This window comes from Hyphomicrobium sp. MC1, from assembly GCF_000253295.1.
Lineage (GTDB): Bacteria > Pseudomonadota > Alphaproteobacteria > Rhizobiales > Hyphomicrobiaceae > Hyphomicrobium_B.
On the sequence record NC_015717.1, the window covers coordinates 3525600 to 3756285 of the forward strand.

The window sequence follows — 230686 nt, forward strand, 5'->3', positions numbered from 1 at the left end:
CTGCGTGGCTACAAAAAGCTTGGCCAGCGTCTGCTCGGCCGCCGTCTTCATTGGGCGAACTTCGGCATTCATAACGCTCATGCCGCTTCCTCCTTGTAGCCGGCATAACCGTTCGCCTCGAGTTCAAGCGCGAGTTCCTTCCCAGCTGTCCGCACAATGCGGCCCTTGGAGAAGACGTGGACAACATCCGGTACGATGTAATCGAGCAGTCTCTGATAATGGGTGATAACTATCATCCCTCTATCTTTCGACCGAAGTCGATTAACACCATCAGCCACAACTTTCAGCGCATCGATATCAAGGCCGGAGTCGGTTTCGTCGAGCACGCAAAGACGCGGCTCAAGCAACGTCATTTGCAGCGTTTCGTTGCGCTTCTTCTCGCCGCCAGAGAACCCGACATTGACTGGGCGCTTCAACATCTCGCTGTCGATGCCGAGCTGGCCCGCAACATCGCGGACGCGCTTTAAGACTTCCGGCGACGACAATTCCTTTTCGCCGCGTTGCTTGCGCTGTGCATTCATCGCTGCGCGTAGAAATGTCATCGTCGTGACGCCGGGAATTTCGAGCGGATACTGGAATGCGAGAAATAGTCCTTTTGCTGCTCGCTCGTCCGGCTCCAACCCGAGCAGTTCCTCACCATCGAGCAGAACTTGGCCGCCTGTGACGTTGTAATCAGGCTTGCCGGCAAGCACGTACGAGAGCGTCGATTTTCCCGACCCATTGGGTCCCATGATGGCGTGCACCTCACCGGGATTGACCATCAAGTCAACACCGTTAAGGATTTTCTTGGCGCCGATCTCGGCGTGGAGATTTTTAATTTCCAGAAGCGGCATCGCAGAGACCTTCCCCTATTTATTGACGACGTTGGGTCACTTACCCGACGCTGCCTTCCAGACTGATCGAGATGAGTTTTTGTGCCTCGACGGCGAACTCCATGGGGAGTTGCTGCAGCACGTCCCGCACGAATCCGTTGACAACGAGTGCCACAGCGTCTTCTGCGGAAAGACCGCGTTGGCGGCAATAAAAGAGCATTTCGTCCGAGATCTTCGACGTCGTTGCCTCGTGCTCGAAAACTGCCGAAGAATTCTTTGCCTCGATATAGGGGACCGTATGCGCGCCGCACGTGTCTCCGACGAGCAGAGAATCGCAGTTCGTAAAGTTACGCGCGCCTTTTGCCTTCTGATGCGCGGTAACAAGGCCGCGATACGTATTATTCGAGCGCCCTGCGGAGATCCCCTTCGAAATAATCCGGCTCGACGTGTTGCGGCCGAGGTGAATCATTTTCGTGCCGCTGTCGACCTGCTGACGTCCGTTGGAAATCGCGATCGAATAAAATTCCCCACGCGAGTTATCACCGCGCAAAATGCAACTTGGATACTTCCAGGTTATGGCGGAACCGGTCTCAACCTGCGTCCAAGAAATTTTTGAATTGGCGCCCCGGCAGTCGCCACGCTTCGTAACAAAATTGTATATGCCGCCCTTGCCTTCGGCGTCACCCGGATACCAGTTCTGCACCGTCGAGTATTTTATCTCGGCGTCTTCGAGCGCCACCAACTCCACAACTGCCGCATGCAGTTGGTTTTCGTCGCGCTGAGGCGCCGTGCAGCCTTCAAGGTAGCTCACGTAAGCGCCTTTATCGGCGATAATCAACGTGCGCTCGAATTGTCCCGTGTTCTTCTCATTGATCCGGAAATAGGTGGACAGCTCCATCGGACAGCGCACGCCCTCGGGCACATAGACGAACGAGCCATCGGAGAAAACCGCGGAATTGAGCGTCGCGAAGAAGTTATCCGTCGTCGGCACTACGGAGCCAAGGTACTTCCGAACCAGTTCCGGATGCTCTCGCAAGGCCTCCGATATCGGCATAAAGATTACGCCGGCTTTCTTCAGCTCTTCCTTGAAGGTTGTGGCGACCGATACGGAATCAAACACCGCATCAACCGCCACTCGCGTTGGCGGCGCCGCGTTCCCTTCGCCGTCATCCGTCAGGGCGGTTTCCACGCCCGCCGTCTCTGGCGCGCGTGTCACACCAGCCAGCATTTCCTGCTCGCGGAGCGGAATACCGAGCTTTTCGTAAGTTCTAAGAATTTCAGGATCGACCTCGTCGAGCGATTTCGGCGCCTTAAACTTTTTTGGTGCGGCGTAATAATAGAGATCCTGGTAATCGATCGGCGGGTACTCAACGCGTGCCCAGCTCGGCTCACGCATATTCAACCAGCGGCGATAGGCATCAAGCCGCCATTCGAGCATCCATGCCGGTTCAGCCTTTTTCGCAGAGATGAAGCGAATGACGTCTTCAGAGAGCCCCTTCGGCGCCTTCTCGGATTCGATGAGGGTCTCGAATCCGTACTTGTACTGCTCGACATCAATGCGACGGACTTGGTCTATCGTCTCTTGGATCGCTGCCATTCGTTTCTCCGCTTGCCCGGACCTCGCTTTGCAATCCGAGCGCCCTGTAGAAATTAGATCTCGTCGTCTCAGGCGGCGGCCGGTGCCGGCACGCATGTGTTATCGACGGGACAGACAGCGGCGCACTGCGGCGTGTCGAATTGGCCTTCACATTCTGTGCATTTCTTCGGATTGATGACGTACATATCGCGCTTGAGGCTGATCGCGGCGTTCGGGCACTCGAACTCGCATGCTCCGCAGACTGTGCATTGCGAAGCGATGATCTGATAAGCCATGGGTCTCACTCCTCTGGCATGACGATGCACGCCGGCCCTCACTTGAATTTCCTAGTGTTTCCCTTTCAAGCCGCATGCCAGACGTTAAGTATTTGAATTCATATAAATAAAAGGAACGGCACGGATCGCATTCGCTGTCGCTCTCATGACAACCTGTCGGATGTCCGACACCGCACAGTTCTTCGCTTGTAAGTTTGGCTCGCCGACGCAATGATGTTTTTATGCGGCGATCTGATGCGTCGCCGGGAATCGCAACTGTGTGCGACAGAAGCTTTCGCCGTCCCAGAACTCCTTTTTGGAATGTCCAATGAAATTAAGCGCGCGCAACATGCTACCAGGACGAGTTGTGTCCGTGACGAGAGGCGCCACTACCGCTCATGTCAAAATCGAACTGATGCCAGGACTTATGATAACGTCGTCGATCACCAATGAGGCCGTCGACGATCTTGGCCTCAAAGTTGGCGACACGGTATCCGCCGTTATAAAGGCGACCGACGTTATCGTCGGCAAATGATGCTCTAATGAAGCGATCGTAGATTGTGCGCTTTAACAAGCATGTTTGATTGGCTGAACCGCTGATCGAGTTGGCGCAATGCGCGTGCACGGCCTTCGCGGCCTGACAGTTCGCGCCACCAATCGTCGACAACGTGACGTTCGCACGCGAGTGTCGTGCCGTAACCGCCGGTGAACTCAACCCAGGCGTCGTAGCACTTGTCGGGCACGGCTGTCAGGATAGGAAGCCCAGCAACAACAGCGTCGGCGATCTCGGCGCGCAGGCCTTCTCCTGCCGCCTCCCGTTTGGAAAACTTATTTACGACGACGAGCGCCACGTCCTCGGCGATCGCCCTGCTGACTGCCACCGCCGCTTCCGCAAGGCCGGCGGAATCGAGTCTGCATGATTGTGCGCCACTACCGAGAGCCTGGCAGATCGGGATTGCGCGACCCGTCATCAGGTCGATCATCTGCATGAGATTTTGAGGGCCACAAGGACCTTTAAAATTATGCTGAACGACACCACCAATCCGGTGCCCTTCGCGAATCTGATCGGCGGCAAAAGCCGCAAGCAATTTATCGACGTCGTCCCGGCCTGAGCGATAAACGATCGCCGCCAACTTCAGGAAATGATCGTGGTAGATCGTGCTCATCGTGCACATGCTCCGTCGCAAATGCCGCCAATACGTTCGGGCAGAGAGGCCTTGGTGCATGCAAACTTGTGCGGCCGCTCTCGACACCCGAATGTTCTATGCTTCGAAGCATGCAAATTGCATGCAAGATAATTTCTTGCGCGGCAACAGGGTTTCAAACCGCCGTTCTTGTCGCAAACACGACGAAAATGTATTCAACCCGACTTAAGGCATTTCCTCTGGGAATGTCCCTTCTTGGAGACTTGGATGTCTTCCACCGCATTACCTCATGAACTCGAAAGCCTCCTCGCAGACGATGTTCCGTTTGGCGATTTGACCACCGAAGCGCTAGGCATCGGCGAAAAGGAAGGGGAGATGTTTTTTGCCGCGCGAGGACGCATGGTTCTTGCGGAGGTCGAAAGCGCGGCAGCGCTACTGGAGTTCGCAGGCTGTTGTGTCTCACGCACAACGAGATCCGGCACTCTCCTTGAGCCAGGCTCGCCGATCTTAAGCGCGCGAGGAACTGCGAGTGCCCTGCACCGCGGATGGAAAGTTGCGCAAACGCTTATTGAAGTTTGGTCTGGTGTCGCAACCGAGGCACGAGCGATCGTCGATGCCGCGACGGCCGTTTCACCGCGCATCGTCGTTGCTTGTACCCGAAAGAATATGCCGAGAACGAAGTCGTTTGCGGTTCGATCCGTCCGCGCCGGCGGTGCCGTCATTCATCGTCTCGGTCTTTCGGAAACGGTGCTCGTTTTCCCCGAGCATAGGATCTTTCTCGAAGGCGAACCGCTTGCCGAAACCGTTCGCCGACTACGGCGCGCAGCTCCCGAAAAGCGATTGGTTATAGAGGCTAAATCCGTCGATGAGGCGAAAGCCTATGCGGAGGCTGGCTTCGATGTCATCCAGACGGAAAAGTTCAGCACAGATCAATTGTCGGAACTCGTAGCGCAACTCGTCCCGATGAAGTCGCGTCCGGTCATTGCGGCGGCTGGTGGCATCACGGCGAATAACGCAGCGGCCTATGCGCAGACGGGTGCAGACGTCCTTGTTACGTCCTCACCATATCTTGCATCACCGCGTGACGTTGCGGTTCGTTTCGCGCTCGCGACCGCCTCTATCAAACACACTAAAAATGCCTGATCTCGATGCCGTGCTTCTTGAGCGCGTACCCGATCTGGCGAGGCGTCAAACCCAGGATTCGAGCCGCTTTCGCCTGTACCCAGCCGGCTTTCTCCATCGCCTCAATTAGTCTCTCGCGCTCCGGGCCGCGCCCTCCGGGGAAATCTGCCGAGAGATCGTTGGGGTCTTCGCTCAACGGATCGCAAACGGTTTCCTTGGGAACCGGATCCGCGGGCGAAACCTTCGTCACTTCGCCACGGACCGGTAGAATTGGCAGCATATATCGCATTTGCGGGTGACGTTGCGATGATGCTGCGTCACGGCCCTTCCATAGCGATGCGGACAGACACTGATCGTGACGGCAGGCGAAATCTTCACTGATGATCGCGCTTCCCGCCGCCAACGTCGCGGTACGGCAAATGCAATTTTCCAGCTCGCGCACGTTGCCGGGAAAATAGCATGCTGTCAGAACGTCGATGGCGCTCGGGGAGAGCGATAGAGTCCGTCCGTTTTCCTTATTGAAACGCGAGAGGAACGTATCCGCCAAGAGCGGGATGTCACCCTTGCGTTCGCGCAGCGACGGCAAAATAAGCGGAACAACACTGATCCGATAATAGAGGTCAGCGCGGAACGTCCCTCTGGTGACGGCTTCCTCGAGGTCGTTGTTCGTCGCGGCGACGATGCGCACGTCCACTTTCTGCGTCTTCGTTCCGCCGACCCGATCGAATTCGCCTTCCTGCAACACGCGCAGGAGCTTCGCCTGGAAGGACGGCGATATTTCTCCGATCTCATCGAGGAAAATCGTCCCGCCATTTGCGAGTTCAAAACGGCCCTTTCGAGAATTGACGGCGCCTGTAAAGGCTCCCTTCTCATGCCCGAAAAGTTCGGATTCAAGCACGGTTTCGGGCAACGCAGCGCAGTTTACCTTTATGAAGGGGCCGCTGGAACGGCGAGAAAGCTCGTGTATTGCGCGAGCGAATAACTCCTTGCCGGTGCCGGACTCGCCACGCAAAAGAACGGTTGCGTTGGATTTCGCGACAATTTCAATTTTTCCAAGAAGTGCCCGGATTGGTGGACTTTCACCGATAATTCCGGAGACGCGCGGCCGTAGCTTGTTTGGCTTCACGCTCGTGAGTTCTTTTTCCAGCCTTCGGCTTTCGTCCATCAACCGCTCGCGGTCGCGCCCGATCACCCTATGCAGATGGATCGTCTGACCTATGAGGTTCGCGATCATGGCGAGAAAGCGAACATCATTATCGGCGCGGAATACAGCGTTTTCGGACCACGGACGATCAATGGAGAGTGTGCCGACGACCCTATCTTCGATCTTTATCGGAACTCCAATGAACGAAACGGAATCGGATTTGGTAGTTGTCTGTCCGTCTTGGATCCGGTCCGGATGTCGGAAAAGCGGATGGACGCCTGTATTCTGAATGACCAACGGCATCGCGGTTGCGACGATCTGATCGAGCGCTCTTCGTGGAAGTTGAACGAGCCCATCGGCCGCCGCTCCTTCCACCCAACTCGTTCCAACGACGATATCAGGAACATCCTCGTCGTCGAGCAAAACAACGGTCCCGTGCTGCATGTCCAAAAAAGACGACAGGACGTTGAGGACGCTCGATAATGTTATTTCAAGACGCGCCGGCCGAGCGAGTATCTTCGAGACCTCGTATATGCCGATTAGAGCAATCTCGCTTAGCTGCTTGGGCCCTGGCATCTGTGGCTGATCAGCAATGTGATCGGTTTGCTTCATAGGCACCATCTCGCCGTCTCTCACGGTGACGGTCAGAAAAAAACGCTCCGCCTTCTATTGCATCGCGAAATGCTAACCTCAAAAAACGCTGTTGTCGCGCACAAGTTTCAGACAGCGACATTGCGCTCTTTAAGGCAAAGTGCCTTTTCTCGTTGCATTTTCTTGGCTCGTTTTCCGTATCGGGCGTCAAGCCATCGCACTGCGACACCCATTCGTCACACACTGTGGTTCAATTGCATTTTGAGATTTCAGCTTCTGTCACGCAGTTCGATTAAACACTTCTGCACTATGCGATCACTGCGGCTGCGCACTCTTTGATAGCCTTTGGCTCGACTGAAAGAGTGCGCCACATCAGCGTCCTCGCCGTTCGGCGCGGCTGTAATTACTGAGATGGCCTTCTCGCGCCGCCGCCGAACGCATCTTCTTCGCATATCCGCGGCTCTTGCCTTGTGGCGCGACGAGAGTCACCAAGCGATCCAATTTTTCGCTGCCGCACGATGGGCAAACCGGGACGTCACTCGAAAAAACCAGCAGCTCGAATTCCCTCGCACAGTCCGTACAGTGATAACTGTAGATCGGCATTCATCGTCTCCGCGTCATTCATTTATCGATGATCTCGGCGATCCATCAGTCTGCTCCGTAGCGAAGACTACGCCGGTGTGCGCTCCGGCTTGAGCAATCCGACATCGACCTTGATTTCATCACCCTCTATACGGAGCGGATAGGGATGGAGTTCGTTGCGAACGATATGCGTCACGCACTTGCCGTTGGTCGCATCGAAGCCCCACTGATGGTGTGAGCAGACGACCTTTCGGCCATCGAAGGTGGCATCCGTCAGCGGCATGTCTGCGTGTGGGCAACGCCCACGGTACGCCTTGAGTTCGCCGCCCACCGGCCAAACCAGGAGCACACTCTTCTTGCCGACCAGAAAGATGCTCATGCTTCCTTCGCTCATAGCACTCGTCGTGCAGACAGAGGCGAATGCCATTGCGGTTTCCTTCAACGAAAAGATGTTGGCCACGGCCCGGAACCACGACACGCAATTTTTGGACCAGCGAAAATGGCTGCAGCCGAAGGCATAACGGCAGGGCAATTGTCGCAAATGCGACGTCAGGCAGGCCGCAGTGTCAGGATCGATACCCTTCTTCGGCGAGGACCTGGCGAACGACCGGACGGCTGCGGACGCGCTGATAGTGTGCAAAGACGCGTGGGGGCAGGGTTATCCCGATCCTGTCAGCCCAGAACTCATTATAAAATAGGGCTGCATCCGCGATCGAGAAGTCCTGCCCTAGGACGTATCCGTCGGCCGGCATGCGCTTCTCGAGAATACCGAATGACTGAGCGACAACCTCCCGCCCGTGCGCAACAACATCGTCCTCCAGTCGCCGAGCGTCCGGCGTCACGCCAACCGGGAGGTAGCGATCAGATGTGAAAATGCGCGTGAAGCCTTCGCCGTGCAGCTGAATTAAAGCAAAATCTACGAGTTCGATGGCGCGTGCCGCCAGGACGGAATCGGCGGGAATCAACTTGCCATGCGGATAGGCCTTGGCGAGCCAGATTGCGATAGATTTGAAGTCGGTCAGCGCCCGCCCATCATCGAGAACGAGTGTTGGGATCGTGCCCCTAGGATTGATCTTCAGATACTCCGGCCGCAGGTGTTCACCCGCGGGTAGATTGACGATCCACGCCTCGAACGGCAATTCCAACGTCTCAAGAAGGATGTGAATGCCCGTCGAACAGGACCCGGGCGTCATGTAAAATTTCAAAGCCATGACCGTAGCCATGCAAGAATAATGACAGCGTAGAGGCGGAACATGAGCTCAAATTGGCGCGTGGGGTCCTGTGAGAATCCAGTTTGCATGGTTCATGGCTTAACCTCCTTGGGATAGAACGTCTTCCAGTCATGCCTCATGTCGACAACCGTCCAACCTTTGGCGATCGCTTCATCAAGCGCTTTGTCGAGCTTGCCGACACGAGATGAGCGATCGTAACCCATTCGCGTTCGGCATCGGTGTGATGCACGAGCAGGCAAAGCCGCGTGGCCGGCGCATCGCACGTCCATTCGAGCATTTGAAGGTCGCCGTCGGATTTGCCGAACGCGGCGACCGGCCGCCGGCCAATGTGGCGCTCGATGCCGACCGGCTTTCCGTCTTTATCCTCGTTGAGGATGAGAGTCGGCAGCTTCACGATCACCGGCTTGCCGTCGTGCATTTCAAACTTCAGCCCACCGGAGCTGCCGATGACTTGCTCCGGTGGAATGCCGTAGACGCGCTCCGTCCAGGGCCGCATGAACTCGATACCGCCGCCGGAGACGATGAAGGTCCAACGAAGTCGATGATCTGCCGCTTGGCTTGGCTTTCCTCCCAGGAGGGCAATGGATCGGATTGCGCACTGGCTGCGGTCGAGACAACGAGCATGCATGCCAGGAAACCCAGCAGCCAGCCGAGGCGTGTGCGTGCCACCGCAACCATCATGTGAGGCTCTAGGGGTTACTGAACTCCTTGCAGTCTCTCATCGATCATTTTGTTCAATCCGCCTCGAAATCAGAACTATCTGCGCCTTCTGATACCGCCGCGCCTGCCGCCGCCACGATGGGCGTGGAACGCAGGGCGCTTCGCATGAGGACGGGCACGCATGTTTCGCGGCCTATTCGGCTTTACGAATCTCCTGCCACCTGTTGAGCGCCGAACATGTGCCGCCTTGTTTTGGCCGCCTCTTGCCTTGTTGAAATTGCGACCGTTATGGCGCAATTGCGCACCGTGATTGACCTTATTGTCGAGCGCTCTGTGGTCGGTATTTTCGAGACGTCTCTCGACGTTCGCACGGTTGAAATTTTTATTGCGCACGACATGGCCACGATGACGCGCGTCGTGCTTCCAGACATTGTTCTTGATGCGGCGGCGGTTGTTGTCGATACGATTCCAGCGGTTCACGTTGACGTCGATACGACGGTGACGCCAATCCCAATGGTTCCAGCCCCAGATGCCGCCGGCGATGGCGACACCGGCCGCCCCCCAAAAATATCCGTCCACGAACGTCGCGCCCGGATACCCCCAATAATACGGCGGATAATCGGGATACCACCACGGCCCGTAGACCACCGACGGTTCATAAACTGGCACGTAAACCGTATCGGGCTCGGCAGGCTGGATGACGTAGGATCCGTCGTCCTGCGTGACGGTCTGCTGGGAGTTGCTTCTGAGATGGCCGCTTGAATCGGCTTTCTGACGCAGGAACTGCACCTCATTCATGACAGCGTCTTGCTGAGCAAGAAATGCGTCGCCGAGGTTCTGCGTCCAGTCGAGTTGATTGCTCATCATGTTCAAGACGTCCGGGAACTGGACGAGCGCCTTGATGCTTGGGTCCCAACTTTTGCTTTTCAAAGCATCGACAAGCGCATCACCCTGCAATTTGGCGTTGGCAGGATCGCTGCGCCATCGCGCCGCTTCCACGACATCCAGCGGATAGGTCGCGGCCATTAAAACGTTGGATAGCAGATCATCCGGATAAAGCGCGATCGGCGCCAGCATCTGGTCGAGTTGCTGCTTGGAAAACTTCGGCTCATCGGCGTAAGAGGCAGCCGGCAAAAGAACAGACAGCATTAGGAAGGCAACACAAGTCTTCAAGAGTATTCTCATTTTTCCTCGCAACGCTCATTCTCGTTAGGACGTGTTCGAACGACACATCGGAATCCGACATGACTGGTTGACGTGTCGATAGGTTCGGCATGGCGCGCCGCAGGGCGATAGCGGCGGCAATAGTTTGGTGCGCACAAGTGCGACCCGCCCTTCAACACCTTGCGAGGAATACGGATGTTTGGCTGGCACGGGTCGAAACTTTGCTCTCTCGCTGCTCCGCGCGGATTAACCGGAACGCAGCAGGCTTTTGGGGCGTCGGGTGCATGCTTCGTCGAGTACCAATCAGATGTCCATTCCCAGACGTTCCCGATCATATCGTACAGGCCGAAGCCGTTTGCGGCAAAGGCTCTGACCGGCGAGGTCCGCTCGTAACCGTCTTCCTTCAGATTTTCGAGCGGGAAAGTACCTTGCCAGGTATTGGCCATGTGCCGGCCCTGAGGCGTGAATTCGTCCCCCCAGGCAAATTCCGCATCTTCGAGACCGCCGCGTGCTGCATATTCCCACTCAGCTTCGGTCGGGAGTTCTTTGCCGGCCCACATCGCGTAGGCTTCGGCATCAGCATACGCGATATGGACGACCGGATGCTCATCGAGCCCTTTCGTCCACGAACCTCTTCCATACGGATGACGCCAATTCGCGCCGAAGCGAAAATCCCACCACTGGCTCCAATCTCTCAAGTCGACCGCATGCCTGGGCGGCGTAAATACGAGAGAACCGGCTTTCAACATGTGAGGAAGCGCGCCAGGATAATCTTCGGCCTTGGGAGGAATCTCGGCAAACGTCGTGTAGCGAGTTTCCGAGACGAATTTCCTGAATTGAGCGTTCGTCACAGGCGTCTCGTCGATCCAGAAGCCATCGACAGTTACGCGATGGCTCGGGGCTTCTTCGGAATAATGCCTATCCGACCCCATTCGGAACGTCCCGCTGGGTACGAAGACCATACCCGGTCGTTCCGTCGGGACTTCACCCTGAGGTCTCGAGCCGATGTCCGGATAAACGCTCATCGTCTCCCCGTGCGACGGAGAATTCCTGCCAACAAAACTGGAGGCGTATGATAGCTATCGCGCGCGGGAACGAAAATGCGTTCGAACAAAGTTAGCCAAAAATTGCTTAAGCATAACCAGCCGCTCGCTGATGCGTAGTGACCGCCTACTCAGCGCGGACTGTCTAGTGGCTTTTGCCGATAGTCAAACGAATACGTCGCTGCGCTGCGTTAGGACAGAATGAAAATCACCGTTGCGTACTGATTAAAATCCGATTTCGAATGATAAGACGTTGGTCATTAGATAGTCGGGATCAATAGACGCTCCTCTTCTATTGTCGCCCATGATGCCTTTGGCAACAGCGAGCTGCGGCGGCTGCACGGGCTTGGTTGTCTCGCGGCACATGTTGGAGTTCCGGGAAAGTTGTCGGCGCTGCATTTGCAAAAAACTGATGGATAAAATCGGCCGATGCCCATCCGCTCCATCACAAGACGATGAAGCGGACAAGACCATCGGACGATCGACGATTTTTGCGTTAAACGGCGAGTTCGCGCGCCGTAATCACATATTTGAACGTGTCAGCGTTCAGGCAATCGAGCCGCTCGCCTGCGACTTCGGCCTCCGGATACATCAGAAAGCCGACCTTGGGTCCGGTTGAACCCGGCAGCGCCAAATCATGGGCTGTGTTATACGCGAGCCAGTTCCCTTCCCACGCGCCGAACAGCGTCTTGCGCGCTTCGGCGACCTTTTCGTCCGTCAGCGGTAGATTTCCCGGTGGCTCCTCGAGCATGACTTTGCGCACGTCAGCGGGATCCATGGGGACCCAGCCAAATTCCGCAAGAAAGACCTCGGCGCGACAGTGCTGAGCCTTGGTAACGATATCGTTCTTGGCGCCGAGGCTTTTGTAGCCGAACGCCGAAGGTGCCACGCGCAGCCCATAAAGATCACGGGCTGGCAGCCCCGCAGCGCGGGCGAGGCCGACAAACAGCGCATTAATATCTGCGCACTTACCACCAAAATTTCCGGATTTGAGAATGTTGGCGATATCGCCGATACCGCATCCGCGGGTTTTGGCGTCACGGTAACAGTTTTCGACGACCCATTGATAGATTGCGTGCGCCTTATCCGTATCGCTTTTGGCGCCAGCCACGATCTTATCGGACGTCTCCTTCACGATGCCGTCCGTCGGGATGAGATCCGTGGGCATCAAATAAAGATGACGCTCAGTGTCCGATAGCGTTTGCGTTCCGAGTGGCCTGGAGAGATCGACGGCGCGGTTCTGAGTTGCAACCTTGCTGCTCACCTCGATGGAGGGGGCCTTCTCGCCCTCATTCCACACGACGTGCAGGAACTCAGCACCGTATCTCGGATCTTTTACGATTTCGGCGCTTTTGGCGTTCGTACGCCAGCTACTGCCCTCAGGTTTGATCCAGGACGGCTCGGAGAATGTCGGAAGCGGAATCCACGCCTGCGTTACGCCAAAGGCATTCTCAATCGCCAACCGTGTCGATAATTCGAATTTGCGCCATTGTCCGGTTTGCGGTGCGAACTCGGCTCGCGCGGGCCAACTCGGCAGCGCTGCGATGGCTGAGACTGCAGCGCCGGCTTTCAGAATGTCGCGTCGAGACAGATCCATTGGTTGAACTCCTTTGTGCATCCGGCACTTTGTAAAGCGGTGTCAATGTTCAGCATGTTGTCGCCATCGCTGGCTTGGCAGCGCAATCTGCTGCGAACAGGCGATCCGATCCCCGTTCAGCGGCGACAAAAGCAGTGAAGGATATGGTCAAGACGCTCGGTCCCGCCCTCAGCGAGGGAAGGACAAGGCACCTACAAATTTTGCCCCGAAACTCGGGAGCGAGGATGCGTCTCATCTGGACGGCAACATACGCTCAGGCGCGCGTCATAATCAATTGCAACCGTCCTCTATCGGCTTGCCACATGCACGGCGCCTACCGCCATCAGCAGACCGATCCTGCGCGCCCTCGTGCATTCTAATAACAAAGCGCGGCCGACCCGAGCCATCAGTGGGCACGGCCGAAACCCCGCATTTCGCAATCGCACGGCAAACTCCATCCTGCCGCCGGATGTGACCAGAGGTCTCCGGGTCATAGCCAGATCATCGAGGGCCGCGTTCATGGAATGGCACACGGCATCAACATTCCCAACGCACAGCCCGGCTCGCAGGGACTGGCGACGGTCAATTCAATCTTCACATGGGTGCGACTGGCGCAAAGAGTTCCGGTGTGCATCGAAATTGATAAGCTTCCGGACGGCGTAATCCGCGCCGCTTCCATACTCGCCGGGCGCATCATCACAAATTCGCGAGTCATTCCCTCCCGCGGTAAACTTTGACCACGACTGCGGGAACATACGGCACGCGAGAGTCTTCCTCGATAGCAGGCGAAAGCCCGCCAAACAAAACAATAGCCTCGAGGAGAAACGAATATGAACTTGAAAGTCTCAGCAGTGTTGGCCGGTGCGATTGCGTTTGCTGCGGTGGCAGGACCGGCAATCGCCGACCAGCAGTCGAGCAAAATGAAATCCGACCTAAACATGAACACTGGCGCATCGAGTGGTGCATCGACAGGCGAGCAAGGAAAAACCTCTGACCGCACGCCTGGAGACGCGTCACCGGATCGCTTGCCCGGATCTACGAGAGCCGGTGCTCCAGGAGCGGGAGGTGCGCAGACACCGGAAGGTACTTCGGACCGCACTCCGAATAATAACGAGAACAACGGCAAATAATAAAAATGGAAAGGGCGCTTAAGGCGCCCTTTTTAATCCTTGGTGGCTTCTACTGTTTTCAGATGCCGTTAGGCGGCGATGATGACCTTCAAGGCACCCGTTTGCGCAGCATGGCCAAACGTGTCGTAAGCGTCCAGAATCTGACCGAGCTTGAAACGATGTGTGATGAGTTTGGTCGGATCTATTTTTTTTGCTTCCACCGTTTTGAGAAGCATCGGCGTCGTTACGGTGTCGACGAGACGCGTGGTGATGCTGATGTTCTGGCTCCAAAGGCGTTCGAGGTGAAGGTCCACCTTGGTTCCGTGAACGCCGACGTTTGCAATCGTCCCGCCCGGCGCGATGATATCCTCACAGGTCGCGAAAGACGCTGGAATGCCGACAGCCTCAATTGCCGTATCGACACCGCGTCCTCCGGTGAACTTCATGACGGCTTCCGTCGCACTGCTTCCCGTAGCGGCGACCGTTTTGGTTGCGCCGAAACGCTTGGCCACTTCCAGCCGCTTGCTATCGGGGTCAATCATGATGATCTCGGCTGGTGCATAGAATTGCGCGGTCAATAGCGCTGCCATTCCGATCGGACCCGAGCCGACAATCGCAACCGTGCTTCCCGGCGCGACCTTGCCATTGAGAACGCCGCATTCAAACCCGGTCGGAAGAATGTCGCTGAGCATCACCAATGCTTCTTCGTCGACGCCTTCGGGGAGCAGATAAAGGCTGGTGTCGGCATGCGGAATGCGTACGTACTCGGCCTGCGTACCATCGATAGAGTTGCCGAGAATCCAGCCGCCCGTCGTGCAATGCGAATACATTCCCTTGCGGCAATATTCGCAGCGGCCACATGCTGAGACGCACGAAATCAGCACGCGATCTCCCGGTTTGAAGGACGTGACGCCGGCGCCGACTTTCTCGATGACGCCCGTGCCTTCATGTCCGAGAATTCGTCCGGGCGTGCAAGTCGGGACATCGCCTTTCAGGATGTGCAGATCCGTGCCGCAAATCGTAGTTTTCGAGATCTTAACGACCGCGTCGGTTGCGGCTTGTACTTCGGGAATAGGACGATCTTCGACGGCCTTCAGGCCCGGGCCTTTGTAAACAAGAGCTTTCATCTGTGTACCCACTCGGCTTTCCATCAATGATGGCGCGCAAGGTACGATCATCACTGGACTGGCCCTTGACCTACGTCACATAGCAACATCTCGAAAACGGCCGCCAAAAAACAATCGGGCCCGCCGTGCGGCGAGCCCAATGTGGATCTCTCTTTAAGCGCCGAGGCACTTAAGTCTTATATCGGCGAAGTGTTATTTCTGTCCGACTGTCGCGGGTTCGGTCAAACCAGCGAGGTAGGCCGCTACGGGTTTCAGCTGATCTTCGCTCAGCGATCTCATCAGCGCTTCCATCGGTGCGAAGTTTGCACGATCGCCGGTATGGAAGTCCGTCATCGTCTTCAGCAGGTACTCGTCCTGCTGACCGGCAAGTCTCGGTCGCACATAGTCACCCTGGAAGTGCTCCTGATGGCAGCCCTTGCAGTTCAACTGGACGATGGTGTCGATCGCCTGGTCTTTAATGTTGCCGGAAGCAGCCGGCTGACCGAGGTTCGGCCATTTCTTTTCCGAGAAATAGGTGGCGAGAGCTTCCATGTCGGACTTCGTCAGAGAGTCAACGATTGCCGACATCGTGTCGTTCTTGCGGTGGCCGTCCTTGAAGTCCGAAAGCTGCTTCAAGATGTATTCGCGGCGTTGGCCCCAGATGTTCGGTATCGTCTTGTCCATCGGAACGCCGGCTTCGCCGTGGCAGCCTGAACAGACCGCGGCAGCATCCTCTACCGAATCAGCCAAGGCCGCGCGCGGTCCCCAGACGAACGGGAGCGCCAACATCGACGACACCAAGGCAAACTTAAACAGACGTGAGCGTGTTGAACGATTGCGATATGTAGCAAGCACTTCGGGTGTTTCCTGACCACGGTTAGATGGGTTCATGTCTCTTGTGTGACCGCTCATATCGCTCGGTCATCCTCTTTTTGCCAACTTCGGGTGAGCTCTTATAAAGTGACTTTATCACGTTGTCGCGCCATGTTGAAATTTGACGAGGCTTCCGCGCAACAGTGATTATGCACCGTCATTTCTGTGCATCACCCATCCAAAACGCGCGGTGCTTTCTCCCGCGGCAAAAGCTGGCATTCGCCTATAGGTTGTAGGTGGTCGTGTATTTTCGCCAACTGTTCAGATGTAGCTGCCGATCTTCGGCTTAACGCGATCGGTGATCACTACTGATGCGCAGGCGAATCGCTATGGCGGTATTTCTGCCGAACCGCCTTTACCGCATGCGCGCCGTCCGGATGGAGCGAGCCAACAGCAAAGTCCGGGACCGCAAGCCCGCGCATTCGAATGTCGGCCTTCGAGGAGCTTTAAATTTTTGCCGGGTTTGCGGAGCGCATCGCGCCATCAGCACGGGTCGGCACTGACGCGGTCGGTTTGTCGCGGGTAACGTTTCGCAGCGCCGTTGCGAATTGAATTTCGGAAACACCGAGAGCGCTGCTCTCACAATCCGAAAATCATCTTAGCACCCCCACCGGAGACATCATCATGAAGACCATCGCACTCGCAATCGTCATTGCAGTTTCGGCAATCAGCACAGCAGCGGTTGCTTCGCCCGTTGATAACAGCTCTCTCTCGGTCCACGGCGCTTTCGGCGGCAATTCGTATGGTGGCAACTAACGCCATCAGCCTTCTCATTGCCTATGACTTTGGGAAGCCCGATACCGGCAGGTGCGTCACACGCCCTGCCGGTATTTTTATGATCATTGAAAGTTGTCGCCGCCGCTGAAATTCTCATGCTGGCTCCGCTATCCCGCTGGTCGTAGCCGCGACGGCCGCAGCGAACGCCGCACCAGAAGCGAGGAGAAATGCTGTGGCTGCGGACCCGACAACCACGTCGACAAAAGACGATACGAACTGACCGAGAAATATAGCGACCGAAAGATAAGCGAGGTTTTGTCCGCGCTGCGCCTAAGAGCTGTGTTGAACGGTCATGTGATTGACGAGTGGAACTGTCAGACTGAAGCCGATACCAAGCAACGTTCCTGCGATAGCGGTGAAGAGCGTCGCGTCCATCGTAGCCAAATCGATAAAGCTTAACCGCAAAGCCTCTCGCGCGATTTCCAATCCGTTTGCCGCTTCCCAACAAAAAAGTTGTCTTGAACGGGTGTATAAGCGACCAGCCAACCTCCCTCGCTCGCATGGAGTTTTCGATGACTATCGATTTATGGATCGGCGCCGGGGTTCTACTTGCGACGGCCGCGACCGACGCCGCCTACGTCATGTTCACGTCGTCCGTGGTCGCGCGTCGGCCGCTTTCCGCGGCCAACTGGAGCGGCATCTGGTATATGCTGTCGTCGTTCGCGGTCATCAGCTATACGAACAATTGGGTGTATGTCGCGTTCGCCGTCGTCGGGTCGTGGATCGGCGCGTATGTTACGCTCAAATACTTTCACAAAGAACCGAGCCACCCACCGGCGCCGTTACGGCCCGAAGCTTAGCCGCCCATCGGCTTACCGGTTCACTCGGCCGCTGGCGATGTCTCCATGAGGCGGGCGATCGCCGCGTCGGCATACGTTTCAAGCTCCGGCAGAAGCACAACGCTTTCCTGCTCATTCGGGTCGGTGCGAGCGATGACAGCCGATATGGGCTTGTTGCTCAGATTGATCGGAAGATGGGGCACACCCGCAGGGATGTAGAACAAGTCACCGGCTTTCGTAACGGCATGATACTGAAGCTTATCGCCGTAGAGGGCGATGGCTTCACCCTCCAGAACGTAGATCGCCGTCTCATGATTGGCATGCATGTGTGCCTTGGCCCGGCCGCCTGGCGGAATGGTCAGCAAGTGCATGCAAATGCTTTTCGAGCCTACCGTCTCAGCGGCGATGCCGCAGAAGTAGGTTAGACCCTGCTTGCCGTCATAGGTATCGTCGGGGCGCACAAGGTGGCAAATCTGTTCCGAAACGTCGCTCATCCCAATCATCTCCTTGTCGAGATAGGCCCGCCGGCTAATGCTGAATTTATGGGGTCTCAGCGATTTTGCCAGTCCCCCTCCGGCGTTGTTTCCCGCAATGATCGTACTGAAACTTTCCGAGGTCTCAAAAATATGTCGATACGCTCACAGCTTCCGGATAATGAGACCGCATGACGGCGTTTGACAGCGATTTCGAAATTTTCCTTGTCGTCCCCCCTGGGCTTGAGGCCGCACTGCGCGACGAAGCGCGGGCGAACGGTTTCAAGAAGGCCGCAATCACGTCAGGCGGCGTGACCTTGCGGGGCGGTTGGCCGGACGTCTGGCGCGCCAATCTCGAACTCCGAGGCGCAACGCGCATTATCGCACGCATCGCGACGTTCAGGGCTTCGCATCTCTCTGAGCTTGATAAACGTGCGCGTAAGGTGGCGTGGGGCAGCGTCTTACGCCGGGACCGGCCTTTCCGTGTCGAAGCCTCATGCAAAAGTTCGAAGATCTACCACTCGGGCGCTGCCGAACAGCGCATCGAACGCGCAATCCGTGAGGAACTCGGCGCGCCATTTGATCCCGATGCTGCCGTTTGCATCAGAGCGCGGATCGAAAACGATTTCTGCACCATCGGTGTCGACACCTCAGGCGATCTTCTGCACAAGCGTGGACATAAGCAGGCCGTCAACAAGGCGCCGATGCGCGAGACGCTCGCGGCGCTGTTCTTGCGACTCTGCGGGTTTGATGGAGGTGAGCCCGTTGTCGATCCAATGTGCGGATCGGGCACGTTCGTCATCGAAGCAGCGGAAATCGCGGCGGCCCTAATGCCCGGACGCACACGTCATTTTGCCTTCGAAGAGCTGGTAAACTTCGACGCCGCAACGTGGCAGAAACTGCGCGACGCGCGAAAGCCAAAAGTGCCGACGGTGAAATTTTACGGTAGCGATCGCGATGCCGGGGCGATCAACATGAGCCGCGCCAACGCCCAGCGTGCGGGCGTTTCAGAGTTCACAGAATTTCGTCAGCAGGCGATTAGCGATCTCGCAGCGCCAGTCGGCCTACCCGGTCTCGTTATCGTCAATCCGCCGTACGGGGACCGCATCGGCAATAAGAAACAGTTGCACGCCTTGTATCGCTCACTGGGAGAGACATTGAAGGCGCGCTTTAACGGCTGGCGCGTGGGCGTCATTACGAACGAAGCGGCGCTCGCGACATCGACCGGTCTGCCATTTTCGAAACCGATTGGGCCAATCTCGCATGGCGGCCTGCGCGTTTCGCTGTACCTGACCGCCCCACTCTGACACACGGACGCAGGAGATAGATTAAGCCGCCGATGCGTCTTCAACCTGATAGGACTGCCACGTCGCGGGCCATTCGACGTGGCCCACGGCTGAAGCCGACGGACGCAGAACATCGGCTGTTTCGTCGCCAAGCTGAATGCTCAGAACATCCTGCTTGGCGTCGAGTTCTTCATGCCAATCTGCTAGCGACGCCGACAGATGGTACGTGCCGGACCGGAGCGGCAATGCCCGCGCGTGGCATCGGAGCGTGCCCGAAGTCATTCCCTTTGTGACTTCGTTGGACGCGTGGAAGCGATTGTCCGAGCCCCAAAGCGGCTCGCCCGTGTCGGCGCGAAGCATGACGCCACCGACCGGCTTCGAGATCGGTCGCGGCGAAATGAAGCTGATGTCGACAATCAATTCGCCGCCAACGAGCGCCTCTCGGTTCACGATGATCGAAGTAATCGAGGGATGCGAGAGGTTTGCGGTGAAAGAAATCGAGTTAGCCAAGCTGCTGGCGTTGATGTAACGCCGAGCGACGACTTCTACTGATGCATCGGTTGTGATCTTGCCGCCTTCCAGCAGCAGGCCGCGATTGCACAATGCCCTGACCGCTAAGAGATTGTGACTGACAAAGAGAACGGTGCGGCCTTGTCCAGCTACGTGCTTCATCTTACCGAGGCACTTCTGCTGAAATTCGGCATCGCCGACGGCGAGAACTTCGTCGACCACCAAAATTTCCGGCTCCAGGTGCGCCGCGACTGCGAATGCGAGACGAACGTACATACCGCTGGAGTAGCGCTTTACCGGTGTGTCGAGAAACTTCTCAACTTCCGAGAAGGCGACGATTTCATCAAACTTTCGGCGAATTTCGGCGTGTTTCATGCCAAGGATGGCGCCATTCAGATAGATATTTTCTCGCCCCGTCAGCTCAAGATGAAAGCCCGTTCCCACCTCAAGGAGGCTTGCGACGCGGCCTCGGATCTCAACTCTTCCTGCACTCGGCTCGGTGATCCGCGACAGGATTTTCAGCAGTGTCGATTTCCCCGCGCCGTTGCGCCCGACGATACCGACGACGTCGCCACGTTTCAGTTCGAAAGAGACGTCTTTCAGCGCCCAGAAATCCTCGACCTGATCACCGGCAACGAGCTGCCGCCCTCGCGCGACATCCATTCCTGTCCGCGCCCAATGCTTCAAGGCCTTTACGGCGACATCGCGCAGGGCCGTGTAGCGCTCCGGTCGGTGATGGCCGATCAGATATTTTTTTGAGAGGCCTTCGGCACGGATGACAACATCACTCATCTCGGAAGCTCTTCCTGCGATCTTAGACGAGGTCAGCGAATGAGCGTTCGGTCCGGCGGAAGTATCTGATGCCGATCCAAAGCATGAGCACGGTAACACCGAGACTTACCGACAGGTCTGGGAGGTAAAGTCTGCTGGCATCGCCCAGAAGGCACCATCGGAAGCCGTCAATCACTCCAACCACAGGATTGAGACTGTACCAAACGCGAATATTCTCGGGCACCACCTCACTCGAGAAGCCGACCGGCGATACATAGAGTCCGAATTGAATGACGAACGGAATGATGTATCGCATATCTCGGTATTTGACGTTGAGCGCCGTAATCAGGAGCGCCGGTCCGAGGCTCGCGGCAACTGCAAAAAGCATGAAGAACGGTAGGAATATAATGTGCCAATTCGGCAGATAGCCGTACCAAGCCATCAACAAGAACAGGATTGTCAAGTTAGCGAGAAAATCGACGATTGCCACGACTCCGGCGGAAGCCGGAACGATCATCCGCGGGAAATAGACTTTGCTGATAACGTGCGCACTTGTGATCAAGCTGTTCGATGCTTCGCTCAGCACGCTCGAAAACAAGAACCAGGGCAGCATTCCGGCGAATACGAGGATCGGATAGGGAACGCCTCCGTCGCTCGGCAGCTTTGCCAGCTTTCCAAACACAACGGTGAAAACGATCATCGTCGAAAGTGGACGAATGATCGCCCAAGCAATACCGATGACGGTTTGCTTGTATCTGACCGCGATATCGCGCCACGCCAGAATGGCGAACAGCTCGCGATAATGCCAAAGGTCGGACCAATAGTTGCGTTCAGCGCGCCCCGCTTCGAGGACGAGCAAACGCGGCATTCGATCGGCTGGCGAAATCGGGTGTCTCTTCGATGTTTGTGTGAGGGAGAAACGCACGCATAAAATCGCGTCCAGCGGGTAAGCTGGCACGGCTTCGAAATGTGAAGGGGAAAATCTACCGAACTGCGGGTGAATCGCTTCACCTGACAGAGAAAACTGGCATCGGCCGTTTCAATCGCTGGAACGCAAACCGCGCCTGCAAATGCACTTGTGCAGAGCGTCGCGCCCAGCGTCAACGATTTTTTTAACCAATTTACCAGTTATCGCTGCGCATATGCTGCGCCGCTATCGCTATACGTCGAGATCGCATTTGGTGAGCATTGCTACCCGACCGCATTTACCAAGTCGATGCATCGAGCCTCGCAAAACAAATACATGCAATACATACTATCTGTGTACGTTTTTCTATTTCCCTGTTCGGCCCCGAGGGATCTTTCTCTTGTTTGGGGTCTAAAAAAATACCCGACCAAAGATTGAGACACGCAGGATATTCAGCGCTTCAAATCAGTGGGCGATCTTTGTCGGACGTTTAGAAACGATCCATCAACTTTGTTCGATATTTCGTCTGCGCAAGAGAATTCGTCTGTCTAAGGCTGAAGAGAGAGCCTCGAATTTTCTCCTAATTTGTTCACGAATTGAGCATTTATATCAAACTGGGGACGCCTCGATCGTGGTTGGCGAAACGCATATTCACGATATTGCGATTGCGGCGCGACGATTGCGTAAGACGCGTTTGTTGCGGCATCAGAATGAGCGTGCGACTGAGGTGCACACGAACGATCTGCCGGTCTTTCTCGTCAATCCAACGCGCTTTCCAGAGCTTACGGAAGAGCCTGAACCTGAGCGTGATTTCCGCGCCAAGCTTGCGCTGCTTTATGCACAATCGGCTGCAGCGCTGGCGCCGTATGCCAACGCAATCAAAGCTCACCTCGCCGGCCTTCGCACACATCTTTATGATCTTCCCGCTTTTTGGCGGCGCGACAGCGTCAAAGAACAAATTACAAAGCTCGCGGTCGCCGCATTCCTCGTCTCGCTCGCTCTTCTTTCGACGCTCGACCGTCCGCAACAGCCAATAAAGAACGCCAGAGCTGTCGCACTGGAGCCGCCACCACCGGCATTCGACCTCGATCAAAGACTCGCCTTTGCGCAGAACCTTCGCGATCGGCTGCTCTCGAATGCCATCGCTCTCAGCATGCAGACGGCGACGCCGGCTCCTTTGCCGACACTCGCGCCTTTACCGATCGATCGCGACGCGGGCCAAATTTCAACCGAGGCCGAGCAATCTGAAACGCCAACTGTTGGCGGCGAGCAAGAGACGACCAGGATGGCGGTTCCACAAATCGCCGCCGATGACGACGCGAAGTGGCGTTTCCCATTCGATAGCCAGCCCTATGTCGCTGGCGGCCTGCCTCGATCGCCAGACGGCTCGTTTCGTGCCGAGCTCGCGATGTCGGATGTCATGACTGACAGAAGCAATCGGGCAAGCGTCGCTGAGAACGAGAATAAGGACGCGTCAGCCGCAGCGGTCCCAAAAGTAAAACAGAACAAGCCCACAAAGCGGAAGAAAGCCGTCGCGCAGAAACGGCGATCACCCCAGGACAATCAGATGACGGCGGCGGCGGCGCCACAACCGACCGGCGTTCCTGGGGAACCCAATCTGCCGCCGCCGCCTATCTTGTTTTTTCTTGGAGCGCCGCCGCCGCAGTCTGCACAGCCGGTACAGACACCGCCGTCAGCTGCGCCAGCGGCGACCAAGGCGCCGCCGCCAGCCCCGCCACCGGCAAACAAGCCGTGGGTTCCGAATTCGCTTTCGGACGTCTTCAAGGACGCTTACTGACGAAAGCCCGCGCCGCTGGCGCTATTTACCCAACCTCGACTTCGCTGATCTGCAGAACCGGCGAGAGATCGGTGTAGTTAGGAATATCCGCCAGGATTTCTCGCGCATGCGGCCCGAAGCCTGACTGAAACGCCTCTACCGAGTCACAGAAAATGTGGCACATACCGATGTAGGTGGGCGGCGTACCGGGAGCTGCACCAGCAATCCCTCGATCAACCGTATAGTATTTGCAGGTATCGCCCATCTTTGCTTTGACCATGGGCATGTGCTTGTCGCGATAATAGTCGTGGTCAAACCGGGCATTGGGCGTGTTCGGATACATGACGCTGACTTTGATCAAAGGGCGTTCCTTTCATTTTTTCACTGTCTTCAACGAACGCGGGCACACCATCGCGACCGCGCTTAATCACATTTGCTTCGCGAGTAAGGTACGAACCGCCGGCGCAACTTTAGTCCCGAGAAGCTCGATCGATTTCCTCATCGCAACGTATTCTGCTGACGCAGAGCTCATTTGAAATGTGAAACGATCGACACCACCGAGGGCCTCGCTCGCCTCCACGATTTTCTTTGCGACAGTGGCGGGGTCACCAATCAGGAAAGCGCCGCCCGGTCCACACATCGCCTCGAACTGCGCGCGCGAAACCGGCGACCAGCCCCTCTCTCGTCCGATGTCCGTGAACATCCGCGCCCAGCCAGGAAAGAAGGTGTCTTTCGCTTGGTCCACAGTATCCGCAACGAAGCCCATCGCATGGACGCCGACACGCAGACGTTCTTGTGGATGGCCGGCGCGCGCATAGGCTTGGCGGTAAAGATCGATGAGCGGGCGAAATCTACGAAACTCGCCACCAATGATAGCGACCATTAACGGCAGACCGAGTTCACCGGCGCGGGTGAACGATCTCGGCGTACCGCCAACGCCGATCCACACGGGCAGCACATCTTGATAGGGGCGTGGATAGATGCCTTGGCCGGAAAGCGCCGGGCGAAACTTTCCCGACCAATTTACATTTGTGCTCTCCCGTATCTTCAGGAGCAGCTCAATCTTCTCAGCAAAAAGAGCGTCATAATCTTCAAAGCGCATCCCAAAGAGCGGATAGGCTTCGCCGAAGGACCCGCGCCCGACGACGAGTTCGGCGCGTCCCTTCGATATCAGGTCGAGCGTGGCGAATTCCTGAAACACGCGAACGGGGTCGGCGGCGCTCAACACTGTTACGGCGCTGGTCAGTCGTATCGATTTGGTACGAGATGCGGCGGCCGCAAGGATGATCCCGGGAGCCGAATCGAGAAATTCGGGACGGTGGTGCTCACCAATGCCGAAGACATCGAGGCCTGCGCGATCCGCGACTCCAATTTCTTCCAGTAAATTCGCCAATCGGTCGGCCGGAGACAAAGTCTCGGCGGTCCCCGCCTCTGGCATGATTGCTGCAAAACTGTCTACGCCAATTTCCATTCAGGCCCTTTCGGATCGAGTTCTTGTGCAATGCAGCGGCGGATTTCAACAAGCGAAGGCGACGTCCAGCCTCCCATCATGGGACAATTTCGCTGCGCCATTAACCACCTGTTTACGTTGTTCTTGATGGAGCACGGCACCCGTTTTAGTCGCTTCAACATGTGTTTGCGTAGGAGACGTCCATGCAATTTGTGGTCGATTGTTTCATCGTCATTTGGCACTGCGTCGGCGGTGGCGGTGCAGGCGATCCAGGAGGTCCGCACCCGGCTCCGGAAATCAATGCCGCCAGCAGCGTCGCAGCGATCGCGCTTCTCCTTAGCGTCGGCGCCATTGTCTATCGCCGCATGCAGCAAACACAGTAGCGATAATCTGGCAGCCTCTGCCATCGCATGGCAGGCATGCTTCGCATGTTGAAAGCTGCCTCTCATCCCGCTTGGCCCTCGGCTCGGATTGTGTCGACGACGGCGCTTGTCATCGTCGAAATGCTGACGATCCGGCTCTTTACGCCTCTTCCTGATGTCTGGGGCATCTGGCCAGTTATCGGCGTTGTCCAAGCTGTTCCGAAAATACTTCTGCTAGTGGCCGCAATTTTTGTGGTTGTCGGCTGGTCCAAGCGCAGCGCGATCCTCGCAGCCTTCAATCAAGATGCAGACCCTGTGCAGATATCAGCGACAGCTGCAATCAGCGCGGCTGCGATGTTGGCCGCTTTTCTCGCGCGCGGACTCCTTGCCCAGGCTCCGCCAGGCGCTGATACCTTTCTTACTTATCTCTATTCGGCGTTATTCCTGGCGGCGATAACGTCGCTCGTCCTCGTCGCTGCGCCGCCAGGCTTTTGGCGAGAGATCGTAACGTTTTGCAAACCGGAACTGATGCTGGCGCTCGGACTGGGTGTCTTGGGATATGTCACTGGCGCAACCCTCGATAGAGAGCGCGGCAGTTTATTATCGGAAGACAGTTGGGCTGAGCTTTCTGACGCCACCCTTCAGTTATCGTACTGGATCCTCAAGCACTTCGATCACAGTGCATTCATGGACCCGGCTACGCGCATTCTCGGCGCCGGTGATTTCAGCGTCAGGATCTTTGCGGCATGCTCCGGCTACGAAGGCATGATGCTGATCGCGGTGTTCGTCGTAGGATATATTCTGATCTTCCGTCGCTCGCTGAAATTTCCCAACGTCCTTATGCTGTTCCCGTTGGCGATGGGCGCAATCTGGCTCCTCAACAGCCTGCGGATTGCGCTGCTGGTCTTCATTGGAGCGAACATTTCGCCGGATATCGCGCTCGGAGGATTTCACTCTCAGTTCGGCTGGATCAGCTTCTTACTCATCGCAATCACAATCATGACGGTTGCGCAGAAGCTCGCTTTCTTCGGCAAGAGATCGCCGATCATGGCAGCGGCGATGTCAGATGCAGCCAGCGCGGCGCGCGCTCGACAAGCCGCCGATTCCAATCCAGCGCTCATCTTTCTTGCACCGTTTATCGCGCTGATGGCCGGTCAAATCGTGACGCGCATTGCGGCGCCTCACGACTATCTGCTTTATCCTATTAAAGTCGTTGCGGTGTTTGCGGCGCTGTATGCCTTCCGGAACATCTATAAGCAGCTGCTGGGCACTCCGGATGCTGTCTCGGCTTTGATTGGCGGGATTGCGGGTTTGCTGTGGATCGCGACTGACCCAGGCGCCGGCAGCCACACGCCGCTGGAGCAGTCGCTTTCGGAATTCTCGCCGATCCTGGTCGCTCTCTGGCTCGCGTTCAGAGGCATCGGCACCATCATCATGGTTCCGATTGCGGAAGAGCTGGCGTTTCGCGGATATCTCTACCGCGTCTTACAGGCGGCAAAATTCGAGACAGTCGATTTTAGGGCATTCGGACTCGTTGCTCTCGTCGTCTCTTCGAGCTTGTTCGGTCTGATGCACGACCGGTGGCTTGCGGCAGCATTAGCCGGTGCGCTTTACGCGCTGCTGATGATCCGCCGAGGCCGGATCGGCGACGCGATCACGGCACACATGACGACCAATGCCGTCATTTTCGCGTGGGCGGTCGTCGCCGGACAGTGGTCGCTTCTTTAAACACAACTTTGCAAAGCGGCCCGCATTCCTCAGGCCGCCTCTTTCGCGAAGATCATGTCGAGCTGCGTCTCGAACAATTCACCGATATTGACCGGATGCGCCCGATCGAGAAACTTGTTGATGACGATACCGGCCCAGACCGGCGCCAACAGCAAGTACGGATTTTTGACCAGACGATCATCCTTGAGTTCGCCTGACTTCCGCGCGGCGACGGCCAAACGTTTCACCTTCAAAAGAAGAGGCTCGATAACGTCGCGACGGTAGATCTCCGCGATGGCCGGAAAACGCGCACCTTCCGTGATGACGACCCGAGCGATGTCCGCGCGGCTCTTCTTCTCGATCTGGTGGATCGATACGACGAGAGTTCGGCGGAGAAAATCTTCCACACTCTCGTTAGGCGCGCGCTTGGCATCGTCCGTGTCGATGTGAGCGTTGACAATTTCTTGCTGAACAACCGCCGAGAACAACGCTTCCTTCGCGATGAAATAGCGGTAAATCAGGCCCTTCGCGACGCCTGCGCGCTTTGCCACGGTCTCGATGGTGGTGTTTGCAAACCCCTTTTCCAGAAACTCCGCCAACGCCGCATCGACGATGGACTGACGCGTCATGGCGGTCTTTTCCGGGCTGGCGCCGCGGCGTCGAATGACAGGCGGGTCGTTCCGGACAAGATTGGTGACGGCGGATTGTGTACTTTTTTGCATGTCGCCTCACTTCGTGAATCAGCTTATGCGGCCACGCACTCGATTTTGGATGGGTACCTATGCGCCCCACGCATTATCAGCGTTGAGCGTTTGTCTTGACAAAAGTGACCGCAAAGTCATTTATACCTACTCGAGGGCAATGTTCAAGATCGAAATTCGTCAACGCTCGTTTTAGTTGCTCTCAAACAGGATGTGCGATGGCCTTCCCGGCTCTACAGCAGTGGGTTTTTTCGTTTAAGACGACGATTGCCGCCTTACTGGCGCTGCTGATCGCACTGTGGCTTCCGCTGCCTAATCCGTACTGGTCGATCGCAACGGTTTACATCGCATCAAACCCGCTATCGGGCGCGACGAGATCTAAAGCTATCTTTCGCGTCATCGGTACGTTGCTTGGTGCATCAGCCGCTATCGCGATGGTGCCCAATCTCGTCAACACCCCGATCCTGCTGATCATCGCTCTGGGTCTTTGGTCCGCAGGCTGTCTTTATATCGCCATGCTCGACCGCACGCCGCGAAGCTACATCTTCATGCTTGCGGGCTACACTGCAGCGCTGATCGGCTTTCCGACGGTGGATGTGCCGGGCACGATTTTCGACGTGGCACTCGCGCGGACCGAAGAGATCATCGTCGGCATTCTATGTGCTGCCGTCGTCTCAAGCATCATCTTGCCGCGCCCTGTTGCGCCGGTGATCGCACAGCGACTCAAAGCCTGGCTTGCCAACGCGGACGTGAGCGCCCGCGATGCGCTGCAGCTGCGGACCGGAGCCGAGCCCGACCGGCATCGGCTGAAGCTTGCAGGCGATACAGGCGAAATCGAAAATCTCAGCACGCACCTCATTTATGATGCGGGTGGCCACCCGGAGTTCCTGCGACTCATTCGTGATGTCCGGCCGCGCATGCTGATGCTCATTCCCATTCTGTCCTCGATCGCGGACCGACTTCATGAGCTTTCCCTGCTAGGTGGCCCATCGCGCGCGGCACAGCAGCTCGTCGATCGGATGGATAAATGGCTTGCGGCCGGCGGAACCGATGCCGAAGAGCTCGATCGCCTGAGAAGCGATATCGAGGCCTGCGTCGATTCAACCCGCGCTCATCGCAGCTGGCACGACCTGGTGGAGCTCAGCCTTCTTATCCGGTTGGGCGACCTTGCCGCGATCCGATCGGACTGCCTCGACATTCTAAAGAGCGTTGAGCAGGCGTCCAATCATATATCGAGACCGTACACCTATCCTATCGCCGAGCGGGCTGCCCTGGTCCATCATTACGATCACGGCCTTGCGATGTTGTCAGCGGTCGTCAGCTTCGCGACGATTTCCGTCTGCTGCACGTTTTGGATTCTGCTGTCCTGGCCGGAGGGCGGCTATGCAGTGTTAATGGCTGCCGTGGCGGGCAATCTGTTCTCGGCGCAAGATAATCCGGTGCCGTCTATCGTCATGTTCGCGAAGTGCTCTGTCGTTTCTATCGGAATTGCGGCGCTATACGTCTTCGGCATTCTTCCTCACGTTCACAACTTTGAAACGCTCGCGCTTGTGCTGGCTCCGGCTCTCGTCTTTTTCGGGTTATGCATTTCGAAACCCGAAACGTTATTCATGGGGCTCGCTTTGGCAATCTGCGTGGCTGCGATGATGGGCCTGCAGGTGACTTTTGCGGTCGACACGTCGACGTTCTGGAACAGCAGCATCGCTACGTCTGTTGGCGTCATCCTTGCCGCGACGACGGCTTCGATGCTGCGTACACTTGGCGCCGAATGGAGTATTCGGAGACTCGCGGTCGCCAACAAGGAGACGCTGGCGGAGATCGCAGATGCTCAAACCGCACGCGACGAGGCGCGGCTGACCGGCGTCATGCTCGACCGTCTTGTACTTCTCGCACCGCGAGCGAAAGCAGCGGGACACCGGATTCCTGGCGCGATCGGAGAGTTGCGGGAAGGTTTCAACATCCTTGATCTCCGGCGATCGCGTATCGGGCTTACGCCTTACTCGCGGCGGCGCATCGATGCAGTGCTTCTCATGCTGAAGCGCTATTATCAGAATAAGTCCACGGTGCCGGCGCCGGACTTGCTTCTTGCCGCGGTCAATCGCGCGCTGGCGGTCGTTCGAAACGAGCATGGTGCGTCTGCGCGCTCGGCGTTGCTTGGCCTCGTCGGCCTACGGCGCAGCCTTTTCCCGGACCGCTCGCCTCCTCATTTGCCGCACGCTCCGGTCTTGCTTGAGGCCGCGCAATGAACGAGGAAATCAGTCTGTTTGGCATCTTCGTGCCGTCAGTTCTCGCGTGCTCCGTCATCTCATATGTCGTGATGGTGGCGGTCTCGCGCGTCCTCCGCGCCGTCGGCGCATATCAGTACATCTGGCATAGGTCGCTCTTCAATCTTTCAATGTTTGTTTGCATTCTTTGCGCGACTGTCCTCTTCCTCTTTCAGGCTCAGTCATGAACGCACGCCTAAAACCCTTCATACGCTACGGCACGACACTTGCGCTCGTCGGGGCTGCCGTATTCGCCGGCTGGCTGCTTTGGGTTCATTATGAACTCGAACCCTGGACACGCGATGGCCGCGTTCGGGCCGACGTCGTCGAGATTGCACCGGACGTTTCCGGGCTCGTGACCAAAGTGATGGTTCGCGACAACCAGATCGTCCACAAGGGAGACGTTCTGTTTCAGATTGACCGTGACCGTTATATTCTTGCGCTGAGGCAGGCTGAAGCCGATGTCGAGGGCCGCAAGGCGGCACTTGAAGCCGCGCAAAAGGATCTGGTGCGCTATAAAAATCTGACGAATCTTTCTGTCTCGGATCAGAAGGTCGAACAGGTGATCGCTACGCAGGCGCAGGCTGAAGCGGATTTACATAAAGCCGAAGCGGATCGCGACCTCGCGAAGCTCAACCTGGAGCGTTCGGAAGTCCGCGCGTCTGTCAACGGCCCGATCACGAACTTCGACCTGCAGCCCGGCAACTATGTCACCGCGGGCAAGGGCGTGGCGGCCCTGATCGACAACGATTCCCTGCGCGTCGAAGGCTACTTCGAAGAGACCAAGTTGCCGCTCATCCAAGTCGGCGACAAAGCCGTCGTACACCTGATGGGTGAGGACAGACCGATCCTGGGCCATGTCCAGAGCATTGCCGGAGGCATCGAGGATCGCGACCGTAGTGCCGGCTCGAACTTGCTGGCCGACGTCAACCCGACATTCAGCTGGGTTCGTTTGGCGCAGCGTATTCCCGTGCGCATTGCACTCGACCACGTGCCAGAGGGCGTCCGTCTGGTCGCCGGACGGACGTCGACGGTCGTGATCACGCCAGAAGACGGCAAGCATCCCCGCGACACGGCACAGAAATAAGCCGATAGCCGTGGCGGTGGACGTCGTTTCCCCTTCATCGAGAGCGATATATCATCACGACACCGAGCCATCGGGCCGTCGCATCTCGATAGGGAGGCCATCATGCGCGCCAGCGATCATCTTGCATCCGACCTAATTGGGCTCATCCGGCGCGCGAAGCTCTCCCGCCGCCGCTTCATGACAACGTCGGCCGCCGCTGCCGCCGGTTACACACTCGCAGCCGGCCCGGTCAGCGCTGCCGCGATTGTCACTGACACCGAAGGCCTCGACGCCGGAGCCGCAACGATCGAAACAGCGGACGGCGCGATGCCCGCATATTTCGCCAAACCAGCTGGCGTTGCCAATCCATCCGTGATTCTGGTCGCGATGGAAGTCTTCGGTCTGCACGAATACATCAAGGATGTCGTCCGTCGGTTGGCGAAGCTCGGCGCCTTCGCGGTCGCTCCCGACTATTATTTCCGGTTGGGGGATCTCGCGAAAATCAGCGACATCCAGGCTCTGATCCCGCTCGTCAATTCAAAGCCTGACGGGCAGCTCATTTCCGATCTCGACGCGACGGTCCGCTGGGCGAAGAGCCAGGGCGGCGATACTTCGCGCCTCGGCATCGTCGGCTTCTGCCGTGGCGGACGAACGGTCTGGGTCTATTGCGCGACGAACCCGAACGTTAAAGCCGGGGTTGCTTTCTATGGCTCACTTGTCGATCCTGCCGCGCAAAAAGCGATTTGGCCGAAAAGTCCAATCGAACTTGCGTCGGAAATGAAAGCCCCTGTCCTCGGGCTTTACGGCGGCGCCGACCAGGGTATTTCGCCTGAGCAAGTCGAAACCATGAAGGCCGCGCTTTCTGCCGCCGCAAAAACAGCTGAGTTCAAGATCTATCCCGGCGCGCCACATGGCTTTCATGCCGATTACCGCCCGAGCTATTCACCCGATGCCGCCAAGGATGCATGGAAACAGATGACGTCCTGGTTCAAGCGTTGGGCTGTTCTGGACTGACGCCATCGCAGTTCAACGCGATGCTTCCGTCTCGCATACTTTGAGCTGCTCGCGCGCTTGGTCGATGCCGGTAAGATCTGCTGAGTACTCGCTACCGTCTATGCCGATCGACAGCGGCTGTGCTGGAAGCCTGTTAATGGTATTCCACGTCTGCTCGCTCTCGTCTTCCGTCGTTGCGAAAGCGGGACCCGCAGGCGTAACGAATAAATCTCCAAATGTCGTACCCTGATCGGAGAACGTCATCTTGCCCGCACGGCTCGGCGGCTGCTTTTCATCGACCAATGTGATGAGCGTCACGGGACCGCTTTTGACAATCGACAAACCAAAGGGTCGGCCTCCTTGAAGGCTTTTCCGGTCGCGCACACGCGAGCCCCATCGGTGTGTTGCCGCAGCTCTGTCAACCATCCTGCATCTGTCCGCCAGGATTTGATCACTTGACTGGTGTCCGCCAGAGCGATCTGCGGAACAATCGTCCAAGCCGAACAAATCAAAGCGTAGCTGAAACGATGCATCACACCCGTCTATGGTTCCGCGCCTACCGAATTGCCTGAGTTCCAGTGCTACGCCGGCGAAATCCAACATAGCCGCCGTCAGCGTCGTAGAGAAAATCGAAGCCGTTTAAGAAATGGAAACTCGTGTTCAGAAACGTGCGATCCGGCGACAATCTCAGGTGAACTTTTTCGGGAGTAAGCGGATGACCATCATCAATCTTGAAACTGTAAAGCGGTAGAGAGGATTGTCCGCGCGAAACCGCGACGGCAACCTGATCGCCGGGCTGAAGCTTTGCTTGGGACGACTGCCACGGTGGCAACGTCATAAATGCCGAACCAACCCCGCTATCCACTAAAAGGGTTCCGCAAGCCGGCGGCGTCTTCCCATTAATCGAGATGCAAGCCGGTATCGGCGACCAATCGGTATCTTCTTTGTTGCGGTCGAGCTTTACATACTCGAAATGGCCGCTTGTATTGACGGCCGACAAACCAACGTAGACGCCCCTGGCCGTCAAAACATACCCATGCCGCTGCCTGGAATTGTTCGAGACGACATGCAGAAACGGGTTCTTGTCTGGCGTACTTTGACTTTGCCTGTCTCCCTCGCGCGCAAAGCCAATACCGATCATTGCAATTCGGCTGACATCTTCGTTTGGATCGCAATCTCTTGCCCGCGGCAAGCAATCAACGCGCTCAACGGCAAGCACCGGCATCGCTTCCACTTGAATGGCGCTATCGCCGCTCCCCACGATCGTAAATGCGGTGCGAACCCAATGGCCTCGCATGACGCGGCCCGAGCTGGTGTAGGTCAATTGGCCTTCTGAAATTCTCGGTAGCTGATCGATGTTTGGTATCGAAGTCGCGCCAACGACCACACCTGTAGATCCGGTGTCCAACGTGGCTCTATGGAAGCGCTCTCCAAACGAAATACCTAGTGACGGCGAACGGCGGAGTTCTCCATCGTTTGCGTCCAAAAAGGGGAAAAATGCGGCTTGCGCATAAGCGCCAAAATTCGGTTCCTGGGCTGATGCCGCCGATATCATCGAGAGTATCACGGGTGCAATTGCAAAGTTGCGCACGCTCGTTAGACGCATTTTTAAATCGTTCTTCTTTTCCGACTAGTCTCTTGCGACGCTAGCAAACTGTTTGAACTGGTGCGTCAATCAGCGATGTAAATTTTAGCTCAATTGCGATCGTGCGGCGAGGACCGCTTTCATTGGCGGCTCCAGTAGAGATATTCTCGTCGATAAAGGTTTTTTTGAACGTAAAATCTGGTAGCCAAGTTTTGATATTAGTCAATTATCGTCGCCTGATTGCACCCTATTGATCGGGATACTTTTCCGGGGAAAGACCAAAGGAATGGCGTCAGAAGCCGCCGTCGCTGGAGAAAACGCGCATCAATCGGCGCAGCCGGCACGCTTAAAGACGACCGTCCATGGAAAAAGTGCGGCGCTGCAGATTGCGGCCTCGCTGCTGTGGGTACCTCAGGCCGCCCTTATTGCCGTGACCATCGGCGACGTGGCGAACGGAGATGCATCAACCGGCAGTGCGTGGGCAGCTTTCGGAGTGCTCGCGATAGGAGTTCTAAGAGCCGTACTCGATAGCCTTGGAAGCCGCATGGCCTTTCGTGCGGGGCGCAGCGTAGCGAGCCGACTGAGGCAACAAGCCGTCGCTGCGCTCGCCGAACGCTCACCACTTGATATCGAACGTCCTGAAGCTGGCAAAGCCGCGAGCGTTATTGCCGAGCAAGCCGAGATGATCGTGCCTTACGTTGCGCGCTTCGAGGTTGCCAAGCTGCGCGCCGTGGTCGTGCCCATCGTGCTTTTTGCTGTCGTCTTGTGGCTGTCGTGGGCGGCTGCCATCGTACTGCTGTTCGCGGCGCCACTCATTCCGGTTTTCATGGCATTGATCGGCTGGCGCGCGCAGGAAGCGAGCGAAGCGCAACTCGCGAAGACAGGCGACATGAATGCCTTCCTTCTCGACAGGTTGCGTGGCATCACTACGATCCGTTCGCTCGGAGCAGTCGACGCGACGGCGAAACGGCTTCGCGCCAATGCCGAAGACTTGCGCACGCGGACGATGACCGTGCTGCGCATCGCCTTTCTGTCTTCAGCCGTGCTTGAACTGTTTGCGGCGCTCGGCGTGGCGATGGTTGCCGTTTACATCGGCTTCTATCTTCTCGGGCAGCTGAACTTCGGCACATGGGGTGTGCATCTCGGCTTGAGCGGAGGCTTGTTCATTCTGCTTCTGGCGCCGGCCTTCTTCGAGCCGCTTCGCGAGCTGTCCGCCGTCTGGCACGATCGCGCTGCAGGGCGCGCCGCGATCGACGAACTTAACCGACTGTCGACATCCGGGCGTACGATCCCTGGTTCAATCACCCATTCGAAAGCCGCGGTGGCAGATCTGACCAGCGCTCCCGCCATTAGGATCGATAAACTGTCATTTCGGTACGGCGACAGCGACGGATTGGTCTTCGATCGCTTCGAATTGTCCATCGCACCAGGGGAACATGTGGCGCTGCTCGGTCCGAGCGGCACCGGAAAGTCGACACTCCTCGCGCTGATAGCCGGCCTCGCGCGTCCGGCAGCAGGAACAATATTGATCGACGGCCAAGGTCTTACCGACAATACCGCCGCAAACCTGCGCTCCGGTATGGCCTGGATCGGTCAGCGGCCGCACATCTTCGCCGGAACGCTGGCAAGCAACGTCGCGCTCGGCCGGAAGATTGATAGGGCGCACATCGCCGACGCATTGAAATTCGCAAAGCTCGGCGCGCTCGCCGTCGCGCGGGGCGCACATGCCATCGGCGAGAACGGCGTCGGCCTTTCCGGCGGCGAAGCTCTCCGGCTCGCCATTGCCCGGATCGCCGCTCGCCCTAATGCCGGGATCATCCTTGCCGACGAGCCGACGGCGCATCTCGACGCCGAAACAGCAAACGACATAGCGGACAGCCTGATCGCACTTGGCCGCGGCAAGACAATGATCATCGCGACACATGATCTGACATTGGCGCGGCGCATGGATCGCATCGTGCGCTTGGGTAACCGGCCGCTGGAGAGAGCGGCATGAGCAGAGTTTCGCGGGACCTAGCGCCTATACTTTCGCTTTTCTGGCGTGGACCGCGTGGCAAGCTTCTGTTCGGCTTGGGCCTCAACGCCGCAACCACATTGTGCGGTCTGGCGCTGCTTAGTCTTTCCGGCTGGTTCATCACGGCAACGGCGATTGCTGGACTGAGTGCAGCGACCGCTTTGGCCTTCGACGTCTTTTCGCCCTCTGCCGGCATCCGGTTCTTCGCATTGGCGCGGACGGTGAGCCGATATGGCGAACGCCTCGTTACGCACGACGCGACGCTCAGCGTTTTGGCGGAACTTCGCGAACGGCTCTTCCGCGGCTCAGCGGCCATGCGGGAGGCGGAAAAGTTGCGTATGCGCCCTGCGGCACTCTTGTTTCGTCTGACGCAAGATATCGATGCGCTCGATTCTCTTTATCTACGCGTGGTCGTTCCGGCCGCCGCCGCCATCGCCGCCGCATTGGCTATCGGCTTGTGCTTCGGCGCGATCCTGCCCGCCGTCGGCATTGGTTTTGCCGTCTTTCTTGCCATGGCCGGGCTCGGCATTCCGCTGATCGCCGCGCGCGTTGCCGAACGCCCCGCACAACGGCGCGTTCTTGCGCTTGAAGCGCTGCGATCTCGCGTTATCGATTTGGTCTTGGGGCAAACCGACCTCGTCATGTCCGGGCGGATTGGAGCACAGCGCCGTGCCATCGCCGAGGCGGATCGGAAGCTCTCGGATGCCGACAGCGAGCTTAATCTCGCTGAGGTCGCGTCCGGTGCAGCGCTTGGCATCGTCAGCGCCACTCTCATCGCCTCGGCGCTTTTCGTCACGCTTCAGCTTGCCCGGCATGCCGAAATCGGTGCGCCCATAATGGCGCTCGCTGTCCTTGTCACGATCGGGGCTCTTGAGCCGTTCGCTGCCTTGCGTCGGGGTGCCATCGAGCTTGGACGGACCTGCGTTGCCGCGCGCCGTGTCGCAGTTCGCCTCGAACCGCCTCCCCATGCTTCTGTGGCATCGCCACCGTCAGGCACCGCATGCGCGCTAGATACGGCCTCGGTCCATTACGGGCATGCGGACCGGCCTGCGATCCAAAATATCACCCTATCACTCCGGGTTGGCGAACGCGTTGCTCTGATCGGGAGCAGCGGATCTGGAAAATCGACTTTGATATTCGTCATAGCGGGCGAACTTTCTCCCGATCATGGTGCGGTTCGAAGTGTCCCTTCGACGCTTCTCACACAACGCACCGAACTTTTCACCGATACCCTTCGCAACAATCTTCGACTTGCGAATGCCACCGCCGATGATGATTGCCTGAGACGCGCCATGATGTCCGCCGGACTAAAGCCTTATCTCGACGCCCTTCCGAACGGTCTCGACACGCGCCTAGGCGAGGACGGTCTCGGGCTTTCGGGCGGCGAGGGGCGCCGCTTGGCGTTGGCGCGGCTTTTTCTTCGGAAAACACCACTTTGGCTTTTGGACGAACCGACCGAAGGCCTTGATGACGCGACGGCACGTGACGTCCTTGGGCGGCTGTCGGCAAACGCGGCGCAATGCACACTGCTCATTGCGACGCATATCCGCAGGGAAGCCGAAATCGCCGATCGTCTTATTGCAATGAAGGACGGACGGGTGATCGGTCAGGCATCGCGCGGAGATTCTCAATTCGAAGCCCTGCTCTCAACCCTGAGACAGGACTGACGACAATTGTTCCGGCGGCGTTTCTTCAGCGCCGTCATTTCGGAAGGAGGCCGACCGGGAGTCGGGAAAGCAGATGGAACTTGACATAGTGGCGCTCTCGCGCCTGCAATTTGCGACGACGGCGCTTTATCACTTCTTGTTCGTCCCGTTGACGCTTGGACTTTCGATCATCGTCGCGATCATGGAGACGGTCTATGTGATGACCGGCCGCCATATCTGGCGACAGATGACGAAATTCTGGGGCACGCTGTTCGGCATCAACTTCGTTGTCGGCGTCGCGACCGGGCTTGTCATGGAATTCCAGTTCGGAATGAACTGGAGCTATTACAGCCACTACGTCGGCGATATCTTCGGCGCGCCTCTCGCGATCGAGGGCCTGATGGCCTTCTTCCTGGAAGCGACATTCGTCGGTCTCTTCTTCTTCGGCTGGGACCGCATGTCTAAGGTCGGCCACCTTGTCGCGACGTGGTGCGTCGCAGCCGGATCGAATTTCTCGGCGCTTTGGATTTTGATTGCAAACGGCTGGATGCAGAATCCTGTCGGCGCGGCATTCAATCCGCAGACGATGCGCATGGAAGTCACGAACTTCTTCGATGTCGTCTTCAATCCGGTGGCGCAAGCAAAATTCGTGCACACGGTTTCGGCGGGCTACGTGACGGCTTCCGTCTTCGTTCTCGGTGTCTCCGCTTGGTACCTGTACAATCGTCGCCATGTCGCGCTCGCCAAGCGATCCATGACGGTCGCTGCTTCGTTCGGTCTGGCGGCGGCGCTTTCGGTCGTCGTCCTGGGCGATGAAAGCGGCTACCTATCGAGCGAACATCAGAAGATGAAGCTCGCAGCCATCGAAGCGATGTGGGAAACTGAGCCCGCTCCCGCGGCCTTCACGCTGTTCGGCTTCCCCGACCAGAAAGCCCGCGAGACCCACTTTGCCGTCCGGATCCCGTGGGTCATGGGCCTGATCGGCACCCGCTCTCTGACGACGCAAATTCCGGGCATCGACGCACTCGTCAACAGCGCCAAAACGCGGATCCGCAATGGCATCCTGGCTTACGATGCAGTTCAGCAAATACGCGCGGCTGGAGATCCGTCCAAGATTCCCCCGGCAGCGCGCGACGCACTTGAGAAGAACGGCAACGATCTGGGTTATGCGCTTCTGCTGAAGCGCTATGTCGATGATCCTCGCAAAGCGACCGATGCGCAGATCGAACAAGCCGCCATTGATACGATACCAAGCGTGCCGACCTTGTTCTGGGCGTTCCGCGTTATGGTCGGTTTGGGCTTCTTCTTCATCGCGTTGATGGCGACGTTCTTCTACCTGTCGGCGCGCAGGCGGCTTGACCATTACCCCTGGCTGCTTCGCATCGCGACCTTCGCCATCCCGCTGCCGTGGATCGCGGCGGAATTCGGATGGGTCGTTGCCGAGTTCGGGCGGCAACCATGGATCATCGAAGGTATCCTGCCGACCGCCGCCGCCGTTTCGAGCCTCGGTGCATTCACCGTACTCCTGACGCTTCTTGGCTTCATTGCGGTCTACTCGGTTCTCTTCATCATCGAGATGGGCCTGATGATCCGTGCGATTCGTTCCGGTCCTCAACCTGACGACGAGCCGGAAGCTATTCTTGTTTCTCCCAATCTCGTCGCTGCGGAGTAGATCAATGATCCTGCATCAGTTCATAGATTACGATACGCTTCGTATCATTTGGTGGCTGCTGCTCGGCATTCTGCTGATCGGTTTTGCCGTCATGGACGGTTTCGATCTCGGCGCCGCGGCTTTGTTGCCGTTCGTCGCCAAAACAGACGTTGAACGCCGTGTGGTGATCAACAGCATCGGACCGACTTGGGAAGGTAACCAGGTCTGGCTGATCCTCGGAGGCGGTGCAATCTTCGCCGCTTGGCCGCCGCTCTACGCGGTTTCGTTCTCCGGCTTCTATCTTGCGATGTTCGCCATTCTGTTCGCGCTGATCTTGCGGCCGGTCGGCTTCAAGTACCGCTCGAAACTCGAAGGTACGAGATGGCGCGAAACGTGGGATTGGGCGCTGTTTGTCGGCGGTGCCGTTCCGGCGTTGATCTTCGGCGTCGCGGTCGGCAATGTCCTGCGCGGCGTGCCGTTCCACTTCAACAGCGATCTTCGGATCTTCTACGACGGCACGACGCTGTTCGAACTTCTCAATCCGTTTGCCCTGCTCTGCGGATTGGTCTCCGTCGCCATGCTCGTAATGCACGGGGCCGGGTGGATCATATTGAAGTCGGAGGGTCCGGTCGCTGACCGTGCCCGCAGCTTTGGAAGCGCCGCCGCACTTGCGACCATTGCTCTCTTCATTATCGGCGGTGTCGTGCTGTGGCTCGGAATCGATGGTTATCAGATCACGAGCACGGTCAATCCAGTAGGACCGTCTAACCCGCTGGCAAAGACCGTCGCCAAAGCGTCGGGGGCGTGGTTCACTAACTATGGCTCGTATCCGCTTACGATCCTAGCGCCCGTACTTGGAATAATCGGCGCCGGCGCTACCTACGTCTTCATGAACGCCCGACGGGAAATCGCGACGATTTTGGCGTCGTCACTCTCCATCGCGGGAATCATTACGACGGTTGGCGTTTCGATATTCCCATTTCTTCTGCCGTCTTCGATCGACCCGCGGTCGAGCTTGACGGTTTGGGATGCATCGTCGAGCCACCTGACGCTCTTCATCATGCTCGTCTGCGCGGTGATCTTCGTGCCGATCATCATTGCATACACGACGTGGGTCTATCACGTGATGTGGGGAAAGGTTGACGAGAAAGCGATCCGTGACGACCACGGCCACGCTTACTGAGCCACTGGAAAGGAGAGAACTATCATGTGGTATTTCGCTTGGCTTCTCGGCCTTCCGCTGGCAGCCGCTTTCGCCGTTCTCAACGCCATGTGGTACGAGCTGATGGAAGATTCAGCCGCCGCTCGTGCGCAGACGGCGCCGGCCAAAGGATCGGCTCAGCGGAAATAAAACGGAATGACGTAGGCGAGCTGCGTTGGCGTCAAATCCGCCGGCGGCTCGCCGAACGGCGCCGATTTACGAATAACAGTCAGCGCGGCGGCATCGAGTGTTGCGCTGCCTGAAGACTCCGAAATCTTGAGATATCGAATGCCGCCGTCAGCGGCGATACCGAATGAAACGCGGACCGTGCCGCGGACGCCAATGCTTGTTGGCTTATTGCGCGCCAGTTGTGCGCGGACACGCGCACCATAGCTTAAAGCATTTCCCCGGCTCGCCGAGACCCGGCCACTTACCGAAGCTTGAGATGCATTAGAGCGCGAAGTGGAACTGCCAGCGACCTGCGCATGCGACTCCTGCTGCGGGGTCTTCTTTTCCTTTTCGACTTCCTTTTTCTTTTCTGCCTTCGCGGGGCTGTCGTCTTTCGTTTCGACCGCCTCCGGCATTTCCTTGACCTCGATCTCAGCGATCTGATCGGCCTTGATCTCGCTTACCGCTTGCTCGATACCCCCACCGCGAATAACCGGCAGCGGATCGTCCGTCGGCGTCAGCGCGGTCGGCGTGACGTCGGCAACATCAATCGGCTTCGGCGGCGGTTCATCTGAAAGCGGATCGTTCTCCAACTCCGCAAGCTCTTGCGGTTTCGATTCCGCGGCTTGGACGCTCCCGGCCTGAGACGCCGCTGCAGAGGCTGATGCCATCTGCACGCTTTCCGTCGAGATCGACTCGAGAACGACCGACTGCTCCATTGAGAGGCTGAAGGTGTCGGTGTTATCCAAAAGCGTGCCGAATTGCTCGCCAGAGTTTCCCATAAACATCGAGGCAATGACTCCACCGTGCAATACAGTCGAAATTGCGATGGCTGCAACGAGAAGCTTTTGGGAAGCACTCTTTGCCGTGTCCAATGGCTTTTCGATCTTGAACGGCGGAAGCACCACCGCTCGTCTGGCGACGTTTTCCGCCCGACTGAGCGCCTTGGCAAAGTCGAACGCGACGATATTGGATCCGGCCGAGGCATCGAGCGCGCGGCCCCCACCCGTTCGCGAACGTTCATCGCGGCGCGGGTGGTCATTGCGTTCGATGAGCGTCACGTTCGCTCGCCTCCGGTTACAACAAACTGGCTTTTGTCATGATGGCGTCGGCGAATTCCTCCGCCGACGCCCGAACTTCTTCTCCGTGCGATCGCGCCCCGTGGTCTAGAACCTCGCCTTTGTCGTGAGCAGGAACGTGCGGCCGCGACCTGTTTCGACCGGCGCATCGCCAGTGGCAGGAGCACTGAGCGCAGGCGTGTAGGCGACGTCCGTGAGATTTGTCACGTTGAGAGAGACGTCGATGTCGTCGGTGACCTTGTAGCTCGAGAAGAGATCGTAGGTCGTATAGCCCTCGTAAGTCAGCACGCCGTCGGAACCAACGTTCACATCGGCCTTCTGACTGTCGGAAACGATATTCGCTCTTGCACCGACCGTCAGACGCTCAGCAAAGAAGCGAAGGCCACCGGTGACGGTCGCAAGATCGCCAGGCAGATAGCTGTGCAGTCCCAGGCCATCCATCTGCGACGGAAGCGTCGTATGGTTATGGCTATAGCTCAGACCCGCGAAGAGATAACCCGCATCGTACGTGCCTTGCAGTTCGACACCTTCGACTTTCGAAGTGCCTTGGTTGTTTATGAACGTGCAGATAATTCCGAAGTCGTCGCACGCGGCCGTAATGTAGTTGTCCACGTCCATCGTGTAGTAATCGCCTTTGAAGCGGAACTGATCGCCGGACTGGAAGATATTGTTGATCTTTGAATTGAAGCCAAACTCCCACCCCTTCTGTGATTCAGGCTGAAGAAGAGGATTTGGCAAAAAGTTGGGCTCGAAGACACTGCCTGGATGCGTGCCGTCGAGAAGCGTTTCCGAGATGGTTGGAGCGCGGAACGAATTCGACCAGGTCACATACGGCTGGAACCATTCGACCGGCTTTGCGGCAAGCGTCAACTTCGGACTGAAACCACCGTCGCTTTTGTCGACCTGGTACGGTCCGAGCGAAAGACCATTCGGTAGCGCCGGCGTGTATCCAGGCGGCAGGTAGGGAAGCAAGTATGGCGGAATATGGGGCTCCGTCACGTCCCCGTGGCCGTTCAAGTTATAGTCGTCGTAGCGCAGACCAACGATAAAATCGAAGATGCTTTTTGAGAAGGTTGTTTCAGAAAACGCGCCACGGATCGTTGAATTGCCGGACGGATTGACACCGCCACCAGCGCTCGGATCTAGCGCGTTTGAGGCGTCAACTTTGTCATGAAAGTATTCGTAGCCGTAGTTCGATTTGACGTGGATGCCACCAAGATCAAATAGCGACGTATTCTGCAGGGTGAAGCCCAGACCAAGATCATTGATCTTACGGCCTTCGGCAGCAGAGGCGCCATCGATACCGCTCCCGTACTTCATCGTCAGGTCGCTGCCAGAGAAATTGGCGCGAAAATGTACGAAATCATTGCCGATGGGGTCGTAGGAATACTGGGCAGTGTAGATCTTCGAATCGATATTCTGATTGTAGGAATTTGCGGTGAAGTCGTTGTTGTATAGCACTGTGCCGAACGACAACCGCTGTTCCGGATCGATCTGGATGTGTACTTTTGCCAAACCAGAGATCAGGTCTTGATCGGTGTAGGGCACGCGCTGACCCAAACCGTTATCGTAATCGTCCTGATCGTGCTTGCTGATGGCGCCGATAACGCTGATCGCCCCGCTGCGGATGGCTCCCGCACCCATCTCGGAGAATCCGACGCCATTACTTCCCCACGAGGAAAGGACTGTCGCGCCGTAGTTGCTCCCCGGCTTCAGCACATCATCGACATCAAGCGTTCGCATGTCCGCTGTACCAGCGAGAGCGCCTGCACCGCCCGCTGTCGAAACCGAGCCGCGCTGTACCTCGATGCTCGCCAGAAGTAATGGATCGACATAGGCAAAACCCGATGCCGTATGGCCAGTGAATCTGAAATTCTGCCGCACACCGTCGATCGTCATATTCACGCGGCCTTCGCCTTCGAAGCCGCGTATGTTGACTGCGATGCCGGGATTGTTCGGATCGTCGCCGGTCGAGACCCCGGACATCGAACGAAACACATCTTGAAGATTGGTCTGCCCGAACGTCTGAATTTCGCTTTGACCCGCGACGCTCACACCAGCCGGCGTGCTATAGGGCGAGTCAATCAATCCGGCTTGATTGCCGCCTTCGCTCGCCGCCGGCGGAGGCGTCGCCGAATTAGCAGTCTTCTGGACTGGAGCAGCCTGTGGCTTCTTTTTCGGAGCGCTGCTTTTCTTCGCTTGCGCGGATTGAACGTCGATGCCCGGCAGCGGTGTTTCTTGTGCGAATGCCGTTCCGGCCAACGTCAGCGCTGCGGCCGACACGGTCAGCGCCAAGGCCGCCTTGCCAAAGCTTTTGCAAGCGGGAACCTGATGCAATCCCACCGCGATCAAACGCGCATTACTCGAATCATCAACGCCGCGCACAGCCATCCTATCGTCCCCCGTTATTCCGTGTTGATACGGGGCTGGCTGGCTAGGCGCTTAAGCGCACAATGGCGGGCTTGCCTCCTCTTTGCGAAACCCTCCCCCGGAGGTGATCGCAATGAAGATCCCGACGTTTGCCGGGTATACGACTGAGAATATGAAAGTCTACATTATTAGTCAACAATAAGACGCCGTTTAGTTGTGTCTTTTCAGCGACAAACATGCCGAGTTTCGCAGAAATGAATGCAATTACGGCCCCGGTCGCAAATCCGCACGAGGCGAACGTCGACCGAGGCCGTAGTCAGATCAAAGCGACCGGCGCTTTTCAGTTCAAACCGAGCTTGCCGCGAAGCGTTGAAAGTTCGGTCGCCAGAGCGTTGACCTTGGCTGACAGAACCTTGCGGTCTTCGTCCGACAGCTTGTCGTAAAGCTCGTAGCCGTCAGCCGTCTTGTACTTCTCCAGCGTGTCGTCGACGACCTTGAAGTCACCGTCGACCTTCTTCACGAAGTCAGGGTGATCCTTCTCGATGAGCGGCCGGACAAGATCGTAGATCTTCTTCGAGCCGTCGAAGTTCGCTTTGAAGTCCCACAGGTCGGTATGGCTGTAGCGATCTTCTTCGCCCGAAATCTTGGTCGCGGCTACCTCTTCCATCAGGGCTGCAGCACCGCCGACAACGGTCTCCGGCGGGAACGTCAGATTCTCGATGCGGTGATTGAGATCTTTGACGTCAGCAAGAAGCTGATCGGCATAAGGGGCGACGTCCTTCGTGCTTTTCTGTTCCCAAAGGCCGTATTCGATGCGGTGGAAGCCCGAAAATTTCGGATCTTTTTCCTTGGCCTCGAAGTCATCCGCGCGAGCGTCGATCGTGTGATCGAGATCGGAGAAGAGTTCGGCGATCGGTTCGATCGTTTCATAGTCCATGCGCGTCGGCGCGTAGAGTGCCTTGGCTTTGGCAATGTCGCCAGCCTTGACGGCCTCGGTGAACTTCGTCGTGTTTTCGAGAAGTTTCTCTGTGTGATCGGCCACAAAGCTCTTGTATGCGGCGAGCGGCTCAACGAGTTTTGAATCGTCGTCTTCGGCATATGCCAAGCCAGCATATCCAAACGCCGCTGCGAGCGCAGTCGCAGCCAACAAGTGTCGTTTCATCGGTCGTCCCTCCGGTGCTTAATTGGGTAAGGGGTTTTCTAGGAACGTGTCGACGGATCCGCCGTCGCGGCCTCGGCCAACTTTCGGCCCAGATAGTCGCCAGCTTCCCGCGCCCCTGGAAGAACGAAGAAATAACCGCCACCGATTGGCTTGATGTATTCCTCTAACGGCTCGCCATCGAGCCGCGACTGCACGGCAATGAACCCCTTTTCGAGGTCTGATTGGTAGGCAATGAACAGCAGCCCCTGGTCGAGCTGGCCGTTCTTGGTGATGCCGTTCGAATAGTTGAACGGCCGGCGTAGTATAAGGTTCTTTCGCGTTTCGGAAGTTCGTGGATTGGCAAGCCGGATGTGCGCATCAAGGCGCGTGATTTTTCCATCCGGATCTTTCGTGTAATTGGGGACGTCGGTCTCCTTGACACCATCCATCGGCGCACCGGACATCTTCTTGCGACCGAAGATGCGCTGTTGCTCGCCAAGTGGGGTGCGATCCCAGCGTTCCACGAAGTTACGGATGATGCGGACGGCCTGATACGTGCCGCCGACAGCCCACTCAGGCTCATCGTGACCTTGGCCGACCCAGACGATCTCGTCCATCATCGGCTTGTCATTGGAATTCGGGTTGGCCGAGCCGTCCCGGAAACCCAAGAAGTTGCGTGCGCTCGGTATCGATCCATCCGCTTCGGGCAGTACAGTTGGAACGCTACCTTCCTGCTTCCAGCGCGGAACGAGGTATTCGGGCATGTTTTTCAGAATGTCGCGCAGCGCATGAATGTTCGTATCGGCCGTGTTCGAGCAGAACTGCAGTGAGAGATCGCCGTGGCACAGCTCAGCGTCGAGAGCATCATTCTTGAATTGAGTCATCTGCTGGAGATGACGCGGCTTCAGGCGTTTGAGCCAGGGGCGCGTCTCGAACATTGAGTTGCCTAGGCCGACCGTGATCGTCAAATTGTCGGGCTGAATTTCAGGACCAAGAATGCCTGAATCGGCCGGCGGCAGTTTGGGGTCTAATTCCGGTGGGGTGCCACCCTGCGTCAGAAACACGATGCGTTCGGTCAGCTTACGCATCATTTTCTCGAAGTCGGCAGGAGTATCGGTGATCACGTCGAGTGAAACCAACATGCCATTGGCCGGCCGCGGCGTGACAACGCCAGCCTGGTGGAGGCCGTAGAACGGAACTCTCTGCTCGACGTCTGTGCGATGACTTTCGGGCGCGTCAGTCACCTGCTTGTCGTTCGCGCGCGCTTCCTGAACGGCGAGGCCTGATGTCAACGCGCCGCCAGCAGCAACACCGAGACCGAGCAGAATTTTCCGGCGGTCGGTGCTTACGGATCTGTGCTGATCAGTCGGGCTTTTTTGATCATGTACCATTGGAATTCATCCCAATAGCGGACGGTAACTCATTGAGTGCGTCCGCGAGGTTTGTGAAAGCCGCCGTCAGCTCCTTGCGTTGACCCGGGCTGGCAGACGTCGAAGAGGCCGTCGCGGCGTCGCTCTTCTGTTTGGCGACTTCGTCTTTCGTGGCGGTCAAAGTAGCGTCGATCTTGTGAGCGAGGTCCGGATTGACCGGCTTCACAACCGGCCGAAGCAAACCGACGATCTTGTCGATGCCATCAAGGTTGGCTTCGAGATCGGTCATGTCGGTTTCGGCAATGCTGTCGTTTTTCGCGGGCAGGCGATCACGCGATAGCTGCGTGGTGAAATTGCCCGCGCTATCGATGAGAATGCCCGGCGTCATTTTCATCGCCTTCAGACGCTCATTGAGCGTCGTGAGATCGGCGACGAGACGGTCGGCAATGGGGCTAAGACCATCCAGGCTTTTCGTGACGAAGAGCCCGCGTTCGATGCGATGATATCCAACGAATGCCGGATCGTTCTCGCGCTTCTCGAAATAGTCTGCGACCGGGTCGATCGTATTCTGCAAATCCGCAAAGCGATGCACGACCGGTTCGATGCGCTTATAGGGCTGCCGCGCTATGATATAGAGAGACTGGGCCTTGGCGAGGTCGCCGGTCTTGATGGCGTCGGCAAGTTCCTGGGCATCGCGCAATGCCGCCGAACTCTGACGGCCGAGGTAAAATTTATACTCGCCCATCGGCCCAAGAAGCGCGCGCATCGTCGCCTTCGGAGGCTCGGCGTTCGCTTCCTGCGATGGGGTGACATGCAAAGTCCCACGCGGGTTCGACAGTAGTCCGCAGGTGACTTCGTAGGTGCCCGGGGCAAGACGCACTTTCAGCGTCTGCTTGAAGCCCGGCGCAATGTTTTCCCGCTCTGCCAGGACCATCACGCCGTCAAGGACTTCCCATTCGACGGGACGTTCCGACTTGTTTGAAATCTCGAACGTTCGCTCGCCGGCGGGAACCGAAAGCGAATTGGGCTCACATGCTTTCGACGTCACGGCAACGGACACGGCAGCGACGTTATCGTGGCGGGTTTGCTTGGTCGCCACGTAAAACGCAGCACCCGCGACGAGTACGAGAACCGTCGCCCCGGCAACACCAAGATACATAATGCCGGACGATGGGGCTTTCGGCTTTCCTTGGCGGGTCTCAGGCGCGGACATTTTTATTGTTACCCTGGTATGCTTCGACTGAGACGCTGCCCGGACGAACAGGCCGCAAATAGAGATAGAGAACGATCGCCAGGAACCCGAGGTAGACGATGACCTCGCCGACTGTCGGATTTTCCTGATAGCTGAAGACGCCGGAAAGAATGGTTCCGAGGACACTCGAGATCGGCAAGACCGCGCTCATATCGTAGGCGGGCTGCTGCAGGCCGTTCCAAAGTCCGGCTTCATGCAAGGCGCCGACCGATGAAGAGAGGATGCCGGCGGCGACGAAAATGATGAAGACGCCAGTCCATTGGAAGAAGCGACGGAGATCGAGCCGAACGCCGCCGACATAGATGATCAAGCCGACGACAACAGCGGCCGCGATACCCGCAAGAGCGCCAAGCGGAGCTTCCAGGCCGTTGCTCTGCTGAAAGATCGCAAGCAGAAAAAAGATCGACTCGAGCCCTTCGCGAGCGACTGCGAAGAATACAAGACCAATGAGCCCCCACGTCCCACCGTGCGACGAATGAAAGGCCGCTTCGACGGAATGCTGCAGCTCGCTCTTGATAGAGCGTGCGGCCTTGCGCATCCAGAACACCATCGAGATCAGCACCGCGACAGCAATGAAGCCAACGATCGCCTCGAACAGCTCTTGCGCCTTCTGGGGAAACTCGGCGCTGACGAATAGAAGCGCGGCACCGGCGAAAAGAGAGACGGCTACAGCCAGCAGCACACCCATCCACACCGCAGGCATCCATTCGGATCGCCCCGTCTGAGCGAGATAGGTTGCAACGATACCGGTGATGAGCGCTGCTTCGATGCCTTCGCGAAGCATGATCAGAAACGGAGCGAGCACGCTCTCTTCCCTTCACTTTTGGTCTCAGGGTATTGCCGCTTGAAATAGGAAACTTGACTTCTAAAATCAAGTTTCCATATGTCGCAATCGCCCTTGATCAAAATCAATTTTTCGCAATGTTTGCCGCGCGTGACGGGCGGCATAGGCCACTTGGCTAAGCCATTGCTTTTCCTATTCGTGTGAGCGGCGCCGCGCTCTCAAATTCCCCACGACCTTATCCCGCGACGGCCGTTTCGCACGGCCGCACGCGCCATCCTCTCCGTCATGCCGGCAACCCCACCTCTTGATATCCACCCAACCAAATCCGAGACCCACAATTCCGCCGTAGTCATTCGGCATTAAATGTTATAATATACGTTCTGGTGCGAGGCGGATAAATCACGACCATGTCGAACAGAAATCCATTCGAGCGCTCCTTGATGGCGCAGCCCGCTTACCGACGGCTGATCGGCACGGGCGGCGTCCTGGTTGTGCTGTGGATCGCAATTTTTTGGGCGGTGGCTCTTCCATGAGGCAACCATTGATCAAGCTTCGAGACGTGACGGTGGCCTATGCGCGTCACCCGGCGCTCCATCATGTATCGGGAACGTTCGACGAAGGCAGTATGACGGCTATCACCGGCCCTAACGGCGCGGGTAAGTCGACACTGTTAAAGGCGATCATGGGTGAGCTGCCTCTAGCAGAAGGCGCCATCGAGCGGCCGGGTCTCGCAGCATGCGATTTCGGGTATCTGCCGCAAGCCGCCGAGATCGACCGGCAATTTCCGATGTCTGTCGCCGACACGGTGATGCTCGGCGCTTGGCACCGAAGCGGTTCATTCCGACGCGTCGATTCCGATGCGACGGAGAAAGCACGAAAAGCGTTGACGGCTGTTGGCTTGGACGGCTTTGGCGGCCGCATCATAGGCTCGCTCTCGGCAGGGCAATTCCAGCGCGTGTTGTTCGCGCGGCTATTGCTTCAGGATGCGAAGATCATCGTTCTCGATGAACCGTTTACTGCGATCGACGCACGCACCACGCGCGACCTCTTGGATATCGTCTGCCGCTGGCACAAGGAGGGACGGACGATCATCGCCGTCTTGCACGATTTCGATCAGGTCCGCGCCCACTTTCCCGACACTCTTCTTCTCGCCCGCGAGGCCATCGGGTGGGGGCCTACAAGCGTCGCGATGTCGTCGCGGAACCTGCTGCGCGCCCGAGCGATGGCGGAAAGCTGGGACGAAGGCGCTGAGGTTTGCGAGAAGGATACGGCCGCCGCATGAGTCTGCATGCCATTTTCATCTCGCCGTTCGTCGATTATGGCTTCATGCGCCGCGCGCTCGTTGCGTGCTTTGCCCTGGCGCTCGGCTCGGGGCCTGTCGGCGTGCTTTTAATGCTCAGGCGCATGAGCCTTGTCGGCGATGCCATGAGCCATGCGATCCTTCCCGGCGCGGCGGTCGGCTTCTTGATTGCTGGCGGTCTTTCTCTGCCGGCGATGGGCTTCGGCGGCCTGGTGGCAGGATTGAGCATCGCGCTTCTATCCGGCGTTATCAGCAGGACGACCTCGCTTCGTGAAGATGCGAGTTTCGCTAGTTTCTATCTGACATCGCTCGCGCTTGGCGTTTTGATCGTTTCGCTGCGAGGCTCGAACATCGACCTGCTGCATGTCCTGTTCGGGACGATCCTGGCGATCGATTCGAATGCGCTTTATCTCGTTGGCGGCATTGCCTCGCTGACAATCATTATCCTCGCGGTCGTGTACCGGCCACTCGTCGCCGAATGCTTCGATCCCGGATTTCTGCGGGCCGTTGGGGGCCACGGCTCCCTCTTTCACTTTCTGTTTTTGCTGCTCGTCGTGATCAATCTGGTCGCGAGCTTCGAAGCGCTTGGAACGCTGATGGCCGTTGGCCTGATGATGCTCCCCGCGGCCGTCGCGCGTCTTTGGGCACAATCACTTCCGGCCATGTTCGCCGTCGCGGCGGGGACGGCCGTCGTCTCAGGCTATCTCGGTTTGGTCGCGTCGTTCCATTTCGCCGTGGCCTCCGGGCCGACGATCATCCTTACCGCAAGCTGCATCTATGGCGTCTCGCTCATTCTCAGCCCTTCGGGCATGGCGCGGCGTCTCTATTCGCGTCCTCACCTCAAAGCATAGACAGGAGATTGATCATGAGGGTTTCTAATCTCGTCTTCGGACTGCTGGTGTCTTCCAGCGTCGCCGCCGGCTTCTCGGCGGCCGCGTCGGCAAAGACGCTAAATACTGTGGCCAGTTTTACGGTGCTCGCCGACGTCGTGAAGCAAGTCGGCGGCGACCACGTGAACGTGAAAAGCCTTGTCCCGCCGAATGGCGATCCACATGAATTCGAGCCTTCGCCTGACGATGCGAAATCTCTGAAGGAAGCGGACATCACTTTTATCAGCGGCGAAGGCCTCGAAGGCTGGTTCGAAAAGCTGGTGACGGCATCGGGCTACAATGGCAAGCCAATCGTTGTATCGAATGGCATCAAGACACGAACCATGGAAGAGGACGGCAAGACCGTCACCGATCCGCACGTCTGGAATAGCCCGGTCAACGTCAAGGTCTGGGTCGTCAATATCGAGAAGGCGCTTGCCTCGGCCGACCCGTCCGACGCCGCCGACTTTAAGGCCAATGCCAAGGTCTATTCCGAGAAGCTCGATGCGCTGAATACGTATGCTAAATCCGTCCTTGAGACGGTGCCGAAGGATCGGCGCAAGATCCTGACCAGCCACGATGCATTCGGCTACTTCGGAAGGGAATACGGCGTGACGTTCCTTTCGCCTATTGGCCTCTCGACCGAAACTGAAGCATCTGCCGCCGACGTTGCCAAGCTGATCGATCAGATCAAGGCGGAGAAGGTCAAAACGTACTTCTTCGAAAACTCGAACGACTCTCGCCTCGTCAAACAGATCGCGAAGGCCACGGGCGCGCAACCCGGCGGCGAGCTGTATGTCGAATCGCTGTCGAAGGCCGATGGCCCGGCCCCGACCTACGCGAAGATGTTTCACTACAACGTCGATCAGTTGTCGAAGGCCTTCGCGGGAACCTGAGCGGCAGCGAAAACCAACCTCCAACGATCAAGCGGCGAGCCTCAAAAGCTCGCCGCTTTTTTTAGTGCACGTTGGAGTCGGTGTAGCAGGCGCGCATGGCTTCGCAGCGATGTGGACCGGCAAAGTGCATGTTGTCGCCCTTGGCGGCGCTGATGAAGTCGCACACCTGGTTCAATCCGTCTTCCGTTAGCCACCCTTCCCTGCGTCCGCGCTGCACACCGAAGCAGTCGGCAGTTTGCTCATCGGGTCCACGGAACTGATGTCCGCACTCGTGCGAATAGATCCAGAGCTCGACTGGGCGCGGCAGCTTGTCGAGCAGTCGGGTGTTGAGAATGATGAAGCCCGGATAGGCCGCACCATAATCGTCAAGCTTCTCGTCAATTACGGTCGGACGGTCGCCGCATTGGATGCGATATCCCTTGAGCCTGAGTTGGCCGACGGGGACGAGATACGCCGAGCCGTTTGTATAGCCGATGTATTCTTCAGCGGTGGGACCCCCGTCGGAAACGCCCGCCAACGCCAGGGCCGGCGCGATAACACAAAGACGAGCAAGAAGTTTCAATCGATTCATGTTGGCGATGGTCCATTCTCCGAAGGATTTGATTGCGGCCAATCCGACGCGCGCTGCGGCCGCCTCGGTCCGGTCATAATCATACGGTGTCTATCCAATAATATAACATACGCATCAAGCGGCCAAAGTTACATTCACGCATTGCAGTTTCGGGGGGTCCGATGGGACATTGGAAGAGCAGCCGCACGGCCAGCCATCGGCTTGGCAAACGAGCCGCATGGGCCGCGGCCTGGGCTGCAGGAATTTTCACCGTGGTCATGTCGCTCGGTTTGGCTGCGCACGCTAACGAGGCGCCCACAGGACCGAAATCCGCATTCGGATTCGCTGGCACGATGCAGGCGCAGCCTGTTCGCGAACCTTCGATGATTACGCAGGCCATGGACGCCGCGTGGTCCATCCTTCTCTTCGAACAGCATCGCTTTACTCAAAACATGACTGGCGCGGTGCGCAATCTGAAATCGACGACCAACGTCATGGCCGCAACCGGCGCTCTTGTTGTGGCGAGCTTCATTTATGGCATCCTTCATGCTGTCGGGCCGGGACACGGAAAGGCGGTCATCTCATCCTACATGCTGGCGGACAAGGAGACGCTACGGCGCGGCATATTCCTCGCGTTCCTATCGTCCCTGATCCAAGCGCTGTCCGCAATTACGCTGATCGGCGGACTGTACGTGGCGGCCCTGGCCACGGGACTGCAGACAAAGTGGGCGGAGGCCTGGCTTGAAACGTTAAGCTGGGGTGCGGTGGCGTTGCTCGGGGCTTGGCTGATGTTCAAGCAGCTTTGGCCGATGTTTACGTCTCGGCGCCAGCCCGTTCGCGCCGATCACCTGCATGGCGACGATCACGGACATGGGCACGATCACGGATGCGGCCATGATCACCACGGCCAAGCCGCGCCTGCGTCATGCGGACACGATCACTCACACGATCACTCCCATGGTTGCGGGCACGATCATGTTCATGACGAGCACTGCGGTCACGCCCATCTACCGGGTCCGGACGAGTTAAGAGGCAAGCTGTCGTGGAGCCGGGCGCTCGCCATTGCGTTCTCGATCGGCATGCGGCCGTGCACCGGAGCTTTGCTCGTTATCATCTTCGCTGCGACGCAGGGGATGATCTGGGCCGGCATTCTGGCGACATTCGCGATGGCGTTTGGAACAGCCTTAACCGTATCGGCATTGGCAGCGGTATCGGTCGGCTCGCGTAATCTTGCGATCATCCTGGCGGGCGCCGAAAGCCGATGGGGCGACTTCGTCGCGCGGAGCGCCAGCGTTGTCAGTTCGGCCGCAGTCTTCGTGCTCGGGACGGTTTTCTTTTTCGCGTCGTTCCACGACGTCCGCCCGTTCTGAAAGGCTACGAACTCACGCCGCGTCGGACTTCCGTACCTATGGAAATCCTCGATTATCGGCATAGAATGATCGATAATGAAGGAGCCGATGCTTGATTAATCCTGCTCGTATTTCGGCTGTTGCCATTGTCGGCTCAGCATTCTGCACGATCGCGGCGACGGACGCTGCCGCCGCGAAGATGCGCATCTGCCAAGAACAAGACCAGCATTACGAGGAGATCAAACCATCGGCCGGGCCACTGGAGATCAACGCAGCGCTGTCGGCCGCTGCCGATAAAGGGTGCTTGAAGCTTGCTCAGCGCCTTCTTGACGATGGCGCGTCACTGGGATCGCGCGACCGCCAAGGCGCGATGCCCCTGTCGCACGCGGCGAAGGCGGGACAAACCGACATACTGAATCTGTTCATTGCGCACGGCGCCATTATCGATGCGCGCAATCTCGATGGATCGACCGCGTTGTTCCTGGCGGCGGAACAAGACAACCAACCGGCCGTCGAATCCCTTGTTGCACATGGCGCAGACGTCAATCTCGCAGGCCGCAGCGGACTGACGCCGTTAGAAGCTGCCGCCTACATGGGAAATGAAAATATCGCGACGCTATTGCTCGCCAAGGGTGCCGATCCCAAGCGCACGGACGCGACAGGAAAGGGACCGATCTGCTACGCGGCCGCCCGCGGCTTCGCTAAAGTTGCGGGCATTCTGCTCGATCATTCCGTCGACGTGAACGCTCGCTACGGCAACGACCTGACCGCGTTGATGTGGGCAGCTGGACACGAAGACGGCGCGGGAACGAGCGATGTCGCGGACGTCCTGGCGTTGCTTATCGCGCGCGGCGCGCATCTCGACGACCGGGACAATCGCGGGCGGACGGCGCTTATGATCGCAGCTTCGCTTGGCCACGAGCGCGCCGTCGATGTACTCCTCGCACACGGTGCGAGCCGGACCTTGCGTGACAAGTCGGGAAAGACGGCAGCAGACCTCGCCTCAAACGACGAACTCAAGAAGAGGCTCGCGGCGAGTTGATGGAGGTGGGAGCGGCTACTGTCCGCCGCCGCCAATCACCGTCAAACTTGCAAGATACTGGGCGATTGGGTCGAGATCGGCCGGCTGGGCTGCATTCATGAGATCCGACATGCCGGGATTGTTCGCCCGGCTGTGATCGCGAAAATCCGTCATCGTTTTGAGGAGATAAGCGGCCTGCTGGCCGGCCAGCCGTGGCGTCGTGCTGTCACCCTGATACTGGTCGAGATGGCACGACGTACAGCCGATTGAGCCAATCACGGTGAGCGCGTGCTTGGTGACGTCTTTGGAAGGCGACGGCTGTTGAATACTCGGCCACTTGAGCCCAGAGAAATGCGCGGCCAGCGCTTTCATGTCGTCTTTGCTCAATCCCTCAGCGATTGCCGACATCTGATCGTTCTTGCGCGCACCTCTCTTGAAGTCGCGAAGCTGGATGTAGAGGTAGCCCTGGTTCTGCCCCCAGATGACAGGGGTCGTCTTTTGCTGCGGGACGCCGTTTTCGCCGTGACAGCCTGCGCAAAGCTGAATTTTGTCAGCGATGTCGTCGGCGAATGCCGAATGACTGCCGGTCGAGATTGCGGCAACGAGCAACCCCAATCCAATTACTGCCTGCCGCATATCGAAACTCCCGGTCTTCGACGACGATTAAAATAAAAGTCGGAAAAGGAGCACGCGCGCTCCTTTTCCGACGTCCACATAATCAGTTGAGCGTGAAGGCAATGATGTTATTGCCGCGCTTGAAGTCAATCTGCGTGTTTCCGCCGGCGCCGACGACAATGTATTCCTTGCCGTCGAGCGAATACGCCGCTGGCGGAGCGTTGACGCCTGCGCCGCACTGGAACGACCACAGGATCTTGCCGCTCTCGGCGTTGTAGGCGCGGAACCAGCCGTTGGCTTCTCCGGTGAAAACGAGATCACCCGCGGTTGCAAGCGCGCCGCCCATCATCGGCTCAGGCGTTTTGACCTGCCATTTGATTTTGCCGGTGTTGTAGTTGACCGCAGTGACGTTTCCGAACGAAGCCTCGGTCGGAATGACCTTAAAGGCGCCGCCAAGCCACAGCTTTCCATCGGGATAGGGGCTTGACTGAACCTGATAGGTCATCGGCTGGTGCAAGTTGACAGCATAGGTCAGAGCGAGTTTCGGGTTGACCGCCATAGGCGACCACTCAACGCCACCGTTTGCGCCAGGAAGCATGCGCGCGCCTCCCGGTGTCGGCAAGGTCCACATGTTCTCCTGCGCGACCATCGGCTCAGAGAAGCGGATCAGGCTGCAATCCTTGCGGTTGTGAACATAGACAAAACCGGTCTTGCCGCCATGGATGACGCCCGGAACGACCTTGCCGTCCTTGTCCTTGACGTCGACCAAGATCGGCGGACTGACAGCGTCGAAGTCCCAAACATCGTGCGGGATATACTGAAGGTGGCAGACGTATTTGCCGGTATCGAGATCGATCGATACGAGCGAGTCCGTGTAGAGATTGTCACCCGGACGCAGCGAACCGTCGAGGTCCGGCGACGGATTGCCGACCACGAAGAACAAGCGATTGAGTTTGAGATCAACCGCCGGATTTTGCCAAACGCCGCCACCCAACGTCTTGTAGGGATCGCCAGTCTTGGCGAACTGAGCTTTCTCGGCTTCGATGTCGCGGTGCAGATCCTTGCCCGTGGCATCCTTCGTGGCCCAGACGCCGACCGTGTTTTCCGGCACCGTGTCGAAATTCCAAACCTGCTTGCCGGTTTTGGCATCATAAGCGCGGACGAAACCGCGGATGCCGTATTCGCCACCGTTGGTGCCGATGATGATCTTGCCGTTAACGGCTGTCGGCGCCATCGTTTCGCTATAGCCGTCTTCGGGATCGGCGATTTCCGTTTCCCAAACGAGGCTGCCGGTCTTGGCGTCGAGCGCGACAAGCTTGGCATCAAGCGTCGCGAGGTAAACCTTGTCGTCGTAAACCGCGACACCGCGATTGTTCGGGCCGCAGCAATATGTCGTGATCGGCCCCATCTTGTGCTTGTAGTGCCAGTATTGCTCGCCGGTCTTGGCGTTCAGCGCGTAGACATGATCGAACGATGTCGTCACGTACATCACGTCGCCGACGATGATAGGCGTCGTCTCTAGCGACTCTTTTACGTCCATCTGAAAGATCCACGCCGGACGAAGCTTTGCGACGTTGCCGGTGTTGATCTGTTTGCCGAGGTAATACCGTGTCTGGTCGTAATTGCCGTTGGTGTGGAGAAACTGCTTGGTATCTTTCGCAGCGTTCGACAATTCTTCCTGCGTGACCGCTCGCGCAGGAGCTCCTTTGATCGCCTCTTTGGATTTGTGCTCGATTTCCTGAGCGCCGACGGGAGCAAATGCGGAAAACGCAAGCGACGCTGCGAGCGCCGCCGCAGTCGCACGGCTTCTTATACCGACCATGTTGTCCTCGCTTACTTGAAGTTCAAACCGGCCGCCAACACCGGAGGGGGCGTCAGATCCGTTGTCTGACATTGGCATAGTGCACCCCCGATTTTTTCCCGGCAATAGGGTGAACACTTCTAAAGTATCAAATCCATTGTCGCTTTTTGCATTCCGAGACAACGTGGCGCGGAACCACAAATGCAAGACCAGGACCAGCAAATACAAAATGAAATGTATGCGAATTGTCTTTCGCGGCTGCAATATCGGTGCGTTCTAACTTCGTATGGATTTAAGCGCCCATCGCCGTCCATTCGATGACAGTTCGACGACGGAAAGCGGCGCAACATCAATATGCGCATATGAGATTGCTTGCGCCTCGATCGCGACGACAATCGCCGCGCGCATGACCGCCGGATGCGTCACGGCCAAAATGGGTCCCTCACGCTCCGAAATCGTCTGCATCCAGACGGACGTCCGCGCGATGAGCGCTTCAACTGTTTCGCCGCCGTGAGGCGCAGAGCCTGGGTCGGAGAGCCAGCTTGCTAATGCGTCGGCATCGGATAGAGCAATGCTACTCAGGGTGCGGCCCGCCCAGTCGCCAAGTTCGATGTCCCTGAGCGCCGGGTCAATCCGGGGGGAAAGTCCTAAGACAGCGGCAGTCTCCAGCGCCCGCCGGGCGGGACTGGAGAAGACGATGGCGGCATTGCGAAATTCGCCGGCCATTGCGGACGCGTCCCGCCGGCCAAAATCGTCGATGCCTTCGTCGAGCGGGAAGGCTGCGCGCCTCGCCGCCGGGGTCGAGGCGTTGGCTACAAAGGTCAGGCGCGGCGGCATCTTGGCTCAATGGCTTGCGTTGACAAATGCCCGGCCTGCCCTATGGTGAGACGTGCATCCTCACGGGTAGGAAGCCGGTGAAATTCCGGAACGGTCGCGCCACTGTAATCGTGGGTCGCTCCAAGCGTCCACCGAAAGTCAGACCCACCTCGTGATCAGAGCACACCTTGAAACGGGACGCGTAATCCCATGGAGGCTCTTTAAAATGGCTCATTCTTCTATCGTCGCACAATCTCTCGGCGCTCAAGGCGGCTTCGCTACGCCTGTTCCGGTTCGCCAGATTCTCCCCTGGGCGATCTTCGCCGGGTTGCTGTTCCTCCTCGCCATGTATTTCATCGGCGTCGAAGAAGGCGCCACGGCGATTTTCAACGGGATGTACGTGCACGAGTATGTGCATGACGCCCGTCACCTTCTCGGCTTCCCCTGCCACTAACCGCGGCGGAGAATTTCGGATATGGTATCTCTTCTTGTGCGCGGCATGATTGCCGGGCTTCTCGCTGGTATTCTGACTTTTGGCTTTGCGAAGGTTTTCGGCGAGCCTCAGGTCGATCGGGCGATCGGCTTCGAAGAGCAAATGGCAAAAGCGAGCGGTGAGCCGGAAGAACCGGAAATCGTCAGCCGCGCGGTGCAGGCGAGCTTCGGCCTGTTCACCGGGGTCGCCGTCGTCGGTACCGCGATGGGCGGTCTTTTCGCTCTGGCCTTTGCGTTCTTCAACGGCCGACTTCTCGTCGGCATGTCACCGCGGACCACGGCGATCATCATAGCGGCGCTTGGCTTTCTGGCGATCTACTTCATTCCAAACATCAAGTATCCGGCCAACCCACCTGCGGTCGGGTCACCGGAAACGATCGGCTACAGAACGCAGCTCTACTTCGGAATGATCGTCTTCTCTCTCGCCGCGTTGGCGATCGCGATCAGCGCTGGACGGCAGTTCTTCGCTCAGGTCGGCGGCTGGAACGCCATCCTGATCGGAGGCGGTGTCTACATTGCCCTAACGGCGCTTGCGGGCTATTTCCTGCCGCCGATCAACGAAGTTCCAAATGATTTTCCTGCCGATCTGCTTTGGAAGTTCCGTGTGGTGTCGTTCGGCATTCAGGGCATCCTGTGGATGACGATTGGCATTATATTTGGAATGCTGGTCGACAGATCGAACGAGAAAATCGCTCATTGAACGGCGCACGCGCCGCTCAAAGCCAGCCAGATCGCATTGCGCTTGCTGCTGCGATCTGGCCTGCAATCGCCAAACATCCGAAAAGGCTGTCTGCTAGTGGCACGCCACTCGCCTTGCATAGGAATCTGCAAACTCGACGACACGACGGGCTTTTGCCTTGGCTGCGCGCGCACGGCCGCTGAAATCGGCGACTGGATGGCGATGAGCGAAGCTCGGCGCGACTCCGTCTGGGAGCAACTGCCGGAACGGCTCGCACAGCTCTCGGTGCGCGTTCGTGTGTTGCCGTGGGTTCGCGATGAGCTGATTAACTGGGTCCGCGACACCCTCGTCGCTCGGCAAGGCGCGTGGGTCGTCGGCGTGCCGGGCGCCGTCGCGGAGTTTCCCAGCGCCGATAACACACCGATTGATTTGCACGTCGAGGACGGCGTGATAACCGCACGGCGTGCGGATGCTGCGTTTCGTATCGCGATCAACGATAAGATTCGTGCTTTCGCGTTCACCGATGGCGGCCCGATTGTGCTCGGACTACCGAGAGGACGCGCCGCCATTCAATCTGGTTCGGCACTTCAAGCTGTTGGGCTGGATGCCGGCGCAATCGACGAGACGCATCGCGGCGACGAACTTTTCGATCTCGGAATTGGGCGCCGATATACCCGCTTCTGCGTTCGCACGCGGGACGAGACGCTGACATCGGCGCTATCGGATCATGATCGGCGGCATTGGTCGGACTTCATGCCGGTCATGCTCAATCAATTTGTCGCTTTGAGTCCGCATCGCATCGTTGAAAGCGCTGCGGCGCGCATCGAAATCTTTTCCAGAATTCCAGGCCCCGGCGAGTCGTCACCCAATGGCGCGCATACCCATTTCCTTGCCGAGTTCCTGAAGTCCGGCGACGAGATCGCTCCAAGTCTGGCGCCGCCCGACTATGTTGGCCCAGTCGCGATCTTTTATCCTAATAAAACCTAGGCAAAACGCACTATCGCGCTCGGAAAGTCGCTCTTGTCCCCAGTTCATGGCCGCAGCCGCCCGTTGCTGGGTTGAGAGCCTCGGCGCGCCGTAGTAGTGACGTTTTATTGATTAGCCTGAGGGCTTCGATAACTTGAGAGGGGACGGGATGCGCAGCATCAGCCTTGGACTCGCCTTCGCCACTGCGGCAGCTTTGATTTCGGCTCCAGCCTCGGCAGACGAGCGATTGCAATCTTCGTTCACTGCGCTCGTCGGCAAAGGTTACGAAGTCAAATCTGTGACGCTCATTCCTCTCGAGGTCGCCAAGAGGGTCACGGAAAAGGTCAAGACCGATAACGTCGTCGTCACGTTACAGAAGCAGGAAACGGTTGCCGTCTGCTACATCGCGTTCGCGAATTGGGCATTCATGAACAAGGCGTCGCTCGATTCCGCGACGCTGTGCGAAGTCCGTTCTTCGCCGACCGAAGAGAGCGCGGCACCGGCAGCCGCACCGAGCGAACCGGCGGCACCTGCCGAAGCGACGACGCCTCCGGCCGAGGCGACAACGCCTGCCGCTCCGAGCACAAACCCTTAATTTCTAGCTGCTCTCGGCGGGCGAAGAGGCTTTGGTCAATTTCGCTTTCAGCCGAGGCATCGCAAAGTCGAGAAATGCCCGAAGCTTCAGCGGCAGCAGTCCGTTGCTGCCGTAAACGAGGCTGACCGGGACCTGGGGTGGCTCGAACCGCTCCAGCACGACCTTGAGCTTTCCCTCTGCAAGCGGTGTTTCGATCTGGTAGGAAAGCAGGCGCGTCAACCCAAGTCCGGCGACCGCCATGTCGACGGCAGACTCCGCCGTGTTGACGACGAGGCGGGAGTGAATGGCGGCAACCTGGGGCACGCCATTGTTCCAGAAGGTCCACGAACGTGACGACATCAGGCCTTCGAAGGTGACGCAATCGTGCGATTCGAGATCATTCGGATCGGCAGGGGTCCCGCGTGCTTCAAGATAATCAGGGCTCGCGCAAACAACGCGGCGAATCAATCCAACGCGGCTCGCAATCAGGCTGCTATCGGGGAGTTCGCCGATACGAAGAGCGACATCGACGTGCTCTTCGAGGATGTTCACGACGCGGTCGGCCAACGTTAAGCGTACGTCGATATCCGGGTAGGCTTTCAAAAACGCGCCGACGATCGGCAGCACATGCAAGCGACCGAAAACGATCGGCGCCGTAATGACCAACTCACCGCGCGGCGCGCGATATTCGCCGGAGGCTGCGCGCTCGGCTTCGACGACGTCTTCCAGGATTCTGCGGCAGGCGGCGACGTACGATTGTCCGGCGTCGGTCAGCTCCAATCGACGGCTGCCGCGATTCAAGAGCTTGGTGTGGAGATGGGCTTCGAGTTCGGACACCTTCCGGCTAACCGTTGCCAGCGGCATGCCGAGCCTGCGCGCTCCAGCCGAGAGGCTACCAGCGTCCGTTACGGCAAGAAGCACCGACATGGCGTCGAAGCGGTCCATTTTTGACTCTCATAATCCGGTAGGGTGGCTGCCAATATTGTCGACTATTTCGTGAAAATGAAAGGACCTAATTCAGGGGCGTCGGCCAATCCCGGCCCGAAGAGAGTAGGAGACGCCCATGTCCCGCATCCTGACCCCAGCCACCATTGCTGATGCTCCCGCCACTGCACAGCCGCTCCTAGAGGCGGTGAATAAACAGCTCGGTACCGTTCCAAACATGTTTCGGCTGATCGCAACAAGCCCCGCCGCTTTGGAGGGCTACCTTAGTCTTTCGGGCGCGCTGGCAAAGGGCAAGCTGCCGCCGCAGACCCGCGAACGCATCGCGCTGGCCGTCGCAGAGTTCAACGGCTGCAGCTATTGCCTTTCAGCGCATACCTACCTTGGGCGGAACCTCGCCAAGCTCGACGACGCTGAAATCACGGCCAATCGCAATGGCGCCTCGAACGATCCGAAAGCCGATGCCGCCGTTCGCTTTGCGATGAAAGTTGTGGAGGCACGTGGCCATGTGAGCGCCGCCGATCTGGCCGCTGTCAAAGCTGCTGGCTACGACGACGGTCAGGTCATTGAGATTGTTCAGCACGTCGCGCTCAACGTATGGACGAACTTCTTCAACGAGACGTTCAAGACCGATGTCGACTTTCCGGTCGTGGCGCCCAGCAAAATCTCTGTTGCCTGAACGGTTTCCGAAACCCTGAAATCTATCGCCGCCGGACGCCTATGCGACGGCGGCGCTTCTTTTTTGGCGTTGTTAACTTAAATGATCCGTCGGCGAACGCGCGTCAGGGACGATAGGCTGGCGGACTGTTACGGACGTGCCTTAGTCTCACCATTGCGCATCGTCATATCGGCGGGCGGTAACACATCAATTCTTCTGTCAGCGAGCAAACGTGATCATCGGAAACTTTTCTAGGACGCGCATGGCATCGGTAGGCGCGCTTATCGTGGCCTTCCTTTGCGCCGGCGCAGAAGCGAGCTTTGCGCACAGCGGCACGGCCGATGAGCAGCAGGCCTGCACGCCAGACGTGTTTCGACTTTGCTCGGCTCAGATCCCAAGCGAAACGCGCATCGTTGCCTGTCTGAACAAGAACATGGCAAAGCTCAGCCCTGCTTGCCGTGACGTGATGAGAGGCGACAAGCCCAAAGCGAATGCGCGCAAGAAGCACTAAGCCCGATCGCGACGCCAACCATTCTTGTGAGGTTCAAGACCGTGCAACGAATATTTCGACTTGGAGCGATGCTGTTGGCCGGGCTTGCAGCGCCGGTCTTCGTGGTTGCGAGCACGCACGGCGCGTCCGCTCACAGCGGTACTGCCGAAGAACAATCTGCCTGCACGCCCGACGTTCTGAGCCTCTGCTTTTGGCAGATCCCTAACGAAGATAAGATCGTCGCGTGCCTCAATAAGAATATCAATCGGCTCAGCCCCGAGTGCCGTAAGGTGATCGCGGGCGATGACGACGACAAAAAGAGCAGCAAGCGCTCAAAGAAATAAAACCGCCGCCAATTGCGTGACCGAGATCACGGAAATGGCGGCGTGATGAATTGCCAGATCAGCAGGCGTGGCCACGAGCGGCTGTCTTCGAGGGCGCTCTTTCGAGCTGAATAGCGTCGCAGACCGTCTCGACGATGCCCTGAGCGCACAGCCCGGCGCGCTGGTTCATCACTTCCGGCTTATCCTGATCGACGAATTCATCCGGCATCACTTTCGATCGGACTTTGAGACCGCGATCGAGCAGACCGTTTTCAGCCAGATAATGGAGCACGTGGCTGCCGAAGCCGCCAATCGAGCCTTCTTCGACGGTGATCAGCACGTCATGGTTTTCGGCGAGGCGGCGGATCAGATCGGTGTCGAGAGGCTTCATGAAACGCGCGTCAGCGACCGTGGCTGACAGACCCAGCGCAGCCAATTGATCGGCGGCCTTCAGTGTTTCTTGAAGGCGCGTCCCGAGCGAGAGAAGCGCAATCGTCGAGCCTTCGCGCAAAATGCGACCCTTGCCGATTTCGAGGGGAATGCCCGTCTCGGGAAGCGCCACTCCTGTACCTTCGCCGCGCGGATAACGGAACGCGCTTGGACGGTCGTCGATCGCCGCGGCAGTGGCGACCATGTGCTTGAGTTCGCATTCATCGGCCGGAGCCATGATGACCATGTTGGGCAGACAGCCGAGATACGCGAGGTCGAACGATCCGGCATGCGTCGCGCCGTCAGCGCCGACAAAACCAGCGCGGTCGATGGCGAAGCGCACCGGCAGGCTTTGCAGCGCGACGTCATGCACGACTTGATCGTAGCCGCGCTGCAGGAACGTGGAATAGAGCGCGCAGAATGGCTTCATACCTTCAGTTGCGAGACCGGCTGCGAACGTCACGGCGTGCTGCTCGGCGATGCCGACATCGAACGTGCGATCCGGGAATGCGCGGCCGAAAACATCGAGACCCGTGCCGTCCGGCATGGCCGCGGTGATGGCGACGATCTTGTCGTCCTTCTTAGCTTCGTCGATGAGGCTATCGGCGAACACGCGCGTGTATGACGGCGCCGAGGCCGGAGCTTTCGTCTGCACGCCGGTGACGACATTGAACTTCGTGACGCCGTGATACTTGTCGGCGGAAGCTTCGGCCGGAGCGTAGCCCTTACCCTTTTTCGTCACGACGTGTACGAGGATCGGCCCCTGCTCGGCATCGCGGACGTTGCGCAAGATCGGCACGAGCTGGCTGAGATCATGACCGTCGATCGGACCGATGTAGTAGAAACCCAGTTCTTCGAACCAAGCGCCGCCATGCCAGAGGCTGCGGGTATATTCTTCGACGCGCGCGGCGCGCTCTCCCCAACTTTTCGGAAGGCGCTTGGCAAGCTGCTTCGCGAGATCGCGAACATAAAGATAGGAATCGCTCGATGTCGTGCGGGCGAGATAGGACGACAACGCACCTGTCGGCGGCGCAATCGACATCTCGTTGTCATTCAGGATGACGATCAGCCGTTCGCTGCGCGCGCCGGCATTGTTCATCGCCTCGTAGGCCATGCCCGCGCTCATTGCACCGTCGCCGATGACGCAAACGACGTTGTTCGTGCCGCCCGACATCTCGCGGGCAACGGCCATGCCGAGGCCAGCCGAAATGGACGTCGAGGAATGCGCGGCGCCGAACGGATCGTATTCGCTCTCGGTGCGCTTCGTGAAACCGGAAAGACCTCCGGGCTGGCGAAGCGTGCGAATGCGATCGCGGCGACCGGTCAGAATTTTGTGCGGGTAAGATTGGTGGCTGACGTCCCAGATCAGACGGTCGCGCGGCGTATCGAAGAGGTAATGCAGAGCAACCGTCAACTCGACGACGCCAAGACCAGCGCCCAAGTGGCCGCCCGTCTGCGAAACGGCTTCGATCAATTCCGTGCGAAGCTCGTCCGCGAGCTGCGGTAATTCGCTTTCGGACAATTGCTTGAGATCGTCCGGAGTATCGACTTGATCCAAAAGCGGTGTTTTGGATGGCCGAGTGACCCTTGCATCCATGACCGAACTCCCCCAACTGCCGCTCGAGTCCCGAGCTCGATGGCAAATTATGAACCTATGACACGTCGCAAAAAATGGATCATACAGCGCAGACTGGACTCTGCGGGGATGTGTTGCAGCCAAGCCTCACAAATTAGAAGGATGGCCGACTAAATACCGCCATTGTAACTGCCTAGGTCCTTATAGCCGAAACGCTGATAATGGCGGGGCTAAGGCATTCATTGAAGATATCGAGGGAGGGGCAATGCTCCTGATCAGGAAATTGCAGGCGTTTGGGTTATCGTTGGCAGCATTCGTGATGGTATCCGTCGCGGCCGCGTCATTTACGACGGCGCAGGCGGCCGATTCTCCGGAAGCGACGATTGACGGCCTCAACACGGCACTTCTGGACACCATGAAGCAGGCTCAGTCCCTGGGCGTGCAGGGGCGCTATCAAGCGCTCGCACCGGTACTGTCGAAGATTTACGATACACCGCTGATGACGCGCTTGGCCGTGGGCCAAACGTGGGGATCTCTGTCGCCTGCACAGCAGGCGTCCATCATCGATTTGTTCCGGCGCATGATGATCGCGACCTACGCGAAGCGCTTCGATGGATTCTCGGGGGAAAGCTTCCGGATCGTCGAGATTTCCAACCGAGGCGCGGCTGACAAGATGGTCAAGACGCAGATCATCCAGAGCAACGGCAAGCCTGTCGCGATCAACTATCTCATGCGGAAATCGGGACCGGACTGGAAGATCGTCGACATCTATCTCGACGGCACCATCAGCGAACTGGCGAGCCGGCGCTCTGAGTTTTCATCCATCCTGAAGGCCGGCGGACCGGATGCGCTCATTGCGTCCCTGAAGAAGCAGGGCGACAAACTGCTCTCGGGCAGCTGAGGGAGAGATCACCCGTCTCGATAGCTCGGATATTTTGAGGGCGCCGTATCAATCGGCGCCCTTAATTTTTTGACCGGGTGAAAGCCGTTATAGGAGCCGACGTCGGCGGATCATGGCCATAGCTTCACGGCTCTCGTGGCTCGTGAACAGGGCGCTTATTCGCGGCTATCGGGCCAAGCCCGAATCATTCGTGCGGTGGCAAAACGTCTGACTGTACGGATTTCGAGATCGCGACGCGCGGCATCATGATCAACTGCGGATTATTCTTCGGCAGGCGATTTTTGCTCTTCGGCCGGAGACGGCTGTTCTTGCGCCGGAGACATTTCTTCGGCGGGAGACGCCTGCTCCTCGGCTGGCGACGCCTGAACGGCGGTCGGCGGTCCGACAACGACGAACGGCCTGCGGTCGGCGGTACGCGTCATCTTTGGAACGTCGGTGACCCGGCGATCTTCGAGCATCATCGGCGATGAGACGAGTTCCGTCACCGGTTCGATCGCATTGGGATCGCGGACCGGCGGGTTGGTGCTCGTCAGGACACTCGTGTTTATGGCTTCATCTAGTTCGGCCTGCCGCTTCTGCTGACTGACACTGCGAAGCATCGAATAGAAGTCGATCGAGCTGTCTTCCAGCGTCTTCATGTCCTCAGCCTTGCTGAGGTTCGAGAGCGGGCTGGTCACGGTTCCGGCGAGATCGACCCGGCTTGCGAGCGTCGCGAATTTCGTCGGGATCAAAGCCGCAGCAGGTAAGGACGCACCGAATTCAACCCCACTGCCGACCGCATCTCGCACCGTCGTCGGACCCAAAACGGGGAGATAGACATAGGCGCTGTCGCGATACCCCCAGACGTACATCGTCTGGCCGAAGTCACCCGATTGATGCGTCATGCCCTGTTCAGCCGCGACATCGAACAGGCCACCCAGGCCCAATGTCGAGTTCAGCGCGAAACGCCCAAGCGTCGTCACCGCGGCCCCAGGGCGAAGCTGCAGCACGTTGTTGGCGAACGTCATCGGCTCGGAAAGGTTCGTCGTGAACGCATCAATGCGATCACGGACGCTTTCCGGTACGTTGTTATTATAAGCTTCCGCCGCCGGATAAAGAACGTTGTGGTTGAAGTCCTGGCTGTTGTCGAACATCTGGCGGTTGAACGCCTCGTTCGGATCAGACACCGGCTTCGGTGTGGTGTCGTCGCCGGTGGCTGCAAGATGCTGGGGCTCCAGCGCAGGCGGTGACGTGCTGGCGCAAGCCGAAAGGCCCACACCAACGAAAACGCAGCCGACCCAATTTAGGATGGCGCTGACTTTCACGTCCCGATATTCCCCCTGCTTGGCCCCACCAGCCGAGCAATTCCAGATCTACCGTAATCGCGCACGAGGCGCTAGCCTTCCTGCCACTGCCGACAGGCTTGCTCCCAACTCAAACCAGAAAGTAACGTCCGAATGACGTCCTGTCTGTGGCTTGTATGCACCCTCATTGCCTTAATCGGCTGCATCTACGCTCTGTTTGCGACTTTTTTGGTGGCACGATTTGCCCGTGAACCCAAGCCTAAACTGGAACGCTTCGAAAATGTCACGCTGATAAAGCCGCTCTACGGTGCAGAAACCGGCCTTGACGTGAGTCTCGCCTCTTTTTGCGCGCAAAATTACCCGCGCGATCTGCAGATGCTGTGCGGGGTCCAGGACCCGGCGGACCCGGCCATCGCAGTTGTCCACAGTTTGCAACGGCAGTTCCCTTCGCGCGACCTCGAACTGGTCGTCGGCAAGCGACGCGGCGGGGGAAATCCGAAAGTCGAAAACATTGCCAACATGTTTCCGGCTGCGAAGCATGATTTTCTTATTCTCAGCGACAGTGACATGCGCGTTGCTCCCGACTATGCGCAGCACGTTTCAGCGATCTTGCAGCAACCCGGAGTTGGGCTCGTCACGTGTCTCTACCGCGGCACGGCGCTCACAGGCTTTTGGTCGCGGATGGCAGCCTCGGCCGTCGATCAGCACTTTCTTCCGAGCGTGCTTGTCGGCCTTGCCGTTGGACTGGCAAAGCCCTGTTTCGGTTCAACGATCGCGCTGAGGCGAAGCACGCTTGAACGAATCGGCGGCTTCGAGGCCTTCGCTGATACTCTTGCTGATGATTACGCGATGGGGGACGCCGTCCGCCGTCTCAGTCTGAAGGTCGAAATTGCCCCGTTTACGGTCGGGCATACGTTTTCGGAAGCGTCGTTTAAAGAGCTTTGGGCGCATGAACTCCGTTGGGCGCGGACGATTCGTCTTGTCGACCCCATGGGGTACGCAGGATCCATCGTGACGCATCCCCTGCCTTTTGCACTGGCAGCGTTGCCGCTCAGTGGCTTCAGCGCCATAGCGTGGATGATCCTCGCAGGGACGCTTGCCTGCCGCCTTTTTGTTCCGATACAAGTTGAGAAGTTGGCGGGTGGGGGCAAGAGCACGTGGTGGCTCAGTCCGCTGAGGGATATGCTGAGCTTCGCAGTGTTCGTGGCGAGCTTCATGCCCGGAGCCGTCAGCTGGAGAGGCCGTCGCTATAGCGTCGGCTCCGATGGAACCGTCACGCCGATATGAAAGGCGCCAAAATGCGCACACTCTTCCTGCAGGCTCCTTCGTTCGACGGCTTCGATGGCGGAGCCGGTTCGCGCTATCAGGCGCGCCGAGAGATCCAATCGTTCTGGTATCCGACCTGGCTGGCGCAGCCCGCCGCGCTCGTCGAGAACTCCAAGCTGATCGACGCGCCGCCTCACCGCACAAGTCTTCAGGACGTGCTCAACCAAGTTCGCGATTACGATCTAGCGGTGCTGCACACCTCGACGCCATCATTCGATTCCGACGTCAAGGTCATCGAGGCAATGAAGGCGACGAACCCGAACCTAAAGGTTGGGTTGATCGGCGCTAAGGTCGCGGTTCAGTCCGATGAGAGCCTGAAGGACGCGCCGATCGTCGACTTCGTGGCGCGTAACGAGTTCGACTTCACCATCAAAGACGTCGCCGACGGCAAGGCCTGGAGCGACATCAAGGGCCTATCTTATCGCAACCCGCAGGGCGTGATCGTGCACAACGAAGACCGCCCCGTGATGCACGACATGGACACGCTTCCCTTCGTTACGCCGGTCTACAAACGCGACCTCGTGATGGAGAATTACTTCATCGGCTATCTCAAGCATCCGTACATCTCGTTCTACACGGGTCGCGGCTGCAAAAGCCGCTGCACGTTCTGCCTGTGGCCGCAGACGGTCGGCGGCCATCGCTACCGGACCCGCTCCGTTGGGCACGTCATCGAGGAAGTGAAATACATCCTCAAGGCGTTCCCGCAGATGAAAGAGCTGATGTTCGACGACGACACCTTCACCGACGACCTGCCGCGCGCGGAAGCGATTGCGAAGGAACTTGGCAAGCTCGGCGTTACGTGGTCGTGCAATGCCAAGGCGAACGTGCCGCGCGAAACGCTGAAAGTGCTGAAAGACAACGGCCTGCGCCTGCTTCTCGTTGGCTACGAGAGCGGCAATCAGCAGATCCTGCACAACATCAAAAAGGGTATGCGGGTCGAAGTTGCCGAGCGGTTCACCAAAGACTGCCACGAGCTTGGCATCAAGATCCACGGCACCTTCATCCTCGGTCTTCCGGGCGAGTCGAAGGAGACGATCCAGGAGACCATCAAGTTCGCGACGCGGATCAATCCGCATACGATCCAGGTCTCGTTGGCAGCGCCCTATCCGGGGACGTTCCTTTACAAGCAGGCGTCCGAGAACGGCTGGCTCGATGTCGACAACGCCGAACTCATTAACGACAACGGCATCCAGATCGCGCCGCTGCACTATCCCGGCCTGTCGCACACCGAAATCTTCAACTCGGTCGAGGACTTCTATCGCAAGTTCTACTTCCGGGTGCCGAAGATCGCCGCGATCGTCGGCGAGATGGTTACACAGCCCGACATGATGAAGCGCCGCCTTCGCGAGGGCGTGGAATTCTTCCAGTTCCTGCGTGAGCGCCGCAGCGCCGCCGCTTAGAGCTCACTTAAGGCTCAACGGCCTCTGGAATTTTGTTGTCCTGAGGGCTCGCTACCGTACGTGGCGGGCCCATTAATATGGGCTGGAATAGAACGGCAGCCGCGAGCGTCGTCACCAGCGAAAGGGCGAGCAATTCGCCCATGCTTGACGTGCCGGGATGGCTTGAAAAGAACAGACTTCCGAAGGCCACCGCCGTCGTCATCGCGCTGAACATGACAGCGCGCGTCAACGGCGATGCAAGCAGGCTCGTTTCACCCGCGCGCCATGCCAGCACATAATAAATCTTGAACGCCACTCCGACGCCGAGCAGCACCGGCAGCGCGATGATATTTGCGAAATTGAGCGGCAGTTTCAGCAGCACGCAAAGCTCCAGCGTCACGACACCTGCGAGCAGCAGCGGCACGAGCGTCAACAGCACGTCCGTCACTCGGCGCAGCGCGACGAACAGAATGATCGTGATCGAAACGAACGCCAGCAGCCCCGCCTGAATGAAGGCACGAACGACCGTCTTTGCCGATTCCTGGATCAGGATCGGGACGCCGGTTGCGTTCGGATCGACGGCGAGAACAGCAGATGCGAACCGGCGCAAATTGGCGTTGTCGTTGCCGTCACCCTTCGGGCCGACTTCGACGCGGGCATGGCCGTCGGCTGTCACCCAGTCGGCGACGATTTCGGGCGGCAGGTTTTTCAACGTGATCGGTTCCGCTTTAAGAGCGGCGCGGATCTGTGTCAGTCGCAGTTTCATGCCGTCGAGCAATGCGGCGCCGATTTTGGCGCGGACATCAGGGGTTGCATCGGCGAGCTTGCGCAGCGTGCTCGCCATGTGCGCGGCGAGCGGCGAAGCGCCAGGCAATTTGCTGACGTCCTCGAAATCCTTGGCGGTATCGAGAAGCGTCTGCCTCGTGTCGGCGTCTGTCGGGGCGTCCGCGACCTCGTCCGGCTCGATTGTCGGGCCGATCAAATCGTAGCAATCGCGGATGAGCGCCAGCTTTTCATCCTGATGATCGGGAACGAAGCTTGCGAGCGTTACGGTGCGGTCGACCTCGGGCAGCCTGTCGAGTTTCGTCGCGAGCGCTTTGGCATCGGCGAGGTTCGGTGTCAGAATTTCGATCGTGTTCGGCGCGGTGTTCGGATCGCGCATCAGGTCATTGAAGGTCGAGACGGATTCGACTTTTTGGCTGCGCAGATTGATCGGATTGAAGTCGAATTCGAGCTTTGCGAGCAGCGGCAATCCAGCCGCCACGCCAACTGCAGTGAGCACAAGAATGATCTTGCGATGCCGGGCCATGAAGCGATCGACCGGCTGCAGCGAGCGGTAGCCGACATCGTGCAACTCACCGGGTGGGTTCAGCACCTCCAGAAGCGCCGGAAGCAGCGTTATGCTGGTTAAAAACGCGACGATCATGCCGCTACCGGCGATGAGACCTAGTTCGGAAACGCCGACGTAATCGGTCGGCAAGAAGGCATAAAATCCAGCGGTTGTGGCCGCGGCAGCGAGCGCCAAGGGCTTGCCCGCATTGCGTCCGGCCGCGACGAGTGAATCCCGAAGCCCTTGTCGGCTGAAGCGTTCGTGCCGATAGCGCACGGCATACTGGATGCCGAAATCCACACCGATGCCGACGAACAAGACCGCAAAAGCAACGGAGATGAGATTGAGCGCGCCGACGAGATAGAGACCGAGCGCTGCCGTGATCGCGAGGCCGGAAAATAGACCGACAAGCACGGCAAAGATGATCTTGCCGGATCGCAGCGCCAGCCAAAGAATGACCAGCACAGCAGCAATGGTAAGCGTAGTATTGAGTGCTGCGCCTTCCGCGACCGTGCCGAACTCCTCATCCGCCATTGGGACTGAGCCGGTGAGACGGACCCGAACGCCATTCTCAGGGGTCAACCCCAGCTGTTTGGCCGTCGCGCGAATGAGAACGGTCGCTTCGGCACCGGGTTCGAGATCGGAATAATTCAAAACCGGTTTTACTTCGAGAAAGCGACGTAGCTCCGACGGGCTCGGCGCGCCGCCAGTCAGCAACTGCCCCCATGAAAAGTACGTCGGCTTGCCGGCCAGCATGCCGTCCATGGCATTGGCCATCACACCCAAAGGCTTCTCGAAATCGATCCACTTCGCCCGATCTTCTTTGATGCCGAGCGGGACGAGCGCCAATGCTTTCGCCAAGCCATTGAGGGTCGGATCAGCCGATAGCGTGCCGAGCACCGGCTGTGCCTTGATGAGGCCTGCCGTAATGTCTTGTACCTCGGGCAGCGACAGATAGAGCAAGCCGTTCTTGTCGAAGAACGGTCCGCCATCGCGTCGGCGCACGATCTGGAACGGGTCTGGTTTTGATTTGCTGAGAGCGGCTGCGAGCTCGGCGGCGGCGCTCTCTGTCAGCTCCGGCGTTTTACCGTCGATGACTATATCGATCGTGTCGGTGTGCTGGGAAAACGCAGCGTCGAACTGGCGTTCGCGCTTACGCCAATCAAGCTCCGGCGAAATCAGCTGACTCGTGTCGGTGGTAATCGCAAAATTATTGACGACGTAATAAATCGCGCCCGCAGAGACAGCGAGGCCAAGCAAAATCGTCAGCCATGACAGCCGCACCGAGGCTGCAACAATGCCGGCAACGACGCGCTCGATCATGCTTCGAGCACCGTCACGTTTGGGCGGCATTGCGGAGTGTCGTGTTTGGCCATTCTGCGGCGACTCTTCCTGTTCGTAAGCAAAGGGCATCCCTCCCAACCACTGCACTCCGGACGGCCGTCATGTCGAGCCGCTAGGGGGAGGAGCATGCGATCTGTGTTGCTTTTGAGACACGTCATACCGCCAGCGTGAATGGCGCGACGCTGGCTTTGCTGCCCCGCACAGCGTTCGCGCGTAAGGTCAGAGATATTCAAGGGTGGGCACGTCAAAGCTATCAGTCTTTGACGTACGGATTTAAGGCTGAAGCCCGCAACGGCGATGCCCGGTTGGCAGAAAACGGGGGGTTTCTGCATGAAAGTGATTCTGGCACAGCCCCGGGGATTTTGCGCAGGCGTCGTTCGTGCGATCGACACCGTCGAGCGCGCACTTGCTCATCGTGATGGGCCTGTCTATGTGCGCCACGAAATCGTCCACAACCGGCACGTCGTCGAAGATCTGAAAGCCAAGGGCGCCCGTTTTGTTGAGGACCTAGCGGACGTGCCGAACGGCTCCGTCACGATCTTCAGTGCGCACGGCGTTTCCCATTCCGTCGAGGACGAGGCGCGCCTTCGCCGTCTCAATGTCGTCGATGCGACCTGCCCCCTCGTCTCGAAGGTCCATAAGCAGGGCCAGCGCTATTCGTCACTGGGCAGAACGATCATCCTGATCGGGCATGCTGGGCACGTCGAGATCGAAGGGACATTGGGGCGCATCTCCGGTCCCGTTTACCTTGTGGAAAACGGCGAGGATGTCGCGAAACTCGATATTCCGGATGATACCCCCGTCGCCTACATCACCCAGACGACGCTCAGCGTCGATGATACCCGGTCGACGATCGAGGCCGTCAAAAAGCGGTTCACGGACGTAATTGGGCCGGAAACGCGTGACATCTGCTATGCCACGCAAAATCGGCAGACGGCAGTGCGGGACCTTTGCCGGCATGTCGAGCTTTTGCTGGTGGTCGGAGCGAGCAACAGCTCGAACTCGAACCGCCTGAGGGAAATCGGGTCGGAATGTGGGGTTCCAAGTTATCTCGTCGCCGACGGCAGCAAAGTCGATTTGGCTTGGCTCGCCGGAGTTGCGACGGTCGGCGTAACTGCGGGTGCCTCGGCGCCCGACGTCCTTGTCCAGGACGTATTAGCTGCGATAGGTAAGGCGGGGCCAATCGAAATCGAGACGCTTGACGGCGTCGAAGAAAAGATAACCTTCCGCCTGCCGCCTGAATTGCTCGAAGCATCATGACGGGTACTCATGTTGCCGTGAGCACCACTAGAAGGAGCCCGTTGGGGTGGGAATTCCATTAAACCAAGCTTTGTCTGTGGGTGCCTACGTCATCGGACAGCACCTCAGGGGGAACAAACGCTATCCGCTCGTGCTGATGCTCGAGCCGCTCTTTCGCTGCAACCTCGCGTGCGCGGGCTGCGGCAAGATCGATTATCCCGACAAGATTTTGAACCAGCGCATTTCCGTCGCCGATGCTTTGCATTCGATGGACGAATGCGGCGCGCCGGTCGTCGTGCTGGCTGGCGGCGAACCATTGCTGCACAAAGAGCTGCCGGAGATCGTCGAGGGTGCACTCAAGAAAGGCAAGTTCGTCACGGTGTGCACGAACGCGCTGCTGCTTGAGAAAAAAATTCATCTCTACAAGCCGCACAAGAATTTCAACTGGTCGATCCATCTCGACGGCGACAAGGAGATGCATGACCGTTCCGTTTGCCAAAAGGGCGTCTATGATCGCGCTGTGGAAGCGATCAAGGTTGCCAAGGCAAAAGGCTTCCGCGTCAACATCAACACGACGCTGTTCAGCGATGCCAAGGCCGAGCAGGTCGCGAAGTTCCTCGACGAGATGAAGAAGCTCGATATCGGCGGTGTCACGATTTCGCCCGGCTATGCCTACGAGCGCGCCCCCGATCAGCAGCACTTCCTCAACCGCACGAAGACGAAGCAGCTGTTCCGCGACATCTTCAAGCTCGGCAAGGGCGGACGGGCCTGGCCGTTCTTCCAGTCGGCGCTGTTCCTCGACTTCCTGGCCGGCAACCAGACTTACAATTGCACGCCGTGGGGCAACCCGACGCGTACCGTGTTCGGCTGGCAGAAGCCCTGCTATCTGCTCGGCGAAGGTTATACGAAAACCTTCAAGGAGCTGATGGAAAGCACGGACTGGGACAAGTACGGCACCGGCAACTACGAGAAGTGCGCCGACTGCATGGTGCATTCGGGCTTTGAAGCAACTGCGGTCATGGATGCCGTCAAGAAGCCGTGGAAGATCGCGGCGGTTGCGCTTCGCGGCGTCAAGACGGACGGTCCGATGGCGCCCGAAATCGCACTCGACAAGCAGCGTCCGGCTGAGTTCGTGTTCTCACGGCATGTCGAGAACAAGTTAGCTGAGATCAGCGCAGCCGAGGCCCGGGCCCAGAAGCCGGTGGCAGCGGAGTAAGCTCTTCATCGCGCGACGCGTCGCGCCGGCTATGCGGATGATGTCCCATAGCTGGCTCGGTTGCGTCGCGAGCGATTTTAAAACGGCCGTAATGTTCGGCGACCCGTCCGGATTGAGACCGTTGACGGCTGCGGGTGGCAGGCTCAGCGTCGACGGGTCGGCTATCACTCGCAGGACCGCAAACGGTAGTCCTCTCTCGGCCGCCATCTGCGCCACGACGTGACTTTCCATATCGGCCGCAAAGGCACCAGATTTGAGATAGATCGCGTGCTTCTCGTCGCGATTGGCGATGATCGTGCTCGAACCTGTAACCGGACCGCTTTCGGCGTTCGGTAGAGCCTCGAACAGCCGATCGCTCCAGCGCGCGTCTGCTGGATATATCCTGCCGCTACTGTGCAGTACCGACGTGCCGACGATGATTGTGCCGGGCTTCAGTCCGGGCCGGAGCCCGCCCGCTATGCCAAAGCTGATAAGGCCGCGCGTGCTTTCCGTCAGTCCTTCTTGAAGTAGCGTTGCGAGGCGGTCTTCGCGGCCACCACCGATAACGGCTTTCACGTGTCCCGGCCGCTCAGCGATGCGCGCCTCGGCCTTCAACCCCGTTGCGGCGATGACGAAGCCTAGAGCCACCTTACATCCCGACGAGCACGGCCTTGGTATTCGAGGCCTTCAGGTTACGGTAGCGTGCGAGTGCCCACATCGGGAAGAACTTCGAATAGCCGTGATAGCGGAGATAGAAGACGCGGGGAAAGCCTGTCGCCGTAAAACGCTTCTCATTCCAGAAGCCGTCCGAGGCCTGAGTCGACGTGAGATAGGCGATGCCTTTTTTCACGGCCGGGTTGTCGATCTCGCCGGCGGCCATCAGACCCATCAGCGCCCAGGCAGTTTGAGACGCGGTGCTAGGCGCCGCTTCGTAACCGCGATAATCGAGCGTGTAGCTTTCGCTGTCTTCGCCCCAGCCGCCGTCCTTGTTCTGAATAGCGAGCAGCCAATCAACGGCCTTGCGCACGACGCTCGAAGACGGCTCGACACCGGCAACGTTGAGCGCACACAGCACTGACCACGTGCCGTAGATATAGTTCATACCCCAGCGGCCGTACCAGCTGCCGTCCTTTTCCTGGGTGCGCTTGAGATACGCGATGCCCCTATCGAGTTCGTAGCTGTTCCCGGGACGGTCACCGAGCTGTGCCAGCATGGAGAGGCAGCGCGCGGTGACGTCTGCCGTCGGCGGATCGAGCAGCGCGCCGTGATCCGAAAAGGGGATCTGGTTCAGATATTCGTAGGTGTTATCGGCATCGAATGCGCCCCAGCCGCCATTCTTGCTCTGCATGCCGACGATCCACTCGCGGGCGCGCGAAATGGCTTCGCGATACGTCGTGTCAGGCTGCTGGGTACGCCCCAGCGTGCGGTCCATCGCCATCGCGACGACGGCGGTATCGTCGGTGTCGGGGTAGTGCGGGTTTGCATATTGGAAGGCCCAGCCGCCGGGACGGACGTTCGGACGCGTCGCGGCCCAGTCGCCCACGGTGTCGAGTACCTGCAACGGCTTCAACCACTGCAACGCGCGGTCGGAGGCAGCCTCGGTTTCAGCGTCCCCGACTTCCATCAGAGCATGGGCCGACAGCGCCGTATCCCAAACCGGCGAGAGGCATGGCTGGCAGTAGGCTTCGTCGTCGTTGACGGTAACAAGCTTTTCGATCGAGCCGCGCGCGGTCTGATAGTTCGGATGATCCTTGGAATAACCAAGCGCGTCGTAAACGAGCAGAGCGTTGACCATCGCCGGGAAGATCGCGCCGAGCCCATCCTCACCGTTCAAACGCTCATCGACAAACGCGACAGCCTTATCGATGGACTTCTTGCGCAGCGACTTCGGGAAGTGTGGTTCGGTGAAGCGCAAGACGCGGTCGATGGCGCCGAAGATTTCGGACCACGGCGATTTCTGATGCGGCCCCTTTGGCCAGACCTTCACCTCGTCCGGCGGAATGGTGAAAAGCTCGGCGATGCCGACGCCAAGCGGATTGCGCGCTTGTGGCTTCAGGGCGTTCAAGACCGTCAGCGGAACGACGACGGTGCGCGCCCAATAGGAAATCTTGTCGAGGTGAAACGGAAACCAGCGCGGCAGCACCATGATCTCGACCGGCATCACCGGGACGCCTGTCCACGGAATGACCGCGAAAAGAGCGAGCAGGTTGCGCGTAAAGACGTTGCTGTGTGAGGCGCCGCCTTGCGACAGTATCCAGCCGCGCGCCTTCTTCATGTACGGCTCGTCGATGCCGACGCCGATCATCTTCAGAGCGAAGTAAGCCTTGACGCTGGCACTGATGTTGGACGCACCGTCGTGAACCAGCGGCCAGCCGCCGTCCTCCGACTGGATGCGGCGAAGATAGTTGGCGATCTTGCCTTCGAGTACGGCATCGACCGGCTCAGCAAGATAATGGCGCATCAGAACGTATTCGGCGGGAATCGTCGCGTCGGCTTCAAGCTCGAAGACGAAATGGCCGTCATCGCGCTGAAGCGCAAGGAGAGCATTTTTCGCCGCCGCGATCGCGCCTTCGATCTCTGACGGCGTCAACTCACGTGCCGTGATCTCAGACGCCAAGCGCGTGGATTGCGATGTGGATTCGAAAGTCATTTCGGGCTCTCCAGAAGTCCGAGCGTCGTATCAGAGTTGTGTCGCCATCGCCAGTTTGGCAGCGGTTTCGCCTGACCTTATCGCGCCCTCAATTGTCGCGGGAAGGCCGGTGGCGGTCCAATCTCCGGCAAGAAAAAGGTTTTTCCAGTGCGTTTGCGCGCGAGGTCGCAGGGCGTTCTCGTCCGGCGTTGCCGCAAACGTCGCACGGCGTTCCTTGACGATCTGCCATCGCGGAAGGTCAGCGTCGATCCCGGCGATTGTCGCAACCTCGGACCAGATGCGGCGGGCGAGTGGCTCGCGCTCGGCTTCGTTGAAGCGATCGGCTGAGCTAACCGTTACCGATAGCCTGTCGTTGAAGGCAAACAGCCATTCCGTCGTAGCATTTATGACGCCGGTAATCTTCGGCACGCCTTTCGGCGATGGATATGCGAAGTGGGCGTTGAAGATCGAACGGTATTTGGTCGGCACGCGCAATTCGGGGACAAGCGTTTTCGCCACCCAGGCCGGTACGGCGAGGACGATGCGGTCGTCGCGACCAAACTCGACCCGGGCGTCATCGAATTGCAAGGCGCGAGCGCGCGCGTCCTGCCATTCGATGGCGCGAAGAGAATGATCGAAGCGTACTTCGCCACCGTCTTTCTCGATGAATGAAATTGCCGGATCGACGAGCGCGGGTCCCAGGCCATTGGCGGCGAACAGCGGACGGCAGGCCTTGCCGCCGCGCCCGAGCGTTTCGCGAATGACGGCAGCTGCGAGTTGCGCCGACCCTTCCTTAGGATTGCAATTCAACGCCGCAAGCAGTACAGGCTCCATCAGCCGCTTATAGAGCACCGAGTTCGAGTCGATCTTTTCCGTGACCGTTTCGCATGGTGCGGCCTTCAAGAGGCGGCCGAGACGAAGATAGTCGCTCGCCCGCGTGTGCGGCACGCGGCGATCCTTGCTGAATATCCACCACGGCACAGGGCCGTCGTTCGGCCGCAGCACCCAGCCGTTTTTGGTAGCGAGGTCGAAGAAATGGAATTCGGCGTGCTGCGGCTCATCGAGGAGATGCCTGCCGCCGACTTTGTCGAGAAAGGCAAGCGCGCTGGCGTTTCCCGACAGCAGAAGATGATTGCCGTTATCGATCGTCATTCCGAGCGCCGGCTCGAAATAGGATCGGCAGCGGCCGCCTGCGTGGCGCGCCAGTTCGTGGACGACGACCTTTTGTCCTTGACCGACCAGCGCAACCGCCGCCGAAAGGCCGGCGAGACCGGCCCCGACGATGTGAACGGTGCCGCTCGTCATTCAGAAGATGCCGTCACGCAGAACCGCCCAGATGACTGTGCGCTTCGAACGACGCACGTCCACGCGCGGCGCTTTCCAGCCACGGGCGATCAGCTTTTCGAGAATGCCGCGATAGACCGTCGCCATCATGCGCGGCGACCGCACAGCGCGACGCGGCGCGGCGGCCATGATCGCTTCGGAGCGATCGTAGTATTTCCGTGTGATCTCGGCGATGCCGCGACAGACACGATCCAATGCCGGATTGGCAAGAATGGCGTCAATCGATGTGTCGTCGATGCCGGCATCACGCAGCGCTTCCTTGGGCAAATAGAGGCGGCCCATCGCGGCGTCTTCGTCGATGTCGCGCAGAATGTTCGTCAACTGCAGAGCACGGCCGAGATTGTGCGACAGCTCGATTCCCGGCTTCTCATCCATGCCGAAAATGCGCACAGACAGACGTCCGACCGCAGAGGCGGCGCGATCGCAATAGAGATCGAGAACTTTCCATTCCGGCGCGCATAGATCGCGGAGGATGTCCATCTCCATGCCGTCAATGACGGCGATGAAATCGTCCATCAGAAGACCATACTGCCGAATCGGCAGGAGCAGATCGCGCGTGCGCGGCGTCGTGCGGCCGGTTGCGTACAATTGCTCAATATCGGTGCGATAGCGTTCGAGGTCGGCGTGGCGCACCTCGCGCGAGCCGTCGTTGTCGGCGACGTCATCGACCGCCCGGCAAAAGGCGTAGACGTGATACATCGCATCCCGTTGCGAGCGCGGGAGCACCCGCATCGCGGCATAGAATGAGCTGCTCGCCGCTGCCGGAACGTCTTCGACACTCAAGGTATCAACTTCAGCGCTCATGCGGCATCATCCCCGTCGACTTCGAAAACGCGAAACGTGCAAGAGCCCGGCTCGCGACCGTAGCAGCTGTGGCGCGTGAAGCGACCATCGCCGCCTGCAATTTTGACAGATGCACGCGCTCCGACAATGGATCGCGCGTTTTCAAAATGGCAATCAGCTTGCGCGCGAGTTCAACAATGACAGACGTCTCGGCGGCAAGACGAAGATCGGAAACGCCCGGCGGAAGCAACGTGGCATCGGGCATCAGCGTCTCGGTTCGCTCGGCCAGAGCGTGGATACACGCCAGAAGCGCGGGAGATGCCTGCGGTTCCGCCAACGCTTCGACACCGCTGCCATGCGCGGCGAGATCCACTCGCGGAATGTAGACGCGGTCGATATTGCGATAGTCCTTCGCGCAGTCCTGCAGATGATTGATGATCTGCAGTGCCGCGCACAACGCGTCCGATGCCGGCCACGTCGACTTGGACTCGCCGTGGACATCGAGCACGAAGCGGCCGACCGGCATCGCCGAATAGCGGCAATAATCGAGAAGTTCTTCCCACGTCTCGTAGCGGAGCTTCGTGACGTCCTGGCGGAAGGCTTTCAAAAGATCGAGCGCATGCTGCGAGCTGAGGTTTCGAAGCTGCAGCTGCTCGCGCAGCGCGATCGCATCCGTTGCAGCATCGGAACGACCGAGTAGCGTGTCTTCAAGTGCATCAAGGATCGAAAGCTTCGATTGCGGATCGAGTGTCGGATGGTCGGCGGCGTCGTCAGCGGCGCGAGCAAAACGGTAGAACGCCAGAATCGGCGCGCGATGGCGCGCAGCGACGATACGCGAAGCGACGGGAAAGTTCTCGTCACCCTCCGACTTGCCGGATTTGTACTTCGTATCGACTGTCATTGCCGCCCTACTTCGGCTTGAACGCGGCCCTTCCACAGACCGCCTCGACCCCGTACATGCTGATACGCCGAATCTAACGTGAAACCCACATACACCGTCGCAATAAGTGGTAGCGCCAAGCCCCAAAGTGGCGAACGGTTGTAAAAGCGCAACGTCGGCTGATATGCGATAAACATCAATAGGTACGTTACGGCAGCGAGCATATTCGCTGGATAACCGGCGAGTACAGCCAGAGCGGGCGGCGCAACATAAATTGCGAGCATCGCGAGGACCGTTCCGACCAGCAAAACCGGCGAATAACGCAACTGGGCATAAGCCGATCGCGCAACCATTCGGCGAATATCTTCGAAGGTCTCATAGGGTCTGAGGCTCAGAACACGGTCGGAAAGTCCCAGCCAAATCGGGCCCTGCGTTTTCAACAGTTTTCCGAGTGCACAGTCGTCGATAAGGGCGCCGCGGATGGCAGCGATGCCGCCGGCGCGCTCAAGTGCAGTGCGTTCGACAAGCATGCAGCCGCCCGCTGCTGCGGCCGTGCGATCAGCGCTCCGGTTCACGCGACGGAACGGGTAAAGCATCTCGAAAAAGAAGATGAAGGCGGGGACCAGCCACCGCTCGGCGAGGCTGTCGCATTTGAGCTTAGCCATCACGGACGTCATGGCGCGGCCATTTGCGGTCGAGCCAACGACCAGCGATTTCAGAACATCGGGACGATAGCCGATGTCGGCATCCGTCAAGAGCAGGTATTCCGGCGGCGCATCTCCTGCCGATGCCGTCGCGATGCCTTGATGCATGGCCCAGACTTTGCCGGTCCAGCGTGGCGGCAGCGGTGCGCCGCTGACGATGGTGATCTCGCGGTTCGACGCCGCCGCAATGGCGCGGGCGACGTCGGCGGTCCCGTCGGTGCTCTGGTCATCGACAAGGACGATCGAAAAGGCGCCGGGATAATCCTGCTTAACGAGCGACGTCAGAGATCCTGGCAGCATATCGGCTTCGTTACGCGCCGGGATAACGGCTGTGACGCGCGGCCAAACCTTGGGTTCAGGATATTTGTTCTGCTCAGCTTCCTCGCGTTCGCTGCTCAGCCAGAAGCCGCCGTTTAAAAGGAGAAGATAGAGCCACGCGGCGAGGCCGATACTTGCGATGACGGTCAGCGCGGTCACTTGAGGTACCCCGCGCGCTGAAACCAATTGAAGGCTTCCGCCAAAGCTTCGCGTGCCGGACGCGCCCGATAGCCAAGCTCGCGCTCCGCCTTCGCGGAGGAGAAGAACATTTTGTACTTCGCCATGCGCAAGCCATCGACAGTCGCGAAAGGCTCGCGGCCCGTCACGCGGGCGGCGAGTTCGGCGCCATAGGCGATCGGATAGATCAGCTCACGCGGCAGCTTGATCGTCGGCGCGCGGCGTCCGGCGAGTTGCGCGATTTCAGCGAGCATTTGCCCGAGCGTCATGTCTTGGCCCCCCAAGATATATCGCTCGCCAATTCGCCCCTTCTTCAAGGCGGCAACGTGGCCTTCCGCGACATCATCGACATGGACCAGGTTCAGGCCCGTCTCGACGTAGGCAGGCATCCGGCCCACCGCAGCCTCGACGACAATGCGGCCGGTCGGCGTGGGCCGCACGTCGCGGAGGCCGATCGGTGTGGAGGGATTAACGATAACCGCGGGCAGGTTGTCGTCGGCAATCATGCGTTCGACGAGACGCTCGGCCAGCACCTTGCTTTTCTTGTAGGCGCCGATGGCGTCTTCTGCCTTGAGCGGCATCGTTTCGTCCGACGGCGTGCCATCACCCGCCAAACGCAGGGTGGCGACGCTCGATGTGTAGACGATCCGTTCGGCGCCGGCCTTCTGCGCGGCACTCATGATGGCGCGCGTGCCTTCCGTATTAGTTCTGACGATCTCCTCAGGATCAGGCGCCCACAGGCGATAGTCGGCGGCGACGTGGAAGACGTAACGCGCGCCCTGCATGGCCTTTTCGACGAGAGCCGCATCGCGGATATCGCCTTCGACGACGTCGAGCGGAATGTCTGCGAGATTAGCGCGATTGCTGCTCTTACGAACCAGCGCGCGCACCGCAAACCCATCGTCGAGAAGTTTGCGCGCGACGGCCGAGCCGACGAAGCCCGAAGCGCCTGTCAGGAACGCGATGTCTTTTGCTGCCAAGTCTCCGCGCCCCGCTCGCGAATACGATTTAAACGTCAGCCTTTGTAGACGATCCGCCAGATGCGACCGGCAGCGTCGTCGGCAACGTAAAGCGCACCGTCGGGACCGACTGCAAGCCCTGTCGGACGATGCTCGACGCCTGTTCCGTCTCCGTTCCGGAAGCCATCAGCAAAAATGATATACGGGCCAGAGGCTTTGCCGTCCTTCAAGGGCTGGAAGACGACATTATAGCCCTGCTGGCCGCCCGACGTCCGATTCCACGAACCGTGGAAGGCGATGAATGCGCCGCCTTGATATGTGTCAGGAAACTGCTTCGCCTTATAGATTTTCAGATCGTTCGGCGCCCAGTGTCCTGGGTAGGCGGCAACCGGCGGGAGTTTGTCGGCGCAGCGCCCAACGGCCTTGCCGCCGTCACCGCCGTATTCCGGTGCGAGAACCAGTTTTTTCTGAAAACCGTCATAATAACAATATGGCCAGCCGTAGTCGCCGCCGTCGCGCACTTCGACGAGTTCTTCGGCCGGAAGATCGGAGCTTTGCTCGGATGAGTAAAGCTTCGGCCAAGTTTGATAAAGCTGATCGCGCCCGTGCTGGGTGGCGTAGAGGCGGCCGTCTGCGCCGTAGTCGATGCCTTCGGCGTTTCGCAGACCTGTTGCGTAACGCTGAGCGGATGAGAAGATCTGGCCCGGCGTATCGGCATCGAAACGCCAAATACCGGCGCGCGTTTCAAGCTCGGTGCACGGGTCGATGCCGGGAGACCCTTTGGTGCGGTTGTCTTCCTGACAAGAATTCGTCGCCGAGCCGAGATCGACGTACATCTCGCCTTTAGGCGTGATTGCAAACGGGCGCGGCCGGTGATCGCCGTCGATAGGCAACTGCGAAATAATCGCCTCTGGCTTGCTGGTGGGAACGATTTCGCCGGGTTTCAACTGATAGCGAACGATCTCATCACCGATCTCGGCATAGAGCCAATTCCTGTAAACGCCGATGCCCGTGCCGCCCTCGCCGGCCGGTCCGAATTTTTCGATGACATCGGCGTGCCCCACACCCTTCGTGTCTTTAAGCGCAAGCAACGATTTCTGGTTATTGGCGTAAACGACGTTATCAGCGGAAACGGCCAAGTGGCGTGGTGAGCCGACATTGTCGGCGAAAATCGTGGCGCAAAATCCTTTGGGCAGCTTGAGGCCCGCATTGCGGTCAGGACAGGTCTCGTCGGCCGACGCGCGATCGACTGCCGACAGCGGCGATATCGCCAGCGTGGCGAGGACCAAAGCTGCTGCGTTGAAACCCGCTCGGCGAGATCGGTTTCCGATAAGACGCGTGATCAACCCATTCGCCATAAGCGCATGCTCCGCCGATTATTTTCAGTTGTGAAGAGTCGTGGCCGTGCCTGGCGCGACCTACAAGACCTGGCCGCCGCAGGCAAGCGCGGTTCGCGGCATGTCTGCCATCAGGCCGGCCAGGCCTTCAGGGCCATCTCCGCGACGGCAAGCAGCTCATTGCGAGAGGCACCACCCGAGGCCTGCACCGACATGCCCTGGGTCACGGTCGAGACGTAACGCGCGAGGGCGGCAGGATCTGAATCGGCGCCAAGATCGCCCTCTGCCTTGGCTTTCTCAAAGCGACAGCGGAGATTTTCCTCAGCTTCGGAACGGCGTTTGCAAAGCTCTTGCTTGATCGATTCAGCGGCCGAGCTGCATGTCAGCGCGCCTTGTACGGCAAGGCATCCGGCAGGATTACAGGGGTCGGTCAGCGACATCACGACCGAATGCAGAAGATGTTCGACGACCTTTCTAGAGGTCGGTTCCGCCAGGGCTTCCGACTGGATCGCGCCTGGGCCCTTTTCGGCGTAGCGGTCAAGAGCGCGGCGAAAAAGCTCCTCTTTGTTGCCGAAGGCCGCGTAGAGACTTGGGCGACTGATGCCCATGGCCTCCGTCAGATCCGACAGGGAGGCGCCCTCATAGCCATGCTGCCAGAAGACGTGGAGCGCCTTGTCGAGCGCCTTGTCGACGTCGAACTCGCGCGGGCGGCCTTTATGCACCGCTTCTTTTTGCACCGCTTCTCTCCCGAACTTCGTTTTCTTCGCCGACCCACTATACATTTACGTACTCATCAGTACAAATAGTAGTTGACAGCACCTTACCGCGACCTATATCCGTACCGCTCGGTATATATAGGGAACGCGCTCGTTATGAAAAGCTCTCTCACTTTTTCGACCGCAGCGGCCCTTCGGGGTTTGACAGGATGGTTCGCAAGTCGCGCCGGCGAGCCAATGGCCGACGAGGATCACGTCCCGTTTGTTGTATCCGCCTGTGGATATCGCCGGGCGCCGACGCCGACTGAATTCAGCGAGCGTGACGACCGTTGGCATCCGGGGCTCAGCCTCGACAATTTCTCCTGAAGCTGTCCGAGAACGGCAGCCGGCGCAGCGGCTGGCGTTCTCGCTCCCCAAATTTTCGCGCGCACGGCCGGTCCGGCAAGGGTCGGTCTTGGGTCCGTGCGACCAGCAAACCTCGAAGAGATCGACGATCATGAGCAGCAAAACACGATCCAAATTTTTGAACGGCCTAGCGGCGTCAGCAGTCGCGATAGCACTCGTCGGCGTGCCGTTCGACGCGACTTTCGCGCAAGAGGCATCAGTTCACGCCCCGGTCGCCGTTTCGGTCGCAACCGTCAAGGCGCGCGAGGCAAGCGTCTGGGATGAATTCTCAGGTCGCCTCGAAGCAGTCGAGCGTGTCGATCTGCGCCCCCGCGTCGCCGGGCAGATCGTCGCCATTCACTTCCGCGAAGGCGCGATGGTGAAGGCTGGCGACTCGCTGGTGACGATTGACCCGGCGCCTTATGCAGCGGAGGTGGACCGGCTGAACGGCGTCGTCGCGGCTGCACAAGCTCAGGTGGTCTTCACCAAGGCCGACGTTGCGCGCGCACGGCAGATCATCGGCGATGCGCTTTCCGAACGCGAACTCGATACGCGCGCGAACGCCTACGATGCGGCCGTCGCCAATCTGAAAAGCGCGCAAGCGGCGCTGCGGACTGCGAAACTCAATCTCGAATGGACGGAAGTGCGCGCGCCGGTTTCCGGGCGCGTGGGGCGTCGAGAGATTACAGTCGGCAATCTTGTCGAGGCTGGGCCAAACGCGCCGCTGCTGACGACGCTCGTGTCCGTCAATCCGATCTACGCGAGCTTCAATGCCGATGAAAACGTCGTCGCGCGCGCCCTTGCGACGCTCTCGCCGGAAGCCAACGCGACGGCGCACGTTGAGAAGATCGCCGTCCAGATGTCGACCGCCATCAACGAAGGCGCCTGGCAGCCGGGCGCGCTTCAGTTCGTCGACAATAAAGTCGACGTCGGGAGCGGCACCGTGCGCCTGCGCGCGCGCTTCGACAATAGCGATGGGCGGCTGATTGCCGGGCAATTCGTTCGCGTCCGGCTGGCCCGGTTCCAACCCGCGCCGGTGGTCGCGATCAGCGAACGGGCGATCGGAACGGACCAGGACAAAAAGTACGTGATGATCGTCAACCCGGACAACAAGACTGTCTATCGCGAAGTGAAGCTCGGCGCGATGACGGACGATCTGCGCATCATCACGAAAGGCCTCAATACGGGCGATCGCATCATCGTCGCGGGTCTTCAGCACGTGAAGCCTGGCGACGAAGTGGCTCCGGAGTCAGTGGCAATGAACGGCCAGCCGCTGACGGAAGAGCACGCGTCCGCCGACATTCCTCAACAATAAGCCTCAACACAGCAAGGCTTCATACCAACCTCGTCAGGCACGCTTGTCATGAATATCTCGAAGTTCTTTATCGACCGTCCGATCTTCGCGGGCGTGCTGTCGACGTTAATCTTTCTCGGCGGCCTGATTTCGCTGCCGGCAATGCCGATCTCGGAATATCCAGAGGTCGTCCCTCCGCAGGTCGTGGTACGCGCCAACTATCCGGGCGCCAACCCAAAGGTGATTGCGGAAACCGTTGCGACTCCAATCGAGGAGCAGGTCAACGGCGTCGAAGGCATGCTCTATATGAGCAGCCAGGCGACGACCGACGGCTTGATGACACTCACGGTGACGTTCCGTCTGGGAACCGATCCTGACAAGGCGCAACAGCTGGTACAAAACCGCGTTGCACAGGCGGAGCCGCGCCTGCCTGAAGACGTACGCGCGCTCGGCATCACAACGGTAAAAAGTTCGCCCGACCTGACGATGGTCGTGCACTTGCTGTCGCCAAACAACCGCTACGACATGACGTATCTGCGCAACTACGCGGTGATCAACGTCAAGGATCGCCTGGCGCGCATCAACGGCGTCGGCGACGTGCAGCTATTCGGCTCGGGCGACTATTCGATGCGCGTTTGGGTCGATCCGGCGAAGGCTGCGGAGCTTGGCCTTTCTGCGATGGACATCGTCAACGCCGTGCGCGCCGAAAATGTGCAAGCCGCCGTGGGCGTCGTCGGCTCATCACCGTCGCTTCCGAACCTCGATTTCCAGCTTTCCGTCAATGCGCAAGGACGCCTGACGACGGAAGAGGAGTTTGGCAACATTGTCGTCAAAGCAGGTGATAACAATCAGGTGACGCGCCTGCGCGATGTTGCGCGCATTGAACTTGGCGCCGCCGATTATTCGCTACGCTCGCTGCTCGACAACAAGCAGGCTGTCGCTATTCCGATTTTTCAGTCGCCCGGCTCGAACGCCATCGAGATCTCAGACAACGTCCGCGCGACGATGGCGGAACTGAAGAAGTACATGCCCGAAGGCGTCGATTACCAGATCGTTTACGATCCGACGCAGTTCGTGCGGGCGTCAATCGAGGCCGTCATTCACACGCTGCTCGAAGCGGTGGCGCTGGTCGTTCTCGTTGTTATTCTGTTCCTGCAGACGTGGCGTGCGTCGATCATTCCGTTGATTGCCGTTCCGGTGTCGATCATCGGCACTTTTGCGGTGATGCATGTGTTCGGATTTTCGATCAACGCGCTGACCCTGTTCGGGCTGGTGCTCGCTATCGGCATCGTGGTGGACGACGCGATCGTCGTCGTCGAAAACGTCGAACGCAATATCGAGAACGGCCTGTCGGCGCGCGACGCGAGCATCCAGGCCATGCGCGAGGTGTCCGGACCGATCATCGCCATTGCGCTTGTGCTCGTCGCGGTGTTCGTGCCACTGGCGCTCATCACAGGTTTGACAGGACAATTCTACAAGCAGTTTGCGCTGACGATTGCGATCTCGACGGTGATCTCGGCCGTCAATTCGCTGACGCTCTCCCCTGCTCTCGCCGCCGTTCTGCTCAAAGGACACGATGAGCCGAAGGACTGGCTGACGCGCGGCATGGACTTCGCATTCGGCTGGTTCTTCCGACGCTTCAACCGCGCCTTCAGCTGGGGCTCTGATGCCTACAGCGGCGGCGTCAAACGCATCCTTGGCCACAAGGCGCTGGCGTTTTTCATCTATCTCGGCTTGATCGGCGTAACCTACGGTCTGTTCCAGTCGGTCCCCGGCGGCTTCGTGCCGGGACAGGACAAGCAGTACCTCGTCGGCTTTGCGCAGCTTCCCGATGGCGCAACGCTCGATCGGACGGAAGACGTCATTCGCAAGATGAGCGACATCACGTTGAAGACGCCGGGCGTCGAAAGCGCGGTGGCGTTCCCAGGTCTGTCGATTAACGGCTTCACCAACAGCTCGAACTCCGGCATCGTCTTTGCGACGCTGAAGCCCTTTGCCGAGCGGCGATCGCCCGATCTCAGCGGGCCGGCCATCGCGGGTAAGCTCAATCAGGAATATGCGGTCATCAAAGATGCGTTCATCGTCATGTTCCCGCCGCCGCCGGTGCAGGGGCTCGGAACCATCGGCGGTTTCAAGCTGCAGGTCGAAGATCGCGCAGGCTTGGGATACGACGCGCTGACCAAGGCAATGACGGATTTCACGGCGGCCTTGAACAAAGCGCCGGAACTTGCCGGCATCTTCACGTCCTATCAGGTGAACGTGCCGCAGCTTTACGCCGCCATCGACCGCACGAAAGCGCGGCAGCTTGGCGTCGCTGTGCAAGACGTGTTCGATACGATGCAGATCTATCTCGGATCGCTCTACGTCAACGACTTCAACAAATTCGGACGCACGTATTCGGTGCGCGTGCAGGCGGACGCAAAGTATCGCGCGCGGCCCGAAGACATCGGCTTGCTGAAAGTCCGTTCGAATTCCGGCGCGATGATCCAGCTTTCGGCGTTGCTCAACATCAAGCAGATTGCCGGACCGGAACGCGCCATGCGTTACAACGGTTTCCTGACGGCCGACGTGAATGGCGGCGCGGCGCCGGGGTATTCATCAGGGCAAGCGAAAGCGGCTGTCGAGCGCATCGCGGCGCAGGTCCTTCCCAAAGGCATCGGGTTCGAGTGGACTGATCTCACGTATCAGGAAATTCTTGCCGGTAACTCCGGCATCTGGGTCTTCCCGCTGTCTGTGTTCCTGGTCTTCCTGGTGCTCGCGGCGCAGTACGAAAGCCTCGTGCTTCCGCTGTCGATCATCTTGATCGTGCCGATGGGTTTGCTGGCGGCGATCACGGGCGTCTACCTCTCGCACGGGGACAATAACGTCTTCACGCAAATCGGGTTGATCGTGCTCGTGGGCTTGTCGGCGAAGAACGCCATTCTCATCGTGGAATTTGCACGAGAGCTGGAATTTGCCGGACGCAATCCGGTGCAGGCCGCGATCGAAGCAAGCAGGCTCAGGCTGCGACCGATCTTGATGACCTCCATGGCCTTCATCATGGGCGTCGTGCCGCTTGTCACTTCCATCGGAGCGGGCGCGGAAATGCGGCGTGCCATGGGCGTCGCCGTGTTTTCCGGCATGATCGGCGTGACGGTATTCGGCATATTCCTGACGCCGGTGTTCTACGTCATCCTGCGCAAGCTCAGCGGCAACAGACCGCTGAAGCATACGGGCGATGTCTCGGCTCCGGTGGCGCATTCACCCCAATCGCACGGTCACCCTTCGGCCGCCCCGGCCGAATGATTCGGGATCAATAGTTTCACAATTGCGACAATCCAAAGCAGGAGAAAGCATATGGCCAGCTTACAAGGCAAGGTCGCCATCGTTACCGGCGCGTCGAAGGGCATCGGCGCTGAAATTTCGCGAGCATTAGCGGCGGCGGGCGCGTCCGTCGCAGTCAACTACGCTTCGAGCAAAGAGGGTGCCGACCGTGTGGTCGCGGACATTACCGCCAAGGGCGGGAAGGCAATTGCCGTCAAGGGCGACGTCGCCAAGGCAGCGGATGTCGAGCACATTTTCGCCGAAACAAAAAAAGCATTCGGTTCACTCGATATCCTGGTCAACAACGCCGGGGTCTATGCTTTTCAGCCTCTTGACGCTCTGACCGAAGAAGAGTTCCACCGTCTCTTCAACATCAATGTCCTCGGCACCATCTTAGCAGCGCGAGAAGCACTCAAGAATTTCGGTCCGAACGGCGGCAGCATCATCAACGTTAGCTCTGTTGCGAGCACTGGCTCAATGCCGACGTCGGTTTCGTATTCGGCGACCAAAGGGGCGGTCGACGCCGTAACACGCGTGCTTGCCGCGGAACTCGGTCCGAGAAAAATCCGTGTCAACGGCATCGCTCCCGGCCCCGTCGAAACGGAAGGCGTTCATACGCTGGGCCTCATCGGTTCCGATTTGGAGAAACAGATGGTTGCGGGAACGCCTCTCGGCCGGATCGGACAACCCGATGATGTCGCCAAGGTCGTGCTATTCCTCGCTTCGGACAATTCCGGCTGGGTCTCGGGCGAAACTATCCGGGTCGCAGGCGGATACCATTGACAACATGCTCGCCGTGCTGCGATCCCCTCCCGGCGCTCGCAGCCAAAACAGCAGAACAGTCCTGAATATGACAACGATCATTCGCGTTGCCGATCTCTCGAAAACCTACGCCTCCGGCTTCACGGCCCTGAAAGATATCAATCTTGAGATCAAGCAGGGCGAGATCTTCGCTCTGCTCGGTCCAAACGGCGCGGGCAAGACGACGCTGATCAGCACGATCTGCGGCATCGTCAATCCTTCAGCCGGAAAGATCACCGTAGATGGCAAGGATATCGTCACAGACTATCGCGCCGTTCGCGCGATGATCGGCCTCGTGCCGCAGGAACTCTCGACCGACATGTTCGAGACGCCGTGGGCGACCGTCAATTTCAGCCGCGGACTGTTCGGCAAGCCACGCAATCCGGCGCTCGTCGAAAAGGTGCTGCGCGATCTTTCGCTGTGGGACAAGAAGGACGCGCGCATCATGACGCTTTCCGGCGGCATGAAGCGGCGTTTGCTCATCGCGAAAGCGTTGGCGCATGAACCGCGCATTCTTTTTCTCGATGAGCCGACGGCCGGCGTCGACGTCGAACTTCGCCGCGAAATGTGGAACATCGTCCGAGAGCTGCGCGCAACGGGCGTCACCATTATCCTGACGACGCACTACATCGAAGAAGCCGAGGAGATGGCTGACCGCGTCGGCGTCATCGCCAAGGGGCAGATCATTCTTGTCGAAGAAAAGAACGAGCTGATGCGCAAGCTCGGCAAGAAGCAGCTTAAGTTACAGCTGTCCGCTCCCGTCGACGTTATTCCGGAAACGCTCGGTGCATATGGCCTGCAGTTCGGCGCCGACAAGAGCGAGCTGATCTACACCTACGACACACGCGCTGAGCGTACCGGCATCACTGCGCTGCTGAACGACATGCGCGCGGCCGGCATCACGTTCAAGGATCTGTCGACGACGCAAAGTTCGCTGGAAGATATTTTCGTCGATCTCGTGAAGGAAAAGCGATGAACATCGAAGCCGTTCGAGCCATCTATATCTTCGAGATGTCGCGGTGGAAGCGGACATTCATGCAGAGCGTGATTTCGCCGGTTCTTTCGACGTCGCTCTATTTCATCGTGTTCGGCGCAGCGATCGGCTCGCGGATATCGAACATCGAGGGCGTCAGCTATGCGGCGTTTATCGTGCCGGGGTTGATGATGCTGTCGTTATTAACGGAAAGCACGTCGAACGCTTCGTTCGGCATCTATTTTCCGCGCTTCACCGGGACGATCTATGAGCATCTGTCGGCGCCGATCTCGCCGTTCGAAATCGTGCTCGGTTATGTCGGCGCGGCGATGACGAAAGCGGTCCTACTGGGGCTGCTTATTTTAGCGACGGCGAGCCTGTTCGTGCCGATTCATATTGCGCACCCGTTCTGGATGCTGGGCTTTCTGATCCTGACGGCCGCGACCTTCAGCATGCTGGGGTTCGTCATTGGCGTCTGGGCGGACGGCTTCGAGAAGCTGCAAGCGGTGCCGCTTCTCATCATCACGCCGCTCGTGTTTCTGGGCGGCACGTTCTATTCGATCAAGATGCTGCCACCCGCTTGGCAGACGGTGACGCTCTTCAATCCGATCGTCTATCTCATCAGCGGCTTTCGCTGGAGCTTCTATGAGATTTCGGACGTAAACGTCGGCGTCAGCGTGCTGATGATCTTTGTGTTTCTCGCGATCTGCATGAGTATCGTCTGGTGGATCTTCAGGACGGGCTATCGCCTGAAGGCGTGACGGCGAGAGCCGTCAGCCTTTCAGATACCAGCCCCAAGGATCGCTGCTCAGATATTTCGTGATCTGCTTGGGCTCCAAAAAGTTGTTAAGGCCCCACGTTCCGAGTTCGCGGCCAATACCGCTTTTCTTGACGCCGCCCCACGGCGGCTCAAGGAAGTTCGGCTGCGAGCAGTTGATCCAGACGACGCCCGCTTCAAACGCATCGGCGATGCGCTCGGCGCGCTTGTGATCCTGCGACATGACGGCGGCGGCGAGACCGAACTCGCTGTCGTTGGCAAGCTTCAAGGCTTCGTCTTCGGTTTCGAACGTCGAAACGACGAGGACGGGGCCGAAGATTTCTTCGTTCCAGATGCGCGCGCTGGATGGCACGTCGGCGAAAATCGTCGGCTCAAGGAAGTAACCCTCATTGAGATGCGACGGCCGCGCGCCGCCCGTCACGAGCGTCGCCTCGCTCTTGCCGACATCGATATAGTTCAGGACCTTGTCGTATTGAGTCTTGCTGACGAGTGGTCCAAGCAGCGTGCCCGGCGCCATGCCATCGCCGATGGTGATCTTCTTGGCTTCTTCCGAAAGGCGGTCGATGAGTTTTGGCGCGATGCCTTTCTCAACGATCATACGCGAGGTGGCGCTGCAAACCTGTCCCTGGTTCCAGAAAATGCCGAACATGACCCATTCGACGGTCTGCTCGATATCGGCGTCATTAAATACAACGATGGGTGACTTGCCGCCGAGTTCGAGGCTCACGCTTTTCACATCGCGGGCGGCGGCGGATGCCACGGCAATGCCGGTCGGCACCGAGCCGGTGAAGGCCAGCTTGCGCACGTCTGGATGCGTTGACAGCCGTGCGCCGGCGGTAGCGCCGTAACCCGTAACCACATTCAAGACGCCGTTGGGCAAGCCGACTTCGGCGGCGATACGGCCGAGTTCCAGCGCCGTTAAAGGCGTATATTCCGATGGCTTCAAGACGACGGCGCAGCCGGCGGCAATCGCTGGCGCAACCTTCCAGGCGGCCATCAACAGCGGATAGTTCCACGGAACGATGAGACCCGCGACGCCGGCCGGCATATATTTCACGCGCGACTGAAAGCGCTCGTCCGGCACGCCGATGACTTCGCCCTGGCGACCATCGAGCTCTTCGGCATAGGTTGCATAGAGATTGAAGCAGTAAGCGGCGTCGCCCACGTCCCAAAGTGCTTCGGGCAGCGGCTTGCCGTTATCGCGGACTTCGATTTCCGCCAGTGCCTGCTTCTGCTCTTCGATTTTCGCTGCGATGGCGCGGAGATATCCGGCGCGATCATGGCCGGAGGTGCGTGACCAAGGGCCGGCCATTGCGGATTTGGCAGCGACGACTGCGGTGTCTATATCCGCCGCTGTTCCTGCTGCGCACTTGTGAAACACGCGCTCATCGGCGGGATTGATGACGTCGAGCGTGCCGCCCTCACGGGCGTCGGTCCACTTTCCGTCGATGAAAAGCTTCGATTGCATTACGGCTCCTGCTTGAAACGAAACACGGTGGGGCGTCAGGATGCGTCGGCCAACGCGCCCCTCAATCCGTCGAGAAAGATATCGGCGTGCTCGCGATTAAAGCAGAGCGGCGGACGGATCTTCAAGACGTTCCCATGGCCGCCTGCTATGCCAATCAGGATGTTGCGGTCACGCATGCCGTTGACGATTTTCTCGGCAGTGTCGCGATCGGGTTCGTGCGTCTGCGTGTCCTTGACGATGTCGACGCCGATATAGAGCCCGGCACCACGAACGTCGCCGATACAGCCTCCCTCGGAACCGGCGATGCGAATTTCCGAGCGCAGATAGGCACCCGTCTCGAAACTGTTCTGCTGCAGGCCTTCGTCTTTCAGCACATCCAAAACGGCTATTCCCGCGGCGGCTGCGACCGGATTGCCGCCAAACGTGTTGAAATAGCCGGACGTCTCACCGAAGGTCTTCAGCAGGTCGGGCTTGATGGCGACACCACCCATCGGAAAGCCGTTGCCCATGGGTTTGCCCATGATGACCATGTCCGGCACGAGGCCGTGCCGGTCGAAGCCCCACATTTTTTCGCCCGTGCGGCCAAATCCCGGTTGCACTTCGTCGGCGATGTAAACGCCGCCCGCAGCATGCACGGCTTCCAACGTTTCTCTCAAGAATCCGGGTTCGCCGGGAAAGACGCCGTCGCTCGAAAAGATGCTGTCGGCGATGAAGCCCGCAAAGCGTATGCCGATGGCATTCATTTTTGCGATGGCCGTGCGAACGTCTCGCGCCAAGCGCCGCCCGACGGCTTCGGAAATCTCGCGATAGGTGTCGGGTGCGGGTACGACGAAAACGTACGGCGGGCGAGGCTCGGCGCTGGCGGAGGATGGCGAGATTTCAGTCACGGCCGAGGTGTTGCCGTGATAGGCGTTGTCGGTAACGATGAAGCCGGTTCCACCAGTCACCGCGCGGGCGACGCGAAGGGCAAAGTCGGCGCTTTCGCTGCCGGTACAGGTGAAGACGATATTCGAAACGGCGGCCGGCATCGTCCCGAGCAACCGCTCCGCATAGGTGTAGACGTTCGAATAGAGATAGCGCGTGTGGGTATTAAGCGTGCCCATTTGACGGGCAACTGCCTCAACGATGCGCGGGTGGCAATGACCGACGGACGGCACATTGTTATAGGCATCGAGGTAACGCGTGCCGTCGGCATCGTGAAGCCACACGCCTTCGCCGCGCACGAGGTTGAGCGGCTTTTCGTAGAACAGCATGGAGGTCGGGCCGAAGGTCGCCCGGCGTCGGCCGATCAGCGTTACCACCTCCGGCGAGAGCCCCGCGGCCGCGTTCATGTCGAAGGCGTTGAGCTCGAGGATTTTTTTTGTGACTTCCATGCGGACCTCGGAGAGGCTCCTTCATAATGCGGTGCCGTTTGGCACATTCCCAATGGCTATATAGGCGTCCCGCGGTCTTGCAGCTTGACCGTCAATTGCATTGTCTGTTCAGTTTGCCGGCTTGGTCGCCGTTGGCCTTGCCTGCAATACGTCAACTTCAGGGCGGCTAAGGTCAAATCCCGGCGCGGATACCGGGGTATCGTGACTGCGATTCAATTCGATGCCGCCATCGCAGAGAACAGACGCCATGACCGAAGAGTCGCACGTCCGCGCCAATCGCTGGAAGCGGTTTTCCGACTGGGACGAACGACCGCTGCGTCTCGACAAGTTCGCCATCGAGGACGCGTCGAGCGGCTTTGCCGCTTTCAACAGTCCCGACGATCCCAAGCCCGGTCTTGCGATGGGGAAAGGCGTCGTCGAATCCATGGATGGCGTCGCCGTCCGCGATTTCGATATGATCGACATCTTCATATCGAAGTATCATCTCGATCCTGAAATCGCGCCGGAAGCGATGGCCATGCCGTCGATCGAGGTGGCGCGCATGCTCGTCGATATGAACGTGCCGCGCAGCACGCTCGTCAGGCTGGCGCACGGCATGACGCCCGCGAAGCTTGCCGAAGTCGTTGCGCATCTGTCGTCGCTGGAGATCGCGTTCGCCTACGGCAAGATGCGGGCGCGGCAGACGCCGGGGAACCAGGCGCACGTCACGAACGCCAAGGACGACCCGCTGCAAATGGCGGCAGACGCCGCAACGGCCGTCGCGTTCGGCTTCGACGAGATCGAGACGACGATGCGGGTGGCGCGGAATTCATGGTCGAATGCCGTCGCCTGCGCGGTTGGAGCCTCGGTCGGGCGTTGGGGCACGCTGTTTCAGTGTTCGAGCGAGGAAGCCGAAGAGCTGAAGATCGGCATGGCGGGCTTCACCTCGTATGCGGAAACGCTGTCGGTTTACGGCACAGAAAAGAGCTTCATCGACGGCGACGATACGCCCTGGTCGAAGGCGTTTCTGGCTGCGGCTTACGCGTCGCGCGGTATCAAGATGCGATGCACGTCCGGCGCCGGGTCCGAGTTATTGATGGGATTTCACGAGCGCAAGTCCCTGCTTTATCTCGAAGCCCGCTGCCTTTGCCTGCAGCGCGCCATGGGCGTGCAAGGCACGCAGAACGGTGGCGTCGATGGCGCGCCGGTGACCTGCACGGTTCCCGGCGGCATGCGCGAACTGATGGCGGAGAACCTGATTGCTGTCTGGCTCGACCTCGAATGCGCGTCGGGCAACGATGCGCGAGCGACCGAATCCGAAATTCGCGTCGGTGCGAAAATTCTGCCGTACTTGATCGCCGGGTCGGATCTCATCTGCTCGGGCTTCGGCTCGATCCTGAAGTACGACAACTCGTTCAACCCGTCCCTGCTCAACGGCGAAGAGCTGGAGGATTATCTGGTCCTGCAGCGCGACTTCGAGGCCGACGGCGGCCTGACGCCCGTCGGCGAAGCGCAGATCATGGATCTCCGCGCCCGAGCGGTGGACGCCATCAGCGCGGTTCTTGAAGAGCTGGGCCTCGCCAAGCCGACCGCCGACATGAAGCAGAGCGTTATTGCTGCATCCGGCTCGGACGAGACGCGGACGTTCTCGGGCCGGGAAGTCGGGCAGATCAGCGAGACGATCTTTGCGCGGTCGATCACGGTCATCGACGTCATCAAGGCGCTGGCGGCCCGCGGCTTCCGCGAGGAAGCGGAAAACCTGTTAAAGCTGGTGCGCCTGCGGGTCTCAGGTGACTACCTGCAGACCTCGGCTGTCGTCCGCGACGGCAAGATCGTCAGCGCCGTCAATGATCCGAACGAGTACCAGGGGCCAGGCACGGGCTACCGCGTCAGCGAGGCCCGGCGTGAGGAACTGGTCGCCATCCGCGATGTGCTGACCCGGCAGGAAGTGCTCCGCGGCGAAGCACAATATCGTCCGGCCGAAGTGACCCGCATCGCCTATCGTCCGGTCGGACCGGCGGCGGTGACCGGCAATCCGCGCGAGGTCGTCATCGGCATCAGCCCGGCGTTCGGGGTGAAGCTGTTCCAGACGGTCGCGGGCCATCCGCTGTCGGCCATTCTGCGGGTGTTGATCGCCGGGATCACGGAAGGCGGCTGCACGGCACGGGTCGTGCGCATGCTGCATACCGCCGACACATCATTTCTCGGCCTCAGCGCGGCTCGGCTGGCGGGGTCCGGCGTCGGGATCGGGATCCAGGCGAAAGGCACGGCGGTCATCCACCAGAAGGACCGGCTGCCGCATAACAACCTTGAACTGTTCTCGAACTCGCCGATTACCAAGCTCGACCATTACAAGCGGATGGGCCTCAACGCGGCCGCCTATGCGCGCGGCGAAATGCCTGAGCCCGTTATCGTGCCGACGCGCGGAGAGGCCATGGGCTCCCGCTACCACGCCCGCGTTTCAATGATTTACGCCATCGAAACTGAGATGACATCGGAAGGCGCCGAGCCTGAAGAGATCGACATCAAATTCCTCGGAGCGGCAGCATGAGCGACAAACCTCTTTCTGTTGCCGATTATCCGCTGGCCGAACGACGCCCGGACATCGTCGAAACGAAAACCGGCAAAACGCTCGAGGATATCAGCCTTGACGCAGTCTTGACTGACAAGGTCGGGCTTGAAGATCTACGGATCACGGATCGGGCGCTGCGTCAACAGGCCGAGGTCGCGAAAGCCGCCGGGCGGCCGACACTGGCGGCCAACTTCCGGCGCGGCGCCGAGCTTGTGGACGTGCCGCAGGACGTAATCATGCGGACTTACGAGCTGCTGCGCCCCGGCCGAGCGGGGTCGAAGGACGAACTGCTGGCGGCCGCCAAGGAGCTGCGGGTGGTCTATGGCGCCAACGGCGTCGCGGCCTTCATCGAGGAAGCCGCAGACGTTTATGAGCGCCGCTCTCTCTACAAGAAGCGATATTGAAAGGTCACGCATGAGCTGGAAGACAGCCTACCGGTCCATTTATTACGACGGCGCGCCGGAGCCAGCCGATCCCGACCTTTCCAAAGCCCACACCGCCCTCCTCATCATCGACGTCCAGAACACATACCTTGAACGGCCAGACCGGGCGTCGCTTTCGGCCGAAGACCAACGCCGGTACGACGCCTGGACGCCTTTCCACGACCGCATGCATCAAACCGTGCTGCCGCGAACCAAGGATTTGCTCGCGACCTTCCGCAAAAACGGCATCGAATGCCTGTTTGCCCGCATCGCCTGCCACACCAAGGACGGGCGGGACCGGTCGCTATCGCAGAAGATGCCAGGCTGGAACAACCTGCTGCTGCCGAAGGACGAGCTGCCGTCGCAGATCGTGCCGGACCTTGCCCCCGTCGGCGATGAAATCGTCGTGACGAAGACAACGGATAGCGCACTGACGGGAACGAACCTGCGCCTTATCCTTACCAACCTCGGGATCAAGACCGTCGTCTGCTGCGGGATCTTTACCGACCAATGTGTCTCATCGACGGTGAGGAGCTTGGCAGATGAAAGTTTCGCTGTCGTCGTGGTCGAGGACTGCTGCGCGGCTGGCTCGGACGAGCTTCACCATAAGGAGCTCGAGATCATGAATATGATCTACTGCCACGTCATGTCGAGCACGGAACTCAAACAGATCATGGGCCTGGGCTGAAGTAGGTCAAGTTTTGACAGCGCAATGTCAAACCTTGCACTGCGCCGCACATATACGCTCGTCGACTATGTGCGCACTGCCTGGAATACCTGATGCATGGCGATCCGCCATGAATCACCGCCGGATAGTACGTGTACGATTTAATATCGCGCCGAACAGATCCTGGATGTTCGGCTGACCACAACCCAGGGGGAGTAGCCAACGTGACATCACCAAACACCAGTACTCTCGAAGCCACAGAGAGCTTCGATGTAAGTAAGGATGGGTCGGTCGACAAGTTGCACGCCAAGGCCATCGGCTTGATTGGCGTGTTATTCTTGACGGTGACCGGCGCCGCACCCGAATCCGCCATGCTCGGCAACGTGCCGTTCGCAGCGGGCTTCGGCAACGGCATTTATGTTCCAGCGGCGTTCCTGCTCGCCACGATCGTGCTGACGATCTTTTCCGTCGGCTATGCTGCGATGGCGAGCAAGGTCTCCTCAGTCGGCGGGTTCTATTCCTTCATCAGCTTGGGTCTTGGTCGGGATGTGGGTATGGCGGCGGGCATTGCGTCGCTGGCGTCCTACAGCGTGTTCGAAGCCTCGCTGACGGGTCTGTTCGCTTTCTTCGGCAACTCCTGGCTCCAATCCCACTTCGGCATCAATGTGCCGTGGATCTATCTCGCTCTCTTCGTAGTCGTCTTGAGCTCTATCCTCTCCTACCAGGACGTGCAGCTTTCGGTGAAGGTCTTGGGCGCGGCCCTGGTGTTCGAAGTCATCATGCTGACGATCTTCGACGTCGGCGTGTTCCTCGCAAAGGGTCCCGGCGCATTCAACCTTGAATCGCTCAACGTGCTCCACGTCATGACGCCGGTTGTCGCTCAGAAAGTCGGCACGGTCGATATCGCGGCGGGCGCGGCGGCGGTCGGCGTGTTCATGGCATTCTGGTCATGGGTCGGCTTCGAGATGGCGCCGAACTATGCGGAAGAATCGGTTAATCCGAAGCACATCATTCCGCGGTCGCTGTACTATTCCGTCATCGGTCTCGGCATTTTTTACATTATCACGAGCTGGTGCGCGATTTCGGCCTACCCGACCGAGGGCGACATGCTGGCGAAAGCCGTCGGTGACTCTGGCAACTTCTTCCTTGCGCCGCTGACGCAGTTCGTCGGACAGTGGGCAACGGAAGCCATGGCCCTTCTGATCCTGACCAGCTCGTTCGCTTGCAGCATGGCTTTCCACAATACGGCCGCCCGCTACATGTACTCGCTCGGTCGTGAGGGCGTGCTGCCGGGCGTTCTCGGCAAGACACATCCGACGCACAAGAGCCCTCACGTGGCATCCGTCGTCCAGACGCTGCTCGCTGCTTTGTGGATCCTCTTGTTCGCCTACTTCGCGGGAACGAATGACCCGAACGCCCAGGCGTATCTCGGCGTTTACACGATGCTCGCCGTTCTCGGCACGATGCTCCTGCTCATCCTGCAGGCCGTCGTCTCGATCGCGATCATCGTCTACTTCCGGGCCAACCATCCGGGCGAAGTCAACATCTTCGCTGGCCTGATCGCGCCGGTCATAGCGTTCGTCTCCCAGGTCTATCTTGTCTACTTGCTGGTTCAGAATCTTGAAACATTCGGCGGTACGGGCAGCTTCGGCGGCCGCATCCCGCTGATTGCCTTCATCATTCTGGGCGTAGGTCTGGTCTGGGGCCTGGCACTGCGCGTGATCTCGCCTGCGGCACACGCTCGTATCGGCCGCATGGTCCTGAACGAGTAGTCGACGCTCATATAGAACGAAACCCAAAAGGCGGACGCTGAACCTCGGCGCCCGCCTTTTCATCACATAACCGCACGAAAAAAGGGAGCAAGTGCAATGCTCACGTCTATCGCAGGCAAGTCGGTCATCGTGACCGGCGCGAGCAAAGGGATCGGCAAAGGCATCGCCAGCGTGTTCGCGAAGAACGGCGGCAAGGTTTTCGTCGTGTCCCGCCACCTCGACGAGGCGGAAGCAACGGCCGAAGAATTTCGCAAGGCCGGCGGAACGGCAAAGGGCTTCGCAGCCGACATCACCAGCATGGGCGATATGCAGATGCTCGCGGAGGCCGCCGCAAGCGCTCACGGCGGCATCGACATTCTTTGCGCCAATGCCGGGATCTTCCCGCAGACCAAGATCGAAGACCTGTCGCCGGAAGACTGGGATTTCGTTTCCTCGACGAACCTCAAGGGCACGTTCCTACCGATCAAGGCCTGCCTGCCGTATCTCAAGAAATCGGACCAGGGTCGGATCGTCATCACGTCGTCGATCACCGGACCGGTCACCGGCTTTCCGGGCTGGGCGCACTACGGTGCAACGAAAGCCGGTCAGCTGGGCTTCATGCGCACGGCATGCATCGAGTTCGCGAAATACGGCATTACCGTCAATGCGGTTTTACCGGGCAACATCAAGACGGAAGGCCTGGCTGCACTCGGACCCGACTATGAGAAGTCGATGGCGGCATCAATCCCGCTCAACAAGCTCGGCACCGTGGAAGACATCGGCTATGCGGCGCTGTTCCTTGCTTCGAAGGAAGCCGCTTACATCACCGGACAGACGATCATCGTCGATGGCGGCCAAATTTTGCCGGAGAGCATGGATGCCCTCGCACAAGCTTGAGTCGGTGTAAGGTTAGATTAAGCGCCGCGAGCGCGTCGCCGAAGATCACCCGTGGTTACGGAGAACTTCGGCACGTAGCGCTCGCGGCGACAGCCCCGTCCAGCGGCGGACCGCACGACTGAAAGCGGAAAGCTCGGAATATCCCACCAGAAAAGCGATTTCGGAAAACGACAGCTGGCGCTGGCGTACATAAGACAGCGCCAGATCGCGGCGCGTGTTCTCGACCAGCGTGCTGTAGCTCAGGCCGTCGTAATGAAGTTCGCGTTGGATGGTCGAGAGCGGCAGTCGCAGCTCGGCAGCGACGCCTTCAATCGGCGGAAACCCTTCAGGCAGCTTGGCGCGGACGGCGCTGCGGACACGGTCAGTCACGCTAAAGCGAACGTCCTGGCGTTCGGAAAGCCGTTCGAGACAAAGCTTCATCGCCGACATCAGCCGCGGATCGGCGGCCGGCATGATGTGCCGCAAAATCTGCGGGCGGAAGACGATGGCATTTGTCGGTTGGGCAAAGAATGCAGGCGCCGCGAAAGCGCGCTCATGCTCGCGCCATTGTTCGGGCTTGGGATGCTCGAAATGAACCTCTTCTGGCGCCCAGCTCTGGCCCATCGCCTCGCGAATGAAATTCAGGAACATACCGAGCGACAGCTCGGCGTCCTGGCGACGCTCGACGATTTGAGGAGCATCGACCCGGTATTCCAGCCGCATCAGGCCTTCTGGCGACATCTTGAGCGCCATCGAGGACGACTGCTGGTGCAGCGGAAAGAGACCGACGAGAGTTTCGAGCGCCGCGCCTACCGTCGGCGCCGACAACGAGGCGTAGCCCCAGAGACCGAGATCGCGCGGATCAAAAGCGTGGCCGAACCACAGTCCGAAGTTATCGTTGCGCGTGATACGCGCGCTTTCCTCAAACAGGCGGCAATAGGAACTGAGGCTGAGCTGAAGCGTCGGCGATCCGGCCATTTCCGGCGAGATGCCGGCATTGCCGAAAATGCGATCGACGTCGCCGCGCTGGCGTTCGATAAACTTGACAATGCCGGTTGCGGCGGACGCAAGGACCGAGGGATCGGCACCTCTGCCAATCGCGCTGCCGGCGTCCGACGCCATTGTATCGCCAATACTGGTTCCCATCGGTTCCTGATGAGAAGTTGCCTATCTCGAAGAGAAAAAGGCTATCAGATGCCGCCGCGTGGTCAACCGGCGCGCACGCTGAATTATTCGGCATTCAATACTAGCAACTGCACAATTGCGCTGCAGCAATCAGCCGAACAGGCGACCAAGAACGCCTTTTTTGGGGACTGGCGCCGCAACCGTGCTGACGTTGGGCCGGCCGTACGCTGAGAGATATTTTTCGCAAAGCGGTATCGACTCGCGCGTGTAGTCGACGCCCATAGACTGCGCCAACTCTGTCTCCGAGTGCGAACCAATCCAGGCGACGAGCAGCAGGCGGCGCAGCATCACGAATGTCGCGATTTCGTTCTCTTCCTCGGGACTTAAGGCGCCGACGCGGCGATAGCCACGCACCCAAGCCTGCAAAAGCTCTGGCACCTCCGGTGTGTGCTCGAAGAAGGAGACAGTGGTGGCGCAATCGTAAAGCAGCCAGGAGAAGCCGCTATCATCGAAATCGATCACCTTAACGGTGCTGCCATCCATCAGGAGGTTGGCAAGGCGCATATCGCCATGAACGAGATTGAAACGGTCGGGCGATTTGCCGAAGGCTTCAAGGCGCTGCTCGATCAGGGCGACGGTTTCGGTGAAGGCTTCCATCGCCTCCGACGTCATGCCCATGCCGTTTTTCCAATAGCCCCAATGCGGGCGGCTGCCGAGACTGGTCTCGAAATCCCAAGAATGACGTTCGAACCAGACAGGGCGGCGCCATTTGCGGACGTGGGCGTGCATGCGCGCGGCCGTCTCGCCTAAAAGCTCAAATCCCGCGACGTCCGTGCGTTCGGGCTCGGCACCATTTTCCCAATCGAAGAGCACCACATTGCGTGGATTGGGCAGGCCTTCGCCTGCAAGGGTCTGGATGTATTCACCGTCAAGGCCGCGGACAGGCACCGGCGTGGCAACGCCGCCGGTTTCGCGCAGCGATGCAAGCCAGGCCAGTTCCGACGCAATCGCCGTGCGCGAATGATATCCCTCGCGGTGGACGCGCAGCGCCCACTTGCGGCCGGTGCCGTCTTCGACCTTGTACGTCGCGTTTTCGGATACGTTAATGAGTTTGACTTGGACACTGTCAGGCAGCCCAAACCTCTTTACCGAGCCTTCGGCCACACTTTGCAGGCGTTGCAGCAGCTCTTCGTGGGTTAGTTCGTCGGCACCCGTCATTGTCGTTTCGAAATCCCGTGTGTTCCCGTGCGATCCGTCTCGTCGACCACACCAATTTCCGTTGAGAGCACACTATGAAGCGACGGCAAAGAGGACTTGACCTCTTCGCCGCCGCAGTTGACAGGGCAGCGCATCGTGCTGCCGCGCAATATTTACAGGATCAGAGCTTCACCATCACGTGACGCGGCACGGTGTAATCCTCAAGCGCGTACATCGAGAGGTCTTTGCCGTAGCCCGACATTTTGAGACCGCCGTGGGGCATCTCGCTGCAAAGCATGAAGTGCGTGTTGACCCAGGTGCAGCCGTACTGCAGGCGGGAGGCGACCTTCATGCCCTTGGCGATATCCGACGTCCAGACCGAGGATGCGAGGCCGTAGTCGCTGTCGTTCGCCCAGGCGATGGCTTCCTCCGCGTCGTCGAACGGCGTGACCGAAACGACCGGGCCGAAGACTTCCTTGCGCACGATTTCGTCTTCCTGCTGCGCACCGGCAATAAGCGTCGGCTCGAAGAAGAAGCCTTTGCCCGTTGGCGCCTTGCCGCCAGCCGCAACGCTGACATGGTTCAACTGCGACGCACGCTCGACGAAGCCCTGCACACGGCCCTTCTGAGCCGACGAGATCAGCGGACCGAGGTCATTGTCGTCGTCGTTCGGCTGGTTGAACTTCAGACTGCTGACGGCGCTCGCCAGATCGGCGACGAGATTGTCATAGACCTTCTTGCCGGCGTAGATGCGGCAAGCGGCGGTGCAATCCTGACCAGCGTTGTAGAAACCGAAGATCTTCACGCCTTCAACAACGGAAGCAATGTCGGCATCATCGAAAACGATGACCGGTGCCTTGCCGCCGAGTTCAAGATGTGTGCGCTTGATGTTCGAGACCGCAGCTTGAAGCACTTTCTGGCCGGTCCCGATGCTGCCCGTCAGTGAAACCATCGCGACCTTGGGATGGTTGATGAGCGCCGAACCGGTGGTCGCGCCCTTGCCGACGACGATGTTGACGACGCCTTCGGGGAAGATGTCGGCGATGAGCTTGCCGAGTTTCAGCAGCGTCAGCGGCGTCTGCTCGGACGGCTTCAGCACGATGGTGTTGCCGCCTGCGAGCGCGGGGCCGAGCTTCCAAGCCGCCATCATCAGCGGGTAGTTCCAAGGTGCGATCGAACCGACGACGCCGACGGGATCGCGGCGGATCATCGACGTGTGTCCGGCGAGATATTCGCCTGCGACGGGGCCGTGCATATTGCGAACGGCGGCGGCAAAGTAACGGAAGCAATCGACAATCGCGGGCATCTCGTCCTGAAGAACCCGGATACGCGGCTTGCCGGTATTCAGCGCTTCGAGCGCTGCGAAGGCTTCCGATTCCTTTTCGACCGCATCGGCGAGCTTCAAGAGCAGGGTCGAGCGTTCGGCGGGCGTCGTCTGCGACCAGGTCTTGAAGGCCTTTTCGGCAGCGCTGACGGCCGCATCGACCTGCGCGACGGACGCGTCAGGAAGATTGGTGATGACCTCTTCCGTCTTCGGGTTGACGATCGGTTCGGGCGCGTCGGTTCCGGCAACGAAGTCCGAACCGATCAGCATGTTTGTTTCGAGCATGGTTTTCCTCCAATGATCGCTCGGGCGCCTCGTTACTTCGAGGAGCCGCCAGTGTGTTCGCCTTCCCGCGTCAGGTAGTAGGCCGCGAGAATGGGCAATAGTGTTACGAGAAAGACGAAGACGGCGACGACGTTCGTCACCGGCCGCTGCCGCGGACGGATCAGTTCGGACAGCATCCAGATTGGCAATGTCGTCTGTTGTCCGGCCGTGAACGTGGTGACGATGACCTCGTCGAACGATAGCGCGAATGCGAGCATGCCGCCTGCGAGCAGCGCGGTGCCGATTTGCGGCAGGATGACATAGCGGAACGTCTGGAAGCCGTCGGCGCCGAGGTCCATCGATGCCTCGACAAGATTGCCTGACAGCCGCCGGAAGCGTGCCACCGCGTTATTGTAAACGACGACGATGCAGAACGTGGCGTGACCGAGCATGATCGTCCAGACCGAGAACGGTATGCTCATGATGTCGAAGGCGGAGCGCAGCGCGATACCGGTGATGATGCCGGGCAGTGCGATCGGCAGCACGAACAACAGCGAAATCGTTTCGCGGCCGAAAAATTTCGCGCGGGAGAGTGCAGCAGCCGCAAGCGTGCCGAAGATCAGCGCGAGAATGGTCGCGATAGCCGCGACTTGCAGCGACAGATAGAGCGGCGGCCAGATATCGGGCCGTGAATTCCAGGCGACGCCGAACCACTTCGTAGTCAGCCCCGGCGGCGGAAATTCAAAGCTCTTTTCCTCGGTCGTGAAGGCATAGAGGAAAATGAAGAACAGCGGCAGGTGCAGGAACAGCAGTCCGGCAGTCGCCGAGATCCTCAGCCCAAGAGGCGATTTCGTCTTGCCGTTAGAGGACATCGAAGGCCCCCATGCGCTTTGCCATCCAGAGATAGAAGGCCATGATCACCATCGGCACGACGGTGAAGGCGGCAGCCAGCGGGATATTTCCGGCCGTGCCCTGAAGTGTATAGACTGCCTGGCCGATCATCAGGCGGGAGTTGCCGACGATCTGCGGGATGATGTAGTCGCCGAGCGTCAGCGAAAACGTGAAGATCGAGCCGGCGACGATTCCCGGCAGCGCCAAGGGAAAGATCACCGTGCGGAACGTCTGTCCGGGCTCAGCGCCGAGATCGGCTGAGGCTTCGATGAAATTCGCCGGAACGCGCTCGAGCGCAGCTTGCGTCGGCAGGATCATGTACGGCAACCAGATGTAGACGAAAACCAGGAACGTGCCCAGATAACTAAACGACAGCGACGGGCCGCCAATGACAGGCAACGCCAAAATGCCGTCGAGCAGCCAATTGAGATGCAAAATCCCGGCGAACCAAGTGATGACGCCTTCTTTCGCGAGGATGAGCTTCCAGGCATAGACCTTGACGAGGTAGCTCGACCACAGCGGCATCATCACCGCCAGGTAGAAGAGCGCCTTCATCCAGCCCCGCGCGTAACGGGCGGCGTAATAGGCAATCGGAAAAGCGATGAACGCGCTCGCGATCGTTACCAGCGCCGCCATCGTGACCGTGCGCACGATGATCTGGACGTTCGAGCCGTCGAAAAGCTGCTCGTAGGTCGAGAGCGTAAATTCGTGGACCACGAGGCCGGAGAAATCGTCGAGCGAATAGAAGCTTTGCAGGAGCAGCGCAAACAACGAGCCGACGTAGACGATGCCGATCCAGAGCAACGGCGGCGTCAGCAGCAAGAACGTCAGTAGCTGCGGGCGGGAGAAGAAAACGTCCGATATGGCGCCGGCAAACCCGCGCCGCGTCTCCTGGGCGACCACCGTCACGCGCCGTCTCCCATCGCGATCATGGCTGCCTTCGGCCAGACCAGCATGACGCGCTCGTCTTTGTGGAGTGTTGCACCTGCCGGGATCGTGGCGATCAAAGGCAGTTTTTCGGTCACGACGGTGACGCGGGTCACTGCGCCTTGATAGCTGACGGCGCTGACCGTGCCCCTAGCGGAGGCATAGTCGGCAGCGACGGTGGCGCTTTCCGGTACGACGTCGATCCGTTCGGGACGGAGGCTCGTCCAGGATGACGCGCCGCCATGAGCGGCGGCGAATTCCGGCGGCAGCACATTCGAGGAACCTACGAAATCGGCGACGAAACGGGTTGTCGGACGCTCATAGACGTCGGACGGCGTTCCGACCTGAACGATCTTGCCTTCGTTGAAAATCGCGACACGGTTCGCCATCGAGAGGGCTTCGCCCTGGTCGTGCGTGACGAAGACAAACGTGATGCCTAGGCTCGTCTGCAGGGATTTCAACTCTTCCTGCATCTGCTCGCGCAGTTTCAGGTCGAGCGCGCCGAGCGGTTCGTCGAGCAGCAGGACCTTCGGGCCGTTCACGAGGGCGCGGGCCAGAGCAACGCGCTGACGCTGACCACCGGAAAGCTGCGCCGTGCGGCGCGTCTCGTAACCGGCGAGCTTGACGAGGGCGAGCGCATCTTTGGCTTTCGCCTCGCGCTCGGCTTTCGCAACGCCCTTGATCATCAGGCCATAGGCGACGTTCTCGCCGACGGTCATGTGCGGAAAGAGCGCGTAATCCTGGAAGACGGTATTGACGTTGCGGCGATAGGGCGGGACGCCCTCTGCGGTTTCGCCGAAAATCTCGATGTGGCCTTCGTCAGGCTGCTCAAACCCGGCGATCAGCCGGAGGCACGTCGTCTTGCCGGAGCCCGATGGGCCAAGGAGCGCGAAGAATTCGCCCGGCTCAATGTCGAGCGAGACGCCGTCAACGGCACGCACGGAGCCAAAGCGACGCGATACGTTCTGGAAGCGGACTGCTGGAGACATGAAACTCTTTTGGGTCGTGCGGCCGGCCGTCAGATGGCCGACCGCAGGACGTGTAACCTTTATTTACCGAGGATCGCGATGAAATCTTTCGCCCACTGGGAATAGGGGACGCAAGAGCTTTCCTTTTCACACTTCGCCGTCGGTGTACGCCAGAACCAGATCTTTTCGAAGTTCTCAGATCCGTTCGTTTCGCAGCCCTTGTCGCCAAGCAACGCATTGCCCTTACAGGCGGCGGGAACGGTCGGGACGGAACCGAACCAGGACGCCAGATCGCCCTGCAGCTTCGGGTTCAGTGAGTGCTCCATCCATTTGTAGGCGCAGTTCGGATGGGCGGCATTCACATGCATCATGGTCGTGTCGGCCCAGCCCGTGGCACCCTCTTCCGGAATGGTCGAGGCGATGGGCTTCTTGTCAGCCTGGAGAAGGTTGACCTGATACGGCCACGACGACGAGGCAACGACGCCTTCGTTCTTGAAGTCATCGACCTGGACGGTGGCATCGTGCCAATAGCGGCCGATCAAGGCGCGCTGCGACTGCAACAGCGCAATGGCTGCGGCGTACTGCTCCTTATTCAGCTCGTATGGGTTCTTGATGCCAAGCTCGGGCTTCTTCTTGCTGAGGAAGAGCGCAGCATCGGCGATATAGATCGGGCCGTCATAGGCCTGAACGCGGCCTTTGTTGCTCTTGCCATCCGGCAGCGTCTGCTCTTCGAACACGACCGACCAGCTCTTCGGCGGCTCCTTAAAGACTGTCGTGTTGTAGGCGAGGACGTTCGGGCCCCATTGGTACGGGACGCCGTAATGGACGCCGTCGACGGTGTGCCATGGCGCATTCTGAAGGCGCGGATCGATGGTCTTCCAGCTCGGGATCAGGTCGATGTTGATCGGCTGGACTTTCTTGCCCGCGACGAGGCGAAGTGAAGCGTCTCCCGATGCCGTGACGAGATCGAAGCCGCCCTGGTTCATCAGGGTGACCATTTCATCGGACGTCGCTGCGGTCTTCACGTTGACCTTGCAGCCCGTTTCCTTTTCGAAGCCCGTGACCCAATCGTAGTTCTTATCGGACTCACCACGCTCGATGTAGCCGGGCCAAGCGACGATATCGACCTCGCCCTCGCCCGGTCCGATGGATTTCAAAGGCTCGCCCCAAGCGGAGAAGCTGCCCAACAAAAGAATCGCTGACGATGCTACTAGTGTCTTCCGGGTGGGCGTCATGTGTGCTTACTCCTCCGATTGCACGCCGCGACGAAGCGGCGGGCACCAAGAGCCGCCCAAACCTCTTCGCCGGTTATACCGGAAGGGATGTTAGTTCAGGATTTTCGGACACGCCAGAGAGGCCTGAAGCGACTCGTTTGCTGAGCAGATGCGAAAATGTCCTGTGGTCGCAATTGGTTGTCACGTAGGATGCGCCAATGCGCTCTTAACGGAACATGCTTCCTGCCGGATTGGCCAAACGATGAAAGACCGGCGAGCTTCAGCGCCTCTCCGAAAATACGACACGGTGCGAAATGACAGTCATTAAGATCCGGATCGACTTCGACGACGACCGCTACATCGGTCATGGGCGGATTCAGCTCTTGGAGCTGATCGGCCAACATGGCTCCATCGCCAAGGCAGCGAAGGCCATGGACATGTCATACAAGCGCGCCTGGTATTTGATGGACGCGTTCAATTCGATGTTCGCCGATCCGCTGATCGAGCGCCAGCATGGCGGCAAGGGCGGTGGGGCCGCGAAGCTCACCCCGTTCGGCGCCGAGCTGGTCCGTCAATACCGGGAAATGGAAGCCAGAGCGTTGACCGTCTTCGCGAAACCGCTCTCGGCGATGGAGAAGCATCTGGCGGAAGTCGAAAAGCCAGCAGCCAAGCCACCGAAAAAAGGATCGCAGCCAGCGCGGACGTGATCGCGAGCTAGCGGCTCAACACCTCGGCGGGCGTGCCCACGGCGACTACTCGGCCATCTGCAATCTTAATGACGCGCGACGCCAGTCGGTGCACCTCGTCTGTGTTGTGCGTCACAAAAACGATCGGCACCTTAAATTCATCGCGGACGCGCTCGATCAGGGTCATGATTTCCATGCGTCGCGCGTCATCGAGGCCCGACAAGGGTTCGTCCATCAGCAGAATGCGCGGCGAGGACAAAAGCGCCCGCGCCATAGCCACACGATGCTTCTCGCCGCCCGAAAGCGTTGCGGGTCGTCGCTTCAAAAGGTGGCCGATACCAAGCACGGCGATAATCGCGTCTTCGGGCAAAGCGTTGCCTTCGCTCCGCCTGAACCATTGCCCGAACTTGATGTTCTGCCGGACGGTGAGATGCGGGAAAAGCTGGGCGTCCTGAAAGACCAGCCCGACGCGGCGGCGATGGCTCGGCACGAAGATGCCGGCTTCGATATCGGTCAGCACGTGACCAGAAACAACGATGCGGCCTTTGGCAGGCCGGTGAACGCCAGCGATCATATTCAAGACCGACGTCTTGCCCGAGCCGGACGGCCCGAAGAGCGCCGTCAGCGGACAATTGCTCTCGAAGGCGATGTCGAGGGTAAAACCGTTTCGCTTTTGAAATGCCCAGACGCTGAGTGCCGGCTCTATGCTCGTCATTCGAATACGGCAATCCGCTTCTGGATGCGGCGGTTCAGCATTTCGGACACGATCAACGCGACCATCGCGATGAAAATCGAGACCGCCGCCAGCCGGAGAGCCTGATAGTCGCCGCCCGGCACTTGCGTATAGGTGTAAATCGCCGAGGGTATCGTTTGTGTTTCGCCTGGGATGTTGGAAACGAAGGTGATCGTCGCGCCGAATTCGCCGAGCGCCTTCGCGAAACAGAGAATGGCGCCGACCAGGATTCCGGGCAGCGCCAACGGCAGTGTCACAAGTGTGAAGGTCCACCAGGCATTGGCGCCGAGCGTAGACGCCGCTGTTTCGAGGCGGCGGTCGATGGCTTCAAAAGAAAGCCTTATCGCACGCAGCATCAACGGAAAGCCCATGACGCCACATGCGAGCGCGGCGCCGGTCCACCGAAAAGAAAAGGTGATGCCGAAAAGGTCATAGAGCTCCCTGCCCACCGGCCCCTGGCGGCCGAACGTCAGCAGCAGAAAATAGCCGGTAACGACGGGCGGCAGGACGAGCGGCAAGTGGAGGAACCCGTCAAGAATGACCTTTCCGGGAAACCGCCACCTCGCGAGAACGTAGGCCAGAAAAAGCGCGATCGGCAGTCCGACAAGCGTTCCGACCGTTGCGACGCGCAGGCTAAGCAGAATGGCCGTCCATTCGTCGGGGGAAAATCCTAGCACCCTGCCTGCCTTTCGTTCGCAATTCCGCGGATCGTTTCGCTATTTGGTGAGAACGGTGAAGCCTTGCTTCGTGAAGAAGGCCTGTGCTTCTGGCGTCTTCAGATAGTTGACGAACGCCGTATCGGCGTCTGCATTCTTCGATGCGGCGATGATCGCAATGGGATAGATGATCGGCGGATGCGTGTCGGCGGGGAACGCGTCGACGATCTTAACCTTGGGCTCGGCAGCGGCGTCCGTTTCGTAGACGATGCCAAGCGGCGCTTCGCCCTGCGCGACGAGCGCCAACGCGGCACGGACGTTGTCGGCTTGCGCGACTTTCGGCTCGACGTCCTTCCAGACGCCCAGCTTTTCAAGGGCGGCGTGGCCATACTTGCCGGCCGGAACCGCTTTGACGTTCGCCATGGCGATGTGATTATCGCCGAGGGTGGCGGCGAGTGGGAAATCCTTCGCGATCTTGAGGTCAATCTTGCTGTCCTTCGGAGCGATCAGGACGAGGCGGTTGCCGAGCAGGTTGAAGCGCGTGTCAGTCTTGACCAGATCTTTTTTCTGGACGTAATCCATCCAGTCGAGATCGGCCGAAATGAAGATGTCGGCAGGTGCCCCCTGCTCGATCTGCTTAGCGAGCGCGGATGAACCCGCGTAAGAGATGACGATCTTGTTGCCGGTGCTCTTCTCATAGGCCTTGACGGCGTCGTTGAGCGCGTTCCTCAGACTGGCTGCGGCGAAGATAGTGATGGTTGACGTATCGGTCTTTTGCGCCTGGGCGTCGGCCCAAAGCGTTGAAACCAACATGAGGCCGGCAAGGGCCATACGCAGAGATAGACGTGACAGAATCGACGCCGCGAGCATTTCCAGACCCACCCTGATGATCGATTGCGATATAGTCGCAAGGATATCTAGGACGTGAGCGTTTGCAACGGGTCGTTTGGAAGCATAATCCAGACTTAGTTCAAACTTCGACGCCTAAAGGCCGTCGCCGGGATACGCGACACATGAGGTTCAATCGACCTTCGGTGCGCCATTAACCGCGCGGCTTTGGCTTTTTGGCGCTACCGGCTTCGCGTGCGATCAACATGCTTTTACGCTCCACGCCCCAGCGGTAACCAGCCAGGCTGCCGTCAGCACGAACGACGCGGTGGCAGGGAACGGCGATCGCCAACGGGTTGGTTGCGCAGGCCCTCGCGACGGCCCGGACAGCTTTGGGACGGCCGACCCGGTCAGCAATTTCCGTGTACGTGGCAGTTGCGCCGAGGGGTATGTCCCGGAGCGCCTTCCAGACGCGCTGCTGAAATGCCGTGCCGCGAATATCGAGCGGCAGGTCAACCGGCTGTTGCGGATGCTCGACCAGACCGACGACGTCCGAGACGATTTTTTCGAACTGGCGATCTCCGGCAACGCGTTCGGCGTGGGGAAAAATAGTTTCAAGGTCTGCGATCAGTTGCTCGCGGTCGTCACCGATCAGAATGGTAGCAATTCCCTTCGCGCTGGCAGCGACGAGAATGTCGCCCAAAGTGCTGCGCCCGAATGCGAACGTCAGCACCTCGTTTTTTCCCCCGGCACGAAACGCTTTCGGCGACATACCAAGTGACTCGGCAGCGTTTTCATAAAAGCGCGCGCTCGAATTGAAGCCAGCATCGTAAATTGCTTCTGTCACGGACGTGCTCCTCTGCAATTCCTTGCGAACGGCTTTGCGGCGATGCGCGAGTGCATACTCTTTCGGTGTCACGCCGACGATGTCCTTGAAGATCCGATGGAAGTGAAACCGGCTGAGGCCGCTCGCCTTCGCCAGTTCGTCGAGGTTCGGAACATCGCTGCCGTCCTCCAGCGCACGGCATGCGGCAGCGATGATTTCGGCGCGACGCGCAACCAGCGACATCTCATCGGGACGACAACGCTTGCAGGGGCGAAAGCCTGCGGCTTCGGCGGCCGCCGGCGTTGCATGAAACGCTACGTTCTCGCGCTTAGCGCGACGCGATGGGCATGACGGCCGGCAATAGACGCCCGTCGACTTGACGGAGAAAAAAAACGCTCCGTCGGCGGTTCTATCGCGCACAAGGACGGCGGCCCAGCGCTCTGCATCCGGGTCGGCCGCCTCAGCGGATTTATGTGTAGCTTTATCTTTGCGGGCCATTGCGGTTCGGGATGTCATGGTGCGCGCATCGTAGCGCGAGGCCCATTTCAATACATCCCGAACCTTGCTTTCAAATTTCAGACGATCGCCTTTACGGCGACTGCCGGTTGCGAGATGATGGCCGCGACCTGCTTTAGCGCTTCGACCAGCGACTCGCGGTCTGGTGCGACACCGAGCGAGAGCCGCAGCGCTTCAGGTTCTTCGGTGCCCGTCGCAAAAGCGGAACTCGGGACAACAGAAATTCCTGATCGGCCTGCGTGATCGGCGAAATCCGCAGCACGCCAATGCACCGGCATTTTCAGCCAGATGTGATGGCCGCAGCGGTCAGCTGCGATATTGGCGTCGCCTAGGACTGTTTTTGCCAAACGCTGGCGGGCGATATTTTCATCGCGAATGGCAACAGTCAGATCGTCGACGATGCCCGTCGAAATCCAGCGCGACGCGACAGCGGCATTGATCGGCGGCACCATCAGGTTGACGGCGCGGATGACACCCGCCAGCCGCATCGCCTGGGCTGCGCCGGGCGCAACGACGTAGGCGATACGCAGCGCCGGTGTTGCGCACTTGGACAAGGTCGCAATATGCCATGTCAATTCCGGCGCCAAAGCCGCGAGCGGTGCCAGCGGCTCGAACTGCAGTGCCGAATAAGGATCGTCCTCAATGATCGTCACGCCGTAGCGTCGGGCGATAGCGACGATCTCGCGGCGGCGTTCTTCCGGAAGGGTTGCCGTCGTCGGGTTGTCGATGGACGGGATGACATAGAGCGCCTTCGGCGGCCGTTTCAGGCAGCAGGCCTCGAACGACTGCGGAACGATACCTTTGTCATCCATTGCCAGCGGATACAAAACAAACCCGCGCTGCTGTGCGACTGCCTTCAGCCCAGGATAGGTGACGCAGCCGGCGGCAATCGTATCGCCTGGAGCGAGCACGCATTCGCAAATGGCGAAGAGCGCGCTCTGGGCGCCACTCGCCAACACGATCGACGATGGCCGAACCTGATTGATGCGACGCCCAAGCCATGTTGCCGCCGCGGCGCGATCGGTGTCGCTGCCGGTGCTCTCCTGATAGTGCAGGTGGAGCATGCCATGTTCTTCGGAGAGGAGATTGGCGACGGTCTCTGGAATCAGGCGCTTGAGATTCGCACTCGTCGGCTGTGGGGGAATATTCATGCTGAGATCGACGGCAGGCGGTGATCCGAGACCCAACATGCGGCCATCGTCAATGCGGCGGCGAATAAACGTCCCGCGTCCGGCATTGGCTTCCACAAGTCCTCGCCGCCGCGCCTCGTTGAACGCGCGCGTAACCGTCGTGAGGTCGACCCCCAGCACCTCGGCGATCGTTCTTTGCGGCGGCAGCCGATCGCCGGGCTGAATGTGCCCTTCCTTCAGGTCCGCCTCGATGGCTTCGACAATGCCGCGGTATTTGAGCTGGCTACCTTCAACCAGCCAAGGCTTCCAAGACATTTCCGATATCCTTGAATACAAAAGACATACATTGTTTCAAAATGTATGGCAAATACGCGGAGGTGTAAATCATACAGTGTCGCCACCGTTGACTTCCGAGTCTGACGAAAGTAGCTATTTACTCGTATCTTCTCGTGTTTTGAAGCCTTTTAGACCAAATGACGCATGAGCCATACAATGGCTATCATGTCCGGCCCATAAGCCATACATTATGCGTACACGTGGTCTGAAACTGACTAAAAAAGGATTGTCATCATGTGTGCGGAACATAAATGGCCGGAACTTCCCCCAACGAAAACGGGGCTGTGGGGCCTTTGCCCGCGCTGCGGCAAGGGCAAGATTTTCGACGGATTTCTGACGCTCAAGAGGGCCTGCCCCGTGTGCGGACTGGATCTGTCATTTGCCGATCCGGCCGATGGCCCGGCATTTTTCGTAATGTGCTTCGCTTGTATTCCGAGCGCCTTGTTCGCAGTCTGGCTGGAGGTCGCGCATTCCCCTCCGTACTGGGTGCATCTCGTCACCAGCCTGCCGTTGATCCTGCTGACGTGCATTCCGCCGCTGCGCCCGCTCAAGGGATGGCTCATCGCGAGCCAATACTTCAACAAAGCTGAGGAGGGCCGGCTGGTGTTCAGCAAGGAGCCTCCGAAGACGCCGTGAAACTCCGATCGGGAAGGCGTGAGACATGCGATCCCGGCCGTTTAAGGGGTAACAGACAGCCGCTATAGTCGGCAGATGCCCAATTCCGACAAGCTCGGTTCATCTCCCACGGTCCTGCTGACGGGTTTTGGCCCATTTCCGGGTGTACCGGTCAATGTGTCTGGAGAACTTGTCAGGGTCGTCGTTCGCCTTGCACGCCGGGCATTTCCGGCATTTCATTTCGTCGCCGCGGTGCTGCCGACGGAATGGCGGCGCGCGCCTGAACTCGTCGCGACGCTACAGGATCGCTTTCGTCCGTGCCTAGCGCTGCATATCGGTGTGGCATCCGGTGAGCCGAGCATTCGGCTTGAAACATGCGCGGGAAATGCATGCCGGGCCGCACCCGATGCTGCGGGGTTATTACCGCTCGCAACGTCGCTCTGCGCCGACGGACCGTCGGAACGCCGCGCCAGCATCGATAACGCCGCGATTGCAGCCGCCTTGCGGGCACGTGGCACAACCTGCACGATTTCCGACGACGCGGGGGGCTATCTCTGCAATGCCGTGCTCTATCAATCGCTCGCGAGCGCCGAAGCGCGCGGATCAGGAGCGGTAGGGTTCGTCCATATTCCCGCAGATCTCGGTTCGGCCGGAGCCCTCACCATGGATGAGGCCGGAGCGGCAGTGCTCGGCATTATCGGAATCGCCCTCGGCGTGACGGACGCAACAGCCGCCACACCGGCTTCGGCATAGGCCCTAAGATTCTGATTTTCCGTGAGGATTAGGCTGCGGCCCGACCAAGCGGGGAAGACGGGGGGATGTCTTGGGGCTCGGTCGGGCTCAGCAGCATCTGGTGCGCACGGGGGGAGGTGTCGACACCAGCTTGAGGAGCAACATAGCCGGGAAAACATGAACTCATCCTGAACGCAGGGTTAAATAGTCGCAACCTTTGGGCATCAGGGAAGCCCTCAATAGAATCAACGACTTTTTGAGTTGCACGGGCCATGAGCGGAGACCCCGGCCCTCGAATCAGATTAGCGTTCTGGCTTCGATCGTTCAGTTCAAAGGTCTTCGAATGCCGGCCCGCGCCGCGCCGCTTTCCCTTCCGCTTGCGCCAACCACGGACAGCCAGATGGAGGCCGCTCGCGCGACCCTTGAAAATGTCTTCGGCTACAAGGGTTTCCGGTCTCACCAAAGCGACATCATCCGGACGATGCTCGGCGGTGGCGATTGCCTGGCGCTGATGCCGACCGGCGGCGGCAAGTCGCTGTGCTATCAGATCCCTGCCCTCGTCCGACCCGGCACCGGCATTGTCGTCTCACCGCTCATCGCCTTGATGCAGGATCAGGTCGATGCCCTGCGCGATCTCGGGGTGAAGGCGGCGTTCCTCAACTCGACGCAGGATCGCGCAACCCAAGATCAGATCGAGCGGCAATTCGCGGCCGGTGGGCTCGACCTGCTCTACGTCGCTCCCGAACGGCTCGTGCAGGAACGCACGCTCAATCTGCTGGAACGCAGCGACATCGCGATTTTTGCCATCGACGAGGCACACTGCGTTTCGCAATGGGGACACGACTTCCGGCCGGAGTACCGGCAGCTAAAAATCCTGGCGCAGCGTTTTCCGAACGTGCCGCGTGTGGCGCTGACGGCGACGGCGGACGAGCGCACGCGGCAGGACATCATCTCAGAGTTGTCGCTCGAAAACGCGGCAACATTCATCGCAAGCTTCGACCGGCCGAACATTCGCTACACGATTGCCGAGCTCGGCAGCGTCAGCTCGCGCGAGCGGCTGTGGCAGTTCATCGAGAGCGAGCATCCGACGGACGCGGGCATCGTCTACTGCCTGTCGCGCAAGTCGGTGGAAGAGACGGCTGCGTGGTTGTCATCGAAGGGGCGCAAGGCGCTGGCCTATCACGCTGGCCTCGATGCGCACTTGCGGGCAGCGGCGCAGTCGAAATTCCTGACGGAAGACGGGCTTATCATTGTCGCCACGATCGCGTTCGGCATGGGTATCGACAAGCCAGACGTGCGGTTCGTCGCGCATCTCAATCTGCCGAAGTCGATCGAGTCCTACTATCAGGAGACGGGCCGTGCCGGGCGCGACGGCGAAGCGGCGAACGCATGGATGGCCTATGGCTTCCAGGATATCGTGCAGCTTCGGCAATGGATCAATCAATCCGAAGGTTCAGACGCCTTCAAGAAGGTGCAGCGGCAGAAGCTCGACGCGCTGATCGGGCTGGCGGAAATGCCGGGCTGCCGCCGTCAAGCATTGCTTGCCTATTTCGGCGAGACGCGTTCGGAGCCGTGCGGGAACTGCGATAACTGTCTCAATCCTCCCCACACCGAAGACGGCACGGTGTTGGCGCAGAAGGCGCTCTCCGCCGTCTATCGCACCGAGCAGCGTTTCGGCGTTACCTATCTGGTTGACGTTCTGACCGGCGGCGTCGATGAGCGGATCATTCGTAACGGCCATGACCGACTTTCTGTTTACGGCATCGGCAAGGACGTGCCGCAGGCGACGTGGAAAGGGCTTTACCGGCAGCTCACGGCGCTCGGCTATCTTTCCATCGACGAAGAGGGCGTCGGTTCGCTCGTGCTGACCGAACGGTCACGGCCTTTGCTGCGCGGCGAGGAGCGTTTCCTTTTGCGCGTGACGCGGCAGAGCGCGAAATCGTCGAAGCGTTCGGCATCGGCGAGCCCCAAAGTCGCGCGCGAAAACCAACCGCTGTTCGACGCGCTGCGCGCGATGCGCCAGAAACTTGCGGCGTCTGCGAAGCTGCCGCCTTACGTGGTCGCGCAGGACAAGACGCTGATCGAGTTATCTGAGAAGCGGCCGACGACGGAAAGCGCTCTGCACGACATCATGGGCCTCGGCGCCAGCAAGATCGCGCGCTACGGCGCTGCGTTTCTTGAAGTGATCTCGCAATTCAAGAAGCATCCGGCGTTGAACAATCGCTTATCGGCGACGGTCAACGTAACGCTCGCTGCACACTTGCGCGGGCTCGATGCAGAGACGATCGCGGCGGATCGCGGCATCGAGGTCTCGACGGTTTACGGTCATCTGGCTGAAGCTATCGAAGCCGGTCTCGTCACGGCGGACGATGCCTTGAAGCTCGATCCCGCAGAGCGCGACGAAATCGAAGCGGCGTTTGAGCGGTGTCAGACGCGCGATACCGGCAAGCTCGGCCCCGCGTTCGCGGCGCTCGACGGGCAGTACGATTACGGCATCCTGAAATGCCTGCTTGCCGATAGCGTGTAAACTTCGCTGCCGTACGGCGAAGGCGCGTCAGCGCACCGTCGCTTTTTCCGGGATCGAGGCGGACAGCTTGCCCGTCAGTTCAGCGCAAAGCGCTTCGAGTTCCGGCGTCCATGGCGCGGCGTTCGTCGCGAACAGATTGGCTTGCGATTTCAGGATCACGCCGTCATCCAAAATCTTGAGGCCGTTGGCGCGGAGCGTCTCGCCTGTCGTCGTGATGTCGACGATCAACTCGGCCATGCCCGACGATGGCGCGCCCTCAGTCGCACCGGCACTTTCGATGATGCGATAATCACCGTAACCCTTCGAGCCGAAGAAGCGGCGTGTCAGGTTGATGTATTTCGTCGCGACGCGCGGCCAGCGGCCGTGCTTGCGGCGAAACGGAATGGCGATCTCTTCAAGTTCGGCCACCGTCGAAACGTCGATCCAGCACGTCGGCACTGCAACGACGACGTCAGCGAAGCCGAAGCCGAGCTTGTGCAGGAAACGAATGCGCGTCGCGGCATCGGAGATGTTCTCGCGGATCAAGTCCTCGCCGGTGATGCCGAGGTGGACGCTGCCGGACTTCAAGGCCTCGGCGATTTCGCTCGACGACACATACGCAACATCGACGCCGGGAAGGCCTTCGATTTCGCCGCGATAGCCGCGCACGTGGCCGACCTTGCGCACGACAAGACCTGCCCGCGCAAACATGTCAGTCGTCTGTTCCATCAGACGACCTTTCGAGGGAATGGCGAGAGTCAGCTTGCTCATGGCGTCCCGCCTCCGCAAACGGCGAGCAAGCGCTCGGAATGGATGGCCGCGCCGATGGCCGGTACGTCTTCGTTCGAGCCCGCGGCGCGCATCAAACCGTCGTAACGACCGCCTCCGGCGATGGGGCTTTTGGCGCCAAGTTCCGCGGCATTCACCTCGAAGACGAGGCCCGTGTAGTATGCGAGCGTGCGGCCGAATTCGGCCGAGAACGTCACACGGTCAAGGTCGATTCCGGCATTGGCGAGCAGCGCCAGGCGGCGGTCGTATGTTTCGAGCGCATAGCCCGAACCGTTCGGCGCTTCCTTGATCAGCGCGGAAATCTTTTCACCCGCGGTGATCGCCGGACCGGAGACATTGATGTAACGCTCGATCAACTCGATGGTTTGCGTGTCGAGCGGCTTCTCCTGGCGATCCTCAGCGATGTCGATGAGATGCATGGTGATGTCGGTGAGCGAGCGCGTGCCGATCAGCTCGATGGCTTCCTCTTCGAGATAGACGGCGACCGCGGCTTCGCTTGCCTCCATGTCGTCGCGGCGAAGCGAGGAGAGAACCTCTTCCGGAATGCTCGAAGACGCCGGGCGCACGCTTGCCGCATAGCCTTTCAGGGCTTCACGGAACGAAAGCGGCCGCAGGAACGCATCGTCGAGACGCTTTTTCCAGTTCGGGGACAGGCCAGCGGCATCGAGCACGCTCGAAAACAGGCCGAGATCGCCGAGGCGCATCGTCCAGTCCTTGAAGCCCGTCTTCTCGATGGCCTTGATGATGATCGCGACTGTCTCAGCTTCGGCCACTTCGCGCGACTTATCGCCGAAGCGCTCGATACCGGCCTGGCGGAACTCGCGCGGGTGCGCGGCGGTTGCGCCTTGCGGCTGAAAGCGGAACGCCGGGCCGTTGTAGCAATAGCGCGCGGGCGTCATCGGATCAGCATGACGCTCCAAGTGCAGGCGGCAGGTCGGCACGGTGATGTCGGGCCGCAGACAAAGCTCGGCGCCGTCCTGATCGGCGAAGACGTATGTTCGCGCGCGCAGGCTCTCGCCGATGACGTCGAGGAAGACATCAGCGGGCTGGATGATCGGCGGCGCGACGGCATCGTAGCCGGCCTTGATGAAGACCGACATCATCGTCTGCGCTTGGCTTGCCAGCGCTTCGAGATTTTGGACCGTCTCAGCGGTCATTTTCTGTCTCCCGCGCGCGCCAGCGCTAGGCCCCCCACCCCTAACCCCTCCCCGCGGAGGGGGAGGGGAACAGAGCGGAGAACGACATCGCTTCCCTCGCCACGTTCGAGAGGGAAAACGGAGTGGTCAGCGAATTTGGCCCCACTTCTACCCTCCCCTTGACGGGGAGGGGGCGGGGGTAGGGTGAACGAATTGAGTGAGATCAGCATCGCGCTCATCCCTGATGCCGCTTGATGAGGTTGTAAACTTCTTGCACGAGGTGCACTTCGGAGACGGAGAATTGAGCCGCGCGCGCCTCTTTCCATTCCTTGTTGTCCTTGATCGCGGCAGCGGCTTTCGCGCCTTCGATCAAATCCTTGATCGTCACCTCGCCCTTGGCGCGCTCATCCGAACCTTGGATGATGACGCATGGGCTGTTGCGCTTGTCGGCGTATTTAATTTGGTCGCCGAATGATTTTGCGTTTCCGAGGTACATCTCGGAGCGGATACCGGCGTTGCGGAGCTTTTGCGTCATCTCTTGATAACCGGCGACCGCATCGGCGTCCTTATCCATGACGAGAACGACCACTGGGCCCAGCGCTTGGGTCTTGCTCTCGTTGATGAGCGACAGCGCAGCCTGCAAGCGCGACACGCCAATGGAGAAGCCAGTGGCAGCAACTTGCTGACCGGTGAAGCGCGCGATGAGATCGTCGTAGCGACCGCCGCCGCCAACAGAACCGAACCGCACGGGTTTGCCGTCGTCGCCTTTGATCTCGAACGTCAGCTCGGCCTCGAAGACGGGGCCGGTGTAATATTCGAGCCCGCGGACGACAGAGTAATCGGGAACGCGAATTTTGCCCTCATATCCGGCTTTCTCCACGAAGCGCTTGAGTTCGCTGAGATCGGCCAATCCATCGACGTAGAGCTGCGACGGCTCGAAGCCTCCTGTGCGCATTGCTGCAACGCCAAGGTCATCCTGTTCGAGAGCCGGCTGACTCACGAAATCCAAGAGCGCATCAATTTGTTCTTTCGTCAGTCCAGCGCCCTTGGTGAAATCGCCGGATTCGTCCTTGCGTCCAGGACCTAAAAGGAGCGCGACGTCGTCCTTAGAAAATTTATCGAGCTTATCAAGTGAACGGAGGACTGCTAAGCGGCGCGTGTCGTCGGCAAGATCAACGCCGACCGTCTCCAGCATACCGTCGAGCACTTTGCGGCTGTTCACCTTGATGACGTATTTGCCCTTCAGCCCAAGTGCTTCAAGCGTATCGGCAGCGAGCATGCAGAGTTCGGCATCGGCTGCGACGCTTTTCGCTCCCACCGTATCGGCATCGAACTGCATGAACTGGCGAAAGCGGCCGGGGCCGGGCTTCTCGTTGCGATAGACGTTGCCGAACGCATAGCGGCGGAACGGCTTCGGCAGGGTCTGGAAATTCTGAGCCACATAACGAGCGAGCGGTGCGGTGAGATCATAGCGCAGGCTCATCCATTGCTCGTCCTCGTCCTGAAACGAGAAGACGCCTGCATTCGGACGATCCTGGTCGGGAAGAAACTTGCCGAGCGCGTCGGTATATTCGATCGCAGGCGTTTCGAGCGCCTCGAAGCCATAGCGCTCATAGACGTCACGGATCTTCGCGATCATGTCGTTGAGCGCCTTCAGCTCGGGCGCTTCGATATCGCGAAAACCCTTCGCGAGGCGCGCTTTAGGACGCGTGTTGGTATTTACTTTGGACATGACGAGGATCGGAGAACCAGGGCCAAATAAAAAAGTTGCCGAGACACCTTGTCAGGCGTCCGGCGCGCGAGCCCGCCTTATATCGGATCGACCGGCATGAGGAAAGTCGGGCAGAAATGCCCAAAATTCAGCTTCGGAAGCGGGGCAGCGCCCTCTTGAGCGCCGACGTGAACCGCGAGGTTCCGCGCAACTGGACGGCTAGCTCGTGGACGAGTGCATTCGGCACGGCTGCGAGGTCCTGAGCGACGACGAGATCGTAAAGAGGGATTTCCTCGGTTCCAAACCCGTGCTTCAGCGGATTGGCGTTAATGCCCAAGTCGAAGCGGCGGACACCTTGGGCAGCCAGATGCTTCACCGTTTCGAGCACGACGAGGCGACCGGGCGAAAGGTGGCTCCATTGTTCGCCGCCCGTCGAAATCGAGAGCAGCGAAAAGCCGCCCTCATGGGTCAGGCCGAATAGGGTGGCGACGATCCGCCCGCCCGCTTCCAGTGCGAACAGCGAGGTCACGCCGGCGTCGGCACCGTCGAACGCCAGACGCTCGTAAAATTCGCGATTGGACCTCTCGGCGAAAATGTCCTTGGTTCCGCGAGCCGCGTGCCACACGGCCTGCTGCTCCTCCATCGTCGCAAAGACGTGCGCGATCTCATCATCGGTCTCGGCACAGACGAGGCGCGGATTGTCCTCGCTCTGCCAGAGCCGATGGCAGCGCTCCACGTCCTTGCGGTACCTCTTGCCGAGCCCCTGCAGATATTCATCGAAGCTGCCCGTTATGACGAGGCGGTGCGCCGAAGCACGTGACGTGGAACTGCCGAACAGATCAATCAGTGGGTTCGGGCAGCCACCGATCTCGGCGGGCATACGTTCGAGGCGGATAAGATCGACATCGCGGATGGCCGCACGCAACGCCCGCCAAATATCGCGAATGCGGTCGGGATCAGACAACGGCTCGGGCCCAAGAAGAGGCGCACCTTGGCCCACGGCTTCGAGAGCGGCGAGGCTTGCAACGCGCAACATACCTTCCTTCGCGACAACGAGCGGCAAAGCCAGAACAACCAGATCGCTTTCGCTGTCGGTTACGACAGCAAGACGCGGCATCGCGCGGTGCGCGTGCGCGACTTCGTCATAGAAAACGGTAAGCCAGTTGAGCGTTTGAAAGCCTGTTGCGACGAGGCCGCCTTCAATGACTTCGAGCGCCGCCAGCGCATCGTCGGCACCGTCAAAAATTTCGGCAACAAAGCGGCTTTCGCCCGGCGTCGCCGACCGCGCCTGTTCCCCTGCGGTGCTCAGATAAGCACCGTTCCCCGTTTCTGCCGTCGCCATTACGCACTACACTCTTGGCGTTGAAAGCGGATACTCGCCCCCCATAGCGGCGAGAATGCGCCGTGTGAACGGCATTCATTTAAATGAGAACGGCGGCTTTGCCTCGTGCCAATTTGGATCAGCAGTTCTGCGCGAGGCGGACAAGACGATCAGCCGGCGCCTGCGATTACGGCAGCGGCAACAGCCAGGAACGCAGTCTCATAGACCTGCTCGACGGCGCCCAGCACGTCGCCGGTGTAACCGCCGATCTTGCGCTGCGCGAGGATCACAATCACGGCCGCGGCGGCGAAAGCGACAACGGTTGCCGCGAAGAAAGCTGCGATACTCATAACGAACGGCCCGACGGCGAGCCCTGTCACGATCGCGACGATGAGTTCGCCGCGCGTCATCCGGACCGGCGTGCGGCTGACCTTGACGTTATCGCCGCCGGCATAAGGGAGAAATGCCAGCGCGAGCACGGCGGCGAGGCGGCCACCCGCATAAGAGGTGATCAACGCGCCGATAACGGCGACCGGCCCGATGGCGGCAAGCGACGTTCCTTTCAGTGCGAGAACGGCAATGAGCGCCAGCACGCCATATGTGCCGATGCGGCTGTCCTTCATGATTTCGAGGCGGCGCTCGACGTTCGATCCGCCGCCGAACGCGTCGACCGTGTCGGCAAGTCCGTCTTCATGCAACGCGCCGGTCAGCAGCACCGACGCGACGAGGCTGATGACGACGGCGACCGATGCCGGAAAAACGGCAGTAGCCGCGAGCATGACAAGGCCGACGGTCGCGCCAATGAGCGCGCCGACAAGCGGCATGTATTTCGCCGAGCGCGGCAGCCAATCCTCCGGAAAAGGAATGATCTGCTTTACCTGGATGCGCGTCAGAAATTGCAGAGCGATGAGGAAGAACCGAACCTCATGCGCGATCATTCGGGATGTTCGCCCGGCAGGTCGGCCATCTCGCGCAGCATCAATTCCGCGCCGCGAATGATCGGCACGGCAAGGGCCGCGCCTGTCCCTTCGCCAAGCCGCATCTCTAGTTCGAGCAGCGGTTTAACATGCAGATGACGGAGCAATGCAGCGTGGCCCGGTTCAGCCGAGCAATGGGCGAAGACACAGTTGTCGAGCATGCCCGGATAAAGCGCTTCCGCGGCAATTGCGCCTGCCGTCGAGATAAAGCCATCGACAACGACGACGCGGCCGGCTTGTGCCGCCGCGGTCATGGCGCCTGCCATCATGACGATTTCGAAACCGCCGAACTGCCGGAGGACCTCGAAGGTGCGGCCCGCTTCAGTCGATGGTGCGATGGCGGCGCGATCAATCGTTTCCTTCAGCACCTGATATTTGTGATCGAGGCCGAGGGCGGGCGCGCCTGCGCCGGGGCCGACCAATGTTCTGAGATCGAGGCCTGTCAGGGCATGTGCGATCAGCGACGCCGAACTCGTATTGCCGATGCCGATTTCGCCGTAGCCGACGATGCCGACATTTTCGGTGCCTAGGCGTGCATCGAGAATGCGGCCTGCGTCGAGCGCAGCGGTGCATTCTTCAACCGACATAGCGGGTTCACGGCGCGCGTTTTTCGTGCCGGAGCCGATGCGGCGCTCCGTCAATAATTCATGCGGCGGCAGCGGTTCGAGCAATCCGGCATCGACGAGTTCAACGCCGACGCCAGCCGCGCGTGCGAGCACGTTGACGCCAGCGGAGCCCAAGAGAACGAACTTCGCGATCTCGCGGGAGACGACGGAGGGATATGCCGTCACGCCTTCGGCCGCGATGCCGTGATCGGCGGCGAAGACCACGATCTTTGCATTGCCGAGATCGGGCGCGGTCGATCCGGCGATCAGGCCGATCTGCAGGGCGAGTTCTTCGAGCCGCCCGAGCGAGCCGACCGGCTTGGCTTTGCCGCGGATGTGGGCCTTCAGCTTGTCGCTTAAAAGCTCGCGGGATTTGATAACTTGGGGTGCGGTGGTCATGCGCCGATATAATCCTCAACTGTGTTCTTCGGCTGCGGAACGTCTGTCGAATACTTTTCGAGCGCTTCGAGGCCTGGCGGAACCGGGCCGCCGTGCGCCCAATCGAGCAGCTCGATCGTATGCACGATCGGAACCTCAAGAGCCGTCCCGAGCTGCGTGATGCAACCGATGTTACCGGCCGCCACAACGTCGGGCTTCAACGACTTGATGTGACCGGCCTTGCGATCCCGCAGCGCGCCTGCGATCTCCGGCTGAACAATATTGTAGATGCCCGCCGAGCCGCAACATAGATGCGCTTCCGGAACGTCAAGCACGGTAAATCCAGCCTTCTTCAATAGCGCTTTCGGTTGCGTCGTCACGCGCTGACCGTGCTGCAGTGAACAGGCGGCGTGATACGCGACCTTGAGGCTCGACCAACGCTTCGGAGCGCCGATGTCGTACTGATCGAGGAATTCCGTCACGTCCTTAGTCATCGACGAGATGGTTTTGGCGCGCTCGGCGTAGTCGGGCTCGTGCTTCAACAGGTGGCCGTAGTCTTTCACCGTCGTGCCGCAGCCCGACGTGTTGATGATGATGGCGTCAACGCCGCCCTTGGCGATTTCCTTGCTCCAGGCATCGACGTTGATCTTGGCCGCTGCGATCGCCTTTTCCTCTTGGCCGATGTGCTGGCTCAAGGCGCCGCAGCACGCCGCGCCCGCTGAGACGACGACATCGACGCCGCCACGCGCAAACAGCCGGATCGTCGCGTCGTTGATCTCGGGCCGCAGCACCTGTTGAGCACAGCCCGCAAGCATGATGACACGGCCGGTGCGCACCCCCGTCGGCGACGCTGTGCCAGGACCTTTGAAGCGTCCGGCGTTCGGGCTTTGCTGAGGCGCCAGCTCGACCATCGCGGCGAGTTCGGGAAAGTTCAGCTTGCGCAGCGTCGGCGCGAGACGACGGCCGAGCGGGGCTGCGCGCAACGCCCAGCGGAAGCGGCGCGGATGCGGCAGGATTTCTGTCAAGGCGCGGCGGATGAGGCGATCCTTCAGGCTACGATGCCCGGTCTTCTCGATATGCTTTCGCGCCACTTCAACCAGATGCATGTAATCGACGCCCGATGGGCAGGTCGTCATGCAAGAGAAGCAGGAAAGACAGCGATCGATGTGCGTCGAGATTTCCGGCTTCGCGTCGAGGCCTTTCTCAAGCATGTCCTTGATGGCGTAGATGCGGCCACGCGGGCTGTCGCGTTCGTCGCCCAGCACGACGTAGGTCGGGCAGGTCGCCGTGCAGAAACCGCAATGGACGCAACGGCGCAGGATGCGCTCGGCCTCCTTCACATCCGGATCGTTGAGTTGCTCTGGCTTGAAATTGGTTTGCATCGCGCCTGACTGCCGGGCTTATTTTTCTAGAAACTGGCGTACATGCGGCCGCGATTGAGAAGGCCCGCAGGATCGAACGCCGACTTGATGCCACGTGTCAATCGCTCGATCTCGGGCTTCAACGGCTCGAACACGTCGACGCTGCTGCGAACCTCGGGTTCGGCGCGGATCAAGGTTGCATGACCGTCGCGAACGGCGACGGCGCGGCGCACGTCGGCAGCGCCTGCGTCGGCGGCGGCTGGGACTTCCAGCCAGATCATGCCGCCCGACCAATCGTAGAAGGCAACGGCTGGCATGAATTTCTGAATCGCGAAGACGATCTCGGCGGCCTTCGTCGGTAATGACGAAATACGCCACAACGCGGTCTCGGTCGAGAAAGGCATGATCGACAGCGCGCGAAATTCGCTCCAGAGACCGAACGAATCTTCGGAATCGAGTTCGACTGGCGCGCCGTAGACCTTGAGCGCAGCCTTCAGCTTTTCCTTGCGCTCATCGATGGTGGCCGCAAACGTTTCAAGTCGTAGCAGCGTCAATGACTGGTCTAGGCCTCTCAGCTTCGGCGTTCGGAGGCGCGCGGCACAGTTCTTCGGAAGATGGACGGCGCCGGAAACCTCCAGCGGCGTACTCAGCGCGACGTTCAGCGCTTCGATGGCGAGATCGTCAGGCAGGCCGACAAACGCCAACGTCTGCATCGTTTGTGGGATCGGCGCGACCTTGAACGTCAGTTCCGTCATAACGGCGAGGGTGCCCCAACTTCCGGTCAGGCCGCGCGCGACGTCCAATCCCGTGACGTTCTTCATCACGCGTCCGCCCGACTTAAACAGCTCGCCGCGACCGTTGACGGCGCGCACGCCCAAGAGGTTATCGCGCGCGCTACCAGCCGAAATACGGCGAGAGCCAGAGAAGTTCGTGGCGAAGACGCCCCCGATCGACAGCGCGCCTCCTGGAGCCCCTGTCGCCGGACCGAGGTCGATCGGCTCAAACGCCAGCATCTGGCCGCGCGCCGCCAACACTGCTTCGATCTCGTAAAGCGGCGTGCCGGAGCGCGCCGACATGACGAGTTCGGTCGGCTCGTAGAGCGTGATGCCTTTCAGGCCCGACGTCGTCAGTACGACATCGGATTTCGCGACTCGGCCGGTGTTGCGAAGCGCGCCATGACCGACGACTTCGATGCCGCGCTGCTCGCGCACGAGCTTGGCGATCATGGATTGCAATTCCCACTCGGCGGCGGGACGCCAAAGTTCGCTCACAGCCAATGATCTCCTAGGCGGCCTCGGGCGCGCTTGCGGCATTTCCGGCGCGCATGACGTCGGTATAGGCGAGCGGGAAAACCTTCGCCTGGTTGAGCCGCCACGTCGGGTCGAAGACGGTTTTAACGCGCATCTGGACCATCAGATCCGTCTGCGAAAATTGCGTCGCCATCAGCTCGCGCTTCTCGATGCCGACGCCATGTTCACCCGTGAGACAGCCGCCGAGTTCGACGCAGAGCTTTAGGATAGCTTCTCCCGCCAGCTCGGCCTTGTCGGCCTGTTCGGGATCGTTGGCGTCGTAGAGAACGAGCGGATGCAGATTGCCGTCACCGGCGTGGAAGATGTTGGCGACCTTCAGGCCGTATTCGGCGCAGATCTGGTTGATACGCGTCAAGCAGTGCGGAAGCTGCCCGAGCGGAATGGTGCCGTCCATGCAAAGGTAATCGGCGACGCGGCCAATGGCGCCGAACGCCGCCTTACGGCCCGCCCAGATGCGGGCGCTTTGCTCGGGATCGGCGCTGATCTTGACTGTCTTGGGATCGAAGCGGGCTGCGATTTCGGCGACGCGGCCCAAGAGGATGCCGATCTCACTTTCGGAACCTTCCACCTCGACGATGAGCAAAGCTTCGACGTCTAACGGGTAACCGGCGCCCGCGAATGCTTCGCAAACTTCGATGGCCGCGCGATCCATGTATTCGATGGCGACCGGAATGATGCCGGCGGCGATGATGGCCGACACGCAACTGCCTGCGGCTTCCGGCGAGCGGAAGCCGATCATCATCGGACGGGCGCCTTCCGGTGCGGGGACGAGCTTCACCGTCGCCTCGGTTATGACACCGAGCTGACCTTCAGAACCGATGACGTAGCTCAACAGGTCATAGCCGTTGCGTTCGAGCGTCGTGCCGCCGATCTCGACGATGGTACCGTCGATCAGGACCATCTTCACGCCGAGAATGTTGTGCGTCGTGACGCCGTACTTCAGGCAGTGCGCACCACCAGAGTTCATCGCGATGTTGCCTGCGAGCGAACAGGCCAATTGCGACGACGGGTCCGGCGCATAGAAGAAACCTTGCTTGGAGACCTGCGCCGTAATCTGCAGATTGGTAATGCCGGCTTCGACACGCGCGATGCGATTGGCGCCGTCGATCTCGATGACGCGGTTCATCTTCGAGATACAGAGAACGATGGAATCTTCCGTCGGCAGCGAGCCGCCGCAGAGCGATGTTCCGGCGCCGCGCGGAATAACTTTGACGTCGTTTTCGTGGCAAAACTTCAGGATCTTGGAGACTTCCTCGGTGGTGCGCGGCAGCACGACGAGCATCGGCACGCGGCGGTAGGCGGTGAAGGCATCCGTCTCGTAGGCGCGGCGGCCTTCCTCGTCGAGGATCAGAAGGTCTTTGCCGACGCGCGCTTTCAAGCCTTCCACCAGGATCGGCAAGCGGCGGATGACGCCGGCATCGGGCTCAGGCAGCTCGATATGCGGCATCGTCGTTCGTCTCCACGTTGGTCTTCAGGGTGCTGTTTCGAGGTCGCGGACGACAGCCGTTCGGCGCCGCTCAACAGCGTTAAGCATCCTCGCACGTGTGTTCGCGACCGGCAATATGGCCGCACGCCAGCGACCACAGCCATTGATGGGTCAGCGAAAGCTGCCCCAACGCCCGGTTCCGCCGAGCCAGCGCGGACCTCTCGGGTCGCGGAAATCGCGTGGCGGGCCGCGTCGCTCCGGCGGCTCCCTCATTTCCGGCGGCGGAGGAGGGCCGCGGTGATCACGGAAATCGTCAGGTCCGCGGCCTTCGCGAATGCCACGATTGAACCGCCCGGCGGAGAAACACTGGCTGATGCAGGCTTGCAGTTGTGCGTCGCAGCGCGGCGTATACAAAAGCTTGGTCGCCATGCGGCAGGCGTTGTGCTGCGAGCGGCAGGCTATGGCACAAGGATCGGCCTTCGCTGCGTTTCCGGCAAAGGCGAAGAAGATCAGGACAGCCAGAACAGCCATCCCCCCCATCCTCATCGATGCCAACCGCAACCGCGACACGTACCGCCTCCTCAAACCTGGCCTAGGTGCTGGGCGGCTGGTCCTAAGCAAACCGGGGAGGCTAATGCGCCGACCATGAACACGCGCTGAACCGCACGCTGTCGAGGGGTGCGGTCAGAACGCAAGCTCTTCGAAAATATGATCAATATTGTTCTGCCATTCCCCCGAATAGCGCCGAAGCAGCTCATCAGAAACCGTCTGGCCATTGCCGGCAATTTTCTCAAGCGGTGCCAGATAGATCGTTTCGTCCTGATTCTTAGCGTTGATGCGACGCCGATTTTTGAGACCGGTGCGCGAAATGCGCAATACCCGCAACGCCAACGTCCTTACCGTCTCGGTACGAAACGGGGTCGCGAGCCCTGTCTTCGGGACGCCGACACGCAGAGCTTCGCGTTCTTCTTCGCTCCAATCGCGAACCAGCTCCCAGGCCTGAGCGAGCGCGTCTTCGTCATAAAGGATTCCGGTCCAAAACGCGGGAAGCGCGGTAATCGTCCCCCAGCGTCCACCATCCGCACCACGCATTTCTAGAAAACGTTTGAGGCGAACTTCCGGAAAAAGCGTGGTGAGATGATCCGCCCAGTCGTCGATGGTTGGCAGCTCGCCTTCGAAGCCCTTCAGGCGGCCCGCCATGAAATCGCGGAACGAAGACCCAGCGACGTCGATGTAATTGCCGTCGCGGTAGACGAAATACATCGGCACATCGAGGGCATAATCGACGTAACGCTCGTAGCCCATGCCGTCTTCGAATGCGAAGGGCAGCATGCCGGTGCGCCGCTTGTCGGTATCGAGCCAGACGGCGCTACGCATCGACTGATAACCGTTCGGCTTGCCTTCGGTGAAGGGCGAAGACGCAAACAGTGCCGTTGCGATTGGCTGCAGCGCCAGCGAGACGCACAGCTTCTTCACCATGTCGGCTTCGGAGGCGAAATCGAGGTTCACCTGAATGGTCGCGGTCCGGAACATCATGTCGAGACCACGGCTGCCGACGGTTGGCATGTAGTGCGCCATGACCTTATAGCGCTTCTTCGGCATCATCGGGATCTCATCGAGGCGCCACTTCGGCGTGAAGCCGACACCGAGAAAACCGATGGCGAGATCTTCGCCGACGCGGAGGACTTCGCGCAGGTGCTCGTCCGTTTCGTCCGCGGTTTCATGCAGCGTTTCGAGCGGCTGACCGGAAAGCTCGAACTGGCCGCCGGGCTCCAAGCTGATCGTACCGCCCTTCTCGCCCTCGGGCCGCTTCAAGGCGATGATGTTGTCGCCTTCCTTGATGGCGACCCAACCATAGCGCTGGATGAGCGCTTCCATCAGCGCGCGGATACCATCCGAACCGCCGTAAGGCACCGGCTTCAGCGTGACGGTGCGAAAGACGAATTTCTCGTGCTCGGTGCCAATACGCCAATCGACCTTCGGCTTCTCGCCCGCTGCGATCCAGCGCACGAGATCGTCGCGCGTCTCAATCGCCGCGCTGGCAGCACCTTGTTCTCGTGTCGACATGCCCGAGCGGCCCAGCTTCCTATTCCGACGCGGGCAGACCCGCAGCTTGAGCCTTATGGCGAGGTGCGAGGGGGACGGCAATAGGTTCGGCTGCGTCACCCTAGTCGCGGCGCCAATCCCCAAGTGTGGCATTGACAAGCGCCAGAACTGCGACGGCAGCGGTGTCGGCGCGCATGATTCTCGGGCCGAGCGACAGCGACGTCACGAATGTCTTGCTGACGAGGCGCTCGCGCTCGCGTGGCGAAAACCCGCCTTCCGGGCCGACCAGGACGGCGAGCGGGCCCGGTTCGAGCTTTTGCAGAGTGGCAATAGGGTCGTTTTCCTGATCCTGCTCATCACAAAACACGATGCGTCGGCTGGCATCCCAGGCATCCAAAACGTCGTCGAGCCTGACTGGCGTCTGAACTTCTGGTACTCGAAGGACGCCGCACTGCTCGGCCGCCTCGATGACGTTGGCCTGCATCCGCTCGCTGTTAACCCTCTCGGCGATGGTCCGCTCCGTGATCACAGGCCGCAGCCGAGCGACCCCCATCTCGGTTGCCTTCTGGACCATGTAATCGAGCCGGGAACGCTTTAGCGGAGCGAAAAGATAATCGACGTCCGGGCCGCTTTCCTGCGGCCGCGCTTGGTCGTCGACGGTCAGAGCACCGCCGCGCTTGTGGGTTTCGCTGAGGCTCGCAACCCACTCACCGTGCCGGCCGTTGAAGACCAAAAGCCGGGCGCCGAGCTTCAGCCGCAAAACCGCCGTCAGGTAATGGGCTTGCGCGGGCTCCAGCTCGACGCGCCCGCCTGGGGCGAGATCGGCGTCAACAAACAGTCGTTCTGAGGTCAAGTCTCTGATGGCCATGGTGCGGTCTTATCGAAGCCGCGCGCGCAGTCAAATTCATCGCAATCGGATGGTCGTGTTGCTTCAATGACGGAGGCCGGATAGGTCTTGCGGATTAGGCTAAGGAGAAACTGAAGTTGACGATGGGTGCCGCGATTTCGCCCGAGCCGCCAGCAAGTGTTGCCGATGCACCGCAGAAAAACTGGGTCGATCGCTGGGCTCCGGCATCCTGGCGGCCGTTCCTTCGGCTTGGGCGATTCGATCGCCCGATCGGCACGTGGCTGCTGCTTTTCCCCTGCCTTTGGTCGCAAGCGCTGGCGCAGGTGAACTCAGGCGACCACTATCCCGATCTCACCTATGTCCTGCTGTTCGCCATCGGTGCGCTGGCGATGCGCGCCTCGGGCTGCGCCTATAACGACTACGTCGACCGCGATATCGACGCCCGCGTGCAACGAACGGCCAGCCGGCCGCTGGCGTCCGGGCAGATCTCACCGGCGGCTGCGCTTGCGTTCATCATCATATCGGCCCTCGTCGGCCTCGCCGTGCTCGTGCAGTTCAATAGCTTCACGATCTGGCTGGCGATCGCGTCGCTGCTGATCGTTGCCGTTTATCCGTTCGCGAAACGGGTGACGTCTTATCCACAGATCGTTCTCGGGCTGGCGTTCAACTGGGGAGCGCTCGTCGGCTGGGCGGCGATCAAAGGTTCAATCGGACTGCCTGCCCTGGCGCTCTATGCGGGCTGCGTGTTCTGGACGGTCGGTTACGACACGATCTATGCGCATCAGGACAAGGAAGACGACGCGCTGCTCGGGCTGGGCTCGACGGCGTTGAAGTTCGGCGAGGACACGGTTTCCTTCGTCGGCGGCATGTATGCGCTGGCGGGCGTGATGTGGCTCGTTGCAGGTGCACTCGCGGGCGCCCACCTCGTCTACTTCCTCGCCGTGGTTTTGGTTTTCCTGCAAATGTCGTGGCAGGTCTCGACGCTCGATATCGGCGATCCGGCAAACTGCCTGCGCCGCTTCAAGTCCAATCGCGACGTCGGGCTGGCGCTGCTCGCGGGGCTTGTCGCGGATATGGCCCTATCGTGGTTCGCGGGCCTTAGCTGAATGCAAAAAAATAACGCGGCGTGAGAAGGGACACCTCACGCCGCGCTATTCGGTCTCACTGTTGACTTTTCGAGCCGCTCAAGACGGGCATTGATCGTTATCCTGGCAGAATTTTCTTCCGATCGGCTTAATAAATAGCGTAAACAAATACTTATTCTGAATTCGCGACTTTCCCGGGCCATGGCGGACGGTTTGCGCCGTTGACGGTCCCGGAACGACGCGGTTTCTAGGAATCTCGCGGGAGCAACCTTCAGGAGTCGACAGCCGTCCATGTCCAAGTCCACATCTTCACCCGAGTCTGCGCCTCAGCTTCTGCACCTCGTGTTCGGCGGTGAACTGAAAACCCTGAACGGCCACGAATTCCGCGAACCCGACAGTCTGGATGTCGTCGGCATCTTCCCCGACTATCCGTCAGCTTACGCTGCCTGGAAAAGCGCGGCCCAGCGCTCCGTCGACAACGCCATGATGCGCTATTTCGTCGTTCCGCTGCATCGGATGCTCGACTTCTCACAGCCGACAACTGCCGCGACGTGACGGATCTCCTGAAGAAAGCCGAGAAGAAACCGCGGCCGAAGCTCCGGCTCGATGCCGCCTCGCGCGCGCTGCTTGCGCGGTTCGTGCGCGATTGGGTATGGCCGCGTCGCTGGCAGCTCGCCTGGACGCTTTTCCTCACGACCTGCCTCGCTGCCGTCACAGGCGGCTATCCGGGCGTCATCAAGAAATCGTTCGATCTGTTGATGGGCGGCAAGCCCGGCGCCCTGCCCTACGTTCTGGTTGCCATCGTCGGAATCACGCTCGCGCGTGCGACGTTGCTGTTTCTGCAGGCGGTTGCGACAAGCCGGTTCGTGCTGCGCATGACCTCGGACATGCAGAAGATGGCGTTCCGTCATCTCATCAACGCCGATTTCGCGCGCCTCTCGCGCGAGACGCCGGGGCGGCTTATGTCGCGGCTGACGAACGACATCGGTTTCATTCAGAGCGCGCTGACGGCGACGCTGAACTCGATCTTCCGCGATACGTTTTCGGTCATCGCGCTCGTCATTGCGATGCTCTATCTCGACTGGGCGATGACGCTCATCGTGTTGGGCGTCTATCCGCTGGCCGCCATTCCCGTTGCCTCGATCAGTCATCGGCTGCGTCGCGTCGCCAAGCAGACGCAAAGTGGCCTCGGCGACATGACATCGCTGCTGACTGAGAAGCTTTCCGGCGCCCGGCTGATCAAATCGTTTCAGCTCGAAAACTATGCCGCCGACCGGCTCGATTCGATGTTCGAGCAGATCTATTCGCTGCGGATGAAGTCCGTCCGGACGCGGGCGAGGATGGATCCGATCCTTGAGGTTCTGGGCGGCGTTGCGATTGCGGGCGTCGTGGGCTTCGCATATTTGCGCATTTCGCAGGGCATCTCTTCGGTCGGCGATTTCATGGGTTTCGTGACGGCGCTAATGATGGCCGCGCAGCCGATCAAATCGCTCGGCAATTTAACGGGGCGCCTGCAGGAAGGCCTTGCCGCCGCGGAAAGTTTCTACGGCCTCATCGACGAACTGCCGTCGATCACGGACAAGCCCGGCGCGAAGACGCTTGCTATTTCAAAAGGCGAAATCGCGTTCCGCAACGTCTCGTTCGCCTACGACAAGACGTCCGAGGAACGGGCCGTGCATGGGTTCACGCTCGACGTGCCGGGCGGATCGACGATCGCGCTCGTGGGCCGCTCGGGCGCCGGAAAATCGACGATCATCAACCTCGTGCCCCGGCTCTTTGACGCGACTGAAGGGCAGATCCTGATCGACGGCCAGGACGTCATGGATGTCACCCTCAAATCGCTGCGCGATCAGATCGCGATCGTCAGTCAGGACATCACGCTTTTCGACGATACGATCGAAGCGAACATCCGCCTCGGGCGGCTCGGCGCGAGCGAGGCCGATATCATTGAAGCTGCGAAGGCCGCTGCCGCGCACGACTTCATCATGACGCTGCCCGACGGCTACAAGACGATCATCGGCGATCGCGGCAGCCGACTTTCGGGCGGACAACGTCAGCGTTTGGCGTTAGCGCGCGCGATCCTGAAGAATGCGCCGATCCTGCTGCTCGACGAAGCGACGAGCGCGCTCGATAACGAGAGCGAGCAGCTCGTGCAGGAAGCGCTGGCGAAATTCACCCGCTCGCGCACGACGCTCGTCATCGCGCATCGGCTTTCAACGGTACAGAATGCCGACGTCATTTGCGTGATGGACGGCGGCCGCATCGTCGAACGCGGCAGGCATTCAGAATTGATTGCGCGAAACGGTTCTTATGCGCGGCTCAACCGCTCGGCGAGCGGTCCGCAGGCGATGATCGCCAATTGATATCGCATAATGCCGATGCCAGTCGGCGCGAAGCTACTCGCGGCGAAGGATGCCATTGACGAGGCGGTTGGCCCAGCCGCGCGCCTTGAACGTCGTGCTGACCTCGCGGGCGTCATAAACGGTGTTGACCCAATCCCAGAAGCCGATGCCTGTCTGTGCCTCGGCTTCGAGATAACGATCGAAGACCGCATCAATCACTCCGGTGTCGGCACTCCGGATGTGTCCGTAGCGAAACGAAAGCTGGTCAACGGCTTCGCGAATCGGAACACCGTCGTGGATATGACGCACCATGACGCTCATCAGGCCGGCGCGGTCGGCACCCGACTTGCAGTGCACCAGAATCGGAAATTCGACCTTTTCCAGCAGATCCTTGATCGACTGGAACTCGGCGCGCGTCGGCGCGGCGCGCGAACGCAACCGCAAGTCCGCGAGGGCGATGCCGTGACGCGTGCACGCCCGCTGCTCCAGCCAGCGCGTCCCGAAAGACTGCTCAGGCCCGCGTAGATTGACGACAGTTCGGATTCCTCGCCGCGCGGCCCAGGAAATGTGGTGCGGAGCAGGTTGTGCGGAACGCCAGACGTCTTTGGAGATGTGATGGCGATTGTTATATAGGATGCGAACGATGCCATAATCGATAAATAGCATCTCAGCGTAACAAAGCGCCGGCGCAAATCTGGAACGCATCCAGGGTGGCGAGGCGTGCACCGCATTATGCAATAGCGCACCGCTCTTGCGTCGCAATCCGCGTTTTGCCTGCTTAAGGAGGCTTGCCATCAGGAGTTGTCTCGATGCTCCCGATTAGCGGGCAGCCCTTCTATAATTTCACCAGCGACGGCTCGGGGGATCATGTTCGTTTACAAAACGCCATAAAAAGCCACGCCCGTTCGCAATTGAACTTGCTAGTTATTCGCTATAGCAACGTGCTGCAAGGGGCTTGAAGAACCACGTCCTGCGTCGCGCACAACCTTCCGCTTACCTCACAATTAAGGCAGCCCCTGCTCGCATGGCCAAAATCAATAAGCAGCTTATGCGGCTAGGCGGACAAACCGCTGCTCGTATCATTCGGCTCGTTGCCAAATCCTCGACCGTTATCCACGAACCGCCGGACCTGATGAAGCGTCTTAGCGAGGCGCATCCGTGCATTGCGGCGTGTTGGCACGGCCAGTTCATGATGGTTGCAACGCTGCGGCCGGAGAATGTGAAAATTGCAGCAATGGTCGCACGCCACGGCGACGCGGAAATCATTAGCGAAACGCTCCAGGCCATCGACGTTCAGCTGATTCGCGGCGCGGGCGCCGGCTACCGAAAAAAGGATCGGGGCGGAGCATCGGCGCTCAGATCGTCGTTGCAGGCTCTTTTGGACGGCTCGTCGGTCGTCATGACCGCGGACGTGCCGCCGGGACCGGCGCGGGAGGCGGGCGCCGGCATCATCGCCATCGCGAAAATGTCGGGACGGCCGATCGTGCCTATTGCGGTGGCAACAAATCGGTTCGCATCCTTCGATACCTGGAGCAGGCTGACGATCAATCTGCCGTTCTCGCGGTTGGCAGCGGTCGCCGGTGATCCTATCATTGTTCCGGGCACAGCGACGGACGAGGATGTGGAAGCCAAGCGTCTCGAACTGGAGACTGCGCTCAATGCCGCTACTCTACGGGCTTACGAACTCGCGGGGGCCGATATCACACGGGCAACGCCACTCGATGTGCTCGCTGCGGAAACACCTCCGGCGCCGGGGATGGCTCTGAAGACCTATCGCCTTGGAACGGCGGTGTTGCGGCCGGCCGTGCCGCTGCTACTGAACTTGCGCGGCAAGCGCGGCAAGGAAGATCCGGACCGGCGCGGCGAGCGGCTGGGCTTCGCAGGCAGGCCGCGGCCCGAAGGCCAGGTCGTGTGGATACATGCCGCGAGCGTCGGCGAGACGAACGCCATCCTGCCGTTGATCGACAGCATTCTCGGGGCAAATCCGCACGTTCATGTGCTGCTGACGACGGGCACCAGGACGTCGGCCGAGATTGCCGCGAACCGGCTGCCTGAGCGCGCCGTGCACCAATACGTGCCGCTCGACGTGCCGCAATACGTGAAGCGCTTTCTCGATCACTGGAAGCCGTCGCTGGCGATTTTCACGGAATCGGACATCTGGCCCAATCTCATTCTGGGCACGTCGGAGCGTCATATTCCGCTGGTGCTCGTCAATGCGCGCATGTCGCCGCGCAGTATCCGCCGCTGGCGGAAATATGCCGCTGTCGGACGGCCGCTGTTCTCGCGCTTCGCTGCCGTGCTGGCGCAGAACTCGCAAATCGCGCGCGCTGTGAAATGGCTCGGCGCGCCGAACGTCATCACGGCCGGCAACCTCAAGATCGATGCACCGCCGCCGCCTGTTGATGCCGCCACACTGGCATCATTGCGCAACGCTGTCGGGCAACGACCGCTGTTTCTCGCAGCGAGCACGCATCCGGGCGAAGACGCGATGATCGCTGCAGCACATTCGCTGATCCGCCGCGAGATCGACGGCCTGCTGACGATCATCGTGCCGCGGCATCCCGAACGCGGCAGCGGGCTTGCCGCTACGCTCGGCGGCCTTGGCCTCAGGACGCAACTTCGCACGCGCTCGGCGGCACCAGAGAGCGACACGGAGATCTATATTGCCGACACGATCGGCGAGCTTGGCGCGTTCTATTCGATTTCGCCGGTGGCGCTCGTCGGCGGATCGCTGGTGGAACATGGCGGACAAAATCCTATTGAAGCCGTGCGGCTTGGGTCGTGCGTACTGACGGGGCCATTCGTCTATAATTTCCGTGATGCTTATTCCGCTCTGTTCCGCGAAGGGGGGGCGGTCGAGGTCCGTTCGTCCGACGACATCGCAAAGCAAGTAACGATGCTGCTCGAAGACCAATCGGCGGCGAAACGCATGCGCGTCGGCGCCGACCTTGCGCTGCAATCGCTGAGCGGCGCGCTGGCAAAAACGCTCGGCGCCATTCAGCCTCTGCTCGAAAAGAAGCAGGCCTGAGCCGTGCCCGTCTCGGAACCGAGATGGTGGTACGGGCGGAGCGAAACGTGGAAAGCATCGCTGCTTTCGCCTATCGCCGCTATCGTCGGCGCCATTGCACGGCAACGCATTCTTAACGCCAGGCCTTACCGCTCCCCGCTGCCCGTCATCTGTGTCGGTAACTTCACGGCAGGGGGCTCGGGTAAGACGCCGCTGGCGTTGCTGCTGGCGAAGATGATCGCGGCCGAGGGCCGCGAGCCGCGGTTTCTGTCGCGCGGCTACGGCGGCAAGCTTGAAGGTCCGCTTCGCGTCGATCCCGAACATCATAGCGCCGACGACGTTGGCGACGAGCCGTTGCTGCTCGCGCGCGCATTTCCGGCTTTCATCGCCCGCGACCGCCGTCAGGGCGCGAAGATGATCGAGGCGATGGCATCCGCCAATGCCGTCATCATCATGGACGACGGGTTGCAGAACCCGGCGCTGGCGAAGGATCTTTCGATTGCCGTCGTCGATGCCCAACGGGGATTTGGCAACGGCCGCGTTATTCCGGCCGGACCGCTGCGCGCGCCGCTGGCCGTGCAAGCACCGCTGGTGCAGTTGGTGATGCTGATGGGCGGCGCGGCGGACGCCGACAATCCCGCCGCGCGAACGATCCGCAAGCTGACGGATGTGCCGATCATCGCCGCACGGACGCAAGCTGACGAAACCGCCGCGCGCTTTCGCGGTCAAAGGGTCGTGGCTTTCGCTGGCATCGCCAATCCGGATCGGTTTTTTTCGACGCTGGAACAGACGGGCGCGGATGTCGTCGCAAAGCGGGCATTTACCGATCATCACCCGTTCAGCGAGGCGGAGGCGCGCGGTCTTCTCGATGATAGAGAGCGTCTCGGCGCCATGCTTGTGACCACCGAGAAGGATCTCGCCCGGCTTAGTGGTCGCTCAGGATTTTGTGCCGATCTCAAAAAGCGTTCGCAAACGCTGGCCATTGCGACGGTGATCGAAGGTGACGGCCTTGAAATTTTGCGGCAATCCTTGCGCTCTGCGCTCGGGCGGTAATGCCGGCGAAGGTCGGCACCCAGTCAAGCATCCGCATGCGCGGTATCTCGATTGCCTGGATCCCGGCCTGCGCCGGGACGACGACGGTGGAGAAACTGGAAAGCTGGCTCAGCCGTTCTGAGCGTCGTCGTTTTCCTTGGCTTTCAGCTCAAGGTAGCGCTGCACCGAAATTTCCGGCGAGGCGTAGGCTTCCTGGGCGTCGACGCTCCAATAACGCAGATCCGGCAGGGTGATCGGCTGACCCGTGACGGCACAGCGCACGAAGTCGCCGGGCGACAGGACTTCGAATTCGCCATCCAGATAGCGAATTTTAGCTTCGTTGCGCAGACCAAAAAATTTCTCGATGCGGTTCATTCGTTTCCGAGCCGTGATCCCATTCTGCCGCCGATATCATCTGCAATCGGATAATCCGGGCGGATGCGAACTATAATCTACTTCAAGCCTTTTAAAATAGTGAGCCTTGCCCGCCTCGCCCACTCGACTTTTGTCGCGGCGTTTTAACTTTGCTCGACGTCGGATTGGAAACGTCAGGCGTTGCGGAGGATACGTCGGAGCCGTTTACCGTGGCGCCGACCCGGCCGTCGGAAAACTCAATATTCAGAACGTCGCCAGCGACGAGAGAGGCGGCTTGACGCACCATATGCCCGGCTTCATTGCGCACGAGGGCAAAGCCGCGAGACAGAACGCTCTGATAGCCCAAGGACTTGAGCAGCGCCGCACGGCCTTCGAGAACGCGGCGGCTCACCGCGACGCGATTGAGTAAAGCCCGTCCAGCGCGGCGTTCCAGGCCATCGAGCCGCTCGGCACATCTGGAATGCTTCTGAACTATCGGTGCAGGCGACAGGCGGCCGCTGACGCGGGCGAGCCTAGTTGCATGGGCGCGGGTGTTGGCCAGCAGCGCGCGTGACAATCGGCGGTCGGCGGCATCGAAACGCTGCCGGGGCAAGGCGACCAAATCCTGAAGCTTCGGCAGGCCACGTGCCGAGGCCTTCAGATGCGTGCGGGCACTCTCGATGGCACGGCGCACGGCTGTCCGCTTGCGCAGCATCAGCTTTTCGACGTTTTCGATCAGCTCGGAATACTTCGGCACCGCCCACTCGGCGGCCTTCGTCGGCGTCGGCGCACGGGCGTCGGCAACGAGGTCGATCAAGGTCCAATCGGTTTCGTGACCGACAGCAGAGATGAGCGAAATTGTGCTTTCGGCAACGGCGCGCACGACGATCTCTTCGTTGAAGCTCCAGAGATCTTCGAGGCTGCCGCCACCGCGCGCGACGATCAGCACGTCGGGGCGCGGGATGGTGCCATCTGCTTCAAGGGCGTTGAATCCACGAATAGCGGCGGCGACCTCCGCAGCGCTGCCTTCGCCTTGCACACGCACCGGCCAAAGCAGGACACGCGTCGGGAAACGCTCGTTGAAGCCGTGCAGCATGTCACGGATGACGGCGCCGGTCGGCGACGTCACGATGCCGACGATCTTCGGCAAAAACGGACGCGGGCGCTTGCGGTCTTCGTCGAATAAACCCTCCGCGGCGAACTTGCGCTTGCGTTCTTCCAAGAGCGCCATCAGTGCGCCAGCGCCGGCCGGTTCCAGCGCTTCAATGACGATCTGATATTTCGATGAGCCGGGGAACGTCGTGATCTTGCCTTGCGCGACGACTTCCATGCCTTCTTCCGGCTTGAAACGCAGGCGGCCGAACGTGCCCTTCCAGACGACGGCCTCGATCTTCGCTTTGTCATCCTTTAGGGCAAAATAGCAGTGGCCGGACGCGTGCGGCCCGCGATAGCCCGAAATTTCGCCGCGAAGGCGCACATAGCCAAAACCCTCTTCCAGCGCGCGCTTGATGGCGCCTGACAGCTCGGAAACGGAAAATTCGGGCGCATTAGCGCCGGAACGGGATTCGCGCGTGTTTGGAATGGAATTCAAGAGTTTACCGTTCTCTTTGGCAGTCTTGCTTGTTTCGCCGCCGATGCTACACGGGGATGCTACACTGACAACCGGATTGCAACAGGCGACCTGATGAATGTCCTTCTTCTCGGCTCCGGCGGCCGCGAGCATGCGCTCGCCTGGGCGTTGAGCGCGAGCCCCCTCTTGACGAAACTCTTCTGCGCACCGGGCAACGCCGGAATTGCTGAGGTGGCGCAATGCATTCCGCTCGATCCTGCGAACCAGGACAGCATCATTGAATTCTGCCGCGATGAGCGCATCGAGCTCGTGGTGATCGGGCCGGAAGCGCCGCTCGTGGCCGGATTGGGAGACGCGCTCGGTGATGCCGGCATCCGGTATTTCGGGCCGACGAAAAGCGCGGCGCAACTCGAAGGGTCAAAAGGCTTCACCAAAGATCTTTGCCGTAAAGCCGGTATTCCGACAGCGGCTTATGGCCGTTTCATGGATCTCGACGCGGCGAAAACGTATCTGGCATCGCAGAGCGTTCCGATCGTGATCAAAGCGGACGGGCTTGCGGCCGGTAAAGGCGTCGTCATTGCGGAAACACGCGCCGATGCCGACGCGGCCGTCGAAGCGTGTCTTGGAGGCGCATTCGGTGCAGCGGGCGCCGAAGTCGTCATCGAGGAATTTCTGGTCGGCGAAGAAGCGAGCTTCTTCGCACTGTGCGATGGCGTCACGGCGCTGCCGCTTGCATCGGCGCAGGATCACAAGCGTGTCGGCGACGGCGACACCGGCCCCAATACGGGCGGCATGGGGGCTTATTCGCCTGCGCCCGTCATGACGACTGAAATGACCGAACGCGTCATGACAGAGATCATCAACCCTACGGTCAAGGAAATGGCTGCGCGCGGCATGCCGTTCAAGGGCGTTTTGTTCGCGGGCCTGATGATTACGGCAACGGGGCCGAAGCTCATCGAATACAATGTCCGCTTCGGCGATCCTGAGACGCAGGTTTTGATGATGCGGCTCAAATCCGATCTGCTTGCCGCATTGCTCTCGACGACGGACGGCGTGCTCAAATCCTTCGATATGCGCTGGAGCGATGACGCGGCTTTGACGGTCGTGATGGCAGCGAACGGCTATCCCGGCACGCCGCAGAAAGGCACCGAGATAAGAGGCCTTGATCTTGCAAAAGCCGTTCCGAATGTCGAAATCTTCCACGCCGGGACGCGCCGCGACGGAGACCGCGTCATTGCCGACGGCGGCCGCGTTCTGAACGTGACGGGGCGCGGCAAAACCGTGAAGGATGCGCGCGACGCTGCTTATGCGGCGATCGCCAAGATTGACTGGCCGGGCGGTTTCTATCGCAGGGACATCGGCTGGCGTGCTTTGGAACGCCAGAAGACGTAAGCGGGATCGGACGACAGCGGGGCATGGCGAAGACACTCGAAACTTCGGCGGGCAACGGTAAGCTCCCTGCGCGCAAACCGACGATCGGGCTGGCGCTCGGTGGCGGCGGGGCGCGCGGACTTGCCCATATCGCCATGCTCGAAGCCTTCGACGAACTCGGGATCAGGCCGAACGTTATCGCCGGAACCTCGATCGGCGCGGTCTACGGCGCAGCGTATGCGTCAGGCATTTCGGGCCGCGATTTGCGTGAGCACACGCGCTATATTCTTTCCCAGCGGTTTGGGCTCATTCGCGATCTTTTCGTGCGTCGCGCGCAGCCGTTCTCGCAGTTTCTGAACCTTTTTGGCGCGCGCAACGCCATTCTCGATCCGCTGGCCGTGCTCGACATGATCCTTCCGAATGAGGTGAAGGAAACATTCGCCGACTGCGAAATTCCGCTGAAGATCGTGGCGTCCGATTTCTACGATCAGGAGCAGAAGGTCTTCACCGATGGACGACTTCGTCTGGCGGTCGCGGCGAGCATGGCGCTCCCGGTTATTTTTCAGCCCGTCATTCAGGATGGCCGCGCATTGATCGACGGCGGGCTTACGAACCCGCTGCCGTTCGATCTGTTGCTGCCCGAAGCCGATATCGTCGTCGCCATCGATGTTTCCGGAGCTCCTGTGCCTGATCCGAGGCGCGTGGCGCCGACGGCATTCTCGGCACTCTTTTCGAGCGCGTTTCTATTCGAGCGGACGATCATCAAAGAGAAGCTCAAGACGCGGCAGCCGGACATTCTGATCTATTCGGGGACCAGCCAGTTCCAGGTGCTCGATTTCCTCAAATGCGACGATATCCTAACTGCCGCCGAGCCCGCAAAAGAGCGTCTGAAGCAACAGCTTTCGCGCGTGCTGTCGGTCGAGACGCTGCCGGTGCTTGAGGGCAGCGACATCGAGGTGCGCACGATCCAGCGTCCTGAACGGCGAAAACGCCGCCTGCTGCCGCGCGTCCGCAAGGAACAGTAGTAAAGCTCTAAAGCTCGCTTCAACACCGTCATCCCGGCGCAGGCCGGGATCCAGACAAATCGAGACACCGCCCTGCGGATACTTGACTGGGTGCCGACCTTCGTCGGCATGACGGTGGGACATGGAGACAAAAGACGCCTCAATCACGCCGGGCGGCGAAGAAGTCTTTCAGTAGCGCGCTCGCGTCGGCCTCGGCGAGGCCGGGGTAAATTTCGGGGGCGTGATGGCACGTGGGCTGGCTGAAGATACGCGCCCCCTGCTCGATGCCGCCGCCCTTGGGGTCGCTGGCGGCGTAATAGAGCCGCTTCACGCGTGCGAAGGAGATCGCCGTGGCGCACATCGGACAGGGTTCGAGCGTAACGTAAAGGCTGCAGCCGATAAGGCGTTCATCGGCCAATTCGGCGCAGGCGGCGCGGATGGCGAGCACTTCGGCGTGGGCGGTCGGGTCGTTCAGCTCGCGGGTGCGATTGCCTGCGCTGGCGAGAATGCGACCGTCGGGCGAGACAATGACGGCGCCAATCGGCACCTCGCCGCGCGCGGCTGCGGCTTCCGCTTCGGAAAGCGCGCGTGCCATATGGCTTACGGCGTCCTTCGATGTCATAAGCTCGCTTCGCTCCTCATAGCTCGAATGTGATGATGTCCAACGCACCACGATCCAGGCCCAAACCCTCCGGACCGAAACCGTCCGGCCCAAAAGCGTCGGAGCCAAAAGCGTCTGGCCCGAGACAATCCGGGCCAAAGCGCTCCAAGCCGCCGGAACCGGCCACCGTGCCTCCCCCCGCGAACCGCGACGGGCCGATGCGCATCGCAAAAGCGATGGCGCGTGCAGGGCTCTGCTCGCGCCGAGAGGCCGAACGCTGGATCGCCGATGGGCGCGTCAGCGTCAACGGCAAGCTGCTGAAGACGCCGGCCATTGAAGTCAAACCCGGCGACAAGGTGATCGTCGACGGCAAGCCGCTGCCCAGCGCCGAGCCGCCGCAGCTTTGGCGTTACCACAAGCCGAAGGGCATCGTCACGACGCATTCGGACCCGGAAGGCCGCCCGACGGTGTTCGACAAGCTGCCTCCCGAGATGCCGCGCGTGATCTCCGTCGGGCGGCTCGATTTCAATACGGAAGGGTTGCTGCTCTTAACCAATGACGGCGCGCTGGCGCGGCATCTGGAGCTTCCGGCAAATGGCTGGGTGCGGCGCTACCGGGTTCGCGCCAAAGGCCGCGTTTCGCCCGACGATCTCGCCAAACTTAAGGACGGTGTCACCATCGACGGCGTGAACTACGGCCCGGTCGAAGCGCAGGTCGATAGCGTGCAAGGCGCCAATACGTGGCTGACGATTGCGATCCGCGAAGGCAAGAACCGCGAAGTGCGCAACGTGCTTTCGCATCTGGGCTTGACGGTGAACCGGCTGATCCGCGTCTCGTTCGGGCCGTTTCAGCTTCTCGATCTACAGCCGGGGGCCGTCGAAGCCGTTCGCCGCAAGGTGCTGATCGCACAGCTCGGACCGCGCACGTCCGAAGCACTCGGGCTGTCGGAAAGCCAGGCACAGCGCAAAGAACGCCACGCACGCGGCAAGGCGGCGAGCGAGGCCGACGACAGATGAGAGTTGTCGCCGGACGGTTTCGAGGCCGGGCTTTGCAGGCGCCGGACGATATGAGCATTCGTCCGACGTCCGACCGGGTGCGCGAGAGTGTTTTCAACATTTTGACCCACGGCATCGAGGGTTTTTCGCTGAACGGCGCGCGCGTGATTGATCTCTTCGCCGGAACGGGCGCGCTCGGCATCGAGGCCGTGTCGCGCGGGGCAGCGTATTGCCTGTTCGTCGAGGACGCACCGGACGCCAGGGCGCTGATCCGCAAGAACGTCGAAGCCATGGGCCTCACTGGCGAGACGCGCATCTTCCGGCGCGATGCGACCGATCTCGGGCCAGCCGGCAATATGGAGCCGTACGAGCTCGCGTTTCTCGATCCGCCTTACGGCAAAGGCCTTGGCGAGAAAGCGCTAGCCGGACTTGCCGAGGGCAAATGGCTGACGCCCGGGGCAATCTGCATGCTGGAAGAACGCGCCGGAACGGACGTTGCTATTCCGGCGGCGTTCGAACTGCTCGATACGCGGACCTACGGCGACACCGACGTGCGATTTTTGAAGTTCGCAGCGGCGGCGTGATCCGTCAGGCGAATGCGCCTTCGGCCAGTCCAAGCGCATACGCGCGGACGTCTTTGGGCCAGCTTTCGATCTGCGCCGCGAAGCGGTCTGCGTCGCCAGCGAAAAGCGCGCGGCTCGCTTCTTCGAAGCCCGGCAGATTACCCGCCATCGCCGACATGAAGCGATAGACGCGCTCCCGTGCCACGCGCGGCGTCTCGGTGGCCGCCGTGGTGCGCCTCGCCTCGTCGACGAGTTTGCGGATTGCAACCGACGCGCCGCCCGGCTGTTTGGCGAGCCAATCCCAATGCCGCGGCAGCAGCGTCACCTCGCGGGCGACGACGCCGAGCTTCGGGCGGCCCGGTCCGCGGCTGATGTCAGCCGCCGGTGCCGACGGCGGAGTTGCAGCGGGCTGCTCGCCGCTGTCGCGCACATCGAAATCGGTCTGATTGCCGGTGGCATCATCGAAGACGAGCAACGACGCGTGCGGCTGGCGTTCGAGGTGCTTCTTGATGGCTTTGATTACGCAGGCGCGCGTGCCGGACGCAAAGCGGCGGCTGCCGTCAAAGGCGCTGAAGGAGTCAGTCATTTCGGTATTCCCAATTGCGATTGGGCCGAATATTACCCGGATTAAAACTGCCGTCAATATATCCGGATAAAATTAAATGGGTTGGGCTAACGACGCTGCGGATTTCGCCCGCCATCCGGCCACGCCGTAAAACAGGATGTAGAGGTAGCTCGGCACGGCGAGCAGCAGGTACGCCAGCTGAAAATCGACGTGCTCCTTCAGCAGACCGAACGCGTAGGGCATCAGCGCGCCGCCCGAGATCGCCATGATGAGGAAGGCCGAGCCGGTTTCGGTGTGGCTGCCGAGACCGCGGATCGCAAGCGGGAAGATCGCAGGCCACATCATGGCGTTGGCGAAGCCCAGCGCGGCAATGAAGGCGACGGATGTGTAACCGCTGGTCAGGTACGCACCGACCGTCAGGATGACACCCAACGCAGCCGACACCGCCAGATAGCTTTGCTGCGAAATGAAGCGCGGAATGACGAGCAGACCGGCGACATAACCGATCAGCATCGCGAAGAGCGTGTATGATGTGAACAGCCGCGTCGCCGAGATGGGCAGGCCGAAGCCCGCGCCGTAGAGGCCGATAGCGTCACCCGCCATCACCTCGACGCCGACGTAGAGAAACAGGCACACCACGCCGAGCCAGAGATGCGGGACGGCAAAGACGCTGCGCATCTCTCCGCTGTTGACTGCGGGTTCCGGCCGGACATCCGGCAATTTCGAGCGCGCAATCCAAACACCGAGTAGCGCGAGCATCAGCGCCATCAACAGATAAGGTGCGTGGACGCGCGCGGCGAAGGCATCCAGAAGGGCTTCTCGCGCCTCATGTGTCGGCGCCTTGGCGACGTCGGTGTCGAATGTCTCGACGTCTTTCAGCACGAGCGCCGCGAAGATGAACGGCGCGATGACGCCAGCGAACTTATGGCAGATGCCCATCACTGCAATCCGTCGCGCGGCGCTTTCATGCGGACCGATGATGCAGACGTAGGGGTTCGACGCCGTCTGCAACAGCGATAGGCCCGCGCCGGTGATAAACAGCCCTGCCAGCGCACCGGGATAATCGCGCATCGTCGTGAATTGACCGAACAGCACCGAGCCCGCCGCCATGATGTAGAGGCCGAGCGCCATCCCCTGTTTCATTCCCGTGCGCCTCAGAATGGCGGACGCGGGCAGCGCCAGGAAGAAATACGACAGATAGAACGCCATCGGCACGAGGAAAGCGTTGACGTCGTCGAGGGTGAAGGCGAGTTTGACGAAAGTGATGAGCGGGCCATTCAGCCACGTCACGAACCCGAAGATGAAGAACAGCAGGCCGATCGTCAGGATACCTCTGACGCCGCCAGTGCTGCCGTCTGGGGATATCTCCGGACTCCTGTTATTCAAATCCCACTCCAAAGGCCCCTTTTGCTACGCCGACGCCATTCACCAGGGCGTAGCGCTAAGACATGGCAGCAACTTGAGAATCCCCATTTCCCCGTCAAAGTTAGCAGATCCGGCGACGCGGCGCCGCACCTATCGAAAGCGCGAAAATGCACGCATTTCTGTACGGAAGCTTTTGATTTTCACGAACTGGCGTACTATGTCGAACGCATGAAAAAGGGTGCTTGACGAAAGTATACTTTTTCTGAAAACTACTAGCTGATAACCCGACTGGGTATCCGATGCCGGGGCCTTGAACCCCGTTTGATTGGAGCCGCAATTGATCGTTTGTTCGTGCGCCGTAATCACTGATCGCGACATTGATGTTGCGGTTTCCGAAATCATGAGCACGGGTCCGGCCATTCTGCCGACTCCTGGCGTGGTTTTTCGCCATCTCAACAAGAAGATGAACTGCTGCCGCTGCGCGCCGCTGACGGTTTCGGCCATTTATGCCGCCATGGACCGGCTTGAGACGACCACACGCATCTGTCCGTTTGCACTGGCTGAAGCGCGCGCACGCCTTATCCGCATCGAAGAGCGCCGTGAGCGCCGCCAGCGCCGGATCGACGCGGAAATTGCAGAACGTCGTGCGCAGAGACGCCGCGCGGTCGCGTAACACTCTGAAAAATTTGGTGCCTTTGCAAAGGCGCGAGAAATCTCGCAAGCCTCTGGTTAAACTCGTTCTAATCCGCTAGTTGTCTACTTTAGAATGTTTCTGGATTTCCAGGACGGAAGCATTCGGAGATAACATTTGGCACGGAGCGGCGCCATGAAGGGCAATAAAGACGTCATCACCCGTCTCAATGAGGCATTGAAGCTCGAACTGGGCGCCATCAACCAGTACTGGTTGCATTATCGCCTCCTGGACAACTGGGGTTTTAAGAAGCTCGCCAAGAAAGAGCGCAAGGAATCGATCGAGGAAATGGAGCACGCGGATCGCCTGATCGACCGCATCATCTTCCTCGACGGCCACCCGAACCTCCAGCACGTCGCACCGCTGATGATCGGCGAGAACCTCAAAGAAGTTCTGGAATGCGATCTCAAGGGTGAGAACATCGCCCGCGATCATTACAAGAAATCGCGCGAGATCTGCCGCGACGTCGGCGACTACGTCACGATGCTGCTGTTTGAGGACCTTCTGAAGGACGAAGAAGGTCACATCGACTTCCTCGAAACGCAGCTCGACCTTCTCTCCAAGATTGGTGTCGAGAACTACGGCCAGCTCAATGCTGAGCCCGCAAGCGACGACGATCACTGATAAGTTGGCGCTTGCGGCACGCTTTCCGCGCGCCGGCCGCAAGCGCATACCTTCCCACTTGTCATCCTCGGGCTTGTCCCGAGGATCCGTTTCCCACCAACCTCGATGCAGGATGGATCCTCGGCATAAAGCCGACGACGACAAACTCTGCATCCACACCACCGTCATGCCGACGGAGGTCGGCATCCAGGCCATTGGCAGCACTTGCGCCGTTTATGGTTGACTGGATCCCGGCCTTCGCCGGGATGACGCTTGGTATCGCTCAGCGCCGTCCAAATAGCCGTTCGATGTCGGTGAGTTTGAGCGCGACGTAGGTCGGGCGGCCGTGGTTGCATTGGCCGGAATAGGGCGTCGCTTCCATCTGGCGAAGCAGTGCGTTCATCTCTTCGACAGTCAACCTTCGCCCAGAGCGCACGCTGCCGTGGCAGGCCATGCGGGAGGCCACGCTATCGAGGCGATCCTTCAAAGCGCGCGGCGCGCCATCCGCCCGTATTTCGGCGGCGAGATCTTTCACCAAGCCTTCGACGTCGGTATCGCCCAACAGCGCGGGCGTTTCGCGCACGGCGACCGCCCCCTCCCCGAAGCTTTCCAGCACAAGGCCGAGTTCGGTAAGCTCGTCGGCGCGATCCGCCAACAACGCAGCGTCGTCGGCATCGAGTTCGACGATCGCCGGAATGAGCAGGCCTTGCGTGGCGACGCCGCCATTCGCCAGGGCGGTTTTCAATCTCTCATAGACAAGACGCTCATGCGCGGCGTGCTGATCGACGATGACGAGGCCATCGCGCGTTTGCGCGACGATGTAATTCTCGTGCACCTGCGCGCGAACAGCGCCGAGCGGCTTGTCGATCGTGTGCTCGGCGACGGGGGGCGCGTGCATGACCGGCGCATTGGCACTTGGCGCATCGAAAACGGCGAACGGCGAGGGCGTGGTTTCCGCGAAAGCCGGTGGACGCGCGGGTGACGGCATCCAGGCGTAATCCGAAGGCATCTGAGGGGAATACTGTTGAGCCGCGGCATTCGGCAGAACGCCCGTCGCGAAACTCTCGACCGTCAGCACGCCGCCTTGCGCCGAGGCACGATGGCCCGCGGTCGCCAATGCGTCGGCCAGCGCACGCACGAGCATGGCACGGACACGGCCAGAATCACGGAACCGCACTTCGGCTTTGGCCGGATGCACGTTCACATCGACATCCGACGGCGCGACGTCGAGAAACAGCGCCAGCAGCGGCGAGCGTCCGCGCGGAATGAGATCGCCGTAGGCTGCACGGACCGCGCCGATCAGCAGCTTGTCCTTCACCGAGCGGCCGTTGACGAACAGGAACTGCTGCGCGCTATCGGGCCGGTGCAGCGTCGGCAAGCCAGCAAAGCCGAAGACACGCATAGGCGCAGACGCGCCGCTCGCCGCGCCGGAGACTTCAAGCGCGTCGATCATGAACTCGCGCCCCATGATGGCGCCGATACGTTCGAGCCAAGCAGCCGAGGAGCGATCGCCTTGCGCGAAAACCGTTGGACGCTTTTCGCCCGTTTGCAGTGTGAAGCCGATGTCAGGATGCGCCATCGCCAAACGGCGGACGACGTCGGTCACGGCCATCGCTTCGGCGCGCTCGGATTTCAGAAACTTCAGGCGCGCAGGCGTCGCGGAGAAAAGATCTCGGACCTCGACGACCGTACCGCGATTGACTGCCGACGGCGCTACGGGTGCTTTGGCGCCACGTGTGACGGCAATGGCCGAGCCTTGCGCGACGCCGTCCGTGCGCGAACGTATCTCCAGCCGCGCGATTGAGCCGATGGACGGCAGCGCTTCGCCGCGAAAACCCAGCGAGCGGATGTCGAACAGATCTTCTTCGTCGAGCTTCGAAGTCGCGTGACGTTCGACGGCGAGCGCGAGATCATCCGGGCTCATCCCGGAGCCATCATCGGTCACACGGATGAGCGACAGCCCGCCGCCCGAGACAACGACCTCGATGTGCGTTGCGCCGGCGTCGATGGCGTTCTCGACAAGCTCTTTGACGACGCTCGCCGGACGCTCGATCACCTCGCCCGCGGCGATGCGATTGATCGTTTCTGGCGATAGCTGCCGGATCGCCACCTTGAACGTTCCCCCCAGTCAAAAGGCGCCTAAGCGCCTTTCGCGAGGCGCTCTCTCGTCAGGACTTTCGCAAGCTCGACACCCGGTTGATCGAAGGGATCGACACCGAGTAGGCGCCCCGCGAGAATCGTTTCGATCATAAAGTGCATCAGCAGCGCGCCGATGGTCTTTTCGTCGAGTTTTGCAATGTCGATTGTTCGCACCGGACGCCCGGCGCGCGCCAAAGCCTCGGGCAGAGCATGCGACTGGGCGGAGACGATATCGCCAACGGTGTGGCCGCCAAGCATTTCGGCGCCAGCGATTCGCGCGAGTTCCGGGTCTATCCTGGGGCCAACGCCCTCGCTCGCGACACGTAGAATAGTCAAATAGTGATCGTGCGGACCATCCATGAAGAGCTGGAGCTGGCTGTGCTGATCGAGAGGGCCAAGCGCGCCGATCGGCGTCGTCCCCTCGCCGCCCTTGCCGAGGCTTTCTGCCCAGAGTTGCACGAACCACGCCGAGAGGCGGCCGAGCTTGTCGGCGTAGGGCATCATTACGAGCGTGGCGATGCCTTTTTCCTTCGACAGCGCGACGGCGGTGGCGGCGCCGACGGCCGGCGCGAAATCAGCCGCGGACTTGGCGGCGAGAAGCGCGTCGACCACGCTCTTGGCGCCAGCGCGAATGGCGCGCGCATCAAGACCGCGCGCGAGAGCCGCCATCAGGCCGACGTTGGTCAGACACGAAAAGCGGCCGCCGATGCCGGTGTGATGCTCGAGCATGGGAATACCGAACGTCGACAGCAGCGTGCGCAGGCCATTCGTCTTGCCGGGCTTGTCGGGCTCGGTGATGCCGAGAAACATTTTCGGGATTTGCGCTTCGAGACCCGCGGCTTTCACGGCCGTCAACGCGGCGATCGTTTGCGCCAGTGTTTCGGCGGTGCCCCCGGATTTCGACGTCACAATGAAGCGCGTCGTCGGCAGGTCTAGCGAGTCGAGAACACCTTGCAGCGTGCCGCCATCGAGGTTGGCATAGAAGCGCGTACGAGGACGCTTGCTCTGTCCCGGCAGCGCAACGCCGTAAATGCCCCAGCCTGCGATCTGCGCGAAAGTCTCGCCGCCGAGGCTCGATCCGCCGGTGCCGAAGAAGACAAGCGTCTTGGCGCCTTCGGAAAGTTTCGCGAGCGCCGCTTCGGCGTCAGCGATGTCCTGCTCCTCCTCGGCGATGCGCAGAAGCGGGAGACGGTCCTTGCGATAGTCGTCTTTCAGGGTTTCGATGTGCGGCCCGATACTGTCGAGCCAAGAGGCATAAGCCTGAGGCGCGAGACCGTGTTGGCCGATCGCGGTTTCCAGGCACCCATCAATATTCTGCTGAAACATATTCCCGTCGTGTCGCTGCCCGTCTTGCATGGCCGCTTCAACGCTCCCTACCTAAATCCGTTCCGGCCTAACCGATTTCGGATGTGCGGCCAAGTGCGCTTCGCGTTATGCCAAGGGGAGCGTTAACCGGCGTGCCAACAGTTATGGGACATGTGCCTATGAGATGTGCCGCAAAGACGCGGGACAGACCGGCCGTTATGCCGACGAAGAGCCTGCGCGAGCCGTATCGGCCCCGGTCAGGCACCGCTATTGTTTCTGCTTAGCTGGATCCTGGCCGCCGCCGGGACGACGTAAATGGAAACGGGGTCCCAAATGCCATCCCCGGATTAAATCCGAAGATGACATTTGCCTTTCGTCAGCCACGGGTCGGAGCGGCGACCGCGGGTTGTAGAACCGGCGGCGTTGCAGCGGAGTTCATGCCCACGGGCTTACCGACGATTGTGACAACCAGATTGTCCGGCTGCAGGAAGCGGGCCGCGACGCGCTTGGCATCGGCCAGCGTGACGGCGTTGATCATCGCGTTGCGATTCTCAACGTAGTCGGGACCGAAGCCTTCCTGCATCAAGCCCAGAAGCTGCGAGGCGATCTTCGAGTTGGTGTCGAAGCGCAACGCATAAGAGCCCGTGAGATAATCTTTCGCCGCCTGAAGGTCTTCCGCTGTCGGGCCGTTGTCGGCCATCTTCTTCATTTCGCTACGGATGATCTTGAGGCTCTCAGCCATCGACGCGTTCTTGGTCGCGACGCTGCCGACAAGGATCGATGCGTGCTGATAGGGCTGCAGATAGGTGTAAACCGAATAGGCCAAACCGCGCTTTTCGCGGACCTCTTCCATCAGCTTGGCCGAAAAGCCTCCGCCGCCGAGGATGTGGTTGACGACGAACGCCGTGATGAAATCCGGGTCTTTACGCGGCATGGCGCCAACGCCGAAAACGGCGACCGATTGCGGCACGCCCATCTCGACGATCTTCTGGCTGCCGCCCTTCACCGGCGCAGTCTGGGCGACGGGCGCCAGATCGGCCTTGGCGGGCAGGCTGCCGAAGACATCATCGAGCAGTTTGCCAAGCTCGGCAGCATTGATATCGCCGACCGCGACAACCTTCAGATTGTCGCGCGCGAAGTTGTGCTTGTGATAGGCCACGAGATCGTCGCGCGTGATCTTCGAGACGGTTTCGGCCGTACCCGTCGCCGAACGACCATAAGGATGGTCCGGGAACGCCTGCGCGTACCATTCACGGATCGCGACCTTGTCGGGATCTTTATCGGCATAGGCGAGGTTGGCGAGAAGCTGCTGCTTGATGCGCTCGACGGCATCGGTGTCGAAGCGCGGCTTCTGCACGGAAAGCTTTAACAGCTCTACGGCCTTATCGCGGTTCTTCGTCAACGTCTCGAACGAACCGTAGAGCGAATCCTTGCTGTCGTCGTAGCTCATGCGCATGGCGATATCTTCCATGCGCTCCTGATAGTCTTCGGATTTGATGTCGCCGGCACCCTCGTCCATCATCGCGGTGAGGAAGTTGGCGAGGCCTTCCTTGCCGACCGGGTCCTGGCTGCTGCCACCGTCAAATGCGTAGCGCAAAGACAGCAGCGGAACGCTGTGCTCTTCGACGAGCCATGCCTCGATACCACCGGGAGATTTGATTTTCTGAATATTCATTGCTGATGCTGGCTGACTTGCGGATGCGGTGAACAACAGGGCCAAGGCCGGAAGGGCCGAGACGATGCCGAGGCGGGCTGCATGGTGAACGACCTTTGCAGCCGCGCGTGAGATTACTGTCATCAATATCACCTCAATACGCCGCCTGCGGACGGGGGCGGAAGATCGTCGTTGGCCTGCGCAACGCCCGACTGGTCGGGAACGAGGTAACCCGTCACTGAATCCTTGATGTCGAGGTACTGAGCAGCGGCTTTCTTCACGTCGTCGGTCGTGACCTTGGAGATATTGTCGGGCCACGCTTCGACTTCGGCGACCGTGCGGCCGACGGCGAGGTTCCAGCCATAGCGGCGCGCGAGCGTCGCTTGGTTGTCGCTGTCGTAGACGTAGTCGGCGAGATAGCTGTTCTTGGCGCGCGTCAGTTCTGCGTCGGTGACGCCGTTCTTGACGATGTCGGCCAGGACAGCATCGATGCCGGCTTCGACCTTTTCGAGCGGCACGCCATCTGCGGCGATGCCGTAGAGCGAGATCGTGCCGCCGTCGAGACCGTAGCCGGAATAGTCGCCGCCGGCGCTGGAGGCGATTTTCTGCTCGACGACGAGCTTCTTGTAGATGCGGCTTGTTGAGCCCGAGCCTGCGATCTTCATCAGCAGGTCAAGCGCTTCGGCTTCGCCGGGCTTGGCCGTGACGTAGCTCGGCGCCTGATAGTAACGCTGCATCAGGTAATTGCCCGCACGCGGATCTTTCAGCACCAAGCGGCGCGCGACAAGCTGCGGCGGCTCACCCGGACGATGGCGAACGGAAGAGACGGCCGGGTTGGACGGGATCTTGCCATAGGTGTCTTCGGCGAGCTTCTTCACTTCAGCATCGGTGACGTCGCCCGAAACGACCAGGATGGCGTTGTTGGGGGCGTAATAGTGCTTGTAGAAATCAAGCGCGTCCTGACGTGAGAGCTGCGCCATCTCGCGATACCAGCCGATCACCGGCTTATGATACGGGTGATTGAGATAGAGCGCGGCGTTCATCTGCTCATCGAGCAACGCCGAGGGATTGTTGTCGATGCGCGAGCGGCGCTCTTCGAGGATGACATTCCGCTCGGTCAGCACTTCCTTTTCGTCGAGCCGCAGGTTGACCATGCGGTCGGCTTCCATCTCCATCATCTTGCCGAGACGGTCTTTCGAGACGCGCTGAAAGTAGGCGGTGGCGTCGTTGCCGGTGAAGGCATTGTCCTGACCGCCGAGACGGCTGACGATTTTGGAGAATTCGCCGACTGGAATCTTGTCGGTCGATTTGAACATCAGATGCTCAAGGAAGTGGGCAATGCCGGATTTGCCGAGCACCTCGTCGGCGGCGCCGACTTTGTACCAGACCATGTGCGTTACGACCGGCGAGCGGTGATCTGGAATGACGACAACATCCATGCCGTTCGACAGCTTGAATTCCGAAGCACGGGTGGTGCCGTCGGCGGCGCGGGCTTGTGGGGTAACTGCGAGCATCAGGGTGGCCAATACGGTTAAGAGGCTAATACGGGAGCACGTCGCTAGACGCATTATGGCGATCCTTCGAACCGAATGCAGTAGTTTGCTCCCTAGCGTTTTTGATCCTACCCCAAACTGCAGAGCCGGGGATTACTTTCGCGAGAAGGCGCGGACGCCGGATAGCGGGAAGCCGCGCCAGTGAGCGGCAGATGGGCAATCAAAGTCAAATGACAAGGCGTTCATCTCAAGGCGCGTCAAACCTCGCCCCGATCAATATTTTTACGGCAATGGAAACATTCGGTTATTGCGCGTTCGCAGCGGTCACTGCGTCGAGGATGTATCTTCGCCGCCCGTGTCCTCGTAGGGCTTTTTCTGCGTCCACTTCTGAACGGCCGTGAAGATAGAGGGGTGGCAAGGGCCGAGCGGGCCGGCCGCGGATTCGGCAGATGAATCGCCCCGCTGCATCGGCTCGGTATAATTCTTCTGGCAGTATTCCGCCTGCTGCTTTTCGAGCGCGGCCTGATCGACGACTTTCTTTCGATCGGGGTCTTGAATGGAGGCAAGCGACGGCTGATCGGCCCTTCCGCTTCCGGGTGGCGGCAGCGAGTCTGTCGGCGGCAGCGTCAGCGGTTGGCGGACGGCCATTTTTGGATCGCCTTCCGGCGTGGACGGGCCGTTCAGGCCCACCATGTCAAAAACCTTGCCGTTCAGCTGGACGCCGTCAAAGCCACCGCAGCCGCCCAAAATCAGCGTCAGTGCCGCGACAGAAAGGCCGATTTTTCGCCCGTTTTTCAACGACATGCTTTTTTGTCCGTGCCAGACCGACACGCCCCCAAGCCCACTTAGGCCGACTTTACGGCGCTAATGCGACTCGCCCCTGAAGGACTCATACAACAAGCCAATTACCCCGGCAACGATGGCCACATCGGCGATGTTGAAGACGTACCAGTGAAAACCGTACGCATGGAATGAGAAGAAGTCGGCGACGCCGCCCAGGTGAAGCCGATCAATGGCGTTGCCCAGCGCGCCACCAATGATCAGTCCGAGGCTTAAGGCCATGAGGCGGCTGCCGCGGCTCCAGTTGAGCCAAAGCCACAGACCAAAGCTGGCGGCGACGGCAAACGCGACGAGCAGATATTGGCCGGTCATGCTCGCCTGATTGAAGAGCGAATAGCTGATGCCGATGTTCTTGACGTAGACGAGATCGAGGAACGGACCGACCGTGACGCGGCCCTTTGCTTCGATGTCGTAGACGTGCAGCATCCACCACTTGTGGAACTGGTCGATTGCCATCGTCAGGACGATGACGGCAAACGCCAGCGGCGCCGTGCGGCTCCAGAAGATGCTTCGCGAGGACGCTACATCCGTCATACCGTTGCTCCGGCGTCGATCTCGCGCATGGCGGCAGCGTCGCGGGCCGACAGCTCCGGATACGCAGGATCGGAACCGACGTCCTTCGTGATGCGCCACGAACGCGCGCACTTTTTCCCTTCGGCGCGCTTCACGACGACGCCGACGCCCGGCTCATTCGGAAGCGTGAAGGCACCGCTTGGCGGCGCATCGACCGAGATCGAAATGCCGGACGTGATGCAGACTTCCGCCATGTCAACGCCATCGAGACCCGACATCAAATCCGCGTCGGTGACGAACACGTCGGGCGCGGCTTCGAGCGACGAGCCGATCTCCTTTTCGGCTCGGGCGATTTCGAGTGCGCCTGTCACGACGCTGCGGACTTCCTTCACGCGATCCCACTTGGCAGCCAGATTGTCGTCACGCCACTCGCGCGGGATCTTCGGGAACGGCATTAAGTGCACGCTCTCGGCTTCGTCCGCTTTGTAGAGCAGCCATGCCTCTTCCACCGTGAACGACAGGATCGGCGCGAGCCAGCGGATCAGCGCATCGCACAGCTTGTCGATGACGGTGAGCGCCGCCTTGCGCTTCAGGCTCGACGGCGCTTCGCAATAGAGCGTGTCTTTGCGAATGTCGAAATAGAACGCCGACAGCTCGGTATTCATGAACTGCGAGAGCAGGCCGATGATCTTGCGATAGTCATAATGCTCATAGGCCTTGCGGATCTCGTGATCGAGTTCGGCAAGACGATGCAGCATGAGCCGCTCAAGCTCGAACGGCTTCATCGCGGTTACCGGCACGGCTTCTTCGGGTTTGAAGTGCGCCAACGCGCCGAGCATCCAGCGTAGCGTGTTCCGCAGCTTGCGGTAGGTTTCCGAGAATGTCTTCAGGATTTCCGAGCCGATGCGCAGATCGTCAGAATAGTCGGATGCGGAAACCCAAAGGCGGAGAATATCGGCGCCGGACTTCGACATCACGTCTTGCGGCGCGACGACATTGCCGAGCGACTTCGACATCTTCTGCCCCTTCTCATCCAGCACGAAGCCGTGAGTCAGCACGATGTCGTAGGGCGCGTCGCCGCGCGTACCGCAGCTTTCAAGCAGGGACGAATGGAACCAGCCGCGATGCTGGTCGGAGCCTTCGAGGTACATGACGCGGTCCTGGCCACCCTCGCGCTTGCGGCGCAGGCCTTTGAAACCGGGGAAAGCCGTCGGATCTTCAAGCGTAAAGGCGTGCGTCGATCCTGAATCGAACCAGACGTCGAGCACGTCTTTCACCTGCTCCCACTTGTTCTTGTCTTTCGGCGAGATGAAGCCTTTGAGGAAGCGATCTTTCGCGCCTTCCTCGAACCAGACATCGGCGCCCTTTTCGTAGAAAGCTTTTTCGATGCGTGCGATCAGTTCGTCCGACTTTTCGAAGCCGGGGCCGGGGATCACCTCGTCCGTCTCGACATTGCGGAAAACGGTGATCGGCACGCCCCACGCGCGCTGGCGCGAGACGACCCAGTCGGGCCGGTTCTCGATCATGCCGGTGATGCGGTTCTCACCTGCTGCCGGCACCCACGCGACACGCTTGATCTCGTCGAGCGCAAGCTGGCGGAGCGTTGGCGCGTTATGTCCTCTTTTGTTCGCGCTTGGCGACTCCCCTTCGGGGAGCCGGCCGCCAAGCGCGGAAAGTGGCTTATCCATCGAGATGAACCACTGCGGCGTGTTGCGGAAGATAACCGGCTTCTTCGAGCGCCACGAGTGTGGGTACTGATGCTTCAAGCGTCCGCGCGCGATGATGTTTCCGGCTTCGGCCAACGCCTTGATGACGGCGTCGTTGGCATCACCCTTGTCGCCGTTCTCTTTCAACACGCGCTTGCCTTCGAAGCCGGGCGCCAATTTCGTCAGCATGCCGTCGGCGTCGACGGTGAAGGGGATTTCGGTGTCGATGCCGCGATCGCGCAGCTTCTTCTGGTTCGCGATCCAGATGTTGTAGTCGTCAGCGCCGTGGCCCGGCGCAGTGTGGACGAAGCCCGTACCGGCGTCGTCGGTGACGTGATCGCCGTCGAGCATCGGCACATCGAAGGCATAGCCGAGGTCGCGCAGCGGATGCTCACACACGAGATGGCGCAGCTCGAACGCGCTGACTGTTTCGCGCTTCTCGTAGGCTTCAACCTTGGCTGCCTTCATCACGTCGGCGGCAAGCTTGTCGGCCAGGATGTAACGGTCGCCGACCTTCGCCCAGTTGCCGTCGGGCGCAGCCGTCACCTCGTAAAGCCCATAGGTGATCTTCGAGGAGAAGCTGATCGCGCGGTTGCCGGGAATCGTCCACGGCGTCGTCGTCCAGATGACGACCGAGGCGCCAAGTAGATTGTCCGGCGTCCACTCGGGATGGAGTTCGGGCGGCAGATCGGCTTGCGAGATATAGTCGAGTTCCGGGAGCGCCTTCGCTGGGAACTTCACCCAGATCGTGTCGGACTGATAATCCTGGTACTCGATTTCAGCCTCAGCCAGCGCCGTCTTCTCGACGACGGACCACATGACCGGCTTCGAACCACGATAAAGCTGACCGGTAGCGGCGAACTTCATCAGCTCGCGCGCGATGATGCTTTCGGCGCGATAGTCCATCGTCAGGTACGGGCGTTCCCAGTCGCCGACGACGCCGAGACGTTTGAATTCCTCGCGCTGGATATCGATCCAGTGGGCGGCGAACTTGCGGCATTCATCGCGGAAGGCGTTGATGGCGACCGGATCTGAGAAGTTCGGCTTCTCCTGGCCCTTGGCGCGGTACTGCTCCTCGATCTTCCATTCGATCGGCAGGCCGTGGCAGTCCCAGCCCGGCACGTAGTTGGAATCGTTGCCGAGCATCTGGTGCGATTTGACGACCAAGTCCTTCAGGATCTTGTTCAGCGCGTGGCCGATGTGGATGTTGCCGTTGGCGTAGGGCGGGCCGTCGTGGAGGGTAAACTTCACGCGACCTTTCGACTGCGAACGCAGCTTTTCGTAAAGGCCGATCTCGTCCCAGCGCTTCAAGAGCTTGGGTTCGAGTTCGGGCAACCCGGCGCGCATAGGAAAGTCGGTCTGCGGCAGGAACAGCGTTTTGCCCCAATCGCGTCCGGCAGCAGCTTCCGGAGTTGCACTTGCCTTGTCGGCAGCCTTGGCGTCTTTCGACATCAGTTGAGCTTTCAATTCCAAAGGAAATCAGCGCGGGTTCTAGCAAGGTGCGTCCGCCAAGTCATCCTGCGCCTGACTGCGGCGCCTCCCACTAACTAACGTCATCCCGGCGCAGGCCGGGATCCAGACAAGCCTTGGAAATCACCCTTTTTTCCGGCTTGGCTGGGCCCCGACCTTCGTCGGGGTGACGGTATGGATGGGGAGATCGGATGTTTTCAGCTTGTTATCGTCGGCTCTGTGCCGAGGATCCATTTATCCACTTGCTTCGCTGCCGATGAATCCTCGGGCCGAGCCCGAGGATGACGAAGGTTAAGACTTGGCCAAAACTGCTTTCACCGCCGCGATGTCTTTGTCCATCTGGGCGACCAGCTCTCCGACCGTGTGAAATTTCCGATCGGCGCGAATGAAATCAATGAATTCGACCTCCATGTCGCGGCCATAGAGGTCGCCGTTGAAGTCGAACAGGAAGACTTCCAGCACCGGCATGCCGTCGTCGAACGTCGGCCGGGTGCCGAGATAGGCGGCGGCGTCATGCGGCACGCCGTCGAAATAGGCCTTCACAGCATAAATGCCGTGGCCGAGCGTCGTCCCTTTCGGCATCGGCAGGTTGGCGGTCGGGTAGCCCATGCCGGTGCCACGCTTGGCGCCGCCGACGACCTTGCCCGCGACGCGCCACGGCTCACCCAGCACGTGGGCGGCGCCTTTGACGTCGCCCTGCGCCAGATAAAGCCTGACGGCCGAGGAAGAGAACGGTTCGCCCGCTTCGGCAACTGGCGGCATGACGGTCACTCCAAATCCAAGTTCTTCCCCGGCGCGCAACATCATCTCTGGATTGCCGCTGCGCTTATGGCCGAAATAAAAGTCATAGCCGATGACGACGTGACTGGCGCCAAGGCCCGCCACGATCACGCGCTCGATGAAGTCTTCGGCGGTCAGCCCGGCGATTTCGGCGTTAAACGGCTCGACAAACGCAATATCGAGACCGAGGCCCGCGAAGATCTCGAGCTTGCGCCTGAGCGGCGTCAACCGGAAGTGGGCCTCATTCGGCTGGAAAAACTCGCGCGGATAAGGCTCGAACGTCAGCACAGATGCGCGGACGTTCTTTTCGGCAGCGCGCGATTTCGCTTCCGAGATCAGCGCCCGATGGCCGCGATGGACGCCGTCGAAATTGCCGATGGCGACGGCCGAACCGCGATATTCCGGCGGAACGTGCTTGTATCCATGGATCACGTGCATTCGGCACAGCCTCGTCGGAGTTCCCGGTGACATACCTATTAAGGGAAAACGATCGCGGGCTAGACTGCCTTTACCTCGGCCGGCCAGGAACCATCAGAACCGCTTCGCCGGTCAGCACCGGTTTACCTGCGACGGAGCACAAGCACTCGAAGCGCGCGCGCTTTTTATCGGGAATGAGTTCGACGAGCCGGACCAGGGTTTCGACGCGGTCGTCGATCTTGACGGGGCCGCGGAAATTCAGCGTCTGGGAAATGTAAATGGCGCCGGGACCGGGCAGCTTCATGCCGAAAATGGCCGAGATGTAGCCCGCCGACAGAATGCCGTGCGCAATCCGTTCCTTAAAGATCGTCTTGGCGGCGTATTCAGCGTCGAGGTGGACCGGGTTGTAGTCACCAGACAGCGCCGCGTAGGCAACGATATCCGCCTCGCTGACTATTCGCGACATCGAGGCTTCCTGACCGACCTCTAAGTCTTCGAAATATTTGGTTCGGCCGGCTGTTGCGAGCATTCAGACGTCCCTGCATGTTATTGAGCCAGATCATTGGACCAAGCCATTTTTCTCGAACACTAACCCGCTACAAACGCTGCCTGCAACCATACTAGACCAGTTATGGCTGCGGCCTTGTTGCATTTGATTAAGGCAATGAGCCTTGCATCGAGGCGGTTGGAGGCGTTATAAAGAACCATTCCCTTTAATTTACCGTTTTAGCCGCCCTTCGCGATCCCTTGCGAAGGACCGAACGAGGACACCATGAGCGACCGCCGCCCCCTAATGCCGAAAGCCACCGCCGTTTGGCTGGTGGAGAACACGGCGCTCTCCTTCGATCAGATTGCCGAATTCTGCGGCCTGCATCCGCTTGAGGTTAAGGGTATCGCCGATGGCGAAGTCGCGCAGGGCATCAAAGGCATGGACCCCGTGACGACGGGGCAGCTGACGCGCGAAGAAATCGCGCGGGGCGAAAAGAACCTTTCGCACAAGCTCCAGCTTGCCGTCAGCAAGGTCGAGCTGCCGCCGATGCCGCAAACGCGCAAGGGACCGCGCTACACGCCGGTTTCGCGCCGTCATGACCGGCCGAACGCCGTGCTCTGGCTGCTGCGTAACCATCCGGAATTGAAAGACAGCCAGATCATGCGCCTTGTCGGGACGACCAAGCCGACGATCGCGCAAATCCGCGACCGCACGCACTGGAACTCGGCACAGCTGACGCCGCAGGATCCGGTGACGCTCGGCCTTTGCTCGCAGATCGATCTCGACGCCGAGGTGAAGAAGGCGGCGCGCCGGTCGGAGCGGGAGCGCAAAGAGGGGGGCGGCGAAGAGCTGGATCGCGCCGGGACGCTGTTGCCTGCCGCCGAGACGACGGCGCGGGCCGAGATTTTGGCACCGAAGGCAGCAGAAGAGTCTGAAGAGACGCCCGAGCAGGAGCAGGCCCGCGTTTTCGCCAAGCTCAAGGAAATGTCGTCCGCACCCAAGGACGAGACCGAAGACGAGTAACGGCCGTTGGGCCGTTATTTGCCTATCTTTCCGCTCCGGTACGAAGCGACCGCATCCTCGATCTGCGCTGCATAATGCACGAGCGGCGTGCGAAGTCCGGCAGCCAGGAGCGTGCGGCGCACGTTCCGGCTGGCTGACGTGAAATAAAGCTTCGTCCCGGAACGCGTAAGCTTGTGCGCAAAGCCCTCCAGCGTGCGCGCCGCCGTGCTGTCGACGAGCGGCACGTCCGCGAAATCCAAAATGAAAAGTTTCGGGCTGGCACCGACGCGGTCCAGCACCGTACCGACGGCCGCGGTCGCTCCGAAGAAGAACGCGCCGGAAATGCGGTAGACCATCACGTCGTTGCCGAGATCCGCGGGCTGCTCGGTATCGGAGACATCGGCGACATCGTCCCTGATGAGAGGCGCGCCGGTTTCGATCTCGACGGCTTCCGCCATGCGATGAAGAAAGAGGAAGGCGCCGAGAGTCACGCCGACCGCGATGGCCGTCGTCAGGTCGACGAAGATCGTCAGCAGGAAGGTTGCGAGCAGAACGGCGGCGTCGCCCCACGAGGAGCGCAACAGCGCCGCAAACTCCGCCTTCTCGGCCATGTTCCAGGAGACGATCGCCAGAACTCCGCCAAGGCTCGCAAGCGGGATATAGGCCGCGAGCGGCGCGGCCACGAGCATGAACAGCAGGACGAAGACCGCGTGCAGCATGCCTGAAACGGGGCCGTGCGCTCCGGCGCGGACGTTTGTGGCGGTGCGCGCGATCGTTCCCGTCACGCACATGCCGCCGAACGTGACGGCCGCGATGTTGGCCGCGCCCTGCGCGACGAGTTCGCAATTCGAGCGGTGACGGCGGCCGGTCATACCGTCGGCGACGACAGCGGACAGCAAACTTTCGATGGCGCCGAGAAGTGCAATTGAAATGGCGTCGGGTAGTGCAGCCTGCAATTTGGCAATATCGAACGCCGGCAAATGCGGCGCGGGCAACGTGCGCGGCACTTCGCCAAACCGCGAGCCGATGGTCGCGATGTCGAGACCCAACACCCAGGCGAGGACAGAGGTCACGCCCACGGCGATCAGCATTCCCGGCCAGGTCGGCCTCCATCGGCGCAAGCCGACGATCAACGCAATCGACAGCACGGAGACTGCAAGGGTCGCCGGATTGAGCGTTCCGATATGGGAACCGAGCGCGGCGAGCTTCGGCAATAGCGCGGCAGGCTCGTGGGCGAGATTGAGGCCCAGGAGATCCTTGATCTGACTGGCGAAGATGATGACGGCGATGCCCGCCGTAAAACCGACCGTCACCGGAAACGGGATATACTTGATGTAGGTGCCGAGGCGCAGAAAGCCGGCCGCCATCATGATCAGGCCCGCCATCGCGGTCGCCAAGACCAGGCCGTCATAGCCGCGCTGCTCCACGATCGTCGCGATCAACACGATGAAGGCCCCGGCAGGGCCGCCGATCTGGTAGCGGCTGCCGCCGAGCGCCGAAATCAAAAAGCCGCCGACGACGGCCGTGAACAAACCTTTTTCGGGCGAGAGCCCGGAACCTATGGCAATGGCCATCGACAAAGGCAGAGCCACGATGGCGACGGTCAGACCCGCGACGGTATCGGCGCGCAGGTCATTCCAGCGGTATCCCTCACGCAAGACCGTCACGAGCTTGGGCGTGAACAGGTCAGCCCAGCTCGGTCGTCCGCGTGCGGATCTACTGGTTACCGAAGTGTCCATGTCTCCGTCTCCCATTTTGACAAGGAGCGGCGAGATCGTCGGCTGCACCGTCGGCGGTCGTCGTCGCGAAAGCTCAGATCTGCGGGCGTTCAGAAGTGCCGGTGCACTCAGACGCTCCCCTTTTTGCCTCGGCCGTGGCCCGGTGCCGGGGGCGCGGCCTTCACGGGCTGCCGCTCCCTCAGACGAACGCCCCGGCCCTGTCCGGTGCTCGGCATATTCTCACCGATGAGTTCGACGCCTGCGGCTTCGAACGCCGCGACGACTTTCGTCAACGTATCGACGACGCCGCGAACATTGCCGCTGCTCGCTTCCATGCGCTGGATCGTCGGCAGCGAGACGCCAGCCCGGTCAGCAAGCGTCTGCTGGTCGATGCCGAGAAGAGCGCGACCTGCACGCATCTGCGAGGCCGTGATCAAGCGCAAAACCCCTGTGCCGATTCTAAAGCCCTATGCCTAAGTATTGATGCTTTAAACATCAAGATGAATATTTGAAACATGATCTAGATCAATGGCACGGTTGCCCTCGTCCCTGGCGGCTGCTCGCATTGGTGGATCAAGCTGAAATCCGGCATTGTCGGCTCAAGGCGCATTCGCTAGCGTCGTTCCATGCTCGGACCAGCTTTCAGCTTTGAAAGTTCTGAGCGTTCGCGTGCAGGAAGAAGCAGGGCAGCAATCGTGTCGAACCCTTTTGAGCACCACCTCGATAAGAATCCGGCAAACTATCAGCCGTTAACGCCCCTTTCGTTCCTGCCGCGGTCGGCGATCGCCGCGCCGAACCACACAGCCATCATTCATGGCAACGCACGCATCTCGTACGCGGAATTCTACACCCGCTGCAAAAAGCTCGCGTGCGCGCTGGCGCAGAAGTACATCGGACCGGGCGACACCGTCGCGGTCATGCTCGCCAACACGCCGCCGATGCTCGAAGCGCACTACGCAGTGCCAATGGTCGGCGCAGTTCTGCTGACACTCAACACGCGTCTCGACCCGGCTATCCTCGCGTTCCAGCTCGATCATGGCGGCGCGAAAGTTCTCATCACGGACCGCGAGTTCGCAAACATCATGAAGCCTGCCTTGGCGATGGCCAAGGTGAAGCCGATCATCATCGATTATAACGATCTCGAATTCCCACAGACGGGCGAGGCGCTTTCGTCAATCGACTATGAAGCGTTCCTGCAAGGGGGTGATCCGGATTTCAAATGGCGCTGGCCGAAAGACGAGTGGGAAGCGATCTCGCTCAACTATACGTCCGGCACGACGGGCAATCCGAAAGGCGTCGTCTATCATCATCGCGGCGCGGCGCTGATGTGCTACGCGAACGCGATCTCGACCGGTATGACACGCTTCCCGGTGTATCTGTGGACACTGCCGATGTTCCACTGCAACGGCTGGTGCTTCCCGTGGACGATCACGATGGTGCAGGGCACGCACGTGTGTCTTCGCTGGGTGCGGGCCAAGGCGATGTACGATTACATCGTGGCGCACAAGGTTTCGCATCTTTCCGGCGCGCCGATCGTGATGGCGACGCTGCTCAACGCACCGGACGACGAAAAGCAGAAGATCGAGCATGGCGTCGCGTTCAATCACGCTGCCGCCCCGCCGCCTGCTTCGGTGATTTCCGCGATGACGGACGCCGGTTTCCAACTAACCCATCTCTACGGGCTGACGGAGACATATGGGCCGGCGACGATCAACGAATGGGATGCATCATGGAGTGACCTGCCACCAGCCGAACGCAGCGCCAAACGCATCCGCCAGGGCGTGCGCTATGTAGCGCTCGAAGGCTTGAGCGTTCGCGACCCGGAGACGATGCAGGAAGTGACGCCCGATGGCGAGACACTGGGCGAAGTCATGTTCCGCGGCAATATCGTGATGAAGGGCTATCTCAAGAACGAGAAGGCGACGGATGAAGCGTTCGCCGGAGGGTGGTTCCATTCCGGGGATCTCGGCGTGATGCACCCGGACGGCTACATTCAGCTGAAGGATCGCTCGAAGGACATCATCATCTCGGGCGGCGAGAACATCTCGTCGATCGAAGTCGAGGAGGTACTTTACAAGCATCCGGCGGTGGCGTTCTGCGCCGTGGTTGCAAAGCCCGACGAGAAGTGGGGCGAGACGCCGTGCGCCTTCATCGAGCTGCGGCCGGGAACGACGGCGACCGCCGACGAGATCATCGAGTGGTGTCGCGCTGGCCTCGCGCGCTACAAGGTTCCGCGCCACATCGTGTTCGCCGAAGTGCCGAAGACCTCGACCGGCAAGATCCAGAAATTCAAATTACGCGAGATGGCTAAAGACGCGTGAGCGTATATCCGCACGGAACTTCCGTTGCGCGTGATGCTTTCACAGGTATCCGTTGTGAAGGAAAGTTCTGTTGCCCGCCGCTGCACCGTTTCCCGATTGGTTGATTATTCTGTCGTGGTCGGCGCTCTATCTGGGCGTCGGATGTGCGGCGCTGATCCTGGTCGATGTGGCGCGTTTTCCCCAGCACATGGGGATCATGAATATCGTTTGGCCGGTGACGGGGCTGTTCGGTACGGTGTTGGTTGCGGCCCTTTATTTCAAGTACGGGCGCAACGCCGAGCCGTCGCATCGCGGCGAAACGCACCGAACGCCGGAGACGCCGTTTCCGATCATGGTGGCGAAAGGAACGCTCCATTGCGGCGCAGGCTGCACGCTCGGCGACGTGATTGCCGAGACGCTGGCATTCCTCTTTCCGGCCATCGCTATTCTGTTCGGCTGGAAAACGATCTTTGCCGACAAGACGTATGCCGTTTGGATTCTCGATTTCGTACTCGCCTTCGGGCTCGGCATCGTCTTCCAATATTTCGCCATCGTGCCGATGCGCAAATTGGCACCCGCTGAGGGGGTGCGAGAGGCCATCAAGGCGGACGCGCTGTCGCTCATCTGCTGGCAGATTGGGATGTATGGACTGATGTTTCTGGCGCAACGCTATTTCAGCGCGTCGTTCGACCAACAGGCGAGGCCGGACAGTCCGGTGTTCTGGTTCGCCATGCAGATCGCGATGGTCGCCGGGTTCGTCACCAGCTTTCCGGCGAACTGGTGGCTCATTCGCGCGGGCATCAAAGAAAAGATGTAAGATCCACGCCGAGCAAAGCCGTCAGTACGGCACGGGACCGGTGCCGAGGTGCGAAATATCGGGCTCGGGCCAGATCACCGGCACGAGCAAGCGGCTGGCGATCAACTGTGCGCCACTCATCGACAGATGGTTGTTGTCGAAGTAAAGCACGGCGCCGTCAGCGTAGGGCTTGCAGCGTTTGTCGGAGCACAGCTCCGATGACACGGGAACGAAGACGGCTCCATGCTCCGTCGCGATGGCGTTCAGACGCGCCTCGACGGCATGGACTTGCTTGGCGCCATACTTGAACGAAAAGTCGTTCGGGTCGCGACCCTTCGCCGTCCAGCGCGCAACCGCCGCCGGGATGCCGGATGCTTCAGGCAGGTCAGGCACAGGGCCAAGGACGACGACGCGATGCCCGGCGGCTTGCAGCGTCGCGATGGTGCGCTCGAAGCTTGGCCAGAACTGATCGGGATACTCGCGATCCCAGGCGAGCGAATAGGTCGCCAGCACGACGGTCGCGGGCGAGATCGACGTCAGCCGGTCGATGATGCCGGAGTTGTAGTGCTCGCAGCGATCGTCTGCCGGGAACGTGAAACCGGCAGCGGGCGGACAGCCTGAGGCCGTGATCTGGCGGACGCTGGCGTGCCGGGCTTTTGCAAACTCGCCCAGCGCGGCGCTGAATTCGGCGCCGTGGCTGTCGCCGTAGACGATGACGCTTGGCGCGACGTCATCGCCGATGATGCAGGTATCATCGAAGGAGCGTTTGCCCTCGCCGTGGAAATGGCATTTCTCGCGCAGCGGGCTGGCATCAGCTTGCGCAGCGGCGATCTGGAGGACGGCGTCGGGGAAACGCTGCGGCATGCCGTTGAGCCCGACGAGGACCGTCGCCGAGGCGGTCAGCGCGCCGAGGCCCAGCGTGCCGCCTTTGAAGATCGCACTCGGCGAATAGCCCGCAGAGCCGCGGCGACGGAATGGCTGCTCGACGAAATACCACGTCGCAGTGGCAAGGCCGACGGCGGCCGTTGCGAGCGCCAATTGCTCGATGCCGGAGAGGCGCTCGGCTGTCAGGACCTTGGTGAAGACGATCAGTGGCCAGTGCCAAAGATAGAGACTGTACGAGATAAGGCCGAGCAGCATCAGCGGCCGGAATGTCAGCACGCGCGTGCCGAAAGCACTTTCGGGGCCGCCGCTTCTCCCCTCGCCGGCCCAGATTGCCATCGCCGTACCGACGCATGGCAGAAGGGCTGCGGCGCCGGGGAATGGCGTCTTCGACGTATAAACGAAAATTGCGACGGCGATTGCCGTCAGGCCGAGCGCTGCCGCCGCTTCGCTTTGAAGGCGTGAAGTCGGGCGCGGCAAAAGCCCGAGCGCGACGATGGAGCCAGCGAGAAGTTCCCAAGCGCGCGAATGCAGGAGGTAGAACGTCGCCATCGGATGCGCGGGCAGGAAGACGATGCTGGCGACAAGCGATGCCGCGAACGCCAGCCAAACAGTCGCCCCGAGCGCCCGCGGCCACCAGCGAAAAACCGCCATCAGCACGAGCGGAAAGACGACGTAGAACTGCTCTTCGATGCCGAGGCTCCAGGTATGGAGCAGCGGCTGGGTGCCACTTCCGGGGTCGAAGTAGCCGGAATGCTGGAAGAACCAGACGTTACTGTAGGACAGCGCTGCCGCCATCAGGCTCGACGCGTAACGCTGCAGCTCGTCGGGCAGAAGAAACGCCATCGCCGCGACCGTCGTGCAGGCGCAAACGAAAACAAGGGCGGGCACGATGCGCCGGATGCGGCGCTCGTAAAAACGCGCGATGCTGAATGTCCCGGCGCGCAGTTCGGCGGCAATCAATCGGGTAATCAGAAAGCCGGAGAGAACGAAGAAAATATCGACGCCGACGAAGCCGCCGGTCACGAACGGCAGGTCGAGGTGATACGCCACGACCGCTGCGACGGCGATGCCCCTCAGTCCATCGAGATCCGGCCGATAGCCTTCGCCCGGCTTGGCTGAATGGCTAAGCACGCGCGCGGTTCCCCGCGACGGCCCAAGCCGGCTTCTTTGCAATGGCGCTCATGAACCCTCAGAAGACTTGCGAATTCCGGTGCGCACGACCAGGGCGCGGCCGCACTATCGTCATTCGTCGACCGGCTCTCAAACGATTTATTTCTCGCCTTCCGTCGCAGCATTCAATGGGCGTTCAGAAATGCCACAGAGCGGTCTTTAACGCCTTGTTTTCGCCATCGGCGTCGTCCGAAGCGCTTAAATGCATCAAAATTTGGCATGGGGACCCTCTCTGGGTCCCGGGGGCTCGCGAAAGGGCTCGCCCGGGATGACACGCCGATCAAACGCCATCGGGCCGCAATACGAAGCGAGAAAAGGACCTTAGCCCTGAAGCCGAGACGACATCCTAGCGGCGGTTAAAACTCAACTTCGAGTTCAACGATCTCGTCGGGTTCAACGAGCGCGCCTTGCGTCCATTCCTGCATCAGCGGCCAGTGGAAGATGGTTTCGCAGTAGCCTGACAGTTCCGGTTCGAGCGGCACGGCGTAGGTGCGGAAGCGGGTGCAGACGGGAGCGTACATCGCGTCGGCAACGGTCGGCGTCTCGCCGAAGAGATAGGGGCCGCCGTATTTACCGAGACATTCCAGCCAGATCGTCTTGATCCGCTCAACGTCCGGGCGGGCGCCGGAAAAGATCTTGAAGGACTGGTGACGGGCCTTCAGGTTCATCGGCAGAGCCGAGCGCAGGTTGTAGAAACCGGAATGCATTTCGCCCGAGATCGAACGGCAATGCGCGCGCGTCGCCTGGTCGGCGGGCAGCAGCCCGGCGTCGGGCGCGATCTCCGCCATGTATTCGGCAATTGCGAGCGTGTCCCAGACCGTCACGGCGCCGTGGATAAGCCGCGGCACCCGGACCGAGGGCGAGAGCAGCAGAAGCTCCTGGCGAATCTCCTGATCGTCATGCGTCACGATCTCCTCGTCGAAATCGAGGCCCGCCATCCGGCACAGCAACCAGCCGCGCAGCGACCAAGAGGAATAGTTCTTCGACGATATCGTCAGTGTCGCGTTCGCCATAGACGATCAGCTCCGTCGCATCCTAACCCTGCCTAAACAATCCTCTCGCAGTGCAACGAAGAATGCACTACGTTTTTCAGTCGCATGGTTTTTTACGGTTACTGCCGGGGGACTTTCTCGCGAATGCTTTACCAAGCCTATCAGTTTCAAGACGACTTGCTCGCTCCCTTCCGCGAAGTCGCCAAGAACTCGAAAGCCGCGATAGAAAAAGAGCTTTTTCCAACCGTCGACGCCCTGAAGTCGCATTTGGCGGCGGGCTTCGAGATGATCTCCCGGTTCCAACTCACTCATACGCGACCCGACTTCGGGATTTCGACGGTGCGAGTCGGCAACCGCGACGTGCCGGTGATGGAAGAAGTGGCGCTCAGCCTGCCATTCGGGAATCTCCTGCACTTCAAGAAGGATATCGACACGCCGCAGCCGAAGGTGCTCGTGATCGCGCCGCTGTCGGGACACTTCGCGACGCTGCTTGCCAAGACGTGCGAGACCCTGCTGCAGGATCACGACGTCTACATCACCGACTGGACGAACGCCCGCGACGTGCCGCTGGACGCCGGGCGTTTCGGCGTCGATGAGCACGTCGATTACGTCATTCGTTTTCTTGAAGAACTCGGACCCGACTCGCATCTGCTCGCCGTCTGCCAACCGTGCGTGCAGGCGCTCGTCGCCGTTGCCGTCATGTCGGAGGATAAGAACCCGGCGACGCCCCGTTCGATGACGCTGATGGCCGGTCCGATTGACGTGCGCGAAAGCCCCACGGCCGTCAACAAGCTCGCGAACGACAAGCCGCTGTCGTGGTTCAAGTCGAATGTCACGGCGCGGGTGCCGTCGCGGTATCCGGGGCGCGGCCGCCGCGTCTATCCGGGATTCGTGCAGCTCTTCAGCTTCGTCGCCATGAATGTCGATCGTCACCGGGCGCAGCACCAGAAGCTTTATGAGCATCTGGCTAACAACGAAATCGCGGAAGCACAGAAAATCAAGACCTTCTACGACGAGTATTTCGCGGTGCTCGATCTGACGGAAGAATTCTACATCGAAACGATCGACCGGATTTTTCAGCAAGCGCAGCTCGCGACCGGTGACTTCACCTATCACGGCCGCAAAGTCGATCCCGGCAAGATCCTGAGAACGGCGTTGCTGACGGTTGAGGGCGGACGCGATGATATTTGCTCGCTGGGGCAGACGTCAGCTGCGCACGATCTCTGCCATTCGCTCAGGCCGCATTTGAAGCGCCATCACCTGCAAGCCAACGTAGGCCATTACGGCACGTTCAACGGCAAACGGTGGGAACGCGAGATTTATCCGGTCGTGAAGAATTTTATCCTGTCGATGGAATAGCGGTGCGGCGATACGAAAGGGGCGTCGCTATGCCCCAACTGCCCCGGCCATGACGGTTATAAGTTGAGGAACGGCATTCGCGGCACATTTCAGCCGCTCGACGCCGGGTAGCGGCGCACCCGGCAGCGTCAGGTTTCTCTCCGACCGAGCGGGCTCGCCCGCCCAAGCGCGGCGCTTGAAGGAAGTGCCGAGCCGTTCTATTTCACCCAGACTTTATGCTGGCAATCGAGCCATTTAGCGATAACGGACCGATCGTGGAATTGGATCGCTCCGCAATTCTGGCAAACGATCATCAGCACGTTGACGGGTGCGTTGCTGGATGACGATTTCCGCTCGCACGTCAGCATGTGAATGTCGACGTCGCAATTGGAGCGAAAGCGCCCGCAGACCGGGCAACCCGTAATGTGCTTTCCGAAGAGGAATTTATCGACCTCGGCTTTCGTGAGGTCGCGTGTTTCAGTGGCCGTTTCTCGTTCCACTGTTGCGGTATCAGTCATCGCAATCACCGTGGGTTCACTTGAATAGTTGAATCGTATGATGATAACCCCTGCGACACAAGAAGAGTTCGGCAATTCGCGCGATATTTTACGGCGATTCAACGTGCTCAATCCTTTTGCGGCGCCGCGATTGCGTTGCAATAAGCGCTGCGATTTTTGAGCCGTTTGCCGCAAGTCAATGCGAACGAACGCAAAGTACTCCTCAGCACGCATTCCATTTCGGCGAATTGGAACGGCACACCATTCAACACGTTGATCACCCGAACGCGAGGGGCAGTCGCGCTTCAATGGACAACGTATGGAGGTGTTTCAATGCTGAAGTTTTCACTCACTGCCCTCGCACTCGTCGCGACGTCGACGTTTGCGATGGCGGACCCGAACATGAGCAAGCCAGGTGGCGGAAACGGTCCGGGCGGCGGCGCGATAGAGCGCTCCGGTGGCGATCTGAAAGGCGGCGGAGGTGATCGCGGCATGGGAGATCGCGGCCCGGCAATGAAGGGCAGCGAGGCGGGCGAGCCGAAAAGCCTCGGCGACCGCCAAATGAGAAGCGACCGTAGCGAGGCCAAAGAGAGCCATCGCGACGCGACGGACAGGTCCGCGTCTTCCGGCGACAGGAAGAACGACGCACGCAGCGAGAACATGCCGAACGACAAGCGGAATACTCACCAGTACAATCGTCAAGCCGAGGACAATAATAGTAGCGGCAAACGCGAAAACCGTGCCGATACGAACGATCGAAACGACCGTACACGTTCCAATGAGGCCAGGGACAACTCGCGGCCGGATCGGGGCGCGACGGGTGCCAGCGAGGGCACGGAAGGCAAGGCACGGTCAAAAGGTTCGCTGACGAACATCAGTCCCGAGCAGAAGACGAAAGTGCGCGCGGCATTTTCCGGACATCGAGTGGCGCCAGCCCGCGATATCGGGGTCGATGTGCGGGTCGGCGTAGTCGTGCCGCGGTCGGTGCATTTCTATCCGTTGCCGCCTACCATCGTGACGATCGCGCCCGACTATAGCGGCTACGAGTATTTCATGATCGACGACTCGCACGTCGCGATCGTTGATCCCGACACGCTAGAGGTCGTTGATATTATCGTCGTTGCGTAGCCTTTACGCGCAGAGGATTGAAAGCCGCCGGAATTCCCGGCGGCTTTTTTTGTGGGCTGTTCCCGCTTGACTGGAGCTGGCATTCGCCGAGATGGCGAGGACTATAGAGCCATCACGCATCACTTGACGGATGTTATAACATCCGAATATATGGTCGATCCTCAACCCCGGGAGATTGGCTATGGATTCCGACATCATCACGCATTTGAAAAAGACCGCCGTCACGAAGGACGGGCGCTTGCCCGTGACGGTGCTTTCCGGGTTCCTCGGCGCAGGCAAGACGACGCTGCTTAATCACGTCTTGAATAATCGGCTGGGCCTGAAGGTCGCGGTCATCGTCAATGACATGAGCGAGGTCAACATCGATGCCGATCTCGTCGCGATGGGCGGCAGCAATCTCTCGCGAACCGACGAGACACTGGTCGAGATGTCGAACGGCTGCATTTGCTGCACGCTGCGCGACGATCTTTTGAAGGAGGTCCGCCGCCTCGCTGCCGAACGCCGGTTCGATTACCTGATGATCGAGTCGACCGGTATCGCCGAGCCGCTTCCCGTCGCGACGACATTCGAGTTTCGGGACGAAGAAGGCCGCAGCCTTTCGGACGTCGCGCGCCTCGACACGATGGTGACTGTGGTCGATGCCGCACATCTGCTGAAAGATTATTCGTCTCGCGACTTTCTGAAAGATCGCGGCGAAGTTGCGGGCGAAGACGACGAGCGACCGCTCGTGCAGCTTCTCGTCGAGCAGATCGAATTCGCCGATGTGATCGTTCTGAACAAGGTCGATATCGCGACACCGGAGGACATCTCAGCGGCGCGGACGATCCTCCGTTCCCTTAATGCCGATGCGCGGATCATCGAAACGAGCCATGCGCGCGTCGATACCTGGGACATTCTCGATACCGGGCTTTTCGATTTCGAGCATGCTCATCGCCATCCGACCTGGCTGAAGGAGCTCAACGGCTTCAAGGAGCACAAGCCGGAAACGGACGAGTATGGCGTTACGAGCTTCGTCTATCGCGCGCGGCGGCCCTTCGTGCCGGAGAAGATCCATGCATTCTTCAACAGGTCATGGCCCGGTGTCGTCAGGGCGAAAGGTTTCTTTTGGCTGGCTTCGCGGCCGCAATGGGTTGGCGAGGTCAGCCAAGCGGGCGCCGTCGTGCGGCATGAAGCAATCGGCTATTGGTGGGCGGCGGTGCCGAAAAAGAACTGGCCCGCCGATGCCGGCCTCGTCGCGCGGATCGACAAGGGTTGGCACAAGGTCTGGGGCGACCGCCGCCAGGAGATCGTCTTCATCGGCATGCGCGACATGGACCAGGACCGCATCAAAGCCGATCTCGATGCCTGCCTGCTCCCGGTTGCTGAGAATAAGCCGCTCGACGTCTCGGCGTGGCGATCGCTGCCCGATCCGTTCCCTGAATGGCGCCGGGACGCCGCATAAATGAGCCGATGCCGTTTCACTGGGCCGGACAAAACCGATGTCCGGCCCTACATCATTATTTTCGATCAGTTCGATCGGGCTTTACGTGGCTAAGGGCCGCGTACACAGTGCTTTCCCCGCAATAATTGTTCTCTATCAATGACGGCGTTAGGAGAGCGGTGTCGTTCGGCGGGATTTCCGCTCTCTTTCTGCAAACCTGCAATGGAGAGCTTCCATGAATTTCAAACGGCGTGTAGCTGCCGCCACGCTTGTCACTGCGCTTGCGATTGCCCCAATCTCCCGCGCATACGCGGAAGAAGCCGATGCCGAAAGCCTCGTCAACGCACTCAACGCCGTCTTCGGCGCTCACAAAGGTCTGCGTGCGGCGCATCCGCATGGCTTCTGCGTCAAAGGCAACTTCGTTGCGGACCCTGCAGCTGCCACGCTAACGAAAGCTCAGCACTTCAATTCGAAGACGCCGGTCGGGGTCATCGCCCGTTTTTCGATGGCAGGCGGCAGCCCGGATGCTTCCGACGCTCAGAAAGATAATGCACGCGGCTTTGCGATCCATTTCGATCTCGGACAGGACACAACGACCGACCTCGTGACGATCTCGGCACCCGTTTTCGTGGCGCGCGATCCGGATCAATTCCTGAAGCTGCTGCAAACGGTCGCGACGAAGGACAAGGCGAAGATCGGCGAATTCTTCAAGGAGAACCCGAATTCGACTCGGCAAGTCGCATGGCTCAACGCACGACCGGTACCGGCGAGCTTCGCGACCGTCGATTACTGGGGCGTTCATGCCTTCACTGCAACGAACGCGGAAGGCAAGAAGCAGGTCTTCAAGTACAAGCTCATTCCGGTCGCGGGCGATGTCGGCCTGTCGGATGAGGAAGCGAAAAAGAAAGATCCCGACTTCTATCGTCCGGAGTTGAAAGATCGGCTGGCCAAAGGCCCTGCGCAGTTCAAGCTGATCGCAATTCTCGGTGAGCCCGGCGATCCGACCGACGATCCGACGGCCATGTGGCCGGAAGACAAGCGCAAAACGCTGACGCTCGGCACAGTCTCGATCACCGGCTTTGAAGACAACAAGACGTGCGATGCTGGCATCTTCGATCCGACCAACGTGACCGACGGCATCGACGGGCCGGAGAACGATAAGATCTTCCCGATGCGTTCGGCGGCTTACGCCGTCTCGTTCTCGCGCCGCGCGGCGCCGTGATCGACCAGATTGGAAATCATCCTCGGCTGATGCCGGGGATGATTTCTGTTTGTTGAAGCGTCTCTTCGCTAGGCCTTCCCGATATACGCGGCAAGCCGCGCAAGAGTCTGGTGGCCACCTTCGACAGCTCCGAACTTCGCCATGGCGGCGCGATGCTCGGCCGTTGCCATGACGAGATGCAGCGTGACGCGGGTCTTTCCGCCTTCTGCTTCGAACGTGATCGTCTGTTTGAACGCAGACGCGGCATCGCTACCTTCGCCAGCGTCGTGATCGTAGGCGATGACCTCCGGCTCGCGGATCTCGGTGTAGCGGACGCGATTGGGATAGTCGGTACCGTCCGGTCCATGCATGGTGAAGAGCCACTGTCCGCCGGGACGGAAGTCCATTTCGTAGGTCGTCGTTCTAAAACCGTTCGGTCCCCACCAATGCCCGATGTGAGCGGGGTCCTTGAAGGCCGCGAAAACAAGCTCACGCGGCGCATTCACGAGACGTGAAATGACGAACTCTCGGCCGCCGCGCAGCTTTTCCAAAAGGATCGCGAGCAGATTGAAGGCGCTCGTCCAGCCTTCAGCGTGGCCGTCGCGCGCGAGCGCTGACGTGAAGCCTTCCTGCAGGAACGTCATTTTGGTCTTGCCGTCGCCGACGTCATCAAAGGTCACGGTGATGGTCGTCTCAGGACCAGCCTGACAAGCGCCATCGAGCCACGCGTGAGTCATGACGATGCGCTTGCCTTCGACCATGTCCAGGTACTTGCCTCGAACGCAATGGTCGTCGCCGGCGGGCGAACGCATACGCGCGAAATAGTCTCCGCCTTTGCGGAAATCCGCTCTGGCTTCGGGGATCGTGAAGCCTTCGGGCGCGGACCACTGTCCGAGATGCTCCGGCGTCGTCCAGGCCTCATAGACAAGGGCGCGGGGCGCCGCGAATATCCGAACGATTTCGAGCCGCGCCGCGGATTCGGCCGCGACATCGGCCTTACTTGGTTTTCCTTGGGCCACGCTTTTTCTCCTTCGCCTGCAACACGCGCAGATACTCGTCCAACCGATCGAAGCTCTGCTCCCAGAATTTGCGGTAATGCTCGACCCAGTCGTCCACCTCCTTCAATGGCGCCGGATCGAGACGGCATGGACGCCATTGCGCTTCGCGGCCACGCACGATGAGGCCCGCACGCTCGAGCACCTTCAAATGTTTTGAGATGGCCGGGAGGCTTATGTCGAATGGCTCGGCGAGAGCCGTGACGGATGTCTCGCCGAGCGCAAGACGCGCGAGAATCGCACGCCGCGTCGGATCGGCCAGGGCTGCAAACGTTTCGCTCAATCGGTCGTCGGGCATTTATTTAGCCAATTCGTTAAATAACCATTTGGCTAAATACAGAGAGCGCATGCGAGCGTCAAGCGTCGCGTTGCGCCCTCTTGCAAGGACGGCGCTGCTATTGCGCTGCGAACAAGCTTGTATGGGTCCAGGCTCGCACAGGAATGAAAGAGGCTGGATCAGCGCTGAGCGGGAAATATCTGCAAAAATATAAAAGCCCCGCCCGGCTGTCGCCGGTGGCAGGGCTTAGACCATGAATTCGATTTTTGGTTCCTGAGCTAGTGGCGCGTCTCTCTACGCAGCCGCTCGATTTCGTCTTTGAGTTTCAGCTTTTCTTGCTTCAACCTGCGGACTTCGATGTCGTCCGAACCTGGGCTGACTGCTACCTGATTGATTTTTTGTTCGAGTGCCCGGTGCTTCTCTGCGAGTTCCGCGAGATGAGCCGTGATCGTCATCAGTTGCCTCCTATGGAGATTGCCGACGTTGAAATCGTGCCACACGTTTCTCACGTTGTCCAACGCGTCTTAGGTCTGAGCTTGGATGTTTGATTTTTGTTACGGTTGCCGTCATAGCTGCGGCTATTAGTGATTCGTAAAATAAATTCAGACGATTAGAAAGGTCGCCCAGGTTCGCGCTTTGGAAGGCTTGCCAGACGTGAGGCAATCGCCCAAAAGCGACGGACAGTCGATCCGGGTAGCGACAGGGAATAGGCATGGAGCGACGCGACGAACGCGAGCTCAGGGAACAGTTGGTCACGTTGCGCGCCGAGCATCGCGAGCTCGACGCCGAAATCGCTGCCCTTGAAGGTAACCCTTCGGCTGACCAACTTCTTATCAAGCGGCTGAAAAAGAAGAAGCTCGTCCTGAAAGATCGGATAACCCAGATCGAGGATAAGCTCCTTCCCGATATTATTGCGTGAACGACGTTTCACGCTAGGCTGCTTTGCAGTTCCGCGCGTTTAGTAGTTCATGACCTCGCCCTCACCTGCCGTCGATACTTGGCTTTATCCGGTCGGATCCGGAATTTATTGCGAACCTGGCGATTTTTATATCGACCCCGGCCGGGCGGTCGATCGCGCCATCATTACGCACGGCCATAGCGATCACGCGCGCTCCGGGCATCGCGCCGTTCTGGCGACGGCTGAAACCATTGCCATCATGAAGGTGCGCTACGGCGAGGATTGCGCCGGCTCGTTCCAGGCTTTGGCGCTTGGCGAGACAATCTCGATCAACGGCGTCCGCGTGCGCCTTGCCCCGGCTGGTCACATTCTCGGCTCAGCGCAGGTCGTGATCGAATGGGCTGGGCGGCGGGCGGTGATCTCGGGTGACTATAAACGCTCCAGCGATCCTACGTGTACACCGTTCGAACTCGTCCCTTGCGATGTGTTCGTGACCGAAGCGACGTTCGCGCTGCCCGTATTCCGGCATGAGAAGGCCGCGCACGAAGCGCAGAAGCTGCTGGCATCGCTCGCAGCCGAGCCCGACCGCACGCATCTTGTCGGCGCCTATAACCTTGGCAAAACCCAACGCATGATCCGCGTCGTTCGCGATCAGGGCTACGACAAGCCGATCTATCTGCACGGCGCGGTCGCGTCGCTGACGGAGCTTTATCAGAAGCTCGGCATCGATCTCGGCGACCTTCAACTTGTATCGGAGACAGACGCGAAAGCGATCCGCGGCGGCATCGTGATGTGCCCGCCGTCCGCTCTTGGCGATCGCTGGTCGCGCCGGTTCGGCGATCCGGTGATGGCGTTCGCGAGCGGATGGATGCGCGTGCGCGGACGCGGGCGTCAGCATGGTGTCGAGCTGCCGCTTGTCGTGTCTGATCATGTCGATTGGCCGGAGTTGATCCAGACGATCATCGAAACGGAGGCGGAAGATATTTGGGTGACGCACGGGCGCGAAGACGCGCTGGTGCATTATCTCGGCTCCATCGGACGCAAAGCGCGCGCGTTGGCGCTCGTCGGATACGGCGAGGAGGCGGAATAGCGATGCGCGTATTCGCCCGTCTGCTCGATAGTCTTGTCTATACGCAGAGCCGCAATCGCAAAGTCGCGCTGCTTGGCCATTACTTTCGAACGGCGCCTGATCCCGATCGCGGCTGGGCGCTCGCGGCGCTGACGGACGGCGTGCCGATCCGCATTCCGCTGCGGCGCATGTTGAGCGATCTCGTCTCGCGTTTCGTCGATCCAGTGCTTTATCGGCTATCGCGCGACTACGTCGGCGACACGGCGGAGACGGTGTCGCTGCTCTGGCCGGACGATCGGGTTGTCGTTGCGACGCCGGACGTTGCGGAGGCTGCCGAAACCCAAGATGACGTGCCGGAAAAGCCGAAGCAGCTTGTTCTGGATCTCACCCCCACCGCTCGTCAGTCCCCCACCGCTCGTTTGACCCCCACCGCTCGTTTGACCCCCACCGCTCGTTTGACCCCCACCGCTCGTTTGACCCCCACCCCTAGCCCCTCCCCGCAAGGGGGAGGGGAATCGTTCACTTCTCCCTCGCCCCGCGTGCGGGAAGAGGGCTGGGGTGAGGGGCAGCCGTGGCCGAATGTTTCCGCGCCTCGGCCTCTCCCCGTGGAGGAAGGAGAGAGTGACAACGGGAACTCTCACCTGCCCTCCACGATGGGCGTTCCCACTTCTCCCCTCCCCTTGACGGGGAGGGGTCGGGGGTGGGGTGAAGCGGGACATAACTCAGGCGAGCCGCCGGAGCTTGCGCTTGGCGCGGTCATCGAGGCGATGGCAGATGGGACGACGGCACAGCGCACCGAGCGGCTTGGCCATCTGCTCGATCAACTCGATGCAACTGGACGTTGGGCGCTCCTGAAACTCATCGGCGGGGCTCCGCGCGTCGGCGTGTCTGCACGACTGGCGCGGACGGCGCTGGCGGAATGCTACGGTCGCGATGTCTCAGAGATCGAAGAGATCTGGCACGCGCTGACGCCACCCTATCTCGATCTCTTCCAATGGCTCGACGGCAAAGCCGAGCGGCCCGATCCTGGCTCAAAGCCCGTCTTCCGGCCGGTCATGCTTGCGCATCCGATCGAGGAAGAAGATTGGCCGCGGCTTTCGCCGGAAGATTTTTCGGCGGAATGGAAGTGGGACGGCATTCGCGTGCAGATCGCGGCGCGTGGCGGCGAGGTGAAAATGTTCTCGCGCCAGGGCGATGACATCTCTGGCGCGTTTCCCGAAATTCGCAGCGCCTTTCATGGGCACGATTGCGTCGTCGATGGCGAGTTGCTCGTCATGCGCGAGGGCGAGATCGCGCCGTTCAACGACTTGCAGCAGCGTCTCAACCGCAAGACCGTGACGGCGAAGATGATGCAGATGTATCCGCCGCATGTGCGGCTCTACGATCTGTTATTCGATGGAGCGGAAGACTTGCGCGGGCTGTCGTTTGAAGACCGGCGCGCACGGCTCGAAGCGTGGCACGCGAAGCATCATCCGCGGCTGACGGATATTTCGGCGCTCGTTGCATTCAAGACGTTTGAAGAGCTGGGCGAGTTGTGGGCGTCGGCGCGAGCGGAAGGCATCGAGGGCCTGATGCTGAAGCGGCGCGCGAGCGTTTATCAGGCAGGCCGCGTCAAAGGCGAATGGTTCAAGTGGAAGCGCGCGGCGCTAACGCTCGACTGCGTGCTGATGTACGCGCAGCGCGGCTCGGGCAAACGTTCGTCGTACTATTCCGATTACACGTTCGGCGTCTGGAAGACCGACGACAACGGCGAGAAGCAGCTCGTTCCGGTCGGCAAAGCCTATTCGGGATTTACCGACGAAGAACTGCTCGAACTCGACAAATGGATCAGGGGGCACACAACGGAGGCGTTCGGGCCGGTGCGCGCCGTCGAGCCGGAGCTTGTGTTCGAAGTGGCGTTCGATGCCGTGCAGCCGTCGACGCGGCACAAGTCAGGCGTCGCGATGCGGTTCCCACGCATTCACCGCATCCGCTGGGACAAGCCCGCGGCCGAAGCCGACACTCTGGAAAGTGTTCTGCGGTTGATCGGGGGCGCGACGGCCGCAACGACTGCGGAGCAATCACGTCTCGCGTAAGTATTTGGGCGGCCCGATCCGCTCTGTCATGCCGACGGAGGTCGGCACCCAGACACGTGTCAGCAAAGGTGGTGCTCTGACTTGACTAGATCCCGGCCTGCGCCGGGATAACGGCAATAAAATCGCTTCATCCTCGGCATGAAGCCGAGGATGACATTTGTTCATGGCTGCGAGCGCCGGGCGCTTACTCTGCCGCCGCCTTAGCGGCTTCCGCAGGATTGGCCGTCTCGGCGATGTAGCTCATCGCCGCTGCAACGCCACCCTTCTTGTGGGGCACGCCGGCCAACTCGAAGCCCATCTCGACGCCGGTCAGCGCGCCGAGCACCGTCAGCTCGTTGGTGTCACCGAGATGCGCGATGCGGAACGCCTTGCCAGCGATCTTGTTGAGACCGGTGCCGAGCGACATGTTGAAGTTGTCGAGCACAATCTTGCGATACGCATCGGCGTTATGGCCTTCGGGCATTTGCACCGTCGTGACGGCGGGCGAATAATACTTCGCGTCGCGGCACTGAATTTCAAAGCCCCAGGCGCGGACGGCGCGACGGGTTGCCTCTGCCAAACGGCGATGACGCGCGAAGACGTTTTCCAGGCCTTCCTCGTTGATCATGTCGATCGCTTCGGCGAGGCCGTAGAGCAGGCTCGTCGCCGGCGTGTACGGGAAGTAGCCCGTCGAATTCATCGACAGCATGTCGTCCCATGCGAAATAGGACTTCTTGAGCTGGGCGGTTTTCGACGCCTCAATGGCCTTGGCGCTGATCGCGGTGAACGACAGGCCCGGCGGCAGCATCATACCCTTCTGCGAACCGGACACCGTGACGTCGATGCCCCACTCGTCGTGGCGGATGTCGGCGGCGGCGAGCGAGGAGATCGCGTCGGCCATCAGCAGCGCGGGGTGGCCCGCGGCGTCGATCGCCTTGCGTACTTCATCGAGGCGCGTCAGACATCCGGTCGAGGTTTCGTTGTGGACCACGCAGACGGCTTTGATCTTCTTGTTCGTGTCTTCGCGCAGCCTCTTCTCAATGGCGTTGGCATCGGCGCCAATGCGCCAGTCGGTCGAGATGACTTCCGTTTCAAGACCGAGCCGGCGCGCCATGGCTTCCCATAGCACGGCGAACTGCCCCGTCTCGCACATCAGCACCTTGTCGCCAGGCGACAGCGTGTTGCTGAGACCCGCTTCCCAGGCGCCCGAACCGGACGAGGGATAAATGATGACATGGCCCTGGGTCTTGAACAGCCCCTTGATGCCACCGAGCACGCGACGGCCAAGCTCACCGAACTCAAGGCCTCGGTGATCGAGAACCTGGCGCGCCATCGCGGCCAGAATCCGCTCCGGCACGGGCGTCGGGCCCGGAATCTGCAAAAAGTGGCGGCCGGGGCGGCGGTGGCTTGTCGACATTCGCGTAGTCCTCAAAGGGTATTATTATTGTTCGTCTCCGCGGGTGTCCTAGTACCGAACCGTTCCGGATACAATTGGCCCGAAGACCGATTTTCGCGCCTGTACTGCGCATTTTGTCCTGGTGACTGTTTGAACAGGAAAAAATGGTTCTTTCCCGTAATAACAAGCACGTCGGAAGCGCGCCACTTGCATCGAAGCGCTGGTGGGCGCATGTCACCCGGACATGGGGCGAAATACTGAAATGTATGCAAGTGAACCAGGCAGTCTTGTCCGTCTGACGGCGGTCGAGGCGCAAAAAGCGCTCACCGCAGGCGATCTGACATCGGAAGAGCTTGTCGGCGCTTGTCTGAAGCGGATTGCCGACCGCGAGCCGGAAATCGGTGCGTGGGCGCATCTCAATAGCGCCGCTGCGCTGGCGGCGGCCCGTACGAGCGACCAACGGCGGGCGCGCGGCGAGCCGTTGGGGGCGCTGGAAGGCATCCCGGTCGGCGTCAAGGACATCATCGACACCAAGGACTTCCCGACAGAGCTTGGCTCTGAGATTTTCGCAGGCCGTCAGCCGACTGAGGATGCTTTCGTCGTCTCCGAACTGAAGGCTGCGGGGGCGATTATTCTCGGCAAGACGGTGACGACGGAATTCGCGTTCTTCGGTCCGGGCAAAACGCGCAATCCGCTCGATTTCGAACGAACGCCGGGCGGCTCGTCGTCCGGATCGGCCGCTGCCGTTGCCGACTTTCAGGTGCCGATTGCGCTCGGCACGCAGACGGCTGGGTCGATCATCAGGCCCGCATCCTATTGCGGCGTCATCGGCTACAAACCAACGTTCGGATACGTGTCGCGCACCGGCGTTCTCGAACAGTCGCCGCCGCTCGACACGATCGGCGGCTATGCGCGCTCGATCGACGACTTGGCGCTGCTGATCGACTGCATCAGCGGTTTCGATACGGTTGACCGCGATATGATCGGCCATGATCCGCAGTTGATGTCGGCGATGCAAAACGCGAAATCGCGGGCGCCGCGACGGCTGGCGTTCATCAAGTCGCCGGTTTGGGCGCAGGGCGACGACAAGATGCGTGCGGCGATCGAATTGTTCGCGTCGACTTTCCGAGATATCGAGGTCACCGAAACGGAATTGCCTGCGGGCTTCGATCACATCATCCGCTTGCAGCAGATCGTGCAGTTCTCGGATATCGCGCGCAACTACGGGCCGATCGCCGATGCGCATCCTGACCGCGTGTCAGGGAAGCTCAAGGAAGTGATCGCCGAGGGACGGTCGTTCTCTGCGACAAGCTACGACGACGCGCGCAGCAAGCAGGAAACTCTGTGCGAGGCGCTGCGACCGATCTTCGTCCACAACGACGCCATCCTGACACCTGCAGCCCCCGGCATCGCGCCGGCAGGACTGCAGAGCACGGGCAGCCCAATGTTCAACGGCCTGTGGACCTATCTCAAGCTGCCGTGCATCTCGCTACCGCTGCTGACCGTCGATGCGATGCCTCTTGGCGTGCAACTCGTCGGCGCGCGCGGGGACAGCGGACGCCTGCTCGGCGTTGCGTCGTGGATGATGAAAGAGCGCGGGCGGAGAACGTAGGCGAACTGCTCGCGAAAATTGCCGCGCCGGTTTCGTCCTCTGTCGTCATCTCGGTGCAGGCCGGGATCCAGCCAACCCGATACACCGCGTATGTTGATCGTTGTCTGGGTGCCGACCTCCGTCGGCATGACGGAGATGGAGGCAACGGAATCGCCAGCATGATGCAGAACAAAAATGGCCGGGGTAGCCCGGCCATTTCGTAAAAACATTTGCGAGCGTGCAGGCTCAAGCGAGCTTGAACGGCATGTCCTTGCCGGCGAAGAACGCATCGATGTTATCGAGCGCTTCGAAGCCCATCTGGTTGCGTGCTTCGATCGCCGCCGAGCCCAGATGCGGGAACAGGAACGTGTTCGGCAGGTCGTAATAGCCTTCGTTGATCTTCGGCTCACCGGCGAAAACGTCGAGGCCGGCGTATGCCAAGCGACCTGACTTCAGTGCCGCAATCGTGTCTTCGTCGTTGACGAGATCGCCGCGCGCTGTGTTCACGACGATGGCGCCCTGGGGCAGCTTCTCGATGGTCGCCTTGTTGAAGAAGCCGCGCGTTTCCGGCGTCGACGGCGCGTTGATCGAGAAGAACTGCGAGATCTTCAAGAGGCTGTCGAGGCTGTCGTGGTAGGTGGCGTTGTACTTCGCTTCCACCTCGGGCTTCGCGCGGTAGATGTCGTAGTAATGGATTTCCATGTCGAAGCCGCGGGCGCGCTGCGCGAGGGCCTGGCCGATTTTGCCGAAGCCGTAGATGCCGAGCTTCTTGTTGTCGAGGCGCTGGCCGACGAGTTGCAGCGGCTGCCAGCCCGGCCACGACCGCGTGCGGATCATCTTTTCGCCTTCGGAAGCGCGGCGCGCCGAGCCCAGAAGCAGCAGCATCGCGATTTCGGCGGTGGCGACCGTCACGCCGTGCGGGGCGTTGCCGACTTTGATGCCGCGCTTCTTGCAGGCTTCGAGATCGATGTGGTCGAAGCCGATCGAGAACGTCGAGATGCACTTGATGTTCTCGGGGATCTTTTCGATCACCGCAGCGGGGCACTTCTCATTGAGGGTGAGAAGGATGGCGTCGACCGATTTCGCCGTCTCGAGCATCTCGTCGACAGTGATCTTCGGATTATCTCCGTGGGCGATGACATCGTAGGTCTCGCGAGCGCGGGCCATGGCAGCTTCGGGCAGAGGCCACGTAATCAGGATCTTCTTCTTGGACATGACGTGAGGGGTCCTCCCGGACATTCGGATGTTTTTCGCCGGCACGCTTGTGCCCGACCAAAGCGCAACTGACAAGTCCGGCAAGTCGCTCCGCTGCACCGCAACCTGCCGCTGGACAACGCTTTTTTCACCATAATGGGGGCATGATCGGCGGCGAGGGAAATTTAGGTTTTCGCGTCCAGGGCGTTGTCATGCGTACGGTCTTGTTCGGTTTGATCCTGCTGGCAGTCGGCAAGGTCTGGTTCCAGGACCATACCTATCGCGTCGCCATGAGCGATGCCGTGGTGGATGCCTATCGCGACCATGCCATCGAGATTTGCCGCCGGATGGCGCTGAAGCGGGGCACGGATGCGCGCGAGGACGGCGTTTCTGCGTGGGGTACGGCATCGAAGGCCGAAGCCGTCATCGGCAATCCGGACATCGACGTCGCGATCTGGGATACGCAGAACCCACGGTGGGACCAGCGTTTTCGCGATCCGCAGTTGATCCTGAGTTCGACGGGCGGCGCGGCGCGGTGTGCCTACGACGTTCGCCAGGGCAGTGCGACGCTTTCGCTAGCGGTGCGCTGAGCAGACCGGCGATCTCGACGCTTTCGCACATCTCGAAAAGTTCGAACGCCCGACTTTCTGATCGCTGTCGGGAATTGCCCGCCTCCGCGGCCACGGCGTTCGGGGGACCACATCTGCTCGTTTTCATCGCCGCCTGCGGCGGGATGGCGGTGGATGAAACGCACTCTCGGCGGCTTTTGGAATGCAGATACACGGTGCACCCTTTAACCAACAACATCCTGTTCATCTTTGATCGTGACAATGACGAAGTGAGTCGGCTTCGCCGATCACGAGAGCGTTTCGGCGATGGGGTGCGCCGGCGCTGCGGGGAAATGAACTGAGGCCATGGCCGAACACAGCGCACGCGCCGACCATCATCGCTTTCGGTCCGCCCTTGCGGATGCCAAGGTGGCGGTCATCAAGCGGGCAAAGGCCGTGGCGCTTTTCCCGGTGGTGATGGGATTGATCGCCTGGGCCGTCGTGGCGTTCGTCCCGGACCGTTATGCGGCATTCGTTTTGATCCAGGTTGATCCTGGACAGGCGATGCCATCGGCTGATGAGCCGAAAACCCCTCCACCGGCGGCATTCGAACTTGAGCGCCGCGAGGTCGAGAAACAGGTCGAGAGAATGACCTCGCCTGCGTTGCTCGATAACGTGGTGACGGCGATGGATCTGACGGCCGATCCGGAATTCCAATCGCGGTCCTGGCTTTCGCGGCTGATGTCGCCGCTCGATAACTCCGATCCACGTGCCATAGCGCGCGAAGCACTGGAAACGCGGCTATCGGTTCGACGGGTTCACAACTCGTCTTTGATCAATATCGGTATCTCATCGCAAGATGCGGCGAAGGCGGCGAAAATCGCCAATGCCGTCGCGGCGCGCTACATCGCCGAGCTGCTTTCTGAAGCAACCGCGAACAGCAGCGCAGAGAAACGATCGGCCGAACCGACCGCTTCGGAGAAGGTTTTTGCCTCCCTTCTCGATCGCTATGGACTGACGCGGACGCTGACGGGCTCGCGGATCGTTGAGGCCGCAAAAATACCTGATGTGCCAGCGGGGCCGAAACGCGTCCGCATCGCTGAGACGGTGGCGATGTCAACGCTTCTGCTCATGCTGATGCTTGCCGTTCTGCTCGAACGCGATACGCGACTGCGTACCCGCAAGGTCGAACAGATGCTGGCTTGTCCGCATATGACTTCGCTTCCCGCGGTGACGCACGACGATGAAGCCACGAATGCGATGCGGCGGGCGCGATTGATCATTGCTGAGCCCGGATGCCGTTATGCGGAAGCCGTTCGTGCGGCGTGCGACGCGCTCAAGGCGCGCGCCAATGGTGACGGTCCACGCGTTATCCTCACGGTTTCGGCGCTGACGGGTGAAGGCGCGGAGCCATTCGCATCGAACATCGCGCATCATCTGGCGGTCGACGGACAAAAGACGCTGCTGGTCGATTGCGATTTTCACGCCAAGGTTCTCAGTCGCGAGCTGACCCCGCATGCGCCGCCGGGGCTGCTCGATCAAATCGCGTCGCATGCGCCGGTCGAGAACGTCATTCTGCGCGACAACCTGACGGGACTGCATTTCCTGCCGTCGTGCGGCTCGGCACCGATCCCGCTGGCGATGCCGTCCGCACTTCGTTCGGTGGCGTTCACGGCGGCATTCCAGCACCTCAAGGCACGCTTCCCGACGATCATCATCTCGGCGCCGCCGTTGCTCGAAGCGGACGACGCGCAAATTCTGGCCGATCTCGCCGATCAGATCGTGTTTCTCACGGCTTGGCACCGGACGCCCCGCGCGCTCGCCAAGAAGGCCGTGGCGCTGCTCGAAGCGAACCAGCGCAAGATCGCGGGGGCGGTGCTCGCCGATATTTCGGATGACCGCGACGCCGGCTTCATGACCTTCTCTGCCATGTTCAACGAGATCCGCCGCGCGGCTCGGCTGCCTGCCATCGACCACGCCGCTTGAAATCGCCCGACGTCGTGCGCGAAGCGCTGGCGATCATGCTCGCTTTCAAATCGCAAAGTTCCAACGCAACGGGACGGCGCGCACATGACAGCTCAAATCGCCTGCGGGAGCTTTTCCTGCGTTAATTCGGGAAAAATTCTTGGTGCGCCGCGACGACAAAAATCGCGCTTCGCTTAGGCCGTTACCGCATCTGAAAATTGTTCTAAATCGAAAACTCATCGCGGCGATGGAACTGGCCAGCCTTACGAATTTCACACTGGCAACAACGGGCCAAAGTGGCTACACGCGTTTGGGGAATTTCAATTTAAACGCAATGGAAACCTTAGCGTGATCAGAACCCTGAAGCGTTTCTCGCTTTCCTGCCTGCTTGTTCTTCCCGCATGTCTGTGGGCGACACTAGCAAATGCCGATCCCAATGCCGATCCCGCTTCGACGGCGCATGCGGAAGAAGCTCCCGCAGCGCCGAGCGCCGGTGTCCACGTAGAATTGAATAAGCTCGAAGCTTCCTCGAAGGGCTGCCGTGCCTATATCGTGGTCGATAACCCTGCTGAGACAACGTACAAGTCGTACAAGATCGACCTCGTTCTGTTTCAGACCGACGGTGTGATCGGCAAGCGCTTTTCGATCGATCTGGCGCCGCTCAGGGCGAAGAAGAAATCCGTCAAGCTGTTCGAGATCGACGGGATTCAGTGCGACAAGATCGGATCGTTTCTGATCAACGACGTCATGGAATGCAAGGCCGAGTCAGGACCGGTTTCCGGCTGTCTCGATCAGCTCAAGACGACTTCCCTGACAAAAGTTCAACTTTCGAAGTGACGCGATGAACCCCTTATATGTGATGTCAGCGGAAATCGCCGCCAAAGATCTATCGATCATGGGGCTGTTTCATCACGCCGATATCGTCGTGAAATGCATTATCCTGGGCCTGCTGGCCGCCTCGGTCATCTGCTGGGCCATGGCGTTCGAGAAGCTCATTCGCGTGTGGATGGTCAACCGCGAGATCACCAAGCTCGAAAAGAGCGGCGTGACCGCTAAATTGCCGGAAGCGCGGGCGTCAAGCCTGATCGGTGCGGTTGGCGAAGCGGCACGCACCGAATGGAGCGAAGCCGGCAACGATGCTTCGACCGGCGAAGTGCGCGACCGTCTCGAAGTCGCCATGCGCGCTGCCGTCAAACGCAAGCTCAAGAGCATCGAGCAAGGGCTGCCATTTCTGGCGACGATCGGCTCGGCTGCACCCTTCATCGGTCTCTTCGGAACCGTTTGGGGCATCATGAATTCGTTCACGGCGATCGCACAGCAGAAAGACACGAGCCTTGCAGTCGTGGCGCCGGGTATCGCCGAGGCGCTATTTGCCACCGCGGTCGGCCTTGCTGCGGCCATTCCGGCGGTCATTTTTTATAACCAGATCACAGTCGCGCTAGGACGTGCGTCCGATCGGGTCATGCCGGCGATCGTCGGTATCGCGCGGACCATGTCCCGGCGCGGCCTGGAGGGCGCGAACTGATGGGAATGGCTGTTGGCAATGGTTCGGGGGGTGATGACGACGGAGGCTATAAGCCTCTCGCCGAAATCAACGTCACGCCGTTCGTCGACGTCATGCTCGTGCTGCTGATCATCTTTATGGTCGCCGCACCGCTGATGGTTCAGGGCGTGCCGCTCGAACTGCCGAAAACGACCGCTTCCAAGATCGGTGCACAAAAAAAGCCGATGGTCGTTTCGCTGGCGCCGGACGGCAAGCTCTACATTCGCGACGAAGAAGTGATGCGCGATACGCTCGTGCCGCGGCTTGAGCAAATCAAGGCTCAGGAAGGCGACGCGGTCGTCTACGTTCGCGCCGACCGGAAGATTCCCTACGGCGACGTGATGGAGCTTTTGGGACGCGTCGGTGATTCGGGCTACGCCCGAGTGTCGCTGCTGTCTCAACCGGCGCCATCGTCGTCGTCCGCCGCATCGGGTGCCCCCCCATCGGGGGCCACGGCCAACAACTGACGACGAGAGCCGCCCGGGATGTATTTGCGAATTGCCGCCATACTCTTTGCCCTGATCATTCACGGGGCGGTCGGCTACGCTATGCTTCCCCATCTCATGGATACCAGTGCGCCTGCCATGGACATGGGCAAGGGCATGGACGTGATGCTGGTCCAGGGCGCCGAGTCGAACGAGGGCATTACGAAGGGCGATTCCTCGGAGACGCGCGAAATCCCCGAAATCGCCGCGATGCAGGCTGCTCCGCCGCCGCCACCGGAAGAAAAGAAGCCGGACGAGCTGCGCGACGTCATCTCGTCGCCCGAGGGCACGGTCGAGCAGCAAGTCGTCAAGACGGAAGAACCGCCACCGCCGCCCGATACTCCGCCTCCGCCGCCGGAAGTGGTTCAGACGATCACGCAACCGGCCCAGATCGCCGTTCTTGAAGTCCGCAGCGCCGGGCAAGCGTCCGGCGGCAACGCCAAGGCGTTCGGACGCTACATGAGCCAAATCAACGACCGCGTTCAAAAGGCGAAGCGCAACCCGCGCGTTCCCGCATCGGGAACGGTGGTGCTCCGCTACACGATCGGCGTCGATGGCCACATCCTGTCGAAGGAGATCGCGACAAGCTCCGGCTTCAAGCAGCTTGACGACGCGGCGACCGACGCGCTCGATCGCGCTGCGCCGTTCCCGCCGATCCCGCCGGATGTCAGCGTCAAGCCGCTTGCCTTCACGCAGCCGTTCAAATTCATCATGCGGTAACGCCGGCCGGCGTTCTCTAACCCCCGCCTGTGCGACGTCTACAATTTTACGCAATCTTTATGATTTCGTTCGCGCGCCTGCGCGCTGAGGACTGTGATTAACCTTGAGTTAGGCAGTCGCCGATAAGTTGAGCCGAGCAATTGTAATCGCGTTGAGCTCAGTCGATGATGTTTGGGTCGGTTGGACAGGTCAAATCCAACTCGTTGATGGACGAGTACGCCTCGCTCTTGAGCGACGCGGTTCTGCGCCATCGTGCCCGTGCCGCAGAACAGTCGGCCCGCATCCAGGCCGAACTTGCCAGCAAGATCAAATCCGAATTCATCGCGAACATGAGCCACGAGCTCAGGACGCCGCTCAATACGGTCATCGGCTTTTCGAAGCTGCTGTCGCAGCACGATGAGCGCAAGCTCGCCGACAAAGACATCGTCGATTACGCGAACCTCATTCATGACGCGGCCGAGCACCTGCTCTCGGTCATCAACGACATACTCGACATCTCTAAGATGCAGAGCGGCAAGTACACGCTCGAGGCGCAAGAGATCGACGTCGGGAGCATTCTCTCGGGCTGCGTCAACGCCTATCAAATGATGGCGAGCGAGGCGCATGTCGACCTTCGCTCGGATATCTCCGCCGATCTGCCGGCCATTCGCGGCGACGCGACAAAGCTGCGGCAGATCTTCATGAATATCATTTCAAACGCGCTGAAGTTCACGCAGGCGACCGGCATCGTCGAGGTGATCGCCCATCGCAGCGTGAGCGGCGGCACGATCATCGCCATCCGCGACAGCGGGCTGGGCATGACGGCCGAAGAAATCGATATCGCGATGACGCCATTCGGGCAGGTCGATAGTGGCCGCTCGCGCTGGCGCGAAGGCGTCGGCCTCGGTCTGCCGATCGCCAAGGCTCTCGTCGAGCTGCACGGCGGCGTCATCGAGATCAGGTCGAAGAAGGGCTCGGGAACCGATGTCGTCATGGCATTCCCGGCGAGCGACAGCGTCAGCCCCGTAGTTTCGTCGCAATCGACTTTCAGCGCTGCTTCGTCCCCCTGACCTCCGGATCCTGAATGCCAAGCATCAGCACCCCGACTCCCGCGAACGGCAGCACCGACCTCTCGATCGGCCGTATCGTCTCAGTCACCGGCTCGAAAGCCATCGTGCTGCTTGACGGGGGCGGCGACCTGCGCTGCCGGTCACCGGAGCACCGCCCTGAAATGGGCACGCTTCTCGCCATCGACACCTCGCGCACGACCGTTCTCGCAATTGTTTCTGCGCTGAGCGTTCCGGTGCCCTCGCAGCGCGAGGGTGAAGGCGAGGTGTGGATTGCGGAACTGGGACTCGTCGGCGAGCTGGCAAACGCAAAATCCGAGAGTTCGACGACGTTCAACCGGGGCGTCACCGCATATCCCGCGCTTGGCGACCGGGTGCGCCTGGCGCAGAAACCCGAGCTTGAGGCAACGTTCTGCGGCGATCTTTCGGCCATGGTGCGCGTCGGGACCATCCGCCAGGACAACAGCATTCCGGCCATGGTGCGCGTCGACGAATTGCTCGGCAAGCATTTCGCCATTCTCGGCACGACGGGCACGGGCAAATCGTGCACGACGGCGCTCATCCTGCGCTCGATCGTCGAAAAGAACCCGGCGGCTCATATCGTTCTGCTCGATCCGCATAACGAATACGCGACCGCATTCCGCGAGTGGGCCGAGGTCATTTCTCCGCGCAACATGCAGCTGCCCTACTGGCTGCTGACGTTCGAGGAGATGGTGGAGGTTCTGGTCGGCGACGGCGATCGCAAGACCGAAATCGAAGTGCTGCAGGATCTCATTCCGATCGCAAAAACGCGCTACGCGATGGGACGCGCCGGAGAGCCTCCGCGCGGCCGACGCGGACTGGGAGACGCGAGCCGCTATACGGTCGATACGCCCGTTCCCTATCGCATCTCGGACTTGCTGTCGCTCATCGACGAACGGATGGGCAAGCTCGAAAACCGCAAGGATCTCGCGCCTTACCGCGTTCTGAAAAACCGCATCGAGACGCTGTCGCAGGATGGCCGCTACGCCTTCATGTTCGGTTCGCGGACGGTCTATGATTCCATGGCACAGGTGCTGAGCCGTCTGTTCCGCGTGCCGGTGAACGACAAACCCATCACCATTCTCGAACTGACCGGCATTCCGTCGGAAGTCGTCAACGTTGTCGTGTCGGTGTTGTGCCGCATGACCTTCGACTTCGCGCTGTGGAGCGAAGGCCAGGTGCCGGTGACGCTCGTCTGCGAGGAAGCGCACCGTTACGTTCCGGCGAACTCGGCGCTCGGGTTCGAGCCGTGCAAACGCTCGATTGCGAAAATCGCGAAGGAAGGCCGCAAGTACGGCGCGTCGCTTTGCATCGTCACGCAGCGCCCTGCGGAAATCGATCCGACAATCCTGTCCCAGTGCAATACCGTGTTCGCGCTGCGCATGTCGAACGACCGCGACCAGGCGATCGTGCAATCGGCTGTCGCGGACACCGGCTCGGGCCTGCTTGAATTCCTGCCCTCGCTCGGGCAACGCGAAGCCATCGCCTTCGGCGACGGTATGGCGCTGCCTGTCCGCATCAAGTTCGACGAATTGCCGAAGCACGGACTCCCGCGATCCTCGACCGCAGTTTTCTCGAAGCGCTGGCAGACATCGCTGAACGACGAAGGCTTCCTCGATCAAATCGTCGAACGTTGGCGCGCATCGGCCATTCCGGTGACGGCCGACGGCACGTCGTCTCAGCTGGCGATGATGGCCGATGCTCTCGGTCTTCAAGGCGCGCAGCCCATGGAAACGTCCGCCCACGACCTCGCTCCGGAACCCGCCGGATATCGGCCGGCGACGATGCCGCCGCCCTATCCCGGTTCGGCCTCAACGACGCGTCCAAACAGCTCGATCGTCCGCCGCGAGACGTCGGCAGCGCCATCATCTGAAGACGTCGCACCGATGCACAAAGCTACTTCTTCCGCACCACCAGCCAAGCCGGTGGCGCCATCTGCAGCGAGCACGTTCGATACGCTCAGATCGCTGCGCGAACGACTGGCACGCTCCTGATATCGCGTTCGCCCGAAAACGCTGTTCCCGGCCTATATCCAAAATGAACCGCTTGGAAACTGTCATGTTTCCGCGCTATCGTGGCGTCTTGTTCAACAAGCCATTGAGATTTAAATTTATTTCTCTTAACCGGGGTTAGTCTGTTCCATGAGCACCATTTATCCAGTGATCTTGTCGGGTGGTTCGGGGACGCGGCTTTGGCCGCTGTCGCGCTCGATGTATCCGAAGCAATTCATTCGTTTCTTCAATGGTCAGAACACGTCGTTTCTCGGCTCGGCGTTAGCGCGCCTGCCGCAGAAGGCCGGTTTCGAAGCACCGATCCTGCTGTGCAATAACGATCATCGCTTTCTCGTGCGCGAGGAAGTCGACCGCGCCGGCATCGAGCCTAAGGCCATCATTCTTGAACCGATCGCGCGCAATACGGCGCCGGCGATTGCAGTTGCGGCGCTGATCGCGCTGCGTGACGATCCAAATGCGATCCTCGCCGTCATGCCGTCCGATCACGTCATCGGCGACGAGGCGCTCTTTGCAGAGAACATCCGGCGGGCTGCCGCCGTGGCCGAGACGGGCAAGCTCGTTCTCTTCGGCATCACGCCGACGGAGCCGCACACCGGCTACGGCTACATCAAGCGCGGCGCGGCGCTGTCAGGATTTGACGGCGACGCTTTCGAGGTTGCGAGCTTTGCCGAAAAGCCCGACCGCGCCACCGCCGAAGATTATCTGGCGGACGGCTCCTACTTCTGGAACAGCGGCATCTTCGCGCTCAATGCCAAGACGTTCCTCGCCGAGATCGAACGCTACGAGCCGGTCATTCTGGACGCAGCGCGCGCAGCACTTGCGGGCGCCAGCGAAGACCTCGGTTTCCTCCGGCTGGATAAGCCGAGCTTTGCGGCGTCGCCGAACATCTCGATCGACTACGCGGTGATGGAGAAGACGAACAAGGCCGCGATCCTGCCGATGGATGTCGGCTGGAACGACGTCGGCTCATGGTCGTCGCTGTGGGATATCGCGCCGCGCGATGACAAGGGCAACTTCATCAAGGGCGAAGCCGTGCTGGAAGATACATCCGGCTGCTATGTCCACTCAGAGAAGTCGATCGTGTCGACGATCGGGCTCAACGATCTCATCATCGTCAACACACCGGATGCGCTGCTCGTTGCCGACAAGACCCGCACGCAGGACGTCTCGAAAGTCGTGCAGCGCCTGAAGCTGTCGAACCGCAAGGAGCAGGAACAGCACCTGCGAAACTATCGGCCGTGGGGCTACTTCGAGACGCTGAACATCGGACCGCGCTTCCAGGTCAAGCTGTTGCACGTCAAGCCCGGCGGCAAGCTGTCGATGCAAATGCATCATCATCGCTCCGAGCATTGGATCGTGGTGCAGGGCACGGCGCAGGTTTCGATCGGCGATAAGGAACAGCTCGTTCGCGAGAACGAGAGCGTCTACATTTTCGCGACGCAGTGGCACCGGCTGCAGAACCCCGGCAAGGTTCCCGTCGAGATCATCGAGGTGCAGATCGGATCGTACCTCGGCGAGGACGATATTCAGCGCACCGACGACATCTACAATCGCCAGCCCGAAGAGACGAAGTAAGGAGCGCGGATATATCCGCGCCCCAAGAACTTCTTATTTTCCCGGATCGTTCGGACGGAACGCGAAGATGCGGCCTGTCGTCGTCTCAGGCTTTCCCGATGTGTCTCCCGGCGGAGATGCATCCGGAGAAGCAGCGGCAGCCGACGCGGCCCCCTCACCTTCGCACTTGTCGCGGAATGCACGCCAGCTCAGCGGGATGAAGCCGAGGTAAAGGCACGTCAGCACCGTCAACGTCTCGTAGGGATAGGTGAAGAGAAATGCGACGACGCCGATAGCGACGATGAAGATCGGCAACACCCATTCGCGGCGGACACGCTCTCCGAGCAGCTTGCCGGAATAGGTCGGAATGTTCGACACCATCATGAAGGCAATGAAGACGGTGTAGGTGAGCACGATTTTCAGCGCCCATTGCGACTTGGTTTCATCGAGCCCGAGCTGAAAGAGATAAACCGGCAGTAGCACCGCGATGGCGGCGGCGGGCGTCGGCATACCCATGAAATAGTTCGACTGCCACTTCGGCCGATCGTCATCGAGAGCTGCATTGAAGCGCGCGAGACGCAGAGCGGAGGCCAGAGCGAAAATCATCACGCAGATCCAGCCCGCGCTTTTGAGGTCGCCGAGGCCCCAGTTGAAAATGAGGAACGCTGGCGCGACGCCGAAGTTAACGAAGTCGGCCAAGCTGTCGAGTTCGGCGCCGAAGCGCGAAGATGCCTTCAACAGGCGCGCGATGCGGCCGTCGATGCCGTCAAGGCAGGCGGCGAAGACAATCGCGGCGATGGCGAGATCCCAGCGGCCTTCGATGCCCATGCGGATCGACGTCAGACCAGCGCACAGCCCAAGCAGCGTGAAGAAGTTCGGGACGAGCATCCGCACCGGAACGCGCCGATGGCGAAACAGCGACCGGCGTCTGCGGCGGCGCGTTTCGGTTTCGATAAACGGCTCATCGTTCTCCATGGCAGCCTCCTTGCCCCCATGCCAAATTGAGATCGCTTTTCGACAACGTCGCGATCGTCCAGCCTCTAGGCGCGACGCGCCTCACGTTCCGGCTCCGGCGAGTGAAGATCCGCCAAAACGGTTTCGCCCGCAACTGCACGTTGGCCTATACTGACAAGAGCCGTTTTTCCGGGCGGCAGGTAGATATCGACGCGCGAACCGAAGCGAATCAGGCCGAATCGCTGGCCCACGCCGACGGCGTCGCCGACGTCAGAAAACGTCACAATGCGCCGCGCGACGAGACCTGCGATCTGGACAACGCCGACATCGCCGTCGGTCGGCGTTTCGATGACGAGGATGCGCCGCTCGTTATCCTCGCTCGCCTTGTCGAGGGCGGCATTCAGGAATTTACCCGGAACATAGAGCGAGCGAATGATGCGACCGGCGACCGGCGAGCGGTTGATATGGACATCGAACACCGACAGGAACGTCGAAATGCGGACGCGTTCCTCGGAGCCGAGACCAAGCTCTGCCGGCGGAATGATCTTCTCGATGCCGGAAATCTTGCCGTCGGCGGCCGAGACGACGAGGCCGGGCCGAAGCGGCGTCACGCGCAGCGGGTCGCGGAAAAAGTAGATGACCCATGCCGTGATGCCGGCGCAAAGCCAGCCGAGCGGCGGATAAAGAAAGAAGAACAGCAGCGTCACCGCGGCGGCGATCGCGATGAACTTGTGTCCATCGGGATGCACGGGCGAAAGCTGGTCAAAGATCGTATCGAGTAAGCCGTGACCCTCAGACACCAATTCTCTCCTGGCGTGAATTTTCAGATGGCGATAGCACGCCTGTTACGACACCGGTACGGCGACGAAACGAAGATCCCCTTTCGAATCCTCGACGCGCAATAGCACGGCCTTGCGACCGGACTTCTTCACCTTCTCGATGCTTTTGGCGACATCCTGCGGATCGGACACGGTGTCCTGGGCCGCTTCGACGATGACGTCACCTGCCTTCAGCCCCTTGGTGGCTGCCGGGCTTTGCGGATCGACGGCCTCGATGACGACGCCGGCGATCTTGGCGTCAAAACCATATTTCTTACGCAGTTCATCGGTCAGCGGCGACAGGCGCATTCCGATAATGGCCGAGCCCTTCGGATCTTCGTCTTCCGTGCCCTCGTCGCTTTTGAGGTCGCTGGCGTTATCGTCATCGTCTTCGAGACGACCGACCGTCACCTTCGTGCTCTCCTGCTTGCCCTTGCGCAGCAGCTCGACGTCGACGGCCTTACCGATGGGCGCCTGCGACACGATCTTGGGCAGGCCGCGCATGCTCGTCACTTCCTTGCCGTCGAACTTCAGGATGACGTCACCCGGCTGCAATCCGGCTTTCGAAGCGGGGCTGTCGGGCGTGACGGCCGCGACGAGCGCGCCTTCGTTTTCATCGAGCCCGAGCGTTTCGGCGATCTCATCGGTCACTGATTGGATTTTAACGCCGAGCCAGCCGCGGCGAACCTCACCGTACTGCTTCAACTGGTCGACAACGTTCGAGACGGTGTCGGACGGCACCGCAAAGCCGATGCCGATCGAGCCGCCGGTCGGAGAAATGATCGCAGTGTTCACACCGATCACCTCGCCGTTCATGTTGAACAGCGGACCGCCGGAGTTGCCCTTGTTGATGGCGGCATCCGTCTGCAGGTAGTCGTCATACGGACCGGAATTGATGTCGCGGCTCTTGGCCGAGATGATGCCCATCGACACCGAGCCGCCGAGCCCGAAAGGATTGCCGATCGCCATGACCCAGTCGCCGACCTCGATGGCGTCGGAGGAACCGAACTTCACATCTGCCAGCGGCTTCTTCGGTGACACCTTCAGAAGCGCCAAGTCGGATTTGGTATCGCGGCCGATGACCTTGTCGACGACCAGTTTCGAGCCGTCGTGGAAATTCACGTCGATCTCTTCCGCGCCCTCGATGACGTGGTTGTTGGTGACGATCAGGCCTTCCTTGCCGTCGATGACGAAGCCGGACCCGAGAGAGGAAATCTTGCGGTCGCCGTGCGGAACTCCGCCGCGTTTGTTGAAGAAATCATCGAAGAAGTCTTCGAACGGCGCACCTTTCGGCACTTTTGGCAGCGGCACGCCCGCCGGCCCCTTCACGGTCTGCGACGTCGAAATGTTGACGACGGCATCGGAGAGTTTCTTGGCCAGCGGAGCAACAGACGCGGGCCCGTATTGGAACGTCTCAGCCCAGGCGCCTGGCACGTTCAACAATCCAAGGCTCAAACTCAAGCCGAGAAGAAGCGCCGAAACTTTCTTCGTCATTGCAAGGAACTCCAAGTCTGACCGGCACCCGAGGACCGCCGCGAACCTATGCTAGCTCGCCCAACATCAAAGCGTGAACATGGCAAGGTAGCATATCGCCAGCATGCGGGGATAAGTTGCCTATCCCCGAGCGAGCCAGACTACAAATACGCCAACGGCCACTGCGGCGACGGCGCAGATCTGGATGCGGCCGGTGGAGAAATTTGCAATCTCTTCAACGGTCCGCCGCGCAAACTGCGGCGCGGCGGCCCATAAGAGACCCTCAAGGACAAGGGCGACGCCCAGTCCCGCCAGGAGGTCGTTCATCGCTGCGGCGCGGGAGCAGCCGCAGCGGGAGGCTTGCCGTTAGGGTCCTCAAAGTACCGGAAGAATTCGCTGTTGGGAGACAGCAGCATGCGGGTATCGCCCGGCTTTAAAGCCGTCGTATACGCCTGCATCGACCGGTAGAAGCGGAAGAAGTCCGGGTCCTGGCCAAAGGCTTCAGCGAAGATGCGGCTGCGCTTGGCCTCACCGTCACCGCGGATTTCATCTGACTTCTGCGTGGCGGTCGCCTTGATGATCGTCACGTCCTTGTCGGCGTTGGCGCGAACGCGGTTGCTTTCGGCCTCGCCCTGGGCGCGAAGCTCAGTCGCCTCGCGAACACGGTCGGCCCGCATGCGGTCGTAAACCTTGACGAGGTTTTCCTGCGGAAGATCGGCGCGCTTGATACGGACGTCGACGACTTCGAGGCCATAGTCGCGGCCTTCCGTATTCACCTGCTCGGCGATCTGCTTCATCAGCGATTCACGCTTGTCTTTCACGACCTCTTGTAAGGTCGCGGAGCCAAGCACGCGGCGGATTTCAGATTCGATCAGCGGGCCGACGACTTCGCGGACGCGATCTTCGTCGTGGACGTTCTGATAGAACTTCAGCAAGTCGACGATACGATAACGAGCGTAAGCATCGACGATGAGACGCTGCTGATCGGAAGCCGTCACTTCCTGCTCGGTCGTGTCGAGATCGAGGATACGTTTGTCGAATTTCTCGACCGTATCGATGAACGGCATCTTCCAATGCAGGCCCGGCTGGGTGATTGCAGGCTGTGCCTTACCGAAGCGCAGGACAAGCGCCTGCTCGTTCTGGTGGACGATGAAGGCGGAGGAATAGAGCACCACCGCGGCGACGCCGATAACGGCGAGAATGAAAGCGAAGAACGCACGCATGTTATTTCGCTCCATCCGTATCGGTGCTGGTCTGATCATCACTCGGGCGACGCTGGAGTTGCTCCAGCGGCAAGAACGGAACGACGCCCTGGCCGTTGCTCTTCTGGTCCAGAATGATCTTGTCGGCGCCGGAGAGCACGCGCTCCTGCATTTCGAGATAGAGCCGTTCGCGCGTCACGTCGGGCGCCTTCTTGTATTCGTCGTAGACCTTGAGGAAGCGAGCGGCCTGACCGGTTGCTTCCGCGACCGTCTGATCGCGATAGCCCTCGGCGGCGGCGATGATGCGATCGGCATCGCCGTGTGCGCGCGGCACGACCTGATCGGCATACGTCTGCGCCTGCTTGATGAGCGTTTCCTTTTCCTGCGCCGCAGCCGCGACCTCGCGGAACGAGCGGATGACTTCTTCCGGCGGATCGACCTCTTTCAGCTGAACCTGGTCGATCTTGATGCCGGCGCCGTAGGAATCGAGCGTCTTCTGCATGAGCTTCTGGACGGCTTCCTGCGTCGCTTGGCGGCCGCCGGTCAGCAGCGGTTGCAGATTGGACTGGCCGACGACTTCGCGCATGGCGCTTTCGGCAACCTCGCGCACCGTCGTCTCGGGCTGGGCAATGTTGAACAGGAATTGCTCGACGCCGGTCTGGCCGTTGGCTTCATTCTTGTCAGGGCTGATGCGCCAGAAGACGACGAAGCGGACATCGACGACGCTACCGTCGCCAGTCAACATCAAGCCGCTGTCACGGCCACCGATGATGCTGCGGCCCGCGCCGATTTCGATGGTGCGCTGCTGCGTGACCTTCGGCAGACGGACTTCCTCGATCGGATAGGGCAAGCGCCAGTTGAGGCCGGGGCCGACCCAGCGCTCATACTTGCCGAAGCGGAGCACGATGCCCTGCTCGTCCGGGTTCACGCGGAAGAAAAAGCCGTAGAAGACGACGCCCGCCAGAACGAGCATCGCAATAAAGAACAGGAACGGTTTGGGCACGCCGCCGCCGAGGCCGGCGCCGCCACTGCCGTTGCCGCCGCCACCGCGCATCACCTGACGCATGCGATCCTGGCCGCGACGCAGAATTTCATCGAGATCCGGCGGTTCTTTCCCGCCGCCACCGCCGCCCTGCGGTCCCCATGGCCCTTGGCCCCACGGGCCGCCTCCACCTTTGCGGCCGCCGTTTCCCCCACCGCTGCCGCTACCGCCTTGACTACTCCAGGGCATAAATCAGGGCCTCTTTCGAATTTGAGCTGAAGATTAAAATCGTGCCCCCCAATGGCCTTTTCGAGATGTGGCGGCACCGTGGTGACGCCGGATGTAAACACACGCACTGCAAAGGCCTGAGCAACGTAGATAAAACCGGGATTTGCGCAGCTTATAGGGCAGGGCCCCGACGTTCGCAAATTTCCCGTTGGTTTGGCTAATCGCAATTTGGGGCCTCGGCACGCGCCTTCAAGGGCGGCCGGGCTTTTCAAGCGTCCTGCTTTTGGCGATCGTAAACAACGAGTGTTGCGGCGTGGTCGTCACGCGGGCCTTGGGGCAGCGGCTCGCTGCTTAACTCGCGCCATTCGGCTGCATCGAGCGCGCCGAAATGGCGGTCGCCTTCGACATCGGCGTGAACACGGGTCAGATAAATTCGATCTGCAACGGGGAGAGCGGCCTCGAATACCTGAACGCCGCCGATAACCATGATCTCATCGGCGCCGCGGGTTTTGGCGAGCACTCGGGCCAGCGTCAGCGCGTCAGCTACGGACTCGCAGGTCGAGACGCCTGCTACCTCGAAGGCCGGATCTCGCGTGATGACGATATTATCGCGGCCGTCCAGCGGCTTGCCGATGGAGTCGAACGTTTTTCGGCCCATGACGATGGGCTTGTCCATCGTCAGGCGGCGAAATGTTTTCAGATCGGACGAGAGCCGCCACGGCAGCGCGCCGTCACGGCCGATGACGCCGTTTTCCGAAACGGCGACGATCAGGGATATGCGTGTGTCATTCATCGGCGGGGCATAGCATTATTTGTTTGCTCTTTGCGACTCCCCTGCGGGCAGCCGGCCGCAAAGCGCGGGATTGTTGGTGCCGGCGACTCTGCTGCGCAGAGCTTTCCGTTTGTCCGCGACGACTCTCCTTCATCGAGCCGGCCGTCGCAGACGGAGACCCAGCAACGTCATCCCGGCGAAGGCCGAGATCCAGTCAAATCGAAAGCAACGAAGATGCCGATGCTTGTCTGGGTGCCGACCCCGGCCTTCGCCGGGGCAGGCTCTTCGTCGGCATGACGGTGGACCTGGCTTACACCGCCACGGGCGCTTTGATGTGGGGGTGCGGGTCGTAGCCCGACAGCGTGAAGTCTTCGTATTTGAAATCGAAGATCGAGGCGACGTCCGGGTTGATCGTCATCGTCGGCAGCGGCCGTGGATCGCGCGAAAGCTGCAGGTCGGCCTGTTCGAGATGATTGAGATAAAGGTGCGCATCGCCGAACGTGTGCACGAACTCGCCCGGCTTCAGCCCGGTTACCTGCGCCATCATCATCGTCAGCAGCGCGTAGCTCGCGATGTTGAACGGCACGCCTAGGAAAGTATCGGCCGAACGCTGATAAAGCTGGCACGAGAGCTTGCCGTCGGCGACGTAGAATTGAAAGAGGCAGTGGCACGGCGCGAGCGCCATCTTCGAGAGGTCGCCCGGGTTCCAGGCCGTCACGATGATGCGGCGCGAATCCGGATTGCGCTTCAGATCAGACACCGCGTTCGTAATCTGGTCGATGGTCGAGCCGTCGGCGGCTTCCCAGCTTCGCCACTGCTTGCCGTAGACCGGACCAAGATTGCCCTCCGAGTCTGCCCACTCGTCCCAGATGCTGACGCCATGTTCCTTCAGATACTGCGTGTTCGTCGCGCCGGCGAGGAACCACAGCAGCTCGACGATGATCGACTTGGTGTGCAGCTTCTTGGTCGTGACGAGCGGAAAGCCGTCGGCGAGATCAAAGCGCATCTGATGACCGAAGACGGACAGCGTGCCGGTGCCGGTGCGGTCGGTCTTTTCGGTACCGTGGTCGCGCACGCAGCGCAGAAGATCGAGGTATTGTTGCATGGGGTCAGACTTATGCGATTCTGGAACGACCTTCAGCCCGTGGTCAGCGCACTGTTGGGCGCCAAGACCATAAGCAGAATGATCAATGAGTTGTAGCACCCATGGCAGACCATCGGGGTCAGCAGGCTGCCGGTGCGCTCGCGCAGCCACGCCAAGTAAAGGCCGATGAGCGTGATCGCGCCGAGACCATAAAGCGAATAGTTGGCATGGAGGGAGGCCCACGCGACCGCTGTAATGGCCGTCGCCCCCACAAAGCCTAGCGGCGATTGCCGCAGTGCACCGAAGATCAGCCCGCGAAACAGCAATTCTTCCGCCAACGGTGCGCCAACGCCGGCGGCCAGCAGGATGAGCCACCACGTCCGCGACTTCATCATCTCGGAAAAAGGCTGCAGATCGTGGCGCAGCGCATCCGGATTGAAGACGAAGACGAGCGAGGCGAAGCAGGTCGCGAGCGAGACAAGAGCGATGACAGCGAGGAGGAGCGTCCAGATCCCGCCGCGCGGCATGGCAAAACTCAACGTGCCGGCGCCCGTCGTCCGGCGTCCGTAGGCATTGACCATCAGGACCGAGGCGACCGTCACCACCTGGAAGGCGAACAGCGAAGACGCGACGCGGCCGGTCAGCAGCGCCTCAAGCTCGCCTGCGGCAAATGCGCGAGGCTCATGAATTTGGGCCCAGACGTCGAACAGCCAGGCTGCTCCATACCCGGCTTGGGTGGCCAGAATAATGATCACGACGGCCAGAGCTGCCGTGACCACGACGCCTTTCCAGGTCTGAATTATGTTTTCCACGGGGGATTATCTGCTTCTTTCCGGCGGCGGTCGCATCGAAACACCCGCGTAAATACGGCATCCGGGGGTCCGCCTGAGCCGGTTGATCGTCACCCAGCCGTCACAGCGGGTAACAGGTTTTCAGGGCGAGCGAAACTAGGTCACCGAAACGCTTTTTTTCGTAAGCGTTGCTCCCTATATTCAGTGGTGCTGGCTCTGCCAGCTATGGCGATAAACGCGGTCGTAATAAGCCGATCGGACCCGGGGGCGGTACCCGGCGCCTCCACCATTTTATGCTGGGCCTTGCGACTCCCCCTTCCCGGGGAGCCGGCCGCAAGGCCCGGTGATCTCGTTGGGTTTCCCTGCGAGCACCGGCCGTAAGGCCCAGCTGTTATGGGGGCGAAATAGGATCGACGAAGGTGTAAAGGACTTAGCTTTTGCCCGGCATGATACCACCGTTATCGGGTCATACAGAATAGTTGCCAATGACAACTATGCTGAGGCCGCTCTCGCTGCGTAATGCAGCGCGACTAGCCTGAACTTGAAGCCCTTGCCCCTAGCAGGGTAAGGCGCGGTCCGGAGGGCACCGGGCAACAGAAGCCCTCCACCTTTCCGCCTGCGCGCCGAGGTAAACTTGACGGCGCGGGCTTGACGGGACGGGAAATCTGATTTCAGAGGTCAGATGGAATTCAAGTAGGATCGAAGGCTGAGGCATGGCATCGGGGCCGTCCATAGATTACGGGAAACTGCAGCAGGAGGCGATGCGCGGGGTCGTGCGCGCCGTTCTGCAACGGGTCGTCAAGACGGGACTCCCCGGTGAGCACCACTTTTATATTTCCTTCCTGACGCAGGCTCCGGGCGTGATCCTGTCGAAGCGGCTCAAGGAAAAATATCCGACCGAGATGACGATCGTCCTCCAGCATCGCTTCTGGGACCTGATCGTTTCCGACGAGCGATTCGAAGTGAAGCTGACGTTCGACGGCATTCCGGAACGTCTCGTCGTGCCGTTCGCGGCGATCAAGGTCTTCATCGATCCGAGCGTACGCTACGGCCTGCAGTTCGATGAAGAAACGAACGAGCAGGAGGCTGCCTCTTCGCCTCGCGCCATCGACGCAACCTACGATGACGCGAGCACCGAAGCGCCGCGTCCGAAGAAGCCGCGCGCGCCGCGCAAGCCCCGCACCGCCGAAAAGGATGCGCAAAACATCTCGACGCTGACGGCGGTCGAACCGGTGGACGTGCTGCCGCCCAATCCGGAGCCTGCAACGCGCGCCGGAGAAAACCTGCCGAGCGACGGCGACGAAGATGCGGCGGAGAAACAGCCCGAAAGCGGCGGCGCAAAAATTCTGAGCTTGGATCAGTTCAGGAAGAAGTGAGCCGTCTTTGACGGCCGCTCTCGTTATCGTTCGAAACGAGCGAACCGCAGCCGATAAGAGCATCGGATTGATGCTCCCATTTCGTCGGTCGATGCCGGCTTCTTGCTAGTTCAATCGAAGCAACGCGAAGTGGTTAAACGCGAGGACCGATGTCATCAGTCCGTGGCTTCGAGCGAGCATGGCACGCGCATCAGTCTCCGGCGCGACAAGCCAAGCTGGCCTCGTAATATTCGCTATTTGATTGGGCGTTATCGTCATCACCGGGACGCGCACATACGGAAGTTCGTTCAAGGCCACATCCCAGCCCGTTCGATAGACTGGGGCTGGCGCTTCCTTTACGAGCGTTGCGATTTTCGCGCCGTCGACTTTTGAACGAATATATCCCGGCGTCAGGAACACGTCACTCATCGAGTGGAAAATCGCGTATCCTAACAGAGCAGCGACGAGCACACCGACCGTCGCAACGAACGGCGCCATTCGTTTCGACAAGGCATCAAATGCAACGCCCCCAAGAACGCACAAGGGTAGCACCGCAGGCAAGATGTAACGCGGGTTAACTTCGGCCGGCCAGAACAGAACAACCAAAGTGCACGTCAGAGCGTAGCAGCTGACAGCCAGGATGAAGTGCCGGCGAGGTTTCGTTTCCATAGCGCTGAAGTCGGCAAACGGAAGAGCCGCCGCCAGCAGTGCAGCCGGCAAACATTCGAAAAAGAAATCGGCGCCGTTCGCAAACGGGTGAGGCCACACAACGCCGTTGGACGAAAGCCGCGTGTAGCGCAGCCATTCGCCTTGATCTCCGGCGACGAAAACATGGGCATACCACAACGCAGTTGGAACCGTTGCGATACAGCCGGCGAGGATGAGGCCAGGAAATTGACGCCACTCGGATGTCAACGAGAAAAAGACGAAGATACCGAGAAAGAAATAGGCCGTCGGTTGCGGACCCTTCATAAGGGCGGCGATCGCTAAGATAGATCCAATGATAATCCAGCGACCGACCGTTAGCCGTTCGGCGATATATGCATTCCACCACACCAGAAAAGCGCCAAACAATAATACCGCTAGCGGAAGGTCCGCCACGGACGTCACGTAGTATCTCATGACGAGCGGGCAGGCCAAAAACAGCAGGGCCCCAAAGCATGCAGCTTCAGGACTGGCATTCGGCCGTACTGCGCGCCAGATCAGAACAGTGCCCGCGACAAGCGAAAGCACCACGGGCAGACGCGCGATAAATGGGGACACTTGGCCAAACGGCATACTCAGCGCGGCAATAACCCAGGACAGCAGCATAGGTCGCTCTATCCAGCGCAGATTGTACATATGCTGACTAAACCAATTCCCGTCATCCAAGGCGCTTTGAGCCACGGTGACAGTTAGTCCTTCGACGTAGTGATATCCGTGAAGGAGAGATTGCGGCACGGAGACGATGAGCGCCAAGGCGATGATGAGGACTATCGCATCGCTGCGATGGGCTAGCGCTTTGAATATTCTCTTTGAATGCTGAGCGAGAAGCGGAAGACGCAGCGCGCGCAAACCTTTGGCTTGGGCCAACCCGACGATTTCGTCTGACATGCTTTTTGAATTGCCCCGAGACAGGTTTGCAAAATGACACCAGGAGGAATTGCCGTTCCTGGCGGCAAAATCAGGTCATCGGTCATACGATCCTGTAACACGATATATGTTCCGCGTACGCACTGGCTTGCGCAATCTCCCTCTCATCTTCTCATGTCATTCACCACTCCTCCTCCTTTGGCGCTTGACTGATACATAACTGGTCGGATATGGATCAATTCATAGCCAATGGGTTATTGATTGCGATGCAGGGCACTCACGACATTCTTTTTCGCACACTCGCCGATCCCACACGGCGCGCCATTTTCGAGCGTCTGTGCCGTAATGGAGAGCAAACAGTCAGTGCGCTGACGGCGCAGGCTGGGATTTCGCAGCCGGCCGTTTCGAAACATCTCGGCATCTTGAAAGATGCCGGACTCGTGCGCGACCGGCATGAAGGCCGGCAGACGCACTACAGCGCAAAGGTCGGCGCGCTTGCTCCACTCATCGACTGGACGAGCCAGATGACCGGCTTCTGGCAGAGCCGTTTTGATCAACTCGAAGACCTGCTGAAGAGGATGGACCAATGACTCTCGACATTTGGGTTCGGCAAATCCACCGCTGGCTGTCGATTGCTTTTACTGTGGCGGTCGCCGCCAATTTCATTGTGCGGATTTGGGGCGAACCGCCCTCGTGGATCGTCTATTCGCCATTGCTTCCACTCTTTTTGCTGCTGTTTAGCGGGCTCTACATGTTCGCTCTGCCCTACATGGCGAAATCACGCCGCAAGGCCAATGCCCTCCAATGACACGCATCGCAACGAAGAAAATGAGAGGACGCCCCATGAAGCAGACTGCGAGCGAAACGCTGTCCGTCGTCATCGAGCGCGATATCCCCTATCCGGCGGAGAAGATCTGGCGGGCCCTGACGCAGCCGCATCTGATCGAAGAGTGGCTAATGCAGAACGACTTCGTGCCGGTGGTCGATCATCGCTTCAATCTTCGCGCCGACTGGGGCGCCGTCGATTGCAAGGTTCTGGTCGTCGAGCCGAATGCTTCGTTGTCGTACACTTGGGCAGCCTATGGTCTTGAGAGCGTCGTGACGTGGACGCTCACGCCGACGGCTACAGGGACGCGTCTGCGCATGGAGCAGTCTGGCTTCCGGCCGGATCAGCAGCAGGCATATCAAGGCGCGAAGTTCGGCTGGCCGAAGTTCTTCGACAATCTCGACAGCGTGCTCGCGAAAACGGAATAGCGCCAATCTGATGATACCTTCTAGCCGCGTCACCGCCGCTAGAACCACATATCGCGGACGCAGCGTCCGTCGCGCGGAAGGTCATCGAAACTCACAAGACCATCGAAGTGATCGATCGGGATCGCGGCGATGGCGTCAGGCTGGGTGAGGCGAAGGTTTACGGCGATCCGGCGGCGGCCGTCTTCCTGGGCGAAACATGCGCGCCAATAGGCCACGCATCCGCACTCGGGACAGAAGTGAAATTCGAGGGTCTTGCCGCGGGTGTAAGCTTTCGTCTGGCCCGAGACACGGATGCGCTCATTTTCGAAGTCGTAGGTCCAAAGTACACCGTAGCGGCGGCAGACCGTACAATTGCAGGCGGTGGCATCCTGCGGGACGCCATCGAACGTCCAGCGCACAGCGCCGCAGTGACAGGATCCTTCCAGCATTCCGCTATTCTCCCTGGCCACTCGACTTACGAGAAAAGCGACGAATGGAGAAGTAAACCCCGTAGTCGCATTCGAAACAACTCGACAAAGCGGCTTCCATGCGCGACGAAGCACGCATTTTCCGGCATCCGAACGAAGAATGGACCGATCTCATGACCAAGACGCGCACTGAAACCGACACCTTCGGACCCATCGACGTTGCCGCGGACCGATATTGGGGTGCGCAGGCCCAGCGCAGTCTCGGCAATTTCAAGATCGGCTGGGAAAAGCAGCCGGCCCCGATCGTACGCGCCCTCGGCATCGTCAAGCGCGCTGCAGCCGAGACGAACATGGCGCTCGGCCGGCTCGACCAAAAAATCGGCGACGCCATAGTCAAGGCGGCGCAGGAAGTCATCGACGGCAAGCTCGACCAGCACTTCCCTCTCGTCGTCTGGCAGACGGGCTCGGGCACGCAGTCGAACATGAACGCCAACGAGGTGATCTCGAACCGCGCCATCGAAATGCTCGGCGGCGAGATGGGCTCGAAGAAGCCGGTGCATCCGAACGATCACGTCAATATGAGCCAGTCGTCGAACGACACCTATCCGACGGCGATGCATATCGCGTGCTCGGAGGAAGTCGTTAACCGGCTGATCCCGGCGCTCAAGAAGCTTCAAGGTGCGCTCGACGACAAGGCCAAGGCGTGGGCGAAGATCATCAAGATCGGGCGCACACATACGCAGGACGCGACACCGCTGACGCTCGGCCAGGAATTCTCCGGTTATACCCAGCAGGTAGAGAACGGCATCGAGCGCATCGAGCAAACCTTGCCGAAGCTGATGGAACTCGCGCAGGGCGGCACCGCCGTCGGCACCGGCCTCAATGCACCGAAGGGCTTCGCGGAAATGGTTGCGGAGCGGATTGCGACCATTACCGGCGTGCCGTTCAAATCGGCGCCGAACAAATTCGAAGCGCTCGCCGCGCACGACGCCATGGTCTTCACGCATGGCGCGATCAACACGGTTGCGGCGTCCCTGTTCAAGATCGCGAACGATATCCGCCTGCTCGGATCGGGTCCGCGCTCAGGCCTCGGCGAGTTGTCGCTGCCTGAAAACGAGCCGGGCTCGTCGATCATGCCGGGCAAGGTTAACCCGACACAATGCGAAGCGCTGACCCAGGTCTGCATTCAGATTTTCGGCAACAACGCCGCAATCTCGTTCGCCGGCAGCCAAGGTCATTTTGAACTCAACGTCTACAATCCGGTGATGGCCTATAACTTCCTGCAATCCGTCCGCCTGATGAGTGATGCAGCGGTGTCGTTCACCGACAACTGCGTCGTCGGCATCGAACCGCGTGAAGACAACATCAAGGCGGGGCTCGAGCGCTCGTTAATGCTTGTGACGGCGCTCGCACCGAAGATCGGTTACGATAACGCCGCCAAAATCGCAAAAACCGCGCACAAAAAGGGCACGACGCTGCGCGAGGAAGCCGTCGGCGGCGGCTATGTAACAGACGAAGAGTTCGATGCCATCGTGCGTCCGGAAAAAATGATCGGACCGGAGTGACGATTTAAAATCGTTCTATCTGTGTGCGTCCGCTGAGGCACACCGACGACGTCTCTGAACGAATGCTGAAACCGAAACGCGTTGCGACCGAACGGCACTCGCGCAATAAAATGTGCGCGAGTGTTTGACGACTTTGCGCAGGTGCTCCTAAAATAGCGCGAAGCCAGGATGCGATTTGCATCCCATGCGGAGAGCATTTTATGACCGCCGAGATCATCAATCTCAACAAGGTCCGTAAAGCCCGCGAGCGCGCCGACCGCGAACGGGAGGCGCACGAGAACCGGCTTAAGTACGGGCAATCGAAGGCTGAACGCAGTCTCGCCGATGCGCAGCAGCGCAAGACGCAAGGCGAACTCGACGGCGCGCGGCGCGACGATAACAGTCCGGCGGAAGATGCTGACGACTTCGATCCCAGCACCGCCTCGTAATGAGGCCTGAGAAGCGTTCGTTCTCGATCCAGGGCCACCGCACGTCGATTTCGCTGGAGAGCGCGTTCTGGGTCGCACTCAAGGAAGCCGCGGCTGAAGACGGCATGACGCTCGCAGGCCTCATCAATTCCATAGACAAAACTCGTGGTGAGGCTGGGCTTTCGAGCGCTGTGCGCGTTTGGTTGCTGGAGCGGCTCAAAGCGCGCGCGCAGCCAGCGGCCGATCGCTAACGCACTTCATCAGCGTTGCTTTTGCAGGCGCTGGCGCTGGCGCTCACGGAACTCGATGTCGGGAGGCCGTGACGAGCCGGTATCGCACCACGGATTGCCATAATAACCAAAGCGGCCATTGATTGGCACGCAATCACGGTCAGCCCGGAGCGCGGGCCTCTGCCAGGTGTGTTTGGCTTTGGAGCGCGGCTTATGCGTCGCCTCTGCCGGTGATGAGATGGCAAAGGCTGCAACGGCAGCGGCTAGTGCAATCGATAATCCTCGCATGCCCAACCTCGCTTAAAATGCGCGGCGCATGTCACAAACGGGAGTTACGCCGCACCGGAGGTAAGCATTGGCGCGACGGATGAACAGTCGCCGCGCCGAAATTGCCTAGGGCAGTCTGCCCCAGCTGAAGAGACCGTAGAACCATGCCGTGACCGCGCCGAATCCTGCCGACATGCACAGGATGGGCACGATCTGACTGACGTCACCCTCAAGCAGCGGCGAAGGTTTTCCGGCGAGGTACGGCACGACGATGAATGCGCCGATGAGTGCCGGACCGAAAAGGCCGAGGATGGCGCCGCGGATCGTCATCATGCCGATCGGCTTCCAGCCCAGCAGAAAACCGAAGAGTGCGCCCCAGAGCCCGGCCGTGATGCCGTTGCCAATCATCCAAGGCAGCACAACCGAAGGAATGAGGAGGCTCGGCATCGGCCGAAGGCTCCAAGGTTCGGCGTCCCACCCGGTCCAGTAGTGAACGAAAAACCAGCTGATCGCCTCTTGCACGGTCGCGGCGGCGATCACGCCTGCGATGAAGCCCAAACCCAAGCTCTTCAAGACATTCATGGCCGTGTCCCCCTTCCAGATGTCCCCTTTTTACGTGTGACGCTCCCCACACTGTCTTGCTACTCTGCTTGGTCGGCCAAATCCATTGTCCGATGCTCAAAATGCGGATTTCGAGCCGCCATTGTCCGCATGCGGCAACGGTTCAAGCCTCGGCGACGCGAACGGCCTCATTTTCGCCTATTCGCTACGGCTTTCAGGGCGCGCCGCACAAAAGGTGCCGCTTATCCACAGGATGGGCACCGCAATCTCGGACGAGATTTGAAAACGGGGGCGGCGCGTCCGGGGGGCTGGCGCTTGCGGTTCCCTGCTTATCCCAATCGCTTGGCCATTCGAGCCTGAGCTCGCCAAAGCCGCGTCGCACCGACGCGGAGCGGACCCGATTGGGCTTTTTCCCATCACTCAACCAAACGAGGACTTCCCATGCGTAAGGGAACGATTGCCGTGCTTTCTCTTGTACTTGCCGCCACAACGTCAGGTGTCGCCGACGCCCGACCAGACAAGGACGACGGCGACCATTATCGAGATCGGGCCATGACGAGCCGCAAGATTGCGCGTCTCTCGGGTACATCGACTGCGTGTCTGACATCGGAGGCTCGCAACCTCCTCGCGCGTATCCGCGGACAGTTTGGCAACGTCCAGATCGTCTCGACCTGCCGGCCGGGTGCGCGTATTGCCGGTACGGGACGGCCGTCCCGTCACGCCTCGGGACAAGCGATCGACTTCCGCGTGCCGGGCCGCAAGGCTGAGGTCGTGCGTTGGCTTATCGCCAACCACCGGAACGGGGGCGTCATGACCTACCGGGACATGGACCATATCCACGTCGACGTCGGACCTCGGTTCGTGGCGCTGAATGCCGCCAGCGGGCGCAGCTAAAGGTTGAAGGTGGGAATATGGTTTCCCGCCTGCCTTTCCTCCGGGCGCCGCATATGGTTTGCGAAGACGATCGGAAACGCCCCGCATTTCAAAGCTATTTTGATCTCGGAAGGGGGTGCCCGAAGGCTGCGACGATCTTGCCTTTCTCACAGGACCAAGGCATATAAGTCGCCGTCGAACACGCCTTGGCTTACTCTTACCAGCGCTACCGCCTGCCCTAAGACGTCTCCATCGCGCGATTTGATTAGCCTCCGGTGTTTAACCGGGGAATTTATGTTTGCTTTGGAGGCAATTGATGTCGAACGGGACTGTGAAGTGGTTCAATGGTCAGAAGGGCTATGGCTTCATTCAGCCGGAAGAAGGTGGAAACGATGTGTTCGTCCACATTTCCGCTGTTGAGCGTGCAGGCCTTCAGTCGCTCCGCGAAGGCCAGAAGATCTACTTCGAAACCGAGCGTGGACGTAACGGCAAAATCGCTGCCGTGAACCTGCGTCCGCTCTAAGGTTTTCGAAACCACTCCACTCATGCGGGGAGCAGCTCGTCTGCTCCCCGCTTTTCTTATTCTGAAAACAAACAACGTTCGGAGATCGAATGGCGAAAGAAGAGATGCTCGAGTTCGAAGGCGTGGTGGACGAAGTTCTGCCGGACGCCCGCTGCCGCGTGAAGCTCGACAATGGGCATGAAGTGATTGCCTACACATCCGGTCGCATGAAGAAGAACCGCATCCGCATTCTCGCTGGTGACCGCGTGACGGTCGAGATGACGCCTTACGACTTGACCAAGGGCCGCATCAATTTCCGTCACAAAGACGGACGCCCGCCGATGGGTGATGCTTCTGGCGCCTCGCGCACGAGTGGCGGACCTCCGCGCCGCGGCGGACGCTAATCAAGACCAACGGCTGCACCGTCATCACGGCGACGCAGCGTCTAACTTCTGACGGCCCCGAAGCGCTGCTCAGGCGCGAGTGACGATCTCGGAGGCCCGTCTTTTGTGATCTGCGCCGAGGCGCTGCGCGATCCACAACCAAGCGGCGGCAAGCGGAACGGCGACGGCGCCCATTGCGCCTCCGGCAAAGCCAAGGCCTCCGCCGAGCAACGCATAGAGCCAGCCCGATGCTGCGTCGCCGCCGCGAAACACAACGGTGTCGATGAAATTCTGCACCTTGTATTTCTCGTCCGGGCTCGCGAGCGTGTAGATCAGCTTGATCGCGGGATTGGCGAGCGCGAACGCCACGATGCGCTCGGCGACCATGACGGCGGCGACGATGCCGAGCGCAGCATCGAACGACAACATCAGCACACCGATCGCGCCCGTCACCGGCAATGCAAGCAATGCCGCCGTCACGCCAAAGCGTTTCAGAATGCGCGCCGTGCCGAACACTTCGATCAGGAACGTCACGATACTGACGACAAGATCGCGGCCGGAGAAAAACAGGACACGGTCTGCGTTGCTCGAGATCGACGTTGCGACGAGGCGTGCCTGCTCAAGATAAAAGAACGTACCGATGACGTTCGCGATGAAAATGAAAAGTGCGATGCGCGCGAACATCGGCGTCGTAAACACCTTGATGGCGCCGTCGAGAATGCCGCCGCCAGCGGGCTCGGTTTCACCACCCGTCGCTTCCGGCGGCTTGATACGGCGCAACAGCAGGCTGGCGATCATCGCGGCCAACAGCAAGACCGCCGAAACGAGCATCAGATCGACGGGCGCGAAAATGCGCACAAGCCCTTGCGTGATCAGGGGACCGGCCAGCGCACCTGCGGTACCGCCGGCTGAAATGAAGCCGTAAAGCCGTTTCGCTGCGTCGTGCGACCAGAGCTCCGACATCAAGCTCCAGAACAGCGACACGACGAAGAGATTGAAGACACTGCCCCATACAAAAAACGTTCCCAGCGCCGCGTGATTTTCCGGCGCCGCCTTTAGCGCCAGCCAGAAGGCAACCAGATTGGCGACGAAGAATGCGTAGATCGCGGGCAGCACGTAGCGGCGCGGAAAGCGGGCAGCGACAAAGCCAAAGAGCGGCACCAGCGCCAACATCACGAAGAAGACGATGGTAAAAAGCTTGTGGAGAGAATCCTTGCCTAAGGCGACGCCGATTTCATCGCGCACCGGGCGGATGACGTAATAGGCAGACAGCAAGGCGAAAAACATCGCGAAGGACGCGAGAAGCGCCGCAACCTCGTCAGGCGCGACATTAACGAAACGGCGCAACCACCGCGGCGACCCAGAATGTTCTGTCGGCATTGTTCCCCGCGGCACGGACGAGGGAACCCTCTTTGCCTAAACGGAACAATCAATCAAGGCTGCGCGTCTTTACGATGGTGCGCCGCAATCGGAAAGCACCCGAGTGTACCCTTTATGCATGGGGATGCTTAGTCGTTAGGCTCATGAACTATTTCTAGATTGTGACGATGTATAATCGTTCTATACTTATGCAATGCAGCAACAACGCGCTGCACTGCGACGTGGTCGAAGCCCCCAAAGACCATAAAAAACAAAGGGTTGGGAACGATATGAACTATTATGCCTATGAAATGGCCCATGCGTTCATGTCCCCGGTGCGATTCGGCGTTCAGGCTTTGCGGCAGACGCTGGGATGGCCCCTTAATCCAATGGGGTACACGACGGCCGGCAAGAACATGATTGCCGCCTGCGAGGTGTTCGAGAACATCACGCGGCGCTATGGCAAGCCCGAATTCGGCATCGGCAGCGTACAGCTCGCGGGTCTTAAGGTGCCGATCCGCGAAGAGATCGCGCTCTCCAAGCCTTTCTGCAATCTCATCCATTTCGCGCGCGATGAAACCGTCACGGGCAAACGCTACGATCCGAAAGTGCTCATCGTGGCACCAATGTCGGGCCACTACTCGACGCTGCTGCGCGGCACGGTCGAAGCCATGCTGCCCGAGCACGATGTCTACATCACCGATTGGTCGGATGCGCGGAACGTTCCCCTCGCCTCCGGTCAATTCGATTTCGATGATTTCGTCGATTACCTGATCGAGTTCATGAGCTTCATCGGCACCAACACGCATGTGATTGCGGTGTGCCAGCCGGCCGTTCCGGCGCTCGTCGCAGCGGCCGTGATGGCGGCGCGCGGCGAGCAGTGTCAGCCGTCGTCTCTGGTGCTTATGGGCGGGCCGATCGACACCCGGCGCAATCCGACGAAGGTCAACGATCTGGCCGCGCAGAAATCGCTTGCATGGTTCGAGAACAACGTCATTTCGACGGTGCCTTTCCCTCACGCGGGTTTCATGCGGCCTGTCTATCCGGGCTTCATGCAGCTCACCGGCTTCATGACGATGAATCTTGACCGGCACATGAATGCGCACGTCGATCTGTTCAACAACCTCGTCAAAGGCGATTGCGACAGCGTCAAGCAGCATCAGACGTTCTACGAGGAATATCTGTCGGTGATGGATCTCACCGCCGAGTTCTATCTGCAGACGGTCCAGATCGTGTTCCAGGAACACCTCTTGCCCGACAAGAAATTGATGCACCGCGGTGAGCTTGTCGATTGCGCCGCGATCCGCAAGACGGCGATCATGACGGTCGAGGGCGAGCGCGACGACATCTGCGGTCTCGGACAAACCGAAGCGGCGCACGATCTCTGCGTCGGCGTGCCGACGGACGAGAAAATTCATTACGTGCAGTCCGGCGTCGGCCATTACGGCGTCTTCAACGGCACCCGCTGGCGCACGGAAATCCAGCCGCGCATTCGCGAGTTCATCCGCACGATCAACTACAAACGGCTGACCGGCGGCAAGAGCACGAAGATGCCGAGACCTTATCGCGCGCTGAAGGATACGCCGGACGTCGCGCCCGACTGGCGGGTAAAGGCGAACGGCGTGCTGGACGAAGTCAACGGCCAGCATTCAACTTCTTCCGCCGGCGAATAGACTCTGCGCTCGTCATGTTGTGCTAACCTCATCCTTGCTAGGTTAGGATTCTCATGACGACTCCACTCGATTACTACGACATTGTCTGGCGCATGGTGGCTGCCGTCCTATGTGGCGGCGTCATCGGGCTTGAACGCGATCTGCGGCGTATGCCAACCGGATTTCGGACCATGGCTATCGTCAGCCTCGGCGCTTGCGTGGCGGCGCTGGCCGGCGAACGCACCGGTGATGCAGCGGCTTTCAGCCGTATCGCGCAGGGCGTCGTGACGGGCATCGGCTTTCTCGGTGCCGGCGTCATTCTTCAGCGCGGCGACAAGATTCGACACGTCAAAGGTCTGACCACCGCGGCCGCGATCTGGCTCACGGCCGCGATTGGCTTGATGTGCGGCCTCGGCGAATTGCAATTGGCGGTCGCCGCGTCAGCTCTCGCGATTGCGGTGCTGGTCCTCGACTTCGTCGGATCGCGTCTGTTCCAAAAGCCCGATCAGCCGCGCGATCCGCCAGAAGAGGATACGTTCACCTCTCGCGACGGGGATTAGTGCGCCTCATCCCAGTTGTCTGCGGCCTTGGCATCGACGTGGATCGGGACGGAGAGCTTGATCGCAGGCTCGGCCGCGGTCTCCATTACGTGACGCGCGGTTATGATGAGCGCGTCTGCCTGATCCTGCGGAACTTCGAAGACGAGTTCGTCGTGGACCTGCAGCAGCATCCGCGCCGATGACAGATTTGCGGCCACAAGAGCATCCGGCATGCGGATCATCGCACGGCGGATAATGTCGGCGGCGGAGCCTTGGATCGGCGCGTTAATCGCGGCACGCTCAAGAAAGCCACGCATCGATGGGTTCTTGGTGTTGATCTCGGGATAATGGATGCGGCGTCCGAAAATCGTTTCGACGTGGCCGTGCGCGTGCGCCTGCTTTTTCGTGGCATCCATATAGTCGCGAATGCCGGGGAAGCGTTGGAAGTAGGTCTTGATGTAATCGCCTGCTTCCTCGCGACTGATGCTGAGCTGGTTTGCTAGGCCGAACGCCGAAATACCGTAAATGATGCCGAAGTTGATCGCCTTGGCGCGGCGACGAACTTCGGCCGGCATATCCTTCACGGGCACGCCGAACATTTCTGACGCGGTCATGGCGTGAATGTCGAGGCCGTCGGCGAAAGCCTTCTTCAACTGCGGAATGTCGGCAACGTGGGCGAGCACGCGCAATTCGATCTGCGAATAGTCCGCCGAGACGAGCTTCATGCCTTTTTCAGCAATGAAAGCCGTGCGAATTTCGCGGCCTTCCTTGTTGCGGATCGGAATGTTCTGCAGGTTCGGCTCGGACGATGCCAAGCGTCCGGTCGTCGTGGAGGCGAGCGCGTAGCTGGTATGAATGCGGCCCGTTTCTGGATTGATATAAGTCGGCAGCGCGTCGGTGTACGTCGACTTGAGCTTCATCAACTGCCGCCATTCGAGCATCGTGTTGACGAGGCGACGGGCGTCGCCGTGAAGGTCTTCGTTGGCAGCAAGATCATCGAGCAGGTTGGCGCGCGTCTCCCATTGGCCGGTTTTTGTTTTCTTGCCGCCGGGAAGCTTCAGGCGATCGAACAGCAGCTCTCCGAGTTGTTTCGGCGAGCCGAGATTGAACTTGTGACCAGCGAGGCCGTAGATCTCTTCTTCGAGCTGCACAGTGCGCTGCGCGAATGTACTTGAAAGTCGCGCGAGAATATCGCGATCGACCTTGATGCCTGCGTGCTCCATCGCGACGATCACGGGAACGAGCGGTCGTTCAAGCGTCTCGTATACCGTCGCCATGTGCTCGGCGGCGAGGCGCGGCTTGAGCGCCATCCAGAGACGCAGCGTGATGTCGGCGTCTTCGGCCGCATATTCGGTTGCCTTGTCGATTGGAACGCCCGCGAACGACTTGTCGGCCTTCTTGGCGCCCGGCGCGTGCTCGATGACTTCGGAAAATGACAGGCATGTGTGGCCCAGGTGGCGTTCCGACAGAACGTCCATGCCGTGCTGGCCGCGCCCGCCGTCGAGCGCATAAGAGAGCAGCAACGTATCGTCGAACGGCGCGACCTCGACGCCATAACGCTTCAGGACCAGCACGTCGTATTTGATGTTCTGTCCGATTTTCAAAACCGATGGGTCTTCGAGCAGCGGCTTCATCAGCGCGACCGCCTCGGCAACGGCCAGCTGAGGCGGACGATTGCCGTCGCCAAAGAGATCGCCGCCGCCGGACTGATGTCCCACGGGAACGTAGCAGGCCTCGCCCGGCGTCACCGACAACGAAAAGCCGACGAGGTCGGCTTCTGTCGCGCTCAGCCGCGAGGTTTCGGTATCGAAGGCGACGAGGCCTGCGCTCTGCGCCTTGGCGATCCATGTCTCCAAGTCGGCGCGCGTCGTGACGGTCTGATAACGCGACCGGTCGACCTGCGCGCCGCGGGCAAGCGCGCTACCGGCCGCCACTGCAGCGGCGGGCGTGGCGTCTTCCGATGCAGCTTCTTCTTCTAAATCTTCGATCTTGTCGGAAAGCGTTTGCGGCTTAGCTTTCACGCTCGCACCGACTGATACGGCAAGAGGCGGCGGCGCTTCGGTGCCCAGCGCTTCGGCGATACGCTTGGTCAGCGTGTTGAATTCCATCGTGCGCAGGAAGCTCAGAAGGGCATCCGAATGCGGCTCTCGCACGCCCAGCGCCTCGATGACGGTATCGAGCGGAACGTCGTCCTTCAGCAAGACGAGTTGGCGTGAGATGCGGGCTTGCTCGGCGAACTCGATGAGCTTTTCGCGCCGCTTCGGCTGCTTGATTTCTCCGGCCCGCGCCAACAGCGTATCGAGATCGCCGTAACTGGTGATGAGTTCGGCCGCGGTCTTGATGCCGATACCGGGCACGCCGGGAACGTTGTCGACGGAATCCCCCGCGAGCGCCTGGACGTCGATGACCTTCTCAGGCGGAACGCCAAACTTCTCGATCACCTCGTCACGGCCGATGCGTTTCGACTTCATGCCATCGAACATCGTGACGCCAGGACGCACGAGTTGCATAAGATCCTTGTCGGACGAGACGATCGTAACGTCGCCACCGGCATCGACGGCGAGCCTGGCGTAAGTCGCGATCAGATCGTCGGCCTCGTAGCCGTCGCGCTCGATGCAAGCGACATTGAAGGCTTTGACGGCATCGCGGATCAACGGGAATTGCGGCAACAGTTCTTCCGGCGGGGGCGGCCGCTGCGCCTTGTACTTGGGATAGATGGCGTTGCGAAACGTCTCGCGCCCGGCATCGAAGATGACCGCGAAGTGCGTCGGCGCTTCGGAGATTTTCGTCTCGCGCAGCAGCTTCCAAAGCATGGCGCAGAAACCGTGGACGGCGCCGACCGGCAAGCCGTCCGACGGTCGCGTCAGCGGCGGCAAAGCATGAAAGGCGCGGAAAATGTAGCCCGATCCATCGATCAGATAGATGTGGCTTCCTTTGGCGACCGGTACGGTCTCGGCCAGTTCTGAAGCTGAAGGAGATTCAATTTTCGTTTGCTGCATTGTTTCTCTGTTGGCCATGGCGGAAGCGACCAGTTGCGGTTGCGCGTCGTTTATCGAATTGCCTAGGAATATGCGCTTCGCCGCGAAATCGCGGCCATTTTCCCACGCTATCGGAACATTCTGTTGCTTGGGTCAGACGTCCGTTGACAGCGGGTCGCCCCCATGGCTGAAGTCCGCCGGTCCTTATCTAAATACCGGCCGGCAAAGTTGCAAATCGTCGCTCTTGGGAGAGTATTTGTCATGCGCACGACCGTCAAACTCGCTGCCCTCGCCGTCACTGCTGGAGCCATGGCCTCCGGCCTTGCGGCCACTGACGCCAGCGCCCTGCCGCGCTGCCGACCGCCGGTCGAAGGTACGGCATCCGCAACGGGCATCCTAGGCGCAGGAACCGAGAAAGCGCAGGTCGAGGCGCGGGAAAATTGGAAGTACACGGTCGCCCGTCTCTATGGCCGCCGCTATGCCGATTTTTACAACGCCCAGAACAAGCAATGGGATTGCAAAAAAGGCGCGATCCTGCTCGCGAAGTGTGTCGTCGTCGCCAAGCCCTGCCGGTATTGAGCGGTATTGAGAACTTACGATAATGGCGGCTTTGGCGCCCTGGCTCCAGGGTTGTAGCTCGCGCCGCCTTTGACGGGCAGCCGGGTGAGGCGTCCCGCCTCACCTCAATTTCCCGAGGATCGCCGGTTCTGCGGCCTGGGCTGCACAGCTTGGCGTTTGCGGCTGACCTTCGAATGGGCTATCAGTCTCGCCCGAAGCACCCGTAGCTCAGCTGGATAGAGCGCTGCCCTCCGAAGGCAGAGGCCAGAGGTTCGAATCCTCTCGGGTGCGCCATAGGCCCTGCGGGCCGCAGTCTACCACCACTCAAATCACGGCTTGGACGGACGTCGGCAGCGACGTCTGCCCTTCGGACCAAAAGCGTTTGCGCGAATTGCCGAAGGCCAATTGGGGCCAGAAGCGGCCATACACGACGGCATTTCACGCGAAGGCTTTTCCAGAAATCTTATCGAAAATATTGTCGAACAGCGCGAACGCCCGCTTTTCGATTTCCGCGGCGTGGTCGTCCGCGTAGCGTAAGGCGATATCGAGAGATCGCTGGTCTTCGGCGGGCATCGCGGCTCGATAGGCGCACCAATCCCGAAGCACCGCATTCGAGACTTCGGGATGGAATTGTACGCCGACGGCGTTTCCGCGTTCGAAGGCCTGCACGGTATTGTTGTCCCGCGCCAAGACTTTCATGTTGCCGGGGAGGGTAATGAAATCGCCATGCCAGCGAAGCCATGGCCCATGCCAAACCGGCGCGCTGGCAATAGCGTTTGCCATCCAGCCGCGATAGGTATGTCCCATAGGCGAGACGGTTCCCCCCAGAGCCGTTGCCAGAAGCTGAGCCCCGAAGCAGATGCCGAATACAGGCACAGCATTATCGACAAGACGCTTCATCAGCGCACGTTCCCGCGCGATCCATTGAACGTGCGTCTCGTATACGCCGCGCCGGGAGCCCAAAAACACGACGACGTCATCGACGACGTTCGAGAGATCGGTCGCGACGATGTCTTTCGGCGATAGTGTCCGTCGGCAGCTCCAGCCTTTGGCGCGGATGAATTTCTCGACGAGGCCAGCGCTGCCGTACGTACTATTTTGAATGACTGTGACTTTCATATTCCGTCCGTAGGGGCGCCTCCGATATTTGGCGTGTGCGTCTCATTCAGGGCCAGAGCTTTGCCGCGTCGAAGCGATCGCCGCGAATGCGGAGGTCGAAGATGTCCGGGCGATAGTAGTGGCCAGTGACATCGAACATCTGACGATTTTCGTAGACCGTCTTCACGTCGATCGTATGCGAGATCAGTCCCTCGACACCGGGCGAAGGCGGAATGATGACACTCCCATCCGGCGCAACCAAGGATGATCCTCCGTTGAAGATGGTATCGAAGCCTTCTGCGATGAGTTCCTGCTTGAATGGAAAATCGTCGGGAATGTCGTTCATGGATAAAAGCCCGTGAACGCTCAACGACCAGACGCGGCCTTCGCGCGCTGTCGCCGAAACAATGCCTTCGGCGACAGCGGCATTTCCCGGCCACAGACTGATGTGAAGCTCTTCGCCGCCGCAGTAGAGGGCGAAGCGCGCCATCGGCATCCAGTTTTCCCAGCAACACAGCCCGCCAACCTGAACCCCCGAGATTTGATGTGTGCGAAGTCCATGCGCATCTCCGGCGGCCCAGCATAGGCGCTCATCGTGCGTCGGCATGAGCTTACGATGGACGCCCAGCACACCTTTGCTGGCGTCGATCTTTAGCAGCGCGCAGTAAAGCGTACCGCGGCCGACGTTGCTGCCGCGTTCATTGAAACCGAGGTAGACGGACACGCGATAGTCGCGCGCCGCTTCCACGATCTCTTTCACTTCCGCGGAATCCGCTTCCATCGACGCGTCGAGAAAGCAGGCATAAGCCTCACTCTGCTTCGGATCGCCGAACGCCGCGGCATCCGTCCGGCAAAGCCAGAACGGATATCCGCTCACGAACGCCTCGGGGAACGCCAGAAGATCGATCTCCTCAGCGGCCGCCTGTTTGATCGTGTCGATGACCTTCGCGACCGTCGCACGTTTATTGAGCCAAACGGGCCGGATCTGAGCAGCGGCGATCTTCAAGGGTGTCTCCTGGAGGGTTGTTCTTAGAGAGGACGCCCGGCGCCTCAATACATCTCGAAGTATTCCTTCTGCTCCCAATCCGTGACGGCGGCGAGGAAGCGGCTGACCTCATACTCTTTAAGCATGATGAGGTAGTTCCAAAATTTCTCTCCGAGAGCGTCCTTAATGACCGCACTGTTGCGGAATCCCTCGATCGCGTCCATCAGGCTGCGCGGCAGAAGCGGCGCGTCGGCGAGATAGGCAGCGGCTGCGGGTTTGCCCGGATCCTTTTGCGTTTCGACGCCGTTGAGACCGGCGATCAATTGCGATGCGATGTAAAGATACGGGTTTGCCGTCGGCTCGCCGATGCGGTTTTCGACGCGGGACGCCGGATCGTTCGGGCGGCCGATGACGCGGATCATGGCGCCGCGGTTTTCGAGCGCCCAGCCGGCCTTGAACGGCGCGAATCCATCCGGCCTTTGCCGTTTGTAACCGTTGATTGTCGGCGTCGTCATCATCGACGTGCCAGCCGCATTCTGCAGCAGACCACCGACGTAATTCATTCCGAACGCGGAGAGCGGATTGTCACCGCCTTCGGCCATGAAGAGGTTCGTCTTGTCGGCGATGCGTCGGATCGATTGGTGCATGTGCCAGCCGCTCGGAAACACATTCGGTACCTGCGGATTGGCCATGAACGTCGCGTGATAGCCATGCCGGCGGCATATTTGTTTTACCGCCGAACGGAAGAGAAGCGCGCTGTCTGCGGCTTTCATCGCGGTCATCGGAGCGAACGTGATTTCGCACTGGCCCGGCCCCCATTCGTCCTCAACGGTTGCAAGCGGCAGGCCCAGGTCTTCCAGGTTGGACTGCAAAAGGCGCAGGACAGGGTCGATTTCATCGCCGCGGTTTTCCGTCAGATACTGATAGCCGTGCGAGATCATCGAGACCTTCGGAGGCTCGGGGGGATAGCCGCTCTCCTCGGGCCTCAGGCTCGGATCCTCGAGCTTGAAGACATAAAATTCGAACTCCAGGCCCACGAGCATTTCGAGACCTTTTTCTTCAAGGCGCTCGAGCTGGCCGCGCAGAACCTGGCGGGTCGACAACGGGCACGGCGTGCCGTTGGCAAGATAAGCGTCGCTTAGGATCCAGCCGGTATCGGGCGCCCAAGGCAGAACATGGAATGTCGAGGGATCGGGAACCAGGACCCCATCAGGAAGGCCGATCATCTCGGGCACATTGAGCTTATTGGAATCGCCGAACGGTGAGACGATCGGATGGTTGGTTGTGTCGAAAATTGCGGTGACGAGCTGGAAATCCTTGCCGCTCTTGAGACTGGAACGGAACTCCGCGGCGGTCACTGTCTTGCCGCGCACGATGCCGTGTTGATCGCCCCAGCCGATGCGGATGTATTTGATGTTTTCGCGCTCGATCCTTGCGATCAGATCGGCGGCCATGAGCTTCTGCTCTTCGCTCCACAGGCCGTGATCTTCAATGAAATGGGGTTGCTTGGCCGACATCGTGTTGCCCTTTGCTCGAGACTTGAGATCGTGATTAGACGTGGCCGGCGCAGAGCGCCGGCGCCACCAGTTGTGGAAGCCCATGGTTGTTTACTTGGCCGCTGCTGCATGTTCGGCCGATGCGAGCATTCCCTCAGGCACGCCCTGATAGATGAGCCTGCCGATCTTCTCGAATTTGGCCGGGTTCGTCGTCTTGATGAGGAATGCCCCGGCAAGGCCGACCGCGAAGATCGCGATGTCGAGTGGAATAATCCAGTCCGCAAACGCAAACCCGCCACCAAGGAACTCCATGTTCGTCGCGCAAAGATAGAGCGCGAACGCCTGCGACAGGAACGCCAGCAGTGGGGCAACGAACGTCGACCAGCGTCCGGCTTCGGATGCGTGATTGTTCTTGAAGTAGACGATGACCGCAAGCGACACGACAGCCTGGGCCGAGAGGACAAGGATCGTACCCATCAGCGCCATCAGACTGAACAGCCCGGCGTAGGCATCGGTCTGCGGGTTGTCCGAGCCAATGAAGATCGCGAACGCTGCAATCACCAGGATGGCGATCGCGGACTGAACGATCGAGGCGACATAGGGCGTCTTGTGGACGACATGCGTGCGCGCCAGTGCCTTCGGGAAGACGCCTTCGCGGCCCAAGGCATAAAGATAGCGCGCCGCCGTGTTGTGAAATGCCATGCCGCAGGCGAATGAGCTTGTCAGTACGAGATAACTCATCAACGACGTCACCCACGGTCCGAGCAGCTTCGTTGCCGGATCGAAGAAGAAGGTCGCGGAGTTGTTCTGCGCGGCTTCGATCAGCGAGTGAAAGTCGGGATAGGACGAGACGACCGCCCAGCTTGTGACAGTATAGAAGACGCCGAGGCAGATGACGGACACGTAGAGCGAGATGGGCACGATCTTTTTCGGATTGACCGATTCCTCGGCATAGTTCGGGGCCATTTCAAAACCGACCCACGACCAGAAGGCGAAGAACAGTCCGATACCGGCGGCGCCGCCAAGCAGCTTGCCGTCGGGCGCGAAGCCCTGGAATGCGGCAAGGGGGTTGAGTGCCGATGCGGAGACGGCGACACCGTGGCCCGCATGGGCGAAGATACCCAGATCAAAGAACAGCAGAATGAGAACTTCCGCCACCAAAGCGACGCCGAGCAGCGCCGCCGATAGTTGAACCTCGAAATAGGTGAGCACGGAGATCAGTACGACCATGCCGACGGCAAGCGGTGCCCACGGCACGTTGATACCGAATAGCTCGTTTAGCTTGAGGTTCAAGAAGTAGGAAAGACCGCCCGCAAGCGCCGGTTCGAAGATCGCATAGGCGGCAACAGCACAAAAGCCGAAGGCCATGCCGAGTTCGCGGCCTAGCCCGTGGCTTATGAAGGAATAGAAGCCGCCGACAGCGGATACTTTTGATGCCATCGCCGCATAGCCGACGGAGAAAAGCAAAAGGATCAAGGTGGCGACGAGAAACGCCGCGGGCGCGCCGTAACCGTTGCCGTTGCCGACGACGATTGGAATGTTCAGGAGGCTCGCGGTCATTGGCGCCGCGCCCGTCAGCGTTAGAAACAGAACGCCGACGAGCCCTACCGCCTTTGGTTTCAGGAGTTGGAGGTCTTTTTGCTTTGTTACGTCGAACGATGAGCCGCCGGCCGCTTCCGCGGTGGCTTTGCCACTTTCTACAGACGGATACATGTGCATTCCCCTGCTTAGTTTTGGGGTTCCCTCGCGGACCCCTTCCAGCAAGCGCTTTGCAAGCGATGTACCAAATTAAACAGAATTTGCAATATATATGACTTTCTGTTCCATAAATAACAGAAGCCTGTACCAAATTTTTCAAATCGGGTATCGCTGGTTTAGCGTTTTAGTCGGAGCTTTGGTGGCCCTCCAGTGCCGGGGGCTGCATGAAATTTCAGCTATCGGGAAAAACATTGCTGTACTATTTGGCACAAAATAAGAAACCGAGTAGCTCGGGAAGGATTGCCCGTCGGGAGCCACGCCCATGACCGGTTTACCGCACACCACCGTCGCCGAGATGATCCGCCGACGGCTCGATCAGTTGACGCCGACCGAGCGCAAGGCTGCCCTCATCCTGCTCGGCAACTATCCGGTGCCGGGGCTGCAGACCGTGGCGCAGTTCGCCAAGCAGGCGGATGTCAGCAATCCGACCATCCTGCGCTTGATCGCCAAGCTCGGCTTCGGCGCTTACGCCGATTTTCAGCAGCAGCTGCGCGATGAACTCGAAGCACGTTTGCGGTCGCCATTGACCAAAGACGTTCTTGCAGCGGATGCCAAAGGCGCCGTTGAGGTTCCAGCGTTCGCGAAGTATTGGGAGTCGGTCTCAAGCGCCATGGCGGCCTCGATGCATCTCATCCGCCCGTCGGAATTCGACGGTGCCATTAGGCTGCTCGCCGACGACACGCGGCCGGTGACGATCCTAGGCGGCCGTCTCACATCCAGTCTCGCATTGCAGGCCTTTCTTCACCTGCGTGAATTGCGATCCAATGTAACGCTCATCGACAGTCAGACTGCGACATGGGCTGAACATCTTCTAGGTGTTACGTCGTCGGATGCATATCTTCTGTTCGACATTCGCCGCTACCAGGACGACGTCGTTCGCATGGGGCAAGAGGCTGCGGCGCGCGGAGCAAAGATCATCCTTTTCACGGATGAATGGCTATCGCCCGTGTCGGCCGTTGCGGAACACGTGTTTGCCCTGCGGATTGCCGTCAATTCCAATTGGGATTCATTCGCGCCGATTTCCGTTCTGATCGAAGCGATGATTGCGCGCCTCAGTGCGCTGCGGTGGCCGGAAGTGAAGGCGCGTATGGAAGAACTGGAGGCCATTCGGAGAAAGCTCGATGCGCGATAGCGAGCGCCCCCATCTCGCTCAGCGACTACCAGCGCGCCCTTTCATGGCTCGCTACTAAGGCTCATCAGCGATCATGGAACACACATTTCCTAACGTCGGCTGCACATTCAACAGCTGATGTGCGACGAGGTGATAAGCGGTTTGCCCTTTTCACATTCGCCCAGCATCCTCCCATTGGGCATTGCGGCTACGGCTTTGGGAAAGGCTCAGTAGCTGGGCATCCTCGGCCAGTTCGGCTTCTAGCTTTTCAAGAGCGTCTAGTAGCAGGTTCGAACTTTCTCCAGTGAGGCGCGCCATTGCAAAAGGATCAATTAATCCGGCTGAAGCGATACCGCATCGGACGACGATGAGAACTCTTCGCCGGGATGCGAAGACTGCGAACCACGAAGTCACAGCTAATATGCCAGCGTCCGCATTCCGCACGTAAGCCGACACGATTTCGACGTCGTAGGAACGACCGCTTCTGACCCCGAGCGGACGTCAGTCGGTGGCGTAAACCTCTTAGCGGAAAACGCAAGATATTGATCAGTGCCGTTGAATGGTTGGCTAGAGCCGGCATTGTGGCAGATACGCAGTCCCGCCTTGCAACCGCGTATGACCCCGCAGGAGGCACCAGCCTGTACTACAGGCCGTTTGGCTGAGTCACATCTTGTATCCGGGCTTCTTGTATAGCCGGTCGGGCTTATTGACGATATCTGGGATATAAACCTCTTCACGCCACCGATCAGCATCTACCTCTTCGAACGATACCGACACCGAAGCGTCGCCGTATTCGAGGGCCTTCGTAACTTGCTCTGCGATGGCCACTGCAAGCTCCTTCTTCTTTTCCTCGGTCTTCCCAGGCCAAAGCTTGACGATTACATGAGGCATTAGAGTCTCCCTTCGTGGCGGTCACAGTCGAATAGTTCGGCAATTTTCTGGTGATGTGATTTGAGTTGGTCAGGGGCTCCAAAGCGTGTCTTTGGAGCCCTCGCAGTGACAGATCACATAGCGTTGCCTGTCACCAAGGCTGCTTAGCAGGCCCTACCGTGAATTCGCTAACGGTCGTATCAGCCGGCATATCAAGTGCGAAGGCGACAACCTCGGCAATGCGTTCCGGCGAGATACCGAAAGCCGCGTAGAGGCCCCGCATTGCTTCGGCAGCCTTCGGATCGCTGATCGTATCTAGCAATTCCGTGTTGATTGCTGCCGGATAGATGGTGGCAGTTCGAATGTTTGTCTGTTCCATGGCCGATTCCATCCGCAGCACTTCCATGAACTCACGGACAAACCACTTTGTGCCACCATAAACAGCTGCGTTCGGATAGGCCTTCAATCCCGCGACGGAAGAGTTCGCAATTATGTGTCCGGACTTCTGTTCAATGAATGTTGGCATTACGGCCGCGACGCCGTTCAGCACGCCGTTGATGTTGACTTCAACCATCTTGCGCCATTCATCGGTCTTTAGCGCCGACACGGGGCTGCTGGGCATGAGACCTGCATTCAAGAAAATCGCGTCTACATTCCCGAAGGACTTCTTGGCAAGTGCAACAATGGCCTCATTGTCACTGGTTTTCGTTACGTCGAGTGCCTGATAGGCGGCCTCGCCGCCGCTCGCCCTGATCTGCTCTGCGATTTGCTTAAGTTTGTCGTCTCGACGCGCGCCGAGAACGACCTTGGCGCCTTTGGTCGCGAGCAACTTCGCAGTGGCTTCGCCGATGCCAGAAGAGGCACCCGTGACGATGACGACTTTGTCTTTGATCATATTCGAATTCCTTTGGTGTTTATGGCGCGATCAAGCGCCGTATTGAGCGTCCGATACCTGCTCCATCCACTCGACTGTGGTTCCGTTCAGGACTTCCTGGATCGCGGTATGGGTCATTGCTTGATCTGGTGCGGCCCCGTGCCAGTGCTTCTCACCGGGAGCGAACCAGACGACGTCACCGGGTCGAATTTCCTCGATCGGCCCGCCCCAGCGTTGAACCCGGCCGAGACCCGAAATGACGATCAATGTTTGGCCGAGCGGATGCGTGTGCCAGGCGGTGCGCGCTCCGGGCTCGAATGTCACGTTCGCACCCTGAACACGTTCTTTGTCGATGGCGTTGAAGAGCATCTCGACCTTGACCGACCCCGTGAACCAATCGGTCGGTCCTTTCATGGCCGGGTGGCTGCCTGCGCGAACGATGTCCATGACGTTCCCCTTCCTGCTGTGATGCTTGTGCTGGCAATCTAAGGAGGAACGAGTTATCCAATTAGTCACAATAATTCGCATGAACTATTGAGCGAGATTCAGGAATGGGTCGGGATGAGCTGGGGGAGCTGCGAGCGTTCATCGCCGTAGCCACCGAGCGCAGCTTCACAAAGGCGGCAGCCAAATCTGGGGTATCCCCTTCCGCGCTTAGTCACACGATCCGCGGATTGGAAGAACGCCTTGGCCTTCGCCTTCTGGCAAGGACGACGCGCAGCGTTTCGACGACAGAGGCTGGGGAGCGGCTCTTTCAGTCGATCTCCCCGCATCTCGAACAGATCCGGGCAGAAGTCGACGCGCTCAGCGACCTGCACGACAAGCCATCCGGCACTGTTCGCATCAGTTCGGGCGACCATGCCGTTCAGTCAATCTTGCGGCCAAAGCTGGCAAAGTTCCTGATTGATTTTCCGGATGTGAATGTCGAGGTTTCAATCAACAACGGCTTCATCGACATTGTCGGAGAGCACTTCGACGCTGGTGTCCGACTCGGCGAATCCATAAGCAAGGATATGATCGCAGTACGGATCGGGCCGGACTGGCGCTTCGCCGTTGTTGGTTCGCCAGATTATTTTTCTCGACGTTCGCCCCCCGAACATCCGCGGGAGTTGACCAACCACCGATGCATTAATCTGCGCATGGCCGCGGCCGGTGGCCTCTACGCTTGGGAATTCGAAAAAGATGGTCGAGAGCTTGAAGTCAGAGTTGGAGGTCAGCTGACATGTGACAGCATCATTCCCGTGCTACACTCGGCCGTAGACGGGCTCGGGCTCGCCTACGTTCCCGAAGAACTAGCACGTCCATACATTGCGACTGGACAATTGCGTGCGACGCTCACTGATTGGTGTCCGCCCATCGAGGGCTATCATCTCTACTACCCCAACCGCCGCCTAGCATCGCCGGCCTTTGCAAGGTTCGTCGAGGCGTTGAGGCATCGCGCCTAGCATGCGAGGCGTATCAGGTCAGAAACAGGACAGACCTGCAAGAATGGCAAGATCACTCCTTCTGGCTCTGAACTCATACGTAACGAGGGAATGGCTGCTACTGGCCCGAAGCGGACCTTAATTACCGGTCGAGCCTACGTCCGTTGA

212 protein-coding genes, 1 tRNA gene, 1 other RNA gene, 2 pseudogenes and 1 riboswitch (1 of these 217 running past the window's edge) are annotated in these 230686 nt (G+C 59.9%); of the genes and pseudogenes, 97 read left to right on the plus strand and 119 right to left on the minus strand.

Annotated features, from left to right (window positions below):
• From sufD to HYPMC_RS17080, 4 genes are all read right to left on the minus strand, one after another.
• Positions 1-81, minus strand: partial view of a Fe-S cluster assembly protein SufD gene (gene sufD, locus HYPMC_RS17065; protein ID WP_013949294.1) — the 5' end (the start) only. The gene continues 1263 nt to the left of window position 1, outside the view; only the first 81 of its 1344 coding nucleotides appear in the window; the start codon lies at positions 79-81; the stop codon falls past the left edge of the window.
• Positions 78-833, minus strand: a complete 756-nt coding sequence (sufC, locus tag HYPMC_RS17070; RefSeq protein ID WP_013949295.1) for a Fe-S cluster assembly ATPase SufC — start codon at positions 831-833, stop codon at positions 78-80. Before sufC ends, sufD begins: the two co-directional genes overlap by 4 nt.
• Before the next feature lie 40 nt (positions 834-873).
• Positions 874-2409, minus strand: coding sequence for a Fe-S cluster assembly protein SufB (gene sufB / locus HYPMC_RS17075; RefSeq protein WP_013949296.1), 1536 nt, complete (start codon positions 2407-2409; stop codon positions 874-876).
• Positions 2410-2477: 68 nt separating this feature from the next.
• Positions 2478-2684 (minus strand): 4Fe-4S binding protein, encoded by a 207-nt coding sequence (locus HYPMC_RS17080; RefSeq protein ID WP_024276338.1) that lies wholly within the window; start codon positions 2682-2684, stop codon positions 2478-2480.
• A gap of 307 nt (positions 2685-2991) precedes the next feature.
• Between HYPMC_RS17080 and HYPMC_RS17085 the strand changes: the two genes are divergently transcribed.
• Entirely contained in the window at positions 2992-3198 is a 207-nt protein-coding gene (locus HYPMC_RS17085) for a molybdopterin-binding protein (RefSeq protein WP_024276339.1), read from the plus strand.
• Positions 3199-3202: 4 nt separating this feature from the next.
• Here HYPMC_RS17085 and HYPMC_RS17090 read toward each other — a convergent pair whose 3' ends face one another.
• Positions 3203-3829 (minus strand): DUF2478 domain-containing protein, encoded by a 627-nt coding sequence (locus tag HYPMC_RS17090; RefSeq protein WP_013949298.1) that lies wholly within the window; start codon positions 3827-3829, stop codon positions 3203-3205.
• 246 nt (positions 3830-4075) lie between these two features.
• Between HYPMC_RS17090 and modD the strand changes: the two genes are divergently transcribed.
• Positions 4076-4951, plus strand: coding sequence for a ModD protein (gene modD / locus HYPMC_RS17095; RefSeq protein WP_013949299.1), 876 nt, complete (start codon positions 4076-4078; stop codon positions 4949-4951).
• Here modD and nifA read toward each other — a convergent pair.
• From nifA to HYPMC_RS17135, 8 genes and pseudogenes are all read right to left on the minus strand, one after another.
• Positions 4938-6695, minus strand: a complete 1758-nt coding sequence (gene nifA, locus HYPMC_RS17100) for a nif-specific transcriptional activator NifA (RefSeq protein ID WP_013949300.1) — start codon at positions 6693-6695, stop codon at positions 4938-4940. The genes modD and nifA overlap by 14 nt on opposite strands.
• A gap of 342 nt (positions 6696-7037) precedes the next feature.
• Positions 7038-7268: a zinc ribbon domain-containing protein gene (locus HYPMC_RS23835; RefSeq protein ID WP_013949301.1), complete on the minus strand. Its 231-nt coding sequence runs from the start codon at positions 7266-7268 to the stop codon at positions 7038-7040.
• Between the two features lie 67 nt (positions 7269-7335).
• Positions 7336-7674 carry a Rieske 2Fe-2S domain-containing protein gene (locus HYPMC_RS17110; RefSeq protein WP_013949302.1) on the minus strand — a complete coding sequence of 113 codons (339 nt, stop codon included), beginning with the start codon at positions 7672-7674 and terminating at the stop codon, positions 7336-7338.
• A 139-nt stretch (positions 7675-7813) separates the two neighbouring features.
• Positions 7814-8458, minus strand: coding sequence for a glutathione S-transferase family protein (locus HYPMC_RS17115; protein WP_024276340.1), 645 nt, complete (start codon positions 8456-8458; stop codon positions 7814-7816).
• A 92-nt stretch (positions 8459-8550) separates the two neighbouring features.
• Positions 8551-9008: pseudogene (locus tag HYPMC_RS17120) on the minus strand (haloacid dehalogenase-like hydrolase); the annotation flags it as partial.
• A gap of 227 nt (positions 9009-9235) precedes the next feature.
• Positions 9236-10312, minus strand: a complete 1077-nt coding sequence (locus tag HYPMC_RS17125) for a DUF3300 domain-containing protein (protein ID WP_244420914.1) — start codon at positions 10310-10312, stop codon at positions 9236-9238.
• Positions 10313-10320: 8 nt separating this feature from the next.
• Positions 10321-11328: a formylglycine-generating enzyme family protein gene (locus HYPMC_RS17130; protein WP_013949307.1), complete on the minus strand. Its 1008-nt coding sequence runs from the start codon at positions 11326-11328 to the stop codon at positions 10321-10323.
• A gap of 514 nt (positions 11329-11842) precedes the next feature.
• Positions 11843-12943, minus strand: a complete 1101-nt coding sequence (locus tag HYPMC_RS17135) for a transglutaminase-like domain-containing protein (protein ID WP_013949309.1) — start codon at positions 12941-12943, stop codon at positions 11843-11845.
• An 809-nt stretch (positions 12944-13752) separates the two neighbouring features.
• Between HYPMC_RS17135 and HYPMC_RS24330 the strand changes: the two genes are divergently transcribed.
• Positions 13753-14052: a hypothetical protein gene (locus HYPMC_RS24330; protein ID WP_013949311.1), complete on the plus strand. Its 300-nt coding sequence runs from the start codon at positions 13753-13755 to the stop codon at positions 14050-14052.
• A gap of 68 nt (positions 14053-14120) precedes the next feature.
• On the opposite strand, the gene HYPMC_RS17145 is transcribed toward HYPMC_RS24330, so the two are convergent.
• Together HYPMC_RS17145 and HYPMC_RS17150 are read right to left on the minus strand one after the other, a co-directional pair.
• Positions 14121-15158, minus strand: a complete 1038-nt coding sequence (locus tag HYPMC_RS17145) for a zinc-dependent alcohol dehydrogenase family protein (RefSeq protein WP_024276343.1) — start codon at positions 15156-15158, stop codon at positions 14121-14123.
• A gap of 192 nt (positions 15159-15350) precedes the next feature.
• A complete protein-coding gene (locus tag HYPMC_RS17150; RefSeq protein WP_244420915.1) occupies positions 15351-15887 on the minus strand; it encodes a c-type cytochrome in 537 nt (178 codons plus the stop codon).
• Positions 15888-16634: 747 nt separating this feature from the next.
• Here HYPMC_RS17150 and HYPMC_RS24920 point away from each other — a divergent pair.
• Entirely contained in the window at positions 16635-16766 is a 132-nt protein-coding gene (locus HYPMC_RS24920; RefSeq protein WP_256380088.1) for a hypothetical protein, read from the plus strand.
• Positions 16767-17299: 533 nt separating this feature from the next.
• A complete protein-coding gene (locus HYPMC_RS17155) occupies positions 17300-17587 on the plus strand; it encodes a hypothetical protein (protein ID WP_013949316.1) in 288 nt (95 codons plus the stop codon).
• A gap of 20 nt (positions 17588-17607) precedes the next feature.
• Here HYPMC_RS17155 and HYPMC_RS17160 read toward each other — a convergent pair whose 3' ends face one another.
• On the minus strand, positions 17608-18060 hold the full coding sequence (locus HYPMC_RS17160) for a cupin domain-containing protein (RefSeq protein WP_013949317.1): 453 nt from the start codon (positions 18058-18060) through the stop codon (positions 17608-17610).
• Between the two features lie 170 nt (positions 18061-18230).
• On the opposite strand from HYPMC_RS17160, the gene HYPMC_RS17165 reads away from it, so the two are divergent.
• Positions 18231-19346, plus strand: a complete 1116-nt coding sequence (locus HYPMC_RS17165) for a class I SAM-dependent RNA methyltransferase (RefSeq protein ID WP_013949318.1) — start codon at positions 18231-18233, stop codon at positions 19344-19346.
• 21 nt (positions 19347-19367) lie between these two features.
• On the opposite strand, the gene HYPMC_RS23840 is transcribed toward HYPMC_RS17165, so the two are convergent.
• On the minus strand, positions 19368-20627 hold the full coding sequence (locus tag HYPMC_RS23840) for an ABC transporter ATP-binding protein (protein ID WP_013949319.1): 1260 nt from the start codon (positions 20625-20627) through the stop codon (positions 19368-19370).
• A gap of 22 nt (positions 20628-20649) precedes the next feature.
• Positions 20650-21474, minus strand: coding sequence for an ABC transporter permease (locus tag HYPMC_RS17175; protein ID WP_013949320.1), 825 nt, complete (start codon positions 21472-21474; stop codon positions 20650-20652).
• Positions 21475-22144: 670 nt separating this feature from the next.
• On the opposite strand from HYPMC_RS17175, the gene HYPMC_RS17180 reads away from it, so the two are divergent.
• The gene (locus HYPMC_RS17180; protein ID WP_013949322.1) at positions 22145-23311 is read left to right on the plus strand and encodes a hypothetical protein; all 1167 of its coding nucleotides are present in this window, start codon (positions 22145-22147) and stop codon (positions 23309-23311) included.
• Positions 23312-23336: 25 nt separating this feature from the next.
• On the opposite strand, the gene HYPMC_RS17185 is transcribed toward HYPMC_RS17180, so the two are convergent.
• Together HYPMC_RS17185 and HYPMC_RS17190 are read right to left on the minus strand one after the other, a co-directional pair.
• Entirely contained in the window at positions 23337-23651 is a 315-nt protein-coding gene (locus HYPMC_RS17185) for an EthD family reductase (RefSeq protein ID WP_013949323.1), read from the minus strand.
• 66 nt (positions 23652-23717) lie between these two features.
• Positions 23718-24761: an LLM class flavin-dependent oxidoreductase gene (locus HYPMC_RS17190; protein WP_013949324.1), complete on the minus strand. Its 1044-nt coding sequence runs from the start codon at positions 24759-24761 to the stop codon at positions 23718-23720.
• 182 nt (positions 24762-24943) lie between these two features.
• Here HYPMC_RS17190 and HYPMC_RS17195 point away from each other — a divergent pair, with 182 nt between their 5' ends.
• Together HYPMC_RS17195 and xrtE are read left to right on the plus strand one after the other, a co-directional pair.
• Entirely contained in the window at positions 24944-25123 is a 180-nt protein-coding gene (locus HYPMC_RS17195) for a hypothetical protein (protein WP_013949325.1), read from the plus strand.
• Between the two features lie 45 nt (positions 25124-25168).
• A complete protein-coding gene (gene xrtE, locus HYPMC_RS23410; protein ID WP_157135468.1) occupies positions 25169-26830 on the plus strand; it encodes an exosortase E/protease, VPEID-CTERM system in 1662 nt (553 codons plus the stop codon).
• A 29-nt stretch (positions 26831-26859) separates the two neighbouring features.
• On the opposite strand, the gene HYPMC_RS17205 is transcribed toward xrtE, so the two are convergent.
• The gene (locus HYPMC_RS17205) at positions 26860-27531 is read right to left on the minus strand and encodes a TetR/AcrR family transcriptional regulator (RefSeq protein WP_013949327.1); all 672 of its coding nucleotides are present in this window, start codon (positions 27529-27531) and stop codon (positions 26860-26862) included.
• 197 nt (positions 27532-27728) lie between these two features.
• On the opposite strand from HYPMC_RS17205, the gene HYPMC_RS17210 reads away from it, so the two are divergent.
• From HYPMC_RS17210 to HYPMC_RS17225, 4 genes are all read left to right on the plus strand, one after another.
• A complete protein-coding gene (locus HYPMC_RS17210; RefSeq protein WP_013949328.1) occupies positions 27729-29756 on the plus strand; it encodes an FUSC family protein in 2028 nt (675 codons plus the stop codon).
• Positions 29753-29962, plus strand: coding sequence for a DUF1656 domain-containing protein (locus HYPMC_RS17215; RefSeq protein ID WP_013949329.1), 210 nt, complete (start codon positions 29753-29755; stop codon positions 29960-29962). Before HYPMC_RS17210 ends, HYPMC_RS17215 begins: the two co-directional genes overlap by 4 nt.
• A complete protein-coding gene (locus tag HYPMC_RS17220) occupies positions 29959-30861 on the plus strand; it encodes an HlyD family secretion protein (protein ID WP_013949330.1) in 903 nt (300 codons plus the stop codon). The genes HYPMC_RS17215 and HYPMC_RS17220 overlap by 4 nt, the downstream gene beginning before the upstream one ends.
• 102 nt (positions 30862-30963) lie before the next feature.
• A complete protein-coding gene (locus HYPMC_RS17225) occupies positions 30964-31854 on the plus strand; it encodes a dienelactone hydrolase family protein (protein ID WP_013949331.1) in 891 nt (296 codons plus the stop codon).
• 12 nt (positions 31855-31866) lie between these two features.
• Here the strand turns inward: HYPMC_RS17225 and HYPMC_RS17230 are convergent, their stop codons facing one another.
• Positions 31867-32175: a hypothetical protein gene (locus tag HYPMC_RS17230; RefSeq protein WP_024276346.1), complete on the minus strand. Its 309-nt coding sequence runs from the start codon at positions 32173-32175 to the stop codon at positions 31867-31869.
• A gap of 214 nt (positions 32176-32389) precedes the next feature.
• Positions 32390-33157, minus strand: a complete 768-nt coding sequence (locus HYPMC_RS17235; RefSeq protein ID WP_244420916.1) for a hypothetical protein — start codon at positions 33155-33157, stop codon at positions 32390-32392.
• A gap of 547 nt (positions 33158-33704) precedes the next feature.
• Between HYPMC_RS17235 and cydD the strand changes: the two genes are divergently transcribed.
• The 5 genes from cydD (at position 33705) to cydX (ending at position 40080) form a co-directional block, all read left to right on the plus strand.
• A complete protein-coding gene (gene cydD, locus HYPMC_RS17240; protein ID WP_013949335.1) occupies positions 33705-35414 on the plus strand; it encodes a thiol reductant ABC exporter subunit CydD in 1710 nt (569 codons plus the stop codon).
• Complete coding sequence (locus HYPMC_RS17245; RefSeq protein ID WP_013949336.1) at positions 35411-37099, plus strand: amino acid ABC transporter ATP-binding/permease protein; 1689 nt, start codon at positions 35411-35413, stop codon at positions 37097-37099. Before cydD ends, HYPMC_RS17245 begins: the two co-directional genes overlap by 4 nt.
• Before the next feature lie 73 nt (positions 37100-37172).
• The gene (locus HYPMC_RS17250) at positions 37173-38750 is read left to right on the plus strand and encodes a cytochrome ubiquinol oxidase subunit I (RefSeq protein ID WP_013949337.1); all 1578 of its coding nucleotides are present in this window, start codon (positions 37173-37175) and stop codon (positions 38748-38750) included.
• A 4-nt stretch (positions 38751-38754) separates the two neighbouring features.
• Entirely contained in the window at positions 38755-39912 is a 1158-nt protein-coding gene (cydB, locus tag HYPMC_RS17255) for a cytochrome d ubiquinol oxidase subunit II (protein WP_013949338.1), read from the plus strand.
• A 24-nt stretch (positions 39913-39936) separates the two neighbouring features.
• Complete coding sequence (gene cydX, locus HYPMC_RS23845; protein ID WP_081741001.1) at positions 39937-40080, plus strand: cytochrome bd-I oxidase subunit CydX; 144 nt, start codon at positions 39937-39939, stop codon at positions 40078-40080.
• On the opposite strand, the gene HYPMC_RS17260 is transcribed toward cydX, so the two are convergent.
• From HYPMC_RS17260 to efeU, 6 genes are all read right to left on the minus strand, one after another.
• The gene (locus tag HYPMC_RS17260) at positions 40068-41159 is read right to left on the minus strand and encodes a TonB family protein (protein WP_013949339.1); all 1092 of its coding nucleotides are present in this window, start codon (positions 41157-41159) and stop codon (positions 40068-40070) included. The genes cydX and HYPMC_RS17260 overlap by 13 nt on opposite strands.
• A gap of 105 nt (positions 41160-41264) precedes the next feature.
• The gene (locus HYPMC_RS17265; protein ID WP_013949340.1) at positions 41265-43568 is read right to left on the minus strand and encodes a TonB-dependent receptor domain-containing protein; all 2304 of its coding nucleotides are present in this window, start codon (positions 43566-43568) and stop codon (positions 41265-41267) included.
• A 319-nt stretch (positions 43569-43887) separates the two neighbouring features.
• Positions 43888-44709: an iron uptake system protein EfeO gene (efeO, locus tag HYPMC_RS17270; RefSeq protein WP_013949342.1), complete on the minus strand. Its 822-nt coding sequence runs from the start codon at positions 44707-44709 to the stop codon at positions 43888-43890.
• A gap of 38 nt (positions 44710-44747) precedes the next feature.
• Positions 44748-46079: an iron uptake transporter deferrochelatase/peroxidase subunit gene (gene efeB, locus HYPMC_RS17275; RefSeq protein WP_013949343.1), complete on the minus strand. Its 1332-nt coding sequence runs from the start codon at positions 46077-46079 to the stop codon at positions 44748-44750.
• Positions 46069-47271 carry an iron uptake system protein EfeO gene (gene efeO / locus HYPMC_RS17280; protein ID WP_013949344.1) on the minus strand — a complete coding sequence of 401 codons (1203 nt, stop codon included), beginning with the start codon at positions 47269-47271 and terminating at the stop codon, positions 46069-46071. The genes efeB and efeO (HYPMC_RS17280) overlap by 11 nt, the downstream gene beginning before the upstream one ends.
• Positions 47258-48115, minus strand: coding sequence for an iron uptake transporter permease EfeU (gene efeU / locus HYPMC_RS17285; RefSeq protein ID WP_013949345.1), 858 nt, complete (start codon positions 48113-48115; stop codon positions 47258-47260). The genes efeO (HYPMC_RS17280) and efeU overlap by 14 nt, the downstream gene beginning before the upstream one ends.
• A gap of 508 nt (positions 48116-48623) precedes the next feature.
• On the opposite strand from efeU, the gene HYPMC_RS17290 reads away from it, so the two are divergent.
• Genes HYPMC_RS17290 through HYPMC_RS17300 form a run of 3 tightly spaced genes read left to right on the plus strand, consistent with a single transcriptional unit; the run spans position 48624 to position 51159 of the window.
• A complete protein-coding gene (locus HYPMC_RS17290; protein WP_013949346.1) occupies positions 48624-49376 on the plus strand; it encodes a metal ABC transporter ATP-binding protein in 753 nt (250 codons plus the stop codon).
• A complete protein-coding gene (locus tag HYPMC_RS17295) occupies positions 49373-50245 on the plus strand; it encodes a metal ABC transporter permease (protein ID WP_013949347.1) in 873 nt (290 codons plus the stop codon). Before HYPMC_RS17290 ends, HYPMC_RS17295 begins: the two co-directional genes overlap by 4 nt.
• Before the next feature lie 14 nt (positions 50246-50259).
• Positions 50260-51159 (plus strand): metal ABC transporter substrate-binding protein, encoded by a 900-nt coding sequence (locus HYPMC_RS17300; protein WP_013949348.1) that lies wholly within the window; start codon positions 50260-50262, stop codon positions 51157-51159.
• A 61-nt stretch (positions 51160-51220) separates the two neighbouring features.
• On the opposite strand, the gene HYPMC_RS17305 is transcribed toward HYPMC_RS17300, so the two are convergent.
• Positions 51221-51730, minus strand: coding sequence for a hypothetical protein (locus HYPMC_RS17305; protein ID WP_013949349.1), 510 nt, complete (start codon positions 51728-51730; stop codon positions 51221-51223).
• Positions 51731-51891: 161 nt separating this feature from the next.
• Here HYPMC_RS17305 and HYPMC_RS17310 point away from each other — a divergent pair, with 161 nt between their 5' ends.
• Positions 51892-53079, plus strand: a complete 1188-nt coding sequence (locus HYPMC_RS17310; RefSeq protein ID WP_013949350.1) for a nickel/cobalt transporter — start codon at positions 51892-51894, stop codon at positions 53077-53079.
• Between the two features lie 91 nt (positions 53080-53170).
• Positions 53171-54100, plus strand: a complete 930-nt coding sequence (locus HYPMC_RS23415) for an ankyrin repeat domain-containing protein (protein ID WP_013949351.1) — start codon at positions 53171-53173, stop codon at positions 54098-54100.
• A gap of 15 nt (positions 54101-54115) precedes the next feature.
• Here the strand turns inward: HYPMC_RS23415 and HYPMC_RS17320 are convergent, their stop codons facing one another.
• From HYPMC_RS17320 to HYPMC_RS17330, 3 genes are all read right to left on the minus strand, one after another.
• On the minus strand, positions 54116-54715 hold the full coding sequence (locus HYPMC_RS17320) for a cytochrome c (protein ID WP_013949352.1): 600 nt from the start codon (positions 54713-54715) through the stop codon (positions 54116-54118).
• A gap of 82 nt (positions 54716-54797) precedes the next feature.
• Positions 54798-56516, minus strand: coding sequence for a PQQ-dependent dehydrogenase, methanol/ethanol family (locus HYPMC_RS17325; protein ID WP_013949353.1), 1719 nt, complete (start codon positions 56514-56516; stop codon positions 54798-54800).
• Positions 56517-56771: 255 nt separating this feature from the next.
• Positions 56772-57332 carry a histidine phosphatase family protein gene (locus HYPMC_RS17330; RefSeq protein ID WP_013949354.1) on the minus strand — a complete coding sequence of 187 codons (561 nt, stop codon included), beginning with the start codon at positions 57330-57332 and terminating at the stop codon, positions 56772-56774.
• 26 nt (positions 57333-57358) lie between these two features.
• Positions 57359-57499: riboswitch (cobalamin riboswitch) on the plus strand.
• Positions 57500-57537: 38 nt separating this feature from the next.
• Here HYPMC_RS17330 and HYPMC_RS17335 point away from each other — a divergent pair.
• The 4 genes from HYPMC_RS17335 to HYPMC_RS17350 all read left to right on the plus strand — a co-directional run bounded on the left by HYPMC_RS17335 (position 57538) and on the right by HYPMC_RS17350 (position 60043).
• Positions 57538-57765 carry a CbtB-domain containing protein gene (locus HYPMC_RS17335; RefSeq protein ID WP_013949355.1) on the plus strand — a complete coding sequence of 76 codons (228 nt, stop codon included), beginning with the start codon at positions 57538-57540 and terminating at the stop codon, positions 57763-57765.
• A 21-nt stretch (positions 57766-57786) separates the two neighbouring features.
• Positions 57787-58503 (plus strand): CbtA family protein, encoded by a 717-nt coding sequence (locus tag HYPMC_RS17340; RefSeq protein WP_013949356.1) that lies wholly within the window; start codon positions 57787-57789, stop codon positions 58501-58503.
• 96 nt (positions 58504-58599) lie between these two features.
• On the plus strand, positions 58600-59469 hold the full coding sequence (locus HYPMC_RS17345) for a DUF1289 domain-containing protein (protein WP_013949357.1): 870 nt from the start codon (positions 58600-58602) through the stop codon (positions 59467-59469).
• 148 nt (positions 59470-59617) lie between these two features.
• Positions 59618-60043 (plus strand): hypothetical protein, encoded by a 426-nt coding sequence (locus HYPMC_RS17350; RefSeq protein WP_013949359.1) that lies wholly within the window; start codon positions 59618-59620, stop codon positions 60041-60043.
• Positions 60044-60046: 3 nt separating this feature from the next.
• Here HYPMC_RS17350 and HYPMC_RS17355 read toward each other — a convergent pair whose 3' ends face one another.
• Positions 60047-60967 carry a LysR family transcriptional regulator gene (locus tag HYPMC_RS17355; protein WP_013949360.1) on the minus strand — a complete coding sequence of 307 codons (921 nt, stop codon included), beginning with the start codon at positions 60965-60967 and terminating at the stop codon, positions 60047-60049.
• Positions 60968-61085: 118 nt separating this feature from the next.
• Between HYPMC_RS17355 and HYPMC_RS17360 the strand changes: the two genes are divergently transcribed.
• The 3 genes from HYPMC_RS17360 to HYPMC_RS17370 all read left to right on the plus strand — a co-directional run bounded on the left by HYPMC_RS17360 (position 61086) and on the right by HYPMC_RS17370 (position 62456).
• Positions 61086-61643, plus strand: a complete 558-nt coding sequence (locus HYPMC_RS17360; RefSeq protein ID WP_013949361.1) for a carboxymuconolactone decarboxylase family protein — start codon at positions 61086-61088, stop codon at positions 61641-61643.
• Positions 61644-61884: 241 nt separating this feature from the next.
• Positions 61885-62133 carry a hypothetical protein gene (locus tag HYPMC_RS17365; RefSeq protein ID WP_013949362.1) on the plus strand — a complete coding sequence of 83 codons (249 nt, stop codon included), beginning with the start codon at positions 61885-61887 and terminating at the stop codon, positions 62131-62133.
• A 68-nt stretch (positions 62134-62201) separates the two neighbouring features.
• The gene (locus HYPMC_RS17370) at positions 62202-62456 is read left to right on the plus strand and encodes a hypothetical protein (protein WP_029671112.1); all 255 of its coding nucleotides are present in this window, start codon (positions 62202-62204) and stop codon (positions 62454-62456) included.
• 58 nt (positions 62457-62514) lie between these two features.
• Here the strand turns inward: HYPMC_RS17370 and dxs are convergent, their stop codons facing one another.
• Positions 62515-64461 (minus strand): 1-deoxy-D-xylulose-5-phosphate synthase, encoded by a 1947-nt coding sequence (gene dxs / locus HYPMC_RS17375; protein ID WP_013949364.1) that lies wholly within the window; start codon positions 64459-64461, stop codon positions 62515-62517.
• Between the two features lie 244 nt (positions 64462-64705).
• Between dxs and HYPMC_RS17380 the strand changes: the two genes are divergently transcribed.
• Complete coding sequence (locus tag HYPMC_RS17380; protein WP_013949365.1) at positions 64706-65341, plus strand: ABC transporter substrate-binding protein; 636 nt, start codon at positions 64706-64708, stop codon at positions 65339-65341.
• Positions 65342-65601: 260 nt separating this feature from the next.
• On the opposite strand, the gene HYPMC_RS17385 is transcribed toward HYPMC_RS17380, so the two are convergent.
• The gene (locus HYPMC_RS17385; RefSeq protein ID WP_013949366.1) at positions 65602-66645 is read right to left on the minus strand and encodes a VacJ family lipoprotein; all 1044 of its coding nucleotides are present in this window, start codon (positions 66643-66645) and stop codon (positions 65602-65604) included.
• A gap of 132 nt (positions 66646-66777) precedes the next feature.
• On the opposite strand from HYPMC_RS17385, the gene hpnI reads away from it, so the two are divergent.
• Positions 66778-67911: a bacteriohopanetetrol glucosamine biosynthesis glycosyltransferase HpnI gene (gene hpnI / locus HYPMC_RS17390; protein ID WP_013949367.1), complete on the plus strand. Its 1134-nt coding sequence runs from the start codon at positions 66778-66780 to the stop codon at positions 67909-67911.
• An 11-nt stretch (positions 67912-67922) separates the two neighbouring features.
• On the plus strand, positions 67923-69350 hold the full coding sequence (gene hpnJ / locus HYPMC_RS17395; RefSeq protein WP_024276356.1) for a hopanoid biosynthesis associated radical SAM protein HpnJ: 1428 nt from the start codon (positions 67923-67925) through the stop codon (positions 69348-69350).
• A 7-nt stretch (positions 69351-69357) separates the two neighbouring features.
• Here the strand turns inward: hpnJ and HYPMC_RS17400 are convergent, their stop codons facing one another.
• Positions 69358-71982, minus strand: a complete 2625-nt coding sequence (locus tag HYPMC_RS17400) for an MMPL family transporter (RefSeq protein WP_013949369.1) — start codon at positions 71980-71982, stop codon at positions 69358-69360.
• A gap of 351 nt (positions 71983-72333) precedes the next feature.
• Here HYPMC_RS17400 and ispH point away from each other — a divergent pair, with 351 nt between their 5' ends.
• Together ispH and hpnH are read left to right on the plus strand one after the other, a co-directional pair.
• Complete coding sequence (gene ispH, locus HYPMC_RS17405; RefSeq protein ID WP_013949371.1) at positions 72334-73263, plus strand: 4-hydroxy-3-methylbut-2-enyl diphosphate reductase; 930 nt, start codon at positions 72334-72336, stop codon at positions 73261-73263.
• A 46-nt stretch (positions 73264-73309) separates the two neighbouring features.
• A complete protein-coding gene (hpnH, locus tag HYPMC_RS17410) occupies positions 73310-74458 on the plus strand; it encodes an adenosyl-hopene transferase HpnH (protein ID WP_013949372.1) in 1149 nt (382 codons plus the stop codon).
• Here the strand turns inward: hpnH and HYPMC_RS17415 are convergent.
• The 9 genes from HYPMC_RS17415 to HYPMC_RS17455 form a co-directional block, all read right to left on the minus strand.
• Positions 74402-75085: a phosphorylase gene (locus HYPMC_RS17415; RefSeq protein ID WP_013949373.1), complete on the minus strand. Its 684-nt coding sequence runs from the start codon at positions 75083-75085 to the stop codon at positions 74402-74404. The two genes, hpnH and HYPMC_RS17415, sit on opposite strands and share 57 nt — an antisense overlap.
• Position 75086: 1 nt before the next feature.
• Positions 75087-77087, minus strand: coding sequence for a squalene--hopene cyclase (gene shc / locus HYPMC_RS17420; protein WP_013949374.1), 2001 nt, complete (start codon positions 77085-77087; stop codon positions 75087-75089).
• Positions 77088-77117: 30 nt separating this feature from the next.
• Positions 77118-78371: a hydroxysqualene dehydroxylase HpnE gene (gene hpnE / locus HYPMC_RS17425; protein ID WP_013949375.1), complete on the minus strand. Its 1254-nt coding sequence runs from the start codon at positions 78369-78371 to the stop codon at positions 77118-77120.
• Positions 78372-79214, minus strand: a complete 843-nt coding sequence (gene hpnD / locus HYPMC_RS17430; protein ID WP_013949376.1) for a presqualene diphosphate synthase HpnD — start codon at positions 79212-79214, stop codon at positions 78372-78374.
• Positions 79204-80094, minus strand: a complete 891-nt coding sequence (hpnC, locus tag HYPMC_RS17435; protein ID WP_013949377.1) for a squalene synthase HpnC — start codon at positions 80092-80094, stop codon at positions 79204-79206. Before hpnC ends, hpnD begins: the two co-directional genes overlap by 11 nt.
• Positions 80091-81254 carry a glycosyltransferase gene (locus HYPMC_RS17440; protein ID WP_013949378.1) on the minus strand — a complete coding sequence of 388 codons (1164 nt, stop codon included), beginning with the start codon at positions 81252-81254 and terminating at the stop codon, positions 80091-80093. Before HYPMC_RS17440 ends, hpnC begins: the two co-directional genes overlap by 4 nt.
• A complete protein-coding gene (gene hpnA, locus HYPMC_RS17445) occupies positions 81251-82252 on the minus strand; it encodes a hopanoid-associated sugar epimerase (RefSeq protein WP_013949379.1) in 1002 nt (333 codons plus the stop codon). The genes HYPMC_RS17440 and hpnA overlap by 4 nt, the downstream gene beginning before the upstream one ends.
• Before the next feature lie 35 nt (positions 82253-82287).
• A complete protein-coding gene (locus tag HYPMC_RS17450; RefSeq protein WP_013949380.1) occupies positions 82288-83589 on the minus strand; it encodes a sorbosone dehydrogenase family protein in 1302 nt (433 codons plus the stop codon).
• Positions 83590-83699: 110 nt separating this feature from the next.
• Positions 83700-84350: a TetR/AcrR family transcriptional regulator gene (locus tag HYPMC_RS17455; protein WP_013949381.1), complete on the minus strand. Its 651-nt coding sequence runs from the start codon at positions 84348-84350 to the stop codon at positions 83700-83702.
• A 430-nt stretch (positions 84351-84780) separates the two neighbouring features.
• On the opposite strand from HYPMC_RS17455, the gene HYPMC_RS17460 reads away from it, so the two are divergent.
• From HYPMC_RS17460 to HYPMC_RS17480, 5 genes are all read left to right on the plus strand, one after another.
• The gene (locus HYPMC_RS17460; protein ID WP_013949382.1) at positions 84781-85983 is read left to right on the plus strand and encodes an efflux RND transporter periplasmic adaptor subunit; all 1203 of its coding nucleotides are present in this window, start codon (positions 84781-84783) and stop codon (positions 85981-85983) included.
• A gap of 48 nt (positions 85984-86031) precedes the next feature.
• Positions 86032-89247 (plus strand): efflux RND transporter permease subunit, encoded by a 3216-nt coding sequence (locus HYPMC_RS17465; RefSeq protein ID WP_013949383.1) that lies wholly within the window; start codon positions 86032-86034, stop codon positions 89245-89247.
• A gap of 51 nt (positions 89248-89298) precedes the next feature.
• Complete coding sequence (locus HYPMC_RS17470) at positions 89299-90048, plus strand: SDR family NAD(P)-dependent oxidoreductase (RefSeq protein ID WP_013949384.1); 750 nt, start codon at positions 89299-89301, stop codon at positions 90046-90048.
• Between the two features lie 67 nt (positions 90049-90115).
• A complete protein-coding gene (locus HYPMC_RS17475) occupies positions 90116-91042 on the plus strand; it encodes an ABC transporter ATP-binding protein (protein WP_041300343.1) in 927 nt (308 codons plus the stop codon).
• Positions 91039-91800 carry an ABC transporter permease gene (locus HYPMC_RS17480; RefSeq protein ID WP_013949386.1) on the plus strand — a complete coding sequence of 254 codons (762 nt, stop codon included), beginning with the start codon at positions 91039-91041 and terminating at the stop codon, positions 91798-91800. The genes HYPMC_RS17475 and HYPMC_RS17480 overlap by 4 nt, the downstream gene beginning before the upstream one ends.
• Positions 91801-91812: 12 nt before the next feature.
• On the opposite strand, the gene HYPMC_RS17485 is transcribed toward HYPMC_RS17480, so the two are convergent.
• Both HYPMC_RS17485 and HYPMC_RS17490 read right to left on the minus strand, forming a co-directional pair.
• Positions 91813-93285 carry an aldehyde dehydrogenase family protein gene (locus HYPMC_RS17485; protein ID WP_013949387.1) on the minus strand — a complete coding sequence of 491 codons (1473 nt, stop codon included), beginning with the start codon at positions 93283-93285 and terminating at the stop codon, positions 91813-91815.
• A 35-nt stretch (positions 93286-93320) separates the two neighbouring features.
• Complete coding sequence (locus HYPMC_RS17490; protein ID WP_013949388.1) at positions 93321-94658, minus strand: aspartate aminotransferase family protein; 1338 nt, start codon at positions 94656-94658, stop codon at positions 93321-93323.
• A gap of 247 nt (positions 94659-94905) precedes the next feature.
• On the opposite strand from HYPMC_RS17490, the gene HYPMC_RS17495 reads away from it, so the two are divergent.
• The 5 genes from HYPMC_RS17495 (at position 94906) to fabG (ending at position 100946) form a co-directional block, all read left to right on the plus strand.
• Positions 94906-97188 (plus strand): propanediol/glycerol family dehydratase large subunit, encoded by a 2283-nt coding sequence (locus tag HYPMC_RS17495; RefSeq protein WP_013949389.1) that lies wholly within the window; start codon positions 94906-94908, stop codon positions 97186-97188.
• Positions 97185-97613 (plus strand): diol dehydratase small subunit, encoded by a 429-nt coding sequence (locus HYPMC_RS17500; RefSeq protein ID WP_013949390.1) that lies wholly within the window; start codon positions 97185-97187, stop codon positions 97611-97613. The genes HYPMC_RS17495 and HYPMC_RS17500 overlap by 4 nt, the downstream gene beginning before the upstream one ends.
• A gap of 10 nt (positions 97614-97623) precedes the next feature.
• Complete coding sequence (locus HYPMC_RS17505; protein ID WP_013949391.1) at positions 97624-98319, plus strand: cysteine hydrolase family protein; 696 nt, start codon at positions 97624-97626, stop codon at positions 98317-98319.
• A 203-nt stretch (positions 98320-98522) separates the two neighbouring features.
• Positions 98523-100070: an APC family permease gene (locus HYPMC_RS17510; RefSeq protein ID WP_013949392.1), complete on the plus strand. Its 1548-nt coding sequence runs from the start codon at positions 98523-98525 to the stop codon at positions 100068-100070.
• A 96-nt stretch (positions 100071-100166) separates the two neighbouring features.
• Positions 100167-100946: a 3-oxoacyl-ACP reductase FabG gene (fabG, locus tag HYPMC_RS17515; RefSeq protein ID WP_013949393.1), complete on the plus strand. Its 780-nt coding sequence runs from the start codon at positions 100167-100169 to the stop codon at positions 100944-100946.
• Positions 100947-100991: 45 nt separating this feature from the next.
• Here the strand turns inward: fabG and HYPMC_RS17520 are convergent, their stop codons facing one another.
• The 7 genes from HYPMC_RS17520 to HYPMC_RS17550 all read right to left on the minus strand — a co-directional run bounded on the left by HYPMC_RS17520 (position 100992) and on the right by HYPMC_RS17550 (position 108856).
• Complete coding sequence (locus tag HYPMC_RS17520; RefSeq protein ID WP_013949394.1) at positions 100992-102071, minus strand: AraC family transcriptional regulator; 1080 nt, start codon at positions 102069-102071, stop codon at positions 100992-100994.
• Positions 102072-102200: 129 nt separating this feature from the next.
• Positions 102201-103268 carry a phosphotransferase enzyme family protein gene (locus tag HYPMC_RS17525; RefSeq protein WP_013949395.1) on the minus strand — a complete coding sequence of 356 codons (1068 nt, stop codon included), beginning with the start codon at positions 103266-103268 and terminating at the stop codon, positions 102201-102203.
• 160 nt (positions 103269-103428) lie between these two features.
• Positions 103429-104856, minus strand: coding sequence for a gamma-aminobutyraldehyde dehydrogenase (locus tag HYPMC_RS17530; protein WP_013949396.1), 1428 nt, complete (start codon positions 104854-104856; stop codon positions 103429-103431).
• A 32-nt stretch (positions 104857-104888) separates the two neighbouring features.
• On the minus strand, positions 104889-105707 hold the full coding sequence (locus HYPMC_RS17535; protein WP_013949397.1) for an ABC transporter permease: 819 nt from the start codon (positions 105705-105707) through the stop codon (positions 104889-104891).
• Entirely contained in the window at positions 105697-106635 is a 939-nt protein-coding gene (locus HYPMC_RS17540; protein ID WP_013949398.1) for an ABC transporter permease, read from the minus strand. Before HYPMC_RS17540 ends, HYPMC_RS17535 begins: the two co-directional genes overlap by 11 nt.
• Positions 106632-107642 carry an ABC transporter ATP-binding protein gene (locus HYPMC_RS17545; RefSeq protein ID WP_013949399.1) on the minus strand — a complete coding sequence of 337 codons (1011 nt, stop codon included), beginning with the start codon at positions 107640-107642 and terminating at the stop codon, positions 106632-106634. The genes HYPMC_RS17540 and HYPMC_RS17545 overlap by 4 nt, the downstream gene beginning before the upstream one ends.
• 59 nt (positions 107643-107701) lie before the next feature.
• Positions 107702-108856, minus strand: a complete 1155-nt coding sequence (locus tag HYPMC_RS17550; RefSeq protein WP_013949400.1) for an ABC transporter substrate-binding protein — start codon at positions 108854-108856, stop codon at positions 107702-107704.
• A gap of 293 nt (positions 108857-109149) precedes the next feature.
• On the opposite strand from HYPMC_RS17550, the gene HYPMC_RS17555 reads away from it, so the two are divergent.
• The gene (locus HYPMC_RS17555) at positions 109150-109542 is read left to right on the plus strand and encodes a winged helix-turn-helix domain-containing protein (RefSeq protein ID WP_013949402.1); all 393 of its coding nucleotides are present in this window, start codon (positions 109150-109152) and stop codon (positions 109540-109542) included.
• Between the two features lie 7 nt (positions 109543-109549).
• Here the strand turns inward: HYPMC_RS17555 and modC are convergent, their stop codons facing one another.
• From modC to HYPMC_RS17580, 5 genes are all read right to left on the minus strand, one after another.
• Entirely contained in the window at positions 109550-110236 is a 687-nt protein-coding gene (modC, locus tag HYPMC_RS17560) for a molybdenum ABC transporter ATP-binding protein (protein ID WP_013949403.1), read from the minus strand.
• Complete coding sequence (gene modB, locus HYPMC_RS17565; protein WP_013949404.1) at positions 110233-110931, minus strand: molybdate ABC transporter permease subunit; 699 nt, start codon at positions 110929-110931, stop codon at positions 110233-110235. Before modB ends, modC begins: the two co-directional genes overlap by 4 nt.
• A 39-nt stretch (positions 110932-110970) precedes the next feature.
• The gene (gene modA / locus HYPMC_RS17570) at positions 110971-111780 is read right to left on the minus strand and encodes a molybdate ABC transporter substrate-binding protein (RefSeq protein WP_013949405.1); all 810 of its coding nucleotides are present in this window, start codon (positions 111778-111780) and stop codon (positions 110971-110973) included.
• Between the two features lie 172 nt (positions 111781-111952).
• Positions 111953-113080: a bifunctional DNA-binding transcriptional regulator/O6-methylguanine-DNA methyltransferase Ada gene (gene ada, locus HYPMC_RS17575; RefSeq protein ID WP_085941695.1), complete on the minus strand. Its 1128-nt coding sequence runs from the start codon at positions 113078-113080 to the stop codon at positions 111953-111955.
• Between the two features lie 59 nt (positions 113081-113139).
• Complete coding sequence (locus HYPMC_RS17580; RefSeq protein WP_013949407.1) at positions 113140-114525, minus strand: PLP-dependent aminotransferase family protein; 1386 nt, start codon at positions 114523-114525, stop codon at positions 113140-113142.
• Positions 114526-114780: 255 nt separating this feature from the next.
• Here HYPMC_RS17580 and HYPMC_RS17585 point away from each other — a divergent pair, with 255 nt between their 5' ends.
• The 3 genes from HYPMC_RS17585 to recQ all read left to right on the plus strand — a co-directional run bounded on the left by HYPMC_RS17585 (position 114781) and on the right by recQ (position 118420).
• Positions 114781-115182 (plus strand): DUF983 domain-containing protein, encoded by a 402-nt coding sequence (locus HYPMC_RS17585; protein ID WP_013949408.1) that lies wholly within the window; start codon positions 114781-114783, stop codon positions 115180-115182.
• 75 nt (positions 115183-115257) lie between these two features.
• Complete coding sequence (locus tag HYPMC_RS17590) at positions 115258-115914, plus strand: peptidase C15 pyroglutamyl peptidase I (RefSeq protein ID WP_013949409.1); 657 nt, start codon at positions 115258-115260, stop codon at positions 115912-115914.
• A 322-nt stretch (positions 115915-116236) separates the two neighbouring features.
• Positions 116237-118420, plus strand: coding sequence for a DNA helicase RecQ (gene recQ, locus HYPMC_RS17595; RefSeq protein ID WP_013949410.1), 2184 nt, complete (start codon positions 116237-116239; stop codon positions 118418-118420).
• A gap of 57 nt (positions 118421-118477) precedes the next feature.
• On the opposite strand, the pseudogene hisG reads toward recQ, so the two are convergent.
• The 12 genes and pseudogenes from hisG to HYPMC_RS17655 form a co-directional block, all read right to left on the minus strand.
• Positions 118478-119170, minus strand: a pseudogene (hisG, locus tag HYPMC_RS17600) (ATP phosphoribosyltransferase); the annotation flags it as partial.
• Positions 119167-120345: an ATP phosphoribosyltransferase regulatory subunit gene (locus tag HYPMC_RS17605; protein ID WP_013949412.1), complete on the minus strand. Its 1179-nt coding sequence runs from the start codon at positions 120343-120345 to the stop codon at positions 119167-119169. The pseudogene hisG and the gene HYPMC_RS17605, both read right to left, overlap by 4 nt.
• Positions 120346-120559: 214 nt before the next feature.
• Positions 120560-122056, minus strand: a complete 1497-nt coding sequence (gene hisS / locus HYPMC_RS17610) for a histidine--tRNA ligase (protein ID WP_013949414.1) — start codon at positions 122054-122056, stop codon at positions 120560-120562.
• Between the two features lie 127 nt (positions 122057-122183).
• The gene (locus HYPMC_RS17615; protein ID WP_013949415.1) at positions 122184-123377 is read right to left on the minus strand and encodes a GNAT family N-acetyltransferase; all 1194 of its coding nucleotides are present in this window, start codon (positions 123375-123377) and stop codon (positions 122184-122186) included.
• Between the two features lie 149 nt (positions 123378-123526).
• Complete coding sequence (cobS, locus tag HYPMC_RS17620; protein ID WP_013949416.1) at positions 123527-124294, minus strand: adenosylcobinamide-GDP ribazoletransferase; 768 nt, start codon at positions 124292-124294, stop codon at positions 123527-123529.
• Positions 124291-125337 (minus strand): nicotinate-nucleotide--dimethylbenzimidazole phosphoribosyltransferase, encoded by a 1047-nt coding sequence (gene cobT, locus HYPMC_RS17625; RefSeq protein WP_013949417.1) that lies wholly within the window; start codon positions 125335-125337, stop codon positions 124291-124293. The genes cobS and cobT overlap by 4 nt, the downstream gene beginning before the upstream one ends.
• On the minus strand, positions 125334-126698 hold the full coding sequence (gene glcF, locus HYPMC_RS17630) for a glycolate oxidase subunit GlcF (protein ID WP_013949418.1): 1365 nt from the start codon (positions 126696-126698) through the stop codon (positions 125334-125336). Before glcF ends, cobT begins: the two co-directional genes overlap by 4 nt.
• Before the next feature lie 26 nt (positions 126699-126724).
• Entirely contained in the window at positions 126725-127948 is a 1224-nt protein-coding gene (locus tag HYPMC_RS17635) for an FAD-binding protein (protein WP_013949419.1), read from the minus strand.
• A gap of 13 nt (positions 127949-127961) precedes the next feature.
• Complete coding sequence (locus HYPMC_RS17640; RefSeq protein WP_013949420.1) at positions 127962-129434, minus strand: FAD-binding oxidoreductase; 1473 nt, start codon at positions 129432-129434, stop codon at positions 127962-127964.
• A 150-nt stretch (positions 129435-129584) separates the two neighbouring features.
• Entirely contained in the window at positions 129585-129944 is a 360-nt protein-coding gene (locus HYPMC_RS17645; protein ID WP_024276378.1) for a hypothetical protein, read from the minus strand.
• 153 nt (positions 129945-130097) lie between these two features.
• Entirely contained in the window at positions 130098-131480 is a 1383-nt protein-coding gene (locus HYPMC_RS17650; protein ID WP_041300348.1) for a glutamate--cysteine ligase, read from the minus strand.
• A gap of 100 nt (positions 131481-131580) precedes the next feature.
• Entirely contained in the window at positions 131581-132327 is a 747-nt protein-coding gene (locus tag HYPMC_RS17655; protein WP_013949423.1) for a 16S rRNA (uracil(1498)-N(3))-methyltransferase, read from the minus strand.
• 122 nt (positions 132328-132449) lie between these two features.
• Between HYPMC_RS17655 and ubiA the strand changes: the two genes are divergently transcribed.
• From ubiA to HYPMC_RS17670, 3 genes are all read left to right on the plus strand, one after another.
• Positions 132450-133412 (plus strand): 4-hydroxybenzoate octaprenyltransferase, encoded by a 963-nt coding sequence (ubiA, locus tag HYPMC_RS17660; RefSeq protein WP_013949424.1) that lies wholly within the window; start codon positions 132450-132452, stop codon positions 133410-133412.
• Between the two features lie 270 nt (positions 133413-133682).
• Positions 133683-133946: a DUF4170 domain-containing protein gene (locus tag HYPMC_RS17665; RefSeq protein WP_013949425.1), complete on the plus strand. Its 264-nt coding sequence runs from the start codon at positions 133683-133685 to the stop codon at positions 133944-133946.
• A complete protein-coding gene (locus HYPMC_RS17670; RefSeq protein ID WP_013949426.1) occupies positions 133943-135754 on the plus strand; it encodes an ABC transporter ATP-binding protein in 1812 nt (603 codons plus the stop codon). Before HYPMC_RS17665 ends, HYPMC_RS17670 begins: the two co-directional genes overlap by 4 nt.
• 33 nt (positions 135755-135787) lie before the next feature.
• Here HYPMC_RS17670 and HYPMC_RS17675 read toward each other — a convergent pair whose 3' ends face one another.
• Positions 135788-136528, minus strand: a complete 741-nt coding sequence (locus HYPMC_RS17675) for a tyrosine-protein phosphatase (RefSeq protein WP_013949427.1) — start codon at positions 136526-136528, stop codon at positions 135788-135790.
• 229 nt (positions 136529-136757) lie between these two features.
• Between HYPMC_RS17675 and HYPMC_RS23420 the strand changes: the two genes are divergently transcribed.
• Both HYPMC_RS23420 and lpxK read left to right on the plus strand, forming a co-directional pair.
• Positions 136758-138761 (plus strand): glycosyltransferase N-terminal domain-containing protein, encoded by a 2004-nt coding sequence (locus HYPMC_RS23420; protein ID WP_013949429.1) that lies wholly within the window; start codon positions 136758-136760, stop codon positions 138759-138761.
• 3 nt (positions 138762-138764) lie between these two features.
• Positions 138765-139793: a tetraacyldisaccharide 4'-kinase gene (gene lpxK, locus HYPMC_RS17685; RefSeq protein ID WP_013949430.1), complete on the plus strand. Its 1029-nt coding sequence runs from the start codon at positions 138765-138767 to the stop codon at positions 139791-139793.
• A gap of 108 nt (positions 139794-139901) precedes the next feature.
• Here the strand turns inward: lpxK and HYPMC_RS17690 are convergent, their stop codons facing one another.
• Positions 139902-140147 (minus strand): DUF2093 domain-containing protein, encoded by a 246-nt coding sequence (locus HYPMC_RS17690; protein ID WP_013949431.1) that lies wholly within the window; start codon positions 140145-140147, stop codon positions 139902-139904.
• Positions 140148-140238: 91 nt separating this feature from the next.
• On the minus strand, positions 140239-141717 hold the full coding sequence (gene xseA, locus HYPMC_RS17695; RefSeq protein WP_024276382.1) for an exodeoxyribonuclease VII large subunit: 1479 nt from the start codon (positions 141715-141717) through the stop codon (positions 140239-140241).
• A gap of 93 nt (positions 141718-141810) precedes the next feature.
• On the opposite strand from xseA, the gene purD reads away from it, so the two are divergent.
• Both purD and HYPMC_RS17705 read left to right on the plus strand, forming a co-directional pair.
• Positions 141811-143088, plus strand: coding sequence for a phosphoribosylamine--glycine ligase (gene purD, locus HYPMC_RS17700; RefSeq protein ID WP_013949433.1), 1278 nt, complete (start codon positions 141811-141813; stop codon positions 143086-143088).
• Between the two features lie 23 nt (positions 143089-143111).
• Positions 143112-144092 (plus strand): patatin-like phospholipase family protein, encoded by a 981-nt coding sequence (locus HYPMC_RS17705; RefSeq protein WP_013949434.1) that lies wholly within the window; start codon positions 143112-143114, stop codon positions 144090-144092.
• Between the two features lie 139 nt (positions 144093-144231).
• On the opposite strand, the gene HYPMC_RS17710 is transcribed toward HYPMC_RS17705, so the two are convergent.
• The gene (locus HYPMC_RS17710) at positions 144232-144693 is read right to left on the minus strand and encodes a nucleoside deaminase (RefSeq protein WP_013949435.1); all 462 of its coding nucleotides are present in this window, start codon (positions 144691-144693) and stop codon (positions 144232-144234) included.
• A 197-nt stretch (positions 144694-144890) separates the two neighbouring features.
• On the opposite strand from HYPMC_RS17710, the gene HYPMC_RS17720 reads away from it, so the two are divergent.
• The gene (locus HYPMC_RS17720) at positions 144891-145688 is read left to right on the plus strand and encodes a pseudouridine synthase (RefSeq protein ID WP_024276384.1); all 798 of its coding nucleotides are present in this window, start codon (positions 144891-144893) and stop codon (positions 145686-145688) included.
• On the plus strand, positions 145685-146251 hold the full coding sequence (gene rsmD, locus HYPMC_RS17725) for a 16S rRNA (guanine(966)-N(2))-methyltransferase RsmD (RefSeq protein ID WP_013949437.1): 567 nt from the start codon (positions 145685-145687) through the stop codon (positions 146249-146251). Before HYPMC_RS17720 ends, rsmD begins: the two co-directional genes overlap by 4 nt.
• A 4-nt stretch (positions 146252-146255) precedes the next feature.
• Here rsmD and HYPMC_RS17730 read toward each other — a convergent pair whose 3' ends face one another.
• Together HYPMC_RS17730 and HYPMC_RS17735 are read right to left on the minus strand one after the other, a co-directional pair.
• The gene (locus tag HYPMC_RS17730) at positions 146256-146816 is read right to left on the minus strand and encodes a DUF2239 family protein (protein WP_013949438.1); all 561 of its coding nucleotides are present in this window, start codon (positions 146814-146816) and stop codon (positions 146256-146258) included.
• Between the two features lie 72 nt (positions 146817-146888).
• Positions 146889-148181, minus strand: a complete 1293-nt coding sequence (locus HYPMC_RS17735) for a sugar MFS transporter (protein ID WP_013949440.1) — start codon at positions 148179-148181, stop codon at positions 146889-146891.
• Between the two features lie 316 nt (positions 148182-148497).
• Here HYPMC_RS17735 and HYPMC_RS17740 point away from each other — a divergent pair, with 316 nt between their 5' ends.
• Both HYPMC_RS17740 and bfr read left to right on the plus strand, forming a co-directional pair.
• Complete coding sequence (locus HYPMC_RS17740) at positions 148498-148833, plus strand: bacterioferritin-associated ferredoxin (protein ID WP_013949442.1); 336 nt, start codon at positions 148498-148500, stop codon at positions 148831-148833.
• A gap of 153 nt (positions 148834-148986) precedes the next feature.
• The gene (gene bfr / locus HYPMC_RS17745; protein ID WP_013949443.1) at positions 148987-149475 is read left to right on the plus strand and encodes a bacterioferritin; all 489 of its coding nucleotides are present in this window, start codon (positions 148987-148989) and stop codon (positions 149473-149475) included.
• A 262-nt stretch (positions 149476-149737) separates the two neighbouring features.
• Here the strand turns inward: bfr and mutL are convergent, their stop codons facing one another.
• From mutL to HYPMC_RS17790, 9 genes are all read right to left on the minus strand, one after another.
• On the minus strand, positions 149738-151564 hold the full coding sequence (gene mutL, locus HYPMC_RS17750; protein WP_013949444.1) for a DNA mismatch repair endonuclease MutL: 1827 nt from the start codon (positions 151562-151564) through the stop codon (positions 149738-149740).
• A 29-nt stretch (positions 151565-151593) separates the two neighbouring features.
• Positions 151594-152919 (minus strand): glucose-6-phosphate isomerase, encoded by a 1326-nt coding sequence (locus HYPMC_RS17755; protein WP_244420918.1) that lies wholly within the window; start codon positions 152917-152919, stop codon positions 151594-151596.
• A gap of 355 nt (positions 152920-153274) precedes the next feature.
• A complete protein-coding gene (locus HYPMC_RS17760; protein ID WP_013949446.1) occupies positions 153275-154696 on the minus strand; it encodes a pitrilysin family protein in 1422 nt (473 codons plus the stop codon).
• A gap of 5 nt (positions 154697-154701) precedes the next feature.
• Complete coding sequence (locus HYPMC_RS17765; protein WP_013949447.1) at positions 154702-156120, minus strand: pitrilysin family protein; 1419 nt, start codon at positions 156118-156120, stop codon at positions 154702-154704.
• A gap of 249 nt (positions 156121-156369) precedes the next feature.
• Positions 156370-156849, minus strand: coding sequence for a hypothetical protein (locus HYPMC_RS17770; protein WP_013949448.1), 480 nt, complete (start codon positions 156847-156849; stop codon positions 156370-156372).
• Between the two features lie 60 nt (positions 156850-156909).
• A complete protein-coding gene (gene lspA, locus HYPMC_RS17775; protein WP_013949449.1) occupies positions 156910-157419 on the minus strand; it encodes a signal peptidase II in 510 nt (169 codons plus the stop codon).
• Entirely contained in the window at positions 157416-160556 is a 3141-nt protein-coding gene (ileS, locus tag HYPMC_RS17780; RefSeq protein ID WP_013949450.1) for an isoleucine--tRNA ligase, read from the minus strand. The genes lspA and ileS overlap by 4 nt, the downstream gene beginning before the upstream one ends.
• Positions 160557-160865: 309 nt before the next feature.
• Complete coding sequence (locus HYPMC_RS17785) at positions 160866-161792, minus strand: bifunctional riboflavin kinase/FAD synthetase (protein ID WP_013949451.1); 927 nt, start codon at positions 161790-161792, stop codon at positions 160866-160868.
• Between the two features lie 70 nt (positions 161793-161862).
• Positions 161863-162300, minus strand: a complete 438-nt coding sequence (locus HYPMC_RS17790; RefSeq protein ID WP_013949452.1) for a MaoC family dehydratase — start codon at positions 162298-162300, stop codon at positions 161863-161865.
• A 243-nt stretch (positions 162301-162543) separates the two neighbouring features.
• Here HYPMC_RS17790 and HYPMC_RS17795 point away from each other — a divergent pair, with 243 nt between their 5' ends.
• Complete coding sequence (locus HYPMC_RS17795) at positions 162544-163284, plus strand: DUF1013 domain-containing protein (protein WP_013949453.1); 741 nt, start codon at positions 162544-162546, stop codon at positions 163282-163284.
• A 14-nt stretch (positions 163285-163298) separates the two neighbouring features.
• Here HYPMC_RS17795 and HYPMC_RS17800 read toward each other — a convergent pair whose 3' ends face one another.
• The gene (locus tag HYPMC_RS17800) at positions 163299-165002 is read right to left on the minus strand and encodes a SulP family inorganic anion transporter (RefSeq protein WP_013949454.1); all 1704 of its coding nucleotides are present in this window, start codon (positions 165000-165002) and stop codon (positions 163299-163301) included.
• 107 nt (positions 165003-165109) lie between these two features.
• Positions 165110-165418 carry a transcriptional regulator gene (locus HYPMC_RS17805; RefSeq protein WP_013949455.1) on the minus strand — a complete coding sequence of 103 codons (309 nt, stop codon included), beginning with the start codon at positions 165416-165418 and terminating at the stop codon, positions 165110-165112.
• A gap of 258 nt (positions 165419-165676) precedes the next feature.
• Between HYPMC_RS17805 and HYPMC_RS17810 the strand changes: the two genes are divergently transcribed.
• Both HYPMC_RS17810 and HYPMC_RS17815 read left to right on the plus strand, forming a co-directional pair.
• The gene (locus HYPMC_RS17810) at positions 165677-167302 is read left to right on the plus strand and encodes an acyl-CoA synthetase (RefSeq protein ID WP_013949456.1); all 1626 of its coding nucleotides are present in this window, start codon (positions 165677-165679) and stop codon (positions 167300-167302) included.
• Positions 167303-167372: 70 nt separating this feature from the next.
• Positions 167373-168098, plus strand: a complete 726-nt coding sequence (locus HYPMC_RS17815) for a DUF4396 domain-containing protein (protein ID WP_013949457.1) — start codon at positions 167373-167375, stop codon at positions 168096-168098.
• 21 nt (positions 168099-168119) lie between these two features.
• Here HYPMC_RS17815 and HYPMC_RS17820 read toward each other — a convergent pair whose 3' ends face one another.
• Both HYPMC_RS17820 and HYPMC_RS17825 read right to left on the minus strand, forming a co-directional pair.
• Complete coding sequence (locus HYPMC_RS17820) at positions 168120-170093, minus strand: acyltransferase family protein (RefSeq protein ID WP_013949458.1); 1974 nt, start codon at positions 170091-170093, stop codon at positions 168120-168122.
• Positions 170094-170488: 395 nt separating this feature from the next.
• Positions 170489-171145, minus strand: a complete 657-nt coding sequence (locus HYPMC_RS17825; RefSeq protein ID WP_013949459.1) for a glutathione S-transferase family protein — start codon at positions 171143-171145, stop codon at positions 170489-170491.
• 123 nt (positions 171146-171268) lie between these two features.
• On the opposite strand from HYPMC_RS17825, the gene HYPMC_RS17830 reads away from it, so the two are divergent.
• Positions 171269-172483, plus strand: a complete 1215-nt coding sequence (locus HYPMC_RS17830; protein WP_013949460.1) for a polyhydroxyalkanoate depolymerase — start codon at positions 171269-171271, stop codon at positions 172481-172483.
• Positions 172484-172680: 197 nt separating this feature from the next.
• Here the strand turns inward: HYPMC_RS17830 and HYPMC_RS17835 are convergent, their stop codons facing one another.
• On the minus strand, positions 172681-172980 hold the full coding sequence (locus tag HYPMC_RS17835; RefSeq protein ID WP_050976893.1) for a hypothetical protein: 300 nt from the start codon (positions 172978-172980) through the stop codon (positions 172681-172683).
• 312 nt (positions 172981-173292) lie between these two features.
• On the opposite strand from HYPMC_RS17835, the gene HYPMC_RS23425 reads away from it, so the two are divergent.
• The 3 genes from HYPMC_RS23425 to HYPMC_RS17850 all read left to right on the plus strand — a co-directional run bounded on the left by HYPMC_RS23425 (position 173293) and on the right by HYPMC_RS17850 (position 176729).
• Positions 173293-174087, plus strand: coding sequence for a DUF1236 domain-containing protein (locus tag HYPMC_RS23425; protein WP_013949462.1), 795 nt, complete (start codon positions 173293-173295; stop codon positions 174085-174087).
• 181 nt (positions 174088-174268) lie between these two features.
• Positions 174269-175528, plus strand: coding sequence for a zinc metallochaperone GTPase ZigA (gene zigA / locus HYPMC_RS17845; protein ID WP_013949464.1), 1260 nt, complete (start codon positions 174269-174271; stop codon positions 175526-175528).
• Between the two features lie 214 nt (positions 175529-175742).
• Positions 175743-176729, plus strand: coding sequence for a catalase family peroxidase (locus HYPMC_RS17850; protein WP_013949465.1), 987 nt, complete (start codon positions 175743-175745; stop codon positions 176727-176729).
• A gap of 68 nt (positions 176730-176797) precedes the next feature.
• On the opposite strand, the gene HYPMC_RS24790 is transcribed toward HYPMC_RS17850, so the two are convergent.
• The 3 genes from HYPMC_RS24790 to HYPMC_RS23850 form a co-directional block, all read right to left on the minus strand.
• Entirely contained in the window at positions 176798-177727 is a 930-nt protein-coding gene (locus HYPMC_RS24790; protein WP_013949466.1) for an SRPBCC domain-containing protein, read from the minus strand.
• On the minus strand, positions 177705-178061 hold the full coding sequence (locus HYPMC_RS17865; protein WP_013949467.1) for a helix-turn-helix transcriptional regulator: 357 nt from the start codon (positions 178059-178061) through the stop codon (positions 177705-177707). The genes HYPMC_RS24790 and HYPMC_RS17865 overlap by 23 nt, the downstream gene beginning before the upstream one ends.
• A gap of 257 nt (positions 178062-178318) precedes the next feature.
• The gene (locus HYPMC_RS23850) at positions 178319-178495 is read right to left on the minus strand and encodes a YdcH family protein (RefSeq protein WP_013949468.1); all 177 of its coding nucleotides are present in this window, start codon (positions 178493-178495) and stop codon (positions 178319-178321) included.
• A 257-nt stretch (positions 178496-178752) separates the two neighbouring features.
• Between HYPMC_RS23850 and HYPMC_RS23855 the strand changes: the two genes are divergently transcribed.
• From HYPMC_RS23855 to HYPMC_RS17880, 3 genes are read left to right on the plus strand one after another with little or no spacing between them, the layout of a single operon-like run.
• Positions 178753-178959 carry a YdcH family protein gene (locus HYPMC_RS23855; protein ID WP_024276392.1) on the plus strand — a complete coding sequence of 69 codons (207 nt, stop codon included), beginning with the start codon at positions 178753-178755 and terminating at the stop codon, positions 178957-178959.
• A 49-nt stretch (positions 178960-179008) separates the two neighbouring features.
• Entirely contained in the window at positions 179009-180028 is a 1020-nt protein-coding gene (locus tag HYPMC_RS17875) for a ligase-associated DNA damage response exonuclease (protein ID WP_013949470.1), read from the plus strand.
• Positions 180029-180030: 2 nt separating this feature from the next.
• On the plus strand, positions 180031-182082 hold the full coding sequence (locus tag HYPMC_RS17880) for a cisplatin damage response ATP-dependent DNA ligase (RefSeq protein ID WP_013949471.1): 2052 nt from the start codon (positions 180031-180033) through the stop codon (positions 182080-182082).
• 184 nt (positions 182083-182266) lie between these two features.
• Here the strand turns inward: HYPMC_RS17880 and HYPMC_RS17885 are convergent, their stop codons facing one another.
• Positions 182267-183478, minus strand: coding sequence for an alanine--glyoxylate aminotransferase family protein (locus HYPMC_RS17885; RefSeq protein WP_013949473.1), 1212 nt, complete (start codon positions 183476-183478; stop codon positions 182267-182269).
• Positions 183479-183719: 241 nt separating this feature from the next.
• Between HYPMC_RS17885 and HYPMC_RS17890 the strand changes: the two genes are divergently transcribed.
• Positions 183720-185069, plus strand: a complete 1350-nt coding sequence (locus HYPMC_RS17890) for an amidase (protein ID WP_013949474.1) — start codon at positions 183720-183722, stop codon at positions 185067-185069.
• A gap of 225 nt (positions 185070-185294) precedes the next feature.
• Here the strand turns inward: HYPMC_RS17890 and HYPMC_RS17895 are convergent, their stop codons facing one another.
• Complete coding sequence (locus HYPMC_RS17895) at positions 185295-186263, minus strand: D-glycerate dehydrogenase (protein WP_013949475.1); 969 nt, start codon at positions 186261-186263, stop codon at positions 185295-185297.
• Positions 186264-186454: 191 nt separating this feature from the next.
• Between HYPMC_RS17895 and HYPMC_RS17900 the strand changes: the two genes are divergently transcribed.
• From HYPMC_RS17900 to HYPMC_RS17945, 9 genes are all read left to right on the plus strand, one after another.
• Positions 186455-186832, plus strand: a complete 378-nt coding sequence (locus tag HYPMC_RS17900; protein WP_024276394.1) for a hypothetical protein — start codon at positions 186455-186457, stop codon at positions 186830-186832.
• Positions 186833-187156: 324 nt separating this feature from the next.
• Positions 187157-188776 carry a tyrosine-protein kinase domain-containing protein gene (locus tag HYPMC_RS17905; RefSeq protein WP_013949477.1) on the plus strand — a complete coding sequence of 540 codons (1620 nt, stop codon included), beginning with the start codon at positions 187157-187159 and terminating at the stop codon, positions 188774-188776.
• Positions 188777-189103: 327 nt separating this feature from the next.
• A complete protein-coding gene (locus tag HYPMC_RS17915) occupies positions 189104-189592 on the plus strand; it encodes a hypothetical protein (protein ID WP_013949479.1) in 489 nt (162 codons plus the stop codon).
• A 4-nt stretch (positions 189593-189596) separates the two neighbouring features.
• Complete coding sequence (locus tag HYPMC_RS17920) at positions 189597-190280, plus strand: MotA/TolQ/ExbB proton channel family protein (protein WP_013949480.1); 684 nt, start codon at positions 189597-189599, stop codon at positions 190278-190280.
• Complete coding sequence (locus tag HYPMC_RS17925; RefSeq protein ID WP_013949481.1) at positions 190280-190765, plus strand: biopolymer transporter ExbD; 486 nt, start codon at positions 190280-190282, stop codon at positions 190763-190765. Before HYPMC_RS17920 ends, HYPMC_RS17925 begins: the two co-directional genes overlap by 1 nt.
• Positions 190766-190783: 18 nt before the next feature.
• A complete protein-coding gene (locus HYPMC_RS17930; RefSeq protein WP_013949482.1) occupies positions 190784-191503 on the plus strand; it encodes an energy transducer TonB in 720 nt (239 codons plus the stop codon).
• A gap of 164 nt (positions 191504-191667) precedes the next feature.
• On the plus strand, positions 191668-192552 hold the full coding sequence (locus HYPMC_RS17935; protein WP_013949483.1) for a HAMP domain-containing sensor histidine kinase: 885 nt from the start codon (positions 191668-191670) through the stop codon (positions 192550-192552).
• 14 nt (positions 192553-192566) lie between these two features.
• Positions 192567-194564, plus strand: a complete 1998-nt coding sequence (locus HYPMC_RS17940; RefSeq protein WP_013949484.1) for an ATP-binding protein — start codon at positions 192567-192569, stop codon at positions 194562-194564.
• A 147-nt stretch (positions 194565-194711) separates the two neighbouring features.
• Positions 194712-196157 (plus strand): mannose-1-phosphate guanylyltransferase/mannose-6-phosphate isomerase, encoded by a 1446-nt coding sequence (locus HYPMC_RS17945; RefSeq protein ID WP_013949485.1) that lies wholly within the window; start codon positions 194712-194714, stop codon positions 196155-196157.
• A gap of 33 nt (positions 196158-196190) precedes the next feature.
• Here HYPMC_RS17945 and pssA read toward each other — a convergent pair whose 3' ends face one another.
• The 9 genes from pssA to HYPMC_RS17995 form a co-directional block, all read right to left on the minus strand.
• Positions 196191-197111 carry a CDP-diacylglycerol--serine O-phosphatidyltransferase gene (pssA, locus tag HYPMC_RS17950; RefSeq protein ID WP_013949486.1) on the minus strand — a complete coding sequence of 307 codons (921 nt, stop codon included), beginning with the start codon at positions 197109-197111 and terminating at the stop codon, positions 196191-196193.
• A 65-nt stretch (positions 197112-197176) separates the two neighbouring features.
• Positions 197177-197890 (minus strand): phosphatidylserine decarboxylase, encoded by a 714-nt coding sequence (locus tag HYPMC_RS17955; RefSeq protein WP_013949487.1) that lies wholly within the window; start codon positions 197888-197890, stop codon positions 197177-197179.
• 45 nt (positions 197891-197935) lie between these two features.
• Entirely contained in the window at positions 197936-199402 is a 1467-nt protein-coding gene (locus tag HYPMC_RS17960; RefSeq protein ID WP_013949488.1) for a Do family serine endopeptidase, read from the minus strand.
• Positions 199403-199522: 120 nt separating this feature from the next.
• On the minus strand, positions 199523-199708 hold the full coding sequence (locus HYPMC_RS17965; protein ID WP_013949489.1) for a DUF2065 domain-containing protein: 186 nt from the start codon (positions 199706-199708) through the stop codon (positions 199523-199525).
• Positions 199705-200604: a protease modulator HflC gene (gene hflC / locus HYPMC_RS17970; RefSeq protein ID WP_024276399.1), complete on the minus strand. Its 900-nt coding sequence runs from the start codon at positions 200602-200604 to the stop codon at positions 199705-199707. The genes HYPMC_RS17965 and hflC overlap by 4 nt, the downstream gene beginning before the upstream one ends.
• A gap of 1 nt (position 200605) precedes the next feature.
• Positions 200606-201814, minus strand: coding sequence for an FtsH protease activity modulator HflK (gene hflK / locus HYPMC_RS17975; protein ID WP_013949491.1), 1209 nt, complete (start codon positions 201812-201814; stop codon positions 200606-200608).
• A 247-nt stretch (positions 201815-202061) separates the two neighbouring features.
• Complete coding sequence (locus tag HYPMC_RS17980; protein WP_013949493.1) at positions 202062-202586, minus strand: dihydrofolate reductase; 525 nt, start codon at positions 202584-202586, stop codon at positions 202062-202064.
• 289 nt (positions 202587-202875) lie between these two features.
• On the minus strand, positions 202876-203670 hold the full coding sequence (locus tag HYPMC_RS17990) for a thymidylate synthase (RefSeq protein WP_013949494.1): 795 nt from the start codon (positions 203668-203670) through the stop codon (positions 202876-202878).
• Positions 203671-203702: 32 nt separating this feature from the next.
• Complete coding sequence (locus HYPMC_RS17995; protein ID WP_013949495.1) at positions 203703-204461, minus strand: CPBP family intramembrane glutamic endopeptidase; 759 nt, start codon at positions 204459-204461, stop codon at positions 203703-203705.
• 148 nt (positions 204462-204609) lie between these two features.
• Here HYPMC_RS17995 and ssrA point away from each other — a divergent pair.
• Together ssrA and HYPMC_RS18000 are read left to right on the plus strand one after the other, a co-directional pair.
• Positions 204610-205049, plus strand: a transfer-messenger RNA (tmRNA) gene (gene ssrA / locus HYPMC_RS23860).
• 104 nt (positions 205050-205153) lie between these two features.
• A complete protein-coding gene (locus HYPMC_RS18000; protein ID WP_013949497.1) occupies positions 205154-205816 on the plus strand; it encodes an SspB family protein in 663 nt (220 codons plus the stop codon).
• Positions 205817-205921: 105 nt separating this feature from the next.
• Here HYPMC_RS18000 and HYPMC_RS18005 read toward each other — a convergent pair whose 3' ends face one another.
• The gene (locus HYPMC_RS18005) at positions 205922-207388 is read right to left on the minus strand and encodes a glycosyltransferase family 39 protein (RefSeq protein ID WP_013949498.1); all 1467 of its coding nucleotides are present in this window, start codon (positions 207386-207388) and stop codon (positions 205922-205924) included.
• 245 nt (positions 207389-207633) lie between these two features.
• On the opposite strand from HYPMC_RS18005, the gene HYPMC_RS18010 reads away from it, so the two are divergent.
• The 3 genes from HYPMC_RS18010 to HYPMC_RS18020 are packed head-to-tail and all read left to right on the plus strand — an operon-like array spanning position 207634 to position 208621.
• Complete coding sequence (locus tag HYPMC_RS18010; protein WP_041301103.1) at positions 207634-207957, plus strand: helix-turn-helix transcriptional regulator; 324 nt, start codon at positions 207634-207636, stop codon at positions 207955-207957.
• Entirely contained in the window at positions 207954-208175 is a 222-nt protein-coding gene (locus HYPMC_RS18015) for a hypothetical protein (protein WP_013949500.1), read from the plus strand. Before HYPMC_RS18010 ends, HYPMC_RS18015 begins: the two co-directional genes overlap by 4 nt.
• Positions 208176-208210: 35 nt before the next feature.
• Positions 208211-208621 (plus strand): SRPBCC domain-containing protein, encoded by a 411-nt coding sequence (locus HYPMC_RS18020; RefSeq protein ID WP_013949501.1) that lies wholly within the window; start codon positions 208211-208213, stop codon positions 208619-208621.
• A 38-nt stretch (positions 208622-208659) separates the two neighbouring features.
• On the opposite strand, the gene HYPMC_RS18025 is transcribed toward HYPMC_RS18020, so the two are convergent.
• The gene (locus tag HYPMC_RS18025) at positions 208660-209049 is read right to left on the minus strand and encodes a GFA family protein (protein WP_013949502.1); all 390 of its coding nucleotides are present in this window, start codon (positions 209047-209049) and stop codon (positions 208660-208662) included.
• Positions 209050-209201: 152 nt separating this feature from the next.
• On the opposite strand from HYPMC_RS18025, the gene fumC reads away from it, so the two are divergent.
• From fumC to HYPMC_RS18040, 3 genes are all read left to right on the plus strand, one after another.
• The gene (fumC, locus tag HYPMC_RS18030; RefSeq protein WP_041301104.1) at positions 209202-210593 is read left to right on the plus strand and encodes a class II fumarate hydratase; all 1392 of its coding nucleotides are present in this window, start codon (positions 209202-209204) and stop codon (positions 210591-210593) included.
• Positions 210594-210793: 200 nt separating this feature from the next.
• Positions 210794-211021 (plus strand): DUF4169 family protein, encoded by a 228-nt coding sequence (locus HYPMC_RS18035; RefSeq protein ID WP_013949504.1) that lies wholly within the window; start codon positions 210794-210796, stop codon positions 211019-211021.
• The gene (locus tag HYPMC_RS18040) at positions 211021-211251 is read left to right on the plus strand and encodes a ribbon-helix-helix domain-containing protein (protein ID WP_013949505.1); all 231 of its coding nucleotides are present in this window, start codon (positions 211021-211023) and stop codon (positions 211249-211251) included. Before HYPMC_RS18035 ends, HYPMC_RS18040 begins: the two co-directional genes overlap by 1 nt.
• 9 nt (positions 211252-211260) lie before the next feature.
• Here the strand turns inward: HYPMC_RS18040 and HYPMC_RS24580 are convergent, their stop codons facing one another.
• Together HYPMC_RS24580 and HYPMC_RS18050 are read right to left on the minus strand one after the other, a co-directional pair.
• Positions 211261-211518 (minus strand): hypothetical protein, encoded by a 258-nt coding sequence (locus HYPMC_RS24580; protein ID WP_013949506.1) that lies wholly within the window; start codon positions 211516-211518, stop codon positions 211261-211263.
• Between the two features lie 105 nt (positions 211519-211623).
• Positions 211624-212079 (minus strand): hypothetical protein, encoded by a 456-nt coding sequence (locus HYPMC_RS18050; protein WP_013949507.1) that lies wholly within the window; start codon positions 212077-212079, stop codon positions 211624-211626.
• 420 nt (positions 212080-212499) lie between these two features.
• Between HYPMC_RS18050 and HYPMC_RS18055 the strand changes: the two genes are divergently transcribed.
• The 3 genes from HYPMC_RS18055 to infA all read left to right on the plus strand — a co-directional run bounded on the left by HYPMC_RS18055 (position 212500) and on the right by infA (position 213837).
• A complete protein-coding gene (locus tag HYPMC_RS18055) occupies positions 212500-212952 on the plus strand; it encodes a D-Ala-D-Ala carboxypeptidase family metallohydrolase (protein WP_013949509.1) in 453 nt (150 codons plus the stop codon).
• 295 nt (positions 212953-213247) lie between these two features.
• A complete protein-coding gene (locus HYPMC_RS18060) occupies positions 213248-213454 on the plus strand; it encodes a cold-shock protein (RefSeq protein WP_013214405.1) in 207 nt (68 codons plus the stop codon).
• A gap of 89 nt (positions 213455-213543) precedes the next feature.
• Positions 213544-213837: a translation initiation factor IF-1 gene (infA, locus tag HYPMC_RS18065; RefSeq protein WP_013949510.1), complete on the plus strand. Its 294-nt coding sequence runs from the start codon at positions 213544-213546 to the stop codon at positions 213835-213837.
• Between the two features lie 69 nt (positions 213838-213906).
• Here the strand turns inward: infA and HYPMC_RS18070 are convergent, their stop codons facing one another.
• Entirely contained in the window at positions 213907-215163 is a 1257-nt protein-coding gene (locus tag HYPMC_RS18070) for an NTP/NDP exchange transporter (RefSeq protein WP_244420920.1), read from the minus strand.
• Between the two features lie 302 nt (positions 215164-215465).
• Between HYPMC_RS18070 and HYPMC_RS18075 the strand changes: the two genes are divergently transcribed.
• Entirely contained in the window at positions 215466-216848 is a 1383-nt protein-coding gene (locus HYPMC_RS18075; protein ID WP_013949512.1) for a polyhydroxyalkanoate depolymerase, read from the plus strand.
• Between the two features lie 53 nt (positions 216849-216901).
• Complete coding sequence (locus HYPMC_RS18080) at positions 216902-217387, plus strand: MgtC/SapB family protein (protein ID WP_013949513.1); 486 nt, start codon at positions 216902-216904, stop codon at positions 217385-217387.
• On the opposite strand, the gene polA is transcribed toward HYPMC_RS18080, so the two are convergent.
• Complete coding sequence (gene polA, locus HYPMC_RS18085; RefSeq protein WP_013949514.1) at positions 217384-220365, minus strand: DNA polymerase I; 2982 nt, start codon at positions 220363-220365, stop codon at positions 217384-217386. The two genes, HYPMC_RS18080 and polA, sit on opposite strands and share 4 nt — an antisense overlap.
• 240 nt (positions 220366-220605) lie before the next feature.
• Between polA and HYPMC_RS18090 the strand changes: the two genes are divergently transcribed.
• Together HYPMC_RS18090 and HYPMC_RS18095 are read left to right on the plus strand one after the other, a co-directional pair.
• Positions 220606-220923, plus strand: coding sequence for a hypothetical protein (locus tag HYPMC_RS18090; RefSeq protein ID WP_013949515.1), 318 nt, complete (start codon positions 220606-220608; stop codon positions 220921-220923).
• Positions 220924-221119: 196 nt separating this feature from the next.
• Positions 221120-221196, plus strand: a tRNA-Arg gene (locus tag HYPMC_RS18095).
• A gap of 144 nt (positions 221197-221340) precedes the next feature.
• Here the strand turns inward: HYPMC_RS18095 and HYPMC_RS18100 are convergent.
• The 4 genes from HYPMC_RS18100 to HYPMC_RS18115 form a co-directional block, all read right to left on the minus strand.
• The gene (locus HYPMC_RS18100) at positions 221341-222021 is read right to left on the minus strand and encodes a type 1 glutamine amidotransferase (protein ID WP_013949516.1); all 681 of its coding nucleotides are present in this window, start codon (positions 222019-222021) and stop codon (positions 221341-221343) included.
• Positions 222022-222067: 46 nt separating this feature from the next.
• On the minus strand, positions 222068-223006 hold the full coding sequence (locus HYPMC_RS18105; protein ID WP_013949517.1) for a carbon-nitrogen hydrolase family protein: 939 nt from the start codon (positions 223004-223006) through the stop codon (positions 222068-222070).
• 44 nt (positions 223007-223050) lie between these two features.
• Positions 223051-224502: a glutamine synthetase family protein gene (locus HYPMC_RS18110; protein WP_013949518.1), complete on the minus strand. Its 1452-nt coding sequence runs from the start codon at positions 224500-224502 to the stop codon at positions 223051-223053.
• 90 nt (positions 224503-224592) lie between these two features.
• Positions 224593-226194 carry an APC family permease gene (locus HYPMC_RS18115; RefSeq protein WP_013949519.1) on the minus strand — a complete coding sequence of 534 codons (1602 nt, stop codon included), beginning with the start codon at positions 226192-226194 and terminating at the stop codon, positions 224593-224595.
• 307 nt (positions 226195-226501) lie between these two features.
• On the opposite strand from HYPMC_RS18115, the gene HYPMC_RS18120 reads away from it, so the two are divergent.
• Positions 226502-227371, plus strand: coding sequence for a MurR/RpiR family transcriptional regulator (locus tag HYPMC_RS18120; RefSeq protein ID WP_013949520.1), 870 nt, complete (start codon positions 226502-226504; stop codon positions 227369-227371).
• A 642-nt stretch (positions 227372-228013) separates the two neighbouring features.
• On the opposite strand, the gene HYPMC_RS18125 is transcribed toward HYPMC_RS18120, so the two are convergent.
• From HYPMC_RS18125 to HYPMC_RS18135, 3 genes are all read right to left on the minus strand, one after another.
• The gene (locus HYPMC_RS18125; protein WP_013949522.1) at positions 228014-228241 is read right to left on the minus strand and encodes a tautomerase family protein; all 228 of its coding nucleotides are present in this window, start codon (positions 228239-228241) and stop codon (positions 228014-228016) included.
• A 130-nt stretch (positions 228242-228371) separates the two neighbouring features.
• On the minus strand, positions 228372-229115 hold the full coding sequence (locus tag HYPMC_RS18130; RefSeq protein ID WP_013949523.1) for an SDR family oxidoreductase: 744 nt from the start codon (positions 229113-229115) through the stop codon (positions 228372-228374).
• A 30-nt stretch (positions 229116-229145) separates the two neighbouring features.
• Complete coding sequence (locus HYPMC_RS18135; protein ID WP_013949524.1) at positions 229146-229541, minus strand: cupin domain-containing protein; 396 nt, start codon at positions 229539-229541, stop codon at positions 229146-229148.
• A 104-nt stretch (positions 229542-229645) separates the two neighbouring features.
• On the opposite strand from HYPMC_RS18135, the gene HYPMC_RS18140 reads away from it, so the two are divergent.
• Positions 229646-230539 (plus strand): LysR family transcriptional regulator, encoded by an 894-nt coding sequence (locus HYPMC_RS18140; protein WP_013949525.1) that lies wholly within the window; start codon positions 229646-229648, stop codon positions 230537-230539.
• Positions 230540-230686 lie beyond the last annotated feature (147 nt).

What these genes read in the sequence shown, in the direction of transcription:
- sufC (WP_013949295.1), bottom strand. Translation starts at nt 833, where the DNA reads ATGCCGCTTCTGGAAATTAAAAATCTCCACGCCGAGATCGGCGCCAAG.
- sufB (WP_013949296.1), bottom strand. Translation starts at nt 2,409, where the DNA reads ATGGCAGCGATCCAAGAGACGATAGACCAAGTCCGTCGCATTGATGTC.
- HYPMC_RS17080 (WP_024276338.1), bottom strand. Translation starts at nt 2,684, where the DNA reads ATGGCTTATCAGATCATCGCTTCGCAATGCACAGTCTGCGGAGCATGC.
- HYPMC_RS17085 (WP_024276339.1), top strand. Translation starts at nt 2,992, where the DNA reads ATGAAATTAAGCGCGCGCAACATGCTACCAGGACGAGTTGTGTCCGTG.
- HYPMC_RS17090 (WP_013949298.1), bottom strand. Translation starts at nt 3,829, where the DNA reads ATGAGCACGATCTACCACGATCATTTCCTGAAGTTGGCGGCGATCGTT.
- modD (WP_013949299.1), top strand. Translation starts at nt 4,076, where the DNA reads ATGTCTTCCACCGCATTACCTCATGAACTCGAAAGCCTCCTCGCAGAC.
- nifA (WP_013949300.1), bottom strand. Translation starts at nt 6,695, where the DNA reads ATGGTGCCTATGAAGCAAACCGATCACATTGCTGATCAGCCACAGATG.
- HYPMC_RS23835 (WP_013949301.1), bottom strand. Translation starts at nt 7,268, where the DNA reads ATGCCGATCTACAGTTATCACTGTACGGACTGTGCGAGGGAATTCGAG.
- HYPMC_RS17110 (WP_013949302.1), bottom strand. Translation starts at nt 7,674, where the DNA reads ATGGCATTCGCCTCTGTCTGCACGACGAGTGCTATGAGCGAAGGAAGC.
- HYPMC_RS17115 (WP_024276340.1), bottom strand. Translation starts at nt 8,458, where the DNA reads ATGGCTTTGAAATTTTACATGACGCCCGGGTCCTGTTCGACGGGCATT.
- HYPMC_RS17130 (WP_013949307.1), bottom strand. Translation starts at nt 11,328, where the DNA reads ATGAGCGTTTATCCGGACATCGGCTCGAGACCTCAGGGTGAAGTCCCG.
- HYPMC_RS17135 (WP_013949309.1), bottom strand. Translation starts at nt 12,943, where the DNA reads ATGGATCTGTCTCGACGCGACATTCTGAAAGCCGGCGCTGCAGTCTCA.
- HYPMC_RS24330 (WP_013949311.1), top strand. Translation starts at nt 13,753, where the DNA reads ATGAACTTGAAAGTCTCAGCAGTGTTGGCCGGTGCGATTGCGTTTGCT.
- HYPMC_RS17145 (WP_024276343.1), bottom strand. Translation starts at nt 15,158, where the DNA reads ATGAAAGCTCTTGTTTACAAAGGCCCGGGCCTGAAGGCCGTCGAAGAT.
- HYPMC_RS24920 (WP_256380088.1), top strand. Translation starts at nt 16,635, where the DNA reads ATGAAGACCATCGCACTCGCAATCGTCATTGCAGTTTCGGCAATCAGC.
- HYPMC_RS17155 (WP_013949316.1), top strand. Translation starts at nt 17,300, where the DNA reads ATGACTATCGATTTATGGATCGGCGCCGGGGTTCTACTTGCGACGGCC.
- HYPMC_RS17160 (WP_013949317.1), bottom strand. Translation starts at nt 18,060, where the DNA reads ATGAGCGACGTTTCGGAACAGATTTGCCACCTTGTGCGCCCCGACGAT.
- HYPMC_RS17165 (WP_013949318.1), top strand. Translation starts at nt 18,231, where the DNA reads ATGACGGCGTTTGACAGCGATTTCGAAATTTTCCTTGTCGTCCCCCCT.
- HYPMC_RS23840 (WP_013949319.1), bottom strand. Translation starts at nt 20,627, where the DNA reads ATGAGTGATGTTGTCATCCGTGCCGAAGGCCTCTCAAAAAAATATCTG.
- HYPMC_RS17175 (WP_013949320.1), bottom strand. Translation starts at nt 21,474, where the DNA reads ATGCCGCGTTTGCTCGTCCTCGAAGCGGGGCGCGCTGAACGCAACTAT.
- HYPMC_RS17190 (WP_013949324.1), bottom strand. Translation starts at nt 24,761, where the DNA reads ATGGAAATTGGCGTAGACAGTTTTGCAGCAATCATGCCAGAGGCGGGG.
- HYPMC_RS17195 (WP_013949325.1), top strand. Translation starts at nt 24,944, where the DNA reads ATGCAATTTGTGGTCGATTGTTTCATCGTCATTTGGCACTGCGTCGGC.
- xrtE (WP_157135468.1), top strand. Translation starts at nt 25,169, where the DNA reads ATGTTGAAAGCTGCCTCTCATCCCGCTTGGCCCTCGGCTCGGATTGTG.
- HYPMC_RS17205 (WP_013949327.1), bottom strand. Translation starts at nt 27,531, where the DNA reads ATGCAAAAAAGTACACAATCCGCCGTCACCAATCTTGTCCGGAACGAC.
- HYPMC_RS17210 (WP_013949328.1), top strand. Translation starts at nt 27,729, where the DNA reads ATGGCCTTCCCGGCTCTACAGCAGTGGGTTTTTTCGTTTAAGACGACG.
- HYPMC_RS17215 (WP_013949329.1), top strand. Translation starts at nt 29,753, where the DNA reads ATGAACGAGGAAATCAGTCTGTTTGGCATCTTCGTGCCGTCAGTTCTC.
- HYPMC_RS17220 (WP_013949330.1), top strand. Translation starts at nt 29,959, where the DNA reads ATGAACGCACGCCTAAAACCCTTCATACGCTACGGCACGACACTTGCG.
- HYPMC_RS17225 (WP_013949331.1), top strand. Translation starts at nt 30,964, where the DNA reads ATGCGCGCCAGCGATCATCTTGCATCCGACCTAATTGGGCTCATCCGG.
- cydD (WP_013949335.1), top strand. Translation starts at nt 33,705, where the DNA reads ATGGCGTCAGAAGCCGCCGTCGCTGGAGAAAACGCGCATCAATCGGCG.
- HYPMC_RS17245 (WP_013949336.1), top strand. Translation starts at nt 35,411, where the DNA reads ATGAGCAGAGTTTCGCGGGACCTAGCGCCTATACTTTCGCTTTTCTGG.
- HYPMC_RS17250 (WP_013949337.1), top strand. Translation starts at nt 37,173, where the DNA reads ATGGAACTTGACATAGTGGCGCTCTCGCGCCTGCAATTTGCGACGACG.
- cydB (WP_013949338.1), top strand. Translation starts at nt 38,755, where the DNA reads ATGATCCTGCATCAGTTCATAGATTACGATACGCTTCGTATCATTTGG.
- cydX (WP_081741001.1), top strand. Translation starts at nt 39,937, where the DNA reads ATGTGGTATTTCGCTTGGCTTCTCGGCCTTCCGCTGGCAGCCGCTTTC.
- HYPMC_RS17265 (WP_013949340.1), bottom strand. Translation starts at nt 43,568, where the DNA reads ATGGCTGTGCGCGGCGTTGATGATTCGAGTAATGCGCGTTTGATCGCG.
- efeO (WP_013949342.1), bottom strand. Translation starts at nt 44,709, where the DNA reads ATGAAACGACACTTGTTGGCTGCGACTGCGCTCGCAGCGGCGTTTGGA.
- efeB (WP_013949343.1), bottom strand. Translation starts at nt 46,079, where the DNA reads ATGGTACATGATCAAAAAAGCCCGACTGATCAGCACAGATCCGTAAGC.
- efeO (WP_013949344.1), bottom strand. Translation starts at nt 47,271, where the DNA reads ATGTCCGCGCCTGAGACCCGCCAAGGAAAGCCGAAAGCCCCATCGTCC.
- HYPMC_RS17290 (WP_013949346.1), top strand. Translation starts at nt 48,624, where the DNA reads ATGAGGCAACCATTGATCAAGCTTCGAGACGTGACGGTGGCCTATGCG.
- HYPMC_RS17295 (WP_013949347.1), top strand. Translation starts at nt 49,373, where the DNA reads ATGAGTCTGCATGCCATTTTCATCTCGCCGTTCGTCGATTATGGCTTC.
- HYPMC_RS17300 (WP_013949348.1), top strand. Translation starts at nt 50,260, where the DNA reads ATGAGGGTTTCTAATCTCGTCTTCGGACTGCTGGTGTCTTCCAGCGTC.
- HYPMC_RS17305 (WP_013949349.1), bottom strand. Translation starts at nt 51,730, where the DNA reads ATGAATCGATTGAAACTTCTTGCTCGTCTTTGTGTTATCGCGCCGGCC.
- HYPMC_RS17310 (WP_013949350.1), top strand. Translation starts at nt 51,892, where the DNA reads ATGGGACATTGGAAGAGCAGCCGCACGGCCAGCCATCGGCTTGGCAAA.
- HYPMC_RS17320 (WP_013949352.1), bottom strand. Translation starts at nt 54,715, where the DNA reads ATGCGGCAGGCAGTAATTGGATTGGGGTTGCTCGTTGCCGCAATCTCG.
- HYPMC_RS17325 (WP_013949353.1), bottom strand. Translation starts at nt 56,516, where the DNA reads ATGGTCGGTATAAGAAGCCGTGCGACTGCGGCGGCGCTCGCAGCGTCG.
- HYPMC_RS17330 (WP_013949354.1), bottom strand. Translation starts at nt 57,332, where the DNA reads ATGCCGCCGCGCCTGACCTTTGTAGCCAACGCCTCGACCCCGGCGGCG.
- HYPMC_RS17335 (WP_013949355.1), top strand. Translation starts at nt 57,538, where the DNA reads ATGGCTCATTCTTCTATCGTCGCACAATCTCTCGGCGCTCAAGGCGGC.
- HYPMC_RS17340 (WP_013949356.1), top strand. Translation starts at nt 57,787, where the DNA reads ATGGTATCTCTTCTTGTGCGCGGCATGATTGCCGGGCTTCTCGCTGGT.
- HYPMC_RS17350 (WP_013949359.1), top strand. Translation starts at nt 59,618, where the DNA reads ATGCGCAGCATCAGCCTTGGACTCGCCTTCGCCACTGCGGCAGCTTTG.
- HYPMC_RS17355 (WP_013949360.1), bottom strand. Translation starts at nt 60,967, where the DNA reads ATGGACCGCTTCGACGCCATGTCGGTGCTTCTTGCCGTAACGGACGCT.
- HYPMC_RS17360 (WP_013949361.1), top strand. Translation starts at nt 61,086, where the DNA reads ATGTCCCGCATCCTGACCCCAGCCACCATTGCTGATGCTCCCGCCACT.
- HYPMC_RS17365 (WP_013949362.1), top strand. Translation starts at nt 61,885, where the DNA reads ATGGCATCGGTAGGCGCGCTTATCGTGGCCTTCCTTTGCGCCGGCGCA.
- HYPMC_RS17370 (WP_029671112.1), top strand. Translation starts at nt 62,202, where the DNA reads ATGCTGTTGGCCGGGCTTGCAGCGCCGGTCTTCGTGGTTGCGAGCACG.
- dxs (WP_013949364.1), bottom strand. Translation starts at nt 64,461, where the DNA reads ATGGATGCAAGGGTCACTCGGCCATCCAAAACACCGCTTTTGGATCAA.
- HYPMC_RS17380 (WP_013949365.1), top strand. Translation starts at nt 64,706, where the DNA reads ATGCTCCTGATCAGGAAATTGCAGGCGTTTGGGTTATCGTTGGCAGCA.
- hpnI (WP_013949367.1), top strand. Translation starts at nt 66,778, where the DNA reads ATGACGTCCTGTCTGTGGCTTGTATGCACCCTCATTGCCTTAATCGGC.
- hpnJ (WP_024276356.1), top strand. Translation starts at nt 67,923, where the DNA reads ATGCGCACACTCTTCCTGCAGGCTCCTTCGTTCGACGGCTTCGATGGC.
- HYPMC_RS17400 (WP_013949369.1), bottom strand. Translation starts at nt 71,982, where the DNA reads ATGATCGAGCGCGTCGTTGCCGGCATTGTTGCAGCCTCGGTGCGGCTG.
- ispH (WP_013949371.1), top strand. Translation starts at nt 72,334, where the DNA reads ATGAAAGTGATTCTGGCACAGCCCCGGGGATTTTGCGCAGGCGTCGTT.
- shc (WP_013949374.1), bottom strand. Translation starts at nt 77,087, where the DNA reads ATGACTTTCGAATCCACATCGCAATCCACGCGCTTGGCGTCTGAGATC.
- hpnE (WP_013949375.1), bottom strand. Translation starts at nt 78,371, where the DNA reads ATGACGAGCGGCACCGTTCACATCGTCGGGGCCGGTCTCGCCGGCCTT.
- hpnD (WP_013949376.1), bottom strand. Translation starts at nt 79,214, where the DNA reads ATGAGCGCTGAAGTTGATACCTTGAGTGTCGAAGACGTTCCGGCAGCG.
- hpnC (WP_013949377.1), bottom strand. Translation starts at nt 80,094, where the DNA reads ATGACAGTCGATACGAAGTACAAATCCGGCAAGTCGGAGGGTGACGAG.
- HYPMC_RS17450 (WP_013949380.1), bottom strand. Translation starts at nt 83,589, where the DNA reads ATGGCGAATGGGTTGATCACGCGTCTTATCGGAAACCGATCTCGCCGA.
- HYPMC_RS17455 (WP_013949381.1), bottom strand. Translation starts at nt 84,350, where the DNA reads ATGTATAGTGGGTCGGCGAAGAAAACGAAGTTCGGGAGAGAAGCGGTG.
- HYPMC_RS17460 (WP_013949382.1), top strand. Translation starts at nt 84,781, where the DNA reads ATGAGCAGCAAAACACGATCCAAATTTTTGAACGGCCTAGCGGCGTCA.
- HYPMC_RS17465 (WP_013949383.1), top strand. Translation starts at nt 86,032, where the DNA reads ATGAATATCTCGAAGTTCTTTATCGACCGTCCGATCTTCGCGGGCGTG.
- HYPMC_RS17470 (WP_013949384.1), top strand. Translation starts at nt 89,299, where the DNA reads ATGGCCAGCTTACAAGGCAAGGTCGCCATCGTTACCGGCGCGTCGAAG.
- HYPMC_RS17475 (WP_041300343.1), top strand. Translation starts at nt 90,116, where the DNA reads ATGACAACGATCATTCGCGTTGCCGATCTCTCGAAAACCTACGCCTCC.
- HYPMC_RS17480 (WP_013949386.1), top strand. Translation starts at nt 91,039, where the DNA reads ATGAACATCGAAGCCGTTCGAGCCATCTATATCTTCGAGATGTCGCGG.
- HYPMC_RS17485 (WP_013949387.1), bottom strand. Translation starts at nt 93,285, where the DNA reads ATGCAATCGAAGCTTTTCATCGACGGAAAGTGGACCGACGCCCGTGAG.
- HYPMC_RS17490 (WP_013949388.1), bottom strand. Translation starts at nt 94,658, where the DNA reads ATGGAAGTCACAAAAAAAATCCTCGAGCTCAACGCCTTCGACATGAAC.
- HYPMC_RS17495 (WP_013949389.1), top strand. Translation starts at nt 94,906, where the DNA reads ATGACCGAAGAGTCGCACGTCCGCGCCAATCGCTGGAAGCGGTTTTCC.
- HYPMC_RS17500 (WP_013949390.1), top strand. Translation starts at nt 97,185, where the DNA reads ATGAGCGACAAACCTCTTTCTGTTGCCGATTATCCGCTGGCCGAACGA.
- HYPMC_RS17505 (WP_013949391.1), top strand. Translation starts at nt 97,624, where the DNA reads ATGAGCTGGAAGACAGCCTACCGGTCCATTTATTACGACGGCGCGCCG.
- fabG (WP_013949393.1), top strand. Translation starts at nt 100,167, where the DNA reads ATGCTCACGTCTATCGCAGGCAAGTCGGTCATCGTGACCGGCGCGAGC.
- HYPMC_RS17520 (WP_013949394.1), bottom strand. Translation starts at nt 102,071, where the DNA reads ATGGGAACCAGTATTGGCGATACAATGGCGTCGGACGCCGGCAGCGCG.
- HYPMC_RS17525 (WP_013949395.1), bottom strand. Translation starts at nt 103,268, where the DNA reads ATGACGGGTGCCGACGAACTAACCCACGAAGAGCTGCTGCAACGCCTG.
- HYPMC_RS17530 (WP_013949396.1), bottom strand. Translation starts at nt 104,856, where the DNA reads ATGCTCGAAACAAACATGCTGATCGGTTCGGACTTCGTTGCCGGAACC.
- HYPMC_RS17535 (WP_013949397.1), bottom strand. Translation starts at nt 105,707, where the DNA reads ATGTCCTCTAACGGCAAGACGAAATCGCCTCTTGGGCTGAGGATCTCG.
- HYPMC_RS17545 (WP_013949399.1), bottom strand. Translation starts at nt 107,642, where the DNA reads ATGTCTCCAGCAGTCCGCTTCCAGAACGTATCGCGTCGCTTTGGCTCC.
- HYPMC_RS17550 (WP_013949400.1), bottom strand. Translation starts at nt 108,856, where the DNA reads ATGACGCCCACCCGGAAGACACTAGTAGCATCGTCAGCGATTCTTTTG.
- HYPMC_RS17555 (WP_013949402.1), top strand. Translation starts at nt 109,150, where the DNA reads ATGACAGTCATTAAGATCCGGATCGACTTCGACGACGACCGCTACATC.
- modC (WP_013949403.1), bottom strand. Translation starts at nt 110,236, where the DNA reads ATGACGAGCATAGAGCCGGCACTCAGCGTCTGGGCATTTCAAAAGCGA.
- modA (WP_013949405.1), bottom strand. Translation starts at nt 111,780, where the DNA reads ATGCTCGCGGCGTCGATTCTGTCACGTCTATCTCTGCGTATGGCCCTT.
- ada (WP_085941695.1), bottom strand. Translation starts at nt 113,080, where the DNA reads ATGACATCCCGAACCGCAATGGCCCGCAAAGATAAAGCTACACATAAA.
- HYPMC_RS17580 (WP_013949407.1), bottom strand. Translation starts at nt 114,525, where the DNA reads ATGTCTTGGAAGCCTTGGCTGGTTGAAGGTAGCCAGCTCAAATACCGC.
- HYPMC_RS17585 (WP_013949408.1), top strand. Translation starts at nt 114,781, where the DNA reads ATGTGTGCGGAACATAAATGGCCGGAACTTCCCCCAACGAAAACGGGG.
- HYPMC_RS17590 (WP_013949409.1), top strand. Translation starts at nt 115,258, where the DNA reads ATGCCCAATTCCGACAAGCTCGGTTCATCTCCCACGGTCCTGCTGACG.
- recQ (WP_013949410.1), top strand. Translation starts at nt 116,237, where the DNA reads ATGCCGGCCCGCGCCGCGCCGCTTTCCCTTCCGCTTGCGCCAACCACG.
- HYPMC_RS17605 (WP_013949412.1), bottom strand. Translation starts at nt 120,345, where the DNA reads ATGACCGCTGAGACGGTCCAAAATCTCGAAGCGCTGGCAAGCCAAGCG.
- hisS (WP_013949414.1), bottom strand. Translation starts at nt 122,056, where the DNA reads ATGTCCAAAGTAAATACCAACACGCGTCCTAAAGCGCGCCTCGCGAAG.
- HYPMC_RS17615 (WP_013949415.1), bottom strand. Translation starts at nt 123,377, where the DNA reads ATGGCGACGGCAGAAACGGGGAACGGTGCTTATCTGAGCACCGCAGGG.
- cobS (WP_013949416.1), bottom strand. Translation starts at nt 124,294, where the DNA reads ATGATCGCGCATGAGGTTCGGTTCTTCCTCATCGCTCTGCAATTTCTG.
- cobT (WP_013949417.1), bottom strand. Translation starts at nt 125,337, where the DNA reads ATGACCACCGCACCCCAAGTTATCAAATCCCGCGAGCTTTTAAGCGAC.
- glcF (WP_013949418.1), bottom strand. Translation starts at nt 126,698, where the DNA reads ATGCAAACCAATTTCAAGCCAGAGCAACTCAACGATCCGGATGTGAAG.
- HYPMC_RS17640 (WP_013949420.1), bottom strand. Translation starts at nt 129,434, where the DNA reads ATGCCGCATATCGAGCTGCCTGAGCCCGATGCCGGCGTCATCCGCCGC.
- HYPMC_RS17645 (WP_024276378.1), bottom strand. Translation starts at nt 129,944, where the DNA reads ATGGCTGTTCTGGCTGTCCTGATCTTCTTCGCCTTTGCCGGAAACGCA.
- HYPMC_RS17650 (WP_041300348.1), bottom strand. Translation starts at nt 131,480, where the DNA reads ATGTCGACACGAGAACAAGGTGCTGCCAGCGCGGCGATTGAGACGCGC.
- HYPMC_RS17655 (WP_013949423.1), bottom strand. Translation starts at nt 132,327, where the DNA reads ATGGCCATCAGAGACTTGACCTCAGAACGACTGTTTGTTGACGCCGAT.
- ubiA (WP_013949424.1), top strand. Translation starts at nt 132,450, where the DNA reads ATGGGTGCCGCGATTTCGCCCGAGCCGCCAGCAAGTGTTGCCGATGCA.
- HYPMC_RS17665 (WP_013949425.1), top strand. Translation starts at nt 133,683, where the DNA reads ATGTCCAAGTCCACATCTTCACCCGAGTCTGCGCCTCAGCTTCTGCAC.
- HYPMC_RS17675 (WP_013949427.1), bottom strand. Translation starts at nt 136,528, where the DNA reads ATGGCAAGCCTCCTTAAGCAGGCAAAACGCGGATTGCGACGCAAGAGC.
- HYPMC_RS23420 (WP_013949429.1), top strand. Translation starts at nt 136,758, where the DNA reads ATGGCCAAAATCAATAAGCAGCTTATGCGGCTAGGCGGACAAACCGCT.
- HYPMC_RS17690 (WP_013949431.1), bottom strand. Translation starts at nt 140,147, where the DNA reads ATGAACCGCATCGAGAAATTTTTTGGTCTGCGCAACGAAGCTAAAATT.
- purD (WP_013949433.1), top strand. Translation starts at nt 141,811, where the DNA reads ATGAATGTCCTTCTTCTCGGCTCCGGCGGCCGCGAGCATGCGCTCGCC.
- HYPMC_RS17705 (WP_013949434.1), top strand. Translation starts at nt 143,112, where the DNA reads ATGGCGAAGACACTCGAAACTTCGGCGGGCAACGGTAAGCTCCCTGCG.
- HYPMC_RS17710 (WP_013949435.1), bottom strand. Translation starts at nt 144,693, where the DNA reads ATGACATCGAAGGACGCCGTAAGCCATATGGCACGCGCGCTTTCCGAA.
- HYPMC_RS17720 (WP_024276384.1), top strand. Translation starts at nt 144,891, where the DNA reads ATGCGCATCGCAAAAGCGATGGCGCGTGCAGGGCTCTGCTCGCGCCGA.
- rsmD (WP_013949437.1), top strand. Translation starts at nt 145,685, where the DNA reads ATGAGAGTTGTCGCCGGACGGTTTCGAGGCCGGGCTTTGCAGGCGCCG.
- HYPMC_RS17730 (WP_013949438.1), bottom strand. Translation starts at nt 146,816, where the DNA reads ATGACTGACTCCTTCAGCGCCTTTGACGGCAGCCGCCGCTTTGCGTCC.
- bfr (WP_013949443.1), top strand. Translation starts at nt 148,987, where the DNA reads ATGAAGGGCAATAAAGACGTCATCACCCGTCTCAATGAGGCATTGAAG.
- HYPMC_RS17755 (WP_244420918.1), bottom strand. Translation starts at nt 152,919, where the DNA reads ATGTTTCAGCAGAATATTGATGGGTGCCTGGAAACCGCGATCGGCCAA.
- HYPMC_RS17760 (WP_013949446.1), bottom strand. Translation starts at nt 154,696, where the DNA reads ATGACAGTAATCTCACGCGCGGCTGCAAAGGTCGTTCACCATGCAGCC.
- HYPMC_RS17765 (WP_013949447.1), bottom strand. Translation starts at nt 156,120, where the DNA reads ATGCGTCTAGCGACGTGCTCCCGTATTAGCCTCTTAACCGTATTGGCC.
- HYPMC_RS17770 (WP_013949448.1), bottom strand. Translation starts at nt 156,849, where the DNA reads ATGTCGTTGAAAAACGGGCGAAAAATCGGCCTTTCTGTCGCGGCACTG.
- lspA (WP_013949449.1), bottom strand. Translation starts at nt 157,419, where the DNA reads ATGACGGATGTAGCGTCCTCGCGAAGCATCTTCTGGAGCCGCACGGCG.
- ileS (WP_013949450.1), bottom strand. Translation starts at nt 160,556, where the DNA reads ATGTCGAAAGACGCCAAGGCTGCCGACAAGGCAAGTGCAACTCCGGAA.
- HYPMC_RS17785 (WP_013949451.1), bottom strand. Translation starts at nt 161,792, where the DNA reads ATGCACGTGATCCATGGATACAAGCACGTTCCGCCGGAATATCGCGGT.
- HYPMC_RS17790 (WP_013949452.1), bottom strand. Translation starts at nt 162,300, where the DNA reads ATGCTCGCAACAGCCGGCCGAACCAAATATTTCGAAGACTTAGAGGTC.
- HYPMC_RS17795 (WP_013949453.1), top strand. Translation starts at nt 162,544, where the DNA reads ATGAGCGACCGCCGCCCCCTAATGCCGAAAGCCACCGCCGTTTGGCTG.
- HYPMC_RS17800 (WP_013949454.1), bottom strand. Translation starts at nt 165,002, where the DNA reads ATGGACACTTCGGTAACCAGTAGATCCGCACGCGGACGACCGAGCTGG.
- HYPMC_RS17825 (WP_013949459.1), bottom strand. Translation starts at nt 171,145, where the DNA reads ATGGCGAACGCGACACTGACGATATCGTCGAAGAACTATTCCTCTTGG.
- HYPMC_RS17830 (WP_013949460.1), top strand. Translation starts at nt 171,269, where the DNA reads ATGCTTTACCAAGCCTATCAGTTTCAAGACGACTTGCTCGCTCCCTTC.
- HYPMC_RS17835 (WP_050976893.1), bottom strand. Translation starts at nt 172,980, where the DNA reads ATGACTGATACCGCAACAGTGGAACGAGAAACGGCCACTGAAACACGC.
- HYPMC_RS23425 (WP_013949462.1), top strand. Translation starts at nt 173,293, where the DNA reads ATGCTGAAGTTTTCACTCACTGCCCTCGCACTCGTCGCGACGTCGACG.
- zigA (WP_013949464.1), top strand. Translation starts at nt 174,269, where the DNA reads ATGGATTCCGACATCATCACGCATTTGAAAAAGACCGCCGTCACGAAG.
- HYPMC_RS17850 (WP_013949465.1), top strand. Translation starts at nt 175,743, where the DNA reads ATGAATTTCAAACGGCGTGTAGCTGCCGCCACGCTTGTCACTGCGCTT.
- HYPMC_RS17865 (WP_013949467.1), bottom strand. Translation starts at nt 178,061, where the DNA reads ATGCCCGACGACCGATTGAGCGAAACGTTTGCAGCCCTGGCCGATCCG.
- HYPMC_RS23850 (WP_013949468.1), bottom strand. Translation starts at nt 178,495, where the DNA reads ATGACGATCACGGCTCATCTCGCGGAACTCGCAGAGAAGCACCGGGCA.
- HYPMC_RS23855 (WP_024276392.1), top strand. Translation starts at nt 178,753, where the DNA reads ATGGAGCGACGCGACGAACGCGAGCTCAGGGAACAGTTGGTCACGTTG.
- HYPMC_RS17875 (WP_013949470.1), top strand. Translation starts at nt 179,009, where the DNA reads ATGACCTCGCCCTCACCTGCCGTCGATACTTGGCTTTATCCGGTCGGA.
- HYPMC_RS17880 (WP_013949471.1), top strand. Translation starts at nt 180,031, where the DNA reads ATGCGCGTATTCGCCCGTCTGCTCGATAGTCTTGTCTATACGCAGAGC.
- HYPMC_RS17885 (WP_013949473.1), bottom strand. Translation starts at nt 183,478, where the DNA reads ATGTCGACAAGCCACCGCCGCCCCGGCCGCCACTTTTTGCAGATTCCG.
- HYPMC_RS17890 (WP_013949474.1), top strand. Translation starts at nt 183,720, where the DNA reads ATGTATGCAAGTGAACCAGGCAGTCTTGTCCGTCTGACGGCGGTCGAG.
- HYPMC_RS17895 (WP_013949475.1), bottom strand. Translation starts at nt 186,263, where the DNA reads ATGTCCAAGAAGAAGATCCTGATTACGTGGCCTCTGCCCGAAGCTGCC.
- HYPMC_RS17900 (WP_024276394.1), top strand. Translation starts at nt 186,455, where the DNA reads ATGCGTACGGTCTTGTTCGGTTTGATCCTGCTGGCAGTCGGCAAGGTC.
- HYPMC_RS17905 (WP_013949477.1), top strand. Translation starts at nt 187,157, where the DNA reads ATGGCCGAACACAGCGCACGCGCCGACCATCATCGCTTTCGGTCCGCC.
- HYPMC_RS17920 (WP_013949480.1), top strand. Translation starts at nt 189,597, where the DNA reads ATGAACCCCTTATATGTGATGTCAGCGGAAATCGCCGCCAAAGATCTA.
- HYPMC_RS17925 (WP_013949481.1), top strand. Translation starts at nt 190,280, where the DNA reads ATGGGAATGGCTGTTGGCAATGGTTCGGGGGGTGATGACGACGGAGGC.
- HYPMC_RS17930 (WP_013949482.1), top strand. Translation starts at nt 190,784, where the DNA reads ATGTATTTGCGAATTGCCGCCATACTCTTTGCCCTGATCATTCACGGG.
- HYPMC_RS17935 (WP_013949483.1), top strand. Translation starts at nt 191,668, where the DNA reads ATGATGTTTGGGTCGGTTGGACAGGTCAAATCCAACTCGTTGATGGAC.
- HYPMC_RS17940 (WP_013949484.1), top strand. Translation starts at nt 192,567, where the DNA reads ATGCCAAGCATCAGCACCCCGACTCCCGCGAACGGCAGCACCGACCTC.
- HYPMC_RS17945 (WP_013949485.1), top strand. Translation starts at nt 194,712, where the DNA reads ATGAGCACCATTTATCCAGTGATCTTGTCGGGTGGTTCGGGGACGCGG.
- pssA (WP_013949486.1), bottom strand. Translation starts at nt 197,111, where the DNA reads ATGGAGAACGATGAGCCGTTTATCGAAACCGAAACGCGCCGCCGCAGA.
- HYPMC_RS17960 (WP_013949488.1), bottom strand. Translation starts at nt 199,402, where the DNA reads ATGACGAAGAAAGTTTCGGCGCTTCTTCTCGGCTTGAGTTTGAGCCTT.
- HYPMC_RS17965 (WP_013949489.1), bottom strand. Translation starts at nt 199,708, where the DNA reads ATGAACGACCTCCTGGCGGGACTGGGCGTCGCCCTTGTCCTTGAGGGT.
- hflC (WP_024276399.1), bottom strand. Translation starts at nt 200,604, where the DNA reads ATGCGTGCGTTCTTCGCTTTCATTCTCGCCGTTATCGGCGTCGCCGCG.
- hflK (WP_013949491.1), bottom strand. Translation starts at nt 201,814, where the DNA reads ATGCCCTGGAGTAGTCAAGGCGGTAGCGGCAGCGGTGGGGGAAACGGC.
- HYPMC_RS17980 (WP_013949493.1), bottom strand. Translation starts at nt 202,586, where the DNA reads ATGAATGACACACGCATATCCCTGATCGTCGCCGTTTCGGAAAACGGC.
- HYPMC_RS17990 (WP_013949494.1), bottom strand. Translation starts at nt 203,670, where the DNA reads ATGCAACAATACCTCGATCTTCTGCGCTGCGTGCGCGACCACGGTACC.
- HYPMC_RS18000 (WP_013949497.1), top strand. Translation starts at nt 205,154, where the DNA reads ATGGCATCGGGGCCGTCCATAGATTACGGGAAACTGCAGCAGGAGGCG.
- HYPMC_RS18005 (WP_013949498.1), bottom strand. Translation starts at nt 207,388, where the DNA reads ATGTCAGACGAAATCGTCGGGTTGGCCCAAGCCAAAGGTTTGCGCGCG.
- HYPMC_RS18010 (WP_041301103.1), top strand. Translation starts at nt 207,634, where the DNA reads ATGCAGGGCACTCACGACATTCTTTTTCGCACACTCGCCGATCCCACA.
- HYPMC_RS18015 (WP_013949500.1), top strand. Translation starts at nt 207,954, where the DNA reads ATGACTCTCGACATTTGGGTTCGGCAAATCCACCGCTGGCTGTCGATT.
- HYPMC_RS18020 (WP_013949501.1), top strand. Translation starts at nt 208,211, where the DNA reads ATGAAGCAGACTGCGAGCGAAACGCTGTCCGTCGTCATCGAGCGCGAT.
- HYPMC_RS18025 (WP_013949502.1), bottom strand. Translation starts at nt 209,049, where the DNA reads ATGCTGGAAGGATCCTGTCACTGCGGCGCTGTGCGCTGGACGTTCGAT.
- fumC (WP_041301104.1), top strand. Translation starts at nt 209,202, where the DNA reads ATGACCAAGACGCGCACTGAAACCGACACCTTCGGACCCATCGACGTT.
- HYPMC_RS18035 (WP_013949504.1), top strand. Translation starts at nt 210,794, where the DNA reads ATGACCGCCGAGATCATCAATCTCAACAAGGTCCGTAAAGCCCGCGAG.
- HYPMC_RS18040 (WP_013949505.1), top strand. Translation starts at nt 211,021, where the DNA reads ATGAGGCCTGAGAAGCGTTCGTTCTCGATCCAGGGCCACCGCACGTCG.
- HYPMC_RS24580 (WP_013949506.1), bottom strand. Translation starts at nt 211,518, where the DNA reads ATGCGAGGATTATCGATTGCACTAGCCGCTGCCGTTGCAGCCTTTGCC.
- HYPMC_RS18050 (WP_013949507.1), bottom strand. Translation starts at nt 212,079, where the DNA reads ATGAATGTCTTGAAGAGCTTGGGTTTGGGCTTCATCGCAGGCGTGATC.
- HYPMC_RS18055 (WP_013949509.1), top strand. Translation starts at nt 212,500, where the DNA reads ATGCGTAAGGGAACGATTGCCGTGCTTTCTCTTGTACTTGCCGCCACA.
- HYPMC_RS18060 (WP_013214405.1), top strand. Translation starts at nt 213,248, where the DNA reads ATGTCGAACGGGACTGTGAAGTGGTTCAATGGTCAGAAGGGCTATGGC.
- infA (WP_013949510.1), top strand. Translation starts at nt 213,544, where the DNA reads ATGGCGAAAGAAGAGATGCTCGAGTTCGAAGGCGTGGTGGACGAAGTT.
- HYPMC_RS18075 (WP_013949512.1), top strand. Translation starts at nt 215,466, where the DNA reads ATGAACTATTATGCCTATGAAATGGCCCATGCGTTCATGTCCCCGGTG.
- HYPMC_RS18080 (WP_013949513.1), top strand. Translation starts at nt 216,902, where the DNA reads ATGACGACTCCACTCGATTACTACGACATTGTCTGGCGCATGGTGGCT.
- polA (WP_013949514.1), bottom strand. Translation starts at nt 220,365, where the DNA reads ATGCAGCAAACGAAAATTGAATCTCCTTCAGCTTCAGAACTGGCCGAG.
- HYPMC_RS18090 (WP_013949515.1), top strand. Translation starts at nt 220,606, where the DNA reads ATGCGCACGACCGTCAAACTCGCTGCCCTCGCCGTCACTGCTGGAGCC.
- HYPMC_RS18100 (WP_013949516.1), bottom strand. Translation starts at nt 222,021, where the DNA reads ATGAAAGTCACAGTCATTCAAAATAGTACGTACGGCAGCGCTGGCCTC.
- HYPMC_RS18110 (WP_013949518.1), bottom strand. Translation starts at nt 224,502, where the DNA reads ATGTCGGCCAAGCAACCCCATTTCATTGAAGATCACGGCCTGTGGAGC.
- HYPMC_RS18115 (WP_013949519.1), bottom strand. Translation starts at nt 226,194, where the DNA reads ATGTATCCGTCTGTAGAAAGTGGCAAAGCCACCGCGGAAGCGGCCGGC.
- HYPMC_RS18120 (WP_013949520.1), top strand. Translation starts at nt 226,502, where the DNA reads ATGACCGGTTTACCGCACACCACCGTCGCCGAGATGATCCGCCGACGG.
- HYPMC_RS18125 (WP_013949522.1), bottom strand. Translation starts at nt 228,241, where the DNA reads ATGCCTCATGTAATCGTCAAGCTTTGGCCTGGGAAGACCGAGGAAAAG.
- HYPMC_RS18130 (WP_013949523.1), bottom strand. Translation starts at nt 229,115, where the DNA reads ATGATCAAAGACAAAGTCGTCATCGTCACGGGTGCCTCTTCTGGCATC.
- HYPMC_RS18135 (WP_013949524.1), bottom strand. Translation starts at nt 229,541, where the DNA reads ATGGACATCGTTCGCGCAGGCAGCCACCCGGCCATGAAAGGACCGACC.
- HYPMC_RS18140 (WP_013949525.1), top strand. Translation starts at nt 229,646, where the DNA reads ATGGGTCGGGATGAGCTGGGGGAGCTGCGAGCGTTCATCGCCGTAGCC.